Raw genomic sequence first — 229525 nt, 5'->3', positions numbered from 1 at the left:
TGCCGAGGCCACTGCGCGGCCCACCGCAGGCAAGCCACCTCCTACAAGGGCCGCGCAAGACTTCGTAGGTTGCGAACAGCAACTGCTCTATCCCGGGTTTCAGCAAAGTTCCGTTACAAACATGTAAACTTCGTAAATAAGATTTACTCGCATTTGCATCTCTCTATATTTACCTCCCCTGTTGGCCACCAAACTGTGTTTGTGGGGCCGGTGGGCGAGGGCCCCCGGTTTCCGACAGGGATGTGCCTTTTCGCTCATGAATCGCAGGAGATGTACCCATGCAGTGCAGAACTTCACCCAATAGCCTGGCCCTGGCGTTCGTCGCGCTGGCGTCGCCGGCCATGATGGCCACCGCGGCGCAAGCCGAGGAGCAGCGTGCGGGTGAGGTGCTGGAGGTGCCGGTCGCCGACAATGCGCTGGTGATCCAGGACACCCTGATCACCGCCGAGCGCGAGGCGCGCCAGGCATTGGGCTCGTCGATCATCACCGCCGAAGACATCAAGCGCCACCCGCCGAGCAATGACCTGTCCGACATCATCCGCCGCGAGCCCGGTGTCAACCTGACCGGCAACAGCGCCAGCGGCGCGCGGGGTAACAACCGCCAGATCGACCTGCGCGGCATGGGCCCGGAGAACACCTTGATCCTCATCGACGGCAAACCGTCCAGCGCCCGCAACGCCGTGCGTTATGGCTGGAACGGCGACCGCGATACCCGAGGTGAAACCAACTGGGTGCCGGCCGAAGCGGTCGAGCGCATCGAGATCCTGCGCGGCCCGGCTGCCGCACGCTACGGTTCCGGCGCCATGGGCGGGGTGGTCAACATCATCACCAAGCGCCCCACCGATGAACTGAAGGGCAGTGTCAGCCTGTATACCCAATTGCCGGAAGACAGCGCCGAAGGCGCCAGCCGCCGCGCCAACTTCAACCTGGGTGGCGGCCTTACCGACAACCTCGGGTTCCGCCTGTATGGCGGCTTGGCCAAGACCGACGCCGACGACCTCGACATCAACGCCAGCCACGCCAACAGCGCACTGGTTGCCGGACGCGAAGGTGTGCGCAACAAAGACATCAATGGCTTGCTGAGCTGGAAGCTCAACGACGAGCACCGCCTTGAAGCCAGCGCAGGCTACAGCCGTCAGGGCAACATCTACGCGGGCGACACCATGAACAGCAACGGCGGCAGCGATGTCGCGTTGATTTCCAGCCTGTATGGCCACGAAACCAACATCATGCAGCGCAGCACGTACGACCTGACCCACTTGGGCGACTTTACCTGGGGCACCAGCAAGACCACCCTGGCGTACGAGTACGTGCGTAACTGGCGCCTCAACGAGGGCCTGGCCGGTGGCCCGGAAGGCGCGATCAACGACAGCGGCGCGGCGATGTCGCGGCTGCGCAACACCCGTTTGAGCAGTGAGGTCAACCTGCCGTTCGCCATGGGCAGCACTGAACATGTGCTGACCTTGGGCGGTGAGTACTTGTACGAGTCGCTCAATGACCAGGGCTCGTTCCGCCCGCAAAGCTTCGACCCGAGCGGTTCGGGCAGTGATGCGATCAGCGGCTTCGATCGCAGCGATACGAAGATGACGGCCAGAAGCTATGCGTTGTTCGTCGAGGACAATATCGTCCTGGGTGATACGACCGTGACGCCCGGCCTGCGCTTTGACCATCACGAGATGTTTGGCGACAACTTCAGCCCAAGCCTGAACCTGTCGCACAAACTGACCGAGGCACTGTCGGTCAAGGGCGGCATTGCTCGTGCCTACAAGGTACCCAACCTGTACCAGTCCAACCCCAATTACCTGCTCTACAGCCGTGGCCAGGGCTGCAGTGTGCAGCAGACCAACTCTGGCGGCTGCTACCTGCAAGGTAATGCCGACCTCAAGCCAGAGATCAGCGTCAACAAGGAAATCGGCCTGCTGTACGACCGTGGCACCTGGCGTACCAGCGCGACCTATTTCCGCAACGACTACAAGAACAAGATCATCGGCGGGACCGATGTGCTCTACGCCATTAACAGCGGTCGCCGCGTGACCCAGTGGGAGAACGCGGGCGAAGCGCGGGTGGAAGGTATCGAAGGCAACTTCTTCATCGAACTGACTCCGACCCTGGACTGGAACACCAACCTGACCTGGATGCTCGACAACGACAACCGCGAAACCGGCGAGCCGCTGTCGGTGATTCCGGAGTACACCGTCAACACCACCCTCGACTGGCGCGCCACCGAGCAGCTGTCGTTCCAGGTAGCGGGCACCTACTTTGGCAAGCAGAAGTCGCCGACCTACAACTACCGCACCCAGCAAGACTACGACAAGACCGCCCAGCAGGACGTCGAGGCGTATGGCCTGGTGGACCTGAGTGCCGGGTACAAGTTCAACGCCAACTACGACGTGCGGGTAGGCGTGAACAACGTGTTCGACAAGCAGATCCTGCGTGGCGGCAACGCCAGCAGCTCGGGGGCCAACACCTATAACCAGCCGGGCAGGGCGGTGTTTGCTGCGCTGAATATCAACTTCTGATCCAAGGGGCCGTTGTGCGGCCCAATCGCCGGCAAGCCAGCTCCCACAGAATCTGCACAGTCATCGAGCCCTGTGCAGTCCCTGTGGGAGCTGGCTTGCCGGCGATTGGGCTGCGCAGCAGCCCTGGCCTCATCACTGGACTCAAGGAGCCCTCCGATGATCAAAGCCCCTGCCTGGCTACAGATTCTCTCCCGCACCAGTGCCGCACTGCTCGGCGGCTATGCCTTCAGCTACGCCGCCACTGCCTGCCTGGCCCGCATCCTGGCGCTGTCTGCCACCGACGCGGTCATCGTCGCGACCCTGCCCGCGTTCATTTTCTACACCGCCACCATCCTCTGGGCCTTTGCCAGCCGTGATGCCTTGCGCGCCTGGGCGCCGCTGGCGCTGGCCGTGCCCCTGGCCCTGGTCGGTTTCTGGCCGCAGATACTGGAGCGCCTGGCATGAAAAACACCTTCACCCAGTCGATGGCGTGGCTGCACACCTGGGCCGGCTTGATCTTCGGCTGGCTGCTGTTCGCCATTTTCGTTACCGGCACGCTGGCAGTGTTCGACAAGGAGCTCAACCACTGGATGCAGCCGGAAATCCCGGCCACTCAGGTGTCCCAGGCCGCCGCCGCGCAGCGTGCCATCGCCTACCTGCAGGCCCATGAGCCGAAGGCCGGCAACTGGGGCATCAGCCTGCCGAGCGAGCGCTCGCCAGGCCTGCGCGTGTCCACCGGCGAGCGGCGCCACGGTGGCGGCGTACAGCTCGACCCGCGCACCGGCGAAGCCATCGAGGTGCGTGACAGCGTCGGCGGCAACTTTTTCTTCCGCTTCCACTTCACCCTCGACCTGCCACGCAACTGGGGCATCTTCGTGGTCGGCGCGCTGGCGCTGGTGATGCTGGCCGCATTGGTGACCGGCATTGTCATCCACAAGAAGATCTTCAAGGAGTTCTTCACCTTCCGGCCGAACAAGGGCCAGCGCTCGTGGCTGGATTTTCACAACGCCAGTGCGGTGCTGCTGCTGCCGTTCCACCTGATGATCACCTATACCGGCCTGGTGATCTTCATGCTCATTTATATCCCTGCCGGGGTGGACGCACTCTTTGCCGGTGACACCCGCGCCTACTTCCAGGCACAGGGTAATGCCCGCCTGGAGCAACCCCGTGGCCTGGCCAGGCAGCCGGCCACCCTGGTCGATGTGGCGCCGTTGCTGGCCCAGGCCGAGGCGCGGCTGGGGCCTATTGGCGGCTTGAACATTCGCAACCCCAACACTGCAGCGGCGCGTATCGAAATCCGCCCCGAACTGGGCAACCGCATCGCCCTCGCCAAGGGGCAGGCCATGGTTTTCGACGGCGTCAGCGGGGTGTTACTCAGCGACGTGCCTGAATGGCGTGCGGCGCCGCTGACCCAACGGGTCATGGTCGGCCTGCACTTCGCCCAGTTCGGCGGCTACCCGATGCGCTGGCTGTACTTCATGTGCGGGTTGGTCAGTTGCCTGATGATCGCCAGCGGGCTGGTGCTGTTCTGCGTCAAGCGTGGGCGTAAATACGCCAGCGCCACCGCCGAAACATCGGCACGGCGTTGGTACCGGGTGGCCGAAGTGTGCAACGTAGGCTTTATCAGCGGCCTGCTGCTGGCATGCGTGGGGCTGCTGTGGGCCAGCCGTTTGCTACCGGTGGATTTGATGCAGCGGGAAAGCTGGGAAGTGCGCGCGTTCTTCGGCGTATGGCTGCTGGCGCTGTTGCATGCCGGCGTCAGGCCGGCGCGGCGCGCCTGGGTCGAACAACTGCTGCTGGCGGCATTGCTGTGCATCGGTCTGGGTGCATTTGGCGGCCTTGAAGACACGATGCGTATGGGCGTAGCGGGCTGTGCGCTGGTGCTGGGGGTGTTGCTCGGTCTGGTGGCCTGGCGGGTGTGGCAAGCACAGCCAGCGCAACAGAAGACCAGGGTGGGCCGGCAACAGGAGGCCAAGGCATGATGATGTGGATCATAGGTGGCGTGGTGTTCGCCTACGCCGGCATGCTTGGGCTGTGCCAAGGGCTGGAGCGGCATTACAAGCAAGTGTGGAGCCGGGCGTGCCCACCCGCGCTGCGTGTCGGCCTGCGCAGTGCAGGTTGGTTGGCGTTGCTGGCCAGCCTGATGATGTGTGCCCAGGCCTGGGGCTGGGCCATGGGGCCGGTGGCCTGGTTCGGCGCGCTGTCGTTGGCGGGGTTGCTGCTGGTGATGCTGCTGCCGTACTGGCCGCGGATGGCGGTCGGGTTGGTGGCCGCGGTGCCGGTGTGGGGCCTGGTGTCACTGATACTTTGACCGGGCCTCATCGCGGTAAAGGCTGCTACGACATAGTTGCAGCCAAAAGCTTCGCAGCGTGTTAAACCATGGGCCCCAGCCTGCTGCGAGAGAGCCCCGGTGAAAGCCGTCCGCCTGACCCTGATCTGCCATGCCCTGACCCAGGCCCAGAAGGTCGGGCGCCTGCACCGTACAGATGACGGCATCTTGCCGTTGACGCAACAACCCGACGCCATGCTGCCCGGCATGCAACTGCTGGCTGCGCCAGAGCGACGAGCCTGCGAGACGGCTACGTGGTTGGCGGGGCAGGTGCAGGTCGAACCAGGCTTGGCCGATTGCGACCTGGGTCACTGGCAGGGGCTGGCGTTGAAGCAATTGCAGGCTGAGCAGCCTGAAGCATTGGCGAAATGGTTGCAGGACCCGGCCAGTGCGCCGCACGGGGGGGAGTCGTTCGCCGCCCTGTGCCAGCGCCTGGCCGCCTGGCTGGCAGCCTTCGACAGGCCGGGCGATTGGCTGGCGGTGACCCACCCCATGGTCATGCGCGCTGTGTTGGTAGAGGTGTTGGGGTGCCCGATGAAGGCCAGCCAGCGTATCGACGTAGTTCCCCTGTCACGCCTGGATCTGAGCTTTACCGGGCAGTGGCGACTGCGCCTGGCATGAGGCTCAGAACGCCAGCTTGTAGCCGATCAACAGCAGCATCGCCGCCAGGCACGGGCGCAGTACGCGGTCGGAGATCCGCCCGGTGAGGTGGCTGCCCAGGTAGATGCCCGGCAGCGAGCCCAGCAGCAGGTAGCCCAGCAGCGACCAGTCCATGTTGCCCATGCCCGCGTGGCCCAGGCCTGCTACCAGGGTAAGGGGCACGGCGTGGGCGATTTCGGTACCGACCAGGCGGCGGGTGACCAGGAACGGGTACAGCAGGAACAACGCCACGGTGCCCAGGGCGCCAGCACCGATGGAGGTGAGTGTGACCATTACCCCCAGCACAACGCCGGTGAGTACGGTGAGGATGTTCAGGCTGCGATCGCTGAGATGGTAGTGGTCACCGGCATGACGGCTGGCAAAGGCCTGCAGGCGCGATTTGAACAGGATGGCCAGCGCGGTCAGGATCAGCACCACCGCCAGGCCTTGCTTGATGATGGCATTGAGCGCCGAGGTGTCGGTGTGCAGGGTGCTGAGGAACCACAGGGTCAGCGCAGCGGCGGGCACGCTGCCCAGGCTGAGCAGGCCGGTGATTTTCCAGTCGATGTTCTTCTGGCGCGCATGCACCCAGACGCCACTGGCCTTGGTGATGGCGGCATAGAGCAGGTCGGTACCGACGGCCGTAGCCGGGTTGATGCCAAACCACAACAGGATCGGGGTCATCAGCGAGCCGCCACCGACGCCGGTCATGCCGACGATGAAACCCACGACCAGGCCAGCAATGGTGAAACCAAAAGAACCTACATCCATACGCTACTCGACTGCCCAACTTTGCCCGTTATCGGATGCAGCCAGCATATAGATTTTTTTATAGCCAAATAGACTTGTTCGTTATTAGGTTATAACCGAGGCAGCTTAACGATCCGTCATCACCACCATCACATGTGCATCGCCGCCGTCCTCGCTCTCGGACAGGTAGATATGCCCCACCTGGCTGTCGAAATACGCCGTTTCCTGTGGCCCGATGCTCACCGCTTCGCCGGTTTCGAACTCGATGCGCACGCGCCCGCTCAGCACCAGGGCGAACTCTTGCCCGGGGTGGCGGATAAAGTCGTCGAACTGGCCGCGTTCACGGGCGATGATGCGGGCATAAGCCGGCGTCATGCGCCGCTCGGGGAAGTCGCCGGCGATCGGGTGGTAGTCGTAGGTGCCGGTCGAGTAGCCCGCCGCCGCCGGTAATGAATCGACCACCACGGTCACGGGCACCGGGGCGTTGACCGTGGCACCGGAGCGGAACAACTGGGCAATATCGACATTCAGCGCCCGCGCAGCGGCGGCGAGCTTTTCATAACTGACCGACACCTGTGCCAGCTCCATCTTCGACAAGGTGGACAGCGGTACGCCACTGGCTTCGGACAATTGCTTGAGGGTCATCTGGCGCGCCTTGCGCACCTGGCGCAGGCGCTGGCCGACTACGGTGCGGTCAAGCAGGGGTAGGGCAGCGGGCATTCAGCGTTCTCGGCATACGGCGTTGGTCGGGCATCTTACCTTGGACACTTGCGCATTTCTAAATTCTCATATATTAGAATTCTCATAAATGATAATTTGCTTGGCAGGAGCGTGCATGACCCCGATCTACGACACCCTGATCATCGGCGCCGGCATTGCCGGTGCCTCGCTGGGCTATCGCCTGGCTGGCCAGCAGCGGGTGCTGCTGATCGAGCGCGAAGCACAGCCTGGCTACCATTCCACCGGGCGTTCGGCGGCCATGTTCATGGAGGCCTACGGCACTGCGCAGATCCAGGCGCTGACCCGCGCCAGCCGGGCCTTTTATGAAGCCCCGCCAGAGGGCTTCTGCGAGCACCCGCTGCTGGAGCCGCGCGGCTGCCTGTATGTGGCCAGCGTGGAGCAGCGCGAGCTGCTTGAGCAGACCCACGCGCAGAACCTGGCCAATGGCACCGAGGTCAGCCTGCTTGACCGTGATGCCGCGCTGGCACTGGTACCCAGCCTGCGCAGCGAAACCCTGGCGGGCGCAGTGCTGGAGCCGGGCGCGATGGACCTTGATGTGCATGCCTTGCACCAAGGCTTCTTGCGCGGTTTTCGCGCTGCCGGTGGTGAGCTGCGCTGCAACGCCGAGCTGGTCCAGGCCGGGTATCTGGACAACCTGTGGCAGGTGGAATTGGCTGATGGCAGCCGTCTGCAGGCACGTCAGCTGGTCAATGCCGCGGGTGCCTGGGTAGACCGTGTGGCCGAGCAATGCGGTGTGGGGCGCATCGGCCTGCAACCGTGCCGGCGCAGTGCATTTACCTTTCCTGGCCCTGCCGACCAGGACTTCGCCCGTTGGCCGGCGGTGATTGGTGTCGACGAAAGCTTTTACTTCAAACCCGACGCCGGGCAGTTGCTCGGTTCGCCTGCCAACGCCGACCCGGTAGAGCCGCAGGATGCTGCGCCGGAAGAGCTCGATGTGGCGTTGGGCATTTACAACATCGAAAGCATGACCACCTTGACGATCCGCCGCCCCAGTCACACCTGGGCCGGGCTGCGATCGTTCGTTGCGGACGGCGACCTGGTGGTGGGTTTCGATGCACACGCCCCCGCGTTCTTCTGGCTGGCGGCGCAAGGCGGCTATGGCATCCAGTCGGCAGCGGGGGCTTCGCGCCTGGCCGCCGACCTGCTGCTTGGCCAACCCCTGTGCTCCAGCCTTGTCAGCCAGGGCGTGGCGCCCGAGCGCCTGTCCCCGGCCCGTTTCCAGCAACCTTGAAAGGAGCATCCCATGAGCAATGACATCCAGCGTTTCCCCAGCAGCCTGCCGTTCCCGTTTTCCCGTGCAGTGAAGGCCGGTGGTTTTCTGTTTCTCTCCGGCCAGGTGCCGATGAGCGCCAGCGGTGAAGTGGTGCGTGGTGACATCCAGGCCCAGACCCGCGCCGCCTGCGAGCGCATTGCCGAAAGCCTGGCGGCGTGCGGCGCGCGTTTCGACCAGGTGGTAAAGGCCACGGTATGGCTGTCGGACATGAGCCACTTCGCCGGTTTCAACGAGGTGTACAAGGAATTCTTCGGTGCCGCGTTGCCGGTGCGCTCGACAGTGGCCTCGGCGTTGGCGCTGGGGGTGGATGTGGAGATTGAAGTGCAGGCGTTTGTCGGCGATCTGTAACCGAGAACGAATCCATGTGGGAGCGGGCGTGCCCGCGAAGCAGGCTGCGCGGAGGATGGCACGGGCTTCGCCCGTGTTCGCGGGCACGCCCGCTCCCACAGAGATCGCGCCACCTTTTAGATTTTGTGCAAGACATTTGCCCCCACAAAGCTATGCGGTGGCAGTAAGACAACAACAATAAATCCAGAGGTTCACATGCAAGAGCAGCTGAAGATTGCCGGCGCATTTGTCGGCGTGATCGTGGGGGCGGGCTTCGCTTCGGGGCGGGAACTGTTGTTGTTCTTTGTCGATTTCGGTGTGTGGGGGTTGGCGGGGGCACTGGTCAGTGCAGCCCTGTTTACCTTCCTTGGCATGGCCCTGGCCGGGCTGGGCAACCGCCAGCAGGCCACCTCGCACAAGGACGTGATACAGGCCATCTGCGGCCGCCACCTAGGCCTGTTCGTCGACTGGCTGATCACCTTTTTCATGTTCGCCGTCACGGTGGTCATGCTGGCCGGTGGTGGCGCGTTGCTGGAGCAGCAGTTCGGCATTCCGGCACTGACCGGCAGTGTGCTGGTGACGCTGGTGGTGGTGGCGATTGTGTGCCTGGACGTGCGCAAGGTGATCCTGGCCATCGGTGCCATCACACCGCTGTTGATCCTGGTCGCTTCGGCGATTGCACTGTACGCCGTGTTTACCCGTGAACAGAGCTTCGCCGCGCTCGACCAGCTGGCCAGCCAGCAGCAGGCCGGTACCCGGCACTGGCTGTTGGGCGCGTTCCTGTATGTGTCGTACAACATCGTTGCCGGTGCGCCGATCCTGGCCATTCTGGGTGGTTCGGCCAAGGGCGAGAAAACCGCAGTGTGGGGTGGCCTGCTGGGTGGTGCGGCGCTGGGCGGCCTGATGCTGGTGATGAGTGCCGGGCTGTTGTCGCGCCTGGACAGCGTGGCCGACTTGCCCATGCCGATGCTGTCGATTGCCAACGAAGTGTCACCGCTGCTGGGGGTGGTGATGTGCCTGATCATCTTCGGCATGATCGTCAACACGGCAGTGGGTACGTTGTTTTCGTTCCTTTCGCGGCTGCTGCCGGCGGGCACGGCAACGTTCCGCTGGGGTTCGGTGATAACCGGGGTGGTGGCGTTTGGCTGCAGCCTGGTGGGGTTCATCAGCCTGGTGGGGGAGGTGTACCCGTTGTTTGGCTACCTGGGTTTCGTGCTGATGGCGGCGGTGTTGCTGGCCTGGGTGCGGCGGGGCAGGGCCACGAAAGCGGCTGTGGCATAAAAAAGGGGCGCAGAGCGCCCCTCTTCGGGTCCATCAGATTCTGAAGCTGCCCACCAACTGCTTCAAGCGCCCGGCCTGCTGGGCCAGCTGGTCGCAATGACGCAGGGTTTCGTTCAGGTTTTCCACGCCCTGCTGGTTCAGGGCGTTGATCTGGGTGATGTCCAGGTTGAGGCTCTCGACCACGGCGGTCTGCTCTTCGGTCGCGGTCGCCACGGACTGGTTCATGCCATCGATTTCGCCAATGCGCTGGGTCACGCTGGCCAGGCGCTCACCGGCCTGGTTGGCCACCTGCACGGTCTGCTCGCTGGACACCTGGCTGGTGTTCATGGTGTGCACCGCTTCGCGCGAACCTACCTGCAGGCTGGTGATCATGCGGTGGATCTCTTCCGCCGACTCCTGGGTACGGTGTGCCAGGTTGCGCACTTCGTCGGCCACCACGGCAAAGCCACGGCCGGCTTCACCGGCACGGGCCGCCTCGATCGCGGCGTTCAGTGCCAGCAGGTTGGTCTGCTGCGAAATACCCTTGATCACGTCGAGAATCTTGCCGATTTCGTCGGTGCTGGCGTTGAGCGTTTCAATCTGCGCGCAAGACTCGCTGATGCGCTGTGACAAGGCGGTCATGGCGCTGATCGCCTCTTCCACCACTTCACGGCCACCGTGTGCCTGCTCGCTGGCGCCGCTGGCATGCTGCGAAGCATCGGCGGCGTTGCGGGCGATTTCCTGGGTGGCGGCGCCCAGTTCGTTGATGGCAGCCGCCACGCTGTTGGTGCGCATGCTTTGTTCTTCCGAGCCGGTGATCGACGCGTTGGAAGCGCTGACCACCTTTTCCGACAGGTCGTGCACCAGGCGGGTGGCCGAGGACACTTCGCTGATCGAGGCATGGATGCGCTCGACGAAGCGGTTGAACGAGGTGGCCAGTTCGCCGAACTCGTCCTTGTTCTGCACGGTCAGGCGGCGAGTAAGGTCGCCTTCACCCTCGGCGATGTCGCGCATGGCGCGGCCCATGGTGGTCAGCGGGCTCATCAGTACCGGGATCAGCAGACCGAGCAGGCCGGCGATGGCAGCCACGGCAATCAGCATGGCGATGATCGCCGAGGTACGGAACTGGCTGAGTGCGGCGTAAGCCTTGTCCTTGTCGATCGACAGGCCGATGTACCACTGCGCCGACGGCAGGCCAGCTACCGGGGCGAAGGAAATGATGCGGTCCTGGCCGTTGAGGGTGACATCCTGCATGCCGGCGGCAATCCGCAGATTGCTGCCAGGGTAGATGTCCTTGAGGTTCTTCATCACCTGGTCTTTGTCGGGGCTGACAATCACCTGGCCATTGGCGTCTGCCAGGAAGGCGTGGCCGATGCCGCCGAAGTCGACCGAGTTGATGATCTCGACCAGGGTGTCGAGGGTCACGTCACCGCCGACCACACCGATCAGCTCGCCATTGCTTTTGCTCTTCACCGGGGTGGCGATGGTGACCATCAGGCCGCCGACCGCGCCTTGGTAGGGGGCGGTCAGCACGGTCTGCCCGGCGCTGGCGGCGGCGCCATACCAAGGGCGCTGGCGCGGGTCGTAACCGGCAGGCATCTGGGCGTCCGGGCGCTGGGTGAACGCACCGTTGGCCTGGCCCAGGTAAGTGAACAGGAAATTACGCGTGTAGGACGGCTGCTCGATCAGCCCGGCCAGGGTCTCGCCGGCACCTAGCTGGCCGATGTCCTGGGCCAGGTTTTCCAGCACCAGGATGCGCCCGCTCATCCAGTTCTGCACGCTGCTGGCGGTCAGTGCACCGGACTGCTGCACCGACGCTTCGATGTTCTGGCGGATGGTGTTGCGTTGCAGGTAGTCGTTGTAGAGCGTGAACAGGGCAAATGCCAGGACCACGACGCCGCAGGCGCTGAGCAGGATCTTGTGGCGAAATTTCAGGTTCATGTTTCGAGACCTTGAGCCAATGAGGGGAGGGCGCAGCGCGCTCATGACGCACTGCGGGGCCTGTCGACCGGGATATCGGCTAAAGGGGTAAAAGATTGAAGTACTTACAGAAAATTCTTACGGCCGTTTCGACAGACGGTAATCAACGGCTACTCAACTGCTGGATCAACAGCCGTGCGGCTTGCTGCAGCGGTTGTTGCTTGCGCCACAAGATGTGTACCGGCAACTGCAACTCGTTGCGTGTATTGCGAAAACCCAGGCGCACCAGGCGTCCGCTGGCGAGCAGTGGCGCAACCCGCGACAACGGCAGGTCGCCCCAGCCCAGGCCTGCTTCCACCATTTGCAACGCCAGGTCGAAGCTGTCGGTTGACCAGTGCGCTGCGCCGATCAGCGGGCGCGGGTCGGCCATTGGCAGGTCGCGGCTGCGCACCAGAATCTGACGCACCTGGGTCAGGTCTTCGAGGTAATGGATGCGCCCCTCGCGCAAGGCCGGGTGGGCCGGCGACAGGGTGGCCACCAGCGACTCCATGCCGATGTGCTGGAAGCCTCGGCGGGCGTCGACCTGCAGGCCTGCAAAGGCCACGCAGAGGTCGGCGCGGCCACTGTCCAGCAGGTTCAGGGCTTCTTCCTGCGGGGCGCTGAGCAGGGCGATATCCAGCAGCGGGTAGCGTTCGCCAAGGCGTGCGATGGCCGCCAGCAATGGCCGGTGGTCGATGTCTGGTACCACGGCCAGGGTCAGGCTGCTTTCCAACCCCTGGGAAAGCTCCAGTGCGTGTACCTGCAGCAAACCCAATTGTTCGCCAATCAGTCTGGCGTGTGGTTCCAGGGCCAGGGCTTGGGCAGTTGGGCGAACCTCACGCGAACCACGTTCGAACAAGCTGTAGCCCAGTTCCGCTTCAAGGTTGCCGATAGCCATGCTCACGGCTGAAGGCACGCGCTTGAGGGCGCGTGCGGCGGCAGAAAACGAACCGCAGTCGAGCACGGCTAGAAAAAGCTGGATGTTGTCGCTGGAAAAGTTCATGGCAGCCTCCTGTCAGTAGATCTGACAGCTGCTGACTTTTGCTGTCAAGCGTGGTGAAGCATGATCGCGCCCCATCGCTTTTGTCATTGGAGGTAACCCCGAGTGCAGGGATTGAAACGCAAGCTGGTCTACGTGACTTTTTATGAGCTGATCGGGTTGTGCATGTCGACCCTCGGGCTGGCTTATCTGTCGGACACCCAGGCGTCGCATACCGGGCCGCTGGCGGTGATGATCACCACCATCGCCATGCTCTGGAACCTGGTTTACAACACCTTGTTCGAAGGGTGGGAGAGCCGTCAGGCCAAGCGTGGGCGCAGCGTGGCGCGGCGGGTGGCGCATGCCATCGGCTTTCAGCTGACCTTGGTGGTGTACCTGATTCCGCTGATTGCCTGGTGGCTCGACATGACACTGGTGGAGGCGTTGCTGGTGGACATGGCGTTCATCGTGCTGGTGCCTTGCTACACCTTTGCCTACAACTGGGCGTTTGATCGGGTGTTCGGGCTGCCAAGTTCCGCGATGGCCGCTGCCTGACGGTTCTCCTGTACCGGCCTCTGCGCAGGTACAGGCAACCCCTAAGGCGGCAGGCGAATGATCAAAGGTGCTTGTTGCTGCTTCACCTGCTGCTCTACAGGTTGTTCAGCCGGCCGCGGCACGCTGGCCAGCAAGCTGTCCTCAACCTGCCCCGACAGGTAGTACACCCCCGCCATGGCCCCGCTCTGGCGGTTTTCCATCAACTCCTGCCATTCCTGGTTCAGGGCCACGTTGAGGATCACCCGCAACTGTTCGACCATCTGCGGGTGATCGCGGTCATGGGTCATCATGCCGTAGCCGGCCGCCGCAATCGAAATCATCGCCCCCGCCACCTTGCCCACCGCCGACGCCACGGCACTGGCGATGCCGCGCGGGGCCAGGGTAGCGCCGAGCTTTTCGCTGGCCTGGGTGGCCACCGAGTTCAACCCGACATCGGTTCGCCCGGGGCCTTTGCTGGCCTGCTCATGCAAGTGCTGGCGCATGGCTTGCCAGGCCGGTTGCTGGTCCAGCGACTTGGCCCGAAGCAGTTGATACAGGCTGGCATTACGCGCATCCGGCGGCCCCAGGTGGATGGCGGGGATGCGGTTGAGGCGCTGGCTGACCTGCTCGGGCGGCGCGTTGTAGCGGCTGATGATGGCGGGTAGCTGCTGGCCGAGCAGCTGCAGGTACAGCTCGCAGGCGCGGTCGCGGATGCCCTCGGGGTTGATCTGCTCGGCCACCGGCTCGATCACCCGCTCGTGGTATTGCTCCTGCAGGTACAGGGCCAGGCGCTTTTCCGCAGGTTCACGGCCTTCACCGCTGTCGAGCTTGTACCAGGCCACTTTGAGGGTGAGCCACTGCTGGGTCCAGTAACCGGTGAACCAAGGGATGAAGTCGCTTTCGGTGCGCTGTTGTACCTGCTCCTTCCATACCCGCATGGAGCGCCGGGCATAGTCGTTGGCCGAGCCGGCGGCGCCGACCGAAGCGTCGATCAGCTCCTGGTCGATGCGTTGCCAGGCGGCGGGCGTGAGCGCTGCGGGCGGTGGCGGGGCAGGCGGGCGCTTGCTCGCGCAGGCACCGAGGGCCAGCACGAAGCACAGCAACAGAAGGATTCGACAACTCACGCGACCGCCTCCCTGATAGAGGCTGGGGTGGTTCTCGCAGTATAGGGTGGGGTTGTTGGGGCTGCTGCGCAGCCCATCGCCGGCAAGCCAGCTCCCACAGGAATCGCGGCAACCTTGAGAGCGACGCAGTACCTGTGGGAGCTGGCTTGTCGTGGCGACGAACCGCGTCGATGGGGCGCGCAGCGGCCCTGTTTGTTACAGGTCGAGCTTTTCTTCCAGGCGGTCCAAGTGCTTGTGCATCAAATCCAGCGCGGCCTCGGCATCGCCTTGTTCCACGGCATCGATGATGGCCGCATGCTCTTCCCATGCACAGTGGTCGCAGCACGGTGATTCGTAGCGGGCGATGATCAGCGAGGTCATCGGCACCAGCCCATTGAGGAACCGTGCCAGCGGCGCATTGGCCGCCACCTGCGCCAGTTTCAGGTGAAACTCACCGCCCAGGCGGATCGCCGCGCACCGTTCGCCATTTTCATGATGCTGGCGTTCGCGTTCTACCAGTTGCCGCAGCTGGCGCACCTGCGCCGGACGGGCGCGCTGGGTGGCCAGGGTAATCAGCGTGGTTTCGGCCAGGCGCCGGGCACTGAGCACCTGACGTGCCTGATCCGGGTCGGGCGCGGCCAGGTGCGCGGTGTGGCTGGGGCGCTGCACCACCACCTGCTGGTCGGACAGGCGACCAAGCACACGACGAATCACGGTGCGACTGACACCAAAGGCATGGCCCAGCGCCTGCTCGGGCAACAGCGCGCCCGGAGGCAGGCGCTGTTCGAGAATGGCGTCGAACAGCCGGGGGTAGATCTGCTCGGCCGACAGGCGGGTTTCGCCGGCCGCAAGCAGGGCGGGCAGGTGAGGGGCGGCGTTCATGGTCGCTCTCCTGGGGTCATGGATGCGGGTGTTCGTCCGGGATGTTCAGCGAAATGCCCATGCGCTGGCCTTCGGCGAGGATGTGCTGGCGCATCTGGGCACTGGCCTGGGCGCTGTTGCGTTCACGTATGGCACGTACCACTGCTTCGTTCTCCTTCAGCCGAGCCGCCAGGTGCTCGGGCGAGTTGCGCAGCATGTCGGCGCTCTGTTTCAGGGCATTGCCGGTCTGCTGCACCACGCTCTGGAAGATCGGGTTGGTGGTGAGCGCGAACAGCGCTTCATGGAAGGCGATGTAGGCCTTCACGCCGGCTTCGCTGTCATCGGCCTCCAGCGCTTCGCGCATGTCCATCAGGGTCAGGCGTAACTGGCCGATGTCCTGGCTGTTGGCCGATTGCGCCACCAGGCCAACGATGAAGGGCTCAAGGGTGTAGCGCAGTTCCAGTACGTCGGCCAGGCTGGCCGCAGCGCTGGTGTCGATGCCGGGTTCCTGGAGGGTGGCATCGGCGTCCAGTACCAGTACGCCCTTGCCTGGCAACGAGCGGACCAGGCCCAGGGTCTCCAGCACGGTCACCGCTTCGCGCAGGCTAGGGCGGCTGATGCCCAGTTGTTCGGCCAGCTCGCGCTGGCCCGGCAACATGTCGCCGGTGCGCCATTGGCCCCGGGCCAAGGCCTGGCGCAGTTTTTCCACCACTGAGTTGACGACGGTCGATGAGCTGATCACGGTTCGCTCCTGCAAGGGCCGGCGTGATCGCCGGCCGCTCTGGTTCAGAATTCCTGTTGATGGTGCGTGTTGGGCTGTTTGCGCGGCGTGGGGGCAAAGCCGGGCTTGCCGTCGAGCACGTTCTGCGCGCGCTCCAGGTCAATGTCCTTTTCCCAGCGGGCGATGGCCACGGTGGCCACGCAGTTGCCAATCAGGTTGGTCAATGCCCGGCCGATGCCCATGAACCAGTCCACTGCCAGCACCAGCACCAGGCCAACCACCGGAATCGCGGGCACGGCGGTCAAGGTGGCGGCCAGGATGACCAGCGCCGAGCCTGGGATGCCGTGAGCGCCCTTGGAAGTCACCAGCGACACCAGCAGGATGGTCAGCAGGTCGGTCATTTCCAGCGGCGTGCCGGTGGCGTTGGCGATGAACACGATGGCCAGGGTCAGGTAGATGGAGAAGCCGTCGAGGTTGAACGAGTAGCCCGTCGGGATCACCAGGCCGACGGTGGAGCTACCAATGCCCAGGTGCTCCAGCTTGCGCATGATTTGCGGCAGCACGGCGTCGGAAGAGGCGGTGCCCAGCACGATGGTCAGCTCTTCACGCAGGTACTTGATCAGCGGCAACAGCTTCAGGCCCGACAGGCGCATGACCGTCCCCAGCACGATCAGCACGAAGCCGGCACAGGTCAGGTAGAACAGTGCGACCAGCCCGCCCAGGTGCTGCAGCGATTCCAGGCCGTATTTGCTGGTGGTGAAGGCGATGGCGCCGAACACGCCGATCGGCGCCAGGCGCACGATCATGCCCATGATGCGGAAGATCACATGGCTCAGCTCGTTGATCAGCCGCGAAATGCCGGCGGCCGAGTCACCCACCAGGTTCAGCGCACTGCCGAACAGTACCGAGAACAACAGCACCTGAAGAATGTTGTTGTCAGCGAAGGCACCGATCACCGAGGTGGGGATCAGGTCCATGAAGAACGCCGTGGCGCCGTGAATGTGCTGGCCGCGCTCGGCCAGGCCGTTGGCATCGGCGGTGGACAGCTGGTCCAGGTGAATGTTGGCACCGCTACCAATGCCACTGCTGAAGGCGAACACCAGGCCGATCACCAGCGCCAGGGTGGTCAGCACTTCGAAGTAGATCACCGACTTCAGGCCGATGCGCCCGACCTTTTTCAGGTCGCCCGCGCCCGAGATACCGCTGACCACCACGCAGAATACGATCAGGCCGATGAGCATCTTGATCAGCTTGATGAAGCCGTCGCCAAGGGGTTTGAGTTGCAGGGAAAGGTCGGGAAAGCTGAGACCGCAGGCGATGCCGAGGGCAAGGCCGAGCACGACTTGCAGGAAGATCGAACGCGAGCACCATTTGAGCATGGGATTGATCTCTGATCGGTGTCCTTGCTTCGGTAGCCGCACGGGGCGAAAGAGCGCAGGACTTAATTATTGTGGTCTTACCGGTTTGTTCAGCGCGAGGCCATAAAAGCGCGAAAAATCCGACTTTGCAAGGGTTTTCGGCCTTACCGGTCTGACCAGTTATGGGGCAATCTGGCCTGCCAGGCTCTACTTCGGTGCATGCCGTGAAGTGGGGAGTCGCGAATCAGTTCAGGGCTTGGCCAGTGCCTGCTCCACTGCTGCAATCAGCTTGCCAAGATCCTTGGGCGGGGCGTTGTGAATGACGCCGAACAGGTAGGCGCGCTGCTCCTCTTCGTCGTCCGGCTCGGCGAAGAAGTCCTTGGGTTTGACGCCCAGCACCTGAGCAAACTCCATGAGTGCATCGATGCTGGGGGTATAGGTACTGGTTTCGAAGCGGCTGATGGTCTTGGGATCGAAGCCGGTCCGTTCGGCCAGTTGTGCCTGGGTCAGGCCCGCCAGCTTGCGGTAGCGGCGCAGGGCGGTACCCAAAGCTGATCTCGTCATCACTTAATTCCCATTTAGAATCAAGAACTTAACGATATCTATCAACATGGCGCAACGCCATGATTGATCACCTTTGTTTTATTTATGTGATGAATTTCGTAGAATTCACGGCTTGACCGGTCAGTCATCGTCAACTTCCCTGTGTGGTTCGGCCTCGTGCCCCAACGGCGGGAAGCGCATGTGCCATTTGGAGCGGATCGCTACGGATCGGTTCCGGTGGCTGTCGATGAGCTGAGTACCGGCACGTCAGTGAATGGAGTCTCATCGTGCGCCTCAACTTGCCGGTTACCCCGGTCGAGCAACGTTTTCCCCCTGATCAGCGGCTGATTTCTGCTACCGATACCGCCAGCCTGATCACCTACTGCAACCCCGAATTCGCCGCCATCAGCGGCTACAGCGAGGCGGAGCTGATCGGCAGCCCGCACAACCTGGTGCGCCACCCGGACATGCCGCCGGCGGTGTACGCGTTGATGTGGCGCTACCTGAAAGCTGGCAAGAGCTGGATGGGCATCGTCAAGAACCGCTGCCGTAACGGCGACTACTACTGGGTCAACGCTTACGTCACGCCGATCCTCGAAGGCGGGCGTGTGGTCGGCTACGAGTCGGTGCGGGTGTGCCCCACGCGTGAGCAGGTGGCCCGTGCCGAAGCCCTGTATGCGCGGCTGCGTAATGGCCAGGCGGCATTGTCGGTGCCGCGTCGGCTGAACTTGCTGGCCCAGGCGCTGGCCTTGCCACTGGCGGGTGGGCTGCTGGCACTGGGCGCCAACCAGCTTTGGCCTGGCCTGGTGGGGCAGGGGCTGACCCTGGGGCTGTTCCTGGCCTACGGCCTGTGGGCACGCGATGCCCTTGGCCGGCAGTTGCAGCAGGTTGTGCAAGGTGCTGACGGTGCCTTCGCCGACCCGGTTGCAGCCTTGACCTACAGCGACTTGCCGGGTGCCGCCGGGCAACTGCAACTGATGCTGATCAGCGAAGAGGCACGCCTGAAAACCGCATTGACGCGGTTAAGCGACCTGGCCGGGCAAATGGCCGTGGCCGCCCACGATGCCGGGCAGTTGTCGCGCGGCACCGAGGCCGCGCTGCTGGAGCAACGCGCCGAAACCGACCTGAGCGCCACGGCAATGAACCAGATGGCCGCCTCCATCGGTGAAGTGGCCAACCATGTCCAGTTGACCGCCGCCGAGGCACACACCGCGCACCTGCTGGCCGAGCAGGGCAGCCAGGTGGCAGATGCCAGCGGTGCAGCCATTCGTACCTTGGCCAGCACCGTGACGCAGATCAACCAGGCGGTCAGCCAGCTGGCCGGTCAGACCGGTGCCATCGCGGAGGCTGCCGGAATGATCCGCGGCATTGCCGAGCAAACCAACCTGCTCGCCCTCAACGCAGCCATCGAGGCAGCGCGTGCGGGCGAGCAAGGGCGCGGCTTTGCCGTGGTCGCCGATGAGGTGCGGGCGCTGGCCGACAAGACCCGCCAGTCGACCCTGCACATCCAGGCCATCATCGATGCGCTGCGCAGTGGTGCCGAAGAAGCCGTGGCGATCGCCAGCCAGGGCATCGAAGGTGCCGAGCTGGGTGTTGCCCAGGTGCAGGAAGCGCGACGGGCGCTGCATGGCATTCGCGATGCGGTGCAGCGCATCAGTGACATGAGCCAGCAGATGGCGACCGCTTCGCAGCAGCAGTCGGCAGTGGCCGAAGACGTTTCGCGGCAGATCAACGGCGTAGCCGGTATTGCCCAGCACAGCGCCCACAGCGCCAACGCCGCCGCCTCGCGCGGCGCCGAACTGGAACAGGTGTGCGCCGGATTGCGCGCCCTGGTGGAGCGCTTCAACCGCTAAGGCAGGATGCTTTATGGATGATATCTATCGCGCGGCCGTGGACGCGGCCGCGATCTTTTCGGAAACCGACCTGCGTGGGAACATCACCTACGTCAACCAGCAGTTCTGCAGCATCTCGGGCTATAGCCGCGAGGAGCTGCTGGGTGCCAACCACCGCATCCTCAACTCCGGCCTGCACGAGCCGGCGTTCTTCGTTGGCATGTGGCGGGCCCTGGCCGCCGGGCGGGTGTGGAAGGGCGAGATCTGCAACCGGTCCAAGGACGGTTCGCTGTACTGGGTCGACAGCACCATGGTGCCCTTGGTCGACCCGCTGACCGGCCTGGTGCGCAAGTATGTATCGATCCGCTTCGACGTCACCGAGAAGCGCCAACTGTTGCACACCTTGCAATGGCGGGTGGGGCACGATGTGCTCACTGGCCTGCCCAATCGCGCCTACCTGTCCGACCTGTTGAACCAGGCCCTGGCCTACTCGCGGCGTGAAGACATCCCGCTGGCGGTGTGCATGCTCGACCTGGATGGCTTCAAGGCGGTCAACGACGGTTACGGGCACGCGGTGGGCGACCTGCTGCTGGTGGAAGTGGCCCAGCGCCTGAAGCGCATCCTGCGCGGGGGTGATGCCGTGGCCCGGTTGTCGGGCGACGAGTTCGTGCTGATCCTGCGCGACGTCGATGATGAGCGAAAGCTACATGCGGCCCTGCGGCGGGTATTGCGGGCACTGGCGGCGCCCTGTGTGGTCCGGGGGCACACGCTGTCGCTCAGCGCCAGTATCGGCGTGACCCTGTACCCGCAGGATGACGAAGATGCCGATACCCTGGTGCGCCATGCCGACCAGGCCATGTATGTGGCCAAGCAGCGCGGGCGCAACCGGTATCACGTGTTCGACGTGTCGCAGGAGCAGGAGCTCAAGGCCACTCACCAGACGGTGGCGCGGGTGCGACGGGCCCTTAACAACCGAGAGCTTTGCCTTTACTACCAGCCCAAGGTCAACCTGCGTAGCGGCCAGGTGCTGGGCTTCGAGGGCTTGCTGCGCTGGCAGCGGCCAGGCCGTGGCGTGGTGCCGCCCGGCGATTTCCTGCCTTGGGTAGAGCAGACCGACCTGATCGTTGAAATCGGCGAGTGGGTGCTCGATCAGGCCTTGACCCAGTTGCAGGCCTGGCAGCAGCAGGGGCAGCCCTGGTCGCTGAGTGTGAACATCGCCGCGCGGCATTTGCAGCGCAGTGACTTTGCCGAGCGCCTGCAGCAGCTGCTGGCAGCGTACCCGGCGGTGGACCCGGCCAGGCTGGACCTGGAAATCGTCGAATCCGTGGCCATCGACAACCTGCAGCATGTCAGCCGTTGCCTGGACGCCTGCCGCGCACTGGGCGTGCGCTTCTCGCTGGACGATTTCGGCACCGGTTATTCGTCGTTGAGTTACCTGAAACGCTTGCCGACCCAGACGATCAAGATCGATCAGTCGTTCGTGCGTGACATCCTCCATGATCAGGACGACCTGGCGCTGACAGCGGCGGTGATCGGTCTGGCCCGGGCCTTTGGCCGGGAGGTGATCGCCGAGGGGCTGGAGAGCGTCGAGCACGGCCGGGTGCTGATGGGGCTGGGCTGCGAGCTGGCGCAGGGGTACTGCATTGCCCGGCCGATGCCGGCCAGTGAAGTGCAAGCCTGGGCAGAGGCTTACCGGCAACCGGTGCAGTGGCGTAATCCTTGAGCGGCCGTGCAGGTCAATAGATTCATCGCTCACGCAGCCGCTTGTAGAGGGTGGTCCGGCTGATCCCCAGGCCGCGTGCCACTGCTGACAGGTTGCCATTGGCTTGTTCAACCAGCGTCTGCAGGTCTACCGCATCGGTCGCCACCAGCACAGGCACCTGCAACTCGGCCAGAAACCCTGCAGGCAGGTGCTCGACGCCGACTGGCCCGTTGCCCGCCAAGGCTATTGCCACCTGCAGCACACTGACCAGTTCGCGCACATTGCCAGGCCAGGGATGCTGATCGAGCAACTCGATAATGGCCGGGGGCAGCCGCGCCGGTTGCCCAGGCTCGCGGTAGCGGGCATGCACCTGGTCGATCAACTGCCGCCGGTCCGCACGCTCGCGCAGCGGCGGCAGCACCACCGTCAGCCCGGCAATGCGGTAGTACAAATCCTGACGAAAGCGCCCGGCACGCACCTCTTCGGCCAGGTCGCGGTTGCTCGCCGACACCACGCGGATATCCACCGCCACCGGTTCGCCGCTGCCCAGCGGCTGAATGCTGCGCGATTGCAACACGCGCAGCAGGCGGGCCTGGGTAGGCAGCGGCATGTCGCCGATCTCGTCGAGAAACAGGATGCCGTGGTCGGCCTTGCGGATCAGCCCCGGGTTGCCTTTGTGGTGGGCGCCGGTGAACGCGCCTTTGTCGTAGCCGAACAGCTCCGACTCCACCAGTTCGGCCGGGATCGCCGCGCAGTTGACGGCGACCAGGGGCTTGTCGGCGCGGCTGCTGGCACGGTGCAGGGTTTCCACGAACACTTCCTTGCCCACACCGGTTTCACCCTGCACCAACACTGGAATGTCCTTTTCCAGCAGCAGGCCGGCCTGCACTCGCGCTTTATCCAGGCGTGGCTCGCCATTGCCAGGTTCAGGGCGGCGGGGCGTTTCGCGTGGCGGTTGCCACTGACAATGAAAGCGGTTGCGCCCGGTGGCCTGGAGGGCGAAGGGCTGTTGCCGGGGATGGCTGAGCAACTGCTGCAGGGGCAACTGGAACAGCTGCTCGATGTTCTGCTGTAACGGGTTACCGCCGAGCAGGCTGTCGGCCCGGTGGTTGGCGGCCAGCACCTGCCCATGCTCATCGAACACCAGCAGGCCGGCCCAGGGGCTGTCGAGGTTGTCGGAGGCGCTGTTGAAGATCAGTTGTGCGTGCTGGTCGGCATGCGCGGCGAGGATCAGGCGGTTTTCCAGGCTCTGGCCCATCATGCGTACCAGGCCCAGTGTCTGGCTGGTCGGCAGATAGCCGTCGCTGGCCACGTCGAACACCCCGACCAGTTGCCGTGCAGCGTCGAACAGGGGGGCGGCGGCGCTGGACATGTAGCGGTTCTGGCGCAGGAAGTGCTCGTCCTGGCCGACGTGAATGGCCTGGGCACAAATCAGCGCGGTGCCCAAGGCATTGGTGCCAACGCCGCGCTCGTGCCAGTGGGCGCCGGCGCTGAAACCATGCTGCTGGCGCGGCTCGATGAAACGCCGCGAACCCCAGCTGTCGAGCAGGCAGCCGCTGGCATCGGCCAGCATCACCAGGTAGCTGGCATTGCCCAGCAGGTGTGCATATTGCGGCAGCACTTCCTCGCGGGTCAGGCGCAGCAGGGCCTGGCGTTTCTCCAGCAGTTCGCTGAGTTCGGCGCGGGTCAGGCAGTCGAAGTCCGGTGCGTGCTGCGGTTGCAAACCGTGATCGCGGCAGCGGGCCCAGGATGCCTGGATGAGCTGGGCGTGGGTCGAAACGGATGCGGCCATGGGCCTGTCCTGTGTGGTTGTTGTTATGGGCGGACCGCTGTTCAGTGTTGTTCACGGGTGTTCATTGTCAAACCGGCAGGTGTTCAGTTGTTCAGTGATTGTGTTCACTTGTGAACCCTTGATTTGCGTAGCCTGCCGCCCAGGCCCCGAGCCAGAGCATCGGGGAGCAACTGGCACGGAACTGGCTGTGCCCGGCAGACAACAACGACAAGAAGGCCATGCCATGTCCCTGGTGTTGGAGCAGGTCAGCCACAGCGTCGACAACCAGCCGTGGATCGTCGAGGCCTCGCTGCGTTTCGAGCCTGGTTCGTTCAACGTGCTGCTGGGCCGCACCCTGGCCGGCAAGACCAGCCTGATGCGCCTGATGGCCGGGCTCGATCGCCCGGACCGGGGCCGGGTGCTGATGGATGGCCAGGATGTGACCGGCGTGCCGGTGCGCCAGCGCAACGTATCGATGGTGTACCAGCAGTTCATCAATTACCCGACCTTGAGCGTGTACGAAAACATCGCCTCGCCGCTGCGCCAGGCGCGCATGGCCGAGGCGGACATCCGCAGGCGTGTGCAGGAAACCGCCGAGATGTTGCGCATCGAAACCTACCTGCAGCGCCTGCCGCTGGAGCTGTCCGGCGGCCAGCAGCAACGCACGGCGATGGCCCGGGCGTTGGTCAAGGATGCCTCGCTGATCCTGTTTGACGAGCCGTTGGTCAACCTCGACTACAAGTTGCGCGAAGGCCTGCGCCAGGAGCTTCGCGAGCTGTTCGCGGCGCGCCACTGCATTGCGGTATACGCCACCACCGAGCCCAACGAGGCGCTGGCGCTGGGTGGCACCACCACCCTTGTGCATGAGGGCCGCATCGTGCAAAGCGGCCCCACCGCCGAGGTGTATCAGCGCCCGGGCAGTGTGCTGGCGGCCGAGCTGTTTTCCGAGCCGCCGATCAACCTGGTGCCTGGCCGTATCAGTGGCAACGAGGTGAGCCTGGCCCAGGCCGTGCATTTTGCCCGCAATGCCGACTTGCAGGCGCTTGCCGAAGGCGACTACCGCTTTGGCGTGCGCCCCAGCCATATCACCCTGGTACCGGCCCACGACGATGACCTGGAACTGGCGGTGCTGGTGGAGCTGGCCGAGATCAGCGGTTCCGAAACCTTCCTGCATGTGCGCAACGAGCATTGGCGCATGATCCTGCACCTGCCCGGGGTGCACGAATACCAGGTGGACACGCCGATCCGCGTGTTCATCCCCACCCACAAGCTGTTCGTCTTCGACAGCGCCGGGGCGTTGGTGCAGGCCCCGGGGCTGCGCCAGGCAAGGAGAGGGTGATGGCCGAGATCCGCCTGCGCCAACTGGCGCACAGTTACAGTCGCCAGCCCGCCAGCGAGGCGGACTATGCCCTGCACGCGCTGGAGCATGTATGGGAGCAGGGCGGCGCCTACGCGTTGCTTGGGCCGTCGGGCTGCGGCAAGTCGACCTTGCTCAATATCATTTCCGGGCTGCTGACGCCGTCCCATGGCGAGGTGCTGTTCGACGGCAAACCGGTCAACCAGCTGTCACCGCAAGCGCGCAACATTGCCCAGGTGTTCCAGTTCCCGGTGGTGTACGACACCATGACGGTGTTCGACAATCTGGCCTTCCCCTTGCGCAACCAGGGGCTGGATGAGGCCCGGGTGCGTGCCCGGGTGGAAGAAATTGCCGAGGTGCTCGACCTGTCTGCCGTGTTGCGCAAGAAGGCGCGCAACCTCAGCGCCGACGAAAAGCAGAAAGTCTCCATGGGCCGCGGCCTGGTGCGCGATGACGTGTCGGCGATCCTGTTCGACGAGCCGCTGACGGTAATCGACCCGCACCTGAAGTGGAAGCTGCGGCGCAAGCTGAAGCAGATTCACGAGCAGTTCAACATCACCATGATCTACGTCACCCACGACCAGCTGGAGGCATCGACCTTCGCTGACAAGATCGCAGTGATGCACGGTGGGCGCATCGTTCAGTTCGGCACCCCGCGTGAGCTGTTCGAGCGGCCCCGGCATACCTTTGTCGGCTACTTCATCGGCAGCCCGGGCATGAACCTGATCGAGGTGCGCGCCGAAGCCGACGGGGTGGCGTTTGGTGATGTCCACCTGGCTTTGCCCGATGGCCTGCGCGAACGGCTGGCGGCAACGGCAGGCGGGCGCTTGCAAGTGGGCATCCGGCCAGAATTCCTACAGCTGTGGGACAGCCCGTTCGATGACGCCATCCCCGCACGCGTGCTGGATATCGAAGACCTGGGCACCTACCGCATCGTCACCGTCGAAGCTGGCGGTGTCGCGCTGAAGGCGCGCCTGGGCGAGGACCGCCCGCTGCCTGTGGATCAGGCCTGGGTCAGCTTGCCGGCGCAGTGGCTGATGCTGTACGTCGACGATGTGCTGCTGGAGGCCGGGCCATGAACAAAGTGCCGAACAACAAGGCCTGGTGGCTGGTGCTGCCGGTGTTCCTGCTGGTGGCGTTCAGCGCGGTGGTGCCGATGATGACCGTGGTCAACTACTCGGTGCAGGATATTTTCGACCAGTCCAACCGCTACTTCGTCGGTGCCGACTGGTACCGCCAGGTGCTGCGCGACCCGGCGTTGCATGATGCGCTGCTGCGCCAGTTCATCTATTCCGCCTGCGTGCTGCTGATCGAGATCCCGCTGGGCATCGGCATTGCCCTGACCATGCCGACCAAGGGGCGCATGGCGTCGGTGTGCCTGATCGTCATGGCCATCCCGCTGCTGATCCCGTGGAACGTGGTGGGCACCATCTGGCAGATCTTCGGCCGTGCCGACATCGGCCTGCTTGGCGCTACCCTGGCCAAGCTCGGGGTCAGCTACAACTACGCCGGCGACCCGTTCGACGCCTGGCTTACGGTGCTGGTGATGGACGTATGGCATTGGACGTCACTGGTGGCACTGCTGTGCTATTCGGGCCTGCGCGCCATCCCCGACGTGTACTACCAGGCCGCGCGTATCGACCGTGCTTCGGGCTGGGCGGTGTTCCGCCATATCCAGCTGCCCAAGCTGAAGAACGTGCTGCTCATCGCGGTGATGCTGCGCTTCATGGACAGCTTCATGATCTACACAGAGCCGTTCGTGCTGACCGGTGGCGGGCCGGGTAACGCCACCACTTTCCTCAGCCAGACCCTCACGCGCATGGCCGTGGGGCAGTTCGACCTGGGCCCGGCGGCGGCGTTCTCGCTGGTGTACTTCCTGATCATCCTGCTGGTGTCGTGGCTGTTCTACACAGCCATGACCCATGCCGACAAGGACTAGCCCATGAGTACGCGCAAAACGCTGGCCCTGCTGCTGTATTTTTTCTTCCTGCTGGTGCCGATCTACTGGTTGCTGAACATGTCGTTCAAGAGCAACACCGAGATCCTAGGCGGCCTGACCCTGTGGCCGCAGGCATTCACCCTCGACAACTACCGGGTGATCTTCACCGATGCCAGCTGGTACAGCGGTTACATCAACTCGCTGTACTACGTGTGCCTGAACACGTTGATTTCGTTGCTGGTGGCGCTGCCGGCGGCCTATGCCTTCTCGCGCTACCGCTTCCTCGGCGACCGGCACCTGTTCTTCTGGCTGCTGACCAACCGCATGGCGCCCCCGGCAGTGTTCCTGCTGCCGTTCTTCCAGTTGTATTCGTCGATCGGCCTGTTCGACACCCATATTGCCGTGGCCCTGGCCCATTGCCTGTTCAACGTGCCGCTGGCGGTGTGGATCCTGGAGGGCTTCATGTCGGGCGTGCCAAAGGAAATCGACGAAACGGCCTACATCGACGGCTACAGCTTCCCGCGCTTCTTCATGAAGATCTTCATTCCGCTGATTGGCTCCGGCATCGGCGTGACGGCGTTTTTCTGCTTCATGTTTTCCTGGGTCGAGCTGCTGCTGGCGCGCACCCTGACCTCGGTGAATGCCAAGCCGATTGCTGCCGTGATGACCCGCACCGTGTCGGCCTCGGGTATCGACTGGGGGGTGCTGGCGGCGGCGGGGGTACTGACCATTTTGCCGGGCATGCTGGTGATCTGGTTCGTGCGCAACCATGTGGCCAAGGGCTTTGCCCTGGGCCGGGTGTGAGGAGGGCAACGCATGGAGTGGATGGCCTGGACCTTGCCGACGGCGCTGTTCTTTGCTGCCGTTGGCGTATTGCTGCTGGGCATGACCCTGCTTGAGCTGCGCCGTCCTTGCGTGGAGCGGCGGGGCTTCTTGCCGCTGGTCACCAGCCGGGGTGACCGCTTGTTCATCGGCCTGCTGGCCAGCGCCTACCTGCATTTGCTGGTGGTTGGCGTCAGCGAGTGGCCGTTGTGGGTGGCCTCGCTGCTGTCGCTGGCGTGGCTGGTGGTGGTGCTGCGCTGGGGCTGAGCGAGCGGCCCTGTGGAATAACCGAAACGGGAGATCACAATGTTCGATAACAAGCACAAGACGCGACATTTGACCCTGGCCGCGTTGCTGGTGCTGACCAGCGTGCATGGCACAGCCTGGGCCGACCAATACGAGGATGCAGCGAAGAAATGGCTTGGCAGCGAGTTCAAGCCTTCGACGCTTACCCCGGAACAGCAGATGGCCGAGATGAAGTGGTTCATCAAGGCCGCAGAGCCGTTCCGTGGCATGAAGATCAACGTGGTGTCGGAAACCATCACCACCCATGAATACGAGTCCAAGGTGCTGGCCAAGGCCTTCAGCGAAATCACCGGCATCCAGCTGACCCACGACCTGCTCCAGGAAGGCGACGTGGTGGAGAAACTGCAGACGCAGATGCAGTCGGACAAGAACATCTACGACGGCTGGGTCAACGACTCCGACCTGATCGGTACGCACTTTCGCTACGGCAAGGTGGAATCGATCACCGACCTGATGGCCAACGAAGGCAAGGACTACACCTCGCCGACCCTGGACCTGAAGGACTTCATCGGCATTTCCTTCACCACCGCCCCGGACGGCAAGGTCTACCAGTTGCCCGACCAGCAGTTCGCCAACCTGTACTGGTTCCGCGCCGACTGGTTCGAGCGGCCCGAGCTGAAGGCCAAATTCAAGGAAAAGTACGGCTACGAGCTGGGTGTGCCGGTGAACTGGTCGGCCTATGAAGACATTGCCAAGTTCTTTACCGAAGACGTCAAGGAAATCGACGGCAAGCGCGTCTATGGCCATATGGACTACGGCAAGAAAGACCCGTCGCTGGGCTGGCGCTTCACGGATGCCTGGTTCTCCATGGCCGGCGGTGGCGACAAAGGGCTGCCCAACGGCCTGCCGGTGGATGAATGGGGCATTCGCGTGGAGGACTGCCACCCGGTGGGCTCCAGTGTCACCCGTGGCGGCGACACCAACGGCCCGGCCGCTGTATATGCCACCCAGAAGTACGTGGACTGGATGCGTGCCTATGCGCCCAAGGAAGCGCAGGGCATGACCTTCTCCGAGGCGGGGCCGGTGCCGGCGCAGGGCAACATCGCCCAGCAGATCTTCTGGTACACCGCGTTTACCGCCGACATGACCAAGCCTGGATTGCCGGTGGTGAATGCCGATGGCACGCCGAAGTGGCGCATGGCGCCCTCGCCGAAGGGGCCTTATTGGGAGGAGGGGATGAAGCTGGGCTATCAGGACACGGGTTCGTGGACGTTCTTCAAGTCCACCCCCGAGAAGCAACGCCTGGCAGCGTGGCTGTATGCCCAGTTCGTTACCTCCAAGACGGTGTCGCTGAAGAAGACCATCGTCGGCCTGACGCCGATTCGTGAGTCGGACATCAACTCCCAGGCCATGACCGACCTCGCGCCCAAGCTCGGTGGGCTGGTGGAGTTCTACCGCAGCCCGGCACGGGTGCAGTGGACGCCTACCGGTACCAACGTACCGGATTATCCACGGTTGGCGCAGTTGTGGTGGAGCCATATCGCCGAGGTGGCCAGTGGAGAAAAGACCCCGCAGGAAGCGCTGGATGGCCTGGCGCGGGACCAGGACCGCATGATGGAACGCTTGCAGCGGTCCAATGCCCAGGCCACCTGTGCGCCCAAGCTGAACCCGGAGAAGGATGCCCAGTACTGGTTCGACCAGCCGGGTGCTCCGAAACCGAAGCTGGCCAACGAGAAGCCCAAGGGGGAGACGGTCAGCTACAACGAACTGTTGAAGTCGTGGGAGGCGGCCAGGAAGTGATCGCCTAAGCACCACGCTGGCTTCTTCGCGGGCTCGCCCGCTCCCACAGGTACTGCATCGCTCTCAAGGGGAGTGGGGTTCCTGTGGGAGCGGGCAAGCCCGCGAAGAGGCCGGCAAGGCCAATGCATGAACCGCAGGCAAAAAAAACGGCACCTGCCAGAGGTGCCGTTTTCATTTCACGCCGACTTACTTGTGCAGCTCTTCCGCCGCATACAGCGTGTTTTCCAGCAGGCAGGCACGGGTCATCGGCCCGACGCCACCCGGCACCGGCGTGATCCAGCCGGCACGTGGCAGGGCGGTCTCGTAGACCACGTCGCCGACCAGCTTGCCGTCTTCCTGGCGGTTGATGCCCACATCGATGACGATAGCGCCTTCCTTGACCCACTCACCCTTGACCAGGCCCGGTTTGCCGGCAGCCACGACCACCAGGTCGGCGCGCCCGACATGGCCAGCCAGGTCCTTGGTGAAGCGGTGGCAGACGGTGACGGTGCAGCCGGCCAGCAGCAGTTCCATGGCCATCGGGCGACCCACGATGTTGGAGGCGCCGACGATCACTGCATCCATGCCGTACAGGTCCTGACCGGTGCTTTCCAGCAGGGCCATGATGCCTTTCGGTGTGCACGGGCGCAGCAACGGGATACGCTGGGCCAGGCGACCGATGTTGTACGGGTGGAAACCGTCCACATCCTTGTCCGGGCGAATGCGTTCGAGCAGCAGCGAGGCGTCCAGGTGCGCCGGCAGCGGCAACTGCAGCAGGATGCCGTCGACAGCCGGGTCGTCATTGAGGCGGTCGATCAGCTCGGTCAGGGCCTGCTGCGAGGTTTCGCTGGGCAGGTCGAACGCCTGCGAAATGAAGCCGACCTCTTCGCAGTCCTTGCGCTTGTGCGAGACATAGACTTGGGAGGCGGGGTCGGTGCCGACCAGGATCACTGCCAGGCCCGGCGTACGCAGGCCTTGCTGGCGACGCTCCACGACACGTTGAGCGATCTGCTTGCGCAGGTTGGCGGCGATCGCCTTGCCATCGATTAGGTGTGCAGTCATAGACGCGTGATTAACCATCGAGAAGGAAACAATAAAGAGCGCGCATTCTCGCACGACACGGCCCACGGGCAAAGGCGGGTGGTCGGGCAAATCCCCTAACCCCTTAAATAATTTAAATTTTTTTTAAAAAGGTGTTGACGAGTTACAGGGTCGACTATAAGATTCGCCGCACTTGTCGGGCACAGCCTAGCACTGGTTGGCTAAGTCGGGCAGAATGAGTGGTTTAGCAGTTATCTGTTAAAGTCTCGTTCGGTTAGGCTTCAAGCTTAAGCGCCCGTAGCTCAGCTGGATAGAGCATCCGCCTTCTAAGCGGATGGTCGCAGGTTCGAGTCCTGCCGGGTGCGCCATTAGGCAGCTTTGGCACGCAAGTAGGCGGTAATGCAATATGGTGGGCGTAGCTCAGTTGGTAGAGCGCTGGATTGTGATTCCAGTTGTCGTGGGTTCGATTCCCATCGTCCACCCCATATTCTTCAAGGGCGCCTCGATAGCATCTGGCGCCTTTGTTTTAAGCGTTACGCGGACGTGGTGAAATTGGTAGACACACTGGATTTAGGTTCCAGCGGCGCAAGCTGTAAGAGTTCGAGTCTCTTCGTCCGCACCATGCTTCTGTAAGGTTGTACCGCAACATCGCAAGACTGCAATATGGTGGGCGTAGCTCAGTTGGTAGAGCGCTGGATTGTGATTCCAGTTGTCGTGGGTTCGATTCCCATCGTCCACCCCATATTCTTGAAAAGGCGCCTTGATCGTGAGATCGGGCGCCTTTTTGTTTTGGGTTTTGGCGGGCGTTTTCACTGCTCAGGCGAGGGTAGGGCTGTTCTCCGGTACCAGGCGAACCTCTACGCGCTGCCCCAGGGCTCGCGCTGCGCTGGCCAGGGTTGCCAGTGTCATGCCGGGGTCATTCTGGTCCAGGGCGCGGTCTACTGCGGTTCGACTGGTGTGCATGCGCTCCGCCAGCGCCTTCTTGCTCATCTTTTGCGCTTTCATGGTTTCAGCGATTTGCCAGGCAATCACGCGCTTGAGGGCGGCTGCAGAAACCTCTTCGGCAAGCTGCTCGCCTGCCAGGAAGTCGTCGAAGTCGGTGCCGATATGTGGATTCATTGCGGGTGCCTCTCTATGGCGGCTTTGCGCTGTCTGGCGGTGGCCAGGTCTGGCGCGGGTGTTTTCTGGCTTTTCTTGATGAAGCCGTGAAGCAGGATCATGGTGTTTCCATTCACGGTGAAAAGAACCCGAGCGATCCGGCTTGTCAGGTTTATCCGGGCTTCCCATAAGCCTTTGTCGAGCTTTCTGACAAGGGGCATGCCGAGCGGCCAGCCAATCTGAATGGTCTTGATCTCGGTGCCTATCAGGTATTTGTCGGTGCGCTGGAGGGATGCCAGCCATTCGCGTACGGGTTCATTGCCGGCTTCGGTGCAGAAGAAGCGGGCTTTGAGTGGCGGGTTGTTCCTGTCCATGGAAGTGTACCAAAAAAGGTGCTCCATTCAAGCCGAGGGTGCGTGCTCGTGCCATGGGGCATTTCTTGCGATGTTGTAAGGCTATTCGCCGGGCGGTAAATCAATACGGCCTGTCCCCTTGCAATCCGCTGGTGACACCCCAATAAAAGCTGTTAGATTTCAGCCGGTTGAAACACCGGCCTGTTTGACAGGCAGAGGAATAGCCCGATGATTGCAAAAGAAGCCCGTCAGGCCCTGGCGCTGCAGCGCTTTGCCGAAGCCAACCCGCAGCTGCTCGAAGAGATCCGCGAGCTGGATGCGCGCGAACAGGCCCAGCAGATCGAGTGGGCGTTCGAAGATGCCGCCGGCGAGCAGGGCATTCAGCCCTGGGAGCTGGCGCTGCAACTGATCGCCGAAACCCCGGAGCAGCTGCAGGCCATGCGCCTGGAAACGCACCGTGAGGTGGCCGAGGCGCTGGGGATGGAATGGGAAGAGTACTGCCAGTTCAACGAAATCGACCCTGAATAAAGGAAGCGAAATCGTTGTTGGCAGTTGTTTGACAAGGTATTTCGGCTGTAGGGCGCCCCGGGTGTCGTGCGGCCCGTATTGAAACAGGCCTGGCGGTGCGCCGTGCGGGCCTTGAAAGTTAATCGACCGGCGTGGTTTCCCGTCGTCCCGAGTGGGGTGACTTCTGCTGCGCGACTCACTAGAATGCTTGCCCTTGATTCTGGAGTCGGGCTAACGCCGGCTAACGTCTGTGCAACGAGGAATATCCATGCAAGTTTCTGTTGAAAACACTTCCGCTCTCGAGCGCCGCATGACCATCGCCGTTCCGGCCGAGCGCGTCGAGAACGAAGTCAACAAGCGTCTGCAACAGACTGCCAAGCGCGCCAAGGTTGCCGGCTTCCGCCCAGGCAAGGTGCCAATGAGCGTGATCCGTCAGCGCTTCGAGGCCGATGCCCGTCAAGAGGCTTTCGGTGACCTGGTCCAGGCTTCCTTCTACGAAGCCATCGTCGAGCAGAAGCTGAACCCGGCTGGCGCTCCGGCTGTAGAGCCAAAGTCCTTCGAAAAGGGCAAGGACCTGGAATTCGTCGCCATCTTCGAAGTGTTCCCTGAGTTCACCGTTGCCGGCCTGGAGTCAATCAACGTCGAGCGCCTGAGCGCCGAAGTGGCTGACGCCGACCTGGACAACATGCTGGAAGTGCTGCGCAAGCAGAACACCCGCTTTGAAGCCGTTGAGCGCGCTGCGCAGAACGACGACCAGGTCAACATCGACTTCGTTGGCAAGGTTGACGGTGAAGTATTCGCCGGTGGTTCGGCCAAGGGCACCCAGCTGGTACTGGGCTCCGGCCGCATGATCCCGGGCTTCGAAGACGGCCTGGTTGGCGCCAAGGCTGGCGAAGAGCGCGTTGTCAACGTGACCTTCCCAGAGGACTACCAGAACCTGGACCTGGCTGGCAAAGCCGCTGAGTTCACCATCACCGTCAACAGCGTTGCCGCCCCTGTGCTGCCAGAGCTGAACGAAGAATTCTTCGCCCAGTTCGGCATCAAGGAATCGACCCTGGAAGGCTTCCGCGCCGAAGTTCGCAAGAACATGGAGCGTGAACTGCGTCAGGCGATCAAGACCAAGGTCAAGAACCAGGTCATGGACGGTCTGCTGGCCGCCAACCCGATCGAAGTGCCAAAAGCCCTGCTGGAAAACGAAGTCAACCGTCTGCGCGTGCAGGCTGTTCAGCAGTTCGGTGGCAACATCAAGCCAGAGCAACTGCCAGCCGAGCTGTTCGAAGAGCAAGCCAAGCGCCGCGTTGTGCTGGGCCTGATCGTTGCTGAAGTGGTCAAGCAGTTCGAACTGAAGCCGGACGACGCCAAGGTTCGCGAAATGATCGAAGAAATGGCTTCGGCTTACCAAGAGCCTGAGCAGGTCATCGCCTGGTACTACAAGAACGACCAGCAACTGAACGAAGTGCGTTCGGTTGTGCTGGAAGAACAAGTTGTAGATACTGTTCTGCAGAAAGCGACTGTGACCGACAAGTCGGTCTCGTACGAAGATGCCGTTAAACCAGCACAGGCTCCTGCCGAAGCTGAGTAATACGGTTCTCTCGTAGGAAACCCCCACAAGCCAGCCTTCGAGCTGGCTTGTGCGTATTCAAGCCATGACTATTTGGGAGTGAGCGCAGGACATGTCCCGCAATTCTTATATTCAGCAGAGCTCTGACATCCAGGCCGCAGGCGGCCTGGTCCCGATGGTTATCGAGCAGTCCGCCCGTGGCGAACGCGCTTACGACATCTACTCGCGCCTGTTGAAGGAGCGTGTAATTTTCCTGGTCGGCCCGGTAGAGGACTACATGGCCAACCTCGTCGTTGCGCAACTGCTGTTCCTTGAAGCGGAAAACCCGGACAAGGATATCCATCTGTACATCAACTCGCCGGGTGGCTCCGTCACCGCCGGCATGTCGATTTACGACACCATGCAGTTCATCAAGCCGGACGTTTCGACCATCTGCATCGGCCAGGCCTGCAGCATGGGCGCCTTCCTGCTGGCTGCCGGTGCCAAAGGCAAGCGTCACTGCCTGCCGAACTCGCGCGTGATGATTCACCAGCCGTTGGGCGGCTTCCAGGGGCAGGCGACCGATATCGAGATCCATGCCCAGGAAATCCTCAATATCAAGGCCCGTCTGAACGAGCTGCTGGCCTACCACACCGGCCAGGAGCTCGAGACCATCAAGCGCGACACCGAGCGTGACAACTTCATGAGCGCCTCGCGCGCGGCCGAGTACGGCCTGATCGACTCGGTCTACGACAAGCGGCAACTGGCCTCCTGAACCGGGGTGCCAGAGCAGGTAGGTGCGCAAAGCGCCTACCTGCGGACTTGAAAAAGCCCGCAATTGCCTTCATCTTGTGTTGCAAGCCTACCGGATTGGATCGATCGAATGACTGACACCCGTAACGGCGAGGACAGCGGCAAATTGCTTTATTGCTCCTTCTGCGGCAAAAGCCAGCACGAAGTGCGCAAACTGATTGCCGGGCCCTCGGTATTTATCTGCGACGAGTGCGTCGACCTGTGCAATGACATCATCCGTGAGGAGGTGCAGGAAGCCCAGGCCGAGAGCAGCGCGCACAAATTGCCTTCGCCGAAAGAAATCAGCGGCATCCTGGACCAGTACGTCATTGGTCAGGAGCGCGCGAAGAAGGTGCTGGCCGTAGCGGTGTACAACCACTACAAGCGCCTGAACCAGCGTGACAAGAAGGGTGACGAAGTCGAACTGGGCAAGAGCAATATCCTGCTCATCGGGCCGACCGGCTCGGGCAAGACCCTGCTCGCCGAAACCCTGGCACGCCTGTTGAACGTACCGTTCACCATTGCCGACGCCACCACCCTGACCGAAGCCGGTTATGTGGGTGAGGACGTCGAGAATATCATCCAGAAGCTGTTGCAGAAGTGCGACTACGACGTGGAAAAGGCCCAGATGGGCATTGTCTACATCGACGAGATCGACAAGATCTCGCGCAAGTCGGACAACCCGTCCATCACCCGTGACGTTTCGGGCGAGGGCGTGCAGCAGGCGTTGTTGAAACTGATCGAAGGCACCGTGGCTTCGGTTCCACCGCAAGGTGGCCGTAAACACCCGCAACAGGAATTCCTGCAGGTTGATACCCGCAACATCCTGTTCATCTGTGGTGGTGCGTTCTCGGGCCTGGAAAAGGTTATCCAGAACCGCTCCACCAAAGGTGGTATCGGTTTTGGCGCCGAAGTGCGCAGCAAGGAAGAGGGCAAGAAGGTTGGCGAGTCCCTGCGTGAGGTCGAGCCGGACGATCTGGTCAAGTTTGGCCTGATTCCGGAATTCGTCGGCCGTCTGCCGGTGCTGGCGACCCTCGACGAGCTGGACGAGGCTGCGCTGATGCAGATTCTCACCGAGCCGAAGAATGCCCTGACCAAGCAGTACGCCAAGCTGTTCGAGATGGAAAGCGTCGACCTCGAGTTCCGCAGTGATGCACTCAAGGCCGTTGCCCGCAAGGCCCTGGAGCGCAAGACTGGCGCCCGTGGCCTGCGTTCGATCCTCGAAGGCGTGCTGCTCGACACCATGTACGAGATCCCTTCGAAGAAGGATGTCAGCAAGGTGGTGATCGATGAGAGCGTCATCGAGGGTACCTCGCAGCCGCTGATGATCTACGAGAACAGCGAGCCGCAAGCCAAGGCCGCGCCAGACGCCTGATTCAGGCAAAGGCCGGTTCACGGTTGCAAGCAAGGAGGGGGCCTACGGGCCCCTTTCTGCTTTTCCTGCGCTAGCGCTTGTAATTTCCCAACCGTACCCCCACATTAGGTCCAAGCATCATTTCCACCGGTTTCCGGCCATAAGGCCGCTGTAGAGGCGAAATCATGAAGACCACCCTCGACTTGCCTCTTTTGCCATTGCGCGATGTCGTTGTTTACCCGCACATGGTTATCCCGCTGTTCGTGGGGCGCGAAAAATCCATCGAGGCCCTTGAGGCCGCGATGACGGGCGAAAAGCAGATCCTGCTGCTGGCCCAGAAAAACCCGGCCGACGACGACCCGGGCGAGGACGCCCTGTACCGCGTCGGTACCGTTGCCACCGTGCTGCAACTGCTGAAGCTGCCTGATGGCACCGTCAAGGTGCTGGTCGAAGGCGAGCAGCGTGGCGCTGTCGAGCGTTTCACCGAAGTAGAAGGGCACATCCGTGCCGAAGTCTCCCTGATCGACGAAACCGACGCCGCCGAGCGCGAGTCGGAAGTGTTCGTGCGCACGTTGCTGTCGCAGTTCGAGCAGTACGTGCAACTGGGCAAGAAGGTCCCTGCCGAAGTGCTGTCTTCGCTGAACAGCATCGAAGAGCCAGGGCGTCTGGTCGACACCATGGCCGCCCACATGGCCCTGAAGATCGAACAGAAGCAGGAAATTCTCGAAATCGTCGACCTGCCAACCCGTGTCGAGCACGTGCTGGCGCTGCTGGATGCCGAAATCGACCTGCTGCAGGTCGAAAAGCGCATTCGCGGCCGGGTCAAGAAGCAGATGGAGCGCAGCCAGCGCGAGTACTACCTGAATGAGCAGATGAAGGCCATTCAGAAAGAACTCGGCGATGGCGATGAAGGCCACAACGAAGTCGAAGAGCTGAAAAAGCGCATCGAAGCCGCTGGCCTGCCCAAGGATGCCCTCACCAAGGCCCAGGCCGAGCTGAACAAGCTCAAGCAGATGTCGCCGATGTCGGCCGAAGCCACCGTGGTGCGTTCGTACCTCGACTGGCTCGTGCAGGTGCCGTGGAAGGCCCAGAGCAAAGTGCGCCTGGACCTGGCCAAGGCCGAGGAAATTCTCGATGCCGACCACTATGGCCTGGAAGAGGTCAAGGAACGCATCCTCGAATACCTTGCCGTGCAAAAACGCGTCAAGAAAATCCGTGGCCCGGTGCTGTGCCTGGTCGGCCCTCCCGGCGTCGGCAAGACCTCGCTGGCCGAGTCGATCGCGGCCGCTACCAACCGCAAGTTCGTGCGCATGGCCTTGGGTGGCGTGCGTGACGAAGCCGAAATTCGTGGTCACCGCCGCACCTACATTGGCTCCATGCCAGGCCGTCTCATCCAGAAGATGACCAAGGTGGGCGTGCGCAACCCGCTGTTCCTGCTCGATGAAATCGACAAAATGGGCAGCGACATGCGTGGCGACCCGGCCTCGGCGCTGCTGGAAGTGCTCGACCCGGAGCAGAACCACAACTTCAACGACCACTACCTGGAGGTTGACTACGACCTCTCGGACGTGATGTTCCTGTGCACCTCGAACTCGATGAATATCCCGCCAGCGTTGCTCGACCGTATGGAAGTCATCCGCCTGCCGGGCTACACCGAGGACGAGAAGATCAACATCGCGGTCAAGTACCTGGTGCCCAAGCAGGTCAAGGCCAACGGCTTGAAGAAAGAAGAGCTGGAAGTCGACGTTTCGGCGATCCGCGACATCATCCGTTACTACACCCGCGAAGCCGGTGTGCGGGGCCTGGAGCGGCAAATCGCCAAGGTCTGCCGCAAGGTGGTCAAGGAACATACCGGGCAGAAGCAGGTCAAGGTCAAGGTGGCCAGCGAGCAGCTGGAACACCTGCTGGGCGTGCGCAAGTTCCGCTACGGCCTGGCCGAGCAGCAGGACCAGATCGGCCAGGTCACCGGCCTGGCATGGACCCAGGTGGGCGGCGAACTGCTGACGATCGAATCCGTGGTCATCCCCGGCAAGGGCCAGCTGATCAAGACCGGCTCGTTGGGCGATGTGATGGTCGAGTCGATCACTGCCGCACAGACCGTGGTGCGTAGCCGCGCCCGCAGCCTGGGTATTGCCGCCGACTTCCACGAGAAGCATGACGTGCATATCCACATGCCGGAAGGCGCTACGCCGAAGGATGGGCCAAGTGCCGGTATCGGCATGTGCACCGCGCTGGTGTCGGCGCTGACGCAGATTCCGGTGCGCGCCGATGTGGCCATGACCGGCGAAATCACCCTGCGTGGCCAGGTGCTGGCCATTGGCGGGTTGAAGGAAAAACTGCTGGCGGCACACCGTGGCGGGATCAAGACGGTGATCATTCCCGAGGAGAATGTTCGCGATTTGAAGGAGATTCCTGAAAATATCAAACAGGATCTGCAGATCAAACCGGTCAAATGGATTGACGAAGTCCTGCAAATTGCGCTGCAATACGCCCCGGAGCCCTTGCCAGATGTGGCTCCGGAGATTGTCGCGAAAGATGAAAAGCGCGACGGCGATGCTAAGGAAAGAATCAGCACGCATTAGTAGTTTTTGGCTGGGGGGCTTTCCTTGACAGTTTTTTCGGGGCCTTGCTATAAAGCGGCACGCTATTGTCATCAGGCCACCCAGCGCACGTTTCATAAGCTTTTCATTACATACTTAGAAACAAACTCAATAGAGAAATAAGGGGACTTAGAGTGAACAAGTCGGAACTGATTGACGCTATCGCCGCATCTGCTGACATCCCGAAAGCTGTAGCCGGCCGTGCGCTGGACGCAGTCATCGAATCCGTCACCGGCGCCCTGAAGCAAGGTGACGATGTGGTACTGGTTGGCTTCGGTACCTTCTCGGTCAAGGAGCGCGCCGAGCGCACCGGCCGTAACCCGCAAACCGGCAAGGCGATCAAGATCGAAGCCGCCAAGGTTCCAGGTTTCAAGGCAGGCAAAGGCCTGAAAGACGCCGTCAACTAAGTCGTCTTTCAGCCGGACCCGGCCTGGCCTGGTCCGAGCACGGTGATGGCGGGGCGCAAACGTTCCCGCCTGACACGTTTGCTAAGCAAAGGCGCATCCTCGGATGCGCCTTTCTTTTATCAGGATTCTACCCACGCTCCGCGGTTGTCGACGCAGTGGTACAGCCGTTTCTGGGGGACGCATGCTGCAAAATATCAGGGACAATTCACAAGGTTGGATTGCCAAGACCATCATCGGCCTTATCGTCGTGTTGATGGCGTTGACCGGCTTTGAAGCCATTTTCCAGGCCGCCACCCATAGCCAGGACGCCGCCAAGGTGAACGGCCAGACCATCAGCCAGAATGAGCTGAGCCAGGCCGCCGACATGCAGCGCCGTCAGCTGATGCAACAGTTGGGCAAGGATTTCGACCCGGCGCTGCTGGATGACAAATTGCTGCGTGAAGAGGCCCTCAAGGGCCTGATCAGCCGCAAGCTGCTGCTGCAAGGCGCCGAAGATGCCAAGTTCGCCTTCTCCGAGGCCGCGCTGGATCAGGTGATCCTGCAGACGCCGGAATTCCAGGTGGACGGCAAGTTCAGCGCTGACCGTTTCGACCAGGTCATCCGCCAGATGGGCTACGGCCGCATGCAGTTCCGTGACATGCTTGCCGAAGAAATGCTCATCGGCCAGCTGCGCACCGGCCTGGCCGGCAGCAGCTTCGTCACCGACCAGCAGGTGGATGCTTTCGCCCGCCTGGAGAAGCAGACCCGCGACTTCGCTTCCCTGACCTTCAAGGCCGACCCGGCCTCGGTCAAGGTCAGCGACGAAGAGGTCAAGGCGCACTACGACCAGCACGCCAAGGAGTTCATGTCGCCTGACCAGGTGGTGATCGACTACATCGAGCTGAAGAAGTCGGCGTTCTTCGACCAGGTCAACGTGACTGACGAAGAGCTCAAGGCTCAGTACGAGAAGGAAATCGCCAACCTCGCGGAACAGCGCCATGCCGCGCACATCCTCATCGAGGTCAACGACAAGGCCACCGACGCACAGGCCAAAGCCCGTGCCGAAGAGATCGAACAGCGCTTGGCCAAGGGTGAAGACTTTGCCGCGCTGGCCAAGGAGTTCTCTCAGGACCCAGGTTCGGCCAACAACGGTGGTGACCTTGGCTTCGCCGGCCCTGGTGTCTACGACCCGGCGTTCGAAGAGGCGCTGTACAAGCTGCAGGATGGTCAGGTATCGGCACCGGTGCGTACCGAGTTCGGCTACCACCTGATCAAGCTGCTGGGTGTGCAGGCTCCGGAAGTACCGAGCTTCGCCAGCCTGAAGGACAAGCTGACCCGCGACCTGAAGATTCCGCTGGTCGAGCAGCGTTACGTCGACGCCAGCAAGCAGTTGCAGGATGCGGCCTACGAGGCTTCCGACCTGGCTCAGCCGGCCCAGGACCTGAACCTCAAGGTGCACACCTCCGCAGCCTTCGGCCGCGAGGGTGGCGAAGGCATCACTGCCAACCGTTCGGTGGTACAGGCTGCGTTCTCCGAAGAAGTGCTGGACGAAGGTGCCAACAGCACCGCCATCGAGCTCGACCCGGAAACCACCGTGGTACTGCGCGTCAAGGAGCACCGCAAGCCAGAGCAACTGCCGCTGGAGGCCGTGGCCAAGAACATCAGCGAGCAGCTGGCCAAAGACAAGGCGACCGCCGAACTCAAGGCCAAGGCAGACAAGCTGATTGCCGGCCTGCGTGACGGCTCCATCGCAGCGGGCAGCGTGCATGAAGGGCAGGGCTGGAAGGCCTATGAGGCTGTGACCCGTGGCGAGGACGGTATTGACCCGGCCGAACTGCAGGCACTGTTCCGCCTCGGCAAGCCGCAAGCCAAGGACAAGCCGGTTTACGGCAGCGTAGTGCTGCGTGACGGTAGCCTGGTGGTGCTGCAGCTCAATGGTGTTAACGAAGGCGCTACCGCCACCGACGAAGAGAAGCAGCAGATCCGCCGCTACCTCGCGTCGCGTGCTGGCCAGCAGGACTTTGCGGCTTATCGCAAACAGCTGGAAGCCAATGCAGACATCACCCGTTACTAAGGTGATCGCTGCATGAAGAAACAGGCCGCCTCGTGCGGCCTGTTTCATTTCTGTTCACTCAAAGGGACGCGCGGTCATTGTGGGAGCGGCCTTGTGTCGCGAAAGGGCTGCACAGCAGCCCCACATTTTCAGTTTCACCGCGGAGATTGATGGGGCCGCTTTGCGGCCCTTTCGCGACACAAGGCCGCTCCCACAACGAGCGCTTGCTCCTGCGTTAGCGCTTCACCCCTTCATAGTTATCCAGCGTATCGCGCGCAATCTCCCGCCCCAGGGCAATCAGCTCTGGCGCCTTGTAAAACTCGAAAAACCGGCACACCCGCTTGGGCACGTTGATCAGTACATCCGGTGGATAGCCGGCGATCTTGTACTGCGCCAGCGAGGTCTGCATCACTTCGAAGCTCTGGTTGATCAAATCCAGCAGCGAAGCCGGCCCCACGTTGTCAATGATGAACGAGCCGGTCGCCGACTTGGGCGCCCCCTCGCGCTCGGGTGCCGCTGCCGGTTGCTGGCCTTCCGGGTTGGCGGCATCTGCCAGCCACGGGTTCGGCGGCGCCAGCCCTTCGGCAACGATCTCCTGTTCGATGCGTATCAGCTCCTCTGCCGGCTTGCGCCGGAACGGCAAGCGAGAGCCCAATGAGCTCAGCAGGGAGTCAAAACGCATCTTGAACGCCGCCGGGCGCTCGATCACCGGCAATTGATACTGCTTCTGGTTGGTGGCGTTGAGGTTGACCGCGATGATCAGGTCGCAGTGGCTGGACACCACCGGCACGATCGGCAGCGGGTTGAGGATGCCGCCGTCTACCAGCATGCGATTGCCCTGCATCACTGGCGTGAACAGGCTGGGGATGGCCGCCGAGGCGCGCATGGCCTGATGCAGGCAACCCTCCTGAAACCAGATTTCCTGCTGGTTGGTAAGGTCGGCGGCAACCGCCGTGTAGGGGATGCGCAGTTGTTCGATGTTGATCTCGCCGACGATCTTGCGGATCTGCCCGAACACCTTGTCGCCACGAATGGCGCCGAGGCGAAAGCTCACGTCCACCAGGCGCAGTACATCCAGGTAGTCGAGGCTCTCGATCCAGTTGCGGTAGTCCTCCAGCTTGCCAGCGGCGTAGATGCCGCCAATCACCGCACCCATGGAGCAGCCGGCGATGCAGGCGATGTCGTAGCCCCGGCGCTCGATTTCCTCAATCACGCCAATGTGCGCATATCCCCGGGCGCCGCCCGATCCCAGTACCAGTGCCACGCGTTTACTCATGAACATTCCTCGGGCCGTGCAACCATGGTCCTACAATGCACCCTTGGCGGCCTGTGCTTCAATGTAGATCGCGCTGAGCTACTGTGATAATGCTGGCCACGCAAAGTTGGCTGGGCCGGGCACTTTTCAGTTGCCCGGGCGTCGAACAGCCACCGTTTTTTTACCATTGAGGTCATACCGATGAAAGCCTGGATCTGCCTTCCACTGATTGCCCTGGCCTTGGCAGGCTGCGCGGGCAAGACGGCTTACCGTGACAGCTGCGCCACCCAGCTGGATGCCGCCTGGAAGGAGCTGGACCTGGCCAAGGCCGAAGGCTTTGCCGGTGCCGTGAGCTACTCCAAAGCCTTGTCGCTGCTGACCGGCGCGAAGACCCAGCAGCAGTTCGAAGGCTACGAAAGCTGTACCCGCAAGGCTGAGAAGGCGCGGTTCTACATTCGTGAGTCTCGCGCCGGGCGCTGACCGAGGAGCGTCTTATGTCTGCCATGCTCGATCATGTAGTTGCCCAGATGCTGGCCGTGCAGGTACGCCTGCTGGCGTGCCGCGAGCGCCTGGCTGCCAATACCGACAGCGAGGCGCTGCATGACCTGCGTATCACCTTGCGCCGTCTGCGCAGCCTGCTCAGGCCTCTGCGCGGGTTGCCAGGCGTGGAACAGCTGGAGGAGGCCGCCAGCGCCTTGGGTACCCTGACCACGCCGCTGCGCGATCGTGAGGTGCTGGCAGCCGAACTGATCGGGCGCGGCCACGTCGCGGTCGGGCAGCGGCGTCTGGAAGGGCGGGACAGGACCTTCGCCAGTGTCGCTGCCAGCCCGCAGCTGGCGCGTGTGCTGGCGATTGTCGACGCGTTTCCGTTGTTTCTGCGGGCAGCCGGCCGCGAGGGGCTGACCCAGTCACTGGGCAAGCGCATCGACAAGCGGCTGGTCAAGCAGTGGCGTACATTGCACAAAGCCTTGCAGGATCCGGCTCACGACCGTCACCGCCTGCGCTTGCTGATCAAGCGTGCGCGCTATGGCGATGAAGCGTACCCGCAGCTCGACCACGCCGGGAAAAAGCTGCAGCGCTTGCTGAAAACGGCGCAGGGCGACCTGGGGGACTGGCATGACCGCCTGCAGTGGCTGCTGCAGGCGCGCGACCACGCAGACCTTGCCCCCTGCCAGGCCGACTGGGAGCAAGAGTTGCACGAAGCCGAGCGCCAGTCGGACGTGACGCTGGATGCCTTGTTGCAGGCACTGGCGCGGCGTTAGCCCGAACAATGACCGATATGCGGGCTGATCGCCCAGGGTTTGCTGGCTAGGATGGGCAGACCCTTTCTGCAGGCAGGAGCCGGCCCATGAATTTCAACCAACTGCTCGACGCTGTGCGAGCCAACCCGGAAGCCGTCAGCATCCCGCCTAGCTGGGCCCAGGGCCGCGCTGCCTTTGGCGGGCTGATGGCGGCCATGGTCTATGAGGCCATGCGCCTGAAGCTCACCGACAGCCGCCCGGTACGCTCGCTGGCCATCAGCTTTGTAGCGCCTGCGGCCGCGGACGTGCCAATTCGCTTCGAGGTGGAGGTGCTGCGCGAAGGCAAGGCTGTCAGCACCTTGCTGGGCCGCGCGGTCCAGGATGGCCAGGTGGTGACCTTGGTGCAAGGCAATTTCGGCGCGGGGCGGCCATCTGTGGTCGATGTACCGGCATTACCGGCCATGGAAATGAAAGCGCTTGAAGACGCCGCACCCGAACTGCCCTATATCAAGGGCGTCATACCCGAGTTCATGCGCCATGTCGCCTTGCGCTGGGCGGTGGGCGGGTTGCCGTTCAGTGGCAATCAGTCGCGCAAGATGGGCGGTTGGGTGCGGTTGCGGGATGTGGCAGAAGAACAGGTCAATGAAGCACACCTGCTGGCGCTGGTCGATGCCTGGCCGCCGAGCCTGATGCCGTTTCTCAAGCAACCGGCTGCTGGCAGTACGCTGACCTGGACCATCGAGTTCATCCAGCCTACGGCGAAATTGTCGACCTTGGACTGGTGCCGCTATTGCGTGGAAACCGAACATGCGCGGGACGGGTATGGGCATGCGGCGGCCGCCCTTTGGACGGCAGAGGGCGAGTTGCTGGCCCTGAGCCGACAGACCGTGACCGTATTTGCCTGATCACTCCTGGGAGCGCTGCGCGCTCCTTTCGCGACGCAAGGCCGCTCCCACAGGGACTGCGCGATTCCTGTGGGAGCGGCCTTGCGTCGCGATTGGGCTGCAAAGCAGCCCCTTGGCATCAATGCCGGTGTTTATGCCGCTCCCGCCAGGCCTTCCACCACGCCCCGCTCAGCACAAAGCGCGGAAAGGTGATGAACTGCTCGGTCAGCAATCGCTGCACGACGTCCTGACGATTGGCGAACGGCTCAGGCTGCTCGGCTTCCAGCCGGTGCCCCTGGCGCTGCAAGCCAAGCCCCGCAATCAGGGCGATCACGCCGACAGCAATCTGCCCCAGGTCCAGGGCGAACAGGCCGGACAGAACCAACAGCGCGCCAAGGATGAACAGCGGCACGGCAATCAGGTGCAGCACCAGGTTAGCCGGGTGGCGGTGGTTATGGTGGTAGCCACGCCATTGCCAGGCGGGCAGGTTGGGCAGACGCTTGCTCATGGGCATTTCCTCACAGTCATGCCCAAAGCTTAGTGCGGCCCCCGGGCGGGGGCCAATCGAGGCTGGCTATGGTGACTATAGCTTGAGCTGGCCAATGGCCTTGCTGAGTTCGCCGGCCAGGGTCGCCAGTTCGCTGCTGGTGGTGGCCGAGCCCACCGTCTGCTGCACGGTCTGCTCGGTGACATCGCGGATGCTCACCACGGCGCGGTTCATTTCCTCGGCCACCTGGCTTTGTTGCTCGGCGGCCACGGCGATCTGGGTGTTGCTTTCGCGCATCTGCGCCACTGCGCCGGTAATCTCGGCCAGCGCTTCGCCGGCCTCCTGGGCTTGTCGCACGCAGTCGTCGGCTTTGTAAGAGCTTTCCTGCATGAACTCCACCGCATCGCGGGTGCCCGATTGCAGGGCCGAGACCATGGTGGTGATTTCGTCGGTAGAGGTTTGCACGCGCTTGGCCAGGTTGCGCACCTCATCGGCCACCACGGCAAAGCCGCGCCCCAGGTCGCCAGCACGGGCCGCTTCGATGGCAGCGTTGAGCGCCAGCAGGTTGGTTTGCTCGGCGATGCTGTGGATCACGCTGACCACGCCGTTGATCTTCTGGCTGTCGTCGGCCAGCTGGCGAATCATTTCGGCAGTTTGCTGCACGCCGCTGGAAAGCCCGGAAATCGAGTCCTGTACCCGGCTGACCACCTCTTTGCCGCTGCCGGCCAAGGTGTCGGCGGTTTGCGACAGGTCGCGGGTGGCACCGGCATGCTGGGCGATGTGGTGTACCGTCGCCGACATTTCGTTGATCGCGGTGGCGGCCTGGTCGGTTTCGCTTTGTTGGCCGAGCATGCCGTGGCGCACGTCGCTCATGCTGGCGGCCAGGCGTGCGGCGCCGGAGTCCAGTTGTGCCGCCGTGTGGGCAACAGTGCTGACGACCCGGTGGTAGGTGGCCTGCATGGCATTGAAGGCCCCGGCCATCTGGCCGACCTCGTCGCCGCAGGCCAGCGGCACGCGGGCAGCCAGGTCACCGGTTTTCTCCACATGCAGCATCACGTCTTTCAAGGTGTTGAGCTGGCTGAGCAGGAAGCGGATCAGCAACTGCGAAGCGCCAAGCATGGCCAGCATCAGGATCAGCACGCACACCGCGTAGTTACTGAAGCGGTCGAAGAACACCTGGCGCAGGCTTGGCGACTGGGCCACCACGGCCACGTGCTGGTCACCGTTGCGCAGCACCTGTGCGCCGCGCAGCGGGTTTTCTCCGAGGACCCAGGCGCCTGGCAGTTCGACCCAGCCTTGGGCGTTGCGCAGGGGGTCGAGCGCCTCGCCGGCGAACGTCGGCGTTTGCCCTGCAGGCCAACTGATGACATTGGCAAGGCGGGGCAGTGCTTGCCCAGCCGGCCAGGCGGCTATCAGCTGGGCCTGTGCGGCCGCCTGGGCTTGTGCTACCTCGGCGCGGGCGCGCTGTTCCAGGTGCACGGCGTAGAGCACCAGCAGCAAGGTCGTGACAAAGGCCACCGCGTTGACGGCCCAGAATTTGTACTTCAGGGAAACATTGCTAAGCCAGGCACCCATGGGCAGGTCTTCTCTGAGTTGAGCGGAAACAATATTGGCAAGGTGCCATCATTGTGCCTGTATCTACCCAGCAAGATGTTGATACATATCAACAGCCCGCACGCAGGGCTCAGGGAAGCTGGAAGAATGCCCGCGCCGTTGCGGTGGTGTGGGCAGCCGTATGCTCGGCTGATTCGCCCCGGTGCAAGGCGACCTCACGCAACACCTCTGGCAAAAACGCCGGCTCGTTGCGCCCGTTCTTCGGCTTGGGCCGCAGGCTGCGTGGCAGCAGGTAGGGGGCGTCGCTTTCCAGCATCAGCCGGCCTTCGGCAATGTTGCCTACCAGCGGGTGCAGGTGAGTGCCACGGCGTTCGTCGCAGATCCAGCCGGTAATGCCGATGTGCAGGTCCATGTCCAGGTAGGCGAACAGCGCCTCGCGTTCGCCGGTAAAGCAGTGCACCACCGCGCCGGTCAGGTGGTCGCGGTAATCTTTCAGGATTGCCAGCAAACGCTCGCTGGCATCGCGCTCATGCAGGAACACCGGCAGGCGCAGTTCCGCAGCCAGGGCGAGCTGGGCTTCCAGGGCTTTTTCCTGCAGCGGGCGAGGGGAGAAGTCGCGGTTGAAATCCAGGCCGCATTCTCCCACTGCACGCACGCGCGGCTCATTCAGCAGTTGGCGCAACTGGCGCTCGCTACCGGCATCCCAGGCCTTGGCATCGTGAGGGTGTACGCCTGCCGTGGCGAACAGGTGCGCGCCGCTGTTATCCAGCTGCTGGCACAGCTCCAGTGCCTGCTCGCTGACCGCCAGGCTGGTGCCTGTCAGCACCATTTGCGTTACACCGGCTTCAAGCGCGCGCTCGACAATGGCTGCCTGCTGGTCGTGGAAACTGCTGTTGGTCAGGTTGACGCCGATATCGATCAGTTGCATGGTGCTATCTCGTGCCGCGGGGCGGCCAGCATAGCAAAAACCGCGTTTTTCTGAAAAAACCAAGAACTTCATGCTGTTGCCGTGGTCTTTTACCGTCATTTCTCACTTGGCGGTGCAACCCATGGATGCCGCCCACCGACCACGGACACGTTTTCGCATGCTGCGATGCTGGCTCACCTTCCTGTTCACGCTCGGGCTGACGATTGGGCTGACCCTGCCCGGTGCCGCCCATGCGCGCGCGCCGGGGCCGCAGCAGAATATCCCGCCTGCCAAGGTGCGCGACCTGCAACAGATCCGCTCCAGCCAGGTGCTGCGGGTGTTGGTCAATCAAAGCCGTAACAGCTCCGGTGAGGTCAAAGGCGAGCCGGTCGGCATCGAATACTACCGCCTGCGCGCCCTGGAGCATTACCTCAATGCCCGTGCCGCCGATGGCCAGGAGATTCAACTCAAGCTCATCCCACGCGCCAAGGAACAACTGCTAGGCGCACTGGCCCGCGGCGAGGGTGACCTGGCAGCGCCGGGCGAGCTGCTTGACCCCGGCACCGTGCGCGGTGTCAGCAGCAGTGCGCCGATTCTCGACCAGGTGCCGCTGATGCTGGTGGGGCGCAAGGGCGAGCGAAGCTTCAGCAAGGTCGAACAGCTTTCCGGGCGTACCGTGGCCTTGACCAGTGCCAGTGCCGCCGGGCCGCTGATCCAGCAGGTCAACCAGCAACTGGCCCTGCGCAAACGGCCGCCGATCAAGGTGGAGTGGGTCGACTCAACGCTGGCGGTAGAGGATGTGCTGGAGATGGTGCAGGCGGGCATCTATCACCTGACAGTGGTCGAGCAACCCATTGCCCGGCGCTGGGCGCGGGTGATGCCACGCCTGCGCCTGGACGCCCGGGTGCACCTGGGGGCGCCGCAGGCCATGCGTTGGTATGTAGGGCGCGATGCACCGCAATTGCTGGCCACGGTCGATCGTTTCCTGCAGGGCTACCGTGCACCGGACAACCAGGATGCCGCCTTCGAGCGCATCTACCGCCGCCAGTACCGGGTGCACAACCCGTTGGCCAGCAAGGACCGCCAGCGCCTGGCCTCGGTGCGTGCAGTGCTGCAGAAGCATGGCCAGGCGCAGCAGATCGATTGGCTCAACCTGGCCGCGCTGGCCTTCAAGGAGTCCACCCTCAACCCGGCCGCGCGTGGCACTGGCGGTGCCCACGGCCTGATGCAGATAACGCCTTCGGCGGCCCAGCGGGTAGGGGTGAGCAACACCGCCACGGTAGATGGCAATGTACAAGCCAGTGCCCGTTACCTGGCGCTGATCCGTCGCAAGTTCTTTGCCAGCCCCAAGATCAACGAGCGTGAACGCATGGCCTTTGTGCTGGCGGCCTACAACCTCGGCCCCGAGCGGGTCCAGGCCATGCGTGCCGAGGCCCGGCGGCGTGGCCTCAACGGCAACCAGTGGTTCTTCCAGACCGAGCGCATCGCGATGGAGCAGGTCGGCATGGGGCCGGTCAACTTCGTCAATAGCGTCAACAAGTACTTCCTGGCGTTCAACCGCGAGCGTGCGGTGCTGGAGCGCGTAGCGAAGCGTTGAGAAATCGATTTTATCGATTGTTATGTTGGGTTTTTTGCGATTTTCATATCTATTGAATTGATTATGATAGCGCCCATCCCAACACAACTTCTCCGCTTCAAGGACGCTTCGACATGAACAACACGACCCTCAACGCCCTGTTCTCCACCCGCGCCGGCGCTGGCCTCAGCGTTATCCGCATCCTGGTTGGCATCATCTTCATGGCGCATGGCGCGCAAAAACTGTTCGGCCTGTTTGGCGGTTATGGCCTGGAAGGTACCGGCCAGTGGATGGAAAGCATCGGCCTGGCGCCGGGTTACCTGATGGCCTTGCTGTCCGGCAGTGCCGAATTCTTCGGTGGCCTGGCCCTGGTGATCGGCCTGCTGGCCCGCCCGGCGGCTCTGGCGCTGACCGTGACCCTGGTGGTGGCGATCTTCTCGGTGCATATCGGCAACGGCCTGTTCATGTCCAATAACGGCTATGAGTTCGCCCTGGCCCTGCTGGCGGGCACTGTCGCCGTCATGATCGAAGGCGCTGGCCGCTTCTCGCTGGACCGCCTGATCGCCCGGTAACCCGCTGCAAGCTTTGAGCTACAAGCCGCAAGCAAGAGCGGGCCAATACTCGGCCTGCTTTTGCTTGCGGCTTGTAGCTTGCAACTTGTGGCTCATCGCTCTAGCATACCGCCTGCGCCGATTTAAACAGCTACTTGCGGGGCGCAGGAAAGCCCCCATCCGGGTTATCCGAAATACCGCTAAAGCGCTGGTTCGGTGACGCCTCCCACCGCTGCCCAGCGGGATTCGCGAGGCGGAGAGAAGCTCCATGAGTTGCCCACGTACCAGTGTCTGTTTAAGCCCATTGCCTGCCAACCAGGCGTCCCGCACACCGCGCATTCTGCTCGGCGGCCAGCATCAGCCCACCCTTTTGCGTCACCTCGAAGGCCTGTCCCGGCGCAAGGGCCAGGCACGCGCGTTTCTGATTCAGTTTGCCGAAACCGGCTGCCACCTGGCGCAGTACGGCAATGACCGTTTTGACCTCGCCGTCATCCAGGCTCCGGCGCAGGATGAGGCCGCAGACGTTATTGGCCACCTCACCCGTATCGCGCGCCAAGGCCTGATTACCCGCCGTTAAGGAGTGCGCTGTTGAGCACCAACATCATTACCACGGAAGGCCATGAGGCGCTGAAGAAAGAGCTGGACCACCTGTGGCGGGTATATCGCCCGGAGATCACTCAGAAGGTTGCCTGGGCGGCATCCCTGGGGGATCGCAGCGAAAACGCCGACTACCAGTACAACAAGAAGCTGTTGCGCGAAATCGACCGTCGGGTGCGTTATCTGCGAAAGCGTCTTGAAGATGTGAAGGTGGTGGCTTATTCGCCGCAGCAGGAAGGCAAGGTGTTTTTCGGCGCCTGGGTCGAGATCGAGAATGATGATGGCGAGACCATGAAGTTTCGCATTGTCGGTTATGACGAAATCTACGGGCGCAACGACTACATCTCGATCGATTCGCCCATGGCCCGTGCCTTGTTGAAGAAGGAAGAGGGTGATGAGGTGGTGGTGCATACACCTACCGGTGAAGCGACCTGGTATGTGAGCAGCATCAGCTACGGACAGTGATTATGGTTTGCCTGTACCGGCCTCTTCGCGGGTAAACCCGCGAAGAGGCCAGAACAGGTAACCATCAGCTCTCCCGCAAAACCGCCAACGGGCTGGCATTCAACGCCCGCCGCGTCCCCAGCACCCCTGCACCTCCCACCAGCAGCGCCCCCGCCAGTGGCAACACCAGCAGCCACGGATGCGGGCTCCACTGCAAATCGAAGGCATAGCGATACAGCACCAGGGTAATCAGTTCACAACCCACTGCCGCCAACAGCCCACTGGCCGCACCCAGCAAACCGAACTCGATACGCCGCGCCTTCACCAGCAATGGCCGCGCCGCCCCTAGCGCACGCAGCAAGGCGCCTTGGCGAATGCGTTCGTCCAGCGTTGCCTGCAAGCCGGCGAACAGCACCGCCAGCCCGGCCGCCAGCACGAACAGCAGCACATACTCCACCGCCAGGGTCACCTGGGCGAGGATGCTGCGCAACTGGTCGAGCAAGGCGTCCACCTGCAGGATGGTCACTGCCGGAAATGCCCGCGACAGCGCCACCACATCCAGGTCGTGGCCGGGTGCCAGGTAGAAACTGGTCAGGTAAGTGGTCGGCAACCCCTGCAGCGTGCCGGGCTGGAAGATCATGTAGAAGTTCGGCTGGAAGCTGTCCCAATGCACGCTGCGCAGGCTGCTGACCCGGGCCTGGCGCTGCTGGCCGCCGATGTCGAAGGTCAGCAGGTCGCCCATGTGCAGTTTCAGGCTGGCGGCCAGCTCTGCTTCTACCGAAACGCCGGGTATTTCGCTGTCGGCCGGCAAGGCTTGCCACCAACTGCCAGCAGTGAGTTGATTGCCTTCGGGCAGTTCGGCGGCCCAGGTCAGGCTAAGGTCTCGCTGCACGGCGCGTTCACCCGCCGAGTCTTTGCTGACAACTTGCTGCACCGGCTGCTCGTTGATTTGCACCAGGCGCCCGGGCGTAACCGGGTAAAGCGGCGCCGAGGCTGCATTGACCTGGTGCAGGCGTTGCGCGAACGGTTCGCGGTCATCCGGCAGGATGTTCAGGGCGAAATGGTTGGGCGCATCCTTGGGCAGTTGGGCTTGCCAGGTGTCGAGCAGTTCGGCGCGCAGCAGGGCGACCAGGGCCATGGCCAGCAGGATCAGCCCGAAGGCCAGGGCCTGGCCGGCGGCGGCCGTGGGGTGGCGCAGCAGCTGGCCCAACCCCAGGCGCCAGGTCAGCGGTGCGCCGGCCAGCAACTGGCGCAGGCTGCGCAAACCGAGCAACAGCAGGCCGCCGAGCAACAATGCGGCGACCAGACCGCCACCGAGCAGGGCGAAGGTGAGCAGCAGGTCAAGGCTCAGCCGCCACATGATCAGGCCCAAGGCAAACAGCGCGGCGCCATACACCAGCCAGCTGCTGGGCGGTATCGGCAGCAGGTCGCGGCGCAGCACCCGCAGCGGGGGCACCTGGCCCAGTGCAGCGATCGGCGGCAGGGCGAAACCGGCCAGTGCCACCAGCCCGGTCCCGATGCCGGCCAGGGCGGGAACGATGCCTCCGGCAGGCACCACGCTTGGCAACAGCCCCTGCAGCAGGCGGAACAGGCCCAGCTGGGCCAGCCAGCCGAGCAGGGCACCGGCCAGGGCGGCGACCAGGCCGAGCATGGCCAGTTGCAGGCAATACAGGCCCAGTGCCTGACGGCGCGACAGCCCCAGGCAGCGCAGCAGGGCGCTGGCGTCCAGGCGGCGTGCGGCATAGCGGCTGGCCGACAGGGCCACGGCCACGCCTGCCAGCAGCACCGCCACCAGGCTGGCCATGTTCAGGTAGCGTTCGGCCTTGCCCAGGGCGCCACCGATCTGCTGGTTGCCATCGCGGGTGTCGCGCAGGCGCTGGTTGGCGGCCAGGTCTTTTTCCACGGCCTGGCGGTATTGGGCCAGAGCCTCGGTATCGCCACGCCACAGGTCGCGGTAGGTAACCCGGCTACCCGGCTGAATGACGCCAGTGGCCTCGAGGTCGGCCAGGTTCATCATCACCCGGGGGGTAAGGCTGTAGAAGTTGTTGGCGCGGTCCGGTTCGTAGGTCAGCACGCGGCTCATGCGCAGGGTTTTCATGCCGACGTCGATGCTGTCGCCAATCGCCAGCCCCAAGGCGGCCAGCAGGCGGGGCTCGACCCATGCCTCGCCAGGTGCCGGGCCGCCGCCTGGGGTTTCCTCGGCATAGGGTGCCGCTGCGCTGCGTACTTGCCCACGTAGCGGGTAGGCGCCATCGGCAGCCTTTACACTGGACAGCTGGATGCCGTTGTCGCCGCCCACCACGCTGGTGAACTCGACTACCTGCGCGTGGCGCAGGCCAAGGGCCGTGCCGCTATCGATCTGCTGCTCGCGGGCCGGGGCGCTGCCCTGCAGTACCAGGTCGGCACCCAGGAATTCGCTGGCGCGCAGTTGCATGGCACCGTTTAGTCGGGCGCCGAAATAGCCGATGGCGGTGCTGGCGGCCACTGCCACCAGCAGGGCAAAGAACAACACGCGTACTTCGCTGGCGCGAATGTCGCGCAGCAGCTGGCGCAGGGCCAGGCCGCACAGGCGGGACAACGGCATGTGGGTCATCAGGCCTCCACCGGGGCCACCAGGCGCCCCGCGTCCAGGCGGATCTGGCGGCGGCAGCGCCGGGCCAGGCGTTCGTCATGGGTGACCAGCACCAGGGTGGTACCGCGCTCCTTGTTCAACTCGAACAGTAAGTCGCTGATGCGCTCCCCCGTGTGGCTGTCGAGGTTGCCTGTGGGCTCGTCGGCAAACAGCACCGCCGGTTGTGCCGCGAAGGCGCGGGCGATAGCAACCCGCTGCTGCTCACCGCCCGACAGTTGACGAGGCGTGTGGCTCAGGCGTTTGCCGAGGCCGACCCGTTCCAGCAGGGTGCGCGCATGTTCGCGGGCATCCCGGCGGCCGTCCAGCTCCAATGGCAGCATCACGTTTTCCAGGGCGTTGAGGCTGTCGAGCAGCTGGAACGACTGGAACACGAAGCCCACATGTTCGGCGCGCACGCGGGCGCGCTGGTCTTCATCCAGGGGGCCCAGGTCATGGCCGGCAAGGATGACCTGGCCGGCGCTGGGCTGATCGAGGCCGGCAAGCAAACCGAGCAGGGTCGACTTGCCGGAGCCCGAGGCGCCGACGATGGCCAGGCTGTCGCCTTGGGCCAGGTCGAGGGAGAGTGCGTGAAGGATGGTCAGGTCACCTTCCGCGCTGGGGACCACTTTGCTAAGGTTCTGCGCAACGAGAATGCTGGGGCCCATGGAGAATCCGATGCGAGTGTGGTGGTTGAGTGCCGGTCTGGCCCTGTATTGCCTGGCCCAGAGCGCGGCGGCGGGAACACTGCTGGTTGTTGGCGATAGTATCAGCGCCGGTTTTGGCCTGGATAGCCGCCAGGGTTGGGTCTCTTTGTTGCAGACCCGGCTCAAGGACGAAGGTTTCGACGATAAAGTGGTCAACGCCTCGATAAGCGGTGACACCAGTGCAGGTGGCCAGGCGCGGCTGCCGGCGCTGCTTGCAGCCCATAAACCGAGCCTGGTGGTGCTGGAGCTGGGCGGTAACGATGGCTTGCGTGGGCAGCCGCCTGCGCAATTGCAACAAAATCTTGCCTCGATGATTGAGAGCGCGCGTCAGGCCGGCGCCAAGGTGGTGCTGCTGGGCATGCGCCTGCCGCCCAATTATGGCGTGCGCTATACCACCGCATTCGCCAAGGTGTATGAACAGCTGGCGGCGGATAAACAGGTGCCATTGGTGCCGTTTTTCCTCGAAGGAATAGGGGGCGTGCCTGAGTTGATGCAGGCCGATGGCATCCACCCGGCCCAGGGGGCCCAGCAGCGCTTGCTGGAAAATGCCTGGCCGGCGATAAAACCCTTGCTCTGACGCTTTAAACGGGGCCGGCTTTCGGCTAATGTTGCGCCCCCCGTTTCGAGTGCCCCCGATGCCGCGCCCTGCCTGGTCCCTGTATGCCTACCAACTGATCGAGCCCGATGAGCAGCTCGACCTGTTCGCCTGCCAGGAAATCCGCGTTCACCTGGTGGCTCGCCAGCTTGAGCTGGGCGTGCCGGTAGACCGCACCTTGTGCGGCGGCCTGCTGCCTGCGCAGCCGCGCTGGTCGGCCGTGCCGCGCGCCATCTACCGTGACAGCCGCCTGTGTGACCTGTGCCGTGCCATCCTCGATGCCCAGCGGCGCGGCATGCGCCCGGTCTGGCCAGAGCTGCAGGCCAGCTGAACGGCAAGCACCTTTCATCATCTGAAACGCTTGCATGGGCGCCAATGCCTCCCGCTTGCATCAAGGCGGGTGTACAATCGTTCCTCTTGACCTATCTTTCGAAGGATTTACCGGATGTTGCCGCGCTTTCCTGCCGTCACCCGTAGCCTGTCCCTGGCCGCCCTGCTGGTAGCGGGCCCCGCTGCTGCGCTGGAATTGCCACTGCCACCGCCTGGTGAAGACATCGTCGGCCAGGTGCATACGATCAAGGCCAAGTACGAGGACACGTTCGCCGACATCGGCACCGCCAACGACCTCGGTTATCTGGAAATGATCGCCGCCAACCCGGGCGTCGACCCGTGGCTGCCGGGCGCCGGTACCGAGATCATCCTGCCGACCCGCTACATCCTGCCGCCGGGCCCGCGTGAAGGTATCGTCATCAACCTGGCCGAGTACCGTATGTATTACTTCCCGAAAGGGCAGAACGTAGTGCATACCTTCCCGCTGGGTATTGGCCGTGAGGGGTGGGGTTCGCCGATCGCCAACACCAAGATCACCGCCAAGACGCCGAACCCGACCTGGACGCCACCTGCATCCATCCGTAAAGAACACGCTGCAGACGGCGACATCCTGCCGGCTGTGGTGCCGGCAGGTCCGGATAACCCGCTGGGGCCGTTCAAGTTCACCTTGGGCGTACCGGGCTACCTGATCCATGGGTCGAACAAGAAGTTCGGCATCGGCATGCGTACCAGCCACGGTTGCTTCCGCATGCTCAACAACAACGTGCTGGAACTGTCGAAGATGGTGCCGGTCGGTACGCCGGTACGCATCATCAACGAGCCTTACAAGTTTGGTATCAGTGGCGGCAAGGTCTATCTGGAGGCGCACACGCCGCTGGACGACCAGGGTAACCCGTCGGTGGTCGACAAACACACTGCGGTTATCAACGCCTTGCTCAAGCGGGAAGACCTGGCCAACAACCTGCGCATGAACTGGGACATGGTGCGTGACGTGGTGGCTGCAGAAGATGGCATGCCGGTAGAAATTGCCGTGCCGGTGCAAAACCAGGGCAATGCGCCGATGGTGACGAGCATACCGCCCGAACTGCAGTAAGGTATTCGCGACACACCCGGGCCCGCCTTAGTGCGGGCCTTTTCGTATCTGCGTGACGCGTTTGCCTTGTTTGCAGGCAATAAAAAAGCCGACCCACAAGTGGGTCGGCTCCATAACAATCCGTGAGGATTATTACTTGCGGCTGGCTTTGTCCAGCATACGCAGGGCGCGCTCGTTGGCTTCGTCAGCGGTCTGCTGAGCCTTCTGAGCGGCTGCCAGTGCGTCGTCAGCCTTACGGTAGGCTTCGTCAGCACGAGCTTGAGCGCGAGCTGCTGCGTCTTCAGTCGCAGTCAGACGAGCTTCGGTTTCTTTGGATACGCTGCTGCAACCGGTAGCCAGAACTGCGGCCAGAGCCAGAGCAGAGAATTTCAGAACGTTGTTCATCGTGTTCCCCTTCAAGGACTTTCTATTAAATAGCCATCTCTCAGGAAAAGAGAAACTGGCCGGCGTACATAGTACCCATTACTTGTAGTAAGTAAACTGACTGAGCGCAAGAACTGCAAAAAAAATGTTGCTTGACGCCGTGCCGACAAGATTTGCGACGCGTGTGTGAAAAAAACGTGCAGGGTTCGCAAGCGGTTGTACTACAGGAACTTTTTTGTTGAACTAAGGGTGACTTTAACTGTCCTTCGACGTCTTAAGCCCTACAACATCCGGTGGCTGTTGAACGTGCAGGGAAGAGTCGCTTTCCGGGCATTTTCGCCATTTTTAGCCGCTACCACCTTGAGCAATCCCGTTTGCGGCGCCTACTATCTTGTGAGTGCCAGAGGATCCGAACGATTGCAATCGTCCAGAGGTCGAAGGGGCAACAGGTGGCATAGAGGATTCTGTGCCGGATAAACCACCATCGGTGAAGGTATGGGTCTGCCGAGAAGACCTGCGAGGAGTAGTGATGAGCGAAGCGCTGACCATCCACCATGACCAGGCCGGTCATCAGTTCGAGACCAACGTGGACGGTCATCGTGCCTATCTGACGTACATGGATCTGGGCAAGCAGACGCTGGACATCTATCGCACCTTCGTGCCGAACGCCTTGCGGGGCCGCGGGATTGCCGCCGCGCTGACCGAGCAGGCCTTGGCGTACGCCGAGCAGATGGGCTACACGGTCATTCCGTCCTGCTCGTACGTGGAACGCTACATGGAGCGCCAGCAGCGGCATTCCAGCAAGGCCTGAGCTGCCGAAAGGCATCAGATACAAAAACGCCGGGCAATGCCCGGCGTTTTGTTTATTGCAATGCTCAGCCGCGCTTACGCTGCGGTAGCACATCCTTCAGCTTGGTACGCATGCTGCGCAGGGTTTTCTCGGTAGCCGACCAGTCGATGCAGGCATCGGTGATCGATACACCATACTGCAGTTCGTCCAGGTTTTTCGGGATCGACTGGCAGCCCCAGTTCAGGTGGCTCTCGACCATCAGGCCGATGATCGACTGGTTGCCTTCGAGGATCTGGTTGGCAACGTTCTCCATCACCAGCGGTTGCAGGGCCGGGTCCTTGTTGGAGTTGGCGTGGCTGCAATCGACCATGATGTTGGCCTTGATCCTGGCTTTGGCGAGGTCCTGCTCGCACAGGGCGACGCTGACCGAGTCGTAGTTCGGCTTGCCGTTGCCGCCGCGCAGTACCACGTGGCCGTAAGGGTTGCCCTTGGTGGTGACGATCGACACGCCGCCTTCCTGGTTGATGCCAAGGAAGCGGTGTGGCTTGGACACCGACTGCAAGGCGTTGATGGCAACGGTCAGGCCGCCGTCGGTGCCGTTCTTGAAGCCGACCGCTGAAGACAGGCCCGAGGCCATCTCGCGGTGGGTTTGCGATTCGGTGGTGCGGGCGCCGATGGCCGACCAGCTGATCAGGTCTTGCAGGTATTGCGGCGAAATCGGGTCGAGCGCCTCGGTGGCGGTCGGCAGGCCCATCTCGGCCAGGTCCAGCAGCAGCTGACGGCCAATGTGCAGGCCGTCCTGGATCTTGAACGAGTCATCCAGGTACGGGTCGTTGATCAGGCCTTTCCAGCCCACGGTGGTGCGTGGCTTTTCGAAGTACACGCGCATGACCAGGTACAGCGTATCGGACACTTCTTCGGCCAGCACTTTCAGGCGCTCGGCGTATTCGTGGGCGGCCTTGATGTCGTGGATGGAGCAAGGGCCGACCACGACGAACAGGCGATGGTCCTTGCCGTCGAGAATATTGCGCACCACTTCACGGCCGGCAGTTACGGTCTGCAGGGCCTTGGCGCTGAGGGGGATTTCCTTCTTGAGCTGATCGGGGGTGATCAGGGTCTCGTTGGAGGCAACGTTCAAGTCATCGATCGGTAAATCAGCCATCGTGTTACTCGTCAGGTCACGGGTGCCGGCCGCCAGCTATCCCCGTGCGGCCCAGCAGCAAGAATATTCGCAGCGGGGAGCCGAACCTTAGCGCGTTACAGGTGGCGCGACAATGGGCTTGGCCCAGTCATTGTGGGGTTTTTCCCTGATCGAGTGCGTTGAGCGCGAATGGGCTGCCCAGCGCTGCGTAACCTGTGTAAAAAGAGGGCTGACTTTATACTCGGAGATCGGCATGCATCCGCACACCCCTCGCATCGGAATCATCGGCAGTGGCGCCATCGGCGGCTTCTATGGGTTGATGCTGGCCCGGGCCGGTTTCGATGTGCATTTCCTGTTGCGCAGCGAGTACCAGGCCGTCAGTGAGCAAGGGCTGACCCTGGACAGTGACGTGCATGGTGCGTTGCAGATGCAGGTACAAGCCTATGCCAGTGCCGCCGACATGCCGCCTTGCGACTGGTTGCTGATCGGTGCCAAGGCCACCAGCAATGATCAGCTGGCACCGCTGATCGTGCAGGCCGCCGCACCCGGCGCCAAGGTTGTACTGCTGCAGAACGGTCTGGGCGTGGAGGAGCAATTGCGCCCGGCCTTGCGTAGCGACATGCATCTGCTGGGCGGTCTGTGCTTTATCTGTGTCAACCGTCATGCGCCAGGCGTGATTCGCCATCAGGCACTCGGGGCTGTCAACCTGGGTTACCACAGTGGGCCGGCAAGTGATGGCGGTGCCGCGCTGGTCGGTGAGGGGGTGGCGTTGTTCAAGCGCGCGGGCATCGATTCGCAGGCCATGCCAAATCTCGACTCGGCGCGCTGGCAGAAGCTGGTGTGGAACGTGCCCTACAATGGCCTGTCGGTGCTGCTGGGGGCCAGCACCACGCCGCTGATGGCAGACAGTCGCAGCCGTGATCTCATCCAGGCATTGATGGCCGAGGTGGTGCAGGGCGCCGCAGCCTGTGGCCACGTGTTGCCCGAGGGCTATGCCGAGCACTTGTTCCAGGTAACCGAGCGCATGCCCGACTACTGGCCAAGCATGTATCACGACCATGCGTTCAAACGCCCACTGGAATTGCAGGCCATCTATGCCGAGCCGCTGGCCCGTGCGCGTGCGGCAGGCTGCTGCTTGCCGCGTATGGAAATGCTCTATCAGGCGCTGAGCTTCCTCGACAGCAACCACCGGCCTCACTGAGGGCGGCACTGACCTCGGCTGGGCGCTTCAGCCCGCGCCAGTAGCGCGCCGGACGGCAAAGCGTGCATCCGGCGCGCTGCTAAGCTGAAGCTTGCTCTGCCGCTGCGGCAGTCGAGGAGGTCGAATGATCCGCTCCATGCTGTACGCCACCGACCTCGGTGTCTACGCACCTTTTGTGATGCAACACGCGCTGGCCCTGGCGCGTACGTTCAATGCCGAGTTGTATGTGATCCATGCAGTGGAACCCATGGGGCAGTTCGCCGAATCCCTCCTGCAAAGCTACCTTGATGAGCAGACGCTCGACCAGTTGCACAGCCAGGGCGTGAACACGGTGATGGCCAACATCGAGCAGCGCGTGCTGGAAAACTTTCGTGACGAGCTGGGCGAGGAGGCCGACCTCGCGGTGATCAAGGCGGTGCGGGTGCGCCAGGGTGACCCCGCACAGGTAATCCTTGACCAGGCACAACGGCTGAGTGTCGACCTGCTGATTTTCGGCAGCCACAGCGCCGGAGCGGGCGTGGATGTACCCCTGGGGCGCACGGCGGTACGGCTGCTGCAGCTGTCACCGGTGCCGGTGTACATGGTGCCGTTGGCACAGCACTTGGGGCGTAGGAAAGCATGAAGATGGCTGTAGGCTATTTCCGGGGGCATGTAACAAAATAGTTCTAGATTTATTTCCAGAACCACTAATATAGTTATATATCGTCGCTGCCTGCTGCCGCGGACTCATCGCTGAACCGAGGGGAACCTATGAAGCTTCAACAACTGCGCTACATCTGGGAAGTGGCGCACCATGACCTCAACGTCTCCGCGACGGCGCAGAGCCTGTATACCTCCCAGCCAGGTATCAGCAAGCAGATCCGCCTGCTCGAAGACGAACTGGGTGTTGAAGTCTTTGCGCGTAGCGGCAAGCACCTGACCCGCGTCACGCCGGCCGGTGAGCGCATCATCAATACCGCTGGCGAAATCCTGCGCAAGGTCGAAAGCATCAAGCAGATTGCCCAGGAGTTCTCCAACGAGAAGAAGGGCACGCTGTCCATCGCCACCACCCACACCCAGGCGCGCTATGCCTTGCCGCCGGTGATCAGCAGCTTCATCAAGCAGTACCCGGAAGTGTCCCTGCACATGCACCAGGGTTCGCCCATGCAGATCGCCGAGATGGCAGCAGACGGCACGGTAGACTTCGCCATCGCCACCGAGGCCCTGGAGCTGTTCGGCGACCTGATCATGATGCCGTGCTACAAGTGGAACCGTTGCGTGGTGGTGCCGCAGGGTCACCCGCTGGCCAAGCTGCCGAAACTCACTCTGGAAGCGGTTGCCGAATACCCGATCGTTACCTATGTGTTCGGTTTTACCGGGCGCTCGAAGCTGGACGAAGCGTTCAACCACCGCGGCCTCACGCCGAAAGTGGTGTTCACCGCGGCCGACGCCGACGTTATCAAGACCTATGTGCGCCTGGGGCTGGGCGTGGGTATCGTCGCGGGCATGGCTGTGGATGCCAAGCTCGACAGTGACCTGGTGGCGCTGGATGCCAGCGAGCTGTTCGAGGCCAGTATCACCAAGATCGGCTTCCGCCGTGGCACATTCCTGCGTGGCTTCATGTGCGACTTCATCGAGAAGTTCGCCCCGCACCTGACCCGCGAAGTGATGGCCAAGGCCATTCAGTGCCATAACAAGCAAGAGCTTGAAGATCTGTTTGCAGGCGTTGAACTGCCGGTGCACTGATCCAATAATGCTGGGGCCGCTTTGCGGCCCATCGCAGGCAAGCCAGCTCCCACAGGTTTACCGTTGCCTCAAGGCTTGTGATCTTCCTGTGGGAGCTGGCTTGCCGGCGATGGGGCGCGAAGCGGCCCCAACAATTTCAAGCCTTGCTGATCAGGTTGCCCGCGTGCAACCCGCATTCCTTCTGTGTCGACTCTTCCCACCACCAGCGCCCCTCGCGCTCATGCTGGTTCGGCAGCACCGGCCGGGTGCAAGGCTCGCAGCCAATGCTGATGAAGCCGCGTTCATGCAGGCTGTTGTACGGCAGCTCAAGCATGCGGATATAACCCCACACTTCCTCGCTGCTCATCTGCGCCAGCGGGTTGAACTTGTACAGCGTGCGCTCGGGTGTGGAGAAGGCGCTGTCGATTTCCAGTGCCGCGACCTGGCTGCGGGTGCCCGGGCTCTGGTCGCGGCGCTGGCCGGTGGCCCAGGCGCTCACGGTGGCCAGCTTGCGGCGCAGCGGTTCGATCTTGCGGATGCCGCAGCACTCGCCGTGGCCGTCCTTGTAGAAGCTGAACAGGCCCTTTTCTTTCACGAACGGGTCAAGCTTGTCGCGGTCCGGGCTGAGGATTTCGATTGGCAGGTTGTACTGCTCGCGCACCTGGTCGATGAACCGGTAGGTCTCCGGATGCAGTCGGCCGGTGTCGAGGCTGAACACCTTGACCTGCTTGTTCAGCTTCCAGGCCATGTCGACCAGCACCACGTCCTCGGCGCCGCTGAAAGAGATCCACAGGTCATCACCAAAGTGCTCGAAGGCAAGCTTGAGGATGTCCTGCGGGGACTTGTTGGCATAGGTCGCGGCCAGGGCGGCGACGTCGAAGGGTTGGCTCATCAGGCGGTTTCCATCTTGGCTGTGGCGCTGTGCGCTCGTAGTAAGGTGATGGTAACAAAAAAACGCGGGCTAGACGGACTCACAAGCCCTGCAAGGTCTGCATCAACACCCGCACTTTGGCGATCGACTCTTCATATTCGGCTTGCCATTCGGAGTCGGCCACGACCGCGCCGCCACCCCAGCAGCTGACCTGGCCGTCTTTGACCAGCAGGCTGCGAATGGCAATCGAGCTGTCCATCTCGCCGCGCACATCCACATACAGCAGCGAGCCGCAGTACAGCGCCCGACGCGCGGGTTCCAGCTCGTCGATGATCTGCATGGCGCGAATTTTCGGCGCGCCGGTGATCGAGCCGCCGGGGAAGCTGTCGCCGATCAGGTCCAGGGCATCCTTGTCGCTGGCAAGCTGGCCGGTGACACTGCTGACCAGGTGATGGACGTTGGGGTAGCTCTCCAGGCTGAACAGCTCCGGTACTTTCACCGAGCCGATTTCGCAGGTGCGCCCCAGGTCGTTGCGCAGAAGGTCGACGATCATCAGGTTTTCCGAGCGGTCCTTGGGGCTGCGCAGCAGCTCCTCGGCATTGCGTGCGTCTTCACCTGGGTCGCTGGCGCGCGGCCGGGTGCCTTTGATTGGCCGGGTTTCCACCTGGCCCTGGCTGACACGGATGAAGCGCTCGGGCGAAAAGCTCAGCAAGGCGCTGCCGTCAGCCAATTGCTGGTAGCCGGAAAACGGCGTGGGGCATGCCTTGCGCAGGGCCTGGTAGGCTCGCCAGGGGTCGCCCTGGCAGAGGGCGCGGAAGCGTTGAGTCAGGTTGATCTGGTAGCAGTCACCGGCCTGGATGTAGCGCTGTACCTGGTCGAAAGCGGCTTTGTACTGTTCTGGCTGCAGGTCACCAGCCATTGGGGTGAGCAACTGGAAGTCACCGGTTTCGGTGCAGCTACTGCCTTCGAACAGGTTGATCAGGCGTTCTCGCTCGTCGCTTGCCAGGCTCGGGTGGAACACCAGCTGGCTGGTGCCGTGCAGGTGGTCGCTGACCAGTGCCCAGGCGTAGAGGCCCAGTTGCGCGTCAGGCAGGCCGAGGTCGTCCACAGCCAGGCTTGGCAGGTGTTCCAGTCGGCGGCCGAAGTCGTAGCTCAGGTAGCCGATCAGGCCACCGGCAAAGGGCAGTTCAACGCCCTTGGGCAAGCTGGCGTGGCCCAGTTGCGCCAGGCCGGCACGCAGACGCTGAAGGAATGCGCGGCCGCCTTCATCGGGCTGCGCTTGCAGCTGTTGCAGCGGCCAGGCGCTGAGCAGGTCGAAGCGACCGCGTTCGGCGCCGGGGCGGGCGCTGTCGAGCAGGATCGCACCGGGGGCCAGGCGCAGGCGGGCGAAATAGGCGGCAGGGTCGGGCTGGTAGGGCAGGGGGTGCAGCGTACAGGTCGGCATCAGTGTGGACGGCGATGTAAAAGCGAGGAGGGCGATTGTAGACCTGTGTAGGAAAAGCGCCTAGCACTGGGCGCGACATTCAACATTGTGTTTTATGCAGGGGCCGCGATGCGGCCCCGGCAATTCAGCGGTTAGGCACGTGCCCGAACAACCCCTGTGCTACCCGAACGCGCTGTTCGGCATCTTCGGTAATGCCGTCCTTGGCCAGTGCTTCGATGTGCGCTTCGATGGCGTGGGTGCGCTGGGTCAGGCCGCAGTCGTTGGCAATCTGGATGTTCAGGCCCGGGCGGGCGTTGAGTTCCAGAATCAGCGGGCCTTTGTCCTGGTCCAGCACCATGTCCACGCCAATGTAGCCCAGGCCGCACAGCTCATAGCAGCCGGCCGCCAGCTTCATGAAGCCGTCCCAGTTCGGCAGTTGCACGCCGTCCACCGCGTTGGTGGTGTCCGGGTGCTTGCTGATGATGTTGTTCAGCCAGGTGCCGCGCAGGGTCACGCCGGTGGCCAGGTCGACACCCACGCCGATGGCGCCCTGGTGCAGGTTGGCCTTGCCGCCGGACTGGCGGGTCGGCAGGCGCAGCATGGCCATGACCGGGTAGCCCATCAGCACGATGATGCGGATGTCCGGCACGCCTTCGTAGCTGATGCTCTTGAAGATCTGGTCGGGGGTGACCCGGTATTCGATCAGTGCGCGGTCGCGGTGGCCGCCCAGCGAGTACAGGCCGGTGAGGATGCTCGAGATCTGGTGCTCGATTTCCTCATGGCTGATGATCTTCCCCGACACGGTGCGGTAGCGGTCCTCAAAGCGGTCAGCGATGACCAGGATGCCATCACCGCCGGCACCCTGCGCCGGCTTGATGACGAAGTCGCTGCGCCCGCCAATGATCTGGTCGAGCTTTTCGATCTCTTTTTCGGTCTCGATGATGCCGTACATTTCCGGCACATGGATGCCGGCCGCCAGGGCACGCTCCTTGGTGATGATCTTGTCGTCGACAATCGGGTACAGGTGGCGCTTGTTGTACTTCAACACGTAGTCCGCGTTGCGCCGGTTGATACCCATGATGCCCCGGGCCTCCAGGGCTTTCCACGTCTTGATCAGGCCAAACATCAGGCGTCAGCCTTCTTCAGGAATGCCTTGAAGCGCACGAGCTCGGTCAGGCGGTAACCGCGGTAGCGGCCCATCGCCAGCATGAAGCCCACCAGGATCAACAGCACGGCAGGGAAGGTGAACACGAAGTACACCAGTTCCGGCACCATCATCAGCAGGTGCGCAAGCGACGCGGCGAACAGGGTGCCGATGGCCACTTTCATGGCATGGCCACCGCCACGTTCTTCCCAGGTAATGGACAGGCGTTCGATGGTCATGGTCAGGATCACCATCGGGAACAATGCCACCGACAGCCCGCGCTCCAGGCCCAGCTTGTGGCTGAACAGGCTGATGGCGGCGATCAGCACCACGACAAAGGTGAGTACCACCGACAGGCGCGGCAGCATCTGCAGCTTGAGGTGTTCCAGGTACGAGCGCAGCGACAGGCCCAAGGCCGTGATGACCGTGAACAGCACGATGCCGAAGCCCAGCTGGGTCTCGCGGAAGGCCAGGGCGATCAGCACCGGGGTGAAGGTGCCCAGGGTCTGCAGGCCGATCAGGTTGCGCAATACCAGGATCACCAGCACGCCGATCGGGATCATCACCATGATCATGAAGGTTTGCTGGGTCTGCAGCGGCAAGCCGTACAGCGAGTATTCGAGGAAGTCGGCGTCGGTGTTCTCGTCGGTCAGCTTGGCCAGGCGGATGGCGTTCATCTCGCTGTTGTTCATGCTGAAGGTGACGTTGGCTTTCTTGCCGCCATCGACGGTGATCAGGTTGTCGTCACCGGTCCACCACAGCAGGCGGTCGCTGGGCAGGCCCTGCTCGCCGGTGTCCGGGTTGAAGTACAGCCAGTCGTTACCGTTGAAGCTGCGCAGCCACAGTTCCGGGGTTTGCGGGGTATCGGCCACCAGGCGGATGGTGTGCACCTTCTCCATCGGCACATGGGCAATCGACAGCAGCAGGTCGATGATCTGGGCCTTTTTCATTGGCGAGGTGTCGCCGGCCAGCAGCAGCTTGACGTTGTCGTCGTTGAGGTTGTTGACCCGCTTGATGGTCTCGCTGACGAAGGTCTCGACGTCGGCGGAGTGCTGGCGAATCGGCGCCATCAGGGCTTCGGCGGCAATCTTCTCGGGGCCTTCGATCGCCAGGCTGTCACGGAAGGTCGGGCCTTTGACCGTGGTCTTCTCGTTGCTGTAGCGCTTGGTCAGCACCAGGCGGTAGTACAGCGTCTGGTTGCCGCTGGCGCGGCGGGCCGACCAGGTAACCTTGCGGTTGCCGTCGGCGCGGTTGACGCTGACCCCGTAGTTGTTGGAGATGAAGCTCTCGTTAAGGCTGACGTAGTCGCGGTTCAGCGGTGGCACGAACATCTGCACCTTGACCGGGTCCTTGGTGCTGGCCACGAACTCGACCTTGGCGTCGATGTTCCACAGGTCGTCGGTTTCATCCTCGGTCACCGGGATGCCGAGGAAGAAGATCTGATAAGCCGTGACCGCCACGCCCAGTAGCACCAGCACGGTGATCAGGACTTTCAGATGGAGGGTAAGAGAGCGCATCGGGATTACTCTGCTTTGGGAGCGTCGGTGGCACAGGCAGGTTTGCCGGCCGCATATTTAAGGCTTGGGTCGACCAGCGCGTCGAAGTGCTTGAGCGCCTCGGAGCCGATCAGCAGCGGGAACTGGAACGCGCTGCGGTCGGTGAGGTTGACTTCGATGGTGCGCATGGCCTGGCCCATGCAGATTTCGAGTTCGATGACCGGGCGGGCGGTATAGGCCTTGCCCGATTCTGCATCATAGTCGCCGGCCCGGCGCTTGATCTTGCTCACGCGTGCCAGTGGGCGTTCGATCGGGTGCGAGTGCGCCGCATCGATGGCCAGGTAGAAGCGCACCCAGCTTTCACCGTTGCGCTTGAAGCGCTTGATGTCGCGGGCGCTGAGCGATGCGGTCTTGGCACCGGTGTCGAGCTTGGCGGCCACTTCCAGGTCCAGGTCGCCCAGGCGGGCGTATTCGTTGAGACCATACACGGTCTTGCCCGCCGCCTGGCCAAGGGCCGGTAGCAGGGTGAGGCATAGCAGCAATAAAACGGGTGTAAGTCTCATAATCCTGGCGCGGTGCGGTGCAAGGTTCGGGCTATGTTAAGGGCAAGGCGACTGGCAACGACTGCGCAAGCTTCCTCGTTTATCTGTCAACAAGCATGAATGGATGACAGACAGGCTATCCATACCCCATCGGAGGCGCGGCATTCTATCACGCCGACGTCTTGACGCCAGCGGTGCGCGATCTGACAGCATTGAGAGGGTGATAGTTCGTTCTTAGACGATTGTCGACAATATTCATTTTGTCTTTGACTTGGAGGGCTCTGTTCGTTAATTTCTGGCGAAGAGTTTTTCAAGGTGTCGACAATATGCAGGACCTTTCCACCCCCAGCCCGGTGCAGGCAGACGAAACGGAAACCCTTTCCGAAAACGTCTTCCGGCGCATCCAGGCGGCCATCGTCAAAGGTGAAATCGCCCCTGGCAGCAAGATCTCCGAGCCGGAGCTGGCGCGTACCTATGGCATCAGCCGCGGGCCGCTGCGCGAGGCCATCCACCGCCTTGAAGGCCAGCGCCTGCTGGTGCGCGTGCCGCATGTGGGGGCGCGGGTTGTGTCACTCAACCATGCCGAGCTGATCGAGCTGTACGAAATCCGTGAATCGCTCGAAGGCATGGCCTGCCGGCTGGCTGCCGAGCGCATGAGCCAGGCAGACATCGACGAGCTGCGCCGGGTGCTCGACACCCACGAGCGCGATGCCGCGTTCCAGGCCGGCCTGGGTTATTACCAGCAGGAAGGCGACTACGACTTCCATTACCGGATTATCCAGGGCAGCGGCAACCAGACCCTGGTCAAGATGCTGTGTGGCGAGCTGTACCAGCTGGTGCGCATGTACCGCATTCAGTTCTCGGCCACGCCCAACCGCCCACGCCAGGCGTTTTCCGAGCACCACCGCATTCTCGATGCCATCGCCGACCGTGACGGCGAACTGGCCGAACTCCTGATGCGCCGCCACATCGGCGCGTCCAAGCGCAATATCGAGCGTCACTACCTGGACGCCCACAACAACAGCCCACGAGGTGAGAAATGACTGTGAAGAGCACCCCCGGTCAGCGTTTCCGCGATGCCGTTGCCGCTGAGCACCCGCTGCAGGTGGTTGGCACCATCAACGCCAACCACGCCCTGCTGGCCAAGCGCGCCGGCTTCAAGGCCATCTACCTGTCCGGTGGCGGCGTGGCCGCCGGCTCCCTGGGCCTGCCGGACCTGGGCATCAGTGGCCTGGACGACGTGCTCACCGACGTGCGCCGTATCACCGACGTGTGCGACCTGCCGCTGCTGGTGGATGTCGACACCGGCTTCGGTGCCTCGGCCTTCAACGTTGCCCGCACCGTGCGTTCGATGAGCAAGTTCGGTGCCGCCGCCATCCATATCGAGGACCAGGTGGGCGCCAAGCGCTGTGGTCACCGGCCGAACAAGGAAATCGTCAGCCAGCAGGAAATGGTCGACCGCATCAAGGCCGCCGTCGATGCCCGCACTGATGACAGCTTCGTGATCATGGCGCGTACCGATGCCCTGGCCGTCGAAGGCCTGAACGCGGCCCTGGACCGTGCCGAGGCCTGTATCGAAGCGGGCGCTGACATGATCTTCCCGGAAGCCATCACCGAACTGCAGATGTACAAGACGTTCGCTGACCGGGTGAAGGCACCGATCCTGGCCAACATCACCGAGTTCGGCGCCACGCCGCTGTACACCACCGAAGAGCTGGCCTCGGTTGACGTGTCGCTGGTGCTGTACCCGCTGTCGGCGTTCCGTGCCATGAACAAGGCAGCCGAGAACGTGTACACCGCACTGCGCCGCGACGGCACGCAGAAAAACGTGATCGACACCATGCAGACCCGCATGGAGCTCTACGATGCCATTGGTTACCACGCCTTCGAGCAGAGCCTCGATGCGCTGTTTGCCCAGAAGAAGGGCTGAGCAACACCCCGAATTAGCCAGAAAGCATCCATAACAAATTCAAGAAAGGAGAATCACCGTGGCCGAAGCAAAAGTACTCAGTGGCGCAGGCCTGCGCGGCCAAGTGGCTGGCCAGACCGCACTGTCGACCGTGGGCCAGGCCGGTGCCGGGCTGACCTACCGTGGTTATGACGTGCGTGACCTGGCGGCCGGTGCCGAATTCGAAGAAGTCGCCTACCTGCTGCTGTACGGCGAGCTGCCAACCCAGGCCGAACTGGCGGATTACAAGCGCAAGCTCAAGGGCCTGCGTGACCTGCCGCAAGCACTGAAGGAAGTGCTGGAGCGCATCCCGCGTGACGCTCACCCGATGGACGTGATGCGCACGGGTTGCTCCGTGCTGGGCACCCTGGAGCCCGAGCTAACCTTCGAGGCCCAGCGCGACAAGACTGACCGCTTGCTGGCACTGTTCCCGGCCGTGATGTGCTACTGGTACCGCTTCACCCATGATGGTGTGCGCATCGATTGCACCAGCGACGAAGACACCCTCGGTGGCCACTTCCTGCACCTGCTGCATGGCAAGAAGCCGAGCGAGCTGCACGTCAAGGTGATGAACGTGTCGCTGATCCTCTACGCCGAGCACGAGTTCAACGCCTCGACCTTCACTGCCCGCGTCTGTGCCTCGACCCTGTCCGACCTGTACTCCTGCGTCACCGCTGCCATCGGCTCGCTGCGCGGCCCGCTGCACGGCGGTGCCAACGAGGCGGCCATGGAGCTGATCGAGCGTTTCCAGAGCCCGCAGGAAGCCACCGCAGAGCTGCTGCGCATGCTGGAGCGCAAGGACAAGATCATGGGCTTTGGCCACGCGATCTACAAAGAGTCCGACCCGCGCAACGAGGTGATCAAGGGCTGGTCGAAGCAGTTGGCCGACGAAGTGGGTGACAAGGTGCTGTACCCGGTTTCCGAAGCCATCGACAAGACCATGTGGGAGCAGAAACGCCTGTTCCCCAACGCCGATTTCTACCATGCCTCGGCGTACCACTTCATGGGCATTCCGACCAAGCTGTTCACCCCGATCTTCGTCTGCTCGCGCCTGACCGGCTGGGCGGCGCACGTCTTCGAACAGCGCGCCAACAACCGCATCATCCGCCCGAGTGCCGAGTATATCGGCGTCGAGCAGCGCCAGTTCGTGCCGATCGAACAGCGCTGAACAGAAATAGAGAGGCAACCCGTTTCCCCTGTGGGAGCGGGCTTGCCCGCGAATGCGCCCGACCGGGCAACAGCGGAGCACCTGCTGACGCATTCGCGGGCAAGCCCGCTCCCACAAGGGTGCGGCGGAGCTTTCCGAATCCTTGACCGAGCCTGAACGATGAATACTGCATACCGCAAAAACCTGCCAGGCACCGACCTGGACTACTTCGATGCCCGTGCGGCGGTCGAGGCGATCAAGCCCGGCGCCTACGACGGCCTGCCATACACCTCCCGCGTGCTCGCCGAAAACCTGGTGCGCCGCTGCGATCCGGCCACCCTCGATGCCTCGTTGAGCCAACTGATCGAGCGCAAGCGCGACCTCGACTTCCCTTGGTTCCCGGCCCGCGTGGTGTGCCACGACATCCTCGGCCAGACCGCGCTGGTCGACCTTGCCGGCCTGCGTGACGCCATTGCCGACAAAGGCGGTGACCCGGCCGCGGTCAACCCGGTGGTGCCGGTGCAGCTGATCGTCGACCACTCGCTGGCCGTCGAGTGCGGTGGCTTCGACCCACAGGCGTTCGAAAAGAACCGCGCCATCGAAGACCGTCGTAACGAAGACCGCTTCCACTTCATCAACTGGACCAAGAAGGCGTTCAAGAACGTCGACGTGATCCAGCCGGGCAACGGCATCATGCACCAGATCAACCTGGAGAAGATGTCGCCAGTGATTCACAACGACCGTGGCGTGGCCTACCCGGACACCTGCGTCGGCACCGACAGCCACACCCCGCATGTCGACGCCCTGGGCGTGATCGCCATCGGCGTGGGCGGCCTGGAAGCCGAGAACGTGATGCTCGGCCGCGCCTCGTGGATGCGCCTGCCGGAAATCGTCGGCGTCGAGCTGACGGGCAAGCTGGCACCGAACATCACCGCCACCGACCTGGTGCTGGCCCTGACCGAATTCCTGCGCAAGCAGAAGGTGGTCGGCGCGTATCTGGAGTTCCACGGTGAGGGGGCCCGCGCCCTGACCTTGGGCGACCGCGCCACCATTTCCAACATGGCCCCGGAATACGGTGCCACCGCAGCCATGTTCGCCATCGACCAGCAGACCATCGACTACCTGCGCCTGACCGGCCGCGAAGAGCAGCAGGTCAAGCTGGTCGAGACCTACGCCAAGGCCGCCGGCCTGTGGGCCGACAGCCTGGGCGGCGCCGTCTACGAGCGCACCCTGAGCTTCGACCTGTCGAGCGTGGTGCGCAACATGGCCGGGCCGTCCAACCCACACGCCCGCGTGGCCACCAGTGACCTGGCAGCGAAGGGCATTGCCGGCAATTGGGAAGACGTGCCAGGGCAAATGCCTGACGGCGCGGTGATCATCGCCGCCATCACCAGCTGCACCAACACCAGCAACCCGCGCAACGTGATTGCCGCAGGCCTGCTGGCGCGCAATGCCAACAAGCTGGGCCTGGCCCGCAAACCTTGGGTCAAGTCGTCGCTGGCACCGGGCTCCAAGGCCGTGCAGCTGTACCTGGAAGAGGCGGGGCTGGAGAAGGAGCTGGAGCAACTGGGCTTTGGTATCGTCGCCTTCGCCTGCACCACCTGCAACGGCATGTCCGGCGCCCTGGACCCGGTGATCCAGCAAGAAATCATCGACCGCGACCTGTACGCCACCGCCGTGCTGTCGGGTAACCGCAACTTCGACGGGCGTATCCACCCGTATGCCAAGCAGGCCTTCCTGGCGTCCCCGCCACTGGTGGTGGCCTATGCCATTGCCGGCACCATCCGCTTCGACATCGAGAAAGATGTGCTGGGTGTGGTTGATGGCAAGGAAATCCGCCTCAAGGACATCTGGCCGAGCGATGAAGAGATCGACGCCGTGGTGCGTGCTGCGGTCAAGCCAGAGCAGTTCCGCAAGGTGTACATCCCGATGTTCGCCATCGAGGAAGACCGTGGGCCGAAGGTGGCGCCGCTGTACGACTGGCGCCCGATGAGCACCTACATCCGCCGCCCGCCCTATTGGGAAGGTGCCCTGGCCGGTGAGCGCACCCTGCGCGGCATGCGCCCGCTGGCGGTGTTGCCGGACAACATCACCACCGACCACCTGTCGCCGTCCAACGCCATCATGCTCGACAGCGCCGCTGGCGAGTACCTGGCGAAAATGGGCCTGCCGGAAGAAGACTTCAACTCCTACGCCACCCACCGTGGCGACCACCTGACCGCCCAGCGTGCCACCTTCGCCAACCCCAAGCTGTTCAACGAAATGGTGCGCAAGGCAGACGGCAGCGTGAAGCAGGGTTCGCTGGCGCGTATCGAGCCGGAAGGCAAGGTCACCCGCATGTGGGAGGCCATCGAAACCTACATGCAGCGCAAGCAGCCGCTGATCATCGTGGCCGGCGCCGACTACGGCCAGGGTTCGTCCCGTGACTGGGCGGCCAAGGGTGTGCGGTTGGCGGGTGTCGAGGCGATCGTGGCCGAAGGCTTCGAGCGCATTCACCGTACCAACCTGGTGGGCATGGGCGTGCTGCCGCTGGAGTTCAAGCCGGGCACCGACCGCAAGACCCTGGGCCTGGACGGTAGCGAGACGTATGACGTGCTGGGTGCGCGTACGCCACGGGCGACATTGACCCTGGTGGTTACCCGCAGCAATGGTGAGCGCCTGGAAGTGCCGGTGACGTGCCGCCTGGACACCGCCGAGGAAGTGTCGATCTACGAGGCGGGTGGCGTGCTGCAGCGCTTTGCCCAGGACTTCCTCGAAGCAACCGCTTGAACAGGACTTGAACATGGCACATGTACCGCAAGTAAAAATCCCCGCCACCTACATCCGTGGCGGCACCAGCAAGGGTGTGTTCTTCCGCCTGCAAGACCTGCCCGAGCAGGCGCAAATCCCGGGGCCGGCCCGCGATGCGCTGCTGTTGCGGGTAATCGGTAGCCCCGACCCTTACGGCAAGCAGATCGACGGCATGGGCGGTGCCACTTCCAGCACCAGCAAGACGGTGATCCTGTCGCAAAGCATCAAGCCCGGGCATGATGTGGACTACCTGTTCGGCCAGGTCAGTATCGACAAGGCGTTTGTCGACTGGAGCGGCAACTGCGGCAACCTGTCTGCGGCGGTCGGTTCGTTCGCCATCAGCAGTGGCCTGGTGGACGCGGCGCGCATTCCACGCAACGGCATCGCCACGGTGCGCATCTGGCAGGCCAACATCGGCAAGACCATCATCGCCCATGTGCCGATCACCGAAGGTGAAGTGCAGGAAACCGGCGATTTCGAGCTGGACGGGGTGACCTTCCCGGCGGCCGAGGTGCAGTTGGAGTTTCTCGACCCGGCAGCCGACGAAGACGGTGACGGCGGTTCGATGTTCCCGACCGGTAACCTGGTCGATGAACTGGAGGTGCCGGGCGTCGGTACGTTCAAGGCCACCCTGATCAATGCCGGCATTCCGACCATCTTCGTCAATGCGGCCGATATCGGTTACACCGGTGCCGAACTGCAGGATGCCATCAACGGGGACCCTCAGGCGCTGCTGCGTTTCGAGACCATTCGCGCTTACGGTGCCTTGCGCATGGGCCTGATTGAAAACGTCGACCAGGCAGCCGGACGTCAGCACACACCAAAAGTGGCGTTCGTTGCGCCGCCGAGCACCTACACTGCGTCCAGTGGCAAGGCGGTGCAAGCCGGTGATATCGACCTGCTGGTGCGCGCCTTGTCCATGGGTAAGCTGCACCATGCGATGATGGGGACCGCTGCGGTGGCGATTGGCACTGCGGCGGCCATTCCGGGCACGCTGGTCAACCTCGCGGCCGGCGGGGGTGAGCGTAGCGCCGTGCGTTTCGGCCACCCCTCGGGCACCTTGCGGGTCGGGGCCGAGGCGCGTCAGGTGAATGGTGAGTGGACAGTGACCAAGGCAATCATGAGCCGCAGTGCTCGCGTGCTGATGGAGGGCTGGGTTCGCGTGCCTGGCGATAGCTTCTAACGCACCACTGGCGCTCGGCTTCAAGAGGGGCCGCTGTGCGGCCCATCGCCGGCAAGCCAGCTCCCACAGGTACTGCGCAGGCCTCAAAGTCTGTGCGGTCCCTGTGGGAGCTGGCTTGCCGGCGATGGGCTGCAAAGCAGCCCCAATTCACAGGAGCTGGATATGAGCGCCAACGTTGACCTGAACGACCGCCCGGACTACGACCGGGTGCTGCAAACCCTGGCCGACTACGCCCTCGGCTACCGGGTCGATTCCGCCGAAGCCCTCGACACCGCACGCAACTGCCTGATGGACACCCTGGGCTGCGGCCTGCTGGCCCTGCGCTTTCCCGAATGTACCAAACTGCTCGGCCCTCAGGTGGAAGGTACGCTGGTGCCCAATGGTGCCCGCGTCCCCGGTACCGCCTACCGGCTCGACCCGGTCAAGGCGGCCTGGGACATCGGCTGCACGGTGCGCTGGCTGGATTACAACGACACCTGGCTGGCGGCCGAATGGGCTCACCCCTCGGACAACCTGGGCGGTATCCTGGCCGTTGCCGATCACCTGTCGCAGAAGCGCGTGGCCGCTGGTGAAAAACCGCTGCTGATGCGTGATGTGCTCGAAGCCATGGTCATGGCCCATGAGATCCAGGGCGTGCTGGCACTGGAAAACTCGTTCAACCGCGTCGGTCTCGATCACGTCATTTTAGTGAAAGTGGCCTCGACTGCCGTGTGCGCCAGGTTGATGGGCGCCAACCGCGAACAGATGCTCTCGGCGTTGTCCCATGCCTTCGTCGATGGCCAGGCCCTGCGTACCTATCGGCATGCGCCCAATGCCGGCTCACGCAAGTCCTGGGCGGCGGGTGATGCGTCCAGCCGTGGCGTGCGCCTGGCCGATATCGCCTTGCGCGGTGAGATGGGCGTGCCGGGTGTGCTCACGGCGCCACAATGGGGCTTCTACGACGTATCGTTCAGCCATACCAACAAGGACCTGGCGCTCAAGCCCGCCGGGCAGTACGAACTGCGTCTGCCCCAGGCCTTGGGCAGCTACGTGATGGAAAACGTGCTGTTCAAGGTCAGCTTCCCTGCCGAATTTCACGCCCAGACTGCCTGCGAAGCGGCGGTCACCCTGCACCCACGGGTACGTAACCGCCTGCATGAAATCGACCGCATCGTCATCACCACCCAAGAGTCGGCAATCCGCATCATTTCCAAGAGCGGCCCGCTGGCCAATGCCGCTGACCGTGACCACTGTTTGCAGTACATGGTGGCAGTGCCTTTGATCTTCGGGCATCTGGTGGCGGAGCACTATGAAGACACCTTCCATGCCAACCACCCCAGCATCGACCGCCTGCGCGAGAAGATGGAAGTGGTGGAAGACCCGCGCTTCAGCCGCGAGTACCTGGAGCCGGACAAGCGCTCGATCGCCAATGCGTTACAGGTGTTCTTCAAGGATGGCAGCAGTACCGAGCAGGTGGTGGTGGAATACCCGATCGGGCACCGGCGGCGGCGAGGGGAGGGCATACCCCTGCTGGAGGCCAAGTTCAGGGCCAACCTGGCAACGCGGTTTGCGCGGCAGCGGTGCGGGGAGGTGCTGGAGGTGTGCAAGGACCAGCAAGCGCTGGAAGCGATGGCGGTGCACCGGTTTGTGGATTTGTTCGTGATCTGAGCGGGTGTGAGCAGTCAAATGAAAAAGCCCCGGCATCGCTGCCGGGGCTTTCTTTTGCAGCGTGTAACTCAGCTTACGCCTGAACCACCGGGATCTTGGCGTTGGCTGCCGCTTCGCGGAACTCGGCGATCTGGTCGAAGCTCAGGTAGCGGTAAACGTCGGCAGCCATGCTGTCGATGTCTTTCGCGTACTGCATGTACTCTTCGACGGTCGGCAGCTTGCCGATGATCGAAGCGACAGCAGCCAGCTCGGCCGATGCCAGGTACACGTTGGTGGCGTCGCCCAGACGGTTCGGGAAGTTACGGGTCGAAGTGGAGACCACGGTCGAACCGGTCTGCACACGTGCCTGGTTACCCATGCACAGCGAGCAGCCTGGCATTTCCATGCGCGCACCAGCCTTGCCGTAGATGCCGTAGTAGCCTTCTTCGGTCAGCTGGTGGGCGTCCATCTTGGTTGGCGGGGCCAGCCACAGACGGGTCGGAATACCGCCCTTGACCTTGTCCAGCAGCTTGCCGGCAGCGCGGAAGTGGCCGATGTTGGTCATGCACGAACCGATGAACACTTCGTCGATCTTCTCGCCCTGTACCGAAGACAGCAGGCGGGCATCGTCCGGGTCGTTCGGCGCGCAGAGCACAGGCTCTTTCACGTCGGCCAGGTCGATTTCGATGATTTCGGCGTATTCGGCATCGGCGTCGGCCGACAGCAGCTCAGGCTTGGCCAGCCAGGCTTCCATGGCCTGGGCGCGGCGCTCCAGGGTGCGGGCATCGCCGTAGCCTTCGCCGATCATCCAGCGCAGCAGGGTGATGTTGGACTGCAGGTACTCGGCAATGGCCTTCTCTGGCAGCTTGATGGTGCAACCGGCAGCAGAACGCTCAGCCGAGGCGTCGGACAGCTCGAAGGCTTGCTCGACGGTCAGTTCGTCCAGGCCTTCGATTTCCAGGATGCGGCCGGAGAAGGCGTTTTTCTTGCCTTTCTTCTCGACGGTCAGCAGGCCCTTCTGGATGGCGTAGTAAGGGATCGCATGCACCAGGTCACGCAGGGTGATGCCAGGTTGCAGTTTGCCCTTGAAGCGCACCAGGATCGATTCTGGCATGTCCAGCGGCATGACGCCGGTGGCAGCGGCGAAGGCTACCAGGCCGGAACCGGCCGGGAACGAGATGCCGATCGGGAAGCGGGTGTGCGAGTCGCCACCGGTACCCACGGTGTCAGGCATCAGCATGCGGTTCAGCCAGCTGTGGATGATGCCGTCGCCTGGGCGCAGCGACACGCCGCCACGGGTGCGGATGAAGTCTGGCAGGGTGTGGTGGGTAGTGACGTCGATCGGCTTCGGATAGGCCGCGGTGTGGCAGAACGACTGCATCACCAGGTCAGCGGAGAAGCCCAGGCAGGCCAGGTCTTTCAGCTCGTCACGGGTCATCGGGCCAGTGGTGTCCTGGGAACCGACGGTGGTCATCTTAGGCTCGCAGTAGGCACCTGGGCGCACGCCCTGGCCTTCTGGCAGGCCACAGGCACGGCCGACCATCTTCTGCGCCAGGGTGAAGCCTTTGCCGGTGTCGGCAGGCTGCTCTGGCTTCTTGAACAGGTCCGATGGGCCCTGGCCCAGCTCGGCGCGGGCTTTTTCGGTCAGGCCACGGCCGACGATCAGCGGGATACGGCCGCCAGCGCGCACTTCATCCAGCAATACTTCGGTTTTCAGCGCGAATTCGGTAACCAGCTCGTCGCTGCCGTGGCGGCGCACTTCGCCTTTGAACGGGTACACGTCGATGACGTCGCCCATGGCCAGGTTGGTGCAGTCGAATTCGATCGGCAGGGCGCCGGCGTCTTCCATGGTGTTGTAGAAGATCGGGGCGATCTTGGTGCCGAAGCAGAAGCCACCGGCGCGCTTGTTCGGCACGTACGGGATGTCGTCACCGAAGAACCACAGCACCGAGTTGGTGGCGGATTTACGCGACGAACCGGTACCGACCACGTCACCGACGTAGGCAACCGGGAAGCCTTTGGCCTTGACGGCTTCGATCTGGGCCAGCGGGCCGACCGAACCTGGCTGCGACGGCTCGATGCCGTCACGGGCCATTTTCAGCATGGCCAGGGCGTGCAGCGGGATGTCAGGGCGCGACCAGGCGTCCGGGGCAGGGGACAGGTCGTCGGTGTTGGTCTCGCCAGGCACCTTGAACACGGTCAGGGTGTACTTGTCGGCGATGGCCGGGCGCGAGGTGAACCACTCGCCGGCAGCCCAGGACTCCAGCACGGCCTTGGCGTGGGCGTTGCCCGCCTTGGCTTTTTCGGCCACGTCGTGGAAGGCATCGAACATCAGCAGGGTGTGCTTGAGCTGTTCGGCCGCGACGGCGCCCAGTTCGGCGTCATCCAGCAGTGCGACCAGCGTTTCGATGTTGTAGCCGCCCTGCATGGTGCCCAGCAGTTCGGTGGCGTGCTTGCGGTCGATCAGTGGCGACTTGGCTTCGCCCTTGGCGACGGCGGAGAGGAAAGCAGCCTTGACGTAGGCAGCTTCGTCGACCCCTGGCGGTACGCGGTTGGTGATCAGGTCTACGAGGAAGGCTTCTTCGCCGGCCGGCGGGTTTTTCAGCAGCTCGACCAGGCCTGCAGTTTGTTCGGCGTTCAGCGGCTGGGGCACGATACCCAGGGCGGCACGCTCTTCGATGTGTTTGCGGTAGGCTTCAAGCACAGTTATTTCCCTCATCAGTGGTCCCTAAAGGGGGTCCGGGACGCTCATCCAGCATTCCATGCACCCATGCGCTGCTACGGCTTTGTGGGCCGCCCAGCCAGGGTCGCAAAGAATCCTTACAGAAGCTGCTTTCAAAGTTTTACGCCTGCAGAACGGGGAGCTGATGAGGGCTGGCGCGGGCATGCGAGGGGTGCATGGCCCGGGCCAACGCCGTTCTACCGGATTAACTGTGCTCGTGACGCTTTGAAAACAGCTTCCAACGGACATTGTTGCCTTTGAAAAGGCGGGATGATTCTACGGCAAAAAAAGCCCGAAGGTAAGGCGCAGAAGATGACTTTAACGAGTGACCCTGGTTAGACAAAGGGCTAACATGGGGCCGTGTTCCACCGCCAAGCTGTTGTTTTTCATGTCCAACAAGTCCATCAAGACCCCATGCGTCGGCCTGTGCTCCACGGTGTACGGAGACACGGTGTGCCGTGGCTGCAAGCGCTTCCATCACGAAGTGATCAACTGGAACGGCTACGACGACGCGCAGAAGCGCGCGGTATGGCTGCGCCTTGAGCAGTTGCTGGTGCAGGTGATGATGGCCAAGCTGGAGGTGTTCGACAAAGGCTTGCTGCGCCAGCAGCTGGAACAGCGCTCCATCCGCTTTGTCGAGCAGCAGTCGGAGTATTGCTGGGCGTACCAGCTGATTGCCCGCGGGGCGCGGATGATCCGGGACCTTGAGGCCTACGGCATGGTCTTGCTGCCGGAGTTCCGTGACTGGGAACTGCCACAATTGCGCGATGCCATCGACCGCGAATTCTTCCTGCTTTCAGAAGCGCATTACCAGCGCTACATCGCCCCCAGCTTCCTGCGCGATGCCATGGGCAGCACGCAGGGGCAGTGAGCCGGGCGAATCAGTCGCCGGTGTATTCGCAGCCGCTGGTGCAGGTTTCGTGGATGCGCACCTTCGACAGCTCTGGCATCAGCGGCTTGACCTGCTCCCAGATCCACTTGGCGATCACTTCGCTGGTGGGGTTTTCCAGGCCCGGGATGTCGTTCAGGTAGTTGTGGTCCAGCTGATCATAGATTGGCTTGAAGATCGCCTTGACCTCGGCGAAGTCGCGAATCCAGCCGGTGTGCGGGTCCAGCGGGCCGGTCAGGTGCAGGCCGACCTTGAACGAGTGGCCATGCAGGCGGCCGCACTTGTGTCCTTCAGGGACGTGGGGCAGGCGATGGGCAGATTCGAATGTGAACTCTTTAAAAATTTCCACGCGGTCATAACTCTGTGTGAATCAATATTGCGCGCAGTTTACCAGCATGCCCGCTACAAGGCTTCCTCAGGCGCATTGACCCGACTATAGGCAAGCCACTGTGCTGTCGAGGGAAGCGTTCCTCGTGCCACTCGCGCTCGCGGCTCCGTAGTTTGCAGGTGCTGGCCATAAACCGAGGAATCACCGTGATGGATACCTACACCTTCAAACCTGAGAAAAGCTTCATCGCAGCATGCTATTGGCAGCACCAGCCGAGTACAGCTCAGGCTGCCCTTGAAGAGGGTTTTCAAAGGGTCGGCAGTTTCAGCGATCCTACCCCCCTGGCTACCGAAAGATGGATTCACGCAGGGGAAGACAACCACACGTCCCCGCATGCCTACATAAACCCTCATATCGAGTATCCGCAAAAGTTTGCTACACAGTTCTGGTTTGGCTGTTACGAGACCGATGGTGAGTACGACTATGAGATTCGTGCTGCTCGTGTGGATAGCAATGACCGGCGCTGGAAGCATCGAAATCATCGTCTGGATGTCAGTCGCAACGGCTACCTCAGGTTATACAGTGCTGATGAGCCCTTGGGTCATGACCCGCTCGCCAATTCCACCATGTTATGGCGGCTTCCCGGATTTCGGCCAGAAGCCGCGTCCGTGGGCTCGATCATCTACGACTTGGAGCTGTGGAGCGTGCATGGCCTACGTATCAAGTATCTGTATGAAAACGACTTCCCATACCTGAATGAGAAAAGTGGTGCGCAAGGTTGGCTTGCGATGAAAATAATGCGCAAGGGAGTGGACAAGCTGTAGATGCAAAGGGGCAGGGGCATCTGCGCTATCATGGCGCCAGCTGTTTTCAGGTTGAATTAAGGACCGGTGGTTAATCTTAACCCCGTAGACAACTTGCACAGTTCTCAGGAGAGAAGCACGATGAAAACCTTGACTGCCCTGTTCACCGCCGCCGCCCTTGCCCTGGGCGCCAATGCCGCCTTCGCCAAGGACGTACAGCCTGACGAAGTGGTCAAACTGGTCAACGCCAAGACCATCAAGTCGCTCGACGAGCTGAAAGCCACCGCCGTGGCCAAGCACCCGGGCGCCACTGTCACCGATTCGGAGCTGGAAGACGAGTACGGTCGCTACATCTACAAGGTCGAACTGCGTGACACGCAGAACGTAGAATGGGACGTGGCGCTGGACGCCAAGACCGGTGAAGTGCTGAAGGACGAGCGGGACAACTGATGATTCACTTACCGCGGCCAGCGCGCTACCTCGCGCTGGCGCTGCTGGCCGTGTGTTCGCTGGCCGCCGCCCGCGACCTTGACCAGGACGAAGCCCTGAAGCTGCGCCAGAAGGGCGTCATCCTGCCGCTCGAACAGTTGCTGGAAACCGCCCTGGGGCGTTACCCCGGGGCGCGTTTGCTGGAGGCCGAGCTGGAAGAGGACGACGATCGCTACGAATATGAAGTCGAACTGCTGACGGCGGACGGTGTGGTGCGCGAGATCAAGCTCGATGCCAGCACCGGCGCCCTGCTCAAAGACGAGGAAGACGACTGAATGCGCCTGTTGCTTGTCGAGGACAATGTACCGCTGGCCGACGAGCTGACCACCGGCCTGCAGCGCCAGGGTTATGCCGTGGACTGGCTGGCTGACGGCCGCGATGCGGTGTACCAGGGCCAGAGCGAGCCCTACGACCTGATCATCCTCGACCTTGGCCTGCCGGGCTTGCCGGGCCTGGACGTGCTGGCCCAGTGGCGTGCCGCCGGCCTGGCCACACCGGTATTGATCCTTACCGCCCGTGGCTCGTGGGCCGAGCGTATCGAAGGGCTGAAAGCCGGGGCTGATGACTACCTGAGCAAACCGTTCCACCCGGAAGAGTTGCAACTGCGCATCCAGTCGCTGCTGCGCCGTGCGCGTGGCCTGGCCAATCAGCCAACACTGGAAGCTGCCGGCCTGCACCTGGATGAAAGCCGCCAGTGCGTGAGCCGTGATGGCGTGGATGTGCAGCTGACCGCCGCCGAGTTCCGCCTGCTGCGCTACTTCATGCTGCACCCGCAGCAGATCCTGTCCAAGAGCCACCTGGCCGAGCACCTCTACGACGGTGAAACCGAGCGGGATTCGAACGTGCTGGAAGTACACGTCAACCACTTGCGCCGCAAGCTGGGCCGCAGCGTGATCGAGACCCGGCGCGGGCAGGGCTATATCTACGCGGGGAGCACCGGGTGAAGTCGATCCAGGCGCGTTTGAGCCTTGGCCTGGTCGCGGTGCTGGTGGTAGTCGGCGTGGTCCTGGCGCAACTGACCTTGTGGTTGTTCGAAGCCGGCCTGCAGCGTTACCTGGAAAACGGCCTGCGCAAGGAAAGCGAGAACCTGCTGGTGGCGCTGATGCGCGGGCCATCCGGCCTGCAGCTGGATGAGCGGCGCATCTCGGCGGCGTATCAGCGGCCTTTTTCGGGTTATTACTTCCGTATCGATTTCGACAAAGGCACCTGGCGCTCACGCTCGCTGTGGGACCTGGACATGCCCAAGCCTGCTGCGCCAGGCCTTTCCGACAGCCATGAACTCGGCCCGGAAGGGCAGCAACTGCTAGCCCTGCGCGCTGACTACCGGCGCTTGGGCCAAGACATCTCCATCAGCGTCGCACAGGATTACTCGCCGGTGCGTGAGGGCTTTCGGCGCATGCAGCAGATCGGCCTTGGCATGGGCCTGGTGGCACTGATTCTGGTGTTGGTGCTGCAGCGCATGACCGTAACGCGCTCGCTGCGGCCGTTGGAACGGGCGCGCCAGCAGATCGCCCAACTGCAGCAGGGCCAGCGGTCACAACTGGATGCCGAGGTGCCCAGCGAGCTGGCTCCGCTGGTGGGGCAGATCAACCACCTGCTCAGCCATACCGAAGACAGCTTGCGGCGTTCGCGCAATGCCTTGGGTAACCTGGGGCATGCACTGAAGACACCGTTGGCGGTGCTGCTGAGCCTGGCGTCCAGCGAGCGCCTGAAGGACTTGCCCGAGGTGCGGGCGCAGATGCGTGAGCAGCTGGAGCAGATTCAGCAGCGGTTGGCGCGCGAACTGAATCGCGCGCGGTTGGCGGGTGATGCGTTGCCCGGTGCGCAATTCGATTGCGATGCCGAACTGCCGGGGTTGCTGAGCACGTTGGGCATGATCCATGGAGAAGGGCTGCTGCTGGCCAGCGATGTGCCCCCCGGGTTGCTGTTGCCATGGGACCGTGAGGACTTCCTGGAGTTGCTGGGCAACCTGCTGGACAACGCCTGCAAGTGGGCCGACAGCGAAGTGCGCCTTGGCATTGAGCCGAATGCCGAGGGCTATCAGGTTTGGGTCGATGATGACGGCCCGGGGATTCCCGAGGGCCAGCGGCAGCAGGTGCTGGAGCGTGGTTCGCGGCTGGATGAGCAGGTGGACGGGCACGGCCTTGGGCTGGGCATTGTGCGCGATATCGTCGAGGCCTGGGGTGGGCGGCTGGCCTTGCTGGAGAGCCCGCTGGGTGGGCTTCGCGTCAATATCGACCTGCCGCGCAAGGCCCGATAATTCCGGGGCCGCTGTGCGGCCCATCGCGACACAAGGCCGCTCCCACAGGATTTTCATGAGCCTGAGGACGGCATATCCCTGTGGGAGCGGCCTTGTGTCGCGAAAGGGGCGCACAGCGCCCCCTAGGCCCTGTCTGTACTGCAAAAAAATTGCAGTACAGCCGCATTTTTTTGAATTAGCCCAATCTCCCCCCGCCCGGCAAAATCCCGTTCACGAAACCCTGCGGTTTCCATCTCTCCACGGACGGAGCCCCTTGTGGTATTGCACGCGCAATACGAGGCCCAGGCCACCTCGGCTGGGCTTTCTTTTTAATCAGAAAAACCAAAGATCTCGACTACTTAAATGCCTGCCTCGCGTTCCGAAAGTCGTCTGCAGCGGCTGTTGCCGGCGCCCCTGAATATTCCCCCAAAAGAATGGCTGCGTGCCGCCATCGGTGCGTTGCTCGGCCTGTTCCTCGCCGGCTGGCTGACCAGCATCGCCTATGGCCCCGGTATCGCCCTGCACCTGCTTGGCCCGCTGGCCGCCTCGGCTGTGCTGGTGTTCGCCGTGCATTCCGGCCCATTGGCCCAACCCTGGCCGGTGCTGGGCAGCTATGCCCTCGCGGGCGCGGTCGGCCTGGCCATGCGTGAAGGCTTCGGCCCCGAGCTGTGGGTGGCCGCTGCCGCCCTGGGCATCTCGCTGCTGGTGATGTGCCTGCTGCGCTGCCTGCACCCGCCGGGTGGCGGGGTGGCGGTGAGCGCCGTGCTGGCTGACTCAGGGCTGACCGCCATGGGCGACCACCTGCTGGAGCCGGTGCTGCTCAATGCGTTGATCCTGGTGACAGTGGCGATTGTCTACAACCGCCTGACGGGCGTGCGCTACCCGAAAGGCGCGGTGCCGCGCAAAGACCTGCACCACACCCATGACCCGCTGCCCGGCGAGCGGGTGGGCATCCGCAGTGAAGACCTGGACCAGGCCCTCGAAGAGCTGGGCGAGTTCGTCGATGTCACCCGTGACGAGCTGGAGCGCATCATCCTCGCCACCGAGCAACACGCCCTGCAGCGCAGTCTCGGCGGTATTACGGCGGCCTCGGTGATGTCCCGCGACGTGCAGTTCGCCACGACCGACACCACCCTTGAACAGGCCTGGAAAATGCTCGCCAGCCACCACCTGAAAACCCTGCCGGTGTTACAGCACGGCAAACTGGTGGGCATCGTCAGCCTCAGCGACCTCGTTGGCCCGGCCATGCAGCGCGGCCGTTTCAGCTGGCGCGGGCTGTTTGGCCGCAAGGCGGTGCGCATGGAGCAGGTGATGAGCCGGCGGGTGGTGAGTGTCAGCAGCCAGCACCCGTTGGAGCGTCTGCTGCCGCTGTTGTGCGAACAAGGCTTGCACTGCCTGCCGGTGCTCGACGCCGGCCAGCTGGTGGGGGTGATTACCCAGACTGACCTGATCGCCGGCCTCAAGCGCCAGTTGCTCAGCAAAGCCGAGGCTTCAGATAACCGGGTCCCAGCGCTGTGACCAGTCGCTGGCGCCGGCAGCCACCAGTCGGCGCAAGATAGTGAAGGCCTGTTGAAGGGCTTCGCTGTCGCGTTCGCGTGGATACACCAGGAAGGTTGGGTAAGTGAACTCCGGTGCCTGCGGTACCCGCTCGAACGCGCCGCTGTCCAGGTATGCCTGCACCACCCGCGTGCGGAAGTAACCGCTGCCACCCTGGTCGAGAATGAACTGCAAAGCCAACGGGCCGAGGTTGAAGCTTAACGCCGGGCGCGCGCAATCGGGCAGGGCGGCATCGTGCCGGCGGCGGAAAGCCTCGCCCCAGTCGATGTAGATATACGGTTCGGGTTGGTCGACGCGGCGCACGCGGATCAGTTTCTCTTCCATCAACTGTTCCACCTGCAAGCCCGGCCCGTAGGTCGGCTGGTACACCAGTGCAGCGTCCAGCAGGCCCATCTCGACCTTGCGCAGCAGCGACTCGCCGTCGCTCACTTCGCTGCGTATGGCGTGGCTGGGCAGTTCACGGTGCAGGGCAGTGACCCAGTCGAGCAACATCGGGTTACCCAGGCTGACTTCTGCCCCCACATGCAGCACTTGCTGGCAGCCTTCAGGCAGCGGCAGGTCGCGCCGCGCGGCTTCCCAGGTTTGCACCAGCTGGTTGGCATAACTGACAAAGGCCTCGCCGTCGCTGGTCAGGCTGGCACCGTTGCGGCTGCGCACGAACAGCTGGCAGCCCAATTGCTGCTCCAGGCGCTGCACCCGGGCGGTAATGGCTGTTTGTGACACGAACAGGCGTTCGGCAGCGGCGACCAGGCTGCCGCAACGCACGATTTCCAGAAAGGTTCGGGCCTGTTCGATATCCATGGGCTGCTCGGTGGCTGAGGGGTGGCCTATTCTAGAGCCTTTGCACCGTTATGGGGCGCTTTTGCGTTTTCTGCAAATTTGCAGGTCGGTTGTGACTTTAGTCCCATGGCGGCGCTGTTGTAGCGGTCCATACTCAAGGTTCGCCCTTCAATAACAACAAGTACCGGGTTCCTTTCGCTATGAGCTATCAGCACAGCTACGCCCATTCCATTTCCGACCCTGCCGCATTCTGGGCGGAACAGGCCGCGCACCTGGCCTGGCACCGCAAGCCTGCCCTTACCCTGCAAGACAACGCCGACGGGACCCACCGCTGGTTCGCCGATGGCCGCCTGAACAGCTGCTACCTGGCCCTCGATCACCAGATCGAGCAGGGCCGTGGCGAGCAGCTGGCACTGATTTACGACTCGCCGGTGACGGGCGTGCAGCAGGCCTACACCTATAACCAGTTGCGCGACGAAGTGGCGCGGCTGGCCGGCTTGCTGCGCCAGTTGGGGGTCAACAAGGGCGATGGTGTGATCATCTACATGCCCATGGTGCCGCAGGCGGCCATGGCCATGCTGGCCTGCGCGCGCATTGGTGCGGTGCACTCGGTGGTGTTCGGTGGCTTTGCCGCCAACGAGCTGGCCCTGCGCATCGATGACGCCCGGCCGACGCTGTTGCTCACGGCATCCTGCGGGCTGGAGTTCGACCGGGTGATTGCCTACAAGCCGTTGGTCGACCGTGCCCTGCAACTGGCCCGGCACCAGCCGCGCAATGTGCTGGTGCTGCAACGGCCGCAGGCACAAGCTGAACTGCAGCCAGGCCGCGACCTGGACTGGCAGGCGGCCTTGGCCGGCGCCACGCCGGTCGCCCCGGTCGAACTGGATGCCGGTGACCCGCTGTACATCATGTACACCTCGGGCACCACCGGCAAACCCAAAGGTATCGTCCGGGAAAACGGCGGTAATGCTGTGGCGCTGTGCTATGCCATGCGCCATATCTATGGCATGCAGACCGGCGATGTGTGGTGGGGCATTTCCGACGTGGGCTGGGTGGTCGGCCATTCGCTGATCGTCTACGGGCCGCTGATGAGCGGCTGCACCACGGTGTTCTACGAAGGCAAGCCAATTCGCACCCCGGACGCCTCGGCCTACTGGCGGGTGGTGGAGCAATACAAAGTCAATGCGCTGTTCTGTGCGCCCACCGCCATGCGTGCCATCCGCAAGGAAGACCCGGAGGGCGAGCTGATCCGCAAGCACGACCTCAGCTCGCTGCGCCAGCTGTTCCTGGCGGGTGAGAAGCTCGACTCAAGCACCCATGAATGGCTGGAGCGGGTCAGTGGCAAGCCGGTGCACGACCATTGGTGGCAGACCGAAACCGGCTGGCCGGTCACTGCCCCCTGCGTCGGGCTGGAAGGCAGTGCGGCCAGGCCGGGCTCAAGCAACCGGGCGGTACCGGGCTACCATGTGCGTGTCGTGGATGACGAAGGCCACTTGCTGGGGCCTGATCAACAAGGCTCGATTGTCATTGCGCTGCCGTTGCCGCCCGGGTGCAGCCAGACGCTATGGGGCGACCACGAGCGTTATTTGCAGGCCTACCTGCGCACCTATCCGGGTTACTACCACACAGGCGATGGCGGCTACCTGGACGATGATGGCTTTGTCTACATCATGGGGCGCACAGATGACGTGATCAACGTGTCCGGGCACCGCCTGTCCACCGGCGAAATGGAAGACCTGGTGGCCTGTCACCCGGCGGTGGCCGAGTGTGCGGTGATTGGCGTACATGACGAGATCAAGGGGCAGGTGCCGCTGGCGCTCGTTGTGCTCAAGGACGGCGAGGGCATCAGCGAGGCGCAGTTGCTGGTGGACCTGGTGGGCAGCGTGCGCGAGGCGATCGGCCCGCTGGCCTGTTTCAACCGGGTTCGGCTGGTGAAGCGTTTGCCTAAAACGCGGTCGGGGAAGATCTTGCGGGCGGTGCTGCGCAAGATTGCCGACGGGCAGGAGTATGTGCCGCCCTCGACCCTGGATGACCCGGCGGTGCTGGGGGAGATCGAGGGGGTGCTGGCGGATCTGCCCAGGGCGGGTTAAGGCCTGCATCCACCTGAGCTTCGCCCAGTCGCCCCAGCGGATCGCAAGGGCGGATATCCAGGGCCGTTAGTGGTTGAGTGATGCCTGCGCCCGGGTTGTGACAGGGCGCGGGTCTGTCAGGCTACGGCCTGTGCGCCTGTGATCTCAACCAGCGAGCCACACATGAAGGCCGCCTCGTCGGAGGCCAGGAAGGCAACCAGTGCAGCGACTTCCTCAGGCTTGCCGATGCGCCCGAAGGGCACCATCTTGTCCAGATCGGCAATGGTCCGGCCCGACCTGAGTACACCTGCTTCGAGCATCGGTGTGTGGATCTCGCCTGGGCAAACCGCGTTCACGCGGATGTTCTGAGGGGCGTAGTCGCGCGCCAGGTTCTGGGTGAACGAAGCGACAGCTGCCTTGGTGACGTTGTATGCGATGTGGCCAGGTGCGGGGTAAAGGCCCCACTGCGAGGCCGTGTTGACGATCGCGCCGGCACCCTGCTCGATCATGACGGGCAGTGCTGCGCGGCACAGGTGGAACATCGAGTCCAGGTTGATGGCGAAGCTGGTGTGCCAATCGTCCTCGCTCAGTGCCAGAAGGCTCCCGCGGCGGTTGATACCGGCATTGTTGACCAGGACGTCGATGCGCCCGAGTTTGGCGACAACCGATTCAACCAGCCCACGGCAAGCCTCACCCGAACCGATGTCAGCTGCCAAGGCAATTGCCTTGCCACCGGAGCCCTCGATCGCGCTGGCTACGTCCTGTGCCGCTGCCAGGTTGACGTCGCTGACCACGACGGTAGCACCTTCGCTTGCAAGGCGCGTCGCGATGGCCGAGCCGATACCGCCAGCGCCTCCAGTCACGATCGCAACTTTGTTCTCGAATCTGTTCATTCCGGACTCCCGGTGAGCGTTGATTGGTGTCTGTTTTGTTTTTGTGTGCAGTGCTGCGTGCAAAGCTATCGGCTTATGCAGCACCCTGTCAACTGACTCGAGCAGGCGAAGTACGAAGTATTGGGTTGCTCAATGAAATAGCGGGCACCAGCGAGCCATCGACCAAATGATGATCAATCTGGGTGGAACGCCGGATAAACGCTGTGAGGGGCCGTGATAATTATCGGTACGTACTTTGGAAGTGCGGGGCACCTATACGTGACCTGGCCAAGACAGTTGCTTAGGCCACCGACATGCGCGCAGTAAGATTCTGCTGCATGTAGTCCAGAAAACGCCGCTGGAACAGCATGGTGTGCTCATGCGCAGCAGCTTCTGCGGCATCGGCATCGCGTGCTGCGATGGCATCGATGATTTCGTCATGGTCGCGCCCCAGTTTGTGGGTGCTGGCCGAACTTACGATATGGTCGAAGTGCAGGTGAAGCAGTCGCTGGCCTTCTCCCAGCAAGCGCTCGTAGTAATTGATGAAGTAAGGGTTGCGCCCGGCGTGGGCAATGGCCATGTGGAAGGCCTTGTTCAACTCCGACATGGACTGGAAGTCGCCCGATGTTACTGCCTTGAGGTATTCGGCATCGGCTTGGCGGATTTTTTCGAGGTCTTCCGGACGATGTTGAATGGCCGCCAGGCGAGTGACTGCACGTTGCATCAAGTCCAGCGCGGAGATGTAGTTTGGAAACTCTTCGATCTCGAAGGGTGTAACCAAGGTGGTACGGTTTGGCAGGATGACCACCAGGCCCTCAGTGATCAGCCGAGCCAGTGCATCCCGCACAGGGGAGCGGGAGAGGCCGAATTGAGCGGCAAGGGACACTTCGTCCAGCTGTACCCCGGGTTTGAGCTTCAGGGTGAGAATCTGCTTGCGCAGTTCTTCATAGATGTAGCGCCCACTGTGGCGACGTACACCACTTTCTTTATCGTTATCTTTAGTCATCATCAGGTCTCGTTGGCTCTGGCCTTTATCATACAGGCCGGGCCTTGTCATGTTGCAACTCCTGTCGCCGCCCGATGAGTCGGTACCGCAAGGGGAGCGGTCACTGCGTTCAAAAAGCCGCGCCCAGCATGTCTGGGCGCGGCTGCAGGGGCGCTGTGGTCAGCCTTCTCCCCATGTGTCGCTGAGCATGAAGCCTGCGCCGAGCGGGTCGTCTGGATCGACGCCCAACTGTTGAAGGCCATACAGCCAGGCCCGCCCGGTCACGCGTGGCAATACCGCCGGTTTGCCGGCGACATCGGTATGGCCGAGCAGGGCGACCTGGAACTGGCCGCCGATGGTCGAGCGCGATACCAGGTGATCGCCGGCCTGTACCTTGCCGCGTGCCGCCAATGTGGCCAGGTTGGCCGAACTGCCGGTGCCGCAGGGCGAGCGGTCGACCCGGCCCGGGGGCAGGGTGGTGCAGGTCTGGTAGGTGCGGTCGTCCAGGCGGTTGCGGAACATTACATAGGCCACCTCGTTCACTGACGCAAGCAAGGGGTGCTGGATGTTCAATTGCCGGTTGATCACTGCCCTCAGCGCTACGCCGGCATCGGCCAGTTGCCGGGCATTTTCCGGTGCGATCGAGAGCCCGACCTGCTCGACGTCGATCAGCGCGTAGTACACACCGCCAAACGCCACGTCGATCTTGATCGTGCCGAAGGCTTCGGTCTCGATGGCCAGGTCCAGATGCTCGACAAAGGCCGGTACCATGTCCAGCGACACGTTCAGGCAGCGGCCGTCCGCGCATTGTGCGCGAGCGGTCACCAGGCCTGCAGGCGTATCGAGCACCACGGTGGTTTCTGGCTCTTGCATCGGCACCATGCCCAGTTCGAGCAGGGCGGTGACGACGCAGATGCAGTTGCTGCCCGACATAGGGTGAGCCTTGTCGGCCTGCAGCACGATGAAGCCTGCGTGGGCCTCGGGGCGAGTGGGCGGCAGCAGCAAGTTGACCGACATCTGCAGGCAGCCGCGCGGCTCCAGCGTCACCAGGCGGCGCAGGCTGTCGTCGACGTCGTTGATGTAGTTCATCTTGTCGAGCATGGTGGCACCCGGGACGCCGATGACGCCCCCGGTGATGACCTTGCCGATCTCGCCTTCGCAGTGCACCTCAGCCAGCTGAAGCGTCTGTTTCCAACGCATGGGTGTTACCTCACTTGATGTACCAGCCCCAAGGCTGTTCGCTGTCGTAGCGGGTGATCTGCTTGGTTTCCAGGTAGTTGTTCAGGCCCCATTCGCCCAGCTCGCGACCAATGCCGCTGGTCTTGTAACCGCCCCACGGTGCTTCGGTAAAGGTTGGCTGTGAGCAGTTGATCCAGACGATACCGGCGCGGAACTTGCGCGCGACGCGTTCGCAGCGCTCGATGTCTTTGGACATGACTGCGGCACCCAGACCGAAGCGCGAGTTGTTGGCCGACTTGACCGCTTCTTCTTCGGTGTCGAACGGGCGGATGCACACGACCGGGGCGAAGATCTCTTCGTTCCAGATCCAGCTGTCTTCCGGCACATCGGCGAACACGGTTGGTTGCAGGTAGAAGCCTTTGTCCAGGTGCGCCGGGCGTTCGCCGCCGCACACCAGGCGGGCGCCTTCTTCCAGGCCGCGGGAGATGGCTTGCAGTGTACCTTCGTATTGGCTGCGGTTGACCAGCGGGCCGAGCAGCACGCCTTCTTCCATGCCGTTGCCGATCTTGATCTTGCGGGTTTCTTCGGCCAGGCGCGCCAGCAGTGGTTCGTACGCAGAGCGTTCGACCAGCACGCGGGAAGTGGCCGAGCAGACTTCACCCTTGTTCCAGAAGATGCCGAACATGATCCACTCGACGGCCTTTTCGATGTCGCTGTCGGCGAAGATCACGAACGGCGACTTGCCGCCCAGCTCCAGGGTGACATTCTTGATGTCCTGCGCGGCGGCTTGCATGATGCGGCTGCCGACCGGCACGCTGCCGGTGAAGGCCAGCTTGTCCACGCCGGGGTGCGCGGTCAGGGCGGCACCGACCTTGGAGCCTGGGCCGGTGACGATGTTCAGCACACCCGCTGGCAGGCCGGCTTCATCGGCGATGCGGGCCAGTTCCAGTGCGGTCAGTGAGGTTTGCTCGGCGGGCTTGAGGATGATGCTGCAACCGGCGGCCAGCGCAGGGGCGATTTTCCACGAAGCCATCAGCATCGGGAAGTTCCACGGCACGATGGCGCCGGCAACACCGATCGGCTCCTTGCGGGCGATGGAGCTGAAGCGGTCATCGGACAGCGCGACGTCTTTCTCGCGGTGGCGGTCCAGTTCCTCGGCCAGTTTGGCGTAGAAGTCGAAGCAGCCGGCAGTGTCGCCGATGTCCCACATGGCTTCCGGGAACGGCTTGCCGTTGTCGCGCACTTCAAGTTCGGCCAGCTCTTCCTGGCGGGCACGGATGCCGTCGGCAATCTTGCGCAGGTACTCACCACGCTCGGCACCGCTCAGGCGCGGCCACGGGCCCTCGTCAAAAGCGGCGCGGGCAGCCTTGACCGCGAGATCGATGTCTTCTTCGGTACCCGATGCCACGCTGGTGATCAGGCTTTCGTCGCTCGGGTCATACGAATTGAAACTGCCGCCCTGGACAGGGCTGACCCATTGGCCATTGATGTAGAACTGGTCGTAGCGGTTCATGCAGTACCTCCAATAAGGGCGAAGCGACGAGCGCTGAATGCGGACAGGTTTTGTGCCGGGGTACGGTTTGCAGCCAGGTCGGCGACCAGGCGGCCGGTGGTGGCGCCCAGGGTCAGGCCGAGCTGGCCGTGGCCGAAGGCCATGATCACGTTTTTCAGGCGGGGCGAACGGTCGATGACCGGTTTGGTATCAGGCAGGAACGGCCGGTAGCCGACGCCGAACTCCATCCCCTGGGTGTTGAGTTGTGGCAGTACGCGGCGTGCTTTTTCCATGATGATTTCGGCGCGCTTGAAGTTGGGTTCGGCGCCGGGGGCGGCGAACTCGATGGTGCCGCCGATCTGCAGGCCGCGGGTCATCGGGGCGAAGCAGAAGCCGCCATCGGCGTAGATCACCGAGTGGCGAATCTCCACGTCAGGGGTGGGCAGCACGGCCTGGTAGCCAGCGATGCCGGCCAACGGGATGTTTACACCCAGTGTGTCGAAGAAAGGACGTGCGCCAGTACCGGCAGCCACCACGACGTGGTCGGCTGGCAGGCGGGTGCCGTCGGCCAGGGTCACACCGCTGGCGCGGTCGTGGTTCTCATCGATTTTCACGGCTTTCTGACGCAGGCGCACGCCACCTTGGGCGATGAAACTTTCGGTCAGTGCGGCAATGAAACCCTCGGTATCGCTGACGGCGCGCCAGTCAGGGAACATCAGGCCATGCTGGAACTTGCCGGCCAGGGCCGGCTCCAGATCGCCGATGGCGGCGCCGTCCAGCTCTTCGGACTTGAAGCCCAACTGCTTGCGCAGTTCCAGGTGCGGGCGTTCGTGGGCCAGACCTGCTGGCGAGTCGAACACCTCAAGGATCGGGCGGTCACCCAGCAAGGTTTTGTCCGCGCAGACATCCAGCAACGGGGCATAGTCGGTGTAGACATGTTGGGTCAGGCGCGCCATGTCCTCGGCGATCTCATGGATCTTCGACGAACGTGCGCAGGCCAGAAAACGCAGGAACCAGGGCAGGATGCCCGGCAGCGCGCTCGGGCGCAGGGCCAGGGGGCCTTTCTGGTCCAGCAGCCAGCCCGGGATCTTCATCAGGATGCCCGGCTTGGACAGTGGAATGACTTCACTGACCGCCATCTGACCGCAACTCCACTTGGCGGTACTGTCGCCCGGTGCGGCGGGGTCGATGAGCGTGACCTTGTGGCCTTCGCGCTGCAGGTACAGCGCGCAGCAGACACCGACGATACCGCCGCCGATGACTACCGCGTTCTGCGATGACGATTGTGGGGTGTTCATGGTTCGTCTCGTATCAAGAGAGGGGGCGAAGGGGCCGCAGGGCGGCCCCGTGTAGCCTTACTGCTGCGAAGCTTCGAACACCTTGCGGAACTCGGTTTTCTCTTCGTCGGTCAGCGGCAGCAGCGGTGCACGTGCGTTACCGACCTTGAAGCCGGCCAGCTCTGCGCCGTACTTGACCTTCTGCACGAACTTGCCGCTTTCCAGGTTGGCCATGGCCGGGAACAGGCTGCGCATCACTTGCTGGGCGCCACGGATGTCGCCGCTGGTGAAGGCTTTGTGGAAGGCAACGACCTTCTCCGGGAAGATGTTGGCCGGGCCACAGATCCAGCTGTCGGCGCCCCACAGGTAGAAGTCCAGCGCCTGGTCGTCGGAACCGCAGGACAGTTGGATGCCCTTGTATTTTTCACCGATCTCGATGGCGCGCAACAGGTTGCCGCTGCTTTCTTTAATGCCGACCACACGTGGGTGATCGTTGAGCGCAGCGATCACGTCCATGCCCACTTCGACGTTGGTGCGGATCGGGTAGTTGTAGAGCACAACATTGATCTCGGGGAAGGTCTCGAGAATGGTGTTGTAGTGGGCCAGCAGCTCTTCCTGGGATGGCAGCGCGTAGTACGGCGGGGCGATCAGCAGGTTGGTGTAGCCGGCGTCGACGGTCTGCTTGATCTGCTCCAGCACCTCGCGGGTGCAAGAGCCGTTGGCGCCGGCGATCAGGGTGCCGCGGTCACCGACCACTTCCTTGACGGTAGCCAGGATCTGGCGGCGCTCTTCATTGGTCAGGGCGTAGTATTCACCGGTCGAACCCAGCGGAACGAAGCCGCTGACGCCGGCTTTGAGTTGGTGCTCGAGAATCGAGGCCAGGGTGTCGTGGTCGACTTTGCCAGCGGCGTCGAACGGGGTGACCAGAGCGGGCAGGATGCCATTGAGTTTCATGGTGGTTCTCCAGGTTATCAAGGGAGGTTTAGTAGGCGTAGCGGCGCAGCAGGCGCCCTTCGACCACGCCGACCAGGCGGGTCAGCGGGAAGGCCACGAGGAAATAGATGACCGCCACCGCCGAAAGGAACTCGACCGGGCGGGCAGTGCTGTTGGAAATGTTCTGGCCGACGAACATCAAGTCAGCGACACCCACCGAAGAGATCAATGCGCTCTCCTTGAACAGGCTGACGATGTTCGACAACAGCGGCGGAACCGAGCGCAGCAGGGCCTGCGGGAAGATGACGTAGAGCACCTTCACCTTCGACGTCAGGCCCAGCGCGGTGCAGGCGTCATGCTGTTCACTGGCGATCGACTTGAGTGCGCCACGGAAGGTCTCGCTGGTGATTGCACCCATGTACAGGGTCAAGGCGATCAGTACCGACACGTACGGCGGGATGTCCAGGCCGAATACCACCGGGAAGCAGAAGAACACCCAGAACAGCTGGATCAGCAAGGGCGTACCGCGGAAGAACTCCACATAGAGGGTCAGCGGCAGGCGCACCAGTTTGAGTTTCACCTGGCGCAGCAGGCTGACCGCAAAACCAAGCAGGCTACCGAACAGGGCGCACAGACCGGTGAAGGCCAGGGTCAGGGCCAGGCCCTTGAGCAGTACGGGCCAGTAGCCCAGCACAACCGAAAAATCGAGTGGCATGGTGATTTCCTCAGCGCTGTCCGGCCAGTTCCTGGCGCCGCTCGAACCACTGCACCAGCTGCGCGATCGGCAGCGACATGGCGAAGTAGATGAGGGCGATCAGGGTGTAGGTTTCCAGCGGGCGGTACGCCTCGGTGGCGAGGCTCTTGCCCACGTACATCAGGTCTGCCACCGCGACGATGGCCACCAGTGCGCTTTGCTGCAGGGTGCCGATGCCATTGGTGATCAGCACCGGCAGTGCGCTGCGCAGCGATTGCGGCAGAATCACGTACAGCGTGCGTTGCCACGCCTTCAGGCCCAGCGCGATGGAAGCATCCAGGTGCTCGCGCGGCACCGCCTGCACACCTGCCCGATAAGCCTCGGCGTTGAACGCGGTGAGGTTCAGGCCCAATGCCAGGAAGCCCATGGCGATCGGGTCGATGAACACGTTGAACAGCATCGGCACGCAATAGAAGAACCAGACGATCTGCAGCAGTGCCGGGGTGCACCGGAAAAACTCGATGAACAGCTGCGCCGGCCAACGGATGAAGAACCAGCGGCTGAGGGTCATCAGGCACAGCAGGAAGCCGCAGACCAGGCCGATCAGGTTTGAAACGAGCGCCAGTTCCAGCGTTACTTTCAGGCCGTCGAGCAACGCCGGGAACGTGCCACTGAGGAAATGGAAGTCGAATTGATAGTTCATGGCAGTGCCCTCAGTCGAAATGCACGACCTTTTCCAGGAACTCGCGGGTGCGGGCTTCCTTGGGGTGGGTGAAGATCTGTTCGGGATGGCCCTGCTCGACAACCTTGCCGTTGGCGCAGAACACCACGCGGGTGGCGATATGGCGGGCAAAGTGCATGTCGTGGGTGACGATGATCATCGCCATCTTTTGCTCGGCCAGTTGCATCATCACGTTCTGCACTTCGATGACCATTTCCGGGTCCAGCGCCGAAGTCACTTCATCGAACAGCATCAGGCGCGGTTCGAGCATCAGCGCACGGGCAATCGCCACACGTTGCTTCTGGCCGCCAGAAAGCTGGGACGGGTAGGCGTGCAGCTTGCTTTCCAGGCCCAGCCGGGCGAGGTAGGCGCGGGCTTTTTCGGTCGCTTCGGCCTTGCTCAGGCCATGCACCTTGACCGGGGCCAGAATCAGGTTGCCCAGTACCGACAGGTGCGGAAACAGCGTGTAGTGCTGGAACACCATGCCGATCTGCTTGTGCAAGGCTTCATCCAGAGGCTTGCCCTGTTTGCGGGCGCCATCGATGTAAGGCTTGCCCTGGAACTGAATGCTGCCGCCCTGGATGCCTTCGAGCCCCATCAGTACGCGCAGCAACGAGCTTTTGCCGCTGCCCGATGGGCCGATGATGACGAGGCGATCATCGGCACGCATGTCCAGGTTCATCTGGTCCATGACCACCAGCTGCTCGCTGTAGGCTTTGCGCACGCTGCGCAGTTGGATGAAATTGCCGTTCATGTCTGAATTCGGGGTGAGCGAAGCCTGTGGCTGGGAAGCCACCAAATGAGGAGTGGTCATTACAGTCGTCTCCGAAGGGCCTGCTGCGAGGCCCTCTATATGTCCGCTGGAGTTACTGGGCTTTGCCGCCCGCGATGATTTCGGCGGCGGCCTTGTCCACCAGCTTGTCGATCTCGCCCGACTCGCGACGCTGAGTCAGGTAGGCATCGAGCTGGGCAAGGTCTGCAGCAGGCGTGTCATGGGCCAGGGCGAAGGACACCCCTTGCTTGGCCATGGCGGGGACAGGAAGCACTTCCTTGACCCAGCTGTTGGCCATGGCGAACAGATGGTTGGTGTCGCTGGCGTCGGCCAGCACGTCGGCGCGGCGCGACATCAGCGCCATGCGCGTTTCATCCGAGCCTGGCAGGCGCATCAGCGTGGCGTTCTTGATAGCGGCGGTAACGGCCTTGTCTGCTGCGGTACCGGAGATGACCGCGATGGTGACACCAGGCTTGTCGAAGTCAGTGATGGCGTTACCGGCACCGCTGAATTTCGGGTTCTTCTCATTGATCAGCAATGAAACCTGGTAGTCAGTGGCCGGAGTCGAGAAGGCCACGGCTTTTGCACGCTCAGGCGTCTTGTTGAGTGCCATGGCCATATCCCACTTGCCGCTCTGCAGGCCGGCCACCTGGTTGTCCCAGCTGGTGTCGACGAACTGTGCCTTGACCTTGAGCACGTTCTCGGCGAAGTCGCGGCACAAATCAACGAAGTAGCCGCTGTATTGGCCTGAAGCCGGATCGCGCATCACATAGGGGGCTGCGACAGCTGCGCCGCACCGCAGTACACCGGCTTTCTGGACGTTTTGCCAGGTTGGCGTGTCGGCGTGCGCCGCAGGTTGCGACAGCAACGCCAGGGCTGCGGTAAGGCATGCAACGCCGGCGCTGACTTTGCGTGAAAGGGACCGTGCCATGTTGAATCTCTCCGGTAATTTGTTTTTGTAGGCAGAAGAGCAAGCAAACGAATCGCTGTATTTTATTTGAGTGCCGTAATGTGTGCAGCAATGCATTCAGGCTATTGTGACTCTGCGCAAGCTGTCAACACGCCTGAAAGAATTTTTTGAAGCAAAGCGCCCCCGATCACCTGCAAAAAGTGATTGGGAAGGGCGCTGCTGGGGAGGAGGGGGCGAAGCTAGGCGGGACTGCTGGTCAACTGCAATTCGTTGAGAAAACGCTCAAGGATCATGTTCGGACGGCGCCCCTTGCGGGTCGCGATGGCGAGCTTGGCATCGAAGTACAGGCGGTTGGGGTCAAGCGCTGCCATGATGCCTTTTTCCACCCAGGTGGCGGCATAGTGATCGGGCAGGAAACCGATGTAGCTGCCGGTCAGGATAAGAAACGCGATCCCCTCACGGTCAGTCGCCGAAGCCCCGAAGTTGAGCAGTTGGTGCAGCCCGATCGCCTCGGCGGTCATCCGATAGGTCGGCACCACGGCATCGGCCTGAGCCAGTTGTTCGTCGGTGACACTGGCGGCATGGGCAAACAGCGGATGCTCGTGGCTGCAATACAGGTTTGAACGTTCCTCGTAGAGCAGGCTGTAGTCCAGGCCTGACAGGGGCGAAATCAGCGGTACTGCGCCGACATGCAGGTGGCCGTCCAGAAGGCCGCGCTCGATTTCACCGGGGGTGCTCATGCTCAGGTTGATGCGCACGCCGCTGCCCTCGGCGCGCACGGCCTTGAGCGCATGGGTGATGCGCATCTTCGGCTGGGTGACCAGGTTGTTGACGATCGCGACGTTGAGGTCGCCGCGCAACTGTTGGTGCATCTGGTTCACTTCGCTGCGAAAGCCCTCGATGGCCACCAGCACGGTTTCACTGGCGCGCAGCACCTCACGGCCTTCGTCGGTGAGCGCAAAGCCCGCTCGCCCCCGCTGGCACAAGCGCATCCCCAGGCGTTTTTCCAGGTCGCCCATGTGCAGGCTGATGGCGGACCGGGTGATGCCCAGCGCACTTTCGGCGCCAGAGAAACTGCCGCATTCGGCGACGGTTTTGAAAACCCGCAGCAGCCTGAGATCAAAATCACTTACCTGATGCAGGGGCGTCTTCTTGGTCATGCGTGAGTTTTCCAATAACTGACAGCAAGAAAATATAGATTTATCGCACATGACTTTCCAGCACAAGCTAGGCCCATCACACCACGCTCAGGATTACCGTCATGAACCAGGCCTTGCAGACACCTCTCTCCTTGGCCAGTGGCCTCCAGCTTGAAGCGCACTGGATGCCGTTCTCCTCCAATCGGAACTTCAAGAAAGACCCACGCTTCATCGTGGGTGCCAAAGGTAATCGCCTGATCGATGAGCATGGCCGTGAGGTGTTCGATAGCCTCTCGGGATTGTGGACTTGTGGGGCGGGCCATTCCCGGCAGGAAATTGCTGACGCGGTCGCGACGCAATTGGTGTCCCTGGATTACTCGCCAGCGTTTCAGTATGGCCACCCCTTGTCGTTCCAGCTGGCCGAGAAGATTGCCGCTTTGGTACCCGGTAATCTCAACCACGTATTCTTCACGGGGTCGGGGTCCGAGAGCGCCGATACCTCCATCAAGATGGCCCGCGCGTACTGGCGCCTGAAAGGGCAGCCTCAAAAGACCAAGCTGATTGGGCGTGCCCGTGGTTACCACGGCGTGAACGTAGCAGGCACCTCGCTGGGTGGCATTGGCGGCAACCGCAAGATGTTCGGCCCATTGATGGATGTAGACCACCTCCCGCACACCTTGCAGCCAGACCAGGCCTTTACAAAGGGGACAGCCGAGACGGGCGGCGTGGCCTTGGCCAATGAATTGCTGAAGCTGATCGAGCTGCATGATGCCTCCAACATCGCGGCAGTTATCGTCGAACCGATGTCCGGCTCGGCGGGTGTCATCGTGCCGCCGCAAGGCTACCTCCAACGCCTGCGCGAGATCTGCGACCAGCACGACATTCTGCTGATCTTCGATGAGGTCATCACGGCTTTCGGGCGCATGGGGACCATGACCGGTGCCGAGTACTTCGGCGTCACGCCGGACCTGATGAACATCGCCAAGCAGGTCACCAACGGTGCCATCCCGATGGGCGCCGTGGTTGCCTCCAGCGAGATCTACAACACCTTCATGTACCAGGCGTCTCCCGAATACGCGGTCGAGTTCGCCCACGGTTACACCTATTCGGCCCACCCGGTTGCGTGCGCAGCTGCCCTGGCCACCTTGGACCTGCTGGAAAAGGACAACCTGGTTCAGCAGTCGGCGGAACTGGCACCGCACTTCGAGAAAGCCATTCATGGCCTGAAGGGCAGCCGGCACATCGTCGACATCCGCAACTGCGGCCTGGCCGGTGCGTTGCAGATTGCGCCACGGGATGGCGATGCGCTCATTCGCCCGTTCGAAGCGGGCATGGCGTTGTGGAAAGCAGGTTTCTACGTGCGCTTTGGTGGCGACACCCTGCAGTTCGGCCCAACGTTCAACACCCAGCCCCAGGAACTGGATCGCCTGTTCGATGCCGTAGGCGAAGCCTTGCACGGTATCGACTGATCAGCACGCTCTCGTGCGACGGGAGCTTCCTTAATACAACAAATAGACAGCTTGTCACCAAGCTCGAGGAAAGAAGATGGCAACTATCAAGCACTTGATCCATGGTGAACACATCGCGGACGACGCCCGCACCACGGATGTGTTCAATCCGTCCACTGGCCAGGCTATCCACACGTTGGGCCTGGCGAGCCGCGCCACCGTGCAAAAGGCCATCGACTCGGCCCAAGCCGCCTTCCCGGCCTGGCGCAACACCCCGCCCGCCAAGCGCGCGCAGGTAATGTTCCGCTTCAAGCAACTGCTGGAGGCGAACGAGCAGCGAATCGCCCAACTGATCAGCGAAGAGCACGGCAAGACCATTGAAGATGCCATCGGTGAACTCAAGCGTGGCATCGAGAACGTCGAGTTCGCCTCGGCCGCCCCAGAGATCCTCAAGGGCGAATACAGCCGCAACGTCGGCCCGAATATCGATGCCTGGAGCGACTTGCAGCCCATTGGCGTGGTCGCCGGCATCACCCCGTTCAACTTCCCGGCCATGGTGCCGCTGTGGATGTACCCACTGGCTATTGCCTGCGGTAACTGCTTCATCCTCAAGCCGTCCGAGCGCGACCCAAGCTCGACGCTGCTGATCGCCGAACTGCTGCATGAAGCCGGCCTGCCAAATGGCGTGCTGAACGTGGTGCACGGTGACAAGGAAGCAGTGGATGCACTGATCGAGGCGCCTGAAGTGAAGGCCCTGAGCTTCGTCGGTTCTACCCCGATCGCCGAATACATCTATGCCGAAGGCACCAGGCGCGGCAAGCGCGTACAAGCCCTGGGCGGTGCCAAGAATCACGCGGTGCTGATGCCCGATGCCGAGCTGGACAACGCCGTCAGTGCGCTGATGGGCGCTGCCTACGGTTCGTGCGGCGAGCGCTGCATGGCGATCTCGGTGGCCGTGTGCGTCGGTGACCAGGTGGCAGACGCCCTGATTGCCAAGCTCGAACCCCAGATCAAGGCGCTGAAGATCGGTGCCGGCACTTCCTGCGGCCTGGACATGGGCCCGCTGGTCACTGCTGCTGCGCGTGACAAAGTGCTGGGCTACATCGATGACGGCGTTGCCGCCGGTGCCAAGGTCGTTGTGGACGGCCGTGGCTTCAAAGTGGCAGGCAACGAAGACGGCTACTTCGTGGGCGGCACCTTGTTCGACCGCGTTACCCCGGAAATGCGCATCTATAAGGAAGAGATCTTCGGCCCGGTGCTGTGCGTGGTCCGCGTGAACAGCCTGGAAGAGGCGATCAAGTTGATCAACGACCATGAGTACGGCAACGGCACCTGCATCTTCACCCGCGACGGTGAGTCGGCGCGCCTGTTCTGCGACGAGATCGAAGTCGGCATGGTCGGTGTCAACGTGCCGCTGCCAGTACCGGTGAGCTACCACAGCTTTGGCGGCTGGAAGCGTTCGCTGTTCGGCGACCTGCACGCCTATGGCCCGGACGGTGTGCGCTTCTACACCCGCAAGAAGGCAATTACCCAACGCTGGCCGAAACGCACCAGCCATGAGGCCGCTCAATTCGCTTTCCCTAGCAACAGCTAAGGCAAGCCCTTGGTTCGAATGCCTGCGCCGTTCACTGTTCTGACGGAGAACCGCGATGGCGCAGGCGTTCGTCACGCTTCAAGCGTCTGGCTCACTTCATTAATAGGTCGACAAGTATCATGGCGATTACCAACCAATACGTGAAAGATCTTGATCGCGAGTACGTATTTCACTCGTGGTCTACCCAAGGCACACTCAACCCTCTGGTGATCGCCGGTGGCGAAGGCAGCACGGTCTGGGATTACGACGGCAAGCGTTACCTGGACTTCTCCAGCCAACTGATCAACACCAACCTGGGGCATCAGCACCCAGCGGTCATCGCTGCCATCCAGGAACAAGCCGGCGCATTGACCACCATCGCCCCGGCAACGGCCAACCTGATGCGCGGTGAAGCCGCCAAGCGCATCATCGAGCAGGCCCCGGCCGGCTTCAAGAAAGTCTTCTTCACCAACGGTGGCGCTGACGCCAACGAAAACGCGATCCGCATGGCGCGTCTGTTCACCGGTCGTGACAAGGTGTTGTCGTCCTACCGCTCCTACCACGGCAACACCGGTTCGGCGATTGTTGCCACCGGTGACCCGCGCCGCGTGCCGAACGAGTACGCCCGTGGCCACGTGCACTTCTTCACCCCGTACCTGTACCGCAGCGAGTTCAACGCCCAGACCGAGGCTGAAGAAACCGAGCGCGCCCTGCGTCACCTGCGTCGTGTGATCGAGTGCGAAGGCGCGAACTCGATCGCTGCCATTCTGTTGGAGAGCCTGCCGGGTACCGCCGGTGTGCTGGTGACCCCGGCCGCTTACATGCAAGGCGTGCGCGAACTGGCCAACGAGTTCGGCATCATGCTGATCCTCGACGAAGTGATGGCCGGTTTCGGCCGCACGGGCAAGTGGTTCGCCTTCGAGCACTACGGCGTGGTGCCGGACCTGATCACCTTTGCCAAGGGCGTGAACTCGGGCTACGTACCTGTCGGAGGTGTGGTGATCTCGGAGCAACTGAGCAGCTACTTCGACACCCACTTCTTCCCAGGCGGCCTGACTTACTCCGGCCACCCGCTGGCCATGGCCTCGATTGTCGCGTCGATCGACACCATGCGCAAAGAGCGCGTGGTCGAGAACGCCCAGGAAATCGGCGAAAAGCAGCTGGGCCCGCGTCTGCGTGAACTGCAGCAGCGTCACCCGGCCATTGGCGAAGTCCGTGGCGCCGGTGTGTTCTGGGCCCTGGAATTCGTCAGCGACAAGACGACCCGTGCGCCGTTGGCCGCGCAGACCATGCTCGCCTTGAAGAACAAGCTGATGGAGCGCGGCCTGCTGCCGTTCGTGGTCGAAAACCGCATCCACGTGGCGCCGCCTTGCATCATCACGGCTGAAGAAGTCGAGGCCGGTATCGCTATCCTGGATGACGTCATCGGTTCCGTGCTGGGCTGACAGCTTCTCACCACTGTCGAAGGCTTAGGCTTGAGACATTTGCCGCCTTCACGCTGGGCGGCCTTTTTATTCCTGAAAGCCAAAGCCAGGCTAAGCCTGGCTTTGGCGTTTGCATGGGTATCGCACCTTTCTGCTGCGCTTGCCCGGTAAAGCTCAGGGCGGCGCATCAGGTCCGGGGTAGCCAGCCCATTTGACGCTTCAGTACCGAGTCACTCGACTCGCCCACCAGTTCTTCGTAAACGCCCGGGGCCGTTGCACCCTCGGTACTGATCAGCAACACGCGCGATTGCCCATCGAGCCTGACGTCAGCAGACAGGCTGGGGGTGCGCATCAGTCGGGTCAGGGCAGAGAGGCCTGCTACCGCCGACTCACCCGCCACCAGCGGAATGTCTTGCTGGCTGCCCTGAGCCAGTCGCTTCATCGATGCCACGGCTTCGTCATCCTCGATGGTCATGAAGAAGTCGACGCATGGCTGCAGGAACTGCCAGGCCAGAGGGGAGGTTTCACCGCAGGCCAGGCCCGCCATGACAGAATCCACCGAGCCGGTTGCCTTGGCTGCTTTGCCGGACTTTGCGCTTTGATAGAGGCAGTCCGCTTGCGCCGGCTCAACAACGATGAAGGTAGGGCGTTGCTCAGCAAAGTGTTCCCACAGGTAGCTGGCAATACCCGCTGCCAGGCCGCCCACACCGCCTTGCAGGAATACGTGGGTAAACGGCGGCTGCGGGGTGCTTTGAGCTTGCAGGTCTTCAATGATCTCAGCGGGAATGGTGCCGTAGCCTTGCATGACATCCCTGGGGATATCCTGATAGCCCTCGTACGAGGTGTCAGATACCACCCGCCAGCTGTTGCGCTCCGCCAGGCTGGCCGCTTCCTCGACGGATTCGTCATAGTTGCCAGTGATGCGCACGATTTGTGCGCCATAGGCCGCGATGGCGGTCTCTCGCTCGACGCTGACGTTGGCATGCAGCACGATCACGCAGCCGCAGCCAATACTCTGGGCTGCGGCAGCCAATGCACGTCCGTGGTTGCCATCGGTCGCGCTGATGACGGTGAAGTTAGCCAGTTCGGCTGCATGCTTGCCGGCAAACAGGTCTGCAGCGCTGAACTGGCGCTCGGCGAAGGTGCGCATGATCAGGCGCACCAAGGCGATCGGGGCGCCAAGCGCCTTGAAACTGCCCAGTTGCGAGCGCACCGATTCATCTTTGACCCATACCTGCGCGACGCCCAGCTCACTGGCAAGCCCCGGCAGGTCATACAGCGGCGTGCCATTGGCATTGATGCTCGACCACTGGCCAAGCCACTGGCGACTTTCGTTGGCGCTGGCGATGCTCATGATCCGCTTGAGATCATCAGGGTAGGGTTGGCGGGTTACGTTCGGGTTCGCTAACAGCATTTCGGACTCCAATGGCAGGCAAAGTAGGGCCACTGCCGCCGGTAATCACTGGCGGGCACAGGTGGGCAGGGGAGATCAGCGGGGCGTGTTGAGGCGCCGCTGGACGACATCCAGCAGCACTTGTGCACCGTTGAGCAGCTGGTCGTCGTCAGTATGTTCGCGGGGGTTGTGGCTGATGCCCCCACGGCTAGGCACGAAGATCATTGCGGCAGGTGCAATGCGGGCGATCATCTGCGCATCGTGGCCTGCGCCCGAAGTCATGCGGCGCAGGCTGAAGCCAAAGCGTCGGGCAGAGTCTTCGATAGCATTTGCCAGGGATGGGTCAAAGGTCACAGGCTGGAATCGCACCAGTTGCTCGGTTTCAATCGACACGCCTTCCTCTTCGGCAATTTCTGCAAGTCGTGCGGCGAGCTGTTGTTCAGCTTTCAGCAGTTTGCTTTCGTCTGGGTCCCTGAGGTCGACAGTGAAGCTGGCGCGACGCGGGATAACGTTGATCACATCAGGCTCGAAGGTCATGCAGCCGACAGTCGCGAGCGTGGTGCCACTGCTTTTGGCGAGGTGCCGCAACTCGGTGGTGATGGCGCAGGCCACATAGCCAGCATCGTGACGCAGGTGAGTAGGGGTAGTGCCCGCGTGGTTCGCATTGCCCTTTACGGTCACCTGTTGCCAGGAAATGCCCTGCAGATTTTCCACCACGCCGATCAAGGTGTTTTCCGCCTCCAGAATGGGGCCTTGTTCGATGTGCAGCTCCAGGTATTCGTGGGGCACCAGGGCGCCTGGTTCCAGCTCGCCGGCATAGCCGATGCGGGCAAGCTCATCACCCAGGCGGCTGCCGTCGGTACCTACAGTGTCCAGGGCGTCTTCAACGCTCATGCCACCGGCATAGACCAGCGAGCCCATCATGTCCGGTTGGTAACGCACGCCTTCCTCGTTGGTGAAGGCGCCCACGGTGATGGTGCGTGGTGGCAACACGCCTGCTTCACGGTATGCACGCTGTACGGCCAGCCCAGCCAGCACACCGTAGCAGCCGTCCAGGGCCCCGGCGTTGGTGACCGTGTCGATATGCGAGCCCATCATGAAGGGGCGGTCGTGTCCGGTGTCGCTTGTTGAGCGGAGCGAGCCAAAAATGTTGCCGATACGATCAACCTGAATGTCCAGTTCAAGCTCGCGCATCCAGGCCACTAACTGATCACGGCCCGCTTTTTCCGCATCGCTGAGCGCGATGCGCGTCCTGCCACCTTGGGTCAGGTCAACACCAATATCGCCCAAGGTTTTGATCTGCTGAAGAAGCTTCGCACCATTCAATTGCAAGCCAGGCACATTGCTCATTCCTATCTCCGCAATGCGAAGGGCGGATGCCGCCACTTCGCGTTGTTGTTCTGTGGTTACCGAAAAATGATATTCCTTTAACAGTGTATGAAATCTTGATTTTGTGCCTGTTAGCGTAGTTTTATTGCGTTTGAGTGCATGAACCACTGGATTCATTACGAGCTGACCATGAGCCTTGATTCGTTTGACCGTGCCTTGCTGGAAGTGGTCCAGCGCGATGCATCAACATCCCAGATAGCGCTTGGCGAGCAGGTGAGCCTGTCCTCGGCGGCGGTCAACCGGCGCTTGAAGAAATTGGGCAGCGAAGGGGTCATTCAGCGCACGGTGGCGCAGGTGAACCCTGCGAGCCTGGGTTACATGCTGACCGTCATCACCGAGGTCGAGGTAGAAAGTGAGCGGTTGGAGCTGCTGGACGAAATGAAAAGAACTTTCATGGCGTGTCCGCAGGTTCAACAGTGCTACTACGTGGCAGGGGAGTGTGACTTCGTGCTCATCATGCTGGTCAGGAACATGGAGCAGTACACCCAATTGACCAGGACGCTCTTTTTCCAAAGCAACAACGTCAAGCGCTTCAAGACACTGGTTTCAATGAGCAATGTGAAAACCGGGCTCGTGGTGCCGACCGACTTGGAAGATTGAGCGTGGAATGAGACGGGGGCAACTGTCGTTGCCCCCGTCCGGTGCTGCTGAACCTGGCTGCTACCCGTTATTGTTGTCGTTGCCGGCAGCCATGGCGGCGAAGGCGGTTCGGATTTCCGAGTCTTGAATCTCCAGTAGACATTGCAGGCGCGTTCATCGCTCAGACAGCGCGGCACGCTGTTCATGATTCTGGGCGTTTGTGGCATGCGTCCTTCTCTGGTGGATCAGGCCAAGGCAGATGATCATCACGGCCAGGAGCCCGGTGGCCGTGATCTCCGAGCGATAGGCCGGGATGAAGAACATGCCGATCAGTGCACCGCTGATGAACAGGATCACTGCCCAGGTCAGCCACGGGAACAGCCACATGCGAAACGCCGGCAGCTTGCCTGCGGCCATCAGCTTCTTGCGCAGGCACAGCTGCGAGACGGCGATGACCAGGTAGACGAGCAGGGCGACAGCACCGGAGGTAGAAAGCAGGAACTTGAATACGTTTTCGGGGGCGAAGTAATTGATGAAGGTTGCCACGATGCCGATCACCGTCGAGCCTGCTACTGCTGCGAGTGGCACGTTCGCGTTGGTGGTGTACTTGTACAGTCGTGGCGCATCACCGCGTTTGGCCAGCGAGTAGAGCATGCGCGAGGCGGTGTACACCTGGGAGTTCATGCAGCTGGCGACCGCCAGCAAGACAACGATGTCGATCACCAGGTTGGCGTTGGGAATGTTCATGATTTCCAGAGCGCGCTGGAACGAGCCCACTTCTGGCAGGCGCGGATCGTTCCAGGGTACGACAGACAGGATCATCAGGATCGACAACAGGTAGAACACGCAGATGCGCCATACCACCGAGTTGGTGGCGCGGGTGATCTGGCGTGCGGGATTCTTCGATTCTGCAGCGGCGATGGTCACCACTTCGGCGCCGATGAAGCTGAACATGGTGGTCAGCATGGCACCAATGACCGCAGACAATCCATTCGGTGCGAAACCGCCGTGCTGGGCCATGAGTTGCCCGATGCCGCTGACTTCACGATTGGGCAGCAGCCCCATCAGTGCAGCTGCACATAGCGCAATGAAGGCGATGATGGCGACAATCTTGATCAGCCCAAACCAGAACTCGAACTCACCGTAGCGGGCGACACTGAAGAAGTTGGAGCACGTCAGCAGCACGATCATGGCCAAGGCAGTGATCCAGGTATCAATCGCCGGTACCCAGGTGTGAACGATGTTCGCTGCAGCAATGGCTTCCAATGGAATGGCCAGTACCCAGAACCACCAGTACAGCCAACCGATGCTGAAGCCGGCCCAAGGGCCGATGGCCCGGTCGGCATAGGTTGAAAACGAACCGGTATCCGGTGATGCGACCGCCATTTCGCCCAGCATGCGCATGACCAGCACGACCAGCGCGCCAGTGAATATGTAGGCCAGGATAACGGCTGGGCCGGCCTTGGCGATGGCATGCCCGGAGAAGACGAACAGGCCTGCACCGATGACGCCGGCAATCGAAAGCATGGTGACATGGCGCTGCTTCAAGCCGGGAGCGAGTGATGTATTCGACATGGATAGACTCATTATTTGTTCTTGGAGCGTTCTAATCCGTACAGCAGGCAAGGCCCCCGACGCGCTGAAAAAGATCGTGCGGTGGGGTGAAGCGTTAGCGCAGGCTTGCCTTGTGTAACAGGCACTCTGGTGACGGTGCCAACGTGTCATTCAGCGGTCCGCCGCTCGTGCGGCCCCTACAGATCACAAGACTTTGGGTGAAAGCATTGTTGAGTTAAATCCATTTTTTCTCACGCTATGTTTCTAAAATGCTCACCCATTATTGGCCAGCGAAGTGAGTGCTTTCGTGTTCAGCGCTTCGCCTGAAAAATGATTCCTCTGAGGATTAATCGCTACAGCGCGATGCTGTTGACAGCGCCAGGCATAATTTTTATTGTGAATGCAGTCATGCACACAAAATCGCATGCAGAAAGTGCCGTACCTTCCTGCCAAAAACAATGAATATCAGTGAGGTGTGAAATGGTTCTTCCGGTCCCGTCGTATCTGAAAGGTCTCTTCGTTGGCGCAAGCCTGTGTGGTGCATTGCTGGCTCAATCCGCTGCCCAGGCTGCGGAAACGTCGGTTTGGCAAACCATTCAAAAGGCAGGAGAGTTGCGCTGCGGTGCAGCGGTTGCTGCGCCGTACGTGATGCGTGACGCCAAGACAGGCGAGTACAGCGGCTACTTTGTCGACTTGTGCCGCGATTTCGGGGAGAAGGTGCTGAAGGTGAAGGTATCGTTTGTCGATACCAACTGGGACAACCTGGTGGCAGGTTTGCAAAGCAACAAGTGGGACTTGGCCATGGCCCTGAACCAGACCCCCGAGCGTGCCCTGGCGGTTGCCTTCACTGTGCCAGCCACCGATTACCAGGTATCGCTGCTGGTGAACAAGGACAACCCCAAGGTCGCTGATGTGAAAGAAGACCTTTCGGCCCTCGACAAGCCTGAAGTGACCTTCGCTGTCATGTCGGGCACCGCCCAGGACAAAGCCATTTCCTCGGTGATCCATAACGGCAAGATCATGCGTTTGCCGGGCATGGATGAAGCTCGCCTTGCGGTCATGTCAAAACGCGCTGACGTGCTGGTAGACGCCAGTGATACCAACCACTTGTTTGCAATGGCCAACCCCACCTGGACGCGTGAGATTTTGCCCAAGCCGGCCTTGGCCAAGCAGGGCGTATCGTTCGGCGTGCGGCGCGATATTTCGCCTGCCGACCTGGAGGTGCTGAATATCTACCTGCGCCAAAAGCGCGATACCGGCGATATCCAGCAACTGGTCGACAAGGCCTCGAACGAGGCCAATGCTGCGAAATAGGATTCCCTGGCATGCTGTCCGCGATTGTGGTGCGGGCAGCATTTTCCCGTTCTTGAAACAAGAAGGTGATAACTGATGTGTGACCCGACACGCCCCCTGGCAGGACAAACCGTACTGGTGACCGGTGCCTCTGGTGGTATTGGTGCCGCGATCGTCGAGCAGTTGGCGGCCGAGGGTGCGCGCCCGATCATTCATTACAGCCGTGACGAGCAGGGCGCCCGCGCATTGCTCGAGCGCATCGGTGGTAAGGGTTGGATCGTACAGGGCGACCTGAGTGATGAGGCCGGGCCAGAGCAGCTTTGGCAGGCCGCACTTGAGTTGAGCGGTGGCCGTATCCATGGTCTTGTGAACAACGCCGGTATCCGCACTGAAATTGGCCTGGAGGCCGACTCGGCACAGTGGCGCGCCGCTTGGCGCCGTGAGTTTCAGGTCAACTTCTTCGCTGCCGCCGATCTCAGCCGCGAAGCCGTCCAGCACTACCGTGCCCACGGTGGCGGACGAATCATCAACATGGCCAGTCGTGCGGCCCAGCGCGGCTACGCTGCCGATGCCTTGCCTTATGGCACCAGTAAGGCTGCGTTGATCAACCTTACAAAGTCCCTTGCCCGTAGCGTGGCTGCTGATGGTGTGGTTGCGGTGGCTATTGCGCCGGGTTGGGTGCGTACCGACATGGCTGAGCAGTTTGTCGCTCAACAGGGTGAAGCGGCGGCAGTGTCTGATATCCCGGTGGGGAGAATGGCCGCTCCTGCGGAAGTCGCTGAGTTGGTTGCGTTCACGCTGCGTCCGTCCCAGGCGTCGCTCAATGGCGCGACGCTGGACGTCAATGGGGGCAGTTACATCCGATAACTCAGCGGGTTTACTCGCGAAGAGGCCTGTTCAGGCCATGCAGTGCCAAGGGGCTACCTGGTGCAGTTGCCCCAACCGGCTGCGGGTTCGCATCAGGTCGGCAAGCGGCCCGCCCAGGCTCTCTTCCAGCGGTCGCTTGCCAATCACCGTCACTTGACGGTCCTGGTCATACAGCACATCCACCAGGTTGACGAAGCGCTGCTGGGCTGCCAGCGAACATTCCGCCAGGTCATCCAGCCCATCAATGATCCACTCATCGTACTGCTGCGCCAGCACCAGGTAGTCGATCACCGCCGTGGCCTTTTCGCACAAGTCGTCAAACCCGAGCACCACCCGCCGGCCGTCGATGGCCAGTGCGCGTAAGGGGCGCTTGTTCACCTCCAGCATCACCGGCTGTTCGCGCGGCACGTTCAGCGCCTGGCGCTGCGCGGCATCGCCTGGCCACACATAATGGCCCTGGGTGAAACGCTGGTGCTCGCGGTTGGCCGGCAGGCTGCGAAAATCTGTATCGCCGCCTACCTCCAGCACTTCCATGGCGCTGTTGATCAGGCGGATGACGGGCAGGAAACGCTCGTGGTACAGCGGGTTGGGCAGCAAGCCTTCAGGGGCGTAGTTGGAGGTCACCAGCAGGAACACGCCACGGGCGAACAAGGCGTTGAACAACCGGGTGAGCAGCATGGCATCGCCAATGTCATGCACATGGAACTCATCGAAGCACAGCACCCGGCAATCGCCCACCAGCTCATCGAGTGTGGCGCCCAGTGCATCGTCCAATGCCCGGTGGCGGTGCATGCCCTGGTGCAGGCGGGCAAAGAAGTCATGAAAGTGCAGGCGCAGTTTGGCTTCTACCGGCACCGCCTGGAAAAAGCCATCGAGCAGCCAGCTCTTGCCGCGTCCCACCGACCCGTACAGGTAAAGGCTGCGTGGCTGCCCCTGTTCGAGCTGTGCCAGTTGTGCGGCCATGCACTGGATCACCCGTCGCTGGCCATCACTCAGCTGGTAACCCCGGCTGCGGGCTTTGTCCTCGAACCAGTCGAGCAGTTCACTGTGGTTGGCTTCGGCGCCACGCAGGCGTTGGCCAAGCTGGCGAAGTGGGGCGGGGATCCAGGCAGACAAATGCACAGCTCCTTGGGCGATGGCGGGGCAGCGTGCAGCTTGCCCGAGGGCGGCCATTTTGACCAATACAGAAAGTGGCCGGCAATGATCGCTTCATGCGATAGGTCTGGCATCAGCGCGGGGGAAAATGACTAACTCGCTGTTTTCTGGCAATTTTTTTTCATCAGGGGCTTCACAGATCAAAATTTTGTTGTTAAAGTGCCGCGCATTCCAAGACAACAACCCAGTTGTCACTCAGTTGGAATTGTCAGAGCAGCAAACGCTGCATCCGATACAGGGGCGTCGCCAAGCGGTAAGGCAGCAGGTTTTGATCCTGCCATGCGTTGGTTCGAATCCAGCCGCCCCTGCCATTTTTCAGATTCAAACGTATATCACCCGGTGCTTAGGAAAATGAGCGCTGGGTTTTGTCGTTTTTGTCGTTTTTGCGCGATGTCTGTAGAGCGGCCGTGTGCCGCTCTCAACTAATCTGCAATCCCCAGCATTTCATTCAGTACCCTGGCCAGCTCATCCGCCTGCACGGGCTTCTGGATCACCACGCTGCCCGGTAAATCCAGCCCTTGCAACTCCGCATAGCCAGTTAGAAACACCACCGGCAGGTGCGGGTAGCGGTCACGGGCCGCCAGCGCCAACTGCGCGCCGTTGAACTCGGGCATGGCGAAATCGGTAAGCAGCAGGTCGATTTCCCCATCCAGCAGTGCCAGGGCCTGTTCGCCGCTGTGCGCCTGGCGCACCTGGTAGCCGTACTGGCGCAACACGTCGCCCAGCATGTCGCGCACCAGGTGGTCATCATCCACCAGCAGTACCGTACGGTTGCGGCCACTGTCGCTGACCGACTGCCTGAGCAGCGGTACGGCCGGTTCGCTCATGGCCTGCTCCTTGACCGCCGGCAGATACACCGCCACTTGCGTGCCACGGCCAGGTACGGTGTCGATGCGCACGCCGCCCCCGGACTGTTTGGCAAAGCCGAACACCTGGGCCAGGCCAAGGCCGGAACCCTTGCCGATGTCCTTGGTGGTAAAGAACGGCTCGAACACCTTGGCCAGCACGTCTTCGCTCATGCCACAGCCGGTATCGCGGATGCTCAGCATCACATATTCCCCAGGCTCCGGGTCTTCGGGGCGCTGCGGGCGGGTATCGATGCGGGTGTTGTGAGTTGTCAGGGTCAGCTGGCCGCCATCGGGCATGGCATCGCGGGCATTGATCGCCAGGTTGAGGATGATCATTTCGGTCTGGGTAGGGTCGGTCAGGGCCTGCCACAGGGCCGGGTCCAGGTCCAGGCGTACCGAGACGTTACCGCCCAAGGTGCGGCTTAACAGTTCTTCCAGGCCGGCCAGGGTGCGATTGAGGTTCAGCGGCACGGGTTCCAGGCGCTGACGGCGGGAAAACGCCAGCAGCTGTGAGGTCAGCTTGGCGCCACGCTCGCCGGCTTCGCGGATGTGCGTGAGACGCGTGCGGGCTTTGTCCAGGTTGGCCTTGGCCAGGTCGCGCTCGAGAAAGCTGGCGCCGGTGAGGATGACCGTCAGCAGGTTGTTGAAGTCGTGGGCCACGCCTGCGGTCAGCTGGCCGACCGCTTCCAGCCGCTGCATCTGTTGCAGCGCCGCCTCGATGCGTTCGCGCTCGTTGATCTGCTCGCGCAGGCGCGTGTTGGCTTCTGCCAGGCCAAGGGCGGCTTCGCGCTCGCTGGTAATGTCGCGCGCCACTACGTACAGCAAGGTGTCTTCAGGCACCACCACCCACGACAGCCAGCGCTGCTGCCCACCGGCGTGCTGGATGCGCCCGACGAAGCGGGCACTGGTGCGGCCGTGGGCGAGGGCGGCCAGTTCGGTAAGCAACAGTTCCTGGTCGTGCTCGGGCAGCAGGTGCAGCAAGGAGGACTGGCTCAGGCGCTCGCGGGAGAAGCCCAGGCTGGCTTCCCAGGCGGGGTTGAGTGCGACTGGGGTCAGGTCTTTGTTGAGCACGGCCAGCAGGTCCTGCGACAACTCCCAGGCGCGGTCGCGTTCTCGGGTGCGGCGTTCCACCCGCTCGCCCAGCATCTCGTTGAGCTGGCGCAGCGCCTGGGTGGCCAGGCGCTGGGTGTGGATGTCCTGCAGTACGCCGGAAAAACGCACGCACTGGTCGTTGACGAACTGGCACTGGCCGCTGCTAAGCAACCAGCGTGGCTCCAGCCCGTTGGGTTGGGCAATACGGAACTCGACCCGGTAGTGGCCGCCGCTTTCCGGGCGCATGGCGTGCTCCACCGCCTCGCGCACCAGTGGCAGGTCGTCGGGGTAGATGCCGGCGTAGAACACGTCAAGGCTCATTTCGGTGCTGGTGGGCAGGCCGAACAACGTCTTGCAGCGGTCGTCCCACAGCAGCAGGCCTTCTTGCGGGCGCAGGTCCCAGGTGCCCATGCCGGCGGCGTCGATGGCGATGCGGGCACGGGCTTCGACATCTGCCAGTGCCTCTTCGGCGCGGCGCCGGCGCTGGCGTTCCTGCACCTCGGTCAGGGCCCGGCGCACGGCCTTGGGCAGCAGTGGCAGGTTTTTTTTCAGCACATAGTCGGTGGCGCCGAGGCGGATCATTTCCACCGCGTGCTCTTCGCCATAAATGCCGGACAGGAAAATGAACGGTATGTCTGGCGCCAGGCGCTGGGCGATGGCCAGCACCTCGGTGCCGGACGAGCCTGGCAGCACGCAGTCGCACAGGATCAGGTCATAGTGGGCCTCACGCAGGGCATGTTCGACGCCCGCATGGTCGAACACCAGCCGGTGCTGCACATTCAGCCCGCTGCGCTCCAGGCGCATCAGGGTCAGCTCGGCGTCCATCGCGCTGTCTTCGACCATCAGTATTTTCAACGGCGTTTGCTGCATCGTTGCGGCGGCCTCAGTTGCTACCGCGACGGTTCAGCCGCAGTGAGCCGGGTGGCGGTTCGTTGAGCACTGCCCAGAATACCCCGAGGTCGGAGATGGCGGCGACGAATTCCTTGAACTCCACCGGTTTGACCACATACGCGTTCACCCCCAACTCGTAGGCGCGCAGCAGGTCGGGCTCCTCCCGTGAGGAGGTCAGCATGACGGTGGGGATGCTGCGCAGTTCGGGTGTGGCACGGACTGCCTTGAGCACTTCCAGGCCATCGACCTTGGGCAGTTTCAGGTCCAGTAGCAGCACGGCAGGGTTGCCGTCGTCGCGATCGGCATAGGCATTGCGGCGCAGCAGGTAGTCCAGGGCATCGGCGCCGTCGCGCAGCACGATGACTTCGTTGGCCAACTGGCTGCGCTCCAGGGCCAGCAGCGTCAGCTCCAGGTCCCTTGGGTTGTCTTCGACCAGCAGGATGGGTTTAAGCATGGTGATAGTGGTGCCTCAGGTGGATTCGGGGTGGTGCGGCAGGGTGAAGTGGAAGCTGGCACCCTGGTCGATCTGGCCAGTGGCCCAGACCCGGCCGTCATGGCGCTCGATGATACGGCGCACGCTGGCCAGGCCAATCCCGGTGCCTTCGAAGTCCTCCATGCGGTGCAGGCGCTGGAACACACCGAACAGCTTGTTGGCGTAGGCCATGTCGAAGCCTACGCCATTGTCGACGATGCAGATTTCGGTTTCGTCAGGGTGCTGTACCGCGCGGATGCCTATGTGCGCGGGGTTACGGCCACGCGTGTACTTGATGGCATTGGCGATCAGGTTGTGCAAGGCCATGTTGATGAATGCCGGGTCGCCGATCACCTTGGGCAGTGCAGCGATGTCCCAAACGATTGCGCGGCCTTCGTAATCCGGTGCCAGCTCGCTGCGAATCGCATCGACCAGCGTGTTGAGGTCGACGTCGGACAGGCGCAAGGCCGAGCGGCCCATTTGCGAGAAGTTGAGCAGGTTGTCCACCAGGCTGCCGGCGAAGTGCGCCGCTTCTCCGATATGCTGAAGGTAGCGCTTGCCGCGTTCGCTCAGGCCCTGGCCTTCGATTTCGCCGAGGAGCTCGGTGTAGCCGGCGATGTGCCGCAAGGGGGCGCGCAAGTCGTGGGACACGCTGTATGAAAATGCTTCAAGCTCCTTGTTCGAACGGCGCAACTCGCCTGCCAGTTGCGCCAGCTCTTCGGCCTTGCGCAACACAATGCCCAGCACGGCGCTGCGCAACTCCATCACGCCCTCGATCACCAGCGGGTCCCAGGGCTCGCAGTAGCCGCGCAGTTCTTCCTGCCAGCGCTCAAAACTGTGTCGCGGGTCGAGGTTGCCCTGCGGCCCGGCCTGCTTGGTCGGCTGGCCCGCCCAGCTCACCGTGCGCACCTGCTCGGGGCGGAACCACAGCAGGTAGTGCGAGTGGATCTGCGAGATGGCCACCGCCAGCACACCGCCTGCATGGGCGGCCAGTTCGGGCAGGTCGGTGATGTCACGGCGCAGGTTGTCGCTGTGGAACACCGTGTCTGCACCGCGTTGGCCGAGCCAGTGCACCAGCGCGGTCACCTGGGCTTCGGGCGGGGTCTTGCCGATCAGGTCGCAGCGTTCGGCCGAGATTACGGCGGCACCCTGGGCACCGGCAAAGGCCAGCAGCACATGGGGCAGGTCGCGCAGGCCATCGCTGACGCTGTCATGGTCGGCCATGGACGAGATCATGCGCACGATGTGTTGGCGCAGCGCCAGCAGCTTGCGTGTGCTGGCATGCGCCTCGCGGGACTCGATCTGCAGCGACAGCACGCTGGCCAGCAGCTCGCTGGCCGTGCGGGTACGCAGGTCCACCGCACGCGGCTGCTGATGGTGGCAGGACACCAGCCCCCACAGCTCACCGTCGACCACGATCGACAACGACATCGAGGCCAGCGTGCCCATGTTGCGCATGTATTGCAGGTGCACCGGTGACACGCTGCGCAGCGCGGCGAAGCTCATGTCCAGTGCCTTGCCGGTACGCGGGTTGGTGGCCGGCAGCAGGGGCGAGGGTTGGTAGTTGGCGTCTTCGATCACGCGGATGCGGTTCACCCGGTACAGCTCGCGCGCCTGGCGCGGGATGTCTGCAGCCGGGAAGCATAGGCCCAGGTAACGGGGGTAGCCCGGGTCGGCCACCTCGGCCAGCACCTGGCCGTTGCCATCGGCATCGAAACGGTACGCCTTGACCCGGCCAAAACCGGTGATGCGCTTGAGCTGCAGCACCGTTTGCTGCAGCAGGTCTTCAAGGCTGCTGGCCAGCTGAAGGCTGCCAACGAAGCTGCGCACCAGCGGGTAGTAGTCGCCTTGCCCGGCCAGGTCCGGTGGCAGGCGTGGGGGTTCGAGTTCGGCGACCAATACTTCGTCATGACAGTGCACCAGCAAGTGCAATGGGGTGCTGAACGGCGCGCCCTGGCGCAAACGCACGTCGCCAATGTGGAAAGGGAAAATTTCATCGTCGGGTAAACGCGCGAGCTGCGCGCGCACGTCAAAACCGTCGCTGACCAGGTGGGTGAAGTGGCAACCGATCAGCTCCCGGGCCGGCAAGCCCAGCCAGTGCTCGACATTTTCACTGGCCTGCAGCACGCACAGGTCGGTGGCATCCAGCACCAGCAAGAAACCGTGGGGCTGGATGCTGCTCGGCAGGTGGATCGGTTCCCGGGCACAGCGTTCCATGGCTTCTGCCAGCGTGTTGTCTGCAGTCATCAATGAAAACGCTCCTGTCTTGTCCGTCCATGTATGGCACAGGATGAGGTTGTTTCACCCTATCAGAATATAGGCAGTTTTACCGGCCTCTGGCCATTGGAGGCACTGGGTAGCGAGGGGTTCTACGCGGGCTTGGTTTTTTTTGACGGGGCGGTATCGCTTTATCGCTAATACAAAAAAATGGCTTGATGCCACCACGGTTGCGCTGCCTCGCTGCTACGCTCAGATCAGGCAGTTTCAATAAGGATAATAAGGTGACGGAGCGCTTGGTGGCCGCGCTGTTGGGCCTGTTGTTCAGTGGCAGTACCGTGGCTGCGGACTTTCTCGTGGAAGTGCGGGTGCTGGTGCAGCGCGGCTGCATGCTGGTGACCCAGGCACGCGATGCGGGAGCTCAGGCGCTAGGGCGGATCGACCTGGGTGCGACGGCGCGCCTGGACGGCCCTGGCGCGCCTTTGAGCGGGGTTCTGCTGAGCCAGCGCCCGCCGCGCCTGGAGTGCAACCCGGGCACCCCTTATCAAGTGCGCGTCGACGGCGGCCAGCATGGCGGCGTTGGCGAGCTGCGTTACCTGGCCAGCGACGACCGCACCGCACGGCCCATTCCTTACCGCTTGTACCGCGATGCTGCCTGGCGCGACCCCTTGGAGGTTGGCGTGGCCCAGTCGGCGCGGGTGCCAAGCAGTGGCTCGGTCGAGCTGCCGCTGTATGCGCGTGTCGACAAACTGGCCTGGGTGCCGAATGCAGGGCTGTACGCCGACCTGCTCAAAGTCACGGTCACCTGGTAGGGATATCACCATGCACAAGGACGCGATGCCATGAAGCGCACTTCGATCCTGTTGCTCACCCTGGGGCCACTGCTGGTGCCCGGTGGCACGGTGCATGGCAGCACCACCGGCTTCATCCAGGCGCGCCTGGTCATCAGCGCCGCCTGCCAGATCAGCAGCAACGAAACGCAGCCGGCCGTGCTGGGCAACCCGGGTGTACTGGACTTTGGCGAGCGCGGCCCGAACTGGGACCAGCCGCTGCGTAGCCGGGTAGACGAAGCGGGCGGCGAGGGCAGCCTGCAGATCAGCTGCACGCCCGAGGTACGGGCTTTCAACGTGCGGATCAATGGTGGCCTGAATGGCGATGATGGTATTCGCCGCCTGAGCAACGGCCGTGAACTGATCCCTTATCAACTGGCGGTCGACCCGGGCGGCAATAGCCGCTACGTCATCGGCCAGGCACGCGCCTTCACCATCAACAGCGCCCGGCAGATCCCGATTCCCATCTACGGTGTGGTAGTGGCGCAACCCCGCGCGCTGCCGGCCGGGCTGTACCGCGACACCCTCAGAGTGACCCTGGACTGGTAACTACGCAAGGAGACTCCGATGCGAACGAACCTTTCATGCTGCATGTTTGCAGGCCTCGGCCTGGCGCTGGCCTCTCCGGCACAGGCCGCCACGGTGACCGGGAGCATTACCTCGACGTTGACCCTGACTGCCGCGTGCCAGGTCAATGGCGGTACGGCGACATCAGGGCTGAATTTCGGCGCGCTGAACTTCGGCACCGTGGATGCCCTGTTCACCAGCGCCAATGCTCAGGTACAGAGGAATGGTGGCGGTGCCATGAGCATTCTGTGCTCGGCGGGTGCGATCCCTGTGATCAAGGTGCGCGCCGGCCTGCATGATGGCCAGTCGAGCGGGGGGACGCGGGCGCTTGCCGATGGCGCTGGCAATTTTGTGCCCTACGACCTCTATACCGACTCCGGCGCTTCGAACTTGCTGGCGATCGACGGCACCATCACGTTGCCAACCAGCACTGGCGCGGCCCAGACGGTCAATCTTTACGGCAGGGCGGTGGGCAAGGCCGGTTTGCCACCCGGGACCTACACCGACACGATTTCGGTTGAGCTGTCGTTCTGAGCCATGCGCCGCTGGTTGACATGGAGCCTGACCGGTACCGGCCTGTTGCTGGCCACCCCGCTGAGTGCGGTGACCACCAGCACCTTCACGGTGACGGCTCAAATCGTTGCCGGCTGCCTGGTGATGGGCGGCGTCACCAACTACGGGACGCTGGACTATGGCACGCAGTCAGCGTTGTCCACCAGCACACTCAGCACTTCGCTGGGCGGCAGTACGGTGACGTTCCAGTGCACGCCAGGCGTGGCCATGAGCATGAGCCTTGACGGGGGGCAGAACAGTGCCAGCGGCACACGCAACCTCAAGCGTACAAGCGGGACACAAGTGCTGGCCTACCAGTTGTACCGGGACGCGGCCTTCAGCCAGAGCCTGGGGATTGGCCAGAACGTGGCCGTGAGCTATTCCGACCCGACGGCGATCAAGCTGCCGGTGTACGGGCGGGTCCAGCTGACCGGCACCCTGCCGGCAGGGATCTACACCGATGTGGTGCAAGTGACGGTGACCTGGTAGACGCCAGCGCCAGCAACGACAAGTGTCTAAGGAGAGCTGCATGCGGGAAGGCGCGAAGTGGGCGCATGGATTGATCGGGTTGTTGTGGCTGGCAAGCTTGCCGGCAGGGGCGGCGACGTCGGTGCTGATCTGGCCGATCGACCCGGTGCTGGAGGCCGACCAGAAGGCCGGTGCCCTGTGGCTGGAAAACCGTGGCACTGCGCCGGCCAACTTGCAGGTGCGCGTGTTCGCGTGGCGCCAGGGTGATTACCAGGAGCAGTTTCAGGCGCAGCGCGAAATCATTGGCAGCCCACCGGTGGCCAACATTGCGCCGGGGCAAAAGCAGCTGATCCGCCTGACCCGCACCGGCCCCTCGCCAGCCGGCCAGGAGCAGGCCTACCGCATCATCATCGACGAAATCCCGCCCGCCCTTCCTGTCGAAAAGGCCGAGCCCGGCGCAACAGCGGCCATCCGCCTGCAGATGCGTTACTCGGTGCCTTTGTTCGTCTACGGCGAGGGGCTGTGGGGCAAGGCCGACCCCGAGGGCAAGCGTAATGTCGAGGGTGTGGGCAAGCCGCAGCTCAGCTGGCGCCCGGTGACCGTGCAGGGCAAACCCTACGTTGAGCTGCGCAACACAGGCCCGGTGCACGCGCGCCTGACCGATGTGGTGGTGCAGCAAGGCAGCCAGAGCAAACCGCTGGCCGAGGGCTTGCTGGGCTATGTGCTGCCGGGTGCCAGCATGCGTTGGCCGGCACCCGTGGCGCCTGGCAGCACCAGCGTGCTCAAGGGCCGGGTCAACGGCCAAGGCTCGGCGGACGCCATCCGCCAAGGCCAATGAGCCAGCAACTGAATGCAGTGCAGGGGCCAGGGAGGACCCGGCAATGGTTGGAAACCGTGTGTGAAGTGGCTGACGGCGATGACGCGCCGCTGGTGCCTGGGGCTGGCCATGGTCAGCCCTGGGCTGGCGCTGGCCGACGACCTGCCCCCGCCACCCACGGAGATGTCCGCCATCGCCGATGCCACGCTGTACCTCGACCTGCTGGTGAACCAGATGCCCAGGGCTGAACTGGTGCCGGTGCAGCAGCGGGCCGGGCAGTTGTACCTGGACAGCGAGGTATTGCGCGCGGCGGGCATCTCGCTGCCGGGCAACCCTCAGGGCGAAGTGGCCCTGGAGCGCATCGTGGGGCTGCATACCGACTACGACAGCCAGAATCAACGCCTGCTGCTGCAGGTGCCGCCAGCCTGGCTGCCAGACCAGCAGCTGGGCGACCGCAACCTGTACCCGGCCAGCGATGCCCGCAGCAGTTTCGGCGCCTTGTTCAACTATGACCTGTACCTGAATGACACCGACGACGGCGGCACCTACCTGGCCGCCTGGAACGAGCTGCGCCTGTTCGACAGCTGGGGCACCTTTTCCAGCACCGGGCAGTGGCGTCAGTCGTTCAATGGCGTACAGGCGGACGCCACGCGGCAAGGCTTCATGCGTTACGACACCACCTGGCGCTTCACCGATGAGCAGCGCCTGCTGACGTATGAGGCGGGTGATTTCGTGACCGACGCCTTGCCCTGGAGCAGTTCGGTACGCGTGGGCGGCTTGCAGTTGTCACGTGACTTTGGTGCGCGCCCCGACCTGGTCACTTACCCGTTGCCGGCGTTCGCAGGGGAGGCGGCGGTCCCAACGTCGCTGGACCTGTTCATCAACGGCTACAAGTCCAGCACTACCGAGCTACAGCCAGGCCCCTATACCTTGACCAACGTGCCCTTCATCAATGGCGCGGGGGAGGCGGTGGTCGTCACTACCGATGCGCTGGGCCGGCAGGTGTCGACCACCTTGCCGTTCTACGTGACCAGTAGCCTGCTGCAGAAAGGCCTGTCGGATTATTCGGTGGCTGCGGGCAGTTTGCGACGTGATTACGCCGTACGCGATTTTGCCTACGGCCCAGGCGTTGCTTCGGCCAGCCTGCGTTACGGCGTCAGTGACAGCTTCACCCTGGAAACCCACGCCGAAACCGCTGAGTCGCTGGCATTGGCAGGCCTGGGCGGCAACATGCGGCTGGGCAACTTCGGTGTGCTTAACGCCGCGTTGGCGCAAAGCCGGTTTGACGGTGACAAGGGTCACCAGGTCGCTTTGGGGTATCAGTACAACAGCCAGCGCATCGGCTTCAGCTACCAGCGCCTGCAACGCCATGGTGACTATGCCGACCTGACCCGGGTCGATGCCCCGGACACGCAACTGAGCAAAAGCAGCGAGCAGGTCACCCTCAGCCTCAACCTGAACGAGTACGGCAGCGTCGGCGCCGGTTACTTCGATGTGCGCGCCGGTGATGGCACGCGTACCCGGCTGATCAACCTCAGTTACAGCAGGCCGCTGTGGGGCAACAGCAGCGTGTACCTGTCGGCCAACCGCGAGGTGGGCGACAGCCAGTGGGCGGTGCAGGCGCAGTTGGTAATCCCGTTCGACCTGCATGGCACCCTGGCGCTGGGCATGGAGCGCAGCAAGGAAGGCGAGCGCCTGCAACGGGTCAACTACAGCCGTGCGGTGCCGGTCGGTGGCGGTGTTGGCTACAACCTGGGATATGCCGCTGGCAGTGACCGCGATGCCTATCGCCAGGCCGACGTCACCTGGCGCCTGCAGTCGGTGCAGTTGCAGGCCGGTGTGTATGGCAGCAGCGGCGAAATGACCCGTTGGGCCGATGCCAGTGGCTCGCTGGTGTGGATGGACGCCGGGCTGTTTGCCGCCAACCGCATTGATGACGCCTTTGTGGTGGTCAGCACGGCGGGGTATGCCGATGTACCGGTACGCTACGAAAACCAGGAAGTCGGCCGCACCGATGCCAAGGGGCACCTGCTGGTGCCGTACAGCAGCGGTTACTACCGGGGCAAATACGAGATCGACCCCATGAACCTGCCGCCGGATGTCCTCGCATCGGATGTGGAACAGCGCGTGGCGGTACGCCGGGGCAGCGGCTACTTGCTGGAGTTCCCGCTCAAGCGCGTGATGGCGGCCAGTGTCGAACTGGTGGACGCAAACCAGCAGGTACTCAAATTGGGCAGCCGCGTTACCCACGAGCAAAGTGGCGGCCAGGCGGTGGTGGGCTGGGACGGCCTGGTCTATCTGGAGAACCTGTCGCCGCACAACCGCTTGCAGGTCGAAATTGAAGGCGGTGGGCATTGCCAGGTGGAATTCGACCTGCCTGAAGCGCAAGGCTCGGTTCCCTTGATCGGCCCGTTGGTGTGCCGATGAACGCCTGGTTGCGTGGTGTGTGGGCGAGCGTGCTGTTGATGCAGGCTGGCTCGGCCTGGGCCCTGTGCTCGTCGGTGGCGACGTCACCGGCAGCGTTTGGCAGCCTCAATTCGACGCAGGTTCGTTCCACGGTACAAACCTCTTCGTCGACGAACTCGGGGTTGCGGTGTTCAGGCTCATTGCTCAGCCTGCTGAGCACCGGTGACCACTTCTACGCCACGATCACCCCGGCTTCGGGAGGGCTGGTAGGCCCGACCGGCGACGTCATCGCCTACACGCTGTATGCCGATAACAGCACCAACTACCCGATCACACGGAATGTGGCCTACGACTTTGCCCGCAACGGTATCCTCGATGTGTTGGGGCTACTCGGCAGTATCACGCCCAAGACCGTACCGATCTACCTGCGCACCCAAATCGGCAGCAACGTCGCGGCAGGGTTGTATCAAGAGAACCTGACCGTGGCCTGGAGCTGGGACTACTGCTCGGGGATTGGTGTGCTAGGGGGCTGCCTCGGGCGGGACATCGGTTCAGGCGTACAGACCTTGAACGTGAGCCTGACGGTGACCAACGACTGCCAGATCACCACCCCTGACATCAGCTTCAGCAGTGCCCCGGTGGTGGCAGGTTTCGGTACGGTAAGCCAGAGCGTGAGCGTGTCGTGCACCAAGGGCAGTAACTACACCGTGGGGCTGGATGACGGGCAGAACGTGTCCGGTGGGCGGCGGCGAATGAAGTCATCGGCCAACAACTACCTGGCCTACGACATTTTCAAGAGTGCCAGCACGGTGCGCTGGGGTGCTTCGGGGGCGGCACGACGTGCCAGTACCGATGCAGACGTAAACCCCGGGGCGGGTACCGGTATTGGCAACCAGCTGTTCAACTATAACGCCAAGGTCTACACGGACCAGGCTACGCCGCCAGCGGCGACCTATTCCGACAGTGTGATACTGGATGTGCAGTTCTGAGCCCAGACCTCTGTCGGGCTTACCGGCCTCATCGCCGGCAAGCCAGCTCCCACAGTACTGCACATGGCTCAGGTATAGCGCGGTCGAGGTGGGAGCCGGCTTGCCGGCGATGAGGCCATGATGGTCAGCGCAAATCGTCAACCATTTTCGCCAATGTCTCCAGCACCGCCCCGGCCAGTGCCTTCGACCGCGCCCCCGACCACCCGGTAACCGCATCGGGCGCGTCGTCATGGTCCTTGAACGGCATCTCCAGGGTCAGTGACAGGCAGTCATGCGCCATGCCCACCGCGTTGCAGGCCAGCGTGGTATTGGCCTGGCCCGGCTCGTCACGGGTGTAGCCATGCACGGTCTGGAAGTCCCGGGTCAGGCTGCACAAGGTGCTGCGGAACTGCTCCTCCAGCGTTGCCAGGCGTGGCGTGTAGCCCGGGTTGCCCTCGCAGGCGGCGGTGAATACGTGGGGGATCTCTTCATCGCCGTGTACATCGACAAAGGCGTCCACCCCGTACTGCTTCATCTGCGCCTGGGCAAAGAACACCTCCGGGGTCAGCTCGACGCTGGCGTCCTGCCAGGCGCGGTTGAGGTCCTTGCCCTTGAAGTTGGTGCGCAGGTGGCCGAGGAAGGCGCCGTCCGGGTTCATGTTGGGGATCAGGTACAGGTCGGCCTTGGCCAGCAACTGCTGGATCACTGCATCGTTGGCCTGCAGGCGATCGATTACCCCTTCCATGAACCATTCGGCCATGTGCTCGCCCGGGTGCTGCTGGGCAATCAGCCACAGCTTGCGCTTGCCGGTGGCGCCATCGCCGGCGCGCAGCAGCGGAATGTCGCGGCCCTGTACGCTTCGGCCGCTGGCCAGCAACTCGACCCCTGGCAACTGGCGAGCACGTTCGATCAGCTGGTTGTGACGGGCGCGCGGGTAGGGCTCGAAGTAGGCAAACCAGATCTGCTCCTGCTCTGCTTTCACTTCGAACGACAGCGCCGTGCCGTCGAACTGGCTGGGTACGCGGAACCAGGTGTTCTGGTCGTAGCTGGCCACTGCGTTGTAGCCGCTCCAGGCATTTTTGTACGAGGAGCCCGATGCGTTGTCGAGGCTGAAGCGATGGACCTGGCCCGGGGTCAGCCCACTGACCTTGAAGTGGAACCACTGGTAGTGGCCGCTGTGGGTGTCGGGGCGGATGGCCAGGTGCACCTGGGCCGGGTTGCTGGCGTCCAGCACCTGAATGTTGCCGGAATCGAAAGCGCAGTCGATCTGCACGGGGGACAGCGTCACGGTCATGGGCCGGGCTCCTTATCGGGCGTTGTTGTAGGGGTACTGTACACGGCTTGGCCCGGTCGACGCCAAAATCGCACCGGCCACGCCACCGCATTGTGTTGATGCCTTGGCGGCCTGCAGGTTATTTGAAGAACTGGCTCGGTGTGGTGCCGAACTGGCGCTTGAACATGCTGGCGAAGGCACTGGGGCTGTCATACCCCAGCGCCCCCGCCACATCGATGATCCGCTCGCCCTGTGCGATCCGCTCCAGTGCCTGCATCAGCCGCGCCTGCTGGCGCCACTGGCCAAAGGTCATGCCGGTTTCCTTGCGGAACAGGCGCTAGATGGTCTTTTCATCTATGCCCAGTTGCAAGCCCCAGTCAGCCACGGTGGCGTTGTCATCAGGCCTTTCGTGCAAGGCCGAGCAGATGGCCTTCAAACGCCTGTCGCTGGGTTGCGACAGCTTCAGCGGCAAGGTTGGCAGTACGCAGATTTCGTCGAGGATCAAGCGCATCACCCGGGCTTCACGCGAGTCCTCGGCAAAGGGGGCGGTAAAGCCCACCGAGGCTTTGATCAGTTCGCTAAGCAGCGGCGAGATGCTGATGGCCTTGCTCTGCAGGGGCAGGCCCGCCGCCGCGTCGGTGCGCACGAACACACTGCGCATCTTCACGTCGCCAACACAGCGGATGGCGTGCACCTGGCCGCAGGGCATCCACACACCGCGGCTGGGCGGCACGGTCCAGCATTCGTTACCGGACTCGACGATCATCAAGCCTTTGATGGCGTAGATCAGTTGATGCTTGGCATGCCGGTGGGGTTCGATGAACCAGTCCGTAGGGTAGTCGGTCGCACGGCTCCCGACTTCCCAGGTCCATTCATCGACCTCCACCAGCAATTCGCGCTGCGGCTTTACCATCGTGACCTCGTGTAGATGCAGCCAGGCAGCGCCACTTTAGCAGCAACGGCTCGGCCGGGCCTGCGAGCGGGTGGCCGGCAGCAGCGCGGTGGCCAGCCCGAGCAACGGCAGGAACGCGATGGCCTGGTACACCCACTCGATGCCATGCCGGTCGGCCAGTTCGCCCAGGCCTGCAGCGCCGATGCCGCTGATGCCGAACATCAGCCCGAACATCACCCCGGAGACCATGCCGACCCGTCCTGGCACCGCCTCTTGGGCATACACCACCAGCGCAGCGAAGGCCGAGGACATCACCAGGCCAATGGCCACGGCCAGTACGGCTGTCCAGGCCAGGTTGGCATGGGGCAGGGCCAGGGCGAAGGGGGCGACGCCAAGGAACGAGACCCAGATCACCGCCTTGCGCCCGATGCGGTCACCCACCGGGCCGCCGGCAAAGGTCCCCAGCGCCACGGCTGCGAGGAACACGAACAGGTACAGCTGGCTGTGTTGCACGCTCAGGCCGAAATGCTCGATCAGGTAGAAGGTGAAGTAGTTGGTGAACGAGGCGATGTAAACGAACTTGGCGAACATCAGCACGGCCACCACGGCCACTGCGCGCCACATGGCACCCCGCGACAACCCGGGCGCCTGCTGACCGGCGAAGGTCTTGAGCCGGGCCTGGCCGTGGCGCACGCTCCAGCCTGTTACCCGCAACAGCACCATGACAGCCAGTGCAGCTGCCAGCATGAACCAGGCAATGGCCGGCTGACCGTGCGGAATGACGATGGCGGCGGTGAGCAGCGGGCCGAGGGCCGAGCCGGTATTGCCGCCAACCTGGAAGGTGGATTGCGCGGTGCCGAAGCGCCCGCCGGAGGCCATCCTGGCCACCCGCGAGGCTTCGGGGTGGAAGGTGGCCGAACCCACGCCAACCACTGCGGCGGCCAGCAACAGCATTTCATAACTGCCGGCAAAGGCGAGCAGGGCGATGCCCACCAGCGTCACCAGCATGCCGGCGGGCAGCAGGAAGGGTTGTGGATGTTTGTCGGTGAACAGGCCGACCCAGGGCTGCAGCAGGGAGGCGGTTACCTGGTAGACCAGGGCGATCCAGCCGATCTGGGCAAAGCTGAGCGCAAAATCGCTTTTCAGCATGGGGTAGATCGATGGCAGCACCGCCTGGATCAGGTCGTTGAGCAGGTGGGCGAATGCAGCAGCACCGACGATGCGGACCACAAAGCCCTGAGGCTGGTCGGCAGGCGTGGTGGAGGCTACGGAGGCAGCGGAGGTTGTCATGGGCAAGGTTCTTCTGTGGCAAGGGAGCAAGGCATTGCCGCAGCAGGTTAGCCAGTGCCCGGGTTGCCTGTCTCACGCCGAACAGGCAGCCACTGCCGTGTTTCGGGCATCCGTGCCCGCAAAGCCCTTTTAGCGTTCGTGCCTGGCCATCCAGCGCAGCAATGCCGCAATCGGTATGCTGCGGTGAGCCTCGTGTCGGTAGGGCTTGCCTTCGGCGCTGTAGCGCTCCCGATACCGGCTAAGGACCAGGCTACGGCCATCAGCCGATAGCCGCGCCTCCAGTTCATGCAGCAACAGGGGTTGCCGGGCGGCACCTTCCAGGCGCCTGAACAGCAGCATGGCTGCCTGGGCATCATTCATGGCCGGTTGCCTCCGGGCAATGGGCTTGCCACGTTCCAGGTTTGCCTGCCTTGCCTTCTGCCACCAGGTTGCTGCGCTGTTGGGCGGTGTAGTCGCGCATTGCCAGGTAGTAGTCGGGCCAGGTGTGCAGCAGATCGGTCAACGGCAGGGCGGCGGCGCGCCCATCCACGATGTGCCCGGCAGTGGCCACGGTCGTGAGGGTGGCAACCGTATCGCTGTTATCGCCGAACGGGTCCACGGCCATGCTCAACACCTTGCCGGTAGCGTCGCGCAGGTTGTGCGTACCCAGCAGTGGCAGTTCGACGATGGGGCCATTGGCGATGCCCCAGACCCCGAAGGTTTGGCCAAAGTCTGAACGGTGCTGGCTCAGCCCCATCTTCCCGGACACATCGACCAGGCCCGCCACACCCAGGGTGGTGTTGAAGATGAAGCGTGAAAGGCTGGTCATGGCCCGTTCGCCGTTGCCCTGCAGCAGGTCGTTGACGAACACCTTGGGCTCGCCGAAGTTGTTGGCAAAGTTGTGCACGCCCTGCCGGGCAAAATCAGGTAGCGCGGTGTAGCCGCGGGCGACGGGGCTCAGCAGGTAGTCATCGACCGTGCGGTTGAAGGCAAACACTGCGCGGTTGGCCGGCTCTGCGGGGTCGCTGACCTGATAGGCCACAGGGCCGCAGGCCGAGGTGGCGGGTGCGCGCTGGCTGCAGCCTGCGGCCACGAGCAACGACAATGCCAGTGCGGCGGAACGCGCCGAACGGGAGGGGGATGATGAGCGGGACATAGGCACATTCCTGGCAAGAACTGGCGGCGATGCTGCCCGGCTTTTCTTGCCTGGTAATGTCTGGATTGTCTCGGCCCGGACACTTTGTTACCGGGTTGAAATATATGACGGCCGCAGGGTGATGGCCTTAAAGTACCGCTTGGTTACCTTGTTCGTGGTGCTTTTTCGTGAGCCATTTGCTGATCGTCGACGATGATGTCGAGGTGCTCGACCTGTTACAGAAGTTTCTTCGCCAGCATGGCTACGAGGTAGACGTCGCCTGCGATGGCAAAGCGCTCTGGCAGGCGATCGAGCGGCGCGTGCCAGACCTGGTCATCCTCGATGTGATGCTGCCCGGTGACAGTGGCCTGGTGCTGTGCCAGCGCCTGTTGGCCGAACACAAGGTGGCAGTGATCATGCTGACTGCCATGGGCGAGCTGAGCGACCGTGTGGTGGGCCTGGAGCTGGGGGCCGACGACTACCTGACCAAGCCGTTCGCTGCCCGTGAACTGCTGGCGCGGGTCAGGGCCGTGTTGCGCAGGGCCGGTGAGGGGGCTGCTGGCGCTGTTGGCGCCCCGAGCCACCCCTCGGTGCTTGAGTTCGCCGGCTGGCAGCTGGACGTGGTGCGGCGCGAGTTGCGCTCGCCGGATAACGTCATGATCCCGTTGTCCAACGGTGAATTCGAGCTGTTGCTGGTGTTTGCCGAGCATCCGCGTCGGGTGCTTAGCCGCCAGCAGTTGCTGGACCTGGCCCGTGGCGAAGCCTACGACGCCTACGACCGCAGCGTTGATGTACAGGTGAGCAGGTTGCGCCGCAAGCTTGAAGCCGACAATGGCAGTGAGCCGTTGATCCGCACCCTGCGTAATGCCGGCTACCTGTTCACGCCCACGGTCGCCAGGCGATGAAGCTGTTTACCCGGCTGTGGCAGGCCCTGCCGCAGCCAAGAGTCACCATTGCCCGCTGGATTGCGCTGACCACTTTGACGGCGATGTTGTTCCTGTTGCTGCTCAAGGGGCTGTTCAGCCTGCTGCTGAGTGTGTGGGCGCAACCACCGCTGCTGGAAAGCGGGGTGATCGAGAAAGTGGCAGCGGTGACCCGCATCCTCGATGCGGCGCCCGTGTCGCAACGCGGCAACCTCGCTGATGCGGCGGGTGACGGCACCTATTCCGTACGCTGGTTGCAACGCCATGACGAAGCCGGTGTACCCAGGCTGGTCGATGCCGAGTTCCGCCAGGGCACGCCTATCCTGCGCGCCTTGCTCAAGCGCCCGGATGCCAGGGTCGAGGCATTCGAGCCTTCCGACATGCCGGAATACGCCCCTGAACGCGGTTATGCCCTGATGATCGAGCTGAGCGACAAGTCCTGGGTGCTGTTTCGCGCCACCAGCCGTAGCTGGGGCCTGGATGAACTGCCGCGTAACCTGATCATCCTCGCCTTGATGCTGGCTTCCAGCCTTGCTGTCGCGTTGTTGGCCACACGCTACCTGGCCAAGCCCCTGGAGCGCTTTGCCGAAGGTGCGCGGCGCTTTGGCAAGGACTTCAACGCGCCCCCGATCCCGGTGGTCGGCCCGCACGACCTGCGCCAGGCCATCCTGGCCTTCAATGCCACCCAGGCCCAGCTCAAGCATTACCTGAACGACCGCACGCAGATGCTCGCGGCCATCTCCCACGACCTTCGCGCACCGCTGACGCGCATGCGCTTGCGCGCCGAGTTCATCGACGATGCCCAGCTGCAGGCCAAGTTGTTTCAGGACGTTGACGAGATGCAGGCGATGGTCGATGCCGCGCTGGCGTTTTTCCGTGATGACGCGCGGCTTGAACCTACCACCGTGTTCGACCTGGGCGAGCTGCTGCTGACCGTGGTGGACGACTTCAAGGATGCGGGCGTGGAGGTTGGCCTCAGCGGGCCGCGCCGCTGTGTTTACACCGGGCGGCCCGTGGGCATCAAGCGGGTGCTGGTCAACCTGATCGACAATGCCGCGAAGTACGGTTGCGAACCAACGGTGGTGTTGGCGGTAACCGCCAGGCAGATAGAGATTACCGTGCAGGATCGCGGGCCGGGCATCGCGCCAGACCTGCAGGAGCAGGTATTCGTGCCGTTTTACCGTATTGAAGGCTCACGTAACCGCGACACGGGCGGTGTGGGGCTGGGCCTGCCCGCCGCACGGGCCATCGTGCTGGAACAAGGTGGCAGCCTGACATTGAGCAACCGCCTCGAAGGCGGTTTGCAAGCCAAGGTCACGCTGCCACTGGGTTGATCAGAGCCCCAGCTCGCTGAGCCCGGGGTGATCATCCGGGCGCCGGCCCAGCGGCCAGTGGAACTTGCGCTCGGCTTCGCTGATGGGGTGTTCGTTGATGCTCGAATGACGGTTCTGCATCAGTCCGTCGTCGGCAAACTCCCAGTTCTCGTTGCCGTAGGCGCGGAACCACTGGCCGCTGTCGTCGTGGTATTCGTAGGCGTAGCGTACGGCAATGCGGTTGCCGGTGAAGGCCCACAGTTCCTTGATCAGGCGGTATTCCAGTTCGTGGTGCCATTTGCGGGTCAGAAACGCTTCGACCTCGGCACGGCCACGGGGGAACTCGACGCGGTTACGCCACACCGTGTCCGGGGTGTAGGCGAGTGCAACCTTGGCCGGGTCACGGCCGTTCCAGCCATCTTCGGCCAGCCGGACTTTTTCGATGGCACTTTCGCGGGTGAAGGGGGGAAGGGGTGGGCGGGACATCGGTGTACTCCTCGGGTCGTTTGGCTTGTAGCAGGTTAGCTGCCGCTGCCTGGACAGAGAATGGATGTGCCGGGCACTTCATAATTGCGGTGCGTGAAATAGTACTGAGGTGTCGTGCCCAGGTGTGGCCCTTGTGTAACCCCTGCACAAGGGCGTACCCCTGTCAGTCCCAGGCCGGCGCCAGGCCGTCTGGGCTGACTTCGCGGCCATTGCGTTCGAGCGTGGCGATGCGTGCCATGTCGTCTGCGTCCAGCTTCAGGTCTCGGGCAAGCAGGTTGCTGGCCAGGTTTTCACGCTTGGTCGACGACGGGATGATCGCATAGCCCAACTGCAAGGCCCAGGCCAGGGCAACCTGGGCGACGGTAGCCTTGTGCTTCGCGGCAATCTCGGCCAGTACCGGGTCCTTCAGCACCTTGCCGTAGGCCAGGGTCATGTACGAGGTGACGGTGATGCCCTGTTCCTTCAGGAATGCGGTCAGCTTGCCGTTTTGCAGGTAAGGGCTGAGTTCGATCTGGTTGGTAGCGATTTCGCCTTTGCCGACGACCTCGATGGCCTGGCGAGTCAGCTCGATGTTGAAATTGGACACACCGATCTGGCGTGTCAGGCCCAGCTTCTTCGCTTCGGCCAGTGCGGTCATGTATTCGCGCAGTTCCACCCCGTTGCCCGGCGCTGGCCAGTGGATCAGCAGCAGGTCGACATAGTCGGTACGCAGTTTGCTCAGGCTGTCGCGCAGGCTGGGGATGAGCTTGTCGGCGGCGTAGTTGTCCACCCAGATCTTGGTGGTGATGAACAGCTCGCTGCGTGGCACGCCGCTTTCGGCAATCGCCTGGCCAACGTCAGCTTCGTTCTTGTAGATTTGCGCGGTGTCGATCACCCGGTAGCCCAGCGCCAGGGCCGACTTGACCGAATCGATGACGGCCTGGCCGGTGAGGCGGAAGGTGCCGAGGCCGAAAGAGGGAATGCTCATGAATCTGCTCCTGGTGAGTGGGAAATAGCATTGAGCCTGGTCGCTCAACGTCGATCTCATTGGGTATAGGTGCAGTGTGCGGGTTTCGGTGCGCCGGATTAAGGCAGGGCAGGGCCAAGGTCATTTGATTCACAGTCAAGAATCGGTGGCCAAGTTGTGACTGCGTCAGGGGGCAGGAAACGAAACGGCCCGCCATGGAGGCGGGCCGTCAGGCATTGCAGGTGACGATCAGCGGCGGCGGAACAGCGGCAGCGGCTCGTCGGTGGCGGCCTGGTAGGTCACCGAAAAGTCCTTCAGGCTTTGCAGTGCGTCTTCCGGGTCCTTGTCGGCACGGATGGCGAATGCATCGAAACCGCAGCGGGCCATGAAGAACAGCTGGTCGCGCAGCACGTCGCCAATGGCGCGCAGCTCGCCCTTGAACTTGTAGCGGTCACGCAGCAGGCGCGCATTGGAGTAGTTGCGCCCGTCGGTGAAGGCCGGGAAGTTCAGCGCGATGACCTGGAAGTGCTGCACGTCTTCGCCGATTTCTTCGGCTTCTTCGTCGCTGTCCAGCCAGATGCCCAGGCCGCCGTCGCGGGCCTTGAGCACATGGGCGTGGTCACGCCACAGTTGCAGCGGGACGATGTAGTCGTCGCAGTTGGTCAGCTCGTCAAAGGACGTTTCCTTGGGCAGCAGGTGCCAGGTTTCGTCGACGATCTGGTTGTTCTTAATGATTCGCTGCATAGACGCGTTCCTTGAAGGGGTCGATGCCGATACGCTGGTAGGTGTCGATGAAACGCTCTTCCTCGGTACGTTGTTCGACGTACACGGCGATCAGCTTCTCGATCACATCGGCCATGGCCTCCTGGGCGAAGGACGGGCCGAGGATCTTGCCCAGGCTTGCGCCACGCGCGGCGTTGCCGCCCAGCGACACCTGGTAGAACTCCTCACCCTTCTTGTCCACGCCGAGGATGCCGATGTGGCCCACGTGGTGGTGGCCGCAGGCGTTCATGCAGCCAGAGATGTTCAGGTCGATTTCACCGATGTCGAACAGGTAGTCCAGGTCGTCGAAACGGCGCTGGATGGATTCGGCGATCGGGATCGACTTGGCGTTGGCCAGCGAGCAGTAGTCACCGCCCGGGCAGCAGATGATGTCGGTCAGCAGGCCGATGTTCGGCGTGGCGAAGCCGCCTTCGCGCAGCTCCAGCCACAGCGCGTGCAGCTGGCGCTGCTCGACGTCGGCGAGGATGATGTTCTGCTCATGCGAGGTGCGCAGGAAGCCGAAGCTGTAGCGCTCGGCCAGGTCGGCCACGGCGTCCAGCTGTTTGTCGGTCAGGTCGCCCGGGGCAACGCCGGTCGGCTTGAGCGACAGGGTCACGGCCACGTAACCCGGGCGTTTGTGGGCGCGGGTGTTGCGCGAACGCCAGCGGGCGAAGCCTGGGTATTCGGCGTCCTGGGCGGCGTAGTCGACGTTGTCGAGGGCCAGGTAGTCCGGGTCGACGAAGTGGCGCGACACGCGCTGGACTTCATCTTCGGTCAGGGTGGTGCTGCCGCCACGCAGGTGGACCATTTCGGCCTCGACCTTCTCGGCGAACACTTCCGGGGTCAGGGCCTTGACCAGGATCTTGATCCGCGCCTTGTACTTGTTGTCACGGCGACCGTAACGGTTGTACACGCGCAGGATGGCGTCCAGGTAGCTGATCAGGTCTTGCCACGGCAGGAACTCGTTGATGAACGAGCCCACCACCGGGGTACGGCCCAGGCCACCGCCGACCAGCACACGGAAGCCCAGCTCGCCGGCAGCGTTGCGCACCGGCTCCAGGCCGATGTCGTGCACTTCGATGGCGGCGCGGTCTTCCTGCGAGCCGTTGATGGCGATCTTGAACTTGCGCGGCAGGTAAGCGAATTCCGGGTGGAAGGTGGTCCACTGACGGACGATCTCGCACCACGGGCGCGGGTCGATGATTTCGTCTGCGGCCACACCGGCGAACTGGTCGGTGGTGGTGTTGCGCAGGCAGTTGCCGCTGGTCTGGATCGCGTGCATCTGCACGGTGGCCAGTTCGGCGAGGATGTCCGGGATGTCTTCCAGCGCCGGCCAGTTGTACTGCACGTTCTGGCGGGTGGAAATGTGGGCATAGCCCTTGTCGTAGTCGCGAGCGATCTTGGCCAGGGTGCGGACCTGGGTGGCGTTCAGCTGGCCGTACGGCACGGCGACACGCAGCATCGGCGCGAAACGTTGGATGTAAAGGCCGTTCTGCAGGCGCAGAGGGCGGAATTCTTCTTCGCTCAGCTCACCGGCCAGGTAGCGGCGGGTCTGATCACGGAACTGCTTGACGCGGTCCTCGATGATCCGCTGATCGTACTCGTCGTATACGTACATATAAGTCCTGTCTCAGGCATGCAGCTATTCGCGCGCACGGCCGCGCACTCCGGTACGGAGCCGGGGAACGATATCAGGTTGCGGTTATGCGCTAAAGTGATGTTTTAGCATATGAAAAGAACCAAATGGACTATGTGAGACTGACTGCCATTTGTGCCTTGGGTGAGGCAGGGCGTTTATAATCCGGCGTTTGCTTCGCAGAGATGTGACCCCATGCTCAAGGCCCTGTGCCAAAGCTTGTGTCTAGCCCTGCCGCTGGCGGCAAGCGCGCAGCCATCGGTGGTTTTCCTCAACCCAGGGCTGTCCACCGAGACGTTCTGGACCAGCTACACCCGCTTCATGCAGGCCGCCGCAGATGAGCTGGGCATGTCCCTCAGGGTGGAATACAGCGAGCGCCGCGCCGACCTGGCGCTGACCCAGGCCCGGGCGATCCTGAGTGGGGCGCAGCGGCCGGATTACCTGGTGCTGGTCAACGAGCAGTACGTCGCGCCCGAAGTGCTGCGCCTGTCGCGTGGCACGGGGGTGAAGCTGCTGTTGGTCAACAATGGCCTGACGGCCAGCCAGGTTCGCAGCATTCAGGCCCAGCCCGACAAGTATGCCGAGCCGCTGGGCACCTTGATGAGCAACGACGAGCAGGCGGGCTTCCAGATGTTGCACCAGATGGTCGCGCAACTGCCGCACGACGTCGGGGCGGTGGACCTCGTGGCTTTTGCCGGGGTCAAGACCACCCCGGCCTCGCAGCTGCGCGAGGAGGGCATGCGCCGCGCGCTGGCCGACTTCCCTCAGGTGCGCCTGCGCCAGGTGGTGTATGGCGGCTGGAGCCGCCAGCGCGCCTACGAGCAGGCGCAGCAGTTGCTGGAGCGCTACCCGGCCACGCGTCTGGTGTGGTCGGCCAATGACGAAATGGCCTTTGGCGCCATGCAGGCGTTCGAAGCCGCCGGGCGCAAGCCGGGGCGCGATGTGCTGTTCAGCGCGGTCAACAGTTCGCCCGAGGCCTTGCGCGCGCGTATCGATGGCCGCCTGAGTGTGTTGATGGGCGGGCACTTTACCCTGGGTGGCTGGGCCATGGTGATGCTGCACGACGACGCACACGGGCTGGCGCTGAACCGCGATGGCCTGCGCGAGCACAGTGCGCCGGTGCTGCAGTTGATCGACCAGGCCAAAGCCAGGCGTTGGCTGAAACTGCTGGAACGGGACGACTACGGTGTCGATTTCCAGCATTACAGTGCCGAAGGGCGGCCGTCTGGCTACCAGTATCCGTTTCTGACGGCACCGGTCGAATATTGAAAGACCCTGCTTGAGGAAAGGGCATTGCTCGTCTTAACTGCTGGTGGTGAAGTGCATTCCCATAACCACTACAAGAGGCAATGCAATGGGAAACTCAACCAAGGTCCGCAAAGCTGACAGCAGCGTCGATGCCTGGGCGATCCTCTGCCTGATCGTGTTGGTGGTGGTCACTGCCGTGTATTGGGTCAGCCACCAGTAGACCTGTTCTCAAGACCGTGAAGCCGTCAGAGCGCCTGCGGGAGGGAATCCCGCAGGCGTTTTCATTTCTAGCGGGCGGTAAGGTGCAGGGCCAGTTGCACCAGGCCGATCAGGACGGCAATGAACACCAGGGTGAACAGCGTCCCCAGTGCGATGAAATGGCTGGCTTTGCCGTGGGTAAAGTCGCGGGCGCGGTTCTTGCCGCTTTGCACGCCGAAGGCGGCGGCGAGGATGCTGTGCAGCATCTGCCAGAAGGTAGGCGGTTTGCCCTGGCTGGAATCGTCCATGGTGGCTCCTGAAGAATCAGAGGCAATCAGGGACAGTGTAGGCAATGGCTATGAGGTTGCCTGTGCCGGCCTCTTCGCGGGCTTGCCCGCTCCCACAGGTACAGCACAAACCTCAAGGGCAGTGACGTACCTGTGGGAGCGGGCAAGCCCGCGAAGAAGCCAGCGCGGTCTTAGCTGTCGTACCCGAGGTTAGGCGCCAGCCAGCGCTCGCTCACGCTCACATCCTGGCCCTTACGCGCGCTGTAGTTCTCGATCTGGTCCTTGTCCACCTTGCCCACGGCAAAGTATTGCGCCTGCGGGTGGGCAAAGTACCAGCCGCTGACCGCCGCCGCCGGGAACATCGCGAAGTGCTCGGTCAGGAACACGCCGCTCGGCCCGGTTTCGCCAATGGCGGTGCCATCGAGCAGGCGGAACAGGGTTTCCTTCTCGGTGTGGTCGGGGCAGGCCGGGTAGCCCGGGGCCGGGCGAATGCCGCTGTACTGCTCCTTGATCAGCGCCTCATTGTCCAGCTGCTCGTCGCGGGCATAGCCCCAGTGTTCTTTACGCACCTGTTCGTGCAGCCATTCGGCGCAGGCTTCGGCCAGGCGGTCGGCCAGGGCCTTGACCATGATCGAGCTGTAGTCGTCGCCTTTGTCCTGGTAAGCCTTGGCCACTTCCTCGGCACCGATGCCGGCCGTGGTGATGAACCCGCCCACATAGTCGGTGACGCCGCTGGCTTTTGGCGCGACGAAGTCGGCCAGCGACCAGTTGGGCTTGCCGTCCGGCTTGATGGTTTGCTGACGCAGGTGGTGCAGGGTGGCCAACGGCTGGCCGTCCTCGCCGTACACCTCGATGTCGTCATCGGCCACCTGGTTGGCTGGCCAGAAGCCGAACACCGCGCGGGCGCTGATCAGCTTCTCGTCGATCAGCTTGTCGAGCATCTCGCGGGCATCCTTGTACAGCGCCGTGGCCGCCTCGCCGACCACTTCGTCGGTGAGGATGCGCGGGAACTTGCCGGCCAGGTCCCAGGAGATGAAGAACGGGGTCCAGTCGATGTATTCGGCCAGGGTGCGCAGGTCGATGTCTTCCAGCACCTTGACGCCGGTGAAGGAGGGCACCGCTGGCTGGTAGCCGGCCCAGTCGTATTGCGGCTTGGCAGCGATGGCCTGGCTGTAGCTCAGGCGCTCGGTGCGGGCACTGCGGTTGGCGGTGCGCTCGCGTACGTCCACGTATTCTGCGCGAGTCTTCTCGACGAAGCCCGGCTTGAGTTCCTTGGACAGCAGCTGGGTGGCAACGCCTACCGCACGCGAGGCGTCGGTAACGTAGATGACCGCATCGTTGCTGTACTTCGGCTCGATCTTGACCGCAGTGTGCGCCTTGGAGGTGGTAGCGCCGCCGATCATCAGTGGCAGCTCGAAGCCCTGGCGCTGCATTTCACGGGCAACGTGGACCATCTCGTCCAGCGACGGGGTGATCAGGCCGGACAAACCGATGATGTCGCACTTCTGTTCGCGGGCGGTTTGCAGGATTTTCTCGGCCGGCACCATCACGCCGAGGTCGACGATGTCGTAGCCGTTACAGCCCAGTACCACGCCGACGATGTTCTTGCCGATGTCGTGTACGTCGCCTTTGACCGTGGCCATCAGGATCTTGCCCTTGGCTTCCGGCTTGTCGCCTTTTTCGGCCTCGATGAACGGGATCAGGTGCGCCACGGCCTGCTTCATTACGCGGGCCGACTTGACCACCTGGGGCAGGAACATCTTGCCCGCGCCGAACAGGTCGCCGACCACGTTCATGCCGTTCATCAGCGGGCCTTCGATCACTTCGATCGGGCGTGCGCACTGCTGGCGGCATTCTTCGGTGTCTTCGACAATGAACGCGGTAATGCCTTTGACCAGCGCATGCTCCAGGCGTTTTTCCACCGGCAGCGAGCGCCATTCTTCGTTTTCCACTTCCTTGGTGGCGCCGCCGCCCCGGTAGTCGTCAGCGATCGCCAGCAGGGCGTCGGTGCCGTGCGGGGTGCGGTTGAGTACCACGTCCTCGACTTTTTCGCGCAGTGCGGCCGGGATTTCGTCGTAGATTTCCAGCTGGCCGGCGTTGACGATACCCATGGTCAGGCCGTTCTGGATTGCGTGGTACAGGAAGACCGAGTGGATCGCCTCACGCACCGGGTTGTTGCCACGGAACGAGAACGACACGTTGGACACACCGCCCGAACTCAGCGCGTGGGGCAGGTGATCGCGGATGTAGGCACAGGCCTCGATGAAATCGACGGCGTAGTTGTTGTGTTCTTCGATACCGGTGGCGACGGCGAAGATGTTTGGGTCGAAGATGATGTCTTCCGGCGGGAAGCCCACTTCGTTGACCAGAATGTCATAGCTGCGCTGGCAGATTTCCTTCTTGCGCGCGGCGGTGTCGGCCTGGCCGACCTCGTCGAAGGCCATCACCACCACGGCAGCGCCATAGCGCTTGCACAGGCGGGCGTGGTGCTTGAACTGCTCGACGCCCTCCTTCATGGAAATGGAGTTGACGATGCCCTTGCCCTGGATGCACTTGAGGCCCGCTTCGATCACGTCCCACTTGGACGAGTCGATCATGATCGGCACGCGGGAAATGTCCGGCTCACCGGCGATCAGGTTGAGGAAGCGGACCATGGCGGCCTGGGAGTCGAGCATCCCTTCGTCCATGTTGATGTCGATCACCTGGGCGCCGGCCTCGACCTGCTGCAGGGCGACTTCCAGCGCTTCGGTGTAGTTCTCTTCACGGATCAGCCGGGCGAACTTGGCGGAGCCGGTGATGTTGGTGCGCTCGCCGACGTTGACGAACAGCGACTGGCGGTCGATGGTGAACGGCTCCAGGCCCGACAGGCGGCAGGCCTTGGCGATTTCCGGGATCTCACGCGGCTTGTACTTGGCCACGGCTTCGGCAATGGCCTGGATGTGGCCTGGGGTGGTACCACAGCAGCCGCCGATGATGTTCAGGAAGCCGCTGGCGGCGAATTCCTCGACCACCGCAGCCATTTCCGCCGGGGTCTCGTCGTATTCACCGAAGGCGTTCGGCAGGCCGGCGTTGGGGTGGGCCGAAACATGGGTGTCGGCTTTGGTCGCCAGCTCTTCCAGGTACGGGCGCAGGTCCTTGGCGCCGAGGGCGCAGTTCAGGCCCACGGAAATCGGCTTGGCGTGGCGCACCGAGTTCCAGAACGCTTCGGTGGTCTGGCCGGACAGGGTACGGCCGGAGGCGTCGGTGATGGTGCCGGAGATCATGATCGGCAGTTCGACGTTGTCGTCCTCGAACACTTGCTGAACGGCGAAGATCGCCGCCTTGGCGTTGAGGGTGTCGAAGATGGTTTCGATCAGGATCAGGTCGGCGCCGCCCTCGATCAGGCCGCGGGTGGCCTCGATGTAGTTTTCGACCAGCTCATCGAAGGTGACGTTGCGGTAGCCAGGGTCGTTGACGTCCGGGGAAATCGAGCAGGTGCGGCTGGTAGGGCCGAGCACGCCGGCAACGAAGCGCGGCTTGTCGGGGGTTTCCAGGGTCTTGGCGTCGGCCACCTGGCGGGCGATGCGCGCGCCTTCGACGTTCAGTTCGTAGACCAGCGACTCCATGCCGTAGTCGGCCTGGGAAATCTGCGTGGCGTTGAAGGTGTTGGTTTCGAGAATATCGGCGCCGGCATCCAGGTAGGCTTTCTCGATGGCGGCGATCACGTCCGGGCGGCTGAGCAGCAACAGGTCGTTGTTACCTTTGACATCGCTTGGCCAATCGGCGAAACGCGTGCCACGATAGTCGTGTTCCTCGAGACGGTAGCTTTGGATCATAGTACCCATGCCGCCGTCGAGGATCAGGATGCGCTCTTTGAGTGCGTTCTGGAGTGCTTGGAGACGAGCGCTGCGGTCGGACATAGGAACTACCTGGTCGGGCAAATATCAGAAGGTGCGGAATCATAACAAAGCTGCGCGGTTTTTACGCACATCGCCCATTTGCATGAAAACTGCTCATGTTGTTGACGCGATTACCAGCACCCAAGGACGACCAGGCACAATCGTGATGGCTTTCAAGAACCAGGACTTTTCGCACATGGTGCATCGTATCCTTGCCGGCGCCTTCGCCCTGCTCATCAGCGGCGCGGTGTTCGGGCAAGCCCCCCAGTCGAGCCCGGCTATTTCCTACACCCGGGACATTCAACCGATCTTCACCGAGAAGTGCGTGGCCTGCCACGCCTGCAACGACGCTGCCTGCCAACTCAAGCTGGAAAGCCCGGAAGGCGCGGTGCGCGGGGCCAGCAAGGTCCCGGTGTACCAGGGCGAGCGCAGCAAGGCGGTGCCCACCACGCGGCTGTTCTACGACGCCCACAGCGAAGAGCAATGGCGCAAGAAGGGCTTCTACTCGGTGCTCGACAACCAGGGCAGCCAGGCCGCGCTGATGGCGCGCATGCTGGAACTGGGGCACAAGACCCCACTCACACCCAACGCCAAGTTGCCCGAGGACATCGTCCTGGGCCTGAACCGCAACAACATGTGCCCGCTGCCCCATGAGTTCGACGCCTATGCCGGCGCCCACCCCAAAGAGGGTATGCCGTTGGCGGTGACCGGGCTGACCGACAAGGAATACGACACCCTGCGCCGTTGGCTGGCAGCGGGGGCGCCGGTGGAATACCAGCCGATCAAGCCAAGCGCAGCCGAAGCCCGGCAGATCACCGAGTGGGAAGAGCTGCTCAACCGCCCGGGTTCCACCGAGGCGCTGGTCGGCCGCTGGCTGTACGAGCACTTGTTCCTGGCGCATATCTACTTCGTTGGGGGGGAGCAGGGGCACTTCTTCCAGTGGGTGCGTTCGCGCACGCCGAGCGGCAAGCCGGTCGATATTATTGCCACGCGCCGCCCCAACGACCCGCCGGGCACCGACTTCTACTATCGGTTGATCCCGGTGCAGGGTGTGATCGTGCACAAGACGCACATCACCTACCCGATGGGGCCGCAGAAACTCAAACGGGTGAAGCAGCTGTTCTATGCCGGCGACTGGCACGCCACCGCACTGCCGGGTTACGGCCCGCGTCACCGGGCCAACCCGTTCGAAACCTTCGAGGCGATCCCGGCAGTGGCGCGTTACCAGTTCATGCTGGATAACGCCGAATACTTCGTACGCACCTTCATCCGGGGCCCGGTGTGCCGTGGGCAGATCGCCACTGACGTGATCCGCGATAACTTCTGGGCGCTGTTCCAGGAGCCGGCCTTCGACCGTTACATCACCGACGCCAAATACCGTGGCGAGGCCACGCCGCTGCTGGCCATGCCGGGCCAGATCGATGACGTGGGCAGTGTGCTGAGCCTGTGGCACGCCTACCGCGACAAACGCAACGAGTACGAAAAGCTGCGCCGTGACGCCTATGCCGACATGCCCGCACCGGGCTGGTCGACCTTGTGGGCCGGTAACGACAACGCGTTGCTGAGCATCTTCCGCCACTTCGACAGCGCCTCGGTGAGCAAGGGCCTGATCGGTGACGTGCCGTTGACCGTGTGGTTGTTCGACTACCCGTTGTTCGAGCGCACCTATTACCAGTTGGCGGTCAACTTCGACGTGTTCGGCAATGTTTCGCACCAGTTGCAGACGCGCCTGTATTTCGACCTGATTCGCAACGGTGCCGAGGTCAACTTCTTGCGCCTGATGCCGGCTGACCAGCGCAAGGCGATCCTGGGTGACTGGTACCAGAACAGCGGCAAAGTGAAGATGTGGATGGACTATGAGGACATCGACACCGACACCCCGAGCGGCATCCAGCTTGACCCGCGCAACCCCAAGCGCGACTTTGGCCTGAAGCTGTTGCAGCGCACCGGCAGCCTGAATGCCACGCCCGACCCGATCAACCGCTGCCAGGGCGCGTTCTGCTCACGGCCGCAGATGAACGAAGAGTTCCGCAATGCCGAGCAGTCGCTCAGCCGCCTGGTGTCGCGCCCGGCTGCTGGGCTGAAGGTGATCAACCAGTTGCCCGAGGCAACCATGCTGCGTATCGAAGGGCAGGGCGGCCAGCGCCAGGTGTACAGCCTGCTGCGCAACCGTGCGCACAGCAACGTGGCGTTCCTGCTGGGTGAGGCATACCGCTATCAGCCGGGGCTGGATACCTTGACGTTGGCCCCGGGCGTGCTCAGCAGCTACCCGAACTTCATCTTCAACATCCCGACCAAGGATGTGGCGGAGTTCGTCGAGGACATGGAGTATGCGAAAGATGACCCGGCGAAGTTCGAGCGCATCGTCATGCGCTGGGGCGTGCGCCGTAGTCATCCTGAGTTCTGGCGCTACTTCCATGACTTGAACAGCTTCATCAAGGAGACCCAGCCGGTGGAGGCGGGGGTGCTGGATATGAACCGCTACGAGAACCTCTGATCGGGTAGGCTGACCTTTCCGGGTACCCTGCGGTCGGAAAAGGTGGGTGGTCCGGGGGCTGCTATGCAGCCCAATCGCCGGCAAGCCAGCTCCCACAGGGGCCGCGTAGCTCTCAGGCACGCGCGGTCTCTGTGGGAGCTGGCTTGCCGGCGATGGAGCGCAAAGCGCTCCCAAAGGCCTCAATGCACCGGCAAGCGCAGGGTACTTCATGCTGTATTCGCTTCAGGCACTGCGGGCGTTCGCCGCCTGGGTGGTGGTCTGCCACCATTTCATGCAGATCTTCTTCGACTTCCACGCCACCGGCCCCATTGGCCAACTGCTTACCGACCGTGGCGCCGTAGGCGTCGACATCTTCTTTGTCATCAGCGGGCTGGTCATCTACCTGTCGACCCGCGACAAAACCATCGAACCGCGCCAGTTCCTGCTCAATCGGGTGCTGCGTATTGTGCCGGCCTACTGGTTCTACACCGCGTTGATGGCCCTGTTGCTGCTGGCGTTTAGCCAATGGATGCCACATCAGGTGTTCGCCTGGCATCATCTGTTCTTGTCGATGCTGTTCATCCCGGCAGAAAACCCCGGAGGCTATGGCCTGTACCCGACCCTGAACGTGGGCTGGACGCTGAACTTCGAGATGTTCTTCTACCTGCTGTTCGGCCTGGCCTTCCTGGTGCGCCAGCGTCATCACCTGTTGCTGGTTACCGCGGCCTTGTTGCTGGCCAGCGAGGTGCTGGGCCGGCTGGGTGTGCTAAGCCGCTTTTACAACAACGACATCATCTACGAGTTCTTGCTCGGCATCGGCCTGGGCGTGCTGTATCGCCGTGGGCTGATCCGCCAAGGGCGGTGGTTGCCGCTGGGCGTGCTGGTTGTGGCGGGCCTGGCCATTTATCACCTGGATGCGTCCCAGCGCCTGCTGCATTGGGGCGTACCGAGCGCCATGATCGTGATGGCCTTCATCGCGCTGGAACCGCTTTTCCAAGGCAACCGGCTGCTCAAGGCCTTGGGGGACTGCTCGTATTCGGTGTACCTGGTCCATGTGCTGGTGCTGTACGCCGGCTGGTTCGCCAGCCAGCGCCTGCCGTTGAACCCGTATCTGGTGTTTGCCCTGTGCGTGCCGTCCATTGGACTAATGTCGTGGTTCAGTTACCAGTGGCTGGAGCGCGGTCTGTACCGGCGCATGCAGGCCTGGCTGGCGGCGCCACGGGGGGCGGCCCCTGAATATGCGCTTTCCCGAGTCAAATACTAGGACTTTGTTCAATGAGCGGGTTGGCGTACACTTGGCGGCAAGTCTGTGAGGAACCTACATGAGCGCTATAACCATTACCGACGCCGCCCATGACTACCTGGCCGATCTGCTCTCCAAGCAGAATACGCCTGGCATCGGCATTCGCATTTTCATCACCCAGCCGGGCACCCAGTACGCAGAGACGTGCATTGCCTACTGCAAGCCGGGCGAAGAGAAGCCTGACGACACCGCCGTGGGTCTGAAGAGCTTCACCGCTTACCTGGATGCGGTCAGCGTGCCGTTCCTGGAAGACGCACTGGTTGACTACGCCACCGACCGCATGGGTGGCCAGCTGACCATCAAAGCGCCTAACGCCAAGGTGCCGATGGTCAACGAAGACAGCCCGATCAACGAGCGCATCAACTACTACCTGCAGACCGAGATCAACCCGGGTCTGGCTAGCCACGGCGGCCAGGTCAGCCTGGTGGACGTGGTTGACGACGGCATCGCCGTGTTGCAGTTCGGTGGTGGTTGCCAAGGCTGCGGCCAGGCCGATGTCACCCTGAAGGAAGGTATCGAGCGCACCCTGCTCGAGCGTGTTCCGGAATTGAAGGGCGTGCGTGACGTGACCGACCACAGCCAGAAAGAGAACGCTTACTACTAAGCCAAAGGCGGCTCTCTAGCAACAAAGTGTTACGGTTTCAACCCCCTGCGACAACAGGCCGCAGCCCGTATTCAAAGGGTTGCAGGCCTTCCCCGCCTTGGTCGGGTAGAACCCCTTGGGGTGTCATGCCAGAATGCCCCGGTTTTTCAGCCGGCCCGTCCCGAGGGCCGGCACCTTCCCTGTAAAGGATGGTTTCATGAATGATCTATATACCCGGCGCGCAGTTGTCGCCGGGATGGGCGTTCTCGGGCTTGGCCTGCTGGCAGGCTGCAGCCCGGCCCGGGGGCTCGAGTTCAAGTACGGCAAGAACATGAGCAACGAAATCCTCGGGCGCAAGTTCAGCCTCAAAGACCCGCAAGGTAACGTGCGCACCCTGTCGAGCTTCTACGGCAGCATGCCGATGGTCTTCTTCGGCTTCACCCAGTGCCCGGCCGTTTGCCCGACCACCCTGGCGCGTGCGGCGCAAATCCGCAAGCTGCTGAGGGGCCGTGACCGTGACCTGTTCCAGGTGGTGTTCATCACGCTGGACCCGGAGCGCGACACCCCCGAGGTGCTTGATGCCTACGTCAAGGCCTTCGACCCGACGTTCACCGCGCTCACCGGCACCCCCGAGGAAATTGCCGCAGTGGCCAAGGAATTCAAGGTGTTCTACGAAAAGGTCCCGGCCGGTGACACCTATACCATTTCTCACTCGTCCACCAGCTACGTCTACGATACGCGTGGCACCCTGCGCCTGAGCCTGGGCCATTCCCTGAACGCCAAGGAATGTGCCGAAGACCTGGTCACCCTGATGGAGATCTGCTGAATGTCGATGCAACCGATCAAACGCGGCCTGGCTGCCCTGGCACTGATGGGCCTGGCCCTGCCAGCCCTGGCCCAGACCACCGTGAGTGAGGCCTGGGTGCGTGCCAGCGTGCCGCACCAGCAGTCCACCGGTGCGTTCATGACCCTCACCGCCAGCAGCGACAGCAAGCTGGTGAGCGTGGCTTCGCCTGTGGCCAAGACCGTGCAGGTGCACGAGATGACCATGAACGGTGACGTGATGGGCATGCGTGAGGTGAAGTCTGTAGAGCTGCCGGCTGGCAAGGCCGTCACCCTCGACCCGAATGGCCTGCATGTGATGCTGATGGGCCTGAACAATCAGGTGAAGGAAGGCGAGAAAGTGCCACTGACCCTGACCATCGAAGATGCCAAGGGCGGCAAGGAAACCGTGGACGTGCAGGCTGAAGTGCGTGCGCTCAACGCCGAGGCCGGCGGTGGGCATGACCACATGCACATGAAGCACTGACCGATCAAAGGGCCGCGTTTAGCGGCCCTTTTCTTCTCAGCCGTACCCTTCAGCTACGAAAGCGCGGCAGCGGCCTGTCGAGGGTCAGCGAGGTCAGGGTCTTGCGGACCTGGGCTTCGTCGGCCTCCAGCGCTTTGAGGCTTGCGCGGATCTTGCCGGCGGCGGGCACATCGCCCTGCCGGTCGATCCAGTCGGCAATCTCCTTGCAGGCACTGCTCAGGCAGGCCTGGCGCTGGTTCATCAGCGACAGAAGGGTGGTGAGCTCTCTTTCGGACATGGCAGGATCCTCCAATTCAGCCTTGTCAGTGTAGCAGAGGGTTGGCGGGGCTCCTGATGGCTTTGCAGGAGGTGTTGAGGATGCAAAAAGGAGTACTCCGTCGCTTGAGTAACACCGAGTTACTTATCTATAGGAATAAACATCGTGTTTAAAGTGGATGCCGCTACCTCGCCGGTGGCATGAACCTTTGCAAGCGGACGAGATGTGCTGAGCCGTTCTGTCACACAGTTTGGCGGCGGCTGGTCTGACTTCGCCAATAGTTACTGAGCGTAGGAACATTCGGAGTCTCAATGTTGGCTGCGCTGACAGTGCGGGTGTTGTTACAACTTTCATGTTGAGTCCAGCCGAGGATGAGCTCTAGATTCAGTCGCTCTGTACCGCTGGCTGAGGAAAGCAACGATTATGCAGGCGTTGAGTCTTAACTCCGGAACGCGCTCACTTACATTGGGCTATTGCTTTTCCAAGTGCGGTGAATTTGCCTTCGAAGCGGCATTTGCCGTGACCATCGTACTCATGGTCGAGGCGGATTTGTTGTTGATTGGCATCGCTTATTTCTTCCGCTACTTGCCGAGCATGGTGTTTTCTCCCTTGGGTGGTTGGCTGGCAGATAACGCCGACAAGAAAAGAACACTGTTTGCGGTCGAGTTGGCCAAATGCATTCTGTCGCTTGCCTTCTTTGCCTTGTTCAGTTGGTTTACGCCGGTACTGCCCGTGTTGGTGGCCTTCGCGATGGTCATGACCGCGCTTGAATGTCTGTATGTACCCACGTTTCGCGCATACTTTCCGGATATCGTGGAAAAGGACCAACTGGCTTCAGTCAACAGCGGTATCCAGGTGATCGAAGATACGGCCTCTATTATTGGACCGTTGGTGTTTTCGGCCTGTGTGTTGCTGCTATCTCGCGACGCAACCTTCTTGTTCTTTGCAATATGCCTGGTGTTGTCTGCCATTTCCATTGCTACCTTGGGGCCAGCAAGGCAAGGCGTGCGGCAGGCATTCGATGGGCGAGCCATAGTCCGCGATGCGGTGCGCAGCGTGAACCAGCTCAAGGGCAGCAATGTCCCGTTGTTTGCCGTTATTGGCTGTACCACGCTTTGTGCGATGTTCGCCACGTCGGTGATTCGCTTCATTCTCCCGGCTTCGGTGTTGGAGCACTTTACCTCTGAGGCAGCGGTGGGTTACGTATTCTCACTGCTGGCGGCAGGCACCGTGCTGGGTGGCGTGCTCTACACCCGCTTCAACCCGCGTACCACTGCACGGTTGGTACTGCGCTATTGGATAATTTACGGCGCACTGTTTTTTGCTGCCGCAGTGGCGCTGCAGTTCAATACCTGGTTGTTTCTGCTGATCCTCTTCCTGGTTGGCTTCATTGGCGCATTTGTCGATATCGCAATCGTGACAAACATCCAGTGCTTGTCGAACGAGCATGAAGTTGGCAGGAACTTTTCCCTTTATTACTTCACGACCGTCATTGGGGATGCCGTTTCAGGGCTGGTTGCCAGCCTGGTCTTCGTGCTTGCGGGGCCAGCAACCTTCATCTGGATGACGCTCATGCTGGTCATCGCACCGGTACGCTGGAACCTGAAAGGACGCGCCCTTGATACCGACGATAGTGCGTAATGTGCCGCTCGGTATTGGTACCTGGAGGTAGGCTTGAACTGGTATTGCGGCGCCTCAGGCGGTTATTGCAGATTGAGCACAAGCCTGCCGATACGCCCCCGGCGTCACCCCATACGCCTGCTTGAACTGCCGGCTCAAATGGCTCTGGTCAGCAAACCCCAGGTCAAACGCCACCTCCGAAGCGACCAGGCCGCTTTTCAGCATTTCCCGGGCGCGGGCCAGGCGGCGTTGTTTCAACCAGGCATGCGGCGGCAGGCCGGTGGCCTGGCGGAATACCCGTGCGAAGTGGAACGGTGACAGGTTGACTGCGGCGGCCAGCGCTTCGAGCGAGGGAGGGTCGGCCAATTGGCTTTCCAGCAGTTCACGGGCGCGGGCCACGGCCAGGGGTTCGTGGCCGGGGGCTGAAGGCTCGGCGCATTGCCCGTGACGCTGCACCAGGGCCAGCACCGCCTGGCGCCAGGCGGTCTGTTGCTGCAGGGCGCTGGCGCCGGCCTCGGACAGCTGATGCAGCTGGCTGAAGGCGATGGCCAGGGCAGGGTCCTGGATGACGCTGTCCTTGAACCTGGTCATGCCGTGACGGCCCAGTTCCAGCTCGTCGAGCACGCCGGTTACTCGCTCGTGCTCGGGGTAGAAGCCGCGATAACGCCAGCCCGCTTCATGGGCTGTGGCACCGGTATGCAGCTCGTCAGGGTTGATCAGCACCATGCTGCCAACCGGCGCCAAGTGCTCGCTGCCTCGGTGCCAGAAGCGCTGGGCCCCGGATTCGATCACGGTGAACACATAGCCTTCGTGCACATGCGGGGCGAAACGCTGCTGGAAATAACGCGCGTGCAGCATCTCGACGTCGCCCAGTGCCGGCGCCTGCCAGAGGTGTGTCTGCTCGCGCAGGGGCGTGCTCATGCCAGCCAGCTGCGCAGGAAGAAGAAGATCAACATGCTCACCAGCATGCTCAGCAATACGCTGCGGGTCAACAGCACCAGGGCGATGGCCACCAGTGAGCCCAGCAGGTAGGGGTTGAGCAGGCTCAGGTTGAGCTGGTGATCGGGCATGAAGATGATCGGGCCGCAGATGGCCGTGAGCATGCCCGGCACGGCAAAGCCAAGGAACTGCCTGGCGTTGGAGCTCAGACGCAAGGGCAGGCGCGGTTCCAGGAACGCATAGCGGTTGAGGAACACGATGGCGCCCATGGCAAAGATCAGGATCCAGGTCATGCTCGGGCTCCGGCAAATTTCTGGCAGATGAACCCGGCGCCCATACCCAGCAGGCCTGCGGCCACCAGGGCGGTCTCCCAGTGCCAGTGGCTGAACAATACCGAGCAGAACAACGACACAGCTACGCACACCACCGTGGGCAGGTTGCGCACCAGCGGTGCGATCAGGGCGACGAAGGTGGCGACGATGGAGAAGTCCAGGCCGAACTGGTCCAGGTGTGGAATGTTCTGGCCCAGCAGGATGCCGGCCAGGGTAAACAGGTTCCAGGCAATGTAGAAGGTCAGGCCCACCCCCAGGGCGTACCAGCGGTTGAACTGCTGTTGGTCGTACTGGCTGGTCAGGGCGAAGAATTCGTCGGTCAGCAGAAAGCCCAGGCCCAGCCGCCAGCGCAGCGGCTGGCTGGACAGTACCGGGCGCATCGACAGGCCGTACAGCAGGTGCTGCGAGGTCAGCAGCAGGGTGGTGAGCAGGATCGACGCCAGGTTGGCGCCGCCTTTGAGCATGCCGATGGCCACCAGTTGCGCGGCGCCAGCGAAGACGATGGCCGACAGCCCTTGCCCTTCCCAGGCAGTGAGGTTGGCTTCGATGGCCATGGAGCCGGCCAGCAGCCCCCAGGGGGCGACGGCCAGGGACAGGGGGAGAATGGCGATGGCGCCGTGGAGAAAGGCTTGGCGGGCGATGTGGGGCATGATGGCTGCAATGCTTTACGTGGTAGGCCAGCATGCCAGAAGGGGTGGGGGCATGGCTTGAACGATCTTGCTCGTCTATCGCCTGCCGCGCGCAGTCCCTTGTAGGAGCGCGTTAGCTCGATGGATTATGGATGGCGGGTCAGATGCTGTTGTGCTGTCACACAGCCATTGATGTCCACGGCCTTTTGCAGGAGGGTCAGGCGGTGCTGCGGGTCGAGGTCGCCGAGCAGGCGGTACACTTCGGCCTGGTAGTCACGCTGGCGCCCCCACAGCATGTCCAGGCCTTGTGGCCGGCTGCGGTTGCAGGCCAGGCGGGTGGCCGGTTGCGGGTAGTAGGGGGCGTACACGGTGGCCATGCTGGGGATGGCTTCCAGCGCTGCGCGGTACTCGCTGCTGACGTTGTAGGGCCGGCACCAGGTGGCGATGGCCGGCGCGGGTGCGGCAAAACCCTGCTGGAGGCTGGCCACCAGTAACGGGCAGGCGGCATCCGGAATTTGCGCGACGGGCAGATACGTCATGTAGTACAGCGCCAGGCGGTACTGCGCGACCGGGTGGCCCAGCTCGACCGATTTTTTCAGCAGGGCAACCGCTGTCGGCAAGGTGTGGGCCAGGGCCTGGCCCTGACGGCTGAGCTCGGGGTCGCCGCCAACGGCTGTGCGCAGTGTATTGGCGTCGTCGCCCTGGTTGTCGGCCTGCTCCAGCAATGGCAAGGCCTGACGGTAGAGCAGGTCGGCATGAGGGTCGATGCGCACCTCCAGCGCGTGCGCAGCCAGCGGCATCAGGGCGATCAACAGCGGGGGCAGGCGTCGCATGCGGCTCACAGGCAAGCCCCATGGGCGGCCAGGCAAGGATGGACGGCTTCGATGTTCATGGCGGTCAAGCGTGCGCCTCGGCAAATCGGAACGACGACGTATTCTAGCCACCCAGACGGGCGGCCGGAAGACCACCCGGCAACTGTCAGACGAGCTTGATCGGCGTGACCTTGCGCAGGGCGTGTTTTTCCTGGGCCAGACCGAGTTTGGCGGTGATCACCTTGGCCAGGGCATTGTTGCCCAGATCGTTCAGGTGCAGGCGGTCGATGAACAGGTCGGCGCCGAACACGGGTGAGCTGTTGAGCATGCAGTTCATGTCGTAGCAAGGCACAGGGTCGGCCTGGCTCTTGATGCGGCGGAAAAACGCCGAATGCAACTGGCTGTCGAATGCACCCTCCAGCAGCCGGTCGAAGTTCGCCGGTTTTTGCTGCAGCGCGGTCAGCATGGCCTGTTCACCGGCAGGCAGGGTATCCCGGCACCAGGGCAGCAACGGCTGCAGAATGAAGGTGAGGGTGGCGTGGCTGTCTGCCAGCAGCCGATCCCATTGGCGCAAGGTACGGCCAATGTTATCGGCAGCACGGGCCAGGCGCTTTTCCGGGGGCGACAGCGGCCAGCTGACCGGGGCGGCGACCACAGGGGTGGCCAACGCCTGACGGATACGCCGCCACAGCGACTGCCGACGGGGTGGTGCGGCGGGCTGCATGCCTTCGCTGAAACTGTTGAGAAAGTCCTGGTAGGCCTTGGCGTGCTGCGGGCCGTTGAGGTTGGCGAGGACTTCACTGAGGGCTTCGTGGGCCAGGCTGTTGAGGCCGCTGAGCACCACTACGTGGCCGAGCTGGCCAAGGCGGTGCTGGTGGGTCAGGAACATCAGCAGCTCCTGGCTGGCGTTAAGGCCGCAGCCGGCCAGGCTCAGCCAGACTTCGCCGGTGAGCATCGACAGGTGCGAGGCCACCGTGTGCTCGTCGGAGCTGGCGCCGATACCCAGGGCCGTGGAGCCGCCGACCAGCAGGTTGATACGCGAAGTACCGCCGCGCTCGGCTGCGGAAAAGCGCTTGCCGGCGCAATGGCTGTAGCGCAGGCCGAGCGCATCGGTATTGATGGTGCCAGAGCGGTAGCCACTTTCGTGCACATGCACGGTGAGCGGGGCACGCCGGCTGCCCAGCAGCAGAAAGCGTTGGTAGTCCTGCTGCAACGGCGAAGGAGATGCGCTCATGTCAGTCACGGCCATGGTCGCTCCTTCGGTTGCGCCGAGTGTTGCGCTTCACGTTCAGGCCGCCAGCTCCTTGAGGTTGTACAGCAGGCCACCGGCGGCGATCAGCAGCAGGGCCACACCGGAAGCCAGGCTTATCATGCGGTTGCTCCGCTGCGAGGCGATCTTGCCGATGGCGAAGATGTACAGGCTGAGCACGGCAAAATCGATGGCCACCCACAGCAGCGACAGGACCACCATGCTTTTGCCGAACGACTCGGTGATCTGGATGAACTGCGGGAAGAAGGCGATGAAGAAAATGATGTCCTTCGGGTTGGAGATACCCACCATGAACCCTTGCAGCAGCCCGCCACGCCCGGCCTTGGGGGCTTCGCTCGCCGCTTCCGGCGCAGGCGCCTTCAGGGCTTCCCTCAACGTGCCCACCGCGATGTAGCCGATGAACAGGCAACCCATCAGGCTCATGGCGCTGAGCCAGGCCTTGTCGATGGCGGCGCTGGTGAGAATGATCCAGGCCGCTGCACCGATCAGCACCAGTGACGCCCAGTTGGTGCCGACGGCGGTAAACATGGCCTTGCGCGAACCGGAGGCGGCCGCGGTGTTGACGATCAGTGCCACCACCGGGCCGGGGGTAGCGATCAGCAGCAGGACAGTGAGGGCATAGGTGGCGGTAAGTGCGGTATTCACGGTCAGTTCTCGATCAGTATGTCGGTTGCCGCAGGGTGTGCGGCATGGGCGTGGAACGGGCAGCGCGACGGGTTGAGCGACCCCGCCTCCTGAAGTTGGTATTGCTTCCACTCGTAGTTGTCGGCATCGCCGAAGAAGCCGAGGGTGTCAGGTACGACACCGTCGTTGTAGTGGTGCACGCGCTCGCGAATGCGCTCGCGGATTTTCTTGCCGCTCTCGGTATTGGCGTTGGCCACTTCGTCGAAGTTTTCCCGTGGGTTGATGACGAAGGTGATGTGCTGGCCCAGGTTGCGGCTTTTCATTTGCTGGTGGCCGGGGAAGTTCATGTTGATGAACAGGGGCATGCCGGCATAGCAGAACGACCAGGCGGTGTCGTCGGGGTCGGTGGGAATGCCTTGCGGCCACGGGTGTGGGTCGCGCGCATGTACGCCACGCAACACTTTCCAGGCCAGCGCCTGTTGTTCGGCCAGGGTGCTGCCCGCTGCCGTTTCGAGAAACACCACCAGTGGGCTGCCGATGCGCTGTTTGGGTTTGATCGGTGTGACGGTGCGCACGTAGTCGGCCAGCCCTTGGGCGATGTCATCGGCCAGCTGCCCGGCGCGGGCGAAAAGAATATGGCAGGTTTCGCCGTTGACCGCCTTGCGGCCGAACAGGCAGGGGAAGTCGGGGTTGGCGAGAATACTGCGAAAATGCTCTATGGTCTTGTAAGTCCAGTGCTGCGTGTTCCAGACATGTTCATCGGCTAGCTCTAGCGCATCCAGGCGATAGCAATTTCCATATCCCGTAAACATGATTTCCCCAGGCGTAAATTTAATGAACGTTCAAGCCACATGCAGGCAGGATCTTGGTTATGTTTATTATTTACCTGCATTTTCCGAGACGCTCTTGACGTTGTAAAACGCGTGGAACTATGACCTACTATTAGTCTTACTCATGCTCGGGACGTCGCCATGTCGGAACGGATTCAGGCCTTGCACGCCCTGCGTGCCTTCGAGGTGGCCTCTCGCTATGGCTCCTTTACCCGCGCTGCGGAAGAGCTTGCCTTGACCCAGGGCGCGGTCAGCCATCACATCAAGACCCTGGAGGCCATGTTCGGCTGCGACCTGTTCGAACGCCGTGGCCCCAAGCTCAGCCTGACCGAGCACGGCCGCCTGCTGGCGCAAGAGCTGAAAGTGGGCTTCAAGATCATCGAAAATGCCTGCGCATTGTTGCGCCAGGACCGCTATGGCCTGCGCCTGAAGGCCCCGTCCACGCTCACTGTGCGCTGGCTGCTGCGGGCACTGGATGCCTTCAAGAAGCACGAGGACAACTGCAGCGTGCAGTTGTCCAGCGTGTGGATGGACATCGACAGCGTGGACTTCTATTCCGAGCCCTACGACTGCGCCATCCTGCTGGCCAACGGGCGTTTTCCCGCCGATATCGAGAGCTTCAAGCTGTTCGATGAATGGCTGATCCCGGTGTGCCACCCGGACTACATGGCGCAAGCGCAACCGGCCCTGGCCGACCTGACCCAGTGCGAATTCCTGCACCCGTCCCCGGACCGCCGTGACTGGCGGCGCTGGCTGGCGCGCATGGACGCGCTGGATATCAGCATCGATCAGGGGCAAGTGTTCGATACCCTCGACCAGGGTATTTCGGCCGCCCAGCAAGGCCTGGGTATTTCGGTGGTCGACCTGGTACTGGCCAGCGCCGACCTGGCGGCCGGGCGCCTGGTCACACCGTTCAAGCACGCCGTGGCCACCGGCGACGGCTACTACATGACCTGGCTCAAGGCCAGCCCCAAGGCGCGGCAAATGCACAAGCTGCGTGACTTTCTGCTTGGCCAGGTGCCACCGCTGGCCTACAAGGACATCAACTACCTGTACGGTTGAACACCCGCTCAAGCATGAAGTCGATGAACACCCGCAATTTCGGCGGCATCTGCCGCCCGGACGGCCACAGCAGGTAGAAGCTGCCGCGTCGCTCCATGAAGTCGTCGAGCACGCTCACCAGTGAGCCATTGCCCAGCTCACGGCCCACGGTGAAGTCCGGCAGGCAAGTGATGCCGCGGTGGTTCACGGCAAAGCAGACGCGTGTCTCGACGTGGTTGCACACCATCGAGATGGGGATGTCATAGGCGTGTTCGGGGTGCTCCTGGCGTAGCGGCCAGGTTTCCAGCTTGCCGTTGCTGGGGAAGCGGTAATGCAGGCAGGTGTGCGCCGCCAGGTCGCGCGGGTGCACGGGCGTGCCGCGTTCGCGCAGGTAGCCGGGCGAAGCCACCAGGCGGTGCTGGAAATACCCCAGGAACTTGGCATTGAGCCGTGAATCCACCGGCTGCCCACCGCGCATCACCACATCGAAACCTTCGCCGATGATATCCACCATGCGGTCGGAAAAGTCCAGGTCCAGCTCCACTTGCGGGTACAGCGCCATGAACTCGGCCAGCGCCGGCATCACCAGCCCGGTGACCTGCGGCATGCTCACCCGCAGGCGCCCGCGTGGGGTTTCGCTGGCTTGTGACAGTTCCTGCTCGGTGGCCTCGATTTCGGCGAGGATGCGCCGGCTGCGCTCAAGGAACAGCGTGCCCTCGGCGGTGAGGGTGATGCTGCGGGTGCTGCGGTGGAACAGGCGTACGCCCAGGCGGCTTTCCAGGCGTGCTACACGCTTGCCCACAGCCGAGGCACTGATCCCCAAGGACTGGCCAGCGGCGACAAAGCTGCGGGTTTCAGCCACCCGATTGAAGACCACGAAACCGCTGAGGCTATCCATGCTGCGTTCCTGATTGCGGACGTGGATGTCCGGGGTGAACGGCATTGTAACCGTCTTTTTCCGTAATGGCCTCGCCTTGCAGACTGTTCGCCTCGTTTCCTACTCAAGGCTTCTGCAATGTCCCAGACATCCTCCGCACCGTTGCTGTCCGCCAGCAGCGAACGCCTGCCGCTCAGCGGGCTGTTGGCGCTGGCCATGACCGGCTTCATCGCCATCCTCAGCGAAACCCTGCCAGCCGGTTTGCTCGACCAGATCGCCGACGGCATGCACATCAGCCAGGCCATGGCCGGGCAATGGGTCACGGCGTATGCCCTGGGCTCATTACTCACCGCCATCCCGCTGGTAACCCTGACCCAGGGCTGGTTTCGGCGCCGGGCGCTGTTGCTGGCCATCGTCGGTTTTGTGTTGTTCAACGGGCTGACGGCCCTGTCGGACTCCAACAGCCTGACCCTGATACTGCGCTTTTTCACCGGCGCGGCCGCCGGGCTGGCCTGGGGGCTGATAGCCGGCCACGCCCGGCGCATGGTGCCGGTGGCGCAGCAGGGGCGGGCCATGGCACTGGCCATGCTCGGCCAGCCGATTGCCCTGTCGCTCGGCTTGCCGATCGCAACCTGGCTGGGGGCGGGGTTGGGCTGGCGTGCAACGTTCATGGTGGTCACCCTGGTGGCGTTGCTGCTGGTGGTGTGGGTGGTGCGTTCTGTGCCGGACTACCCAGGGCAGGCCGCCGGCAAGCGCCCGGCCGCCATGCAGGTGCTGCGCACGCCGGGGGTGTTGCTTGTGCTGCTGGTGATCCTCAGCTGGATCCTTGGCCACAACATTCTCTACACCTATATCGTGCCACTGCTGGCGGCAGCCGGCATGGCCGCGGACATTGGCCCTGTGCTGATGGTGTTCGGCCTGTCGGCCCTGGCCGGGATTGGGCTGGTGGGGCTGCTGGTTGATCGACACCTGCGCACGCTGGTGCTCTTGAGCCTGGCGGGTTTTGCCCTGGCTACGCTGGCCTTGGGGCAAGCGTCGTCCTGGCTGATGTACTTGAGCATCGCCTTGTGGGGGGTGACCTACGGCGGCGCGCCGACCTTGCTGCAGACGGCCTGTGCAGACGCGGCGGGCGAAGGGGGCGACGTGGCGCAATCGATGCTGGTGACGGTGTGGAACAGCGCCATTGCCCTGGGCGGCATCATTGGCGGGTTGTTACTGGCCGGGGCAGGGGTGGAGGGGTTTGGTGGTGTGGTGCTCGCGCTGATAGCGGTGGCCTGGTTGCTGACCTGGGCCGCGCGCAGAAGCGGCTTCGTGGCGGGGGCACGCTAGCGTAGAATCATCCTTTTAGGCAGAGGTTGACGCAGTGGAGTTGCAGCAGGGCTTTGTCCTGACCCGGCATTGGCATGACACGCCAGAAGGCACCTGCGTGGAACTCTGGCTCGCCACCGATCAGGGGCCACGGCTGCTACGTCTGGCACCCCAGGTTTCGGTGGCGTTCGTCCCGCAAGCGCAAGCGGCGCACGCGCAGGTGTTGCTGGCGAACGAACCTGGCGTCGAACTGCGGCCCTTGCAGCTAAAGGATTTCGACCAGCGCCCGGTCATGGGCCTTTATTGCCGGCAGCACCGGCAACTGATGCAGCTGGAGCAACGCCTGCGCACGGCAGGGATCGAGGTGTTCGAAGCGGATATCCGCCCGCCTGAGCGCTACCTGATGGAGCGCTTCGTCACCGCGCCGGTGCAGTTCACCGGGCAACCCGATGACCAGGGCGTGATCTGCGATGCCCAGCTCAAGCCCCTGCCGGGCTATCGTCCACCGCTGCGTCTGGTGTCGCTGGATATCGAAACCAGTGAACGTGGCGAGCTGTACAGCATTGCCCTGGAAGGCTGCGGCCAGCGTCAGGTGTACATGCTCGGCCCGGCCAACGGCGACCCCGAGGGCCTCGACTTCGATCTGCACTATTGCGATGACCGTGCCGGGTTGCTCGTGTGCCTCAACCAGTGGATGGCGGAGCACGACCCGGATGCAATCATCGGCTGGAACCTGATCCAGTTCGACCTGCGCCTGTTGCACGAGCACGCCAAGCTGCTGCAGGTGCCGCTGGCACTGGGCCGCAACGGCGCCCCCATGACCTTGCGCAGCCACGCCAGTGGCGGCCATGTCTTCGCCGACGCGCCGGGGCGGCTGTTGATCGACGGCATCGAAGCGCTGCGCTCGGCAACCTGGAGCTTTGCGTCGTTCAGCCTGGAGAATGTCGCGCAAACCTTGCTCGGTGAAGGCAAGGCCATCGACACCCCCTACCAGCGCATGGACGAAATCAACCGCCGCTTCGCCGAGGACAAACCCGCCCTGGCACGCTACAACCTCAAGGATTGCGAGCTGGTCACGCGCATCTTCGCCCATACCCGCCTGCTCGAGTTCCTGCTGGAGCGCGCTTCTGTCACCGGGTTGGCGGTAGACCGCAGTGGGGGTTCGGTGGCCGCCTTCTGCCACCTGTATATCCCGCAGATGCACCGCCTGGGCTTCGTCGCCCCCAGCCTGGGCAGCCGCCCTGACGAAGCCAGCCCCGGTGGTTTCGTGATGGATTCGCGCCCAGGCCTTTACGACTCGGTGCTGGTGCTGGACTACAAGAGCCTCTACCCGTCGATCATCCGGACCTTCCTGATCGACCCGGTAGGGCTGGTCGAGGGCCTGCGCTTGCCCGACGATGAGCACTCGGTAGAAGGCTTCCGGGGTGGGCGTTTCTCACGCAGCCAGCATTGCTTGCCGGCTATCGTCGAGCGCGTCTGGCAAGGGCGGGAGGCGGCCAAGCGTGAGGGCAACGCACCGCTGTCGCAGGCGCTGAAGATCATCATGAATGCCTTTTACGGCGTGCTGGGCTCTAGCGGTTGCCGTTTCTTCGACCCGCGCCTGGCCTCGTCGATCACCATGCGCGGTCACCAGATCATGCGCCAGACCCGGGCGTTGATCGAGGCCAAGGGCTACGAGGTCATCTATGGCGATACCGACTCCACCTTCGTCTGGCTCAAGGGTGCCCATGGTGAAGCGGCTGCGGCGCAGATAGGCCGAGAACTGGTCGCCCACGTCAATCAGTGGTGGCGCGAGCACCTGCGCCAGCAGATGAACCTGGAAAGCGCACTGGAGCTGCAGTTCGAAGTGCATTACCGGCGTTTTCTGATGCCGACCATCCGTGGGACCGACGAGGGTAGCAAGAAGCGTTATGCCGGGCTGGTACAACGCCCAAACGGTAGCGAGGATGTGGTTTACAAGGGCCTGGAGTCGGTGCGCACCGATTGGTCACCACTGGCGCAGCAGTTCCAGCAGGAACTGTACGGGCGGATCTTTCGTGGCCAGCCGTATCGCGACTATGTGCGCCACTACGTGCAGCAGACCCTGGCGGGCGAGCTCGACAACCTGCTGGTGTACCGCAAGCGCCTACGTCGGCCGCTGGCCGATTACCAGCGCAACGTGCCACCCCATGTACGTGCTGCGCGCCAGGCCGATGAATACAACAGCCGGCTCGGTCGCCCTCGCCAGTACCAGCGCGGCGGCTGGATCAGTTACGTCATCACTACCGCCGGCCCCGAGCCGATGGAAAACCTTCAATCGCCGATCGATTACGAGCACTACCTCAGCCGGCAGTTGCAGCCGGTTGCCGATGCCATCCTGCCGTTCGTTGGCGATGATTTCTCCACGCTGACTGGCCGCCAGTTACAGCTGTTCTGAGCGCAGGCGTTAGCTATCTAGTACCCGGTGCCGAGCCTGCTCCCTAGTCTGGCCTCTTTTCATGAAGAGGCCTCGAGCAATGGACACTACTCCGCCATCAAGCGCACAGGCAGCCATCGATGCGTTCCAGGACAGCATCATCAGCCAGCGCCTGCCGCTCTGGTTACGTCAGACACCCCCAGGGCAACTGCCAGAGGTCAGCAAGGCATTGGCGAACAGCCTTCGCAGCCGTGAGCAAGCCAATGCGCTGCTGCGGGGTATCGAAGGTATCGACAGCTTTGTTGCGACGGGCCTGGAAAAGGCCCTTGACGCGCGTTACGGGCTTGGCGGCAACGCGCGCACGCTGAAGTTTCTGGAGGGCCGTCGCGAGCCTGTGATCAACAGCCAGCCGGTAGGCGCGCACCTCACCGAGCTGGTCTATGAAGAAAAGCCGCTGCTTGAGGTGGCACTGCGCAACTTCACTGCCGAACAGGCCCAGGCCGGTGGCCAGCCGCGCGGTAATCGGCTGCTGGTTCCGCGCCAGGGCAGGCTTGCACCGCCCACGTGCATCGAGCTTGCCGCGCTTTGCCGTGAGCTGGATTTGGGTGAGGGTTATCAACGTCATCTGGATTCCATTCTAAAGCCCGCAGGTGATGCAGGGCGCGTGGAGTCCTGCCTTGTAGATGCCAGTCGCCACGCCATGCTGGTAGACGCCTACAAAGCCAGGCAGGAAGGGACGCTGGATGACAGCGAGCTCAAGTTGGTGGTGGCCATGTGCGAGGATGGCAAGCTGCTGCGCCTGGCGGGTGACCTTGTGGAGGCCAGGCAACTGAAGTTGCTGGGTTGCCGGATTGAGCAGGTGATCGTGTTCGAGGTGATTGACCAGGGTGTCCTTTTCAACACCACGCGCCGTGTGTTGCTCTATGTGCCAGGCGACCCTGTGTCGCCTTGGTGCGCATTCGAGAGCGTCGACAAGCTGAACCGCGAGTTGGGGCGTCGCCTGCGAGACAAAGCCTACCAGCGTTTTTTCAGCCGCTTCGTGCTACGACGTGACAGCCAGGCTTTCTTTGCTCAGGTTTCGGCGCTGTTCGATGACCTGGCGGACTGGGCGTTCCGCGATCTCGAACCGCATTTGCAGGGTTATTCGCAACCGTTGTTCAATGGTTTGGCACAGGCACGTATTCACCAGATCATGGAGGATGCGGCGATGATCGCGGTGCCTGTGGCCAGGCTGGACCGTGAGGTGCAGCGCCAGCATGACCAGCGTCTGGCTGCCGAGGGGTGGGCGCTGCTCAACCTGGCCAGTTTCTTTGTGCCGGGCCTTGGCCTGGCCCTGCTTGCCGTGACAGCGTGGGAGCTGCTGGGTGAGGTTTACCAGGGTATCGAGGCCTTGCATGAAGGGGACCGCCAAGAAGCGCTCGACCATTTGACCCACGTGGCCACCGACGTTGCCATGCTCGCAGCCACGGTGGCGGGGGTTGGCGTGGCCCGACGGCTTTGGGTGCGTTCCACGCGGGTCGATGCCATGGTGCCGGCTCGGCTGGAGGACGGTTCTACCAGGCTTTGGCAGCCAGACCTTGCGCCTTATCGAAGCCTGCCGCCAGCAGGCGGTGCAACTCAGGACGCCCTTGGTATCCGGCGCTTGGAGGGGCAGGCCTGGGTTGAAATGGATGGGCATCATTATCGCGTGACGGAGCCGGCCGGCGACGGCCAATGGCAACTGTGCCCGATTGAAGGCCATGGGCCGATGCTGACCCACAATGGTGCCGGCGCCTGGCGACTGTGGAGCGAACAGCCGGCGCAGTGGCGTGGTACGTACCGCATGTTCCGACGTTTGGGTGAGCCTTTCAATACCCTCGATGACGAGCAGATCGACCAGGTACTGTTGTTCCATGGACTGGGCGGCGACGATGTGCGCGGTTTGCATGTGCACGCCCAGGCGCCAAGCCCGAGCCTGCTCGACAGTGTGCAGCGGGTGAAGCTTGATCAACGCATCCGCGGCATGATCGGGCGCTTGCGCAGTGGCGAGGCAGTAGAGGATGTCACGGTGCTCGACCATGCCAAACGTCTGCCGGGTGCACATGGCTTGCCTGATCAGGCGTTGGCAGAATTGGCATGGACGCAGCGTCGGGTACTGTTGCAACACTTGTACGAAGCCCTGCAGCCCAGCGACAACCCTGGCAGTGCCGCGCTACGCCGGGTATTTCCCGGGCTGCATGCGCGTACCGCCCAAGCCTTGGTACAGGCGGCCAGTGGAGAAGACCGCAGGCGCCTGCTGGCCAGTGGCAGGGTGGCGCTGAGGCTGGCGGAAGCGGCCCGTAGCCAGCTTCTGGACATTCGCCGAACTCGGGTATTGGAAGCCTTGTACCTGGATACGCCGCAGAGTGCCGACCTGGCGCGGGTGGCCCTGGGCATGTTGCAGCACCTGTCTGGTGCTGAGCAAGGCGTGCGCTGGCGGTTGTACGAAGGTTACCTGGGGGGGCCGGTGCTGGCGCGTACCGAGCGGGGGCCGCAAGCGTTTGACCTTGTGCACCGTAATGGCATGTTTCAACTGTTGGATGAGCGCGGCTCGCCGCTGGGTGAGGCGGGTGAATTGTTCGATGTCATGGCCGCAGCCTATACCCCTGTGCAGCGTGAGGCGATGGGTGTCGGCGAGCCGTTCTCGCACAATCTGAGGGTGATGGTGGGGCGGGAGGCTGTCGGTCGTCATGACGAGGTCGGGCGTTTGCTCAGTGCGGTGCGCCCGGGCGCTATTCGGGTGCCTTCGCGCTTGGCTGATGGGCGCTTGGGCTACTCGCTGGGCGGTGGCGGGGTGGGGGGGTTCTCACCCAGGGGGCATGCACTGAGGGCGACCTTGCGAGACCTGTTCCCTTGGTTGAACGATGGCCAGATCGAGACATTTGTCGACGACGTACGCAGGTCGGGGCGTCAGCTAGAACGGGTGCTGGCAGACTTGCGTACGGAGTTCACAGCCTTGCGCAATACACTGGACACATGGGTCGCCCAGGAACAGGGTGAGTTCAGGGAGGATCGAGACGCACTGCGTCAGACGCTGTTCAATTGCTGGCAGCGCTCGATCACTATCGGTGAACTGCAGATCACAGCAGAAGAAAACCTGCATGTGATGTTCTGCAACTTCAGGCCTGGCAGCTTGCCCAACCTGCCTGCGCAGGTCCGCTTTGCAGGTGTCACCAGCCTGTCCATGCTGCACCTCGACCTTCTGGAGGTACCTGTCAGCTTTCTGCTGGCGTTCCCTAACCTGAGCAGTCTGGATCTGGGCGGCAACCTGCTGACGCGAATACCGCAACCGTTGCTGCAGATACCGCAGTTACGGCACCTCTGCCTGACCAACAATCGAATCAGGCTCAACCTGGCACAATCGGCCACGCTAGCCAGTTGCCCGTCACTGCATTTCCTTGATCTGTCTCATAACCCGCTGGGCCGCCGATTTACCCTGGCCGGGTTGCCGGAGCTTCGATGGTTGAGCCTGCGCGACACGCAAACCACGCAATTGCCACCGGGGTTGTTCGAGCGCACCTTGCTGGTTGCCGTTGATTTGCGGGATAACCGGATCAGGCACATTCCAGAATCTTTCTACCAGCTACCCGTGTGGCGTCGGCGGCGGATCCGGCTGAATGCAAACCCTTTGGGCGAAGCCCAGACGCTGCGCTTGCAGGCCTCGTTGAGGAGTGATGTTCCGATTGTGGATGAAGAACATCTACTGCAGCGGCTTGATCGTGCTCGTGAGGTATGGGGTGATGCAGTACTGCCAGAGCACCGAGGCCTGCTGCTTGCCGCTTGGGACTCACTGGAGGCAGGGCAAAATACAGAGCGTTTTTACCGTGTCCTTGGCCAGCTGTTGTTGTCTCAGGACTTCCGGGCCAACGCGCGAGCACTGGGTAATCGGGTAATGGCGCTGTTGCAGGCGATGGCCATGACACCTGCACTGCGAGAGCGCTTGCTGACGGTCGCCAATGATGAGTGGGGCTGCCAGGATGGCGCGACCTGGTGTCTGAGCAACCTGGAGCTGAATGTACTGGTCTGGCGGGCGGAAGAGTCGCCTCAAGGCCAGGCCGAGCGTGCCTTGCTCAACCTGGGGCGCCGGATGTGGCGGCAAGATGCTGTCGATCGCTTCGCGGCCAGGGTGGTCTGGGAGCGGGGGCGGGAAGCAGAGGGCAGTGAAGTGGGGCTGGCTTTCAGGGTGGGGCTGCGTGAGCGCCTCGACTTGCCCATCGAGGTGGGGAGCATGAGCTTTCATACCATTGCAAATGTGACTGAAGCGGACCTGGCTGGGGCTGAGGCCGCAGTGCGAAATGCGGAAACCGAGGATGAGATTGCTCGCTCTTTGGTTGACCGAGACTTCTGGCAGCAACATTTGGAGCGTATCCATCCAGAGCGCTTTGCTCAGGTCGACCTGCCGTTCAGGCGCCAGCTCGATACCGTGCTTGATGATGAATCACTTACCGACGAGGCCAGGCTCGAACAGGTGGATGCAATTGGCGATGCGCGACGTGCTGCACGCAGGGGCCTGATGCTGGACATGACCATCCGCGCCATGGAAGTGGGGCCAGAAGACCCTGGCATTCATGTGCGTTGACGACCGTTCAGGACAACGTGGTGCCTGCCGCTGTGCAAAGCGGCTTTGGGCTATGCTCAGTCAAGGTGACAATGGCTTTGCCCGCGCTGTCGCCTTGGCTTCAGAAAGCTTGGAAATCGACAGTTACTTTTCCACGGCCCGTTCTTGCGTGAAGTGGTTTAGGCTCCTTGTCGGATTTTTCTCCGTGATCTGTAGTCATTGGTATATCGAGACAATAAGGAGATACGCATGCTCGTCCGGTCACTGACTCTCGCTACCTTGCTAGCTGTTGCCGGCCCCCTGTTTGCCGCAGACAGTGATGCACCCTTGGCCAAGGAGCTGGGCAAGGCCAGGCCATTGGTGGTGATTGCCCCGAGCACTGCCGACCCGACCCTGCGCGGGTTGAACAAGGCACTGGAAGACCCGGCCACCCAGGCCGCCTTCAAAGAGCGCAACCTGGTGCTCTACAGCGTCGCCAACATGATGGGCAAGCGCGAAGACAAGAACCTCGAACAGCAGACCACCATGGCCCTGATCCGCGAGCTCAAGCTGGGCGCGAGCAAGGGCACCAAGGTGATCCTGGTCGGCAAGGACGGCGAACGGCACATGCTCAAGGATGACGAAAGCGGTGAACCTATCGACCCGCAGGCGATTTTCAAGGCGGTCGATGAATTGCCCGCCAGCGAAAAGGCGGTGACCGCACCCGAACCGGTGGCCGCGGCGCCGGAAGCCAAGGCCAAGGACAGCAAACCGGCCAAGCCAGCCAAACCGGCGGCCCCACCCAAACCGCTGGAAGACTGAACACGCGTCCTGGCCCCAAGGTCGCTTGGGGCCCGTTACCGGGCGTTGTGTATCCCACTGTATCTGCCCGCGCTGCAGACCTATTCCCATACAAAAGCGCGCCTTGCCCGATACACTCACGACAAACCGTCACGGCCTAATGGCTCCACTTTCCAACCACAGTGGAGCTGCATCATGACTCAAGCAAAAAACACCCTCGGCCTGCTCGGCGCCGCCCTGATCGGCAGCATGGCATTGACCAGCAGTGCGTTTGCCGTGGAACCGCTGGCACAAGGTTACCAACTGGCTTCGGCCAAGGTGGCCGGCGAGGGCAAGTGTGGCGAAGGCAAATGCGGCGGCAGCGGCAAGGCCACGCAGAGTGAAGGCAAATGCGGTGAGGGCAAGTGTGGTGCCAGCGCCAAGGCCGGGGCTGAAGGCAAATGCGGCGAAGGCAAGTGCGGTGATGCCTCGTTCGTCAAAACCGACAGCAACCACGATGGCAAGGTCTCGCGGGATGAGTTTCTGGCGGTGGCCAAGGACCGTGCCGGCGACTTCGACAAGATCGACAGCAACCATGACGGCTTCATCTCTGAGCAAGAAGCGGCGGACCACCTGAAGGCGATCTATCAGGCCAATGGCAAGGCCATGCCCGAGGGGCTGTTCAGCCACCTGGCTGGCAAATCCTGACCCTTACCCTTTGAAGAGACGCAACGCCCCTCCTGCTGGTCAGGCGGGGCGTTGTGCCTGTTGGAGACTTTTTTATGCGTGCTGCGACGTTGAACACCGGGCTTGGCTTGCGCCGTGGCCTGCTGCCGGAACTGCTGGCGATGGACGCTGGTGCAATAGACTTCCTTGAATGCGCGCCGGAAAACTGGATAGCAGTTGGCGGCGCCTACGGCAAGGGCCTGGCCCAGTTGGCCGAGCGCTTTCCCATAACTTGCCACGGGTTGTCGTTGTCGCTGGGCGGCAGTGAGCCACTCGACCTGCATTTTCTCGACCAGACCCGCCATTTTCTCGATCGTCACCAGGTGCGCCTGTACAGTGAGCACTTGAGCTATTGCAGTGACGACGGGCACCTGTACGACCTGATGCCCATACCGTTCACCGACGAAGCCGTGCACCATGTGGCTGCGCGCATACGCCAGGCGCAGGAGCAATTGGGCCGGCGTATTGCCGTGGAAAACATCAGTTACTACGCCGCGCCATATCAGGCGATGAGCGAGCTTGATTTTATCCGTGCGGTACTCGATGAAGCCGATTGCGATTTGCTACTGGACGTCAACAACGTTTTCGTCAATGCCTGCAACCACGGCTACGAAGCCCGGGCCTTTCTTGAAGGCTTACCCCTGGCACGGGTGACCGGCATGCACATAGCCGGCCATTACGATGAAGCACCGGACCTGAAGGTCGACACCCATGGGGCGCCGGTCAAGGAAGATGTGTGGGCGCTGTACACCCTCGCTTGTGCGCGCTTTGGCGTGCAGCCGACCGTGCTCGAACGGGATTTCAACTATCCCCCGCTGGCCGAACTGTTGGCCGAGACGGCGCGTATCCGCAGCGTGCAACTGGCGTCGGGAGGGCGGCGTGATGAATGAGACGTTGCGCGAGCAGCAATACACCTTGGCCCGTCACGTGCGCGACCCGCAACGCAACGCACCGCCGCCGGGCGTGGAGGCGCGACGCCTGAAGGTTTACCGCGAGTTGTTCTATGGCGCTATCGAGGGCCTCCTGGCGGGCAGCTTCCCGGTGATGCGTCAGGCGTTGGGTGAACAGCGTTGGCATGCCCGTGTGCGAGATTTCTATGCCAACTACCGTAGCCAGACGCCCTTGTTTACCGAGATTGCCGAAGCGTTTGTCGATTACCTGCAAGGCGTCGAGCTGGATGCGCCCTGGCAATTGGAGCTGGCGCACTATGAGTGGGTCGAGGCGCAGTTGTATTTGAGCGATGCCGAGGACCCGGCCCATGACCCGGCGGGCGATTTGCTGGAGGAAGTGCCGCTGTTGTCCTGCGTGGCGCGGGTGCTGGCTTATGAGTGGCCGGTTGAGCGCATCGGGGTGGATTATCAGCCAACGGTTGCGCCCGAGGTGCCGACGTTGCTGCTGGTGTATCGCGATGCTGCGTTGACGGTGCGCTTTGCGCGCCTGGCGCCGATGGCCTATCGGTTGCTGGCGCTGGAGCAGGGTACCGGGCGGGCGCGGCTGGAGGCGTTGGGAGGGGATGTGCAGCAGGGGCTGGCATTGCTGGAGGGGTTGCGCGAACAGGGTGTCATTGTCGGAACAGTTTGAGGGCCTTGGGGGCGCTTTGCGCCCCATCGCCGGCAAGCCAGCTCCCACAAAGAGCAGCTTGCGCCGAGCCTGTGGGAGCTGGCTTGCCGGCGATGGGCTGCAAAGCAGCCCCGGCGATATCACCTGTTGAAGCGCATCCGCAGCCAATGATCCAGGCTCAACCGCCCAGCCCCTTTGAGCAGCAGCGGCAGTAACGCCACCAGATAAATCAGGGGCAACTTGAAGTTGCCAAAGCCCTGGTCAGTAATGGCATACCCCTGTGCCAACTCGGCCAGGCTCGACCAGTGCGCCGGCCAATGCACCGCAGCAATTGCCACCACAGTCACCACCATCAGCCCCAGCGATGCCAGCCGCGTCCCCAGACCCAGCAACAGCAGCAACGGCAGCACCAGCTCGGCCCACATCGACAGCTGCCAGTTCAGCTCCGCGGGCAGCTGGTTGAAGGGGAACGGAAAGCTGCCTTGCAGGTCGGCGAACCAGTTGTTGCCATTGAACTTCTCAAGGCCGGATTCAAAAAACTCCCAAGCCAGGAACAGCCGCAGTGGCAGGTCGGCGCTCCAGGTGCCGACGCGGTCGAAGGTGGTCAAAGTAAGTGCTTTCATCAAGGGGCTCCCAGGATCAGGTTATGTGGCTGGGAGTGTGTGGGGGTGGGGTATCTGCAGTGTGTCGGGGGTGATGGGGTTGTGTATCGGTTTGTACCGAAGCCTCAGGCGACACCCGCCCCCACCACAGCCAGTCATTTGAGTTCGATCTGCGCGCACAATCCGCCACGTTCTCGGTTGCTCAAGGTCAGCCGGCCCCCCATGGCCTGGATCAACTGGTGGGCAATGGCCAACCCCAGCCCGGTACCCCCCGTACTGCGATTGCGTGAACCCTCTACCCGGTAGAACGGCTTGAGCACTTCGTCCAGTTCGCCGCCGGGAATCCCCGGCCCGTTGTCGAGCACACGGATTACGGTCGTGCCGCCCTCGCGGCACACTTCCAGTTCGGCGGCGCCGGCAAACTTGAGGGCGTTGTCCACCAGGTTCACCAACACCCGGCGCAGTGCATGCGGGCGCGTTTCCAGCAGGCTGCCAGTGCTGCCGTGGCGCTCGACCTGAGCGCCGCTGTCCTGGTAGTCGAACACCAAGCTATCAAGGAAGGCATCGAGGTTGACCCGGCAGGGTGCTTCGGTGCTGGTGTCCATGCTGCGGGCATAGGCCACGCCTTCGCGCACCAGGTGCTCCATTTCACCCAGGTCGCTCCACAGCTTGTCTTTCTCGACCCCATCGTCCATCACCTCAACGCGTAGTTTCATGCGTGTGATCGGCGTTTGCAGGTCGTGAGAAATGGCTGCCAGCAGTTGCATACGCTCCTTGAGGTGGGCGGCGATGCGTGCCTGTAAGGCGTTGAAGGCCACGGCGGCGTACTTCACCTCGCGCGGGCCGCTTTCATCCAGTTGCACACCGGGTTTGTCCGGGTCGAGGTTGTCCACGGCGTGGGCCAGCCGGGTGAGGGGGCCGATGGCCAGGCGCACTGCCAGCCAGGTGCACAGCAGCAGCACGGCCAGCTGAATCAGCAATACCACGGGCAACCAGCGGGCCACCGGGACCGGCGACGGGGTCACGTCGATGGTCAGGGGCGCACCGTCGGCCAGGCTCAGGTGCGCCTGGAAGTGCGCGTTCGGCCCGGGTATTTCCTGGAAGGTCAGGCGGTAGTCGCTGCCAATGGCCTTCACGATCGACTCGGCGGCCATGGGCGGGTCGCTGCTGGGCATCGCCTCGCCTGTCAGGCCGTGGTCCAGGCGGTAGCGATAGGTACGCCGCTCCAGGCGTGGCAGCCAGGCGGCACGTTCGGCTGCGGGCAGGCGGTCGAGGATGGCGACCGACGTGGCCACATCCTGTTCCAGGTTGCTGAGCATCATCGAGCGGCTGCTGATGTAGCGCTCGTAGGCCTGCAAGCCGAACGACAGGCCGTACGCCAGCACCAGGCCGGTGAAGAAGATCAGCGCCAGGCGTGATGCCAGGGTGCGTGGCCACTTCATGACGGTGACTCGAGTAGTTGCACGGGCAACGAGAACACATAGCCCTCGCTGCGCACGGTCTTGATGCAGCTGGGTTCGCGGGCGTCGTCGCCCAGGCGCTGGCGCAGGCGGCTGACCAGCAGGTCGATGGAGCGGTCGAAGATGTCGGCCTCGCGGCCTTGGGTCAGGTTGAGCAGCTGTTCGCGGCTGAGTACCCGCTGTGGGTGGTCGAGGAACACCCGCAGCAGGCGGTACTCGGCGCCGCTAAGGGCCACCAGGGTGCCTTCGCTGTCGAGCAGGTGGCGTGCGGTGGTGTCCAGGCGCCACTGGCCGAAACCCAGCAGGCGGCTGCTTTCACTGATGGTGAGGTTGGGCGGCAGCATGCGCGTGCGGCGCAGCACAGCGTTGATGCGGGCGAGCAGCTCGCGGGCGGAGAACGGTTTGGTCAGGTAGTCGTCGGCGCCCATTTCCAGGCCGATGATGCGGTCGGTTTCGTCGTTGCGTGCGGTGAGCATCAATACCGGGGTGTTGCGGTGCTTGCCGGCGCGCAACTCGCGGCACAGCAGCAGCCCGTCGTCACCGGGCATCATGATGTCGAGCACGATGAGGTCGACGCTATTGGCTTCCAGAAAGGCGCGCATCTGCCGGCCGTCGGCGACGATGCTGGTGCGCAGGCCGTTCTTCTTCAGGTAGTTGCCGACCAGTTCGCGAATCTCGCGGTCGTCGTCGACGATCAGGATGTGATCGACGTGTTCCATGCGCAGCGTTCCTGTGTAAAGGGGGATGGGCGCAGTGTACCGAGCGCGTTCGCGCTTGCCTGCCGGGTTTTGTATTGCAGTGTATCTGGGCTTTGTACAGATACAGCAGGAAGCACATCACAGCCTCGAACGACACATACGGGATACCTGGCAGGCGTGAAATGGCTCTCGACCGGGAAGCACAACTTCCCATACCCAAGTGTTACTCAGGAGAGATGCCATGAACGTCAAGACCTTCGCCAGCGCCAGCCTGTTCGCCGTGCTCAGCTTCGGCGCTATCGCCGCCCAGGCCGCCACCGCGCCCATGGGCGATGCCGGTGCCATGCAGTACCGCTACGGTGACCACCTGGATGTGAAGAAAGTACTGTCGGTGCAGGATGACCAGAGCAACGCCTGCGGCCTGGTGAACACCCGCATGGACTACCTCGACTCCAAGGGCCAGCAGCAAAGCGTGCAGTACCGCACCTACGCCACCGGCGGTTGCCATGAGAATTGATCGTCGCCTGATGCTGAAGGTGGGGGGTATTGCCCTGGCACTGACGGGGCTTGGCCTGGCCGGGCACCTGATGGCCCGCGACAGCTACGGTGCGATGCCGTCGCTGTCGGGGGCCCGCCAGTGGATCAACTCGACACCGCTGGATGGGCCGGCGCTCAAGGGCAAGGTGGTGCTGGTGGACTTCTGGACCTGGGACTGCATCAACTGCCAGCGCAGCCTGCCGCATGTGAACGACTGGGCACGGCGGTATGCCGACCAGGGGCTGGTGGTGGTGGGCGTGCATACGCCGGAGTACGACTACGAGCATGATGTGGGCACCTTGCGGGACAAGGTGGCCGGGCTGGGGATCGATTATCCGGTGGCGGTGGACAACGATTACAACGTGTGGAATGCCTGGGGCAACCAGTTCTGGCCGGCGCATTACTTTGTCGACCGCAAGGGGCAGGTGCGGCATGTGCACTTTGGCGAAGGGGATTATGGCGGGCAGGAACGGGTGATACAGGCTTTGCTGGATGAGAAAGGGTGATTGCCTGTGCCGGCCTCTTCGCGGGCTTGCCCGCTCCCACAAGATATGCGCAATCAGTGAATTTTGCGCGATACCTGTGGGAGCGGGCAAGCCCGCGAAGCAGCCAACACCGATCAGTCAGGAAAAACTGGCAAAGTGCGCCTGCATCCGCGCCGCATCCGCCTGGCGCCCGCTGAACAGCTCGAACGCCTTCACCGCCTGGAACACCGCCATGTTGCTGCCATCCAGCGTGCGGCATCCCAGCGCCCGGGCCGCACGCAGCAGTTCGGTTTCCAGCGGGAAGTAGATGATCTCCGCCACCCACAAGCTTGCATGCAGCAGTTCGACCGGCAGTGGTGTACCCGGCAGTTTGGCCATGCCCACCGGCGTGGTATTGACCAACCCGTCTGCCTCGGCCAAAGCCGTGGCCAGGTCGCTGCCAACCACGGCCCGCCCTGCGCCGAAATGGGCATTCAGGTTGTCCACCAGTGCCTGCGCACGGGCCGCGTCCACTTCGAACAGCACCAGCCGCTCGACCCCTTCACCCAGCAGGGCATGGGCCACCGCCGAACCGGCGCCGCCGGCACCCATCTGCACCACCTGGCGGCGTGCCACGTCGGGCAGGCCACGGCGCAAGCCTTCGGCAAAGCCCAGGCAGTCGGTGTTGTGGCCGACCCGTTTGCCGTCCTTGAGCACCACGGTATTCACCGCGCCGATGCCACGGGCTTCGTCCGACAGCTCGTCGAGCAGCGGCAGAATCGCCTGCTTGAACGGGTAGGTGATGTTGAGCCCGGTGAAGCCGGTGTGCTGCGCGGCATCGAGCAGGCCGGGCAGGGCGCTGTCGTCCAACTGCAACTGGTCGGCGTCGATCAGCCGGTACAAGTAGCGTAACGCCTGGGCATCACCTTCGTGTTCGTGCAGGGCAGGGGTACGCGACAGCTGGATGCCACGGCCGATCAGGCCGGCGAGGATGGCGTGCTGGCTCATGCCGTGCGCTCCTGGAACAGTTCGGCGAAGTGGCTGAGGGCCATGCGGTAGCCATGGCTGCCCAGGCCGCAGATGACACCGACGGCGATGGACGATACGAACGACAGGTGACGGAACGGCTCGCGCTTGTGCACGTTGGACAAGTGCACTTCGATGACCGGCAGTTCGCTGGCCACCAGGGCGTCGCGGATGGCCACCGAGGTGTGGGTCCAGGCGCCGGGGTTGATCACGATACCGGCACAGCGGTTGCGGGCGGCGTGAATCCAGTCGATCAGTTCGCCTTCGTGGTTGGTTTGCCGGAATTCGAGTTCCAGGCCGTGGGCATGGGCAGTATCGGCACAGCTTTGCGCCAGGTCCGCAAGGGTTTCGTGGCCATATTGGGCAGGCTCGCGGGTGCCCAGCATGTTCAGGTTAGGGCCGTTGAGCACAAGAATAAGGGGCTTCATGACGGGCATCGCTTTGTTGTTGTTGGATGCGCGTAGTTTTGTACTGACTGGTTAGTTCCGTCAATTGGGCGAGACCGTCGCACCGGGAAAGTGGGCGATTATCGAACGCAGCCAAACCTTACAAAATTGTAATGTTCCCGACACCGCCTCGATAAGCACGGCTTTTTACAGTCCCTCGCCTACACGCGTCGACGAGGACTTGTTCGTGCCCATCCCCCGCAAGATCGCCTTGCTCTGCCTGTTGCTGGCCAGCGCCACCAGCGCCCAGGCCAGCCAGAGCCTGAGCCTGCCCCAGGCGCTTGCCGCCGCCTTTGCCCAGAACCCGGAACTGGCCGCCGCCGGCCGCGAAGTCGGCATTGCCGACGGCGAGCGGCGCCAGGCAGGGTTGATCCCAAACCCTGAGTTGTCCTGGGAGGTCGAGGACACTCGCCGCGACACCAGCACCACCACCGTCACCCTCAGCCAGCCGCTGGAACTGGGCGGCAAGCGCGGCGCACGTATTGCGGTGGCCGGTGCCGGCCAGGCCATTGCCCAACTCGACCTGGAGCGCCAGCGCAATGGCCTGCGGGCTGATGTGGTGCAGGCCTTCCATGCCGCCTTGCGGGCGCAGACCGCGCTGGAACTGGCGCAGCAGTCGCAGGCATTGACCGAGCGCGGGCTGCGGGTGGTACAGGGGCGGGTCACTGCCGGCCAGTCATCACCCGTAGAGGCCACCCGTGCCCAGGTGCAACTGGCCCAGGCCCAGGCCGAAGTGCGGCGTGCGCAAACCCAGCGCGGCGTGGCCTACCAGGCGTTGGCACGCCTGACCGGCAGCCCGTTGGCAGGTTTCGACCAGTTGCAGGCCGCCAACCTTTCACCTGGCGTTGCGCCCAGGGCCGACACCTTGCTCGACCAGGTCGAGCAAACGGTCGAATGGCGCCTGGCCGCCGCCCAGGTCGAGCGTGGTGAAGCCGCCTTGGGATCGGAAAAGGCCCAGCGCATACCCAACCTCACCGTCAGCCTCGGCAGCCAGTACAGCCGCGAGGACCGCGAACGCGTCAACGTGGTCGGTCTGTCGATGCCCTTGCCATTGTTCGACCGCAACCAGGGCAACGTGATGTCAGCCGCGCGCCGTGCCGACCAGGCGCGTGACTTGCGTAACGCCGTGGAGCTGCGCCTGCGCAGTGAAACCCGTAGCGCTGTCAGCCAGTGGCACACGGCGATGCAGGAGGTGGACGCCTACGACCGCACCATTCTGCCAGCTGCGCAGCAGGCCGTGGACACCGCCACCCGTGGCTTCGAGATGGGCAAGTTCGCCTTCCTCGATGTGCTTGACGCCCAGCGCACGCTGATCGAGGCACGCGGGCTGTACCTCGAAGCACTGGCCTCGGCGACCGATGCACGGGCGCAGGTCGAGCGGATCTATGGCGACCTCGATGGCCTGAGCACCCCCTTGAACAGCAGGAGCAACAATGACTAACCCACGCAAGATAGCCCTTCTGGTTGCCGCCATGGCCGCGCTCGGCCTGGGCGGCCTGGCCTGGACCGGCAACCTCGGCCAGGCGTCGAAAACAGAAGCCCGGCACGATGACCACGGCGAAGACGACCACGGCCATGGCACCGAGAAAGCCGGCGAAGGCCACGAAGAGGAGGGCCACGGCGAAGAAGAGGGCCAGTTGCACCTGTCCATCGCCCAGATCGAGGCCGCCGGTGTGCAGTTGGCTACCGCCGGCCCTCGGGCACTGGGTACCGCTATCAGTTTTCCGGGGGAAATCCGCTTCGACGAAGACCGTACGGCCCACGTGGTGCCGCGTGTACCCGGCGTGGTCGAGGCGGTGCAAGCCGAGCTGGGCCAGGCGGTCAAGCGCGGCCAGGTACTGGCGGTGATCGCCAGCCAGCAGATTTCGGACCTGCGCAGCGAGCAGCAGGCCGCCCAGCGCCGGCTGGAACTGGCGCGCCTGACCTTCCAGCGCGAACAGCAGCTGTGGCAGGAACGCATCAGTGCCGAACAGGATTACCTGCAGGCACGCCAGGCGTTGCAGGAGGCCGAGATCGCCTTGGCCAACGCCCGGCAGAAGGTCGCCGCCGTGGGCCCGGCTGGCGCTGGCAACCGCTATGAGCTGCGCGCCCCGTTCGATGCAGTGGTGGTGGAAAAGCACCTGACCGTGGGCGAAGTGGTCGACGAGACCAGCAATGCGTTCACGTTGTCTGACCTGAGCCGGGTGTGGGCTACCTTCGCCGTGGCCCCGCGTGACCTGGACAAGGTGGTGACCGGCCGCAATGTCACGGTCAGCGCACCGGACCTGGGCGCCCAGGTCGAGGGCAAGGTCAACTACGTTGGCAGCCTGCTTGGCGAGCAGAACCGTGCCGCCACCGTGCGTGCCACCCTGGCCAACCCTAACGGCGCCTGGCGCCCCGGGTTGTTCGTCAATGTGGCTGTCAGCGTCGAACGCTTCAATGCTGCTGTCGCGGTGCCGGAAAACGCCCTGCAAACCTGGGAAGAGCAAACCGTTGTGTTTGCCCGCACTGAAGAAGGTTTCGAGGCTCGCCCGGTGAAAACCGGCCGGCGCGACGCTGGCCAGGTAGAAATCACTGACGGTCTTGCCGCCGGTACCCAGGTGGCCGCCGCCGGCAGCTTTGTCCTCAAGTCGGAACTGGGCAAAGGCTCGGCCGAGCACAGCCACTGATCACGGGGACGCCTGCATGTTCGAACGCCTGATCCAATTCGCCATCGAGCAGCGCCTGGTGGTGATGCTGGCCGTGGTCCTGATGGCCGCGGTGGGTATCCACAGCTACCAGAAACTGCCGATCGACGCTGTACCGGACATCACCAACGTCCAGGTGCAGATCAACACCGCCGCCCCCGGCTACTCGCCGCTGGAAACCGAGCAGCGCATTACCTTTGCCATCGAGACGGCCATGGCGGGCCTGCCAGGGCTGAAGCAGACCCGCTCGCTGTCGCGCTCGGGCCTGTCGCAGGTCACGGTCATTTTCGATGACGGCACCGACCTGTTCTTCGCCCGCCAGCTGGTCAACGAGCGCCTGCAAGTGGCCCGCGAGCAGTTGCCCGAAGGGATCGAAGCAGGCATGGGGCCGATTTCCACCGGCTTGGGCGAGATCTTCCTGTGGACCGTGGAAGCCGAACAGGGCGCCCTGAAGGAGGACGGCACGCCCTATACGCCGACCGACCTGCGGGTGATCCAGGACTGGATCATCAAGCCGCAGCTGCGCAATGTGCCGGGGGTGGCCGAAGTGAACAGCATCGGCGGCCACGCCAAGCAGTATCTGATTGCGCCGGAGCCCAAGCGGTTGGCGGCCTACAAGCTTACCCTCAACGACCTGATCGGCGCGCTGGAGCGCAACAACGCCAACGTGGGTGCCGGTTACATCGAGCGCAATGGCGAGCAGTTGCTGATCCGGGCGCCGGGCCAGGTGGCCTCGGCCGAAGACATCGCCAATATCGTCATATCCAGCGTGGACGGCACGCCGATCCGCGTCAGCCATGTGGCCGAGGTTGGCCTGGGTGAAGAGTTGCGTTCGGGCGCGGCCACCGAAAACGGCCGTGAAGTGGTGTTGGGCACGGTGTTCATGCTGATCGGTGAAAACAGCCGCACAGTGTCCCAGGCAGTTGCCGCCAAACTGGTCGAGATCAACCGCAACCTGCCCAAGGGCGTGGTGGCGGTGACGGTGTACGACCGCACCAACCTGGTGGAAAAAGCCATCGCCACGGTAAAGAAGAACCTGGTCGAAGGCGCCATTCTGGTCATCGCCGTGCTGTTCCTGTTCCTGGGCAACATCCGCGCTGCGCTGATCACCGCCATGGTCATCCCGCTGTCGATGCTGTTCACCTTCACCGGCATGTTCAGCAACAAGGTCAGCGCCAACCTGATGAGCCTGGGCGCGCTGGACTTCGGCATCATCGTCGATGGCGCCGTGGTGATCGTGGAAAACGCCATCCGCCGCCTGGCCCACGCCCAGCAACGCCATGGCCGCATGCTGACCCGCAGCGAGCGCTTCCATGAGGTGTTTGCCGCCGCCCGCGAAGCGCGCCGGCCGCTGATCTACGGGCAACTGATCATCATGGTGGTTTACTTGCCGATCTTTGCCCTGACCGGGGTCGAGGGCAAGATGTTCCACCCCATGGCCTTTACCGTGGTCATGGCCCTGCTGGGTGCGATGATTCTCTCGGTCACCTTTGTGCCGGCGGCCATCGCCCTGTTCGTCACCGGCAAGGTCAAGGAAGAAGAAGGCCTGGTGATGCGCACGGCGCGCCAGCGCTATGCCCCGGTGCTGGCCTGGGTGCTGGGCCGGCGCAAGCTGGCGTTTACCGCAGCGGCCACTCTGGTGCTGTTGTCCGGTGTGATGGCCAGCCGCATGGGCAGCGAGTTCATCCCCAGCCTCAGCGAGGGCGACTTTGCCTTGCAGGCCCTGCGCGTGCCGGGTACCAGCCTGTCGCAGTCGGTGGACATGCAACAGCGCCTGGAGCAGGCGATCATCGCCCAGGTGCCGGAAGTGGAGCGGGTGTTTGCCCGCACCGGCACCGCCGAGATCGCCTCCGATCCGATGCCGCCGAACATTTCCGACGCCTACGTGATGTTGCGCCCGCGCGAGCAGTGGGTAGACCCGGGCAAGCCGCGTAACGAGCTGATTGCCGAAGTACAACGTGCGGCGGCCAGCGTACCGGGCAGCAACTACGAGCTGTCGCAGCCGATCCAGTTGCGCTTCAACGAGCTGATTTCCGGGGTGCGCAGCGATGTGGCGGTAAAGCTGTTCGGAGACGACATGGACGTGCTCAACCGCACCGCCGCGCAGATCGCCAGCAGCCTGCAGCGCGTGCCGGGTGCCTCTGAGGTGAAGGTTGAGCAGACCACCGGCCTGCCCGTGCTGACCATCGACATCGACCGTGACAAGGCCGCCCGCCATGGCCTGAACGTGGGTGACGTGCAGGACGCCATCGCCATCGCCGTAGGGGGTCGCACGGCTGGTACGCTGTATGAAGGTGACCGCCGCTTCGACATGGTGGTGCGCCTGCCCGAAACCTTGCGCACCGATGTGGACGGGTTGGGCAGCCTGCTGATTCCGGTGCCGGCCAGTGCCACAGCCGGTGCTGCGCAAATCGGCTTTATTCCGCTGTCGCAGGTGGCCACGCTGAACCTGCAGCTGGGGCCGAACCAGGTCAGCCGCGAGGATGGCAAGCGCGTGGTGGTGGTCAGTGCCAACGTGCGTGGGCGTGACCTGGGCTCGTTTGTCGAAGAGGCTGAACAGACGCTCATTGGCCAGGTTCAGATCCCGCCGGGCTACTGGACGCGCTGGGGGGGCCAGTTCGAGCAGCTGCAGTCGGCGGCCGAGCGCTTGCAGGTGGTGGTGCCGGTGGCTTTGCTGCTGGTCATGGCGCTGTTGCTGATGATGTTCAACAACCTCAGGGATGGCCTGCTGGTGTTCACCGGCATCCCGTTTGCCTTGACCGGCGGGGTGCTGGCGCTGTGGTTGCGGGACATTCCGCTGTCCATCTCGGCGGGTGTGGGGTTCATTGCGCTGTCAGGCGTGGCAGTGCTCAACGGGCTGGTGATGATTGCCTTTATCCGTGGGTTGCGCGAAGAAGGGCGTACCCTGCGAGCGGCCGTGGAAGAGGGCGCGCTGACGCGCTTGCGGCCAGTCTTGATGACCGCGCTGGTGGCGTCGCTGGGGTTCATTCCGATGGCCTTGGCGACCGGGACCGGGGCGGAGGTGCAGCGGCCGCTGGCGACGGTGGTGATTGGCGGGATTCTGTCTTCTACAGCGCTGACGTTGCTGGTGTTGCCGGCGTTGTATCAGTGGGCGTATCGGCGTGAAGAGGTGCAGGAGGGCTGATAGTTTGGGGCCGCTGTGCGGCCCATCGCAGCGGTTCGTCGCCACGACAAGCCAGCTCCCACAGGTACAGTGCAGGGCTCAGGAATTATGCTGTACCTGTGGGAGCTGGCTTGTCGTGGCGACGAACCGCTGCGATGGGCTGCAAAGCAGCCCCAAAGATCTCAAACGGTACTACGGGCTCCAGGCTGCACGCGGTCGGCTCCCACTTCATCATGCAACGAAATCCGCGAAGTCTCCGGCAACGCCAGTCCCCCCACCAACGCCACCAGTGCAATCACCACAAGGTAAAATGCCGGTGCCAGGCTGCTGCCGGTCTGCCCGATCAGCCAGGTTGCCACCAGCGGCGCGGTGCCGCCAAACAGCGTATAGGCCACGTTGTAGGTAATCGCCGAAGCGGTATAGCGGGTGCGGGTAGGGAAACTTTCCGACAGCAGCGCTGCGGTAACCACGCCACTGCACAACGCTCCCACCGCAAGCAAAATCACCCCGATCAGCGCGCCGGACATCGAGCCCGAACTGGCCAGCCAGTACGCCGGGAACACGCACAGCATCACCCACAGGCAGGTAAAACCAATGGTCTTGCGCCGCCCCACACGGTCCGAGAACGCCCCGGCCAGTGGGCAGCCGACGGCGGCGAACAGCAACGCCACGGTGGTCACCAGCAGCGATTGCGCGCGGGTCAGGTTGCCCACCAGTTGCAGGTAGGTGGCGAAGTAGGTGGTGAACATGTAGAACGACAGCGCAGTCAACGAAATGAACGCCCCCAGGTTGCGAATGGCCCGGCCATGATTACGCAGGGTTTCCTTGAGCGGCGAATGCTCGTGCTCTTTGCCCTGGGCGATGGCTTCACGGAACGCCGGGGTTTCTTCCATGCGCCAGCGCAGGTACAGGCCGACCAGCCCTAGCGGTGCGGCGATCAGGAATGGAATGCGCCAGCCCCAGGCGTTCATGGCCTCGGCTGACAGGCTGGCTTCCAGCCCGTAAGCGATTACCGCTGCACAAGCAAAGGCGGAAAAAGTCGAGACCGGCACGAAGCTGCCATAGAAGGCGCGCTTGTCGTTGGGCGCATGCTCCATCAGGTACGCGCAGGCCCCGGCATATTCGCCACCGGCAGAAAAACCCTGCAGGCAGCGCGCCAAGGTCAGCAACGCAGGGGCGGCCAAGCCGATGCTGGCGTAGGTCGGCAGCAGGCCGATCAGGGTGGTGGAGCCTGCCATCAGCAGAATGGTCAACGACAGGATGCGCTTGCGCCCCAGGCGGTCGCCCAGCGCGCCGAACACGATCCCGCCCAGCGGGCGCAGGGCAAAGGCCACGGCAAAGACGGCAAAGGTCTTGAGCAAGGCCACGCTGGCGTCTTCGCTGGCAAAGAACTGGCTGGCGATCAAGGTGGCGAGAAAGCCATAGACGGCGAAGTCGAACCACTCGACGAAATTGCCGATGGCCGAGGCGGCGATCACCCTGCGCAGGGTGGCGGGGGATACCTCATGAGGTGCGGACATGCGAGTGCTCTCCGGTTCCATTGGCAGGCATGATGAAGGTGGCGCGGTCGGGCCGCGCCCTCATTGTTGTGCTTGCCAGTAGATCGCCGGGCGCTGGAGCGTGCTTTGTCGAGGGCGACCTCGGGATACCTGATTCAACCGCTGTGGCGGTTTACAGCCGGCCTACTTTCCAGGGGGCGTATTCCAGCTCGCTGTAACCCTTGGCCAGGCCGTGCGCGTCGGTGCTGAAGCCCGGTAGCTGGCTCACATCAAGCGCCATGCAGCGGCTGTTGAGTTCGGCCTGCAGCTTGCCATCGAGGCGGAAGTCGTCCGGCCGGTTCGGGTGGGGATAAATCTGCACCAGGCACCCTTGGACTTTGCCTTGTGCATTGGCTTCATAGTAGAGCGAGGCTCTGCCAATGCTGTTCACCGGCTGATCGCGCAGCAGGTGCTGCCAGAAGAACTCACGTTGAGCATTGGCCTGGCGCCGTGGGGTATCCGGTGCCTGGGCGGCAGCGGGCAGGTCCACGAACATCGGCGCACGTACTTCTACTGTACCGTCCTCATCGCGCAGCGACTTCGGCACCACGGGGTAGATGGTCTTCCAGCATTGCGCCTCGACCATGCTGGCCAACGCCTTGAAGTCCGAGCGGACCAGGTCGGCAGGCAATACCGTTTCGTACCTCATCGGCGCCTTGCTGGCTTTGCAGCTGACGGGCGCGGAGTTCTGGTCGAGTTTGACGTCCAGCATGACCACGCCAATCTGCTTGCCCGTGTCGGCGGTGGCAATGCCCAGTTTCAGGACTTGCTGCATGTCGCTGACGAATGTCTTGCGCGCCTGTTTATCTTCTTCGGAGGCAGGCCGGTTCTGGCAACCCGATAAGGCGATGAGTGCGGTGGCCGCGATTACCGGAGACAACGATCTGAACACAGAAACTTCCTTGATGTGAGAAAGCCGGCCTACATGCCGGCGGTAATGAGAGCCAATATTATTCGAAATGCTTGAGGGTTTTGTGTGGTTTGTATGGAGAAATGTGGAGCAGCTGTCTTGCACAAAACCTGAAGCTGGCGCGATCACTGTGGGAGCGGGCAAGCCCGCGAAGCAGGCGACGCGGTGGATGGCACCGGCTGCGCCGGTGTTCGCGGGCATGCCCGCTCCCACAGGGAAATGCGCTTATGGTCAGAAGCGCATATCCAGCGCCAGCTCGAAGGTGCGCGGCGGCCCCATGTAGTACTGGCTGTTGTAGGCCTGCTTGGCATACACCTCGTCGGTCAGGTTGCGCACCCGCCCGGTCAGCGTGGTGTGCTCGTCCAGCCGGTAGCGGGCGAACGTGCCGAACAGCGTGTAGGCCGGGGCCTTGAGGCTGTTGGCGTTGTCGGCATACACCGAACCCACGTAGCGCCCGTCCGCGCCCACCGACCACGCCGACGACAGGCTGTAGGTCAGCCACAGGTTGGCGACATTGGCCGGTACGTTGGTTGGTGCATTGCCCTTGCGCGAGACCGATACCCCGTTGACGGCCTCGTTGAATTCGTCGTACTGCGCATCGACGTAGGCGTAGTTGGCTTCGGCCAGCAGTTTTGGCGTTACCTGCAGGCGCCCGGACAGTTCCACCCCGCGTGAAGTCTGCTGCCCGGCCTGGACCGTGAGGTTGGCGTCGTTCGAGTCGCGCACGGCAAAGTCCTTGCGCACGATCTGATACAGCGCCAGGGTGGCCGCACCTCGCCTGTCGAGGAAGTCGAACTTGCTGCCCACTTCCCATTGCTCGCCCTTGGACAGGTCGAACAACCCCACATTGGAGTAGGTCGCGGCTGCCAGCGAGCCGGCGGGCAGGTCGGCCGAGGTGCTGTATTGCGCATACAGGCTGGCCGAAGGCGTCAGTGCATAGGTCAGGCCGATACGCCCGGACAGCGGCTCCCAGCGCCGTTCGAAATAGGCCGGCGAGGTGGGCGTCACGGCGCCGTAGTTGGTGACTTCCATGTCCAGGTAGTCGTAGCGCAAGGCGGTCAGCAGGGCCAGGCGCTCGGTGAGTTGCAGGCGGTTTTCGGCAAACACCGCACGGTTGATCACCTCGTGGCGACGTTGTTTGGTCAGGCCGGCATTCACCCCGGGGATGTCATCGAAACTGCCAGGGTTGAAGTGCTCGGCATCGACCACGTCGCTCCAGCTGCCCGAGGTGGGGTAGAGGGTCTGGCGCATGCGTGAGTATTCCAGCCCCAATGACCACTGGCTGGCCAGGCCGAACAGCTGGTTGTCGTGGCGCAGCTCGATGCGGTCGCCCAGCAGGTTCTGGTCGTGGCGCTGCAGGTAAGGGCTGCTGCGTTGCACCTGGCCAGCGGAGGTGTAGGCATAGCGTTCAAGGTTGCGGTAGTCGCGCTGGGCGTTGTAGTGGTACAGCGTGTTTTGCACGCTGGTGCTGTCGCTGACCTGGTAGTCGAGGATCGAGCGCAGCCAGCGTACGCGCTGCTCATAGCGGCCGTCAGCGACGTTGTAGTTTTCGAAGCGGCGGCTGTTGTCGATCTTCATCGTGCTGCGCCCCGGCAGGATCGGCGAACCCCAGTAGGGGCTGTCTTCGCGGTCTTCCTGGTACTCCAGCGCCAGGGTGTGGGTGAGGTTGGGGGCCAGGTCGCTGAGCAGCGAAAAGGCCAGGCTGTCGGTGTGCCGTTCGTTGCGGTCGACGTAACCGTTGCCCTGCCCACGGCTGAAGTCCAGGCGCATGAAATGGCGGGCGTCAGCGGGGTTGCTGGCCAGCGCCTGGTTGATTCCGAACGCCACCTCGCTGTCGTCGAAACTGCCATAGCGGATACGCCCGTCAAGGGTCTGCTGGTCGCGGCTGGCGAGTTTGGTGATGTAGTTGATCGAGCCGCCCACGGCACCGGCACCATGCAGGAACGAAGACGGCCCGCCAATCAGCTCGACGCTGTCGAGCACCCAGGCATCCACTGGCCGGGTGGCGCTGCTGTAGCCCAGGTTGATGCCGTTGTACAACTGGGTGACCTGGTTCTGGGTAAAGCCGCGGTAGGCAACGAAGCCGCCAAAGCCTGGGTTGGCCGAGGCGTTCACGCCGGTCATGGCGTTGATCACGTCCTGGCTGTCCTTGGCGCCGCGTTCTTCGATCAGGCGGCGGTCCGAGACGCTGACCGAGGCGGGTGTTTCCCGCGCGGTGAGGCCCAGGCGCGAGCCGGTGCGGATCGGTTCGTCCAGTTGCACACCGCTGGCGGCATCGCGTTCGCCGTCGATGGTGGTGGCGCCCAGTTCAACGGGGGCGATTTCGGCGCAGGCGAAGCTGCAGGTGCCCATCAGGAGCACCAGGGAGGTGTTACGAAGCATGTTGGTGTGTCTTCCACGCAAAGGTCATGGCTGACGGCGAGCGCGCACGCAGGCGTGCCCGGCTGACGTCAGGCGAAAGGCATTACAGCGGCGGGGAAGGCGGTGGGGGAGGCGCGGGGGTTGAGGGCGGGGCGTTGATAGCGCGGTGGCGGTTGTGCCCAGCTGCGCACGACGATGGGCGAGGTGGCCACGGCTTGCGCCGGGGTGAAAGACCAGCCACCGCTGCTGAGCGGTACGGCCAGGCCGAACGAGGAGCACACCGGGCAGTCCAGCTGGGCCATGTGCTGGTCACCGCCGGCGCCGTCCAGGTCGATGGCCACGCCGTGTTCGCTGTTCACCGAGCAGAAGCCGCCCTCCAGCCCGGCCAGCCGCAGCCCGCCCATCTGGCCATGGTGCAGGCCGCACAGCAACAGGCTGAACAGGACGCTGGCGTAGAGCGTCCAGGCAGTCAGCGTGCGAGTGTGCCGGGTGGTTTTCATGGCGGCGAATCTACCATCCGGATGAACGGTCGGGTAGCTCTTTGGCTGTACAATTTTCAGGGCTGCTGCGCAGCCCATCGCGACACAAGGCCGCTCCCACAGGAAATCACAGTACCTTGTGGGAGCGGCCTTGCGTCGCGAAAGGGACGCAAAGCGTCCCCAGGGTCTGTCAGGCAGCGCGTTCGAGCAGGTCCAGCAAATCGACAAACTCCATCGCCAGTTTGTGCCGAGGCGCCAGGTGTACCAACGGCACCGACGCCTGGTGCGATTCACGCATCTTGATCGAACTGCTCAGGTAGACGGGCAACACCGGCATGCCTTCGCCGCGCAACTGGTCAACCAGGGTCTGGTGCAGTGCAGTACGCCCGGCGAACTGGTTGACGACCACGCCTTCTACCTGCAACGCCGGGTTGTGGTCCTGGCGCAGTTCCTCGACCTCGGCCATGACACAGTGCAGGGCCTGGCGCGAGAAACTGTCGCAATCGAACGGGATAAGCAGGCGCTCGGCCGCCACCAGCGCACTGAAGGTGTAGAAGTTCAGCGCCGGCGGGGTGTCGATATAGATCCGTTCGTAGTCCTCGCCCAGTTCCACCAACAGCTTGCGCAGCTTGTTGATCTTGAACTTGCTCTCCAGCTTGCTTTGCAGGTCGCTGAGGTCGGGGCTGGCGGTGACCAGGTGCAGGTTGCTGTAGCGGGTTTCGGTTATTGCCACGCGGTGCTTCTTGCCGGCGGCCGTGACCGGTGACAAGGTCTGGCGGAAGAAGTCGGCGATGCCGGCTGGAATGGCGTCGTTCACCAGGCCGGTCAGGTAGTAGGTGGCATTGGCTTGTGGGTCGAGGTCGACCAGCAATGTCCGGTAGCCTTCGGCGGCACTGGCAGCCGCAAGGTTGCAGGCGATGCTGGATTTGCCGACGCCCCCTTTCTGATTGAAAACCACACGACGCATGAGACGCTCATCCATGAAGTGAAAATGTCAGGTTGAGGTCAATCCTATGACGGGAACACGACAGTTTTATGACAGACATTGTTACAACTGCACGTTTCATCTTTGCCGCCTCACAGGTCAGGCGATGACCACCCGATTGCGCCCCTCCTGCTTGGCCCGGTAAAGCGCCCGGTCAGCCTCGCTCAGTGTTTCCACAGGCTCACCGCCTGCCTCGCCATCCCAGCGCGCCACCCCCAGCGAAATGGTCACCGCCCCCACAGGTTCCAGCGGCGTATCCTGCACGGTAACCCGCAAGCGCTCAGCCACCACCGCGGCCACCTCCAGGCTGGCCCCCGGCAGCATCATCAGAAACTCTTCGCCGCCGGTGCGGCACAGCAGGTCCCCTTCGCGGCAACACCGGCGCATCAGCTCGGCCAGCTGGCGCAGCACCTGGTCACCGACCTCGTGCCCATGGCTGTCATTGACCCGCTTGAAATGGTCGATGTCCAGCGCGATGGCCGCAAATGCCCGCCCTTCGGCTTCCAGCAACGACAGGCTGAGTTCCAGGCTGCGGCGGTTGCCCAGGCCGGTCAGCGGGTCGGTCTGGGCGTCACGGTCAAGCCTGCCGATGCGTTCTTGCAGCAGGTTCAGCCCGAACAACAGCGCGCGCTTGAGCTCGGCCGCCTCGAAGTACCAGGCGGGCACCCGGTGCAAGCGTTCGGCTGTACCGGCACGGTCCATCGAACGGGCGCCGGCGGCCAGTTGCCAAAGTGGTCGGGCAATGGTCAGGGCCAGCCACCACAGCAGCAGGCAGCCCACCAGCGCGAAGGGCGCGGAGGTGCCGATCACGTTGAGAATCAGGTGGCTCAGCGGCGTTACGGTCTGTGCCAGCGGCTGCTGCGCCACCACGCCCCAGCCGGCGCTGGGCACGGTGGCGTACCCGGCCAGCATTTCCACGCCCAGGCTGTTGGTCAGTTGCCGGGTACCGCTGTCCAGTGTCGCCAGTTGGTCGACCAGCGCGTTGCCTTCCACCACGGTGCCTACCCGTTGGCTGTTGGGGTGGTAGAGCAGGCGGCGGTTGCGGTCGACCACATACAGGTACGAGCCGTCCTTGTAGAAGTGCTCGCCCAGCAGGCTGTTGAGGATGTTGCGTTCTCGCAGGTACAGGCTGCCACCCACGTACCCGAGGTAACGGCCGTTGCTGTCGAAAATGGGGTGCGACAACGCCACCACCAGGTTGTTGGCCGCCGACAGGTAGGGTGTGGAAACCAGAGGGCGGCGTTCGTGCAGGGCTTCCTGAGCACCCGGCGACTGCATGCGGGTGCCGACAAAGTGGCGTAGCGAGGCTGGGGAAATCGCCAGCAGCACGCCGTTGGCATCGATCACGAACGTGGAGTTGAAGGCCATGCTCTGGCCCAGTACACGGTCGGTCTCCACCTGCAGTGCTGCCGCGTCGCTCAACTGGTGGCCCTGCACGCCGGCGCTGAATGAAAGCTGCTGCAAGGCGTTGCCGATGAAGGTCTCGGTGATGGCCGCCAGTTTCGTCGCATACACCCGGTTGGCTTCCAGGGCGTGGTCGATCAGCAGCTGGCGCTGCACCCGGTAGCTGGCGAAATAGCTGGCGCACAGCATGACCAGGGCCGTAAGGGCGCAGAGCACCAGAATGAGTGTTCGTAGATCCAGGCGCAATCCGTGCTTGGCGTGTGGCAATCCTGACCTCGGGCTTTGAAAATAGCTAAGAAATGGGAACAGCCATATGCACTAGCGCGTGAACGGGCGCTGCATTCAGGAGCCTGCCCTGTCCAGCGCATTCAGCTCGTCTTCCACCTGTTGCATGCGTCGCTCCACCAGCGCCTGCACCTTCACATCGCGGGCGGTTTCGCGCATCAGGGCGGTGAGCTTTTCGCTCAGGCGCCTGCCGGCTTCGGTGTCTTCCAGCGCGCGGGCCTTGGCCGGGTCCTGGGTGGCTTCGACGATGGTGGCGAACTCGGCGTCGCTGAAATTCTTCTCGCTGTAGAGGCGGAACAGGTCCTGGTGCTGGTCCTCGACGGTGAGGTATTTGCGCAGTACACCCTGGATGGTGGCTTGCGACAGCTGCGGGTGAGTGCGGCCGAGCAGCGTGGCCATGCGCTCGATATTGTGCGTGTAGGCATCCTGCAGCGGTAGCTGGGCGATTATCTGTTCTTCACGGGTGGGCTTCTGGTCGCAGGCGGTAAGGGCGGCAGTCAGCAGCAGGGGCAACAGCAACTTCTGGAAGCGAGGCATGGCGTGGCCTGGTCGGGCAGTGAAGACTGCCGATTATACCGATGTCCGCATGGCCGCGACGAGCCCCGTGATTTGCCTTGACCGGCACGCTGGTGTAGAACCCAGCCTTCCAACCATTGCCAGCAGCCCCATGCCGAACCGGACCCTGCAACCTGTCGCGCGCGTCGCCATTGCCGAAGTCGTGGCGTTTGTCGAAAGCGCCCGCCGCGAGCTGTTCCCGATGCTTGTCGCGGCCCCCTTGCCGCACGACCTTGCGCACTTTGCCGAAACCTACCTGGACGGCGCGGGGTGCTTTCTTGAAGCCCGCGATGACGGTCGGCTGGTTGCCGTGATCGGCTATGTGCCCTATGACCATCGTTTTGCCCAGCTTGACTATCACGCCGGGCGGGTAGTGGAGGTGGTGCGCCTGTTCGTGCTGCCGGCCTATCGCAGGCAGGGGCTGGCGGGCGCGTTGTTCAGTGCATTGCGCGAGCAGGCGGTGCAGGCGGGAATCGATTGCCTGTACCTGCATACGCATCCGTTTCTCCCGGGTGCGATTGCGTTCTGGGAACGGCATGGGTTTGCGGTGGTGGACGTGGAGCAAGACCCGGTCTGGCAGACCACGCACATGCAACTGCGGCTGCGCTGATTTGTGGGAAAGCGCCTACAACGGCCTTTTCGGCGTGATCGACGCGTTCATGTTCAGGGCGCCCCGGCTTGCTTACCTTCCCTCATGCAAGGCTTTTCACTGCACCGAGGGAGACTCACGATGGCATACATGGCCCTGTACAAACTTAAACTGCTGGACGAGTTCGACGACCGCAGAGACCTGTGGACCTTCGGCGATTTCGAGAACAGGTTGATGGACTTGTGGCGTGGCGCGACGCGGCATGATGCCAAAGGGATCATCAATGCGGCGCACAAGGAACGGCGCTGGCCGAGGACGGTGAAGCGCTACCTGCTGACCAATTACCGGGTATTTGGCAATGTCAGTTCGGAGCTTGAGCGGACGTTTGCCGAGGTGTTGGCGACGATGAGCGTGCAGGAACGGGCGGAGTGGGGCTTGCTGCCTGCAGGCAGCTCGGTTGCCTGAAAGTTACTGGGGCCGCTATGCGGCCCATCGCCGGCAAGCCAGGCTCCCACAGGCTCGGGCATTGCGCTACACCTGTGGGAGCCTGGCTTGCCGGCGATGGGCTGCAAAGCAGCCCCCATCCAGGCATCACCGTACCTTAGAAACTACCCGAAAGTGGCCATTCCACCGCCAAGCGAATTTGGTCACCATCCAGCTCCGCCTGCGCCGTGTTCCCCCGGTGCACGTTATGCCGCAGCGAGAACGTGGTGCCTTTGGCCTTGCCACTCTGCACCACATACCGCGCCTCCAGGTCGCGTTCCCAATGTTTGCCGCCCTTGCCATACCCCAGGTACGCATACCCGCCAGTCGGGTCGACATGCGTGCCGTCGATATCGAACCCGCGCACGTACAGCGCTGTCAGGTTCAGCCCTGGCACCCCATAGGCCCCCATGTTCAGGTCATAGCGTGCCTGCCATGACTTTTCGTTCGGTGCGTTGAAGTCCGACATCTGCACCGTGTTGGCAATGAAGATCGCGCCACGCGTCACGTAGTCGAACGGGGTGTTGCCGTCTACCTGCTGCCAGCCCAGGCTGAACCCGTGCGGCCCTTGGTTATAGCGCGATACCAAGCTCCAGGTGGTGTTGTCGATGCGCCCGGACAGCGCCTTGCCGGTGTCGGTGGTGCGGTACAGGTTGAGGTCCAGGCTGACGCTGCGGCGGTTATCCAGCGCATGGCTGAGGGTACTGCCCAGGTAATGCTGGTTCCAGCTGTCCTCGTAGCGCGAGGTGTAGAGGCTGCCGCTGAAGCTGGCGCCCGGGTTCCAGACCACGCCGGCCAGGTCGAAGCTGTTGCCCTGTTTGCCGTTGGAGTAGTTCACCACAAAGCCCTGGTCGTGGCTTGTGGCATTGCGGTCGGTGCTCTCGTTGAAGTGCCCGGCCACCAGCTTGAGGGTGTCGAAGTCGTTGCTGGTGAGGAAGAAACCGGTGGCGGTCTCGGGTAACAAGCGGCTGTCGGAAGAGCTGAACACCGGGGTCTTGACCCGCTGCTCACCGTAGGACAACACGGTATTGGCCATGCGCAGTTTCAATGCCGCGCCTGCGCGGCTGTATTCGTTCTTTGGGTGCCCGTCGTTATCGACCCCCAGCAAGCGCGCTTTGCCCGCACGCCCGCCGCCACTGTCCAGTTGCACGCCCAGGTAGGCGTGGGCATCGACGCCGACACCAACCAGGCCTTGCGTAAAGCCGGACTGGAAGGTACCCATCAAACCGTAGGCCCATTCTTCAGCCTTGCCGCTGCGTTCGCTGCGTGGCTTGTAGGCATTTCGTGCGGAACTGTTGCGCCCGCCATGCTTGTAGTCGCGCTGGTCGAACACGCTGCGGTTGAGGATGCTCCAGCTGCCATCCTCCACAAAACCGTTGCTTTGCGACTGTGCGGAGTCGGCCTGGGCGAACGGCGCCAGCCCCAGCAGCGGCAGCGCCAACAACAACCGGCTCATTGCGCGGCCTCAAGCTTCTGCAACTGGGCAGCAAAGCGGGCCTTGGCCCGGGCCGGCAAGTTGGCGGGTAGTTCGGTCGCCGATGCGTCACCTACCTGAATAACCATCACCATGCCCATCGCCAGGTGCGGAATGCACTGGATGCCGTACACGCCCGGCTCGCTGAAGGTCTGTTCGAACGGCTGGTTCAGCTTGCTCTTGAAGGGCTTGGCCCCGGTGGGCAGCAGGCCTGGCACGCTGGCCGCATTGTGCCCGCTCTGGGTGGGCAGGAAGCGCACGGTGTCGCCGGGCGCGATGCGCAAGTGGTCCGGCTCGTACACCATCGCGCCTTCGCTGCCACGGTTGAGCATTTTCACTTCGTGCACGTCGGCCAGCGCGGCCGGGGCGAGCAGGGTGCTGGCAAGCAGCAAGGCGAGGGGGCGCAGCGGCATCGGGAGAACTTCCTGGTTCAGGGGGCGCGAAAGCGCAGGATGCGCACGCCGTCGAAGGGGTCGGTAAGGTAATGGGCGTGAACGCCAAAGGTGTTCAGCAGGCGCTCGGGGGTGAGCACTTCAAGGGGTTTGCCCAGGGCGACCAGATGGCCTTTGTCGAGTACGGCCACGCGGTCGCAGGTGAGCGCCTGGTTGAGGTCGTGCAGCGCTACCAGGGTGGTGACCGGCAGGGCCTGGACCTGTTGCAGCAGGCTTAGCTGGTGCTGGATGTCCAGGTGGTTGGTCGGCTCGTCCAGCAAGAGTACTTTTGGCCGTTGCGCCAGGGCGCGGGCGATGTGCACGCGCTGGCGCTCGCCACCGGACAATGAGCCCCAAAGGCGTGTGCGCAGGTGCAGGGCGTCGAGGTCAGCCAGCGCCTGCTCGACGATGGCACGGTCTTCTTGTGAGAACGGAGCCAGTGCTGACAGCCAAGGTGTACGGCCCAAGGCCACGGCGTCGAACACACGGATTGCATCGAGGGTGTCGGCCTGTTGTTCGACCAGTGCCAGGGCCTGCGCCACACGGCGGCGGGGCAGCTGTGCCAGTGGTTCGCCCAGCAGTTGCACGCTGCCGCTGGCCGGCTTGCGCAGCCCGGCCAGCAACTTGAGCAGCGAAGACTTGCCTGAGCCGTTGGGGCCGACAATGCCCAGCGTTTCACCCGCGACAACGCTCAGCTCGATACCGCTGAGCACGGTATTGCCGGCCAGTTGCAACCCCAGGCCCTGGCAACTCAGGGGCGAAATCTGTACAGCGGTCATGACGGTCATGAGTGCCCCCGGCGGCTGACCAGAATCAGCGCGAAGACCGGTGCCCCGATCAGCGCGGTGACCACCCCCACAGGGATCACCTGGCCTGCAATCAAGGTGCGCGAAAGCACGTCGGCGGCAATCAGGAACAGCGCGCCGCCCAGTGCGCTGGCGGGCAGCAGGCGGCTGTGCCCGGGGCCGAGCAGCAGGCGCAGGGCGTGGGGAATCACCAGCCCGACAAAACCGATGGCACCGACGATGGACACCATCACCGCCGTCACCAGCGCCGCGCAGCTGATCAGCAGTAGCTGGGTGCGCCGCACCGGGATGCCCAGCGAAGCAGCCGAGTCGGCGCCGAAGGTAAAAGCATCCAGCGCACGGCGGTGCAACAGGCACACCACCAGGCCGAACAGTGCCACCGGCACGGCCAGCCACACCGATGGCCAACGTACCCCGCTGAGGTTGCCCATCAGCCAGAACAGGATGCCGCGTGCCTGTTCGGCAGTGGCCGACTTGGTGATCAGAAAGGCGGTCAGCGCGTTGAACAGTTGCGAGCCGGCAATGCCGGCAAGGATGACCTGGGCGTTGTTGTTGCCGGGGCCGGCCGCGCGGGCCAGTACCAGAACAAGGGTGAATGCGGCCAGTGCGCCGATGAACGCCCCGGCGGACATGCTCAATGCCAGGCCACCCAGCCCCAGCAGGCCGACCAGCACCGCGCCGGTCGAGGCGCCGGCAGACAGCCCCAGCAGATAAGGCTCGGCCAAGGGGTTGCGCAACAGCGCCTGGAGGATCACGCCACACGTCGCCAGGCCGGCACCGCAAGCAGCGGCGACCAGGGTGCGGGTAAGGCGGTAGTTCCAGACGATGCCGGCGTCGATCGGGTCGACCGGGTAGCCGGCCTGCCACAGGTGGTTGGCCAGCACCTGGCCAACCACACTGGGCGACAGGTTGGTTTCGCCAATGGCGGTGCCGGCCAGCAAGGCGGCCAGCAGGGCTGCAAGGGCGACCGCGATGCAAGGTAACAGGCGAATCATCACTGGGCCGCTTTACCGCTGGCAAAGGCGGCAGACAACGTCTGCAGACCGCTGAACAGGCGGATGCCGGCCTGCATGGCGTCGGCGTCGAGGATGATGATGCGGTCATGCTTCACCGCATCCATGTTGCGGGTCACCGGGTCGCTACGCAGGAATTCGAGCTTTTTCTGGTAGTCGTCGGCGGGGAAGCGGCGACGGTCCATGCGTGCGATGATCAGCCAGGTGGGGTTGGCCTTGGCCAAGGTTTCCCAGCCTACGGTGGGCCATTCCTCCGTGGACTCGACCACGTTGCGCACGCCCAGGGTGCGCAGCATGAAGTCGGCGACGCCCTGGCGGCCGGCCACGTACGGGTCGATGTCGAGGTCGGCGCTGGAGAACCAGAACAGCGCCGAGGTAGCGGACAGGTCCTTGCCTGCCAGTTGTGCCTTGGCGCTGTCCAGGCGGCCTTTGAGCTCGGCATTCAGGGCAGTGCCGCGGTCTTGCACATCGAAGATCTCGGCCAGCTGGCTGACGCTCTTGTAGATGCTGCCTACCTGGAACGCTTGCAGGCGAGTACCGTCGGCGCCGACCAGGTTGTCCTTGCCTTCGCAGTCCGACGGCAGCAGGTAGGTGGGTATCTTCAGTTCGTCGAACTGTTCGCGGGTGCCGACCACACCTTGTGCGCCGACCATCCATTCGAACTGTACCGCGACCAGTTGCGGGCGCTTGCCCACTACGGCCTCGAAGCTTGGGTCGTTGTCGGCCAGGCGCGGCACCTTGTCGTTCTGCGCCTTGTATTCGGGCAGTACGTTGTTGAACCACAACGAGGTGCCAGCCAGTTTGTCACCCAGGCCCAATGCGTAAAGCATTTCAGTGCCGGCCTGGCCGATGGTGACGGCGCGTTGCGGCGCCTGGGCGAACGTCTGCGGTCTGCCGCAATTCTCGACGGTAAGCGGGTAATGGGTGGCGGCGGCCTGGGCCAGGCCAGTAAGGCCGAAGCCGGCGAGCAGGGTGGCGAAACGGGGCAGCATGCTGGGCGATCTCCTATCGGACAGTTCGGGTGAGGAACGCACGGACAGGCATCGCCGCGCCCCGCCGTTGGCAGGGGCAACACAGATGGCCAATCCCGGACACCCCGCCGGTTGGTATAAGTAGGCCGGCAGGTCTCCTGACTGGTGCGTCATGGCCCGGCTCCAGCCTTCCCGGGCTATTACGCCCAGTGGCATCGATGGAGCAGGCTCGGCACCTACAGTTGCGGGGGCAGTTCCGTTTGGCCCGTGTTGGCGGGCCTGGGATTCCCTATTAATTCCGTGGTGGAAACCGGCGGCCCGCATGGTAGACCATCACGCCGCCGGGTGAAAACGCTTTTCAGAAGTACTTCAGCCAGGTGATGTCGCGACGGCGCGCTTTCAGGCGGGCGAACTTGCGCACCGGCAGGTACAGCGACGCGGCCAGCAGGACGGCACCCAGCCACACGGCGGCGATGCCATCGAAACCGAAGTAATCGCCATGGTTGAGGCCGAACAGCGCCACGCTGGCCAGGTACAGCAGCTTCAGCACGTACAGGTGCAGCAGGTAGAAGAACATCGGCGCAGCACCAAACACCGCCAGCACACTGATCCAGCGGGCCTGGCCGGCGCGTTCGAAGGCGCGCAGCAACAGCAGGCCGCAGCCCAGGGTCAGGGCCAGGAACAGCAGTGACGGCGGGTATTTGGTGATGTTGAAGAAGCTCATCAGGGTTTGCGTGAAGGTTGGGTAGCCGCTCCAGGGCGCCTCGCCATAGCCGTTGAACATTCGCAACACGACAAAGCCCAGCAACGCGACCAGCCCGGCCAGCAGCAGGCGGTGCTGACGTTGGTCGGCCTCGCTGCCACGGGCGAACCACGGGCCCAGGCCGTAGCCCAGGGCGATGACGCCGATCCACGGCAGCACCGGGTAGGACGTGCGCAGGCGCAGGGTGTCGGAAAACGCCAGCCAGCCACGGTCATGCAGGATCGCCCACGGTACATGCAAGGCCGATTCCACGCCGAAGTGCAGGCCATCGAGCAGGTTATGGCCGGCGACGATGACTGCGCCCAGGGTTAGCAGGGCGGCGCGTGGCAGCCATACCAGCAGCGACAGGGCGATCATGCTGATGCCAATCGCCCAGATGACTTGCAGGTAGATGACGCTGGGCGGCAGCTGAAAGGTCCAGGCGAAGTTGACCAGCGTAAACTCCAGCGCCACCAGAAACAGCCCGCGTTTGAACAGGAACGCCGACACATCGCCACGGCCCTGATGCTTTTCGCCATACAGCCAGGCCGAAAGGCCGGTCAGCAGGACGAACACTGGCGCGCAGAGGTGGGCCAGCGTGCGGCTGATGAAGAGCGACGGCTCGGTGGTGTCGATGGCCATCGGGTCGCTGACCTGGCGGTGCAGGAAGAACGTTTCGCGGACGTGGTCCAGAAGCATGAACAGGATCACCAGGCCGCGCAGGGCGTCGATGCTCTGCAGGCGCTGGGTGAGCAGGGTGGGGGTGGCGCTGGCGCTTGTCATGGAGGGTCGCTGATAGGAATGAATGTCATGTGAAACGTTATCTTATAACTAATTGGTTAGGGGTTGGTAGAGGTTTTTGTGTTACCTGTGCCGGCCTCTTCGCGGGCTTGCCCGCTCCCACAGGTACACCACAGTTTTCAATGTTTGTGATATCCCTGTGGGAGCGGGCGAGCCCGCGAAGAGGCCGGCACAGGCAACCTGAATCAGAAGCTGTAATCCACCGTCGCAAAATAAGAGCGCGGCATCCCCATCAACCACTGCTGCCCACTGAACGCCGACTGCACATACTCACGATCAAACAGGTTGTTCAACTGCAACCCCAGCCGCACATCCGGCAGCACCTGCCAGGCAACATTGGCATCGACCACGGTGTACCCAGGCGCGCTCTGGGTATTGGCAGTATTGGCAAAGCGCTCATCCACATAACGCGCACCAATGCCGGCCTCCACCTGCTGCCCGAAGCCTTTGCTCAGCCACAGGTTGGCAGTACGCCGTGGCACATTGGCCGGCCGATTGCCCGCGCGGTCCTGCGCTGTACCGCCGACCATTTCGTCAAAGTCATCATACTTGGCGCGCACCAGCGATGCGTTCGCCGACACCTGCCACTGATGCGCCAGCGCCAGTTCCAAGGTCGCTTCCAGGCCATCAGACGTCTGCTGCCCGGCCTGCTGCTTCTCGTGGGTGATCGGGTCGTCCACCAGCAGCTTCTTCTTGACGATGTGGTAGGCCGCCAACGTCCATTCACCGCGACCGTCCCAGAAGCGTTGTTTCAGGCCTACCTCGGTCTGCTTCGCTTCGGTCAGGTCATAGTGCATCTGGGCCGGGCTGAGGCTGATGAGGTTGTTCACCCCGTCCTCACTGGTGGAGTACTGGCCGTACAGCGACAGGTCGTCGGTAAACGCATACACCAGGCCGACGCGCCAGTTGCCGCCTTGCAGGCTGTGGTCGCTGCGGCTGCCATCGACCAGGTTGTCGCGGTCGATGTGGTTCTGGTCGCGGCGCACGCCCGTGACCAACGACAGCCGATCGCTCAGCTGCAGGCGGTTCTCGGCGAACAAGGCGAAGGTGTGGGTGGTGGACAAGGTTTGCGGGCGCAGGGGCGAGGCGCTGTGGAACCAGCCAGGCTGCGGCTGCCACGGGTCGATGTAGTCGCCGCCCACATCGTTGTAGGGGGCATTGCTGTCAACGTTGAAACGTACCTTGTTGTACTCGGCGCCAACCACGGTCTTGCTGGCCAGGCCGAACAGGGTGTGGTCGAAGGTAAAGGTCTGGCGGTCGCCGAACTGCTCCTGGTTGTGCTTGATCTCCAGGTAGCTGCCGCGTTGCAACTGCTGGCGCTCGGCGTCCCAGCTGTAGTCTTCGGCGTTGCGCCAGTGGCGGCGGCTCTTGATGTAGTACAGCTGGTTGCTGGCGCTGAGGTGGTCGTTCAGCGTCCAGTCGGTGTTCAGATGGGTCCATTCATCGACGTAGTGCTGCACGTCGTTCTGCACGTTGTAGTTTTTTTTGCGCAGGCTGCTGCGGTAGTGGCCATCGATCAGTGGCGTGCCGTAGTAGTTGGCGGGTTCCGCATCGCCACGGTCGTGGGCGAGGGTGAAACTGAGGTCGTCGCTGGCGTCGAAACGCAGCGCGGCGCTCAGGGCCAGGCTGCGCGAAGGGGTGCGGTCGACCCAGCCATTGCCCCCTTGCTGGTTCAGGGTCAGGCGGTAGCTCAGGCGTTCGCTGAGGCTGCCACCGCTGTCCAGGCCGAGCTGCTGGCGGTCCCACGAACCGTAGCCCAGGCGCAGGTGGTTACGCACTTCGCCGGCAAACGGCTTTTTCGGGATCACGTTGACCACCGCGCCGGTGGCGCCCTCGCCATGCAGCACCGAAGCCGGGCCGCGAATCACGTCGATGCGCTCGACCATCCACGGGTCGACAGGGAAGGTCTGGGTGCCGGCGCCGGTGTACAGACGTGCGCCGTCGAACAGGGTCATCACCGAGCTGTGCCCGGCAAAGCCGCGAGCAGAAAGGCCCGTGCCGCCGTCGCCCGGGGAGCCGACAAAGGTGATGCCTGGCGAACGGGTCACGGCGTCCTGCACGGTGAGGTTGTTGCGTTGCTGGATCTGCTCGGTGTTGATGCTACTGGTGCTGGCCGGCGTCTCCAGGGCGTTGAGGCCAAGGCGCGAGCCGGCCTGGGTCGGCGTGACCAGGTCGATAGCGTGGCTGTCGAGGGTGTCGGTGATGGCCGTGGAGGGCAGGGCCAGGGGCTGTCGGCCCTGGTCATCGGCCAGGGCTGGCAGGGCGACGGCCAGGCAGGCCGCCAGGGGGTGAAGCTTGAACATACGGGACATGTCGTTCCACTGCTGCAGGAATGAATGGATCCCGGTGGAAAACACGCAAAGGCGAACCGTGCAGGCAGGCGCGCGCACGGATACCGGCCTGCGCCCGCCCACCGCGGGTTGCCAAGTGAAGCTTCAGGCCGGTCTCCGGGCTTGCGAGGGGCATGAAACCTTCACCTTCCCATGCCTGAGCACAGTGGTATGTCGAAGGGTTCGCTCGCTTACCGTTGCGGGGGCAGCGCCGGACTTGTCGTGGTCGATACGACGCACCGGCTTCCCGTTTCACCCTGCACGCGGCGGTACAGGGCACCTGAAACTGGCGCGCATCTGACCATTGAAACGCCGGGGCGTCAAATGCGCGGTGTGGGTGGGGGCGGTTGGCCGATCAGCGCCCGCGTCGCCGCGATACGCGCGCTTCGATGTTCTTGCGTCCGATCAGCAGTGGCGGTTTCTCCAGCACCGGCTCGTCCGCCAGCCATTTGTACATCACCAGGCAGTCCACCAGCCCCAGGCGGGCATGGCGATAGGCCTTGGGCAAGCGGCCAACGGTCTCGAAGCCCAGTTTGTGCCACAGCGCCACGGCCACTTCATTGCTGGCCACCACCGAGTTGAACTGCAGGGCCAGAAAGCCCTCCTGGCGTGCCAGCTTCTGCGAGTGCTCGCACATCAGGCGCGCCACGCCACGGCCACGCGCCTGTTCGCAGACCATGTAGCCGCAATTGCCGACGTGCGCGCCAGGCCCGGCAGCATTGGCCTTGAGGTAATACGAACCCAGCAGCTCGCCATCTTCTTCGGCCAGCAGCGTATGCAAGGGCAGTTCCAGCCACAACTGGCGGGCTTGTTCGAAGCTCAGGGCAGGGTCGAAGGCATAGGTTTCACGGGCCTGGACAATGGCCTGGAAGGTGGGCCAGAAACGATCGAAATCGTCGGGCGTCATGGGGCGAATGTGGATCATGCGGGTTCCTGCGCGGGCTAAGCCGCCCAGTCTGGGTCGCGCGGCGCCGTCGCGCAAGGGCGGCGGCGCCGTTTGTGCTCAGCCGTTGGCCTTGCCGACCGCATCCATGGCCCGCGCCGAGTAGACCAGCGCGGCACCGGCATTCATCGCCACGGCCACGCCCAGCGCCTCGGCAATTTCCTCGCGGCTGGCGCCATGCTTGACCGCCTGCTGCGAATGCACGGCGATGCAGCCGTCGCAGCGGGTGGTCACGGCCACCGCCAGAGAGATCAGCTCGCGGGTCTTGGCGTCCAGGTGGTTGGTCTTGGCCCCCGCACCGCTGGCGGTCATGTAGCCGGCCACGGTGTCGGGGGAGAGTTGCTTGAGATCGCCGATGCCGGCCATCAACTGCTTACGGTAGGCGTCCCAGTCCATCATGCTCATCGTCTTCACCTTGGGGTGGTTGCGAGTGGAGCTTTCAGGCTAGTCGAAGTGTGGCAAGTGTGAGGCTTGTACTTTGGTGGGTGCTTGCAGGCCTTTGGTACAAAGGCCTGCATGACCCGGTCAGATGTAGATGAACACCAGCACCAACGCCGCGACCACGGCCCATTTTTCCAGGTAGTAGCGCATGCGGTTGCGCTTTTTCAGTGCCTTGCCGCGCTCGCGGATCTTGTAGATGCGGGTGAACAGCCGGTTGATACCACCGGTCTTGTCGCCGTCACCGTTGGGCGCGGCGGCGGCGGCCATGACGTTGCGGCTGAACCAGCGGTTGAACGCCGTTGCCCAGCGGTACTTGAGCGGGCGCTCGACGTCACAGAACAGGATGATGCGGTTGTGTTCGGTGGTATTGGCCGCGTAGTGAATGTAGGTTTCGTCGAAGATCACCCCCTCACCGTCGCGCCACGAGTACTTCTCGCCGTCCACGTCGATGTAGCAACCGTCGTCGTTTGGCGTATCCAGGCCCAGGTGATAGCGGTACGAGCCGGCATACGGGTCACGGTGGCGCACCAGCTTGGCGCCCGGCGGCAGGGTGGCGAACATGGCGGCCTTGACCGTGCCGATGCCTTGCAGCAGCTCGGTGGTACGTGGGCACAGGGCCATCGCCGACGGGTGGCTTTCGCCGTACCACTTCAGGTAAAAGCGCTTCCAGCCGGTCTTGAAGAACGAGTTGAAACCGACGTCATCGTAATTGTCGGACTTCTTGATTTCGCCCACATGCAGCAACTGGCGCCCTTCCTCGCGGATTTCCTGCCAGTGGTCCTGCAGCGGCTTGAGTTCGGGGAAGGCCTCGACCGGCAGGTAAGGCTTGGCCGGCAGCTTGGAAAACAGGTACAGGAAGCTGTTGACCGGGGCCAGGAAGCTGGAATGGTCGCCCAGCTGGCGGGTCAGCTTGTGACGAACCCGACCGCGCAGGTGAACATAGGCGATCGAGAGGACGAAGATGAGTACGAGTGCAATTTTCATGGACGTTTACTTGTCGAAAAATGGCCATGCGCCATGGCATAAGCCAGCCAGCATAAACAATCATGGGGGCAGTTTGTACTTATTGTTACGAAACGACGGGGCGACATTGGTGTAATGCCCTACAGTCTTGCGCAAACGTTTCATGTTCGGGAGTTTGTATGGTTCAGGATGCACGACCCAGCGGTAGCCCCTTCAAACGGCTGTTTTTCGCCCTGCCGGTCAGCGATGTACAGCGCCGTGCCCTGGCCCAGTGGCGCCGGGGTTTGAACCTGCGCAGCGGCAAACCGGTGCCGGCGGCCAACTTCCACGTCACGTTGCTGTTTCTTGGCGATGTGGATGCCGCGCAGGTGCCTGCGATCTGTGCCGCGGTCGATCAACTGGCGCTGCCGGCTGCGGCGCCACGGCTGTTGCTCGACCGTTTGCAGGTGTGGCAGCGGGCCGGAGCCTTGGTGCTGGAGGCACAGCAGACACCGCCGGCCCTGTTGCAACTGGTGTACGGGTTGCAGCAGGCGTTGCTGCCGTTGGGGGTGGAGGCCGCCAGCCGTGAATATCGCCCGCACTTGACGCTGTCCAGGGATTACCGTGGGCAACCGCCCGAAGCCAGCAGCGCGCCGGAGTTCTACCTCTCGGCACGCCACTTCACGCTGTACGAGTCGCGCAAGGGATCTTACTGGCCATTGGCACAGTGGCCGCTTTCGAGTTGACGCTGGGCAAAGCTGAGCCCAAGCCCGCAATCAATGCCATGGCTCGAACCGCGGTGATGGTCTGCTACACCGGCAAGCTCTGATACGGCAACTCATCCCCCGGACTGCGCTCGAACTGGCGCTTGTACTCGCGGCTGAACTGCGAGGTGCTTTGGTAGCCCACCCGGTGCGCGGCCTGCGCCACCCCCAGGCCTTCGCCAATCAGCATCTGCTGCGCCTTTAACAACCGCAGGCGCTTGAGGTACTGCATCGGTGCCATGTCGGTGCAGCGCTTGAAGTGTTCGTGGAAGGTCGAAACGCTCATGTTTGCCCGCGCAGCCAGTGCCTCCACGCTCAGTGGTTCGCTGTAGTGGGCGCGCAGGTGGGCGAGGGCGGCGCCGATGCGGGCGAAGTGCCCCTGTTGCTCCACCAACGCCCGCAACACACCGGCCTGTGGGCCGCGCAGGGCGGTGTACAGCACTTCGCGTACGCGCGCCGGGCCCAGCACTTTGGCATCCAGCGGGTCCTGCAGGCAGTGCAGCAGCCGCTCCACACTGTCGCGCATCGGCGCATCCAGCGCTGCCGAAGTCATCGATTGCGGGGTTTGGGCCTGCACTGCAGCGTCCGGTGCCAGGTCCATGCTCTGCACCAGTTCACTCAGCACGCCACGGTCGATGTCTACCGCCACGCCCAGCAAGGGCGCTTCACGGGTGGCGAAGGTTTCACACATGAACGGGACCGACAACGCCTGCACCAGGTAATGCCCGGCGCCATATTCCAGGGTACGCGGCCCCAGGCGCGCCAGCTTGCTGCCCTGGGCCAGGATCATCAGGCTGGGCTCGTAGATCTGAGGGCTGCTGGCCACATAGTGGTCCCAGCTCAGCACCTGCACCTGGGGCAGGTGCGTGGGGACGAAGCCAGGGCGCGTGGCGAGGCTGCGGATCAGCGCGCAGAGCGGCGCGTTGGCGTCGACGTGGCGGGTCAGTTGCATGATGAACCAGGGGCAGAGAATCGGACAGCCTAATCATCGCAGATTGAGGGTGTGGCGCTAGATGCTGGCTGGCATCTTCGGAGAATCAGGCATGCATGCCGGAGAATCAGCCGTGTGCCAGGCGGCAAACAGCGCGCAAAATGCGCCGCCTGAATCGTTTCACTTTACTGCGAGGCCCTGCATGTATACCGCCATCGGTTACGCCGCCCAAACCCCCACCAGCCCCCTGGCCCCTGTCACCTTCGAGCGCCGCAGCCCACGCCCGGACGATGTCGCCATCGAAATCCTTTACTGCGGCGTGTGCCATTCAGATATCCACCAGGCGCGCAACGAATGGGGCATTGCCGTCTACCCGCTGATGCCCGGCCACGAAATCATCGGCCGCGTCACGGCGGTGGGCGGCCAGGTGACTGCGCACAAGGTCGGTGACCTGGTGGGCGTCGGCTGCATGGTCGACTCGTGCCGCCACTGTGAAGCCTGCGCCAAGGATCTGGAGCAATATTGCCTGGAAGGCCCGACCATGACCTACGCCACCCCGGACCGGGTCGACGGCAGCAACACCATGGGCGGTTACTCCAGCAGCATCGTGGTCAGCGAGCACTTCGTGGTGCGCATTCCGGCTGGCATGGACTTGCCCAGCGCGGCGCCTATCCTGTGCGCCGGCATCACCACCTATTCGCCGCTCAAGCACCACGGCGTCGGCCCGGGCCACAAAATCGGCATCCTCGGTATGGGTGGGCTTGGCCACATGGGCATCAAGCTGGCCAAGGCCCTGGGTGCCGAGGTGACCCTGTTCACTCGGTCCCAGGCCAAGGCCGAAGAAGCCCGCCGCCAAGGTGCCGACCACGTGATCGTGTCCACCGATGCCGAGCAGATGCGCGCCGCTGCCGGCCGGTTCGATTTCCTGCTGGACACCATTCCGGTACAGCACGACCTCAACCCGTACCTTGAAACCTTGAAGTTCGACGGTGTGCACATTCTGGTCGGCCTGATCGAACCGATCGATCCGGCGGTGCACGCGGCCAACCTGGTGATGAAGCGCCGGGTGCTGGCGGGGTCGTTGATCGGGGGCATTGCCGAGACTCAGGAAGTGCTGGACTTCTGTGCCGAGCACAACATCCGTTGCGATATCGAGATGCTGGATATTCGCAATATCAACCAGGCGTACGAGCGGATGATCGCCGGTGATGTGAAGTACCGGTTCGTGATCGACATGGCCACGCTTCAAGGCTGATTGTGCGACTGCCTGTACTTGCCTCTTCGCGGCCTTGTCCCGCGAGGAGGCAAGTACAGGTAATGAAGGTTACCAGGCCATCGCCGTGTCCCAACCCTTCCAGAACAACCACCGCCGCACCTCGCCATGCGCCCCGGTGCCGATCTGCCATTCAGGCCGCCCGCTGTCCAGCGCAATCACCGACACAACCCCCGCATGGCTCGCCGCCACCAGCGTTTGCCCATCGGCGCTGATATCCATCGCACTGATGGTCGACCCCAGGTAATGCTGCCAATGTTCGGTGCCGTCCTCGCCGAACGCCCGCAGGTAGCCATAGGCATCCCCCACAATGTACTCACCATCGCGCGCCACCCCGGCATATACCCTGGCGCCATCCTGCACCAGCGGGGTACGCGGGTCCTGGCTGTAGTAATCGGTATCCAGCCCCGGCAAGTCCGCAACGTTCACTGCCAGCGTGGCACCGCTATGGAAATGGCAGGCATTGACGATCAACTGGTCACCCGTGCGGTTGAACAGCGCAAAGTGCGGGTACTCGCTGCCTGGGCCGATCTCGGCAACCGGCCTGAGCTGGGCATCCAGCACCTGGTGGCGGGTGCCTTGCTCGCCCACCACGATCAGCCGGCCATCCGCCGACACTGCACCATGCTCCATGCTCAGCCTCAGGCTGATGTCGTCCGGGTCGGTGCCTTCGGCCAGCTCGTCGAGCACCCGCGTTTGTTGCGGCAGCAGGCGAGTCGCACCTTGAGTGGTCAGCACGAAGATCCCTTCGGCGCTTACCAGCAGCACGCGCTGGCCATCGGGGAAGGGGACCAGAGCGGTTGGCGCGGGCGGCAGGTCGAACGGCTCGAACGGGTACCCCGACGGCAACCCCTCAAGCCCGCTTGGCCATGCCAGCCGCTGTACTTGCGGGCCACCCCAGCCGTCGGTCACACGCACGCCCTCGGCATTGGCCAGGGCGAAGTAGCGGCGGGCCGGGCAGCGGCCGAAGTGCTCGATGCCGATCACCGGCGTCACCCCATGGCAGTCGATACGCACGACCTGGCCCTTGTCGTAAGGCATGCCGATGCGGGCCAGCAGGCTGCCGTCGTCCAGCAGCAGGACATTGCTGATCCCTTGGCCGTGGTCATCGAGCAACGGTGCCAAGGGGTGGTGTGCGGGTGGCCAGGCCTCGCGAAACGCTCGGCGCTGCTGTTCGTCGACGCCAGGGCGATTGGCGGCCTGCAGGGCAGCCAGCCAGGCGTCCAGCAAGTGCCCGGTGGCTGGTGCCTGTGGCGCTTCCAGGTTATCCCAGCCTTGCGCACGGCCCTGCGCGACGTAGTCGTTGACGGCCTGGGCGTAGGCAGTTACCGCCTGCTGCCACTGCTGCCACTGCTGCTGGGGGTGCTGCTTGTCCATGAGCGGATCGGGCTCCTTGTTGCACTCGCGTTTCACACAAAACGCGCATGGTACTCCTTCTGCCTGCCACGCGGTTGTGAGGCTCCGGCTTGACGCGTACCATGCCGGGCATTCCTATCAATAACAAAGCGTGCGTCGGCGCCCCTGCAAGCGGGTGGCTGGCGTGCGACCTGTTGCCTTGTCTGCGGAGAAGCGGTTTGCACCCATGAACGGACCCATACCCACCCACCAGCCACCCACGGCGGGCAGCGGCAGCTGGCTGAGCGTCATCGCCCTGGCCCTGGCAGCCTTCATCTTCAACACCACCGAGTTCGTGCCGGTGGCGCTGCTGAGTGACATTGGCCGCAGCTTCGACATGAGCACCGCCCAGGTCGGCCTGATGCTGACCATCTATGCCTGGGTGGTGGCGCTGGCCTCGCTGCCGATGATGCTGCTGACCCGTAACGTCGAACGGCGGCGCTTGTTGCTGTTCGTGTTCCTGGTGTTCATTGTCAGCCACTTGTTGTCGTGGCTGTCGCAGAGCTTTGCCATGCTGCTGGTCAGCCGTATCGGTATTGCCTTGGCGCATGCGGTGTTCTGGGCCATCACGGCCTCGCTGGCGGTGCGCGTGGCACCACCGGGCCAGCAGGCCAAGGCGCTGGGCCTGCTGGCCACCGGCACCACCCTGGCCATGGTGCTGGGCATTCCGCTGGGCCGCGTGGTGGGTGAGGCGCTGGGCTGGCGCATCACTTTCCTGAGCATTGCCGGGGTGGCGCTGGCCACCATGCTGTGCCTGATGAAATCGCTGCCGCTGCTGCCCAGCCAGAACTCCGGCTCGTTGCGCAGCCTGCCGATCCTGTTCAAGCGTCCGGCGCTGGTCATTACCTATGCGCTGGTGACGCTGGTGATCACGGCGCAGTTCACCGCCTACAGCTACATTGAGCCGTTCGCGCTGCATGTGGCGCAGATTGGCGGTGAGCGCACCACGCTGTTGCTGCTGCTGTTTGGCGGTGCCGGGGTGTTCGGTTCGTTGCTGTTCAGCCGCTACAGCGACCGCTTCCCCCATGGTTTCCTGGTGGGTTCGATCGGCCTGTTGGCAGCGTGCCTGCTGTTGTTGCTGCCGCTGTCGGGCAACTTCTATGCGTTCGCGGTACTGAGCATGTTCTGGGGTGTGGCGATTCTCAGTTTCAGCCTGTCGTTGCAGTCGAAGACGTTGAAGCTGGCGTCGGATGCCACCGATGTGGCCATGGCGTTGTTCTCGGGCATTTACAACATCGGTATTGGTGGTGGTGCGCTGCTGGGCAGTATCGTCAGCAGCCAGATGGACGTGGCGGATATCGGCCTTGTGGGCGGTAGCGTGGCAGTCATCGGGCTGGTGCTGGCGGTTGCCAGCACCCGACGGTTCCGCCAGGCACTGGCACACTGACCCGCGCCTGGCGCGCACGTGTGTCGCTTAGGGGCGCAAGGCGCGCCCCGGCATTCAAACCGCCAACCGGGACGTCGAGCCGATCACATGCTCCAGCACCCGAAAATCAATCCACTCCCGTACATCGAAGCGGCGCGGTATGAACCCCCACCTGAACAGGAATTCGGTAAAGTCCTGTAGCCCCTCGATCGAGCGGCTGTCCAGCGTCGTGCGCAAACGCCGGTGCGCATCGTCGCCATAGGCCGCCGCCACCCAGTACTCGCTGGTGTTCAGCTCGCGCGCCAGAAAGCGCCGGGTTTCTTCCGGGTTGGCCCAGGCCCACTGTTCGGTGCGCAGCACCGTATCGACCAAGGTACAGCTGGCATCGAAGTGGTTTTCCAGCAAGTGCCGGTCCACGGTCAGGGTGCGCGGGGTGCCGTTGTTGCTGCGGATCAGCGGGTCGGGGTGGCTGCCGGTGTCGACCACCACGCGCAGGCCGAACTCGTGGGCCAGGTGTACCGCATGGGCGCCCTTGAGGAAGATGGCATCGATATCGCCACGCAGCAGGCCGATCAGCTCGTTATTGCGGCGGCTGAAGCGGCTGGTGTCCAGGCTCACTTCGGCGCCATACAGATGCTGCTTGGCATCGTCGCTGTAGGTGCCGCCGTAGGGGTAGTCGACCAGCTCGACATCGGCCACCGCCAGGCCTTCCAGCTTCAGGGCATTCTCCAGCCCGCGCAGGGCCTGGGCGCGGGTGAAGTCGATCTGCACATTGGCCCATTTGGGCAGGCCGAAGCGGCGGTTCTTCAGGTCGCGAATGCTGCGCACACCGCTTTCTTCGGTGGTGAGGATCAGCTGCACTTCATCGCTCCACGACAGCCCCAGCACGCGGGTCTCGACGCCACTGGCGTAGGCCCAGATCGCCGGGATGTTGCCGCCATGGCGTACCGAGTTCTGCAGGTGGTGGTCGTAGTGGGCTTCGCGCACTTCGCGCTCGCTGGACTCACGCAACGACTGGATATTGGTGCCGAACGGCGTAAAGGCCTCGGCCAGGCGCCCCGACTGCACGGCAATGCCGAGGCCGGTGGGCACGGGGCTGTGGGTGTACCAGAGGGTTTCCAGGGGCTTGGTCATGGGGTCGCGGGTTTCCTGTCCATGGGAATGGGGGCCAGCAGTTGGTCCAGGGGTTGGCGGGCGATCCAGTCGCGCACCTCGAAGCGGGCAGGGATGAAGCGCCAGCGCTTGAGAAACTCGACGAAGTCCTGCAGGGCGTCGATGGCCTGCTCGTCCAGACGGGTGCTCAGGCGCAGGTGGGCGTCAGCGCCGTAGGCCACTTGCACCCAGTACTCGCTGCTGTTGGTTTCCCGCGCCAGGTAGCGGCGGGTTTCATCCGGGTGCTGATGGGCCCAATGTTCGGCGCGCAGTACCGAGCCGAGCAGGGTGCGCACCACCTGCGGATGCTGCTCAAGCAGGTGGCTGTCTACTGCCAGCGTGCGCGGCGTGCCATTGTTGCTGCGGATCAGCGGGTCGGGGTGGCTGCCGGTGTCGATCACCGTGCGCAGGGCAAAGGCGTGGGCCAGTTGCACGGCACTGGCGCCCTTGAGGAAGATCGCGTCCACCTCGCCGCGCAGCAGGCCGGCCAGTTCCAGGTTGCGGCCTTCGCTTTGGGTGCTGGACACCGGTGTACCGGCCACGTTGCGCACCGGGCGGTCGCTGAATGTGCCGTCGTAGCGGTAGTTGACCAGCTCCACGTCGCCCACTTGCAGGCCTTCGAGCTTCAGGGCGTTTTCCAGCCCGCGCAGGGCCTGGGCGCGGGTGAAGTCGATCTGTGCCGAGGCCCAGTCAGGCAGGCCAAAGCGGCGGCCTTTGAGGTCTTTTACGGTGTGGATGCCGCTGTCTGGTCGCGCCAGGATCAACTGCGCTTCATCGGCCCACGACAGGCCGATCACACGGGTGTCACGCCCTTGGGCGCGGGCCCAGATGGCGGGGATGCTGCCGCCGTGGCGTACCGAATTGAGCAAGCTGTGGTCGAAGTGCGATTCGCGCACGGCCTGCTGGTCGGCTTCGCGCAAGGACTGCACCTGGGTGCCAAGGCTGGCCAGGTCGTCCTGCAGCCAGCCTTGCTGCACGGCGATGCCCAGGCCGGTGGGCACCGGACAGCGCGTGTACCACAGGGTATCGAGGGGTTGGCTCATGGTGTGCTCCGGTCGGTTCAGGCGCTGGCCTGCAAGGGGGCTGGGGTGGTTTGCTGCACCAGCGGCAGCACTTCCTGGCCGATGCGCAGGGCTTCTTCCAGGTGCGGGTTGGCGGCGAGGATGAAGGTGCTGAAACCGGCGTCGCGGTATTCGGCCAGGCGTTCGGCGATGTGCTGGTGGCTGCCCACCAGGCCTACGGTGGGGCCAGGCTTGGCCTTGGCGAAACCGGCCCACAGGTTGCGTGCCAGGACCAGTTCGTCAAAACCCTGCAAACCCTGGTGATAGGCCGCCTGGCGTGCACCGCCGACGGAGTCCGAGCTGGTTATGAAGCCTTTGGCCGAGGCGCTGGCCTTGCCTTCCAGGCGTTCGAACTGTTGGCGCAGCTCACGCCAGGCTTGTTCTTCGGTCTCGCGGGCGAACAGGTCGACCCGCAGGCCGAAACGCACGGTGCGGCCCTGCTTGTCGGCCAGCTCGCGCACGCGTTCGATGTGCGGCCTGAGCTTGTCGATCGGCTCGGCCCAGTTCAGGTACACATCGGCATGGCGCGCCGCCACGTCCAACGCAGCATCGGAAAAGCCGGAGAAGTACACACCCGGTTTGCGTTCGTGTTGCAGGCCCGGCGGCAGGCTGCCGTTTTCCAGGCGATAGATATCGCCTTCGTAGGAGAACGTGTCGTTCTGCCACAGGCCCTGGATCACGTCGAGGAATTCGCCGGTGCGCTTGTAACGCAGGTCGTGTTCAAGGAAGTCGCCATTGGCCCGTTGGCTGGCCGGGTTGCCGCCGGTGATGATGTTCCAGTCCAGCCGGCCACCGCTGAGGTTTTGCAGGATCGCTGCCTGCTGCGCGGCATAGGCGGGTAGCGTCCAGGTGGCCTGGAAGGCGATCAGGAAGCGGATGCGGCGGGTTTCGCGTGCCAGCGCAGCGGCGGCGATCCATGGCTCCGGGCCGGTGGGCAGCAGTGCGCCTTCGAAGCCGGCCAGTTCGGCAGCCTTGGCGACCTGGGCGATGTAGTCGATGTAGGTGAAACCGTCGGCCTGGCCACCCGGCAGCCGGCCGGGGGCTATGTTGCCGAGGCGATGCACGGGGTTGCCGCGGTTGTGGCGGTCGGTGGACAGCTGCGGGCCGTCGGTGCCCAGCGGCAGGCGCCAGAAGAATTCGGTGGTCATGGGGGCTCCTGAAGGGGGAGAGTGTGCGAGTGGGGAGGGTGGTGCAACGGCTGTGCCATGGACGGCTCAGGGCCGGTGGGGTGGGGGTTTGCGGGGTCGGCATGTGATGGGGTGCTGCTGTGGCAGCAATCGGGCAGCAGTGGATGTTGAAGCAGCAGCAGGGTTAGCCTGCACTGGCCCTATCGCCGGCAAGCCAGCTCCCACAGGATCTCCACTGAACCTGAGGCCTGTGGAGTCCTGTGGGAGCTGGCTTGCCGGCGATAGGGCCCTCAGATCATGCCTCGGTCATAGCCTCCCCGGCACTGCGCAGATACGCGTCGTACAGCGCCGCGTAAGCACCACTTTGCCCGATCAACTCGGCATGCGGCCCTTGCTCCACCACCTTCCCGTGCCGTACCACGGCAATCCGGTCCGCATCGCGAATAGTCGCCAACCGGTGCGCAATGATGATCGCCGTGCGCCCCTGGCACAGCCGGCGCAGCGCACGCTGTATGCGCCGTTCGGTGTGCACGTCCACCGCCGAGGTGGCTTCGTCCAGTACCAGCACCGCCGGGTCGGCGAGGTACGCCCGCACCAGGCACACCAGTTGGCGCTGGCCATGGCTCAGGTGCGCGCCCAGCGGGCCGACTTCGGTGTGGTAGCGCTGCGGCAGCCGTTCCAGTACCTCGTCGGCACCCAACTCGCGGGCTGCAGCTACCAACTGCGCATCGTCGGCAGCCGGTGCAGCCAGGCGCAGGTTGTCGAGGATGCTGCCGCTGAACAGCACATTGTCCTGCAGCACCACACCCACGTTGCGCCGCAAGTCGTGCTGGGCCAGCGCACGCAGGTCGATGCCGTCCAGCTTCACGGCGCCCTGCTGCACTTCGTAGAAGCGTGTCAGCAACTGCACCAGGGTGCTCTTGCCATGCCCCGAGGGGCCGACGATGGCCAGCACTTCACCGGCGCGGATATGCAGGTTCAGCCCGTCGATCACTGGCCGGGGACTGTTCGGCACATAGGCAAAACCGACCGCGTCAAAGTCCACCTGGCCACGTGCCCTGGCCAGTGCGTGTGGCGCGGGCGGGTCGAGCACCTGTGGCCGGGTGTCGAGCAGCAGGAAGATGCGCTGGGCGGATGCGCTGCCGGTGGCATAGCGTTCGAACAGGTCCGACAGCTCCTGCAGCGGGCCAAGGAACAGGAACACATAGAACAGGCTCTCACCCACCTGGCCAACCGTAACCTTGCCCTCCGCCAGGCCATGGGCGCCGACCAGCAACAGCACGGCCATTCCGGCGGTGCTCAGCAACGCGGTGAACGGTGCGAACCAGCCCGCGCGCAGGCTGCCGCGTATCAGTGCCTGGTTGAAGTCTTCCAGCAGGCGGCGATAGCGTGCCTGGTTGGTCTGCTCCTGGCCGCATTGCTGAATCAGCCGCACGCCACTGACACTTTCCACCAGGTGCGCGGTGAAGCGGCTACGTTGCTCGGCCACCTTGGCCCAGTTGCGCTGCGACACCCGCTTGAAGCGCCAGGTGGCCACGGCCAGCAGGGGTACCGTGGCCGCCAGGCTGAAGAAGAAGCTGGGTTCGATGCGCCAAAGCATCACCGCCGCCAGGCCGCAGCGCAGCAGGGCGCCCAGCAGCTCGGGCGGGCCTTGCACCAGCAAGGGCTCCAGCGCATCCACGTCACGGTCGGCACGGGCGATAATGCGCCCGGCGCGGGTCTGGTCGAAGTAGCTCACCGACAGCGCTTGCACATGGGCGAACACTTTAACCCGCAGGTTGCTGAGCACGCCGATTGCCGCGCGCCCGGCAATGAACTGCGACACACCCGCCAGCAGAAAACGCCCCAGCCAGCTGGCTGCCAGCCCCAGGCCCAGCCACAGCACCAGGCGCTCGTCGAGCAGCCAGTGGTCGGCGCTGGGTATCAGGCCCCTGTCCAGCAGTTCGCGCACGAACCATGGGCGCAGGAAAACCGTAAACACCAGCAGCAGCTCGATGCCGATCACTGCCACGATTTGCCGGCGAATGGGCCGCAGTAGCGGCAACAGGCGGCGGAACATGCCCCGGTCCAGCGCCTGGCGAGCCAGGCGTTGCTCGATGTCGATATCGCTGGCAGGGGAGTGCTGCACATCAGTCATGGTCGATCCCCAGCAGGTCGCGGTAATGTGCGTTGTGCGCGCTCAGCTCGGCATGGCTGCCGCTGGCGCTGATGCGGCCGTTTTCCAGCATCAGCACGCGGTCGGCCAACAGCAACGTGGAAAGGCGGCTGGTAATCAGCAGCAAGGTCGGGCCTTGGCTGCCTGTACCGTGCAGGCGGCGGATGTTGTGCAGCACCTGGCGTTCGCCCAGGGCATCCAGGGCGCTGGTGGCGTCGTCCAGGCAGAGGATGTCGGGCGCGCCAAGCAGTGCCCGGGCCAGGCAAAGGCGTTGGCGCTGGCCGCCAGACAAGGTCACGCCGCGGTCACCCAGTGGCGTGTCGAGGCCGTGGGGCAGGCGCTCCAGCACGTCCTCGGCGGCGGCCAGGCGCAACGCTTCACGCAACTGGGCGTCGCTGGCCTGCGGCGCGGCCATGCGCAGGTTGGCGGCCAGGCTGTCGGAGAACAGAAAGCTTTCTTGCGGCAGCACCTGCACACGACGGCGCAGATCGGCCAGGTCGAGGTCGCGCACGTCGTGCCAACCGCCGGCATCGCTACCAACCTGCACGTTGCCGCGCTGCACATCGGTCAGTCGCGGCAGCAGGCTGGCCAGCAGGCTCTTGCCGGTGCCAGTGGCGCCTACCAGCGCCACCACTTCACCGGGCCTAAGGGTGAGTGAGCAGCCTTGCAGGACAGGCCGGCCAGCTTCAACGGCACCCACCTGCACCTGGTTCAGCTTCAGCCCCAGTGGCCCGGCAGGCAGGGTGGCGTTGCCGCCAACAATGGCCGGGCGTTCGTCCAGCAGTTGCCAGATGCGTTCGGCACTGGCCCGGGCATCGGCGAAGGTCTGCATCACCCGGCCAATGCCTTCGATGCGAAACACCAGCGTGGTCGCCACCAGCAGCGAGGTGACCAGCTCGCCGATGCCCAGTGCGCCGGCCGCCACGCGATGGGCGCCGTACACCAGGATCCACACATGCCCCAGCGCCACTACGGCCTGTGGCAGCGGAATACGTGAACTGGCGTAGGCGAGGGCGGCGCGGGCGTGGCCGCTAAATATGTCGACCTGGCTGGTGAAGCGGGCGATGCGTTGTTGTTCCAGGCCAAATGCCTTGATCACCCGCACCCCGCCGATGCCTTCGGCCAGGTCCTGGCTGACCTGGTCGTAGGCGGCGGCCACGGCGCGGTCCAGCGTGACCAGGCGATCGGTCTGTATCACGAACAGCCACAGCCCGGCGCCGGTCAGCAGCAGGGGTATCAGGCCCAGCAACGGGTCATACCAGCTCAACAGGCCAACGGCAGCGACCACCACCAGCGGCGTTTCGATGATCTGCCGCCAGAAGGTGATCAGCGCGTCGCGCACCTTGTCGGCATCGCGGGTGGTGCGGGTAACCAGTTCGCCCATGCCGTGTTGCCAGTGATACCCCAGGTGCAGGCGCTGCACCTGGTAGAGGATGCGTTCACGCAGGCGCGTGAGCAGGGCCTGGCTGAGTACCAGTGACAGCACGGCGGCAGCATATTGCAGCAGGCCACGGCCCAGGGCGATGGCCAGCAGCAACCATAGCCAGTGCCAGCCCACGCTGGCGTCCAGACTACCGTCGGCCAGGCGCTGCACGGCGCGGCCGGTGCTGACATCATCGACCGCATGGCCGATCAGCCACTGCTGCCAGGCCAGGCCGAGGTTGCCGGCGATATAAAGGGCGGTGACCAAGGCGAAGCGCCAAGGCATTTCGCGGTAGATGGCCAATGCCCGAAGGAGCGGGTGGTTCATGTAGATCACTCAAAGGGGGCTGCTTCGCAGCCCATCGCAGGCAAGCCAGCTCCCACAGTGATAGCAGTGCCCTTGAGCCTGGTGCCGTCCTGAGAGCATTTCCTTAGGTACAGCGCTGGCCTTGGGCCTGATGTGGTCCTGTGGGAGCTGGCTTGCCGGCGATTGGGCCGCATGGGGTTTTAACGGCGAGTAGCGCCCAGGGTTTCCTTGGCATTGAGCACTGCCGTGTACTCACCTGGGTCGGCCCCGTTCAGGTAATAGTTGCCCACGTTGTGCAGCCGCCAGCGGATCGGGTCGTGGGTGGTGTGTACCCGGGCATTGCGCCAGAAGCGGTCGAGGTTCCACTTGCTCAGCGAAGCGCTGGCCCCCAGCAGCGAAAACAGATCACTGGAAATTTTCAGCGATGCGGCATCGGAATGTGCCCGGGCCGTTGCTACCGACAAGATCAGCTCATCCTGCAGCGCCTTGTTCTCCGGGTCGCGCTCGTGGTCGTCGAACACCCGCGCGGCCTCGCGCAACACCGACTCGGCGCCGCGTAGCGCCACGGCATACTCGCCAATCTGGCGAATCACATGCGGCTCGTCACTGGCGCGTTCGACGCCGCTCTCCACCCAGGCCCGGGCATGCTCGCGCAGGTACTCGACAGCCGCCTGCAAGGCGCCCGCAGCGATGCCGGTGTCGATGGCGGCGTGGAGGATTTGCGGGAAGGTCAGGCCGGTGCGTTTCATCGGCCCGCTGCGGCGGGTGAGGTAGCGCTCGTCGAGCACGATGTCGTCGAAGTTCACTGTGCCGCTCACCGAGTTCTGCTGGCCGAAGGCCTGCCAGTCATCGACCAGGGTCAGCCCTGGGGTATCGCGGTGCAACAGCACGCCCACACCACCGTCTTCGCTGGCGGCGGTCAGCGAGATCCATTCGGCCAGGTAAGAACCGGTGGAGTAGAACTTGCTGCCGTTGAGCACCCACTGGCCATCGGCGCGGCGCTCGACGCGGGTTTTGAGCGCGAACTTGTTCTTGCCACCGACTTCGGCCAAGGCGTTGCCGAAGCGCTTGCCGGCCAGCACGTCGGCAATCAGCCGGTCGCGCACGTCATCCGGGTAGCCGGTAAAGATACCGCGCAGCATTACGTTGTGAATCTGCAGCAGCTGGCCGACGCCGCCGTCGGCAGTGGAGACCAGGCGTACGGTTTCGACCACAGTCTGCACCGAGGCACCCAGGCCGCCGAACTGGGCGGGTACGGCGATCGCGGTCAGGCCGCTGCTGGACAACAGCTCGGCCTGGCGACGGGGGAGTTGGCCGTTGTTGCTTGGGTCGGCGGCCAGTTCGGCGATTTGCGCGGCGACCTGGCGGGCTACTTCGATGGCCTCGGCTTCGCTGGTCAGGCGGCGGGCGGGGGAGGGTTCTATGGCGCTCATTGAGGGGTCTCGGTTTGTCTGATGGGGCCAGTGCGCCTGCTTCGCGGGCTTGCCCGCTCCCACAGGACCTGCACTGCCCTTGAGGGTTGTGCTGGCCCTTGTGGGAGCGGGCATGCCCGCGAATGGCTACACCGCGGTCCCAACCCCTTGAGCAATATCTTTGCCACCCCTCTGTAGGCCCCGTCCTGCGTGGCTTCCACTACTTTTTGCTGCCCCGGCAACACACGCCCTGCTGATCTGGCAGCACCCCGCCCGCAATCCTGCTCCCAGCCCAGCAAACAGCGCCCGCAACCAAAGGCAAACCCCGCGTAAATCAAGGCCTCCAGCGGTTGGCACGCACACTGCAATGCTGCCTCCACGACGCCCAAGGAGCCCCCTCATGACCCTCGCAACCCCCATCGCAAAACGCCTGGCAGACGACCCGTCCGCCCTGGCGCGTATCTGGTTCACCCGCTGCCCCGTGCCCACTGCCTCAGGCATCGCTTACAAGCTCGGCTGGCTGGAGCAGGAGTTCGCTGCCGACGGCCTGCCAGTCTCGACCCTGCAGGAGGCCCGCCAGCTTGGCCATCACCATTACGATCATCAGCTGCCCGGGCTGTTTCGAGAAGGCGGCAACGTGCCGGCGCTGGCCGCCCGTGCGGCCGGCTCGCCCAGCCGGTTGATCGGCCTGACCTGGATCGAGGAATGGCAGACCATTCTGGTCCGCCCGGATTCCGGCATTCGCAGCCCCGCCGACCTGCGTGGCAAGCGCCTGGCGCTGCCGGCCTGGGGCGATACCCGGCCTGGCAGCATTGCCCGGGCCATGAGCCTGCACGGCTACAAAGGCGCCCTGGCTTCGGCAGGCTTGCACCTGGATGACGTGCAACTGGTAGAGGTAGCGCTGCTCGACCAGGCCGGTGCTGCCACCCCGCAACTGGGCCTGCAACGGCTGTGGTCGGGGCTTGAATACCTGGCACGCGGTGAAGTCGATGCGGTGTACGTGAAGGGCGCGGCCGCTGCCGATGCCGCGCGCCGGCTGGGGCTGGTGGTCGGCGTCGACCTCGACCTGCTGGCCGACCCGCGCCACCGCATCAACAATGGCACGCCGCGGCCAATCACCGTGCACCAGCGCCTGCTCGACAACCATTTCGACCTGGTGGTGCGTTTCCTTGCACAAACGCTGCGTGCCGCCGAGTGGGCAGCCTGCAACCGCGCCGCGCTCAACAGCATCCTCGAAGAAGAAACCCGCGCCGGCAGCCAGGGCGTAGCCGAGGCCTATCGCGGCGACTTCCACACCACCCTGGCCCCGGACCTGTCCGCGCAACGCCTGGCCTTCCTCGGCACGCAAAAGGATTTTCTGTACCTGCACGGCTTCCTCGAAGCCGATTTCGACATCGCCGACTGGGTCGACCCGCGGCCTCTGCAAGCTGCCCATGAACTGCTGGCCCAGCGCCGCGCCTGACCTGACTGGAGATTGAACATGACCGTACTGATCAACGAACGCCCCGTCACTGCCGAACTGCAAGCCTTCATCGACCAAGTGGTGGCCGAAGCCGAAGCGGCCTTCAGCGTATTCCGCGAAACCAACACCATCACCGCCAATGGCACCGTCGGCTTCATCGAGCGCGTGCCCGGTGAAGAGCTGCTGGTATCGGTGAACTACGGCGGGCCATGGAACCACCGCAAGCCCTTGCAGGCGACCGTCACTGATTTTTCCGGCAACGTCATCGTCGGCAAGGGCAAAGGTGGCCTGGGCCGTTACACCAAGCTGTTCCAGACCCATGCCGATGTCACCACCGTGTCACACGTGCACAGCCCGTACCTGGGTGCCTGGGCGCAAACCCATCGCACCTTGCCGTTCCACTACGTGCCGGTGCAGCGCTACCAGCTGGCCCGCGAGCTGCCGGTGTACATCGACCGGCGTCAGGCCGAGGTGGATTTCATCCTCGACAAAATTGCCGAGAACCCGTTCAACCTGGCGATCCTGGAAGCCAACGGCGGCTCCACGGTGTGGGGCAAGCAGGGGCTGCGGGCCACGGCGGAGTTCATCCTGTTGCTGGAGGAGGGGGCGCAGATTCAGCTGTTGGCGGATGCGCTGGGTGGATCGCGGCCTTACGGGCCGGGGGTGCTGACCCAGCAGTGGAAGATGAGCGGGTTGTACGACCGTGCCACCGAATTGGGCCTGGTGCCTGGCATCGATCGGCGTAACTGATCAGATCGCTGGGGGCGCTGTGCGCCCCTTTCGCGACACAAGGCCGCTCCCACAAACGTCCTGCGTACGTCGATCAATGTGGGAGCGGCCTTGTGTCGGGAAAGGGCTGCGCAGCAGCCCCAAGGGTCGGTAGGCAAACATCTCATCTGATACAAGGAACACTTACATGGCAGTAAAAATCCTCTGGTACCTCACCACCCCCGACGGCCCCTATCCCTGGGAGCCCGAAGGCCGCTGGCACACCGATTTCGAGCACCTCAAGCAACTGGCCATCGCCGCCGACCGCCTGGGCTTCTACGGCTCGCTGCTCGGCTCCAGCCCTAACGAAAGCCTGGCCGTGTCGGCAGCGCTGATCGACGCCACCAAGCGCCTGCGCTTCCTGGTCGCCCAGCACCCCGGCGAGCTGTCGCCAGCAGTGCTGGCCAAGTGGGCGCTCACCTTCGACCAGTTCTCCAACGGCCGCCTGCTGTTCAATGTGGTCAACGGCAACGACGCAGGGTTAGCCACCCTGGGCGTGCATTACCCGCACGATGAACGCTACGACTTCAGCCTGGAATATTGGCGCGCTTTCCAAAGCTTTTACGCAGGCGAAACTGCCGGCTACGACGGCCGCTACGTCAAGCTTTCACCCCGTTCGCCAGCGGCTGCCCATCACCCGCTGGGCGGTTGGCACCCACCGAAGCAAAAGCCCGGCGTACCGTTGTGGGGCGCAGGCACCTCGGCACCGGGCGTAGCCCATTCGGTGCAATTGCTGGATGTGTACCTGAGCTTCGCCGACACCCCGCAAAAGCTGGGCGACAAGTTCCGCCGGGTAGGCGCCGAGGCGGCGAAGATCGGCCGCGAGCTGACCTACGGCACCCGCCTGCAGGTGATCGTGCGCGAGACCGAGGAAGAAGCCTGGGCCCACGCCGAGCGCCTGTTGCAACGCACTTCGCTGGCCACCGCGCGCGCGGCCATCGAACGCCAGTTGCCTCCCGGCCAGACCTTCGACAGCTATGTCAGCGACGACCCGCGCATTCAGCGCAACCTCGACAGCATCCGCGCCGGGCGCCTGCCCACGGCCCGCGAGCTGGAGATCTACCCCAACGTCTGGCTGGGCCCCAGCCTGTTCGGCTTCAACATTCTCGGCCCGGCTGCCGGCACTTACCTGGTCGGCAGCGCCGCGCAGGTCGCCGAGCGCATCCGCGAGTACGAAGCCCAGGGCACGTCGGCGTTCATCCTGTCGGGCTTCCCGCTGATCGACGAGGCGCACCGGGTGGCCGACCTGCTGTTCCCGTTGCTGGACCTGGACCACGGCTTCGACGTACCGCGCCTGGGCGCGGCGAGCAAGCCGGTCGTGGCGCAACCGGCCTAAGGAGAGGGTGATGAGCGAGCTGTTTTCGCGCCGGGTGTTTCTCGGCAACAGCCTGGCCGTCGGTGGCGGCCTGCTGCTCGGCGGCGGGCTGCTCAGCGGCTGCGACAGTGGCGTGCCGGCAGCCACCAGTGCGGCGTTGCCGGGCACGCCGGTGCGCGGTGGGCGCTTGCGCGTGGGTATTATCGACGGCGACCAGGCCGGCAACCTCGATGCGCACAAGCCGGTGGGCGGTGGCATCATTCGAGGTTGGGCGCTGTACGCCAAGTTCTGGGAGTGGAATGCCGATGTCAGCACGCGCCTGGCACTGGCCGAGTTCGCAGAGCCGAATGCCGATGCCAGCGCCTGGACCATCCGCCTCAAGCCGGGGCTGGAGTTCCATCACGGCAAAAACATCACCGCCGACGACATGCTGTTCTCGATCCTGCGGCTGACCGACCCGCAACTGGCATCGCCATTCGCCGGGCTGGTCGGCGCCATTGATCGCCAGGCGCTGCGCAAGCTGGATGAGCGCACCGTGGAGATCCGCTTCAAGCAGGGCCAAAGCTTTTACCCGCTCGATGAAACGCTGATCAGCTTCGGCGGCATCGTGCCCACCGACTACCACCCGGTCACCAACCCGGTGGGCGCGGGGCCGTACCGGCTGAAAAGTTTCATCCCCGGCCAGCGCTCGCTCTACACCCGTTTTGAGAACTACTACAAGCCCAACCGCCCCTATGCGGACGAGCTGGAAATCATCGAATTCAAAGACCAGGTATCGCGGGCCGCCGCCCTGCGCGCCGGGCAGATCGACGTGGCCAGTGGCGTGCAGGCCGAGCACAGTGCGTTGCTCAAGGCCGACCCACGGCTGCGCCTGTATGCCTCGCCAACCACCTCGTTTACCGGCTTCAACCTGAACCTGGCCAAGGCACCGTTCCAGGATGTGCGTGTGCGCCAGGCGTTCCGCCTGCTGGCCGACCGCCAGGAACTGGTGGCGCGGGGGCTCAATGGCTTTGGCCGGGTGGCCAACGACCTGTATTCGCCCCACGACCCCACCTACAACCACGGTATTGCCCAGCGCCCGTACGACCTCGACCAGGCCCGTTCCCTGCTGCGCCAGGCCGGGCAGCAGGACTTGCGCGTCGAACTGACCACCACGCCAGGCCCCGGCGTCAATGCCGCGCTGGTGTTTGCCCAGCAGGCGCTGAAGGCCGGGGTGCAGGTGAAGGTCAATCAGGTGGACGGGTCCGTCTTCAACGGCCCGCAACGTGAGCAATGGCAACTGTCGCCAGGCTCGACCCCGGCGCGCGGCTTTCTTGCCTCGGCGCTGCACAACGATGCGCCGCAGGCCATCTACAACCGCAGCAACTTCCACGATCCGCGCTTTACCGAGCTGTACCAACAGGCCCTGGCCCAGCCCGACCTGGCGCAGCGCAAGGCCTTGGTGCATGAAGCCCAGGCCATCCAGCACGAACGTGGCGGGCTGCTGATCTGGGGCTTTTCCGACGTGCTCGATGCCGCGTCGGCCAAGGTGGGTGGCCTCACCCCGGAACAGACCACTTTTGCCTCCTGGCGCTTCGACGAACTCTGGTTGAACCCCAATGCCTGATACTCGACACACGCCCCGCACACCGGCCTGGCTGGCCTGGTTCATCGGTCGCCTCGGTTACGGGCTGCTGACGGCCTGGGTGATCAGCCTGGTGGTGTTCATTGCCACCCAGGCCCTGCCTTCGGACCCGGCGCGGGTGATCCTTGGCCCGGATGCGCCGCTGGAAAGCATCCTCACCCTGCAGCGCCAGCTGGGCCTCGACCAGCCGATTCTGGTGCAGTACCTGCGCTGGTTGGGCGCTGCGCTACGCGGGGACCTGGGGGTATCGCTGGATTCCCAGGTCCCGGTGGCGCAGCTGTTGTTCGGCCGCTTGGGCCACACCCTGGCCTTATTGGCCGGGGTGCTGGCGCTGGTGGTGCCGGTGGCCCTGTTGCTGGGCGTGAGCCTGGCCCTGCGCCGCGACAGCCGGCTGGACCGCTGGAGCCTGTCGGCGTTGATCCTGCTCAAGGCCACACCGGGCTTTCTGTTGGCCATCGGCCTGGTGCTGCTGTTCTCCATGCCCGGCATGGGCTGGTTGCCGGCGGTATCGATCCTCGACCCGCAGCTGCCGTTGTGGCGGCAGTGGCCGTCGCTGGTGCTGCCGGTGCTGGCCCTGAGCCTGACGGCACTGCCGTACCTCACACGCATGGTGCGCGCCTCGATGATCGAAGCGCTGGAGTCCGAGTATGTGATTGCCGCGCGCCTGCGCGGTATCCCCGAGCGGCGCATTGTCTGGCGGCATACGTTACCCAATGCCCTGACCCCGGCCATTCAAGGCGTGGCGCTGACCCTGCGCACGCTGGTCGGTGGTGCGCTGCTGGCCGAGGTCATTTTCAGTTTCCCGGGCATTGGCACCGCGCTGAACGCGGCGATCCAGATGCGCGACCTGCCGATGATCCAGGGCGTGGTGCTGGTCATCACCCTGGCGGTGGTGCTGATCAACCTGCTGGCCGACCTGCTGACGGTATTGCTCACCCCCAAACTGCGCACAGCACGCCGGGTGCGGATGATCCGCCGTGTCCGGCGTGGTATCCGCCCGTGGTGGCGCCGCGCACGCAGCACCCCGGCCCAGGAGGCGACCCATGATTGAATCGCGTTGGCTGGCCGACCCGCAAGTGCGGCGCGGCGCAGTGATCACGTTGCTGGTAGCACTGCTGGCAGCACTCGGCCCTTGGCTGGCGCCGCATGCGCCCACGGCAATGGTTGGGCCGGTGTATGGCCCGCCAGCTGCCGGGGCGCCGCTGGGGCATGATTTTCTGGGCCATGACCTGTTGTCGCGGTTGCTCAGTGGCGGCCTGTCGGTGTTGTGGATGTCGGTGGCGGCGGCCACCCTCGCGTTACTGGTCGGCGGTAGCCTGGGCCTGTTGGCCGGGTTCTCGCGCAGGCGCCTGGACCAGGCCATCAGCTGGGCGGCCGACGTGTCGCTGGCGTTCCCGGACCTGATCCTGGTGCTGCTGATCGTGTCCATGCTCGGCCGGGCGCCGTGGCTGATCGTGCTGACCGTGGCCATCGCCTTCACCCCCGGCGTCATCCGCCTTGCCCGTGGCAGCGCGGTGGCGGTGGCGGGGCAGGAGTTTGTCGAGGCGGCGCAGATGATGGGTTATCCGCGTTGGCGCATCCTCTTTCAGGAAATCCTGCCGAACATCCTCACGCCGCTGTTGGTGCACTTCGGCAACATGCTCACCTGGGCGGTGGGCATGCTGTCGGGCCTGAGTTTCCTGGGCTACGGGGTGGCGCCGCCTGCTGCGGACTGGGGCCTGATGATCAACGAAAACCAGGCAGGCCTGCTGGTACAGCCCTGGGCCGTACTGGCACCTGCCTTGCTCATCGGGGTGTTTGCCTATGGCACCAACATCCTGGCCGAAGGCATTGGCCGGGCCAGTGCACGGATCGGGGAGAAGCAGCCATGAACGCGCCGTTGAATGTTGCGAGTGAAGTGTTGCGGGTCAGTGACCTGCGGGTAGAACTGGCCGGGCAGGTCGATGTGCTGGCCGAAGTTTCTTTCAGCCTGGCGGCTGGGGAAATCGTTGGCCTGGTGGGCGAGTCCGGCTCGGGCAAGACCACGTTGGCCACCGCCTTGTTGCGCCATGCCCGGCAGGGTGCGCGCATTGTGGGTGGGCAAGTAGTGGTGGCCGGGCAATCGCTGCTCGAACTGGAAGGCGAGGCGTTGCGCCTGGCCCGTGGCGGGTTGGTCGGTTACGTGGCCCAGGACCCGGCCACGGCGCTTAACTCCGCGCTGCGCATCGGTGCCTTGCTGGGTGAAACCCTGCTGGCGCATCAGCCTGCACTGTCGCGTGATGCCGTGCGCTTGCGTGTCGGCGAAACGTTGCGGGATGTGGGCTTGCCCGATGAGGACGCCTTCCTGCGGCGTTTCCCGCATCAACTGTCTGGCGGGCAGCAACAGCGGGTCATGCTGGCCCTTGCGTTCGTCTTGAAACCGAAGCTGATCGTGCTTGATGAGCCCACCACCGCGCTGGACGTGACCACCCAGGCCCATGTGCTGCAAACCCTCAAGCGTCTGTGCCGTGGCCAGGGCGTGGCGGCACTGTACGTGACCCATGACCTGGCAGTGGTGCGTGACCTGGTCGACCGGGTGATGGTGATGTACGCCGGGCGGCTGGTGGAAGTGGCCGGGCGCGAGGTGCTGTTCCGCACGGCAGCGCACCCCTACACTCGCGCCTTGCTCGCCGCCATTCCCGACATAGCCCGGCGCCAGCCGTTGCAGGCGATTGCCGGGCATGCGCCGGCACCCGGGCAGCGCCCGGATGGCTGTGCATTTGCGCCGCGCTGCGGCCGGCGCCGTGCCGAGTGTTCAGTGATCACGCCGTCGCTACTGGCGCATGCAGACAGCCATCAGGTGGCGTGCCTGGTGCCAGCGCACGCACATGCGGCCGTGGGTGAGGTGCAGGTCGAAGCGCTGGCCGCCCCCGGCGACGTGCTGCTGGAGGTGCAGGGCCTGGATGTCGCCTATGACCGCCAGGTGCTGTTCGATGTGTCGCTGCAGGTGCGCCAGGGTGAATGCCTGGCATTGGTCGGTGAGTCCGGCTCGGGCAAGACCAGCCTGGCCCGGGCCATTGCCGGGCTGGGCGAGAACGTGCAGGGGCAAATGCACTATGCCGGGCAACCCTTGGCTTTTGCTGCCCGGCAGCGTGATGCACGGTTGCGGCACCAGGTTCAGTATGTGTTCCAGAACCCCTATCGGGCATTGAATCCGCGCCAGACAGTTGGGCAAACCTTGAGTGCGCCCCTGGCGCACTTTTTTGGCGTGCGGGGTGCCGAGGCTCGGCAGCGGGTCGAGGCCGTGTTGTCGCGGGTGTCATTGCCGGCGCGCGTGGCGGACCTTTACCCGCAGGGGCTTTCCGGCGGCGAGCGTCAGCGCGTGGCGATTGCCCGGGCGTTGATCTGCGAGCCGAAGTTGCTGGTGTGTGACGAGATCACCTCGGCGCTGGATGTGTCGGTGCAGGCCTCGATCCTGGCCTTGCTGCGGCGCTTGCAGGGCGAGGGGCTGACGTTGCTGTTCGTGACCCATGACCTGGGCGTGGTGCGGGCGATAGCCGACCGCGTGCTGGTGTTGCGCCAGGGGCGGGTGGTGGAGCAGGGCAGTGCCGGGCAGGTGCTGGAGCGGCCGGCGGACGCCTATACCCGCAACCTGGTGGCTCACTCGCCGAGCCTTGCCCGGTTTTGATGTTGGTTTGTCTGAAGAAGTTTGGCGCCTGTGAGATCGAGCGCCGCCCGCGCGGCGCTCGATCTCCCAGACAACAAACCTCTAAAACTGATAATCCACCTGCGCCAACAAGGTCCGCCCCGGCATCGGCTGCAGGAAGGTGTTGGTCGACCCGGCCAGGCCGCTGACGAAATTCAGCTCGTCGGTGACGTTGAGCATGCGCACGGTTACGCCCCATTGCGGCTGGCGGTAGTAAACGGCGAGGTCAAGGTTGTATTCGTCCGGCACTTTCACCGTCTTGCTCAGGTTCAGGTACCAGCTGCTGGTCCACCACCCCGACAGCTCCACGCCAAACCCTGAATCGAAGCGGTAGTCGACATAGCCGCCTGCGTTGTATTCGGGGATCTGCACCGCATCGAACTTGCCGGATGGCCGCTGGTTGAGGCTGTTGTTGTCGCCGAATACCGTGCCGTTGTCGGGGACGAACCCGGCCGAGGCGAACCCGGCCTGGCTGGTGAACTCGTTGTAGGCGCTGATGCGGCTGAGGTTAAGGCCACTGCGCAGGTTCTGGTCCTGGTAGCGCAGCGTTGCCTCCCAGCCTTTGACGATCAACCGGGCGATGTTGTTGTTGCTGTCTGGCGACTGGTCGCGGGCCTGCTTGTAGGCAGCGAGGGTGAGGAACAGCTGGTCGGGCACGGCCTCCACTTTCAAACCCACCTCATGCAACACGCTCAGGCTCTCGAAGGCCAGCGGGTTGAGCTGGTTGGCCACCGTGCCGCTGCCCCAGCCCAGGCCGTTGGTGAAGAAGCCGGTGTTCACCGCCAGCGAGCGATCGAAGGTGTAGTACAGCGTGCTGTTTTCTGTGGGTTTGACATAGGGGCTGACCTGCACCGAGAACAGCCGGTAGTTGTCCGAGTCCTTGCGTGGGTTGCCGCCGGGCAGCACAAAGGGGTTTTCGATACGGGCATCGATCCAGCTGCGGCTGGCGCCCACGTTCAGGCCCACACGCTCGCCCAGGCGCAGGTTGTGCTGGCTGAACAGGGTCTTGGTGGTCCAGGTGCTGTCGGCGGTGTACGGCGCCACCGATTCGGCATACAGGCCATGCCCGGCCGGGTACATGGCCGGCAGGTTGAGCCAGCCGTAGTAGCTGGAGAACTGCGGCACGCCGGGTTGGCCGATCCACGCAGCGTTGCCGCCTGCGGGGTTGCGGCCGGTGAGCCCGAGCAGGTCACCGGGGTTTTTAAAGGTGGGGTCGAGGGTCAGGTCATAGGCGTTGATGGTGCTGCCGAAGCTGTTGTTGGCGGCGATCGACTCGTTGCGCTCGCGGCGATAGATCAGCCCGCTGTTGCTGTCATCGACCAGTGTCAGGTCGCCCAGCTGCCACTGGCCACGGGCGCGGAACTCGAAGCGGTTGTCGAAGATATCGTCCTTGCCTTGCACCTGAAACGCACCCACGGCGTCGGTTGTGTCGGTGGAGTGCTGGTAAAAGGTGCTGTTGGCCAGGGTGATCGACGGGGTCAGCTCACCTTCGACGCGCAGTTGCGTGGTAAAGCGCCGTGAGCGGTTTTCATCCTGTGCACGCTGGCCGGTTTGTGACGACAACGAGGTCAGGCCATTGCCTGCCAACGATGGGTCGTAGACCCAACCGCGCAGGCTGCCGGGGTTGGCCTGGGTATTGGGCGAGGCGCCCTGAAAGCTGCCGTCCACCACTGCGTACTGGCCCTGGGCATTGCGCTGGCGTTGCACCCAGCCGAGCACCTGGGCGTCGGCAGCGCCCGAGGACAGCACCGGCGACCACAGGGTGTTGCCGTTCTGGATGATCGGCGTGGCACGGCCGGCGTAGTACTTGCCGTGGTCGACCAGGTCCTGGGTGGCGCGGTTCCAGCCGTGGGTGATGTTGTAGTCGTAGTAGTCGTCGTAGGCGGCATTCCAGTCCACCCGCACGTTGTCGTTGCGCCAGGCCAACGCGCCGTAGAAGGCGTCGAAGTTGTTCTCGACGTTGTCGTAGAAGTCTTCCTGGCGCTGGCGGGTGATGCTGACTCGGTAGGCCAGGTTGTCCGTGAGCGGGCCGGTGTTGTCGATGCTGAACTTGGTGGCATCGCGTGATTCGCCATCGGGGATCCAGCTGCCGATCTCGCCGCTGAGCTTGGTGCGGAATCGGTTGAAGTCGGGTTTCTTGCTGAGGTAGTTGACGTAGCCGCCACTGCCGCTGACCGATCCATAGGTCACCGACGACGGCCCGGCGACGATATCGGCGCCTTCGTAGGCGTTGAAGTTGGCGGGGTGGCGAACCCCGTAGGCGCGCTGGCCGTCCTGGAACACCTCGGTGTTCTGCCCGCGCATTTGCGGGGCGATCCCGGCGTTCTGGCCACCGCCTCGGGTGATGCCGGGGGCGTATTTGACCAGGTCGTCGGAACTGCGGATGGGGTCGTTGGCCAGCTGTTCGGCGTTGATCTGGGTGACCGAGCGCGGGGTGTCGAGCACCTTGGCTTCCAGGCCGCCATAGATCGAGGCGGGCGGGCGAGTGGGCAGGGCGTCGTCGTCGGTCTGCTCGGCCTGCACGGTGACGGTTTGCAGCTGGGTATCTTCGGCGTGGGCCAATGACGTACTGGTGGCCAGGATGGCCAGCGCCAGGGCGCTGGGCTGGAATTTTGGGTGCAGCAAGGTAACGCGGGGCATTGGCTGGGCCTCGTTCGACAGTAGGAATAGGGGAAAAACGAGGGCGCAGCCGCGCCTGCGGTTATAGGTTGATGCGGGGCGCTGACGCGGTTCCTGTGGGAGCGGGCATGCCCGCGAAGAATCCACCGCGGTGCATGGCCAGGGCTTTGCCCTGGTTCGCGGGCGCGCCCGCTCCCACAGAGAACGATGCCGGCCCAGAGATCAGGTTTTGAGCCACAAACTCTCGAACCGCCAGGTACTGAACAGCGACTGCTCTGCCTGCGCGCCACCCACGCGGGTGCTGACGCTGTCGAGCAGGTCGGCAAAGCCCCAGATCAGCATGCCGCCACGCTCGTACTGGATGCGTTGCGCCCGGTGCACCAGCGCCTTGCGCTTTTCCAGGTCCGGTTGGGCCATGGCGGCGAGAAAAGCCTGGCTGAATTCGGGGTCGTTGAAGTGGGTCTTGTTGGCTACGGCAAACGGCGCGTCGGTATGAATCGCGCTGGCCAGGAACGGGGCGCCGATGCTGCCACCGGTGCTCAGGGTCCAGTCATCCCGCTGCGGGCCCTGGAAGGTAGCCAGGTCAACCTGGCGCACGTTGATCGCCACGCCGATGCGCCGGGCCTGCTCGGCCAGCACCAGTGCCGAAGCCAGCCCCGGCCCGGCCGTGGTCACCAGCTCCACCTGCAACTGCTCGTGGCCGGCTTCATGCAGCAACTGCGCTGCGCGCTGCGGATCATAGGGGCGTGGGCCAATGCTGTGGTCGAAGGTGGGGTCGAACGGTGCATACAGGTCATTGGCCACCCGGCCCTGGCCATTCAGCGCACGGCGCACCAGCTCGTCACGGTCGGCCAGCAGGCGGAACGCCTCGCGCACACGCGGGTCATCGAACGGGGCCTTGGCGGTGTTCATGTCGAACGACAGCCAGTTGCCGCTCACCGACTTCAGCAGGCGCAACCGTGGGTCGGCCTGCAGCACCTGCAGGTGCTCGGTGGACATCACGTTGGCCATGTCGATCTGCCCGGCGCGCAGTGCCGCCAGGCGGCCGGTCTGGTCCTTGAAGTCGATGATCTCCAGTTCATCGGCGTAGGGCTTGCCGGGTTTGTAGTAGTTGTCGAAGCGGGTGAACAGCGAGCGCTGGCCCGGGGTGAAGCTTTTCAGTTTGTAAGGCCCGGCGCCGACCGGGTTGGTGACCGGGTGGTAGTCCACCGGCACGATGCCGCCGAAGTTGACCCAGGTCTCCGGCAGCGGCAGGTAGCTGCGGCCCTCGCGAAAGCTCAGGCGTACGGTGCGCTCGTCAAGCTTGACCAGGTTGTCGCGGTCCACCCAGTGCAGCAGCGCCGCGTAGGGCGAGGCCAGCTGCGGGTCGGTGAGGCGGCGGATGGAGAAGATCAGGTCATCGGCGTCGATGGTCTTGCCATGGTGGAACTCCAGCCCGGGTTTGAGGCGCAGGGTCCAGCTGCTGGCATCAGCGTTGGGTTCGGCGAACTCGGCCAGGGCCAGGCGCGGCTGCATCTGCTCGTCCCATTCCCACAGCTTGCTGTACAGCGCAAAGCCACGCACGATGCCGCTGCCGATGGGCTTGTGGGCGTCGAGGTTGCCGCTCTGGTTGCCGTCGATGATGCCTAAACGCAGCCGCCCGCCATGGCGCGGCTGGTCGGCCACGGCATGGCTCGGGCTGTCGGCGGGGCCGCAGCCGGCCAGCAAACCGCCGGCCAGCACGCCGGCGTGGCCAAGGAAGCTGCGCCGGCTCAGTGGGTAACCGTCCCTGGCCATGGCGTCAGGCTCCGTTGCTGGCGTGCAGTTGCACGGGTTCGGTTGCCGGGCGGGCAAGGGCTGCGCGCTGCGCACGGAAGTGCGGCAGGATGTGCTCGCCGATGCGGTAGGCCTCTTCCAGGTGCGGGTAGCCGGCCAGGAAGAACAGGTCGATGCCGATGCCGTGGTACTCGTGGATGCGCGCTACCACGTTGGCGTAGCTGCCTACCAGCGCGCAGCCCGGCGGGATACCGATGTAGCCGAAGCCGGTCCACACATTGGGGTGGATGAAGAAGTCGTCGAAGGCCTGTTGCTCGTCCTTGTCGTTGTAGCCATGTTCGTAGCTCAGCTTGCGTGCCGTGCGCAGGCCAGCGTGAGCCGCGCGGGCCTTGACCGTGCCTTTGGCCACGCCTTCGTCGAAGAAGCGTTTGGCCTCGGCCAGCGCTGCCGCTTCAGTGTCGCGGGTGATCACGTCGATGGACAGGCCAAAACGGATATCGGTGCGCCCCCACTTCAACGCGCGGGCGCGAATGTCGGCGATCAGCGCAGCGATCTCGTCCGGGTGTTCGGCGCGCATCAGGTAGAAGTCGGCGTGCTTGGCAGCAAATTCCCGCGCAGCCACCGACGAGCCGGCCGTGCAGATCAGCGGCAGTTCGGCCTTTTTCAGTGGGCCGCGAAGGCCGCCGCCTTCGGCACGGTAATAGGTGCCTTCGTAGTGGAACTGCTCGTTGTGCCAATAGCCGCGCACCACGTCCATGAATTCGGTGGCGCGAGCGTAGCGTTCGTCATGGCCCTCGAAGTCGCCGACCTGACGCTGGATGGCATCCGAGCCGCCGTTGATGATGTTCCACACCAGGCGGTTGCCGGTGGCGCGCTGGTAGGTCGCGGCCTGCTGCACGGCCACCCACGGGGTGTAATGGTAGGGCTGGAACGCGGTGACGAACTTCAGCGTGCGGGTTTCCCGGGCCAGTAGCGAGCACACCGTCCACGGTTCTTCGCCGGTCGGCGCGTTGACCATCAGCGCACCGCCGAAGCCGTTGATTTCCGCCGCGCGGGCGATCTGGCCGAGGTAGTCGATATAGGTGAAGTGATCACCTACGGCAAAACCCGACACCGCCCCGGTGCTAGCCCCGCCCGCATGCCAGTCGCCACGGTTGCGCGGGTCGCCGGGCAGGAACTGGGTTTCGCCGTGCAACGGCAGGCGGGTGAAGAATTCGATGCTCATGGGGTGGCCTCCTTACTGGACGCTTGGGCTGCAAATGGGGGTGACCGGCTGGCCGCTGATGACCTGGCGGGCGAAGGGGATCGAGTCCTTCAGCGAGGCATTCACCGTCTCGCTGTGGCCCAGGCCCTTGTACAAGTGGCCCTGCACCACGGAGCCGGCCTTGCAGGCGTCCTGCATCAGCGCCACCTGGGTGGCGGCGGCGGGGGTCTTGTCTTCGGCGCCGGTGCCGATGAAGATTGGCTGGGCCAGCTTCAGGGTCGGGTACGACACCTGCGCCAGCCATGGTTTGAGCTTGTCGCCCTTGTAGTCTTTCTTGGCATTGGCCGGGGTCAGGCCGGTGCCGACCACGTCGCTGACCAGCGATGACAGGCAGCTGGTACGTGCCTGTTCGAACAACGGCAGGGCTTTGTCGGTGTAGAAGTCGCGTGGGTCGATGCTCGGGTCGTATTGCTGAGCCGCGAGCAGGGTGTAGAAACCATAGGCCAAGGCCGGGTCGACTTTGTCCTGGTCTTGCTCACCGACATTTTTCGCGCCGATGGTATAAATCACGCCAGTGCCGATGCTGCCCTTGACCCCCAGTTTGGGCGCATAGGTGGCCGCGTAAGCGCCAGCGGCAAACGCCCCGGCACCGCCCTGGGACTGGCCGATGATCAGCACCTTGTCGGCCAGCCCCGGTACGCCGGCCACCACGGCCTTGGCTGCATCGAGAATGCCGTAGGCGGCCATGCGGTTGTTCAGCAGCGGGTGGCCACCGGGTACGCCCAGGCCTTGGTAGTCGGTGGCCACGATGGCGTAGCCTTCTTCGAGCCAGCGGTTGAGGTATTGCACGTCGCGGTAGCTGCGCCCGGCCCAGGACGGCGCGCAGATATCGGCCACGCCGACGGTGCCATGGCCCCAGCTGGCGACCGGCCAGCCACCTGCTGGCGCCTTGCCTTTGGGGATGAACAGCGCGCCGGACACCACCACCGGCGTTTTGCCGTCGATGCCGTCCAGCGAGGTGTAGAGGATGCGTTGTGCGCTGGCCGCGCTGGGCAGGCTCAAGGCCTGTTCCAGCGGTTCGCTGCGCAACAGTTTGCCGGGCGTGGCGGGGATGGCCTTGGTCCAGGTGTAGAAGGCTGACACGCGGCCATCGCCCTGTTGCGGGTCCGGCTTGGGTGCGTAGGTTTCGGCAGCCATGGCGCCGATGGACAAGGCCAGGGCGCTGAGGCCGAAGATGAGGGATGCAGGCAGTTTCATGAGTCAGGGTCTCAAGGTTGTTGGCTAAGTTGAGCGTCTGATGACGGCCAGTAGTGGGTCAGTTGCAGGTCGATCAGGGCCTGGCGGGTGAAACCCGTGGCCAGGTCGTGGGTGATATCGTAGGGCGCGCGGATCAGGCGGTTGGCCAGGGCGTACTGGCCCAGCGCGTCGTAGTGGGCCTTGAGCTGGGCGTCGCTTTTCGGTGCCCAGCGCGCTTTCCACGCCACCGGGTCGTCCTGGTCGTCACGGCGCAATACGCTTTCGCTGACGCCCGCACGCGATGACAGCGCGTAGTACGCGTCGCGGTTCTGCTCCTGGGAAATCCACCAGGCCGCCCGCACCCAGGCGGTGGCCACCAGCTGCGTCAGGTCGGCGTGCTCTTGAACGAAGCGGTCGGTGCCCCACAGGTCCGACACCAGCCGCCAGTCGTTGGCGCCTTGCTTGGTCGACCAGAGGATGCGTGCCACGCCTTTGTCTTCCAGGGCATAGGCTTCGTTGAGCAGCACGGCGGCGTCCACTTTGCCGGCGGACACCGCAGCGGCACCGACCTGCGGGTTGAGGTTGGCGATCTTGAAGTCGCTCAGTTGCAGGCCTTGGCTTTGCAGGAAGTTGCTGAAGGCGAACTCCCAAGGCCGGCCACGGTGCAGGGCCAGGCGTTTGCCCTTGAGGTCCTGGATGCTGCGGACCGTGGAAGTGCTTGGCACCACCAGGTAGATGTTGTTGCCGCTGCCGCCGGGCACTACCAGTTTGCCCGGCACCTGACCGGCACCGGCGATCACCGAGGGCAGGTCGCCGCGCACGGCGAAGTCCAGGCTGTCGTTGCTGAAGCCTTCGTTGATCTGCGGCCCGGCGCCGGCATGGGGCAGGGCGGTCCATTGCAGTTTCACGCCGCGAGCGGCCAGTTGCTGTTCCAGCCAGCCTTCCTCGATCACCCGACCGGGGATACCGCCGAACACCGGCGCACCGCCTTGAGTGAAGGCGACAATGGCAATGCGCACTGCCGCCGGTGGTTCCGCTGCCAGGGCAGCCAGGCTGATGAACAGGCCAAGCAGCAGGGTAAGGGCATGACGCCAGGGGTTGTTCATGTGCGGCTCCAGGCAAGGGTTTGACAGGCCTGGAGCGAAATGCATGCCAGCCATTTGAAAATGGCCTGCAGGCCACGGTTGACGGGGCTTTGGGTCAAGTGATGCTGAAACGGGCAGGGGTTGGCTTGCTGAACGGCGTGCAGGGGAGTGCTGGCGGGTTGCTGCTGTAGCAGCAGTTGACTGTTGAAATATTGAATATTCCCAATTCGAATATCTAAATATTAATTAATAATTTTTTGATCTAATTTGTTTCATGCACTATTGGCTGGCGCGTCAACTGCCAGGAATGCCCCCATGTCGCTGATCACCCACCCCAATGCCCGCGAGCTGACCAAGTCGGTACGTGCCACCGTGCTTGTGTTCAAGGACCCGCGCTCCCAGGAACTGCTCAGCCGTATCGAGCGCCTGGCGCCCAGCGAGGCCAATACCCTGATCATCGGCGAAACCGGCACCGGCAAGGAGCTGGTCGCCCGCCACATCCATCACCTCAGCCGCCGTGGGCGTGAGCCCTTCGTGGCGGTGAACTGCGGTGCTTTTGCCGAAACCCTGGTGGAGAGCGAGCTGTTCGGCCACGAGAAAGGCGCGTTTACCGGTGCCACCAGCAACAAGGCCGGCTGGTTCGAGGCGGCCAATGGCGGCACGCTGTTTCTCGACGAAATCGGTGACCTGCCGCTGAACATGCAGGTGAAGTTGCTGCGGGTGCTGCAGGAGCGTGAAGTGGTGCGCCTGGGCTCACGCACGCCGATCCCGATCAACGTGCGGCTGGTGGCGGCAACCAACGTCAACCTGGCCGATGCGGTGGTGGCGGGGCATTTCCGCGAGGACCTGTTCTACCGCCTGCACGTCGCAACCATCCGGCTGCCGCCGCTGCGCGAGCGGCCGGGGGACATCCTGCCGTTGGCGGAGTTTTTCATCGAAGAGCATTGCCGGCGCTTGGGTTACGAGCGCGCCTCGCTCAGCCCGGATGCCGAACGCAAACTGCTGGCGCATAGCTGGCCGGGCAACATTCGCGAGCTGGAGAACGCCATTCACCATGCGTTGCTGGTGTGCCGGTATCAGGTGGTGGCGCCAGCAGACTTGCACCTGGTCGATATGCGGCCACAGGTAGCGGCGCCTGCGCCACAGGCCTACTTGCCGGCAGCGAGTGCGGCCCCGCCCGACCTGGAAAGCGCGTTGCTGGCGCTGTTCGAGCAGAATGTGCCAAACCTGTATGAGCATATCGAGGAGACAGTGTTCAGGGCGGCGTACCGCTATTGCCACGGTAACCAGTTGCAGACGGGGCGGTTGCTGAACATCAGCCGCAATATCGTGCGGGCGCGGCTGGAGAAGATAGGCGAATTGTCGAAGGCGTGAGTTGCCTGTATTGGGGCTGCTCTGCAGCCCATCGCCGGCAAGCCAGGCTCCCACAGGTACTGCACAGGCCTTGAGGCTCATGCGGTCGGTGTGGGAGCTGGCTTGCCGGCGATGGGCCGCACAGCGGCCCCCAAGTGGGCCCGGTTACTTGATAAACCGCACCTGGCTGTTGATCTTCT

Annotated in this window: 199 protein-coding genes, 5 tRNA genes, 5 pseudogenes and 2 riboswitches; of the genes and pseudogenes, 106 read left to right on the top strand and 103 right to left on the bottom strand. The window is 63.4% G+C overall.

Annotated elements, in window-relative coordinates; genetic code table 11:
* The first annotated feature begins 278 nt into the window (after positions 1-278).
* The 5 genes from N436_RS16285 to N436_RS16265 all read left to right on the top strand — a co-directional run bounded on the left by N436_RS16285 (position 279) and on the right by N436_RS16265 (position 5448).
* The gene (locus N436_RS16285; protein WP_105947886.1) at positions 279-2519 is read left to right on the top strand and encodes a TonB-dependent siderophore receptor; all 2241 of its coding nucleotides are present in this window, start codon (positions 279-281) and stop codon (positions 2517-2519) included.
* A 156-nt stretch (positions 2520-2675) separates the two neighbouring features.
* Positions 2676-2963, top strand: coding sequence for an iron transporter (locus N436_RS16280; protein WP_105947887.1), 288 nt, complete (start codon positions 2676-2678; stop codon positions 2961-2963).
* The gene (locus tag N436_RS16275) at positions 2960-4480 is read left to right on the top strand and encodes a PepSY domain-containing protein (RefSeq protein WP_105947888.1); all 1521 of its coding nucleotides are present in this window, start codon (positions 2960-2962) and stop codon (positions 4478-4480) included. Before N436_RS16280 ends, N436_RS16275 begins: the two co-directional genes overlap by 4 nt.
* Complete coding sequence (locus tag N436_RS16270) at positions 4477-4809, top strand: DUF3325 domain-containing protein (protein ID WP_105947889.1); 333 nt, start codon at positions 4477-4479, stop codon at positions 4807-4809. The genes N436_RS16275 and N436_RS16270 overlap by 4 nt, the downstream gene beginning before the upstream one ends.
* 99 nt (positions 4810-4908) lie before the next feature.
* Positions 4909-5448: a histidine phosphatase family protein gene (locus tag N436_RS16265; RefSeq protein WP_105947890.1), complete on the top strand. Its 540-nt coding sequence runs from the start codon at positions 4909-4911 to the stop codon at positions 5446-5448.
* 3 nt (positions 5449-5451) lie between these two features.
* Here N436_RS16265 and N436_RS16260 read toward each other — a convergent pair whose 3' ends face one another.
* Together N436_RS16260 and N436_RS16255 are read right to left on the bottom strand one after the other, a co-directional pair.
* Positions 5452-6237, bottom strand: coding sequence for a sulfite exporter TauE/SafE family protein (locus N436_RS16260; protein ID WP_012271535.1), 786 nt, complete (start codon positions 6235-6237; stop codon positions 5452-5454).
* A 105-nt stretch (positions 6238-6342) separates the two neighbouring features.
* Positions 6343-6936, bottom strand: a complete 594-nt coding sequence (locus N436_RS16255) for a helix-turn-helix domain-containing protein (RefSeq protein ID WP_105947891.1) — start codon at positions 6934-6936, stop codon at positions 6343-6345.
* Between the two features lie 115 nt (positions 6937-7051).
* Between N436_RS16255 and N436_RS16250 the strand changes: the two genes are divergently transcribed.
* From N436_RS16250 to N436_RS16235, 3 genes are all read left to right on the top strand, one after another.
* Entirely contained in the window at positions 7052-8188 is a 1137-nt protein-coding gene (locus N436_RS16250) for an FAD-binding oxidoreductase (RefSeq protein ID WP_110741546.1), read from the top strand.
* A 12-nt stretch (positions 8189-8200) separates the two neighbouring features.
* Entirely contained in the window at positions 8201-8578 is a 378-nt protein-coding gene (locus N436_RS16245) for a RidA family protein (protein ID WP_012271538.1), read from the top strand.
* A gap of 195 nt (positions 8579-8773) precedes the next feature.
* Positions 8774-9838: a hypothetical protein gene (locus N436_RS16235; RefSeq protein WP_105947893.1), complete on the top strand. Its 1065-nt coding sequence runs from the start codon at positions 8774-8776 to the stop codon at positions 9836-9838.
* Between the two features lie 33 nt (positions 9839-9871).
* On the opposite strand, the pseudogene mcpA (N436_RS28975) reads toward N436_RS16235, so the two are convergent.
* From mcpA (N436_RS28975) to N436_RS16225, 3 genes and pseudogenes are all read right to left on the bottom strand, one after another.
* Positions 9872-10468 (bottom strand): annotated as a pseudogene (mcpA, locus tag N436_RS28975) (methyl-accepting chemotaxis protein McpA); the annotation flags it as partial.
* Positions 10469-10726: 258 nt separating this feature from the next.
* Positions 10727-11758 (bottom strand): annotated as a pseudogene (gene mcpA / locus N436_RS28970) (methyl-accepting chemotaxis protein McpA); the annotation flags it as partial.
* Between the two features lie 142 nt (positions 11759-11900).
* Entirely contained in the window at positions 11901-12779 is an 879-nt protein-coding gene (locus N436_RS16225) for a LysR family transcriptional regulator (protein WP_105947895.1), read from the bottom strand.
* A 102-nt stretch (positions 12780-12881) separates the two neighbouring features.
* Between N436_RS16225 and N436_RS16220 the strand changes: the two genes are divergently transcribed.
* On the top strand, positions 12882-13310 hold the full coding sequence (locus N436_RS16220; RefSeq protein WP_016714787.1) for a PACE efflux transporter: 429 nt from the start codon (positions 12882-12884) through the stop codon (positions 13308-13310).
* A gap of 41 nt (positions 13311-13351) precedes the next feature.
* Here the strand turns inward: N436_RS16220 and N436_RS16215 are convergent, their stop codons facing one another.
* From N436_RS16215 to N436_RS16195, 5 genes are all read right to left on the bottom strand, one after another.
* Positions 13352-14413, bottom strand: coding sequence for a hypothetical protein (locus N436_RS16215; RefSeq protein ID WP_105947896.1), 1062 nt, complete (start codon positions 14411-14413; stop codon positions 13352-13354).
* Positions 14414-14608: 195 nt separating this feature from the next.
* Complete coding sequence (locus N436_RS16210) at positions 14609-15274, bottom strand: GntR family transcriptional regulator (RefSeq protein WP_105947897.1); 666 nt, start codon at positions 15272-15274, stop codon at positions 14609-14611.
* A 16-nt stretch (positions 15275-15290) separates the two neighbouring features.
* Complete coding sequence (locus N436_RS16205) at positions 15291-15995, bottom strand: FadR/GntR family transcriptional regulator (protein WP_016714784.1); 705 nt, start codon at positions 15993-15995, stop codon at positions 15291-15293.
* Positions 15996-16039: 44 nt separating this feature from the next.
* The gene (locus tag N436_RS16200; protein WP_016714783.1) at positions 16040-17353 is read right to left on the bottom strand and encodes a C4-dicarboxylate transporter DctA; all 1314 of its coding nucleotides are present in this window, start codon (positions 17351-17353) and stop codon (positions 16040-16042) included.
* A 228-nt stretch (positions 17354-17581) separates the two neighbouring features.
* Positions 17582-17896, bottom strand: a complete 315-nt coding sequence (locus N436_RS16195) for a helix-turn-helix domain-containing protein (protein ID WP_025754409.1) — start codon at positions 17894-17896, stop codon at positions 17582-17584.
* A 266-nt stretch (positions 17897-18162) separates the two neighbouring features.
* On the opposite strand from N436_RS16195, the pseudogene N436_RS28965 reads away from it, so the two are divergent.
* The 3 genes and pseudogenes from N436_RS28965 to N436_RS16185 form a co-directional block, all read left to right on the top strand.
* Positions 18163-18444, top strand: a pseudogene (locus tag N436_RS28965) (PAS domain-containing protein); the annotation flags it as partial.
* A 789-nt stretch (positions 18445-19233) separates the two neighbouring features.
* A pseudogene (locus N436_RS28960) lies at positions 19234-19728 on the top strand (methyl-accepting chemotaxis protein); the annotation flags it as partial.
* 13 nt (positions 19729-19741) lie between these two features.
* Complete coding sequence (locus N436_RS16185; protein WP_105947899.1) at positions 19742-21430, top strand: bifunctional diguanylate cyclase/phosphodiesterase; 1689 nt, start codon at positions 19742-19744, stop codon at positions 21428-21430.
* 22 nt (positions 21431-21452) lie between these two features.
* Here the strand turns inward: N436_RS16185 and N436_RS16180 are convergent, their stop codons facing one another.
* A complete protein-coding gene (locus N436_RS16180) occupies positions 21453-23201 on the bottom strand; it encodes a sigma-54-dependent Fis family transcriptional regulator (protein ID WP_110741544.1) in 1749 nt (582 codons plus the stop codon).
* A 223-nt stretch (positions 23202-23424) separates the two neighbouring features.
* Between N436_RS16180 and N436_RS16175 the strand changes: the two genes are divergently transcribed.
* Genes N436_RS16175 through N436_RS16150 form a run of 6 tightly spaced genes read left to right on the top strand, consistent with a single transcriptional unit; the run spans position 23425 to position 29344 of the window.
* Positions 23425-24519: an ABC transporter ATP-binding protein gene (locus N436_RS16175; RefSeq protein ID WP_110741543.1), complete on the top strand. Its 1095-nt coding sequence runs from the start codon at positions 23425-23427 to the stop codon at positions 24517-24519.
* Positions 24519-25616 carry an ABC transporter ATP-binding protein gene (locus N436_RS16170; RefSeq protein WP_105947902.1) on the top strand — a complete coding sequence of 366 codons (1098 nt, stop codon included), beginning with the start codon at positions 24519-24521 and terminating at the stop codon, positions 25614-25616. The genes N436_RS16175 and N436_RS16170 overlap by 1 nt, the downstream gene beginning before the upstream one ends.
* Positions 25613-26476 carry a carbohydrate ABC transporter permease gene (locus N436_RS16165; RefSeq protein WP_016714776.1) on the top strand — a complete coding sequence of 288 codons (864 nt, stop codon included), beginning with the start codon at positions 25613-25615 and terminating at the stop codon, positions 26474-26476. The genes N436_RS16170 and N436_RS16165 overlap by 4 nt, the downstream gene beginning before the upstream one ends.
* A gap of 3 nt (positions 26477-26479) precedes the next feature.
* Positions 26480-27280, top strand: a complete 801-nt coding sequence (locus tag N436_RS16160; RefSeq protein WP_016714775.1) for a carbohydrate ABC transporter permease — start codon at positions 26480-26482, stop codon at positions 27278-27280.
* A 12-nt stretch (positions 27281-27292) separates the two neighbouring features.
* Positions 27293-27565, top strand: a complete 273-nt coding sequence (locus N436_RS16155) for a DUF2160 domain-containing protein (RefSeq protein WP_013971877.1) — start codon at positions 27293-27295, stop codon at positions 27563-27565.
* A gap of 39 nt (positions 27566-27604) precedes the next feature.
* Positions 27605-29344, top strand: a complete 1740-nt coding sequence (locus N436_RS16150; protein WP_110741542.1) for an ABC transporter substrate-binding protein — start codon at positions 27605-27607, stop codon at positions 29342-29344.
* A 186-nt stretch (positions 29345-29530) separates the two neighbouring features.
* On the opposite strand, the gene folD is transcribed toward N436_RS16150, so the two are convergent.
* Positions 29531-30385 (bottom strand): bifunctional methylenetetrahydrofolate dehydrogenase/methenyltetrahydrofolate cyclohydrolase FolD, encoded by an 855-nt coding sequence (gene folD, locus N436_RS16145; RefSeq protein WP_016714772.1) that lies wholly within the window; start codon positions 30383-30385, stop codon positions 29531-29533.
* A gap of 270 nt (positions 30386-30655) precedes the next feature.
* Between folD and N436_RS16140 the strand changes: the two genes are divergently transcribed.
* The 4 genes from N436_RS16140 (at position 30656) to N436_RS16125 (ending at position 31106) form a co-directional block, all read left to right on the top strand.
* A tRNA-Arg gene (locus tag N436_RS16140) sits at positions 30656-30732 on the top strand.
* A gap of 41 nt (positions 30733-30773) precedes the next feature.
* A tRNA-His gene (locus N436_RS16135) sits at positions 30774-30849 on the top strand.
* 52 nt (positions 30850-30901) lie between these two features.
* Positions 30902-30986: transfer RNA gene (locus tag N436_RS16130), tRNA-Leu, on the top strand.
* A gap of 44 nt (positions 30987-31030) precedes the next feature.
* Positions 31031-31106, top strand: a tRNA-His gene (locus N436_RS16125).
* 74 nt (positions 31107-31180) lie between these two features.
* Here the strand turns inward: N436_RS16125 and N436_RS16120 are convergent.
* The gene (locus tag N436_RS16120; RefSeq protein WP_105947906.1) at positions 31181-31483 is read right to left on the bottom strand and encodes an XRE family transcriptional regulator; all 303 of its coding nucleotides are present in this window, start codon (positions 31481-31483) and stop codon (positions 31181-31183) included.
* A complete protein-coding gene (locus N436_RS16115) occupies positions 31480-31836 on the bottom strand; it encodes a type II toxin-antitoxin system RelE/ParE family toxin (protein ID WP_110741550.1) in 357 nt (118 codons plus the stop codon). Before N436_RS16115 ends, N436_RS16120 begins: the two co-directional genes overlap by 4 nt.
* A 207-nt stretch (positions 31837-32043) precedes the next feature.
* On the opposite strand from N436_RS16115, the gene N436_RS16110 reads away from it, so the two are divergent.
* The 7 genes from N436_RS16110 to N436_RS16080 all read left to right on the top strand — a co-directional run bounded on the left by N436_RS16110 (position 32044) and on the right by N436_RS16080 (position 41068).
* Positions 32044-32343, top strand: a complete 300-nt coding sequence (locus tag N436_RS16110; RefSeq protein WP_105947907.1) for a DUF6388 family protein — start codon at positions 32044-32046, stop codon at positions 32341-32343.
* A gap of 247 nt (positions 32344-32590) precedes the next feature.
* Positions 32591-33904, top strand: a complete 1314-nt coding sequence (gene tig, locus N436_RS16105) for a trigger factor (RefSeq protein ID WP_104835176.1) — start codon at positions 32591-32593, stop codon at positions 33902-33904.
* 91 nt (positions 33905-33995) lie between these two features.
* Positions 33996-34637, top strand: a complete 642-nt coding sequence (gene clpP / locus N436_RS16100) for an ATP-dependent Clp endopeptidase proteolytic subunit ClpP (protein ID WP_003250240.1) — start codon at positions 33996-33998, stop codon at positions 34635-34637.
* A 108-nt stretch (positions 34638-34745) separates the two neighbouring features.
* Entirely contained in the window at positions 34746-36029 is a 1284-nt protein-coding gene (gene clpX / locus N436_RS16095) for an ATP-dependent Clp protease ATP-binding subunit ClpX (RefSeq protein WP_003250242.1), read from the top strand.
* 164 nt (positions 36030-36193) lie between these two features.
* Entirely contained in the window at positions 36194-38590 is a 2397-nt protein-coding gene (gene lon, locus N436_RS16090) for an endopeptidase La (protein ID WP_110741541.1), read from the top strand.
* A 152-nt stretch (positions 38591-38742) separates the two neighbouring features.
* Positions 38743-39015 carry a nucleoid-associated protein HU-beta gene (gene hupB, locus N436_RS16085; RefSeq protein ID WP_003250246.1) on the top strand — a complete coding sequence of 91 codons (273 nt, stop codon included), beginning with the start codon at positions 38743-38745 and terminating at the stop codon, positions 39013-39015.
* Positions 39016-39196: 181 nt separating this feature from the next.
* Positions 39197-41068 (top strand): SurA N-terminal domain-containing protein, encoded by a 1872-nt coding sequence (locus tag N436_RS16080; RefSeq protein WP_110741540.1) that lies wholly within the window; start codon positions 39197-39199, stop codon positions 41066-41068.
* A gap of 214 nt (positions 41069-41282) precedes the next feature.
* Here the strand turns inward: N436_RS16080 and N436_RS16075 are convergent, their stop codons facing one another.
* Positions 41283-42323 carry a patatin-like phospholipase family protein gene (locus N436_RS16075; RefSeq protein ID WP_016714767.1) on the bottom strand — a complete coding sequence of 347 codons (1041 nt, stop codon included), beginning with the start codon at positions 42321-42323 and terminating at the stop codon, positions 41283-41285.
* A gap of 180 nt (positions 42324-42503) precedes the next feature.
* On the opposite strand from N436_RS16075, the gene N436_RS16070 reads away from it, so the two are divergent.
* From N436_RS16070 to N436_RS16060, 3 genes are all read left to right on the top strand, one after another.
* Positions 42504-42782: a lipoprotein gene (locus N436_RS16070; protein ID WP_003250254.1), complete on the top strand. Its 279-nt coding sequence runs from the start codon at positions 42504-42506 to the stop codon at positions 42780-42782.
* Positions 42783-42796: 14 nt separating this feature from the next.
* Positions 42797-43564 carry a CHAD domain-containing protein gene (locus N436_RS16065; protein ID WP_110741539.1) on the top strand — a complete coding sequence of 256 codons (768 nt, stop codon included), beginning with the start codon at positions 42797-42799 and terminating at the stop codon, positions 43562-43564.
* An 86-nt stretch (positions 43565-43650) separates the two neighbouring features.
* Complete coding sequence (locus N436_RS16060) at positions 43651-44448, top strand: acyl-CoA thioesterase II (RefSeq protein WP_110741538.1); 798 nt, start codon at positions 43651-43653, stop codon at positions 44446-44448.
* A 118-nt stretch (positions 44449-44566) separates the two neighbouring features.
* On the opposite strand, the gene N436_RS16055 is transcribed toward N436_RS16060, so the two are convergent.
* The 3 genes from N436_RS16055 to N436_RS16045 form a co-directional block, all read right to left on the bottom strand.
* Entirely contained in the window at positions 44567-44935 is a 369-nt protein-coding gene (locus tag N436_RS16055) for an Mpo1-like protein (RefSeq protein WP_110741537.1), read from the bottom strand.
* A gap of 75 nt (positions 44936-45010) precedes the next feature.
* Positions 45011-46489 (bottom strand): methyl-accepting chemotaxis protein, encoded by a 1479-nt coding sequence (locus N436_RS16050; protein WP_110741536.1) that lies wholly within the window; start codon positions 46487-46489, stop codon positions 45011-45013.
* Positions 46490-46598: 109 nt separating this feature from the next.
* Entirely contained in the window at positions 46599-47396 is a 798-nt protein-coding gene (locus tag N436_RS16045) for a TatD family hydrolase (RefSeq protein ID WP_105947912.1), read from the bottom strand.
* Between the two features lie 157 nt (positions 47397-47553).
* Between N436_RS16045 and N436_RS16040 the strand changes: the two genes are divergently transcribed.
* From N436_RS16040 to greB, 4 genes are all read left to right on the top strand, one after another.
* Complete coding sequence (locus tag N436_RS16040) at positions 47554-48972, top strand: transglycosylase SLT domain-containing protein (RefSeq protein ID WP_110741535.1); 1419 nt, start codon at positions 47554-47556, stop codon at positions 48970-48972.
* A 113-nt stretch (positions 48973-49085) separates the two neighbouring features.
* Entirely contained in the window at positions 49086-49523 is a 438-nt protein-coding gene (locus N436_RS16035) for a DoxX family protein (protein ID WP_019097176.1), read from the top strand.
* Between the two features lie 247 nt (positions 49524-49770).
* A complete protein-coding gene (locus N436_RS16030) occupies positions 49771-50079 on the top strand; it encodes a hypothetical protein (RefSeq protein WP_105947914.1) in 309 nt (102 codons plus the stop codon).
* 11 nt (positions 50080-50090) lie between these two features.
* A complete protein-coding gene (greB, locus tag N436_RS16025; protein ID WP_110741534.1) occupies positions 50091-50564 on the top strand; it encodes a transcription elongation factor GreB in 474 nt (157 codons plus the stop codon).
* Between the two features lie 64 nt (positions 50565-50628).
* On the opposite strand, the gene N436_RS16020 is transcribed toward greB, so the two are convergent.
* Complete coding sequence (locus N436_RS16020; protein WP_110741533.1) at positions 50629-53136, bottom strand: ABC transporter permease; 2508 nt, start codon at positions 53134-53136, stop codon at positions 50629-50631.
* On the bottom strand, positions 53136-53819 hold the full coding sequence (locus tag N436_RS16015; RefSeq protein WP_105947916.1) for an ABC transporter ATP-binding protein: 684 nt from the start codon (positions 53817-53819) through the stop codon (positions 53136-53138). Before N436_RS16015 ends, N436_RS16020 begins: the two co-directional genes overlap by 1 nt.
* A gap of 10 nt (positions 53820-53829) precedes the next feature.
* Between N436_RS16015 and N436_RS16010 the strand changes: the two genes are divergently transcribed.
* From N436_RS16010 to N436_RS16000, 3 genes are all read left to right on the top strand, one after another.
* A complete protein-coding gene (locus tag N436_RS16010) occupies positions 53830-54435 on the top strand; it encodes an arylesterase (protein WP_060498368.1) in 606 nt (201 codons plus the stop codon).
* Positions 54436-54493: 58 nt separating this feature from the next.
* A complete protein-coding gene (locus tag N436_RS16005; protein ID WP_016714754.1) occupies positions 54494-54784 on the top strand; it encodes a hypothetical protein in 291 nt (96 codons plus the stop codon).
* A 114-nt stretch (positions 54785-54898) separates the two neighbouring features.
* Positions 54899-55876 carry a L,D-transpeptidase family protein gene (locus tag N436_RS16000; protein WP_105947917.1) on the top strand — a complete coding sequence of 326 codons (978 nt, stop codon included), beginning with the start codon at positions 54899-54901 and terminating at the stop codon, positions 55874-55876.
* A 132-nt stretch (positions 55877-56008) separates the two neighbouring features.
* Here the strand turns inward: N436_RS16000 and oprI are convergent, their stop codons facing one another.
* Positions 56009-56260, bottom strand: coding sequence for an outer membrane lipoprotei OprI (gene oprI, locus N436_RS15995; protein ID WP_003259780.1), 252 nt, complete (start codon positions 56258-56260; stop codon positions 56009-56011).
* Between the two features lie 508 nt (positions 56261-56768).
* Between oprI and N436_RS15990 the strand changes: the two genes are divergently transcribed.
* Positions 56769-57050: a GNAT family N-acetyltransferase gene (locus N436_RS15990; RefSeq protein ID WP_016714752.1), complete on the top strand. Its 282-nt coding sequence runs from the start codon at positions 56769-56771 to the stop codon at positions 57048-57050.
* Positions 57051-57114: 64 nt separating this feature from the next.
* On the opposite strand, the gene N436_RS15985 is transcribed toward N436_RS15990, so the two are convergent.
* Entirely contained in the window at positions 57115-58191 is a 1077-nt protein-coding gene (locus tag N436_RS15985; protein ID WP_110741532.1) for a 3-deoxy-7-phosphoheptulonate synthase, read from the bottom strand.
* A 232-nt stretch (positions 58192-58423) separates the two neighbouring features.
* Between N436_RS15985 and N436_RS15980 the strand changes: the two genes are divergently transcribed.
* From N436_RS15980 to cysB, 3 genes are all read left to right on the top strand, one after another.
* Positions 58424-59371, top strand: a complete 948-nt coding sequence (locus N436_RS15980; protein WP_110741531.1) for a putative 2-dehydropantoate 2-reductase — start codon at positions 58424-58426, stop codon at positions 59369-59371.
* 124 nt (positions 59372-59495) lie between these two features.
* Positions 59496-59993 carry a universal stress protein gene (locus N436_RS15975; protein ID WP_016714749.1) on the top strand — a complete coding sequence of 166 codons (498 nt, stop codon included), beginning with the start codon at positions 59496-59498 and terminating at the stop codon, positions 59991-59993.
* A gap of 128 nt (positions 59994-60121) precedes the next feature.
* A complete protein-coding gene (gene cysB, locus N436_RS15970; protein ID WP_105947919.1) occupies positions 60122-61096 on the top strand; it encodes an HTH-type transcriptional regulator CysB in 975 nt (324 codons plus the stop codon).
* A 136-nt stretch (positions 61097-61232) separates the two neighbouring features.
* Here the strand turns inward: cysB and N436_RS15965 are convergent, their stop codons facing one another.
* From N436_RS15965 to N436_RS15945, 5 genes are all read right to left on the bottom strand, one after another.
* Positions 61233-61967 (bottom strand): phosphoadenylyl-sulfate reductase, encoded by a 735-nt coding sequence (locus N436_RS15965; protein ID WP_110741530.1) that lies wholly within the window; start codon positions 61965-61967, stop codon positions 61233-61235.
* Positions 61968-62046: 79 nt separating this feature from the next.
* Complete coding sequence (gene pabB / locus N436_RS15960; protein WP_110741529.1) at positions 62047-63390, bottom strand: aminodeoxychorismate synthase component I; 1344 nt, start codon at positions 63388-63390, stop codon at positions 62047-62049.
* A 124-nt stretch (positions 63391-63514) separates the two neighbouring features.
* Positions 63515-64495: an alpha-L-glutamate ligase-like protein gene (locus N436_RS15955; protein ID WP_016714746.1), complete on the bottom strand. Its 981-nt coding sequence runs from the start codon at positions 64493-64495 to the stop codon at positions 63515-63517.
* A complete protein-coding gene (locus N436_RS15950) occupies positions 64495-66030 on the bottom strand; it encodes an inactive transglutaminase family protein (RefSeq protein WP_016714745.1) in 1536 nt (511 codons plus the stop codon). The genes N436_RS15955 and N436_RS15950 overlap by 1 nt, the downstream gene beginning before the upstream one ends.
* Positions 66031-66035: 5 nt before the next feature.
* A complete protein-coding gene (locus tag N436_RS15945) occupies positions 66036-66572 on the bottom strand; it encodes an ATP-dependent zinc protease (RefSeq protein ID WP_016485910.1) in 537 nt (178 codons plus the stop codon).
* 305 nt (positions 66573-66877) lie between these two features.
* Between N436_RS15945 and N436_RS15940 the strand changes: the two genes are divergently transcribed.
* From N436_RS15940 to prpD, 6 genes are all read left to right on the top strand, one after another.
* On the top strand, positions 66878-67594 hold the full coding sequence (locus tag N436_RS15940; RefSeq protein WP_016714744.1) for a GntR family transcriptional regulator: 717 nt from the start codon (positions 66878-66880) through the stop codon (positions 67592-67594).
* The gene (prpB, locus tag N436_RS15935) at positions 67591-68481 is read left to right on the top strand and encodes a methylisocitrate lyase (RefSeq protein WP_016714743.1); all 891 of its coding nucleotides are present in this window, start codon (positions 67591-67593) and stop codon (positions 68479-68481) included. Before N436_RS15940 ends, prpB begins: the two co-directional genes overlap by 4 nt.
* 58 nt (positions 68482-68539) lie before the next feature.
* Positions 68540-69667, top strand: a complete 1128-nt coding sequence (gene prpC, locus N436_RS15930) for a 2-methylcitrate synthase (protein WP_105947921.1) — start codon at positions 68540-68542, stop codon at positions 69665-69667.
* A gap of 159 nt (positions 69668-69826) precedes the next feature.
* Complete coding sequence (acnD, locus tag N436_RS15925) at positions 69827-72415, top strand: Fe/S-dependent 2-methylisocitrate dehydratase AcnD (RefSeq protein ID WP_110741528.1); 2589 nt, start codon at positions 69827-69829, stop codon at positions 72413-72415.
* Between the two features lie 13 nt (positions 72416-72428).
* Positions 72429-73619 (top strand): 2-methylaconitate cis-trans isomerase PrpF, encoded by a 1191-nt coding sequence (gene prpF, locus N436_RS15920; RefSeq protein ID WP_105947923.1) that lies wholly within the window; start codon positions 72429-72431, stop codon positions 73617-73619.
* Between the two features lie 162 nt (positions 73620-73781).
* Positions 73782-75266 (top strand): 2-methylcitrate dehydratase, encoded by a 1485-nt coding sequence (prpD, locus tag N436_RS15915; RefSeq protein WP_110741527.1) that lies wholly within the window; start codon positions 73782-73784, stop codon positions 75264-75266.
* Positions 75267-75339: 73 nt separating this feature from the next.
* Here the strand turns inward: prpD and acnB are convergent, their stop codons facing one another.
* The gene (acnB, locus tag N436_RS15910) at positions 75340-77949 is read right to left on the bottom strand and encodes a bifunctional aconitate hydratase 2/2-methylisocitrate dehydratase (RefSeq protein ID WP_105947924.1); all 2610 of its coding nucleotides are present in this window, start codon (positions 77947-77949) and stop codon (positions 75340-75342) included.
* A gap of 406 nt (positions 77950-78355) precedes the next feature.
* Between acnB and N436_RS15905 the strand changes: the two genes are divergently transcribed.
* Positions 78356-78838, top strand: a complete 483-nt coding sequence (locus N436_RS15905; RefSeq protein WP_177410887.1) for a DUF1289 domain-containing protein — start codon at positions 78356-78358, stop codon at positions 78836-78838.
* Between the two features lie 10 nt (positions 78839-78848).
* Here the strand turns inward: N436_RS15905 and queD are convergent, their stop codons facing one another.
* Positions 78849-79205: a 6-carboxytetrahydropterin synthase QueD gene (gene queD, locus N436_RS15900; protein ID WP_019097597.1), complete on the bottom strand. Its 357-nt coding sequence runs from the start codon at positions 79203-79205 to the stop codon at positions 78849-78851.
* Between the two features lie 188 nt (positions 79206-79393).
* On the opposite strand from queD, the gene N436_RS15895 reads away from it, so the two are divergent.
* The 6 genes from N436_RS15895 to N436_RS15870 all read left to right on the top strand — a co-directional run bounded on the left by N436_RS15895 (position 79394) and on the right by N436_RS15870 (position 84233).
* On the top strand, positions 79394-80008 hold the full coding sequence (locus N436_RS15895; protein ID WP_105947926.1) for a hypothetical protein: 615 nt from the start codon (positions 79394-79396) through the stop codon (positions 80006-80008).
* Between the two features lie 120 nt (positions 80009-80128).
* Positions 80129-80437: a PepSY domain-containing protein gene (locus tag N436_RS15890; protein WP_016714736.1), complete on the top strand. Its 309-nt coding sequence runs from the start codon at positions 80129-80131 to the stop codon at positions 80435-80437.
* Positions 80437-80751, top strand: coding sequence for a PepSY domain-containing protein (locus N436_RS15885; protein ID WP_019097599.1), 315 nt, complete (start codon positions 80437-80439; stop codon positions 80749-80751). Before N436_RS15890 ends, N436_RS15885 begins: the two co-directional genes overlap by 1 nt.
* Positions 80752-81420, top strand: a complete 669-nt coding sequence (locus N436_RS15880) for a response regulator transcription factor (RefSeq protein ID WP_019097600.1) — start codon at positions 80752-80754, stop codon at positions 81418-81420. It abuts the gene before it with no gap.
* Positions 81417-82736, top strand: coding sequence for a sensor histidine kinase (locus N436_RS15875; RefSeq protein ID WP_110741525.1), 1320 nt, complete (start codon positions 81417-81419; stop codon positions 82734-82736). Before N436_RS15880 ends, N436_RS15875 begins: the two co-directional genes overlap by 4 nt.
* Before the next feature lie 342 nt (positions 82737-83078).
* Positions 83079-84233 (top strand): HPP family protein, encoded by a 1155-nt coding sequence (locus N436_RS15870; protein WP_110741524.1) that lies wholly within the window; start codon positions 83079-83081, stop codon positions 84231-84233.
* On the opposite strand, the gene N436_RS15865 is transcribed toward N436_RS15870, so the two are convergent.
* On the bottom strand, positions 84207-85073 hold the full coding sequence (locus N436_RS15865; protein ID WP_105947928.1) for a LysR family transcriptional regulator: 867 nt from the start codon (positions 85071-85073) through the stop codon (positions 84207-84209). The genes N436_RS15870 and N436_RS15865 overlap by 27 nt on opposite strands.
* Positions 85074-85252: 179 nt before the next feature.
* Between N436_RS15865 and N436_RS15860 the strand changes: the two genes are divergently transcribed.
* A complete protein-coding gene (locus N436_RS15860; protein WP_110741523.1) occupies positions 85253-87142 on the top strand; it encodes a propionyl-CoA synthetase in 1890 nt (629 codons plus the stop codon).
* Between the two features lie 116 nt (positions 87143-87258).
* Here the strand turns inward: N436_RS15860 and N436_RS15855 are convergent, their stop codons facing one another.
* From N436_RS15855 to N436_RS15805, 11 genes are all read right to left on the bottom strand, one after another.
* On the bottom strand, positions 87259-88014 hold the full coding sequence (locus N436_RS15855) for an SDR family NAD(P)-dependent oxidoreductase (protein WP_110741522.1): 756 nt from the start codon (positions 88012-88014) through the stop codon (positions 87259-87261).
* 280 nt (positions 88015-88294) lie between these two features.
* Positions 88295-89002 (bottom strand): GntR family transcriptional regulator, encoded by a 708-nt coding sequence (locus N436_RS15850; protein WP_105948027.1) that lies wholly within the window; start codon positions 89000-89002, stop codon positions 88295-88297.
* Positions 89003-89158: 156 nt separating this feature from the next.
* Entirely contained in the window at positions 89159-90178 is a 1020-nt protein-coding gene (locus tag N436_RS15845; protein WP_110741521.1) for a proline racemase family protein, read from the bottom strand.
* 10 nt (positions 90179-90188) lie between these two features.
* Positions 90189-91670 (bottom strand): aldehyde dehydrogenase family protein, encoded by a 1482-nt coding sequence (locus tag N436_RS15840; protein ID WP_105947932.1) that lies wholly within the window; start codon positions 91668-91670, stop codon positions 90189-90191.
* Positions 91667-92947, bottom strand: a complete 1281-nt coding sequence (locus N436_RS15835) for an FAD-binding oxidoreductase (protein WP_110741520.1) — start codon at positions 92945-92947, stop codon at positions 91667-91669. Before N436_RS15835 ends, N436_RS15840 begins: the two co-directional genes overlap by 4 nt.
* Before the next feature lie 57 nt (positions 92948-93004).
* Entirely contained in the window at positions 93005-93880 is an 876-nt protein-coding gene (gene dapA / locus N436_RS15830) for a 4-hydroxy-tetrahydrodipicolinate synthase (RefSeq protein WP_105947934.1), read from the bottom strand.
* A gap of 28 nt (positions 93881-93908) precedes the next feature.
* Complete coding sequence (locus tag N436_RS15825; RefSeq protein ID WP_110741519.1) at positions 93909-94574, bottom strand: amino acid ABC transporter permease; 666 nt, start codon at positions 94572-94574, stop codon at positions 93909-93911.
* Positions 94575-94584: 10 nt separating this feature from the next.
* The gene (locus tag N436_RS15820; RefSeq protein ID WP_105947936.1) at positions 94585-95256 is read right to left on the bottom strand and encodes an amino acid ABC transporter permease; all 672 of its coding nucleotides are present in this window, start codon (positions 95254-95256) and stop codon (positions 94585-94587) included.
* Between the two features lie 10 nt (positions 95257-95266).
* Positions 95267-96028, bottom strand: a complete 762-nt coding sequence (locus N436_RS15815) for an amino acid ABC transporter ATP-binding protein (protein ID WP_256589975.1) — start codon at positions 96026-96028, stop codon at positions 95267-95269.
* Positions 96029-96140: 112 nt separating this feature from the next.
* Positions 96141-96977: a transporter substrate-binding domain-containing protein gene (locus N436_RS15810; RefSeq protein WP_110741518.1), complete on the bottom strand. Its 837-nt coding sequence runs from the start codon at positions 96975-96977 to the stop codon at positions 96141-96143.
* A gap of 218 nt (positions 96978-97195) precedes the next feature.
* Positions 97196-98116, bottom strand: coding sequence for a LysR family transcriptional regulator (locus N436_RS15805; protein WP_105947939.1), 921 nt, complete (start codon positions 98114-98116; stop codon positions 97196-97198).
* Between the two features lie 101 nt (positions 98117-98217).
* On the opposite strand from N436_RS15805, the gene N436_RS15800 reads away from it, so the two are divergent.
* The 3 genes from N436_RS15800 (at position 98218) to N436_RS15790 (ending at position 102561) form a co-directional block, all read left to right on the top strand.
* On the top strand, positions 98218-99564 hold the full coding sequence (locus tag N436_RS15800; protein ID WP_110741517.1) for an aspartate aminotransferase family protein: 1347 nt from the start codon (positions 98218-98220) through the stop codon (positions 99562-99564).
* A gap of 76 nt (positions 99565-99640) precedes the next feature.
* The gene (locus N436_RS15795) at positions 99641-101137 is read left to right on the top strand and encodes a CoA-acylating methylmalonate-semialdehyde dehydrogenase (protein ID WP_110741516.1); all 1497 of its coding nucleotides are present in this window, start codon (positions 99641-99643) and stop codon (positions 101135-101137) included.
* 119 nt (positions 101138-101256) lie between these two features.
* Entirely contained in the window at positions 101257-102561 is a 1305-nt protein-coding gene (locus tag N436_RS15790; protein ID WP_110741515.1) for an aspartate aminotransferase family protein, read from the top strand.
* Positions 102562-102727: 166 nt separating this feature from the next.
* On the opposite strand, the gene N436_RS15785 is transcribed toward N436_RS15790, so the two are convergent.
* Positions 102728-103954: a diaminopropionate ammonia-lyase gene (locus N436_RS15785; protein ID WP_110741514.1), complete on the bottom strand. Its 1227-nt coding sequence runs from the start codon at positions 103952-103954 to the stop codon at positions 102728-102730.
* Positions 103955-104029: 75 nt separating this feature from the next.
* The gene (locus N436_RS15780; RefSeq protein WP_110741513.1) at positions 104030-105283 is read right to left on the bottom strand and encodes a Zn-dependent hydrolase; all 1254 of its coding nucleotides are present in this window, start codon (positions 105281-105283) and stop codon (positions 104030-104032) included.
* 168 nt (positions 105284-105451) lie between these two features.
* On the opposite strand from N436_RS15780, the gene N436_RS15775 reads away from it, so the two are divergent.
* Positions 105452-105922, top strand: a complete 471-nt coding sequence (locus N436_RS15775) for an Lrp/AsnC family transcriptional regulator (protein ID WP_105948028.1) — start codon at positions 105452-105454, stop codon at positions 105920-105922.
* A gap of 153 nt (positions 105923-106075) precedes the next feature.
* On the opposite strand, the gene gabP is transcribed toward N436_RS15775, so the two are convergent.
* Complete coding sequence (gene gabP, locus N436_RS15770; RefSeq protein ID WP_105947945.1) at positions 106076-107476, bottom strand: GABA permease; 1401 nt, start codon at positions 107474-107476, stop codon at positions 106076-106078.
* A gap of 459 nt (positions 107477-107935) precedes the next feature.
* On the opposite strand from gabP, the gene N436_RS15765 reads away from it, so the two are divergent.
* Together N436_RS15765 and N436_RS15760 are read left to right on the top strand one after the other, a co-directional pair.
* Positions 107936-108769: a transporter substrate-binding domain-containing protein gene (locus tag N436_RS15765; protein WP_105947946.1), complete on the top strand. Its 834-nt coding sequence runs from the start codon at positions 107936-107938 to the stop codon at positions 108767-108769.
* Positions 108770-108844: 75 nt separating this feature from the next.
* On the top strand, positions 108845-109615 hold the full coding sequence (locus N436_RS15760) for an SDR family NAD(P)-dependent oxidoreductase (RefSeq protein WP_105947947.1): 771 nt from the start codon (positions 108845-108847) through the stop codon (positions 109613-109615).
* Positions 109616-109645: 30 nt separating this feature from the next.
* Here N436_RS15760 and zapE read toward each other — a convergent pair whose 3' ends face one another.
* Complete coding sequence (zapE, locus tag N436_RS15755) at positions 109646-110731, bottom strand: cell division protein ZapE (RefSeq protein ID WP_110741512.1); 1086 nt, start codon at positions 110729-110731, stop codon at positions 109646-109648.
* A gap of 275 nt (positions 110732-111006) precedes the next feature.
* Between zapE and N436_RS15750 the strand changes: the two genes are divergently transcribed.
* Positions 111007-111081, top strand: a tRNA-Gln gene (locus N436_RS15750).
* A gap of 111 nt (positions 111082-111192) precedes the next feature.
* Here the strand turns inward: N436_RS15750 and N436_RS15745 are convergent.
* Genes N436_RS15745 through N436_RS15735 form a run of 3 tightly spaced genes read right to left on the bottom strand, consistent with a single transcriptional unit; the run spans position 111193 to position 116320 of the window.
* Positions 111193-113580, bottom strand: coding sequence for a response regulator (locus N436_RS15745; RefSeq protein WP_110741511.1), 2388 nt, complete (start codon positions 113578-113580; stop codon positions 111193-111195).
* A 13-nt stretch (positions 113581-113593) separates the two neighbouring features.
* Positions 113594-114055 carry a response regulator gene (locus N436_RS15740; protein ID WP_104835155.1) on the bottom strand — a complete coding sequence of 154 codons (462 nt, stop codon included), beginning with the start codon at positions 114053-114055 and terminating at the stop codon, positions 113594-113596.
* A gap of 15 nt (positions 114056-114070) precedes the next feature.
* Complete coding sequence (locus N436_RS15735) at positions 114071-116320, bottom strand: ATP-binding protein (protein ID WP_105947950.1); 2250 nt, start codon at positions 116318-116320, stop codon at positions 114071-114073.
* A gap of 254 nt (positions 116321-116574) precedes the next feature.
* On the opposite strand from N436_RS15735, the gene N436_RS15730 reads away from it, so the two are divergent.
* From N436_RS15730 to N436_RS15700, 7 genes are all read left to right on the top strand, one after another.
* The gene (locus N436_RS15730; RefSeq protein WP_016714725.1) at positions 116575-117102 is read left to right on the top strand and encodes a spore coat U domain-containing protein; all 528 of its coding nucleotides are present in this window, start codon (positions 116575-116577) and stop codon (positions 117100-117102) included.
* Positions 117103-117132: 30 nt separating this feature from the next.
* A complete protein-coding gene (locus N436_RS15725) occupies positions 117133-117669 on the top strand; it encodes a spore coat U domain-containing protein (RefSeq protein ID WP_105947951.1) in 537 nt (178 codons plus the stop codon).
* An 18-nt stretch (positions 117670-117687) separates the two neighbouring features.
* A complete protein-coding gene (locus N436_RS15720; protein WP_110741510.1) occupies positions 117688-118221 on the top strand; it encodes a spore coat U domain-containing protein in 534 nt (177 codons plus the stop codon).
* Between the two features lie 3 nt (positions 118222-118224).
* Positions 118225-118728: a spore coat U domain-containing protein gene (locus N436_RS15715; protein WP_110741509.1), complete on the top strand. Its 504-nt coding sequence runs from the start codon at positions 118225-118227 to the stop codon at positions 118726-118728.
* A 40-nt stretch (positions 118729-118768) separates the two neighbouring features.
* Complete coding sequence (locus N436_RS15710) at positions 118769-119545, top strand: molecular chaperone (RefSeq protein WP_110741508.1); 777 nt, start codon at positions 118769-118771, stop codon at positions 119543-119545.
* A 108-nt stretch (positions 119546-119653) separates the two neighbouring features.
* The gene (locus tag N436_RS15705; RefSeq protein ID WP_105948029.1) at positions 119654-121951 is read left to right on the top strand and encodes a fimbria/pilus outer membrane usher protein; all 2298 of its coding nucleotides are present in this window, start codon (positions 119654-119656) and stop codon (positions 121949-121951) included.
* Positions 121948-122919, top strand: coding sequence for a spore coat U domain-containing protein (locus tag N436_RS15700; protein ID WP_105947955.1), 972 nt, complete (start codon positions 121948-121950; stop codon positions 122917-122919). The genes N436_RS15705 and N436_RS15700 overlap by 4 nt, the downstream gene beginning before the upstream one ends.
* Positions 122920-123043: 124 nt before the next feature.
* On the opposite strand, the gene N436_RS15695 is transcribed toward N436_RS15700, so the two are convergent.
* From N436_RS15695 to N436_RS15675, 5 genes and pseudogenes are all read right to left on the bottom strand, one after another.
* A complete protein-coding gene (locus tag N436_RS15695; protein ID WP_110741507.1) occupies positions 123044-124192 on the bottom strand; it encodes a M14-type cytosolic carboxypeptidase in 1149 nt (382 codons plus the stop codon).
* Between the two features lie 118 nt (positions 124193-124310).
* Positions 124311-125084 (bottom strand): annotated as a pseudogene (locus N436_RS15690) (helix-turn-helix domain-containing protein).
* A 36-nt stretch (positions 125085-125120) separates the two neighbouring features.
* A complete protein-coding gene (locus N436_RS15685) occupies positions 125121-126353 on the bottom strand; it encodes an MFS transporter (RefSeq protein WP_105947958.1) in 1233 nt (410 codons plus the stop codon).
* A 129-nt stretch (positions 126354-126482) separates the two neighbouring features.
* Positions 126483-126713 carry a hypothetical protein gene (locus N436_RS15680; protein ID WP_105947959.1) on the bottom strand — a complete coding sequence of 77 codons (231 nt, stop codon included), beginning with the start codon at positions 126711-126713 and terminating at the stop codon, positions 126483-126485.
* On the bottom strand, positions 126706-127488 hold the full coding sequence (locus N436_RS15675) for a VacJ family lipoprotein (protein WP_110741506.1): 783 nt from the start codon (positions 127486-127488) through the stop codon (positions 126706-126708). The genes N436_RS15680 and N436_RS15675 overlap by 8 nt, the downstream gene beginning before the upstream one ends.
* A 167-nt stretch (positions 127489-127655) precedes the next feature.
* Here N436_RS15675 and N436_RS15670 point away from each other — a divergent pair, with 167 nt between their 5' ends.
* Together N436_RS15670 and N436_RS15665 are read left to right on the top strand one after the other, a co-directional pair.
* Entirely contained in the window at positions 127656-128372 is a 717-nt protein-coding gene (locus tag N436_RS15670) for a response regulator (RefSeq protein WP_110741505.1), read from the top strand.
* Positions 128369-129724 (top strand): ATP-binding protein, encoded by a 1356-nt coding sequence (locus N436_RS15665; RefSeq protein WP_105947962.1) that lies wholly within the window; start codon positions 128369-128371, stop codon positions 129722-129724. Before N436_RS15670 ends, N436_RS15665 begins: the two co-directional genes overlap by 4 nt.
* Here N436_RS15665 and N436_RS15660 read toward each other — a convergent pair whose 3' ends face one another.
* From N436_RS15660 to N436_RS15645, 4 genes are all read right to left on the bottom strand, one after another.
* Entirely contained in the window at positions 129725-130189 is a 465-nt protein-coding gene (locus N436_RS15660; protein WP_019099690.1) for a nuclear transport factor 2 family protein, read from the bottom strand.
* A gap of 163 nt (positions 130190-130352) precedes the next feature.
* Positions 130353-131156, bottom strand: a complete 804-nt coding sequence (dkgB, locus tag N436_RS15655) for a 2,5-didehydrogluconate reductase DkgB (protein WP_110741504.1) — start codon at positions 131154-131156, stop codon at positions 130353-130355.
* A 228-nt stretch (positions 131157-131384) separates the two neighbouring features.
* Positions 131385-131879: a DUF934 domain-containing protein gene (locus N436_RS15650; RefSeq protein ID WP_105947964.1), complete on the bottom strand. Its 495-nt coding sequence runs from the start codon at positions 131877-131879 to the stop codon at positions 131385-131387.
* On the bottom strand, positions 131863-133515 hold the full coding sequence (locus tag N436_RS15645) for a nitrite/sulfite reductase (RefSeq protein WP_110741503.1): 1653 nt from the start codon (positions 133513-133515) through the stop codon (positions 131863-131865). The genes N436_RS15650 and N436_RS15645 overlap by 17 nt, the downstream gene beginning before the upstream one ends.
* A gap of 213 nt (positions 133516-133728) precedes the next feature.
* On the opposite strand from N436_RS15645, the gene N436_RS15640 reads away from it, so the two are divergent.
* Positions 133729-134802 carry an ABC transporter substrate-binding protein gene (locus N436_RS15640; RefSeq protein ID WP_110741502.1) on the top strand — a complete coding sequence of 358 codons (1074 nt, stop codon included), beginning with the start codon at positions 133729-133731 and terminating at the stop codon, positions 134800-134802.
* Between the two features lie 266 nt (positions 134803-135068).
* On the opposite strand, the gene N436_RS15635 is transcribed toward N436_RS15640, so the two are convergent.
* The gene (locus N436_RS15635) at positions 135069-135287 is read right to left on the bottom strand and encodes a DUF2970 domain-containing protein (protein WP_012271636.1); all 219 of its coding nucleotides are present in this window, start codon (positions 135285-135287) and stop codon (positions 135069-135071) included.
* A 170-nt stretch (positions 135288-135457) separates the two neighbouring features.
* The gene (gene metH / locus N436_RS15625; RefSeq protein ID WP_110741500.1) at positions 135458-139165 is read right to left on the bottom strand and encodes a methionine synthase; all 3708 of its coding nucleotides are present in this window, start codon (positions 139163-139165) and stop codon (positions 135458-135460) included.
* A 175-nt stretch (positions 139166-139340) separates the two neighbouring features.
* On the opposite strand from metH, the gene N436_RS15620 reads away from it, so the two are divergent.
* The 5 genes from N436_RS15620 (at position 139341) to N436_RS15600 (ending at position 144815) form a co-directional block, all read left to right on the top strand.
* Complete coding sequence (locus N436_RS15620; RefSeq protein WP_110741499.1) at positions 139341-141641, top strand: fatty acid cis/trans isomerase; 2301 nt, start codon at positions 139341-139343, stop codon at positions 141639-141641.
* Between the two features lie 208 nt (positions 141642-141849).
* Positions 141850-142884 carry an acyltransferase gene (locus tag N436_RS15615; RefSeq protein ID WP_110741498.1) on the top strand — a complete coding sequence of 345 codons (1035 nt, stop codon included), beginning with the start codon at positions 141850-141852 and terminating at the stop codon, positions 142882-142884.
* A gap of 58 nt (positions 142885-142942) precedes the next feature.
* Positions 142943-143527, top strand: coding sequence for a Fe-S biogenesis protein NfuA (nfuA, locus tag N436_RS15610; protein ID WP_016714701.1), 585 nt, complete (start codon positions 142943-142945; stop codon positions 143525-143527).
* 196 nt (positions 143528-143723) lie between these two features.
* Positions 143724-144332 (top strand): SCO family protein, encoded by a 609-nt coding sequence (locus N436_RS15605; protein WP_016714700.1) that lies wholly within the window; start codon positions 143724-143726, stop codon positions 144330-144332.
* The gene (locus tag N436_RS15600) at positions 144333-144815 is read left to right on the top strand and encodes a copper chaperone PCu(A)C (protein WP_060498262.1); all 483 of its coding nucleotides are present in this window, start codon (positions 144333-144335) and stop codon (positions 144813-144815) included. It begins immediately after the preceding gene.
* 49 nt (positions 144816-144864) lie between these two features.
* Here N436_RS15600 and N436_RS15595 read toward each other — a convergent pair whose 3' ends face one another.
* Entirely contained in the window at positions 144865-145092 is a 228-nt protein-coding gene (locus N436_RS15595) for a hypothetical protein (RefSeq protein ID WP_003250422.1), read from the bottom strand.
* 402 nt (positions 145093-145494) lie between these two features.
* Between N436_RS15595 and N436_RS15590 the strand changes: the two genes are divergently transcribed.
* Positions 145495-146712 carry an MFS transporter gene (locus N436_RS15590; RefSeq protein ID WP_110741497.1) on the top strand — a complete coding sequence of 406 codons (1218 nt, stop codon included), beginning with the start codon at positions 145495-145497 and terminating at the stop codon, positions 146710-146712.
* A 54-nt stretch (positions 146713-146766) separates the two neighbouring features.
* On the opposite strand, the gene N436_RS15585 is transcribed toward N436_RS15590, so the two are convergent.
* The 7 genes from N436_RS15585 to N436_RS15555 form a co-directional block, all read right to left on the bottom strand.
* Complete coding sequence (locus N436_RS15585; protein WP_110741496.1) at positions 146767-147612, bottom strand: AraC family transcriptional regulator; 846 nt, start codon at positions 147610-147612, stop codon at positions 146767-146769.
* The gene (locus N436_RS15580; protein ID WP_016714697.1) at positions 147609-147923 is read right to left on the bottom strand and encodes an AzlD domain-containing protein; all 315 of its coding nucleotides are present in this window, start codon (positions 147921-147923) and stop codon (positions 147609-147611) included. Before N436_RS15580 ends, N436_RS15585 begins: the two co-directional genes overlap by 4 nt.
* Positions 147920-148612 carry an AzlC family ABC transporter permease gene (locus N436_RS15575; protein WP_105947972.1) on the bottom strand — a complete coding sequence of 231 codons (693 nt, stop codon included), beginning with the start codon at positions 148610-148612 and terminating at the stop codon, positions 147920-147922. The genes N436_RS15580 and N436_RS15575 overlap by 4 nt, the downstream gene beginning before the upstream one ends.
* 125 nt (positions 148613-148737) lie before the next feature.
* Positions 148738-149433 carry a hypothetical protein gene (locus N436_RS15570; protein WP_105947973.1) on the bottom strand — a complete coding sequence of 232 codons (696 nt, stop codon included), beginning with the start codon at positions 149431-149433 and terminating at the stop codon, positions 148738-148740.
* A gap of 136 nt (positions 149434-149569) precedes the next feature.
* The gene (locus N436_RS15565; RefSeq protein ID WP_110741495.1) at positions 149570-150652 is read right to left on the bottom strand and encodes a hypothetical protein; all 1083 of its coding nucleotides are present in this window, start codon (positions 150650-150652) and stop codon (positions 149570-149572) included.
* A 39-nt stretch (positions 150653-150691) separates the two neighbouring features.
* Positions 150692-151318 (bottom strand): LysE family translocator, encoded by a 627-nt coding sequence (locus N436_RS15560; protein WP_105947975.1) that lies wholly within the window; start codon positions 151316-151318, stop codon positions 150692-150694.
* A gap of 2 nt (positions 151319-151320) precedes the next feature.
* Positions 151321-152109: a YqcI/YcgG family protein gene (locus tag N436_RS15555; RefSeq protein WP_110741494.1), complete on the bottom strand. Its 789-nt coding sequence runs from the start codon at positions 152107-152109 to the stop codon at positions 151321-151323.
* A 159-nt stretch (positions 152110-152268) separates the two neighbouring features.
* Between N436_RS15555 and N436_RS15550 the strand changes: the two genes are divergently transcribed.
* Positions 152269-153189, top strand: coding sequence for a LysR substrate-binding domain-containing protein (locus N436_RS15550; protein ID WP_025754379.1), 921 nt, complete (start codon positions 152269-152271; stop codon positions 153187-153189).
* Here N436_RS15550 and N436_RS15545 read toward each other — a convergent pair.
* Positions 153170-154066 carry a LysR family transcriptional regulator gene (locus tag N436_RS15545; RefSeq protein ID WP_105948030.1) on the bottom strand — a complete coding sequence of 299 codons (897 nt, stop codon included), beginning with the start codon at positions 154064-154066 and terminating at the stop codon, positions 153170-153172. The two genes, N436_RS15550 and N436_RS15545, sit on opposite strands and share 20 nt — an antisense overlap.
* 117 nt (positions 154067-154183) lie before the next feature.
* Between N436_RS15545 and N436_RS15540 the strand changes: the two genes are divergently transcribed.
* The 7 genes from N436_RS15540 (at position 154184) to N436_RS15510 (ending at position 165390) form a co-directional block, all read left to right on the top strand.
* Positions 154184-155374: an MFS transporter gene (locus tag N436_RS15540; protein WP_110741493.1), complete on the top strand. Its 1191-nt coding sequence runs from the start codon at positions 154184-154186 to the stop codon at positions 155372-155374.
* A gap of 34 nt (positions 155375-155408) precedes the next feature.
* Complete coding sequence (locus N436_RS15535) at positions 155409-157769, top strand: DNA polymerase II (RefSeq protein ID WP_110741492.1); 2361 nt, start codon at positions 155409-155411, stop codon at positions 157767-157769.
* 79 nt (positions 157770-157848) lie between these two features.
* Positions 157849-162345: an NEL-type E3 ubiquitin ligase domain-containing protein gene (locus tag N436_RS15530; protein WP_110741491.1), complete on the top strand. Its 4497-nt coding sequence runs from the start codon at positions 157849-157851 to the stop codon at positions 162343-162345.
* Positions 162346-162573: 228 nt separating this feature from the next.
* A complete protein-coding gene (locus tag N436_RS15525) occupies positions 162574-163125 on the top strand; it encodes a DUF4174 domain-containing protein (RefSeq protein ID WP_019098409.1) in 552 nt (183 codons plus the stop codon).
* A 174-nt stretch (positions 163126-163299) separates the two neighbouring features.
* Positions 163300-163791, top strand: a complete 492-nt coding sequence (locus N436_RS15520; protein WP_110741490.1) for an EF-hand domain-containing protein — start codon at positions 163300-163302, stop codon at positions 163789-163791.
* 74 nt (positions 163792-163865) lie between these two features.
* On the top strand, positions 163866-164699 hold the full coding sequence (locus N436_RS15515; protein WP_110741489.1) for a DUF692 domain-containing protein: 834 nt from the start codon (positions 163866-163868) through the stop codon (positions 164697-164699).
* Positions 164692-165390: a DUF2063 domain-containing protein gene (locus N436_RS15510; protein WP_110741488.1), complete on the top strand. Its 699-nt coding sequence runs from the start codon at positions 164692-164694 to the stop codon at positions 165388-165390. Before N436_RS15515 ends, N436_RS15510 begins: the two co-directional genes overlap by 8 nt.
* 119 nt (positions 165391-165509) lie before the next feature.
* On the opposite strand, the gene N436_RS15505 is transcribed toward N436_RS15510, so the two are convergent.
* The 3 genes from N436_RS15505 to N436_RS15495 all read right to left on the bottom strand — a co-directional run bounded on the left by N436_RS15505 (position 165510) and on the right by N436_RS15495 (position 168150).
* Positions 165510-165992, bottom strand: coding sequence for a DoxX family protein (locus N436_RS15505; protein WP_110741487.1), 483 nt, complete (start codon positions 165990-165992; stop codon positions 165510-165512).
* A gap of 134 nt (positions 165993-166126) precedes the next feature.
* The gene (locus tag N436_RS15500; protein ID WP_110741486.1) at positions 166127-167413 is read right to left on the bottom strand and encodes a HAMP domain-containing sensor histidine kinase; all 1287 of its coding nucleotides are present in this window, start codon (positions 167411-167413) and stop codon (positions 166127-166129) included.
* Complete coding sequence (locus N436_RS15495; RefSeq protein WP_003250463.1) at positions 167410-168150, bottom strand: response regulator; 741 nt, start codon at positions 168148-168150, stop codon at positions 167410-167412. Before N436_RS15495 ends, N436_RS15500 begins: the two co-directional genes overlap by 4 nt.
* 220 nt (positions 168151-168370) lie before the next feature.
* Here N436_RS15495 and N436_RS15490 point away from each other — a divergent pair, with 220 nt between their 5' ends.
* Both N436_RS15490 and N436_RS15485 read left to right on the top strand, forming a co-directional pair.
* A complete protein-coding gene (locus N436_RS15490; RefSeq protein ID WP_016714678.1) occupies positions 168371-168646 on the top strand; it encodes a DUF2790 domain-containing protein in 276 nt (91 codons plus the stop codon).
* A gap of 10 nt (positions 168647-168656) precedes the next feature.
* On the top strand, positions 168657-169172 hold the full coding sequence (locus N436_RS15485) for a thioredoxin family protein (protein WP_110741485.1): 516 nt from the start codon (positions 168657-168659) through the stop codon (positions 169170-169172).
* Between the two features lie 117 nt (positions 169173-169289).
* On the opposite strand, the gene N436_RS15480 is transcribed toward N436_RS15485, so the two are convergent.
* Positions 169290-170138 (bottom strand): shikimate dehydrogenase, encoded by an 849-nt coding sequence (locus N436_RS15480; RefSeq protein ID WP_110741484.1) that lies wholly within the window; start codon positions 170136-170138, stop codon positions 169290-169292.
* Entirely contained in the window at positions 170135-170584 is a 450-nt protein-coding gene (aroQ, locus tag N436_RS15475; protein WP_016714675.1) for a type II 3-dehydroquinate dehydratase, read from the bottom strand. Before aroQ ends, N436_RS15480 begins: the two co-directional genes overlap by 4 nt.
* 205 nt (positions 170585-170789) lie before the next feature.
* Here aroQ and N436_RS15470 point away from each other — a divergent pair, with 205 nt between their 5' ends.
* From N436_RS15470 to N436_RS15460, 3 genes are read left to right on the top strand one after another with little or no spacing between them, the layout of a single operon-like run.
* The gene (locus tag N436_RS15470) at positions 170790-172043 is read left to right on the top strand and encodes a TolC family protein (RefSeq protein ID WP_110741483.1); all 1254 of its coding nucleotides are present in this window, start codon (positions 170790-170792) and stop codon (positions 172041-172043) included.
* Positions 172036-173250: an efflux RND transporter periplasmic adaptor subunit gene (locus N436_RS15465; protein WP_110741482.1), complete on the top strand. Its 1215-nt coding sequence runs from the start codon at positions 172036-172038 to the stop codon at positions 173248-173250. The genes N436_RS15470 and N436_RS15465 overlap by 8 nt, the downstream gene beginning before the upstream one ends.
* A 16-nt stretch (positions 173251-173266) precedes the next feature.
* Positions 173267-176413 carry an efflux RND transporter permease subunit gene (locus tag N436_RS15460; protein WP_104835129.1) on the top strand — a complete coding sequence of 1049 codons (3147 nt, stop codon included), beginning with the start codon at positions 173267-173269 and terminating at the stop codon, positions 176411-176413.
* A 161-nt stretch (positions 176414-176574) separates the two neighbouring features.
* On the opposite strand, the gene N436_RS15455 is transcribed toward N436_RS15460, so the two are convergent.
* The 7 genes from N436_RS15455 to N436_RS15415 form a co-directional block, all read right to left on the bottom strand.
* Positions 176575-177912: an MFS transporter gene (locus N436_RS15455; protein ID WP_110741481.1), complete on the bottom strand. Its 1338-nt coding sequence runs from the start codon at positions 177910-177912 to the stop codon at positions 176575-176577.
* A 151-nt stretch (positions 177913-178063) separates the two neighbouring features.
* Positions 178064-178822: a hypothetical protein gene (locus N436_RS15450; protein WP_110741549.1), complete on the bottom strand. Its 759-nt coding sequence runs from the start codon at positions 178820-178822 to the stop codon at positions 178064-178066.
* A gap of 249 nt (positions 178823-179071) precedes the next feature.
* Positions 179072-181222 carry a TonB-dependent siderophore receptor gene (locus N436_RS15440; protein ID WP_110741480.1) on the bottom strand — a complete coding sequence of 717 codons (2151 nt, stop codon included), beginning with the start codon at positions 181220-181222 and terminating at the stop codon, positions 179072-179074.
* A 68-nt stretch (positions 181223-181290) separates the two neighbouring features.
* Positions 181291-181701, bottom strand: coding sequence for a DUF2946 family protein (locus tag N436_RS15435; protein WP_105947994.1), 411 nt, complete (start codon positions 181699-181701; stop codon positions 181291-181293).
* Positions 181702-181870: 169 nt separating this feature from the next.
* The gene (locus tag N436_RS15425; RefSeq protein WP_105947996.1) at positions 181871-182647 is read right to left on the bottom strand and encodes a ParA family protein; all 777 of its coding nucleotides are present in this window, start codon (positions 182645-182647) and stop codon (positions 181871-181873) included.
* Between the two features lie 117 nt (positions 182648-182764).
* Complete coding sequence (locus N436_RS15420) at positions 182765-184336, bottom strand: sensor domain-containing diguanylate cyclase (RefSeq protein ID WP_105947997.1); 1572 nt, start codon at positions 184334-184336, stop codon at positions 182765-182767.
* Positions 184337-184411: 75 nt separating this feature from the next.
* Positions 184412-184891, bottom strand: a complete 480-nt coding sequence (locus tag N436_RS15415) for a hypothetical protein (protein ID WP_110741478.1) — start codon at positions 184889-184891, stop codon at positions 184412-184414.
* Between the two features lie 130 nt (positions 184892-185021).
* Between N436_RS15415 and N436_RS15410 the strand changes: the two genes are divergently transcribed.
* Together N436_RS15410 and N436_RS15405 are read left to right on the top strand one after the other, a co-directional pair.
* The gene (locus N436_RS15410; RefSeq protein ID WP_105948032.1) at positions 185022-185519 is read left to right on the top strand and encodes a GNAT family N-acetyltransferase; all 498 of its coding nucleotides are present in this window, start codon (positions 185022-185024) and stop codon (positions 185517-185519) included.
* Positions 185520-185639: 120 nt separating this feature from the next.
* The gene (locus N436_RS15405; RefSeq protein WP_105947998.1) at positions 185640-185963 is read left to right on the top strand and encodes a hypothetical protein; all 324 of its coding nucleotides are present in this window, start codon (positions 185640-185642) and stop codon (positions 185961-185963) included.
* Positions 185964-186099: 136 nt separating this feature from the next.
* Here the strand turns inward: N436_RS15405 and N436_RS15400 are convergent, their stop codons facing one another.
* The 10 genes from N436_RS15400 to lpxO all read right to left on the bottom strand — a co-directional run bounded on the left by N436_RS15400 (position 186100) and on the right by lpxO (position 196917).
* A complete protein-coding gene (locus N436_RS15400) occupies positions 186100-187437 on the bottom strand; it encodes an OprD family porin (protein ID WP_110741477.1) in 1338 nt (445 codons plus the stop codon).
* On the bottom strand, positions 187434-187868 hold the full coding sequence (locus N436_RS15395; protein WP_110741476.1) for a pseudoazurin: 435 nt from the start codon (positions 187866-187868) through the stop codon (positions 187434-187436). Before N436_RS15395 ends, N436_RS15400 begins: the two co-directional genes overlap by 4 nt.
* A gap of 17 nt (positions 187869-187885) precedes the next feature.
* Positions 187886-188674, bottom strand: a complete 789-nt coding sequence (locus N436_RS15390; protein ID WP_110741475.1) for an ABC transporter ATP-binding protein — start codon at positions 188672-188674, stop codon at positions 187886-187888.
* A complete protein-coding gene (locus N436_RS15385; RefSeq protein ID WP_110741474.1) occupies positions 188671-189687 on the bottom strand; it encodes an iron ABC transporter permease in 1017 nt (338 codons plus the stop codon). Before N436_RS15385 ends, N436_RS15390 begins: the two co-directional genes overlap by 4 nt.
* Complete coding sequence (locus N436_RS15380) at positions 189687-190697, bottom strand: ABC transporter substrate-binding protein (RefSeq protein WP_105948003.1); 1011 nt, start codon at positions 190695-190697, stop codon at positions 189687-189689. The genes N436_RS15385 and N436_RS15380 overlap by 1 nt, the downstream gene beginning before the upstream one ends.
* A gap of 109 nt (positions 190698-190806) precedes the next feature.
* Positions 190807-191006, bottom strand: a riboswitch (cobalamin riboswitch).
* 28 nt (positions 191007-191034) lie between these two features.
* Positions 191035-192201 carry a DUF1624 domain-containing protein gene (locus tag N436_RS15375; RefSeq protein ID WP_105948004.1) on the bottom strand — a complete coding sequence of 389 codons (1167 nt, stop codon included), beginning with the start codon at positions 192199-192201 and terminating at the stop codon, positions 191035-191037.
* Positions 192202-192404: 203 nt separating this feature from the next.
* The gene (locus N436_RS15370; protein ID WP_110741473.1) at positions 192405-194531 is read right to left on the bottom strand and encodes a TonB-dependent siderophore receptor; all 2127 of its coding nucleotides are present in this window, start codon (positions 194529-194531) and stop codon (positions 192405-192407) included.
* Between the two features lie 108 nt (positions 194532-194639).
* Positions 194640-194848: riboswitch (cobalamin riboswitch) on the bottom strand.
* Between the two features lie 56 nt (positions 194849-194904).
* Positions 194905-195474 (bottom strand): GNAT family N-acetyltransferase, encoded by a 570-nt coding sequence (locus tag N436_RS15365; RefSeq protein ID WP_110741472.1) that lies wholly within the window; start codon positions 195472-195474, stop codon positions 194905-194907.
* Between the two features lie 78 nt (positions 195475-195552).
* Positions 195553-195897, bottom strand: coding sequence for a carboxymuconolactone decarboxylase family protein (locus N436_RS15360; protein WP_013973174.1), 345 nt, complete (start codon positions 195895-195897; stop codon positions 195553-195555).
* Between the two features lie 120 nt (positions 195898-196017).
* Positions 196018-196917, bottom strand: a complete 900-nt coding sequence (gene lpxO / locus N436_RS15355) for a lipid A hydroxylase LpxO (RefSeq protein WP_060498225.1) — start codon at positions 196915-196917, stop codon at positions 196018-196020.
* Positions 196918-197075: 158 nt separating this feature from the next.
* Between lpxO and thpR the strand changes: the two genes are divergently transcribed.
* Complete coding sequence (gene thpR / locus N436_RS15350) at positions 197076-197621, top strand: RNA 2',3'-cyclic phosphodiesterase (protein WP_110741471.1); 546 nt, start codon at positions 197076-197078, stop codon at positions 197619-197621.
* 64 nt (positions 197622-197685) lie between these two features.
* Here the strand turns inward: thpR and N436_RS15345 are convergent, their stop codons facing one another.
* Positions 197686-198591 (bottom strand): AraC family transcriptional regulator, encoded by a 906-nt coding sequence (locus N436_RS15345; RefSeq protein WP_110741470.1) that lies wholly within the window; start codon positions 198589-198591, stop codon positions 197686-197688.
* Positions 198592-198772: 181 nt separating this feature from the next.
* On the opposite strand from N436_RS15345, the gene calA reads away from it, so the two are divergent.
* The gene (calA, locus tag N436_RS15340) at positions 198773-199825 is read left to right on the top strand and encodes a vanillin reductase (RefSeq protein ID WP_016714652.1); all 1053 of its coding nucleotides are present in this window, start codon (positions 198773-198775) and stop codon (positions 199823-199825) included.
* 69 nt (positions 199826-199894) lie between these two features.
* Here the strand turns inward: calA and N436_RS15335 are convergent, their stop codons facing one another.
* A complete protein-coding gene (locus N436_RS15335) occupies positions 199895-201220 on the bottom strand; it encodes a hypothetical protein (protein ID WP_110741469.1) in 1326 nt (441 codons plus the stop codon).
* A gap of 205 nt (positions 201221-201425) precedes the next feature.
* Between N436_RS15335 and N436_RS15330 the strand changes: the two genes are divergently transcribed.
* Complete coding sequence (locus tag N436_RS15330; RefSeq protein ID WP_110741468.1) at positions 201426-202625, top strand: sugar transporter; 1200 nt, start codon at positions 201426-201428, stop codon at positions 202623-202625.
* A 54-nt stretch (positions 202626-202679) separates the two neighbouring features.
* On the opposite strand, the gene N436_RS15325 is transcribed toward N436_RS15330, so the two are convergent.
* The 6 genes from N436_RS15325 to N436_RS15300 all read right to left on the bottom strand — a co-directional run bounded on the left by N436_RS15325 (position 202680) and on the right by N436_RS15300 (position 211261).
* Entirely contained in the window at positions 202680-203738 is a 1059-nt protein-coding gene (locus N436_RS15325) for an ABC transporter substrate-binding protein (protein ID WP_110741467.1), read from the bottom strand.
* A complete protein-coding gene (locus tag N436_RS15320) occupies positions 203735-204799 on the bottom strand; it encodes an ABC transporter substrate-binding protein (protein WP_110741466.1) in 1065 nt (354 codons plus the stop codon). The genes N436_RS15325 and N436_RS15320 overlap by 4 nt, the downstream gene beginning before the upstream one ends.
* A gap of 17 nt (positions 204800-204816) precedes the next feature.
* On the bottom strand, positions 204817-205965 hold the full coding sequence (locus N436_RS15315) for an LLM class flavin-dependent oxidoreductase (RefSeq protein ID WP_110741465.1): 1149 nt from the start codon (positions 205963-205965) through the stop codon (positions 204817-204819).
* A gap of 274 nt (positions 205966-206239) precedes the next feature.
* Complete coding sequence (locus N436_RS15310; RefSeq protein ID WP_110741464.1) at positions 206240-208081, bottom strand: ABC transporter ATP-binding protein; 1842 nt, start codon at positions 208079-208081, stop codon at positions 206240-206242.
* Positions 208074-209849 (bottom strand): ABC transporter ATP-binding protein, encoded by a 1776-nt coding sequence (locus N436_RS15305; protein ID WP_256589973.1) that lies wholly within the window; start codon positions 209847-209849, stop codon positions 208074-208076. Before N436_RS15305 ends, N436_RS15310 begins: the two co-directional genes overlap by 8 nt.
* A gap of 179 nt (positions 209850-210028) precedes the next feature.
* Positions 210029-211261, bottom strand: a complete 1233-nt coding sequence (locus N436_RS15300; protein WP_110741463.1) for an acyl-CoA dehydrogenase family protein — start codon at positions 211259-211261, stop codon at positions 210029-210031.
* 379 nt (positions 211262-211640) lie between these two features.
* On the opposite strand from N436_RS15300, the gene N436_RS15295 reads away from it, so the two are divergent.
* From N436_RS15295 to N436_RS15265, 7 genes are all read left to right on the top strand, one after another.
* On the top strand, positions 211641-212702 hold the full coding sequence (locus N436_RS15295) for an ABC transporter substrate-binding protein (RefSeq protein WP_110741462.1): 1062 nt from the start codon (positions 211641-211643) through the stop codon (positions 212700-212702).
* Positions 212703-212720: 18 nt separating this feature from the next.
* Positions 212721-213452 carry a class II aldolase/adducin family protein gene (locus N436_RS15290; RefSeq protein ID WP_105948015.1) on the top strand — a complete coding sequence of 244 codons (732 nt, stop codon included), beginning with the start codon at positions 212721-212723 and terminating at the stop codon, positions 213450-213452.
* 166 nt (positions 213453-213618) lie between these two features.
* Positions 213619-214806, top strand: coding sequence for an LLM class flavin-dependent oxidoreductase (locus N436_RS15285; RefSeq protein ID WP_110741461.1), 1188 nt, complete (start codon positions 213619-213621; stop codon positions 214804-214806).
* Between the two features lie 10 nt (positions 214807-214816).
* Positions 214817-216391 (top strand): ABC transporter substrate-binding protein, encoded by a 1575-nt coding sequence (locus N436_RS15280; protein ID WP_110741460.1) that lies wholly within the window; start codon positions 214817-214819, stop codon positions 216389-216391.
* A complete protein-coding gene (locus N436_RS15275) occupies positions 216384-217460 on the top strand; it encodes an ABC transporter permease (RefSeq protein WP_105948018.1) in 1077 nt (358 codons plus the stop codon). Before N436_RS15280 ends, N436_RS15275 begins: the two co-directional genes overlap by 8 nt.
* On the top strand, positions 217453-218280 hold the full coding sequence (locus tag N436_RS15270) for an ABC transporter permease (protein ID WP_110741459.1): 828 nt from the start codon (positions 217453-217455) through the stop codon (positions 218278-218280). Before N436_RS15275 ends, N436_RS15270 begins: the two co-directional genes overlap by 8 nt.
* The gene (locus N436_RS15265) at positions 218277-220055 is read left to right on the top strand and encodes an ABC transporter ATP-binding protein (protein ID WP_110741458.1); all 1779 of its coding nucleotides are present in this window, start codon (positions 218277-218279) and stop codon (positions 220053-220055) included. Before N436_RS15270 ends, N436_RS15265 begins: the two co-directional genes overlap by 4 nt.
* A gap of 81 nt (positions 220056-220136) precedes the next feature.
* Here the strand turns inward: N436_RS15265 and N436_RS15260 are convergent, their stop codons facing one another.
* The 5 genes from N436_RS15260 to N436_RS15235 all read right to left on the bottom strand — a co-directional run bounded on the left by N436_RS15260 (position 220137) and on the right by N436_RS15235 (position 227993).
* On the bottom strand, positions 220137-222713 hold the full coding sequence (locus tag N436_RS15260) for a TonB-dependent receptor plug domain-containing protein (protein ID WP_110741457.1): 2577 nt from the start codon (positions 222711-222713) through the stop codon (positions 220137-220139).
* Positions 222714-222914: 201 nt separating this feature from the next.
* Positions 222915-224468, bottom strand: a complete 1554-nt coding sequence (locus N436_RS15250; RefSeq protein ID WP_110741456.1) for an ABC transporter substrate-binding protein — start codon at positions 224466-224468, stop codon at positions 222915-222917.
* A gap of 4 nt (positions 224469-224472) precedes the next feature.
* Positions 224473-225672 (bottom strand): LLM class flavin-dependent oxidoreductase, encoded by a 1200-nt coding sequence (locus N436_RS15245; protein ID WP_110741455.1) that lies wholly within the window; start codon positions 225670-225672, stop codon positions 224473-224475.
* 12 nt (positions 225673-225684) lie between these two features.
* The gene (locus N436_RS15240) at positions 225685-226908 is read right to left on the bottom strand and encodes a lipase family protein (protein ID WP_110741454.1); all 1224 of its coding nucleotides are present in this window, start codon (positions 226906-226908) and stop codon (positions 225685-225687) included.
* An 11-nt stretch (positions 226909-226919) separates the two neighbouring features.
* Complete coding sequence (locus N436_RS15235; RefSeq protein WP_110741453.1) at positions 226920-227993, bottom strand: ABC transporter substrate-binding protein; 1074 nt, start codon at positions 227991-227993, stop codon at positions 226920-226922.
* Positions 227994-228287: 294 nt separating this feature from the next.
* On the opposite strand from N436_RS15235, the gene N436_RS15230 reads away from it, so the two are divergent.
* Positions 228288-229346, top strand: coding sequence for a sigma-54-dependent Fis family transcriptional regulator (locus N436_RS15230; RefSeq protein WP_110741452.1), 1059 nt, complete (start codon positions 228288-228290; stop codon positions 229344-229346).
* The last annotated feature ends 179 nt before the right edge of the window (positions 229347-229525 follow it).

It is taken from the genome of Pseudomonas sp. RV120224-01b, from assembly GCF_003208145.1.
GTDB classification, from domain to species: Bacteria; Pseudomonadota; Gammaproteobacteria; order Pseudomonadales; family Pseudomonadaceae; genus Aquipseudomonas; species Aquipseudomonas monteilii.
Note: the sequence above shows the minus strand (reverse complement) of the source record. Positions and strands in the feature narration are given on the sequence as shown.

Bases quoted from the DNA above. Each gene is read 5' to 3' on its own strand.
- N436_RS16285 (WP_105947886.1), top strand. From the start codon at position 279: ATGCAGTGCAGAACTTCACCCAATAGCCTGGCCCTGGCGTTCGTCGCG.
- N436_RS16280 (WP_105947887.1), top strand. From the start codon at position 2,676: ATGATCAAAGCCCCTGCCTGGCTACAGATTCTCTCCCGCACCAGTGCC.
- N436_RS16275 (WP_105947888.1), top strand. From the start codon at position 2,960: ATGAAAAACACCTTCACCCAGTCGATGGCGTGGCTGCACACCTGGGCC.
- N436_RS16270 (WP_105947889.1), top strand. From the start codon at position 4,477: ATGATGATGTGGATCATAGGTGGCGTGGTGTTCGCCTACGCCGGCATG.
- N436_RS16260 (WP_012271535.1), bottom strand. From the start codon at position 6,237: ATGGATGTAGGTTCTTTTGGTTTCACCATTGCTGGCCTGGTCGTGGGT.
- N436_RS16255 (WP_105947891.1), bottom strand. From the start codon at position 6,936: ATGCCCGCTGCCCTACCCCTGCTTGACCGCACCGTAGTCGGCCAGCGC.
- N436_RS16250 (WP_110741546.1), top strand. From the start codon at position 7,052: ATGACCCCGATCTACGACACCCTGATCATCGGCGCCGGCATTGCCGGT.
- N436_RS16245 (WP_012271538.1), top strand. From the start codon at position 8,201: ATGAGCAATGACATCCAGCGTTTCCCCAGCAGCCTGCCGTTCCCGTTT.
- N436_RS16235 (WP_105947893.1), top strand. From the start codon at position 8,774: ATGCAAGAGCAGCTGAAGATTGCCGGCGCATTTGTCGGCGTGATCGTG.
- N436_RS16225 (WP_105947895.1), bottom strand. From the start codon at position 12,779: ATGAACTTTTCCAGCGACAACATCCAGCTTTTTCTAGCCGTGCTCGAC.
- N436_RS16210 (WP_105947897.1), bottom strand. From the start codon at position 15,274: ATGAACGCCGCCCCTCACCTGCCCGCCCTGCTTGCGGCCGGCGAAACC.
- N436_RS16200 (WP_016714783.1), bottom strand. From the start codon at position 17,353: ATGCTCAAATGGTGCTCGCGTTCGATCTTCCTGCAAGTCGTGCTCGGC.
- N436_RS16195 (WP_025754409.1), bottom strand. From the start codon at position 17,896: ATGACGAGATCAGCTTTGGGTACCGCCCTGCGCCGCTACCGCAAGCTG.
- N436_RS16185 (WP_105947899.1), top strand. From the start codon at position 19,742: ATGGATGATATCTATCGCGCGGCCGTGGACGCGGCCGCGATCTTTTCG.
- N436_RS16180 (WP_110741544.1), bottom strand. From the start codon at position 23,201: ATGGCCGCATCCGTTTCGACCCACGCCCAGCTCATCCAGGCATCCTGG.
- N436_RS16175 (WP_110741543.1), top strand. From the start codon at position 23,425: ATGTCCCTGGTGTTGGAGCAGGTCAGCCACAGCGTCGACAACCAGCCG.
- N436_RS16170 (WP_105947902.1), top strand. From the start codon at position 24,519: ATGGCCGAGATCCGCCTGCGCCAACTGGCGCACAGTTACAGTCGCCAG.
- N436_RS16165 (WP_016714776.1), top strand. From the start codon at position 25,613: ATGAACAAAGTGCCGAACAACAAGGCCTGGTGGCTGGTGCTGCCGGTG.
- N436_RS16160 (WP_016714775.1), top strand. From the start codon at position 26,480: ATGAGTACGCGCAAAACGCTGGCCCTGCTGCTGTATTTTTTCTTCCTG.
- N436_RS16155 (WP_013971877.1), top strand. From the start codon at position 27,293: ATGGAGTGGATGGCCTGGACCTTGCCGACGGCGCTGTTCTTTGCTGCC.
- N436_RS16150 (WP_110741542.1), top strand. From the start codon at position 27,605: ATGTTCGATAACAAGCACAAGACGCGACATTTGACCCTGGCCGCGTTG.
- folD (WP_016714772.1), bottom strand. From the start codon at position 30,385: ATGACTGCACACCTAATCGATGGCAAGGCGATCGCCGCCAACCTGCGC.
- N436_RS16120 (WP_105947906.1), bottom strand. From the start codon at position 31,483: ATGAATCCACATATCGGCACCGACTTCGACGACTTCCTGGCAGGCGAG.
- N436_RS16115 (WP_110741550.1), bottom strand. From the start codon at position 31,836: ATGGACAGGAACAACCCGCCACTCAAAGCCCGCTTCTTCTGCACCGAA.
- N436_RS16110 (WP_105947907.1), top strand. From the start codon at position 32,044: ATGATTGCAAAAGAAGCCCGTCAGGCCCTGGCGCTGCAGCGCTTTGCC.
- tig (WP_104835176.1), top strand. From the start codon at position 32,591: ATGCAAGTTTCTGTTGAAAACACTTCCGCTCTCGAGCGCCGCATGACC.
- clpP (WP_003250240.1), top strand. From the start codon at position 33,996: ATGTCCCGCAATTCTTATATTCAGCAGAGCTCTGACATCCAGGCCGCA.
- clpX (WP_003250242.1), top strand. From the start codon at position 34,746: ATGACTGACACCCGTAACGGCGAGGACAGCGGCAAATTGCTTTATTGC.
- lon (WP_110741541.1), top strand. From the start codon at position 36,194: ATGAAGACCACCCTCGACTTGCCTCTTTTGCCATTGCGCGATGTCGTT.
- N436_RS16080 (WP_110741540.1), top strand. From the start codon at position 39,197: ATGCTGCAAAATATCAGGGACAATTCACAAGGTTGGATTGCCAAGACC.
- N436_RS16075 (WP_016714767.1), bottom strand. From the start codon at position 42,323: ATGAGTAAACGCGTGGCACTGGTACTGGGATCGGGCGGCGCCCGGGGA.
- N436_RS16070 (WP_003250254.1), top strand. From the start codon at position 42,504: ATGAAAGCCTGGATCTGCCTTCCACTGATTGCCCTGGCCTTGGCAGGC.
- N436_RS16065 (WP_110741539.1), top strand. From the start codon at position 42,797: ATGTCTGCCATGCTCGATCATGTAGTTGCCCAGATGCTGGCCGTGCAG.
- N436_RS16060 (WP_110741538.1), top strand. From the start codon at position 43,651: ATGAATTTCAACCAACTGCTCGACGCTGTGCGAGCCAACCCGGAAGCC.
- N436_RS16055 (WP_110741537.1), bottom strand. From the start codon at position 44,935: ATGAGCAAGCGTCTGCCCAACCTGCCCGCCTGGCAATGGCGTGGCTAC.
- N436_RS16050 (WP_110741536.1), bottom strand. From the start codon at position 46,489: ATGGGTGCCTGGCTTAGCAATGTTTCCCTGAAGTACAAATTCTGGGCC.
- N436_RS16045 (WP_105947912.1), bottom strand. From the start codon at position 47,396: ATGCAACTGATCGATATCGGCGTCAACCTGACCAACAGCAGTTTCCAC.
- N436_RS16040 (WP_110741535.1), top strand. From the start codon at position 47,554: ATGCTGCGATGCTGGCTCACCTTCCTGTTCACGCTCGGGCTGACGATT.
- N436_RS16035 (WP_019097176.1), top strand. From the start codon at position 49,086: ATGAACAACACGACCCTCAACGCCCTGTTCTCCACCCGCGCCGGCGCT.
- N436_RS16030 (WP_105947914.1), top strand. From the start codon at position 49,771: ATGAGTTGCCCACGTACCAGTGTCTGTTTAAGCCCATTGCCTGCCAAC.
- N436_RS16020 (WP_110741533.1), bottom strand. From the start codon at position 53,136: ATGACCCACATGCCGTTGTCCCGCCTGTGCGGCCTGGCCCTGCGCCAG.
- N436_RS16015 (WP_105947916.1), bottom strand. From the start codon at position 53,819: ATGGGCCCCAGCATTCTCGTTGCGCAGAACCTTAGCAAAGTGGTCCCC.
- N436_RS16010 (WP_060498368.1), top strand. From the start codon at position 53,830: ATGCGAGTGTGGTGGTTGAGTGCCGGTCTGGCCCTGTATTGCCTGGCC.
- N436_RS16005 (WP_016714754.1), top strand. From the start codon at position 54,494: ATGCCGCGCCCTGCCTGGTCCCTGTATGCCTACCAACTGATCGAGCCC.
- N436_RS16000 (WP_105947917.1), top strand. From the start codon at position 54,899: ATGTTGCCGCGCTTTCCTGCCGTCACCCGTAGCCTGTCCCTGGCCGCC.
- oprI (WP_003259780.1), bottom strand. From the start codon at position 56,260: ATGAACAACGTTCTGAAATTCTCTGCTCTGGCTCTGGCCGCAGTTCTG.
- N436_RS15990 (WP_016714752.1), top strand. From the start codon at position 56,769: ATGAGCGAAGCGCTGACCATCCACCATGACCAGGCCGGTCATCAGTTC.
- N436_RS15985 (WP_110741532.1), bottom strand. From the start codon at position 58,191: ATGGCTGATTTACCGATCGATGACTTGAACGTTGCCTCCAACGAGACC.
- N436_RS15980 (WP_110741531.1), top strand. From the start codon at position 58,424: ATGCATCCGCACACCCCTCGCATCGGAATCATCGGCAGTGGCGCCATC.
- N436_RS15975 (WP_016714749.1), top strand. From the start codon at position 59,496: ATGATCCGCTCCATGCTGTACGCCACCGACCTCGGTGTCTACGCACCT.
- cysB (WP_105947919.1), top strand. From the start codon at position 60,122: ATGAAGCTTCAACAACTGCGCTACATCTGGGAAGTGGCGCACCATGAC.
- N436_RS15965 (WP_110741530.1), bottom strand. From the start codon at position 61,967: ATGAGCCAACCCTTCGACGTCGCCGCCCTGGCCGCGACCTATGCCAAC.
- pabB (WP_110741529.1), bottom strand. From the start codon at position 63,390: ATGCCGACCTGTACGCTGCACCCCCTGCCCTACCAGCCCGACCCTGCC.
- N436_RS15955 (WP_016714746.1), bottom strand. From the start codon at position 64,495: ATGTTTGGCCTGATCAAGACGTGGAAAGCCCTGGAGGCCCGGGGCATC.
- N436_RS15950 (WP_016714745.1), bottom strand. From the start codon at position 66,030: ATGCGCTCTCTTACCCTCCATCTGAAAGTCCTGATCACCGTGCTGGTG.
- N436_RS15945 (WP_016485910.1), bottom strand. From the start codon at position 66,572: ATGAGACTTACACCCGTTTTATTGCTGCTATGCCTCACCCTGCTACCG.
- N436_RS15940 (WP_016714744.1), top strand. From the start codon at position 66,878: ATGCAGGACCTTTCCACCCCCAGCCCGGTGCAGGCAGACGAAACGGAA.
- prpB (WP_016714743.1), top strand. From the start codon at position 67,591: ATGACTGTGAAGAGCACCCCCGGTCAGCGTTTCCGCGATGCCGTTGCC.
- acnD (WP_110741528.1), top strand. From the start codon at position 69,827: ATGAATACTGCATACCGCAAAAACCTGCCAGGCACCGACCTGGACTAC.
- prpF (WP_105947923.1), top strand. From the start codon at position 72,429: ATGGCACATGTACCGCAAGTAAAAATCCCCGCCACCTACATCCGTGGC.
- prpD (WP_110741527.1), top strand. From the start codon at position 73,782: ATGAGCGCCAACGTTGACCTGAACGACCGCCCGGACTACGACCGGGTG.
- N436_RS15905 (WP_177410887.1), top strand. From the start codon at position 78,356: ATGTCCAACAAGTCCATCAAGACCCCATGCGTCGGCCTGTGCTCCACG.
- N436_RS15895 (WP_105947926.1), top strand. From the start codon at position 79,394: ATGGATACCTACACCTTCAAACCTGAGAAAAGCTTCATCGCAGCATGC.
- N436_RS15890 (WP_016714736.1), top strand. From the start codon at position 80,129: ATGAAAACCTTGACTGCCCTGTTCACCGCCGCCGCCCTTGCCCTGGGC.
- N436_RS15885 (WP_019097599.1), top strand. From the start codon at position 80,437: ATGATTCACTTACCGCGGCCAGCGCGCTACCTCGCGCTGGCGCTGCTG.
- N436_RS15880 (WP_019097600.1), top strand. From the start codon at position 80,752: ATGCGCCTGTTGCTTGTCGAGGACAATGTACCGCTGGCCGACGAGCTG.
- N436_RS15870 (WP_110741524.1), top strand. From the start codon at position 83,079: ATGCCTGCCTCGCGTTCCGAAAGTCGTCTGCAGCGGCTGTTGCCGGCG.
- N436_RS15865 (WP_105947928.1), bottom strand. From the start codon at position 85,073: ATGGATATCGAACAGGCCCGAACCTTTCTGGAAATCGTGCGTTGCGGC.
- N436_RS15860 (WP_110741523.1), top strand. From the start codon at position 85,253: ATGAGCTATCAGCACAGCTACGCCCATTCCATTTCCGACCCTGCCGCA.
- N436_RS15855 (WP_110741522.1), bottom strand. From the start codon at position 88,014: ATGAACAGATTCGAGAACAAAGTTGCGATCGTGACTGGAGGCGCTGGC.
- N436_RS15850 (WP_105948027.1), bottom strand. From the start codon at position 89,002: ATGATGACTAAAGATAACGATAAAGAAAGTGGTGTACGTCGCCACAGT.
- N436_RS15845 (WP_110741521.1), bottom strand. From the start codon at position 90,178: ATGCGTTGGAAACAGACGCTTCAGCTGGCTGAGGTGCACTGCGAAGGC.
- N436_RS15840 (WP_105947932.1), bottom strand. From the start codon at position 91,670: ATGAACCGCTACGACCAGTTCTACATCAATGGCCAATGGGTCAGCCCT.
- N436_RS15835 (WP_110741520.1), bottom strand. From the start codon at position 92,947: ATGAACACCCCACAATCGTCATCGCAGAACGCGGTAGTCATCGGCGGC.
- dapA (WP_105947934.1), bottom strand. From the start codon at position 93,880: ATGAAACTCAATGGCATCCTGCCCGCTCTGGTCACCCCGTTCGACGCC.
- N436_RS15825 (WP_110741519.1), bottom strand. From the start codon at position 94,574: ATGCCACTCGATTTTTCGGTTGTGCTGGGCTACTGGCCCGTACTGCTC.
- N436_RS15820 (WP_105947936.1), bottom strand. From the start codon at position 95,256: ATGAACTATCAATTCGACTTCCATTTCCTCAGTGGCACGTTCCCGGCG.
- N436_RS15815 (WP_256589975.1), bottom strand. From the start codon at position 96,028: ATGAACGGCAATTTCATCCAACTGCGCAGCGTGCGCAAAGCCTACAGC.
- N436_RS15810 (WP_110741518.1), bottom strand. From the start codon at position 96,977: ATGGCACGGTCCCTTTCACGCAAAGTCAGCGCCGGCGTTGCATGCCTT.
- N436_RS15805 (WP_105947939.1), bottom strand. From the start codon at position 98,116: ATGACCAAGAAGACGCCCCTGCATCAGGTAAGTGATTTTGATCTCAGG.
- N436_RS15800 (WP_110741517.1), top strand. From the start codon at position 98,218: ATGAACCAGGCCTTGCAGACACCTCTCTCCTTGGCCAGTGGCCTCCAG.
- N436_RS15795 (WP_110741516.1), top strand. From the start codon at position 99,641: ATGGCAACTATCAAGCACTTGATCCATGGTGAACACATCGCGGACGAC.
- N436_RS15790 (WP_110741515.1), top strand. From the start codon at position 101,257: ATGGCGATTACCAACCAATACGTGAAAGATCTTGATCGCGAGTACGTA.
- N436_RS15785 (WP_110741514.1), bottom strand. From the start codon at position 103,954: ATGCTGTTAGCGAACCCGAACGTAACCCGCCAACCCTACCCTGATGAT.
- N436_RS15780 (WP_110741513.1), bottom strand. From the start codon at position 105,283: ATGAGCAATGTGCCTGGCTTGCAATTGAATGGTGCGAAGCTTCTTCAG.
- N436_RS15775 (WP_105948028.1), top strand. From the start codon at position 105,452: ATGAGCCTTGATTCGTTTGACCGTGCCTTGCTGGAAGTGGTCCAGCGC.
- gabP (WP_105947945.1), bottom strand. From the start codon at position 107,476: ATGTCGAATACATCACTCGCTCCCGGCTTGAAGCAGCGCCATGTCACC.
- N436_RS15765 (WP_105947946.1), top strand. From the start codon at position 107,936: ATGGTTCTTCCGGTCCCGTCGTATCTGAAAGGTCTCTTCGTTGGCGCA.
- N436_RS15760 (WP_105947947.1), top strand. From the start codon at position 108,845: ATGTGTGACCCGACACGCCCCCTGGCAGGACAAACCGTACTGGTGACC.
- N436_RS15745 (WP_110741511.1), bottom strand. From the start codon at position 113,580: ATGCAGCAAACGCCGTTGAAAATACTGATGGTCGAAGACAGCGCGATG.
- N436_RS15740 (WP_104835155.1), bottom strand. From the start codon at position 114,055: ATGCTTAAACCCATCCTGCTGGTCGAAGACAACCCAAGGGACCTGGAG.
- N436_RS15735 (WP_105947950.1), bottom strand. From the start codon at position 116,320: ATGACTGCAGACAACACGCTGGCAGAAGCCATGGAACGCTGTGCCCGG.
- N436_RS15725 (WP_105947951.1), top strand. From the start codon at position 117,133: ATGAAGCGCACTTCGATCCTGTTGCTCACCCTGGGGCCACTGCTGGTG.
- N436_RS15720 (WP_110741510.1), top strand. From the start codon at position 117,688: ATGCGAACGAACCTTTCATGCTGCATGTTTGCAGGCCTCGGCCTGGCG.
- N436_RS15715 (WP_110741509.1), top strand. From the start codon at position 118,225: ATGCGCCGCTGGTTGACATGGAGCCTGACCGGTACCGGCCTGTTGCTG.
- N436_RS15710 (WP_110741508.1), top strand. From the start codon at position 118,769: ATGCGGGAAGGCGCGAAGTGGGCGCATGGATTGATCGGGTTGTTGTGG.
- N436_RS15705 (WP_105948029.1), top strand. From the start codon at position 119,654: ATGGTCAGCCCTGGGCTGGCGCTGGCCGACGACCTGCCCCCGCCACCC.
- N436_RS15700 (WP_105947955.1), top strand. From the start codon at position 121,948: ATGAACGCCTGGTTGCGTGGTGTGTGGGCGAGCGTGCTGTTGATGCAG.
- N436_RS15695 (WP_110741507.1), bottom strand. From the start codon at position 124,192: ATGACCGTGACGCTGTCCCCCGTGCAGATCGACTGCGCTTTCGATTCC.
- N436_RS15685 (WP_105947958.1), bottom strand. From the start codon at position 126,353: ATGACAACCTCCGCTGCCTCCGTAGCCTCCACCACGCCTGCCGACCAG.
- N436_RS15680 (WP_105947959.1), bottom strand. From the start codon at position 126,713: ATGAATGATGCCCAGGCAGCCATGCTGCTGTTCAGGCGCCTGGAAGGT.
- N436_RS15675 (WP_110741506.1), bottom strand. From the start codon at position 127,488: ATGTCCCGCTCATCATCCCCCTCCCGTTCGGCGCGTTCCGCCGCACTG.
- N436_RS15665 (WP_105947962.1), top strand. From the start codon at position 128,369: ATGAAGCTGTTTACCCGGCTGTGGCAGGCCCTGCCGCAGCCAAGAGTC.
- N436_RS15660 (WP_019099690.1), bottom strand. From the start codon at position 130,189: ATGTCCCGCCCACCCCTTCCCCCCTTCACCCGCGAAAGTGCCATCGAA.
- dkgB (WP_110741504.1), bottom strand. From the start codon at position 131,156: ATGAGCATTCCCTCTTTCGGCCTCGGCACCTTCCGCCTCACCGGCCAG.
- N436_RS15650 (WP_105947964.1), bottom strand. From the start codon at position 131,879: ATGCAGCGAATCATTAAGAACAACCAGATCGTCGACGAAACCTGGCAC.
- N436_RS15645 (WP_110741503.1), bottom strand. From the start codon at position 133,515: ATGTACGTATACGACGAGTACGATCAGCGGATCATCGAGGACCGCGTC.
- N436_RS15640 (WP_110741502.1), top strand. From the start codon at position 133,729: ATGCTCAAGGCCCTGTGCCAAAGCTTGTGTCTAGCCCTGCCGCTGGCG.
- N436_RS15635 (WP_012271636.1), bottom strand. From the start codon at position 135,287: ATGGACGATTCCAGCCAGGGCAAACCGCCTACCTTCTGGCAGATGCTG.
- metH (WP_110741500.1), bottom strand. From the start codon at position 139,165: ATGTCCGACCGCAGCGCTCGTCTCCAAGCACTCCAGAACGCACTCAAA.
- N436_RS15620 (WP_110741499.1), top strand. From the start codon at position 139,341: ATGGTGCATCGTATCCTTGCCGGCGCCTTCGCCCTGCTCATCAGCGGC.
- N436_RS15615 (WP_110741498.1), top strand. From the start codon at position 141,850: ATGCTGTATTCGCTTCAGGCACTGCGGGCGTTCGCCGCCTGGGTGGTG.
- nfuA (WP_016714701.1), top strand. From the start codon at position 142,943: ATGAGCGCTATAACCATTACCGACGCCGCCCATGACTACCTGGCCGAT.
- N436_RS15605 (WP_016714700.1), top strand. From the start codon at position 143,724: ATGAATGATCTATATACCCGGCGCGCAGTTGTCGCCGGGATGGGCGTT.
- N436_RS15600 (WP_060498262.1), top strand. From the start codon at position 144,333: ATGTCGATGCAACCGATCAAACGCGGCCTGGCTGCCCTGGCACTGATG.
- N436_RS15595 (WP_003250422.1), bottom strand. From the start codon at position 145,092: ATGTCCGAAAGAGAGCTCACCACCCTTCTGTCGCTGATGAACCAGCGC.
- N436_RS15590 (WP_110741497.1), top strand. From the start codon at position 145,495: ATGCAGGCGTTGAGTCTTAACTCCGGAACGCGCTCACTTACATTGGGC.
- N436_RS15585 (WP_110741496.1), bottom strand. From the start codon at position 147,612: ATGAGCACGCCCCTGCGCGAGCAGACACACCTCTGGCAGGCGCCGGCA.
- N436_RS15580 (WP_016714697.1), bottom strand. From the start codon at position 147,923: ATGACCTGGATCCTGATCTTTGCCATGGGCGCCATCGTGTTCCTCAAC.
- N436_RS15575 (WP_105947972.1), bottom strand. From the start codon at position 148,612: ATGCCCCACATCGCCCGCCAAGCCTTTCTCCACGGCGCCATCGCCATT.
- N436_RS15565 (WP_110741495.1), bottom strand. From the start codon at position 150,652: ATGGCCGTGACTGACATGAGCGCATCTCCTTCGCCGTTGCAGCAGGAC.
- N436_RS15555 (WP_110741494.1), bottom strand. From the start codon at position 152,109: ATGTTTACGGGATATGGAAATTGCTATCGCCTGGATGCGCTAGAGCTA.
- N436_RS15550 (WP_025754379.1), top strand. From the start codon at position 152,269: ATGTCGGAACGGATTCAGGCCTTGCACGCCCTGCGTGCCTTCGAGGTG.
- N436_RS15545 (WP_105948030.1), bottom strand. From the start codon at position 154,066: ATGGATAGCCTCAGCGGTTTCGTGGTCTTCAATCGGGTGGCTGAAACC.
- N436_RS15540 (WP_110741493.1), top strand. From the start codon at position 154,184: ATGTCCCAGACATCCTCCGCACCGTTGCTGTCCGCCAGCAGCGAACGC.
- N436_RS15530 (WP_110741491.1), top strand. From the start codon at position 157,849: ATGGACACTACTCCGCCATCAAGCGCACAGGCAGCCATCGATGCGTTC.
- N436_RS15525 (WP_019098409.1), top strand. From the start codon at position 162,574: ATGCTCGTCCGGTCACTGACTCTCGCTACCTTGCTAGCTGTTGCCGGC.
- N436_RS15520 (WP_110741490.1), top strand. From the start codon at position 163,300: ATGACTCAAGCAAAAAACACCCTCGGCCTGCTCGGCGCCGCCCTGATC.
- N436_RS15515 (WP_110741489.1), top strand. From the start codon at position 163,866: ATGCGTGCTGCGACGTTGAACACCGGGCTTGGCTTGCGCCGTGGCCTG.
- N436_RS15510 (WP_110741488.1), top strand. From the start codon at position 164,692: ATGAATGAGACGTTGCGCGAGCAGCAATACACCTTGGCCCGTCACGTG.
- N436_RS15505 (WP_110741487.1), bottom strand. From the start codon at position 165,992: ATGAAAGCACTTACTTTGACCACCTTCGACCGCGTCGGCACCTGGAGC.
- N436_RS15500 (WP_110741486.1), bottom strand. From the start codon at position 167,413: ATGAAGTGGCCACGCACCCTGGCATCACGCCTGGCGCTGATCTTCTTC.
- N436_RS15495 (WP_003250463.1), bottom strand. From the start codon at position 168,150: ATGGAACACGTCGATCACATCCTGATCGTCGACGACGACCGCGAGATT.
- N436_RS15490 (WP_016714678.1), top strand. From the start codon at position 168,371: ATGAACGTCAAGACCTTCGCCAGCGCCAGCCTGTTCGCCGTGCTCAGC.
- N436_RS15485 (WP_110741485.1), top strand. From the start codon at position 168,657: ATGCTGAAGGTGGGGGGTATTGCCCTGGCACTGACGGGGCTTGGCCTG.
- N436_RS15480 (WP_110741484.1), bottom strand. From the start codon at position 170,138: ATGAGCCAGCACGCCATCCTCGCCGGCCTGATCGGCCGTGGCATCCAG.
- aroQ (WP_016714675.1), bottom strand. From the start codon at position 170,584: ATGAAGCCCCTTATTCTTGTGCTCAACGGCCCTAACCTGAACATGCTG.
- N436_RS15465 (WP_110741482.1), top strand. From the start codon at position 172,036: ATGACTAACCCACGCAAGATAGCCCTTCTGGTTGCCGCCATGGCCGCG.
- N436_RS15460 (WP_104835129.1), top strand. From the start codon at position 173,267: ATGTTCGAACGCCTGATCCAATTCGCCATCGAGCAGCGCCTGGTGGTG.
- N436_RS15455 (WP_110741481.1), bottom strand. From the start codon at position 177,912: ATGTCCGCACCTCATGAGGTATCCCCCGCCACCCTGCGCAGGGTGATC.
- N436_RS15440 (WP_110741480.1), bottom strand. From the start codon at position 181,222: ATGCTTCGTAACACCTCCCTGGTGCTCCTGATGGGCACCTGCAGCTTC.
- N436_RS15435 (WP_105947994.1), bottom strand. From the start codon at position 181,701: ATGAAAACCACCCGGCACACTCGCACGCTGACTGCCTGGACGCTCTAC.
- N436_RS15425 (WP_105947996.1), bottom strand. From the start codon at position 182,647: ATGCGTCGTGTGGTTTTCAATCAGAAAGGGGGCGTCGGCAAATCCAGC.
- N436_RS15415 (WP_110741478.1), bottom strand. From the start codon at position 184,891: ATGCCTCGCTTCCAGAAGTTGCTGTTGCCCCTGCTGCTGACTGCCGCC.
- N436_RS15410 (WP_105948032.1), top strand. From the start codon at position 185,022: ATGCCGAACCGGACCCTGCAACCTGTCGCGCGCGTCGCCATTGCCGAA.
- N436_RS15405 (WP_105947998.1), top strand. From the start codon at position 185,640: ATGGCATACATGGCCCTGTACAAACTTAAACTGCTGGACGAGTTCGAC.
- N436_RS15400 (WP_110741477.1), bottom strand. From the start codon at position 187,437: ATGAGCCGGTTGTTGTTGGCGCTGCCGCTGCTGGGGCTGGCGCCGTTC.
- N436_RS15395 (WP_110741476.1), bottom strand. From the start codon at position 187,868: ATGCCGCTGCGCCCCCTCGCCTTGCTGCTTGCCAGCACCCTGCTCGCC.
- N436_RS15390 (WP_110741475.1), bottom strand. From the start codon at position 188,674: ATGACCGTCATGACCGCTGTACAGATTTCGCCCCTGAGTTGCCAGGGC.
- N436_RS15385 (WP_110741474.1), bottom strand. From the start codon at position 189,687: ATGATTCGCCTGTTACCTTGCATCGCGGTCGCCCTTGCAGCCCTGCTG.
- N436_RS15380 (WP_105948003.1), bottom strand. From the start codon at position 190,697: ATGCTGCCCCGTTTCGCCACCCTGCTCGCCGGCTTCGGCCTTACTGGC.
- N436_RS15375 (WP_105948004.1), bottom strand. From the start codon at position 192,201: ATGACAAGCGCCAGCGCCACCCCCACCCTGCTCACCCAGCGCCTGCAG.
- N436_RS15370 (WP_110741473.1), bottom strand. From the start codon at position 194,531: ATGTCCCGTATGTTCAAGCTTCACCCCCTGGCGGCCTGCCTGGCCGTC.
- N436_RS15365 (WP_110741472.1), bottom strand. From the start codon at position 195,474: ATGATCCACATTCGCCCCATGACGCCCGACGATTTCGATCGTTTCTGG.
- N436_RS15360 (WP_013973174.1), bottom strand. From the start codon at position 195,897: ATGAGCATGATGGACTGGGACGCCTACCGTAAGCAGTTGATGGCCGGC.
- lpxO (WP_060498225.1), bottom strand. From the start codon at position 196,917: ATGAAAATTGCACTCGTACTCATCTTCGTCCTCTCGATCGCCTATGTT.
- thpR (WP_110741471.1), top strand. From the start codon at position 197,076: ATGGTTCAGGATGCACGACCCAGCGGTAGCCCCTTCAAACGGCTGTTT.
- N436_RS15345 (WP_110741470.1), bottom strand. From the start codon at position 198,591: ATGCAACTGACCCGCCACGTCGACGCCAACGCGCCGCTCTGCGCGCTG.
- calA (WP_016714652.1), top strand. From the start codon at position 198,773: ATGTATACCGCCATCGGTTACGCCGCCCAAACCCCCACCAGCCCCCTG.
- N436_RS15335 (WP_110741469.1), bottom strand. From the start codon at position 201,220: ATGGACAAGCAGCACCCCCAGCAGCAGTGGCAGCAGTGGCAGCAGGCG.
- N436_RS15330 (WP_110741468.1), top strand. From the start codon at position 201,426: ATGAACGGACCCATACCCACCCACCAGCCACCCACGGCGGGCAGCGGC.
- N436_RS15325 (WP_110741467.1), bottom strand. From the start codon at position 203,738: ATGACCAAGCCCCTGGAAACCCTCTGGTACACCCACAGCCCCGTGCCC.
- N436_RS15320 (WP_110741466.1), bottom strand. From the start codon at position 204,799: ATGAGCCAACCCCTCGATACCCTGTGGTACACGCGCTGTCCGGTGCCC.
- N436_RS15315 (WP_110741465.1), bottom strand. From the start codon at position 205,965: ATGACCACCGAATTCTTCTGGCGCCTGCCGCTGGGCACCGACGGCCCG.
- N436_RS15310 (WP_110741464.1), bottom strand. From the start codon at position 208,081: ATGACTGATGTGCAGCACTCCCCTGCCAGCGATATCGACATCGAGCAA.
- N436_RS15305 (WP_256589973.1), bottom strand. From the start codon at position 209,849: ATGAACCACCCGCTCCTTCGGGCATTGGCCATCTACCGCGAAATGCCT.
- N436_RS15300 (WP_110741463.1), bottom strand. From the start codon at position 211,261: ATGAGCGCCATAGAACCCTCCCCCGCCCGCCGCCTGACCAGCGAAGCC.
- N436_RS15295 (WP_110741462.1), top strand. From the start codon at position 211,641: ATGACCCTCGCAACCCCCATCGCAAAACGCCTGGCAGACGACCCGTCC.
- N436_RS15290 (WP_105948015.1), top strand. From the start codon at position 212,721: ATGACCGTACTGATCAACGAACGCCCCGTCACTGCCGAACTGCAAGCC.
- N436_RS15285 (WP_110741461.1), top strand. From the start codon at position 213,619: ATGGCAGTAAAAATCCTCTGGTACCTCACCACCCCCGACGGCCCCTAT.
- N436_RS15280 (WP_110741460.1), top strand. From the start codon at position 214,817: ATGAGCGAGCTGTTTTCGCGCCGGGTGTTTCTCGGCAACAGCCTGGCC.
- N436_RS15275 (WP_105948018.1), top strand. From the start codon at position 216,384: ATGCCTGATACTCGACACACGCCCCGCACACCGGCCTGGCTGGCCTGG.
- N436_RS15270 (WP_110741459.1), top strand. From the start codon at position 217,453: ATGATTGAATCGCGTTGGCTGGCCGACCCGCAAGTGCGGCGCGGCGCA.
- N436_RS15265 (WP_110741458.1), top strand. From the start codon at position 218,277: ATGAACGCGCCGTTGAATGTTGCGAGTGAAGTGTTGCGGGTCAGTGAC.
- N436_RS15260 (WP_110741457.1), bottom strand. From the start codon at position 222,713: ATGCCCCGCGTTACCTTGCTGCACCCAAAATTCCAGCCCAGCGCCCTG.
- N436_RS15250 (WP_110741456.1), bottom strand. From the start codon at position 224,468: ATGGCCAGGGACGGTTACCCACTGAGCCGGCGCAGCTTCCTTGGCCAC.
- N436_RS15245 (WP_110741455.1), bottom strand. From the start codon at position 225,672: ATGAGCATCGAATTCTTCACCCGCCTGCCGTTGCACGGCGAAACCCAG.
- N436_RS15240 (WP_110741454.1), bottom strand. From the start codon at position 226,908: ATGAAACTGCCTGCATCCCTCATCTTCGGCCTCAGCGCCCTGGCCTTG.
- N436_RS15235 (WP_110741453.1), bottom strand. From the start codon at position 227,993: ATGAACAACCCCTGGCGTCATGCCCTTACCCTGCTGCTTGGCCTGTTC.
- N436_RS15230 (WP_110741452.1), top strand. From the start codon at position 228,288: ATGTCGCTGATCACCCACCCCAATGCCCGCGAGCTGACCAAGTCGGTA.